We start from the raw sequence: 230686 nt of genomic DNA, 5'->3' as shown, positions 1-230686 counted from the left end.
AATTTTAGGATCATTTTGTAACCATACCCCATCATCATTGGTACAATGAATCTGAACGATGTTTTTTTTCCCCAACGTCCGCAATTCTGAATGCAGGTCACGGCCATTTTTTATCGCGTTAGAGAAGTTGAAGTAGCTTTTAACGCCCGTTGAGCCTATATCCTTTAGCAATTGCAGTTCATTTTGCGCATCTAATGCGGTTTCAATACCGATCACTACACCTGCTTTTTTAGCCATTTTCCCGATTACTTTCAGCCGTTCTACAATGGCAGGGCGCAGTTCAGGGTTTTTCACTAAATCACCCTGCACGCCCAAAGGCAGAAAAGCCACCTTTACGTTCATTGCTTTCATGGTAGTTATACAATCGCCAATCATTTGCTGATAAGTAGGTCTGGTAGCCAGCGACTGGGCATAAAAACCAGTCATCGCCAGGGAACAGATCTCCAGGTTCAGCGCTTTGGCTTTATCGATAAATTGCTGCCTGATCACTGGATCTGCCAGCTTATTGTCGAAAGTATCCCGGTTACCTAAACCTCCCATATCCAGTTCAACACCATCGGCGCCAACTTCTTTACTCAGTTCCAAAGCACCAAGTTTCTGTCTTTTCAGGAGCATTAGGTCTATCACCGCCACTTTATAGCGCTGTTCTTTAAGGGAATAAGCCCGGGTAAACTGGTTGGTTAATAGTAGTCCCCCTGTTATGAGGACAAGTTTTCCAATAAACTGTCTGCGGTTTTCTAGTTCTTTCATTTCGATATACTTGCTTTAAATACCTGTTCCAATTGTTCAAACCCTTTGATCGCATTTTCTGGCAAACGCGCTCCTTTATCCCCAAAAACATACATTGCCGGCTCTTTTTCTACGGTACATTTACTTTCATCGTAAGCTCCGGTTTTATCCTTTACTGCAGCCCCGCTGAGCTTAAAGTGTAGCAGCAAAAAGTCATATAAGGCCTTACGTTTTGAAGGGCCAAAATCATGACCTTCTTCCGGCAGATGAACATTATAAACCAGTTGCGGCTGGCCATAATAGCCATAGATGGTTTTCAGAAATGGCATATCATGTTCCGGTACGGTGACCGTCCAGTCCTTGCCATCCGAGACGATCAGCTGAGGGTTTGGAGCTGCCATTGCGGCGATCTCCACGTTATTTGTGCCGCCAGCACACAGGTGAACCGGCATTCCACTTTCACAGGGACAACCACCATAGAATGAAGATGATAAAGAAACTACCGGAGCACTCAACTTGATCCGGTCATCCATTGCAGCCATTAAAACGGTATGACTTCCACCACCTGATCCACCACTAATCCCCACCCTTGCCGGGTCGGTTTCTTTTAGGGACAATACATAATCGAGGATGCGGATACCGCCTAAAGTTTGCATCGTTTGCGCCAGACTTCTTCTATGGTCTTCTACTTTAAACTGGAGCAGAGATTCGCCCCAGGCGAAAAGATCGTAGCTAATGGCCATAGCGCCCATACGAGCAATCATGGCACAGCGAATCTGGGCATCTGCACGGTAACGCTGTTGTGGCCAATGGCCATCCGGACTCAGCACCACAGGAATCTTTCCTTTTATTTTTAAGGGCTTGTACAAAGAGCCGTTCACATACAATCCCGGTAATATTTCAATCGCGATGTTCTCTACGGAATAGCCATCCATGATCCTTTTTGGCGTCATGATTGGTTTTGACAATGGCTTTGCAGGCATTGGAGATAATAGCTGCGCTTCGTATAAAGCGGGTTTTATTAAGGCCTTCCGCTTTTCCCAACTGTCTTTACCTGGAGAAAGGGAAGCCAGATGATCCAGCGTATTTTGCCCCTCCTGCACCTGCCAGCGGTAATATTCATATTCTTTTAGCTTGTAAACCCCTGGCTTCTCCTTGTTCACCTTTAGGTCCAATGGGGTCAATACATTCCCTAGTGTTTCATCCACATCAGGTCGGAATCGCCAAAAGGCATAATTTACCCAGCGGTCGTTCACCTGGTTGTCACTGTATTTTATTTTCACCTTAAATCGGCTTTCTATGTCCGTTAAGACGGTTTTAAGCGGCTGTCGATATAGGGAGTCGGAATTTTGCGTTTGGGCAACAGCCCTGCTTAAAAACAGCGATAGCCCTATAGAAAGCAATAAAGCAGGTCCTTTCATTTGATTATTCCTCATTTTTACTGTCTGTAATCACCGGTGCGGTATATCCTTTTAATTTTGGCCAGATGCCATTTTCTATCTTCTTCAGCTTCAATTTAGCGGGATCCACTACTACGTGTTTGATCTTTTGTCTTCTCCAGGTGTAAATAAAGTGCAACATACCATCCGAGGTCTGAATCACCGCCGGATAAGAATACTGACTGATTGGGGAATCTTCCAGAATTAAAGCAGCGGACCATGTTTTACCATCTTTAGAAATGGCGACATTTAAAGGTGTTCTTGGCCCTTTAGCCAAATCTCCCGGAGGCAATACATGGTTGTAAACCAGCACCTGACGGCCGTCTTTTAAAGTCACCGCATCGGTACCGGAGTTATTATTTGGCAAAGTAGTTTTAGCGATCGGAGACCAGGTTTCGCCATTATCTACAGACCAGGATTCTACCAGCGCCCTGTTTTTGCTTCTTGCCAGAATCTGCAGTTTACCTTTCCCATGGTCCAGCAGACTTGGTTGTATGGCATCCAGTCCGCCGGTTGGGATTGGCCCGATGCTACGCCAGGTTTGGCCATTGTCTTTGGTGACCTCAAAATGTACTTTCCAGCCATCGCCTTCCCTGCTCGAAGGAGCGAACAAATTGCCATTACTCAGCAGTACCGGTTTGTTTTTAACCGGGCCAATGTAGCCATCAGGCAGCTTTGTGGCCTCAGACCAGGTGATTCCTCCGTCCTTCGAAGTACGCATCAGGCCCCACCATTCTGATGGCTTAGGTCCTATTTTATAAAAGAGTAATAAATCGCCACCTGGCACCTGATACAATACCGGATTCCAGGTAGGCAGCCTTAATTTGTCGCTCTGTATACCATTGGCCACTGAAACCGGTGCTAACCATTTTCCATTGACTTCGCGGCTGATGTAAATCTCTACATCGGGGTTACGCTCTTTAGTACCACCAAAATACGCCGCTACCAGGCCTGTAGGTGTTTCTGCAATCGTTGCGGAATGGCAAGATGGGAAAGCTGCTTTTTCATACAAAAACTCATCTTTTATGATCCCTGAGCGCCATTGCTGCGCCTGTGCGTTTAGGCCTATACCTGCCAGACAAATCAATAAACTTAGTACCCTTGCTCTTCTTTTTAACATGTTATGCTGCTTAATAATTTATGATTGGTTATTGTTCCTGTCTTAATTGTTCCATTTGATACTGACCCACCTGACTAATTTCCAGCAAATCAGACCAGCATCTGGTTATTATTCCACTACAAATGAATAATCACCTGATCCTACCTCAAATACCGCACGATCCGATTCCATTTTGATAAATTTCACTCCTTTTACTGAAGTGGCTTTCTGCTGACCTTCCTTTACCTGTGTTGCAGATTTCGCCGGAATACTAACCCTTGCGGTAGTATTAGCCGGTATACTGATCTCCCATTTAAAGGCGGTTGCAGACTTAACCCAGCTGCTTTTAATCAGCCCCTGAACCGAATTGTAGCTTGCATTTACGCTATCCAATCCTTTGATCATTTCAGGTTTCATTGTGATTATTTTAAACCCCGGTGCCCCAGCCTTAATTCCGGCAAGGTTTTCATAATACCAGATCACCAGGTCACCCAGCAACATCACATGGTTTTGCGAGTTCATCTTCGGACTGGCGGTATTGCCATTCCAAAGCTCCCAGATGGTAGTGGCTCCATTTTCAGCCATGTAACCCCAACCCGGATAAGTACGGTTAGTTGCTAACTGGTAAGCAATATCTGAACGCCCATGAGTACTCAGGCCTCTCATTAACCACTGCGTACCAATCACACCGGTACTGATATGGCCTTTATTTTCGTTCATGGTCTTATCTACGATGTTCTTAAATACCTGATCTGCCTTTTCTGCCGGCACTAAACCATAGGAAAGTGGCAAAAGATTCGCCGTTACCGTATTGTTGTCGTACACAGCCTTTTTTTGGTCTAAAAACTTGTTATTGAAGGCTGCTTTGACCTTTTCTGCTAATGCCGCATAAGCCTTTACATCCTCAGTTTTATCCAACAGGAGGGCAAAACGCTGCATAAACGACAGCATTTTATAGTAAGTGGCCGTAGCAATCAGGACCCCATCCGTATTTCTTGCAGGGTCTTTAGAATGGATCATTTCCTTTGATTCGGGTGGCACACACCAATCTCCATATTTATCTTTGGTGATCAGATAGTCCTCCATGTATTTAGCACTCATGTAATCCATCCACTTTTTCATTGATGGGTAATGTTTTGCAATGGGTTTCGCGTCAGCATACTGCTGATAGAGCATATCCGCGACAGAAAGATAGGTCCCCGGCCAGGTCACATTATCGCCGTAATAGCGCCAAAACGCAGGAGCGACATCAGGGATGCTCCCGTCCGCCTTTTGAGCCTGTTGGATATCATCCAGCCATTTCGCATACAGGCGACCATTGTCAAAAATAAAGGCTTCACCATAAGCTCCGGTAGTCCGGTCTCCCAACCAGGGCTGGCGCTCGTTACGCTGTGGACAATCCACCGGCATCCCTTTGTAATTGCTTTTTATGCCCCAATACGCGTTTTTATAAACCTGATTGATGGTCGCATTGGAAGTCTGGAATACCCCTGTGGTTTTGATGTCATCATAAACCACACGGCCATCAAAATCTGTTAAATCAGGTATACCCGGATAGCCTGTAACCTCTACATAACGGAAACCATGGTATACAAATGAAGGTTCCCAGCTTTCCGAAAGCCCACCTTTTAGGGTATAACTGTCCGTTACTTTGGCATCGCGCAGATTCTCGACATATAAACTTCCATCAGCCATTAAGCTCTCTCCAAAACGGAGTTGTACTTTATCTCCACGCTGGCCTTTAACTCTCATTCTAATCCATCCCGCCATATTTTGTCCCATATCCAGGATAAAAACACCGGATTTTAACTTAGAGATCGCAAATGGTTTTAACGTTTCCATCACTTTCATGTTGCTGCTCATCTGCGCTTCGGGCATGCCTCCTGCTTCCTGAACATATTGGGCCTTTAACCAGCTTTGGTCATTGTATCCACTAATATTCCATCCCGATAGTTCTTTTGTCGCGTCATATTCCTCGCCATCATATTCATTATTGGTACGAATGGGGCCATCCGCCGTTACTTTCCAGGTATCATCTGTACTGATCAACTCTTTAGTACCATCCATATACTCCAGCTCCATATTCATCAGCATCTTAGGGTAGCCGAAGGTTTTAATCTTATAAGGCTTATAATCCTGACGCATGGTATAATAACGGCCGTTCCCCAACACGGTTCCAATGGCATTTTTACCTTCTTTTAGTTGTTTGGTAACATCAAAGGTGTTGTATTTTACCCCTACATTATAATCTGTAGGAACCGGTGCCAATACCTGATCTCCAATCTTTTTACCGTTGATGTACAACTCATAGAGTCCAAGGCCAATCAAATAGACAGTGGCAGTTTTAACAGTTTTCTTAGCTGTAAACTCTTTACGGAAATAGCGGGCGGACAAGCGTGAAAACTGCCCTTCATTATCCCATGGGAATGATTTATCCAATCCGATCCATCTGCCTTTCCAGTCCACATAGTTCAATAATCCGATGGTCCATAAAGCCGGTTCGCTCCATTCGCTATCGCCATTATTGGTCCAGACCTTTACCTTCCAATAGCATTTGTCGCGGCTTTTCAATGGCTTCCCCGCATAAATTACATTCAGAGACTGATCAGCGCTCTTTTTTCCGGAATCCCAGAGATCTCCATTTCCGGAAGCCAGTTTCTCCGGCGTAGAAGCCACCAATACCTGATATGCCGTTTGGAACACGCCCCGCGATTTGGACACGATTTCCCAGCTTAACCGCGGCTGTAGCACATCTATCCCCAAAGGGTTTACCAATAGTTCAGTACGAGGATTCTGTAAGGCCACCTGTGCTGACAGCAAGCTGCAATACAGGGTCAGGATAGCAATAAGAACAATATATCGTTTAAGCTTCATTTGGTTCAGGTTCTTTGACAGTCAGTTTTATTGGTTAATTACCGCTCAGGAAATCAAAATACAGCGTTAGCGCCAATGCCCTGGCCGGATCTTTCTCGTAATCATAAAAGATATTCTTCATGGCCATCGGCCCGCTTCTATCTGCTCTTTGTGTTTTGGTCCCAATGCCTGGAATTCCCTGCATAAAGGAGATATCCCCGGAAGGAAAAAGCGGCTCATAATTGTGCCATTGGTCGGTTTTAAAAGCAGCACTAAAGAGTCTTAAAAAGACATCTTCATTTTCGGTAATCACCGTAAAAGGCTGATCCTTCGTTATAAATTTACACCAGTACATATTGGAATGGTAGCCTTTAAACTCCGGATACACCCAGGCTTCACCTGTTTCCGTGTCGTTATAGTCCTTTTTCCATATGCCAAACTCATTTCCTTTCAGGCGGTTCTTCCAGACCCTATGCGGTCCTCTCCCCATATATTCGACACCCTTCATCTGATCTTCAGGAAAAGAAAAATTCAGTCCGATATAGTTCGTCAGGTATTCCGCAGGAAAATATTTCACTTCCAGTTTTAACATCCCCGAAGGATAAATTGTCCATTGTAAAGTATTGTAGCTGTTCTTTCTGTCGAAAGCAGAAGCGATAATCAGGTTCTGCCCTTCCATCCTGTGACTGATGTTTTTGAAATTAGTTGCCCCTTCCTGAATCACTGGTCCGTTTGCAAAAGGAATTAACCCCTTTTCATTGCGAACCTCTCGAAGAACCCCTGTTAATTTACTGAAACTCATAGACACTCCATTTGCAGAGGCGATAAACAGGGAATCTGTTTCTTTAAGCGTTGCGGCAGTGGCGCCCTCTTTTTTAACCATTGCCAATGCGGCTGTTTTAGGAAGCGTGATTGGGAAACTCCAGGTATACAATTCTTTTCCATGAACATCAGAAGCAGTAATGTACAATACCTCATAGGAAGTCCAGTCTTTCGGCAGCGATAGGTTCAGTTTACCTTTCTCCAATGGCTTGACGTCCGGTGATTTCGCCTTTCCGCTAAGCTCCTGTTTATCTTTTAGTTTTTTTAGTTTCCAGTCGAACCTACAGGTATTCAGATTGGCAAAATGGTAACGGTTTTCTACATTAAATATGCCATCAAACCCAGCGGTCATTTCCCTTTGCTCAAAGAATACAGGGCTCCATATTTCCTTAATTGCAAAATAGCTACCTTCTTTTTCATGGTACGGGCCTACTATGCCATCTGCCCCGCTACTACCATCTGCATCAATAATATTGTTCTTATCGGTACGCAGTACCCCCTGATCGGCGAAATCCCATAGGAAACCTCCTGCCGAAAGCGGATTTTGCAGCATGTCATTCCAGTAGTCTTCCAGGCCGGCCCCATGGCCACCATCAAACATCCCGTGCAGAAATTCAGTAGGCATCACAATGCTGTGGCCATGTCTATAATTCCCTATGCCATAATTATATTCACGATAATGCTGGGTATCAAAACCGTTAAAATCTTCCCAGGGATGAATCAGAGGACGCTTTTGAATATCTCCTTCCGCGAATAAATGATCCAGTTCCAGATTGTGTCCACCCTCATTTCCGTTAGCCCAAATGACAATCGAAGGATGGTTGACATCATGCTGTAGCATTTCTTTCAGCAGTTTTGTTCCGGTTGGGGTATCATAATGTCCGTGCCATCCTGCAAGTTCATCCATCACATACAAACCCAATGAATCACAAACCTCCAGAAAGTGCCCGTCAGGAGGGTAATGCGACATACGTACCGCATTCATGTTCATTTCCTTCATCAGTTCCACATCTTCAATACTGTTCTTTTTACTCAGCGTTCTGCCGGATTCCGGGCGAAAAGAATGTCTGTTTACGCCTTTAAACTTGATTTTAACGCCATTTACATAAATCCCATCCCTTGGTTTGACCTCAACTGTTCTAAAGCCAATCTTTTTAGAGATCGTATGAACAGGTGTGTTTTTCCGGTATAGGGTAATGGTGGCGGTATAGAGGTTTGGAAACTCCGAAGACCACAATTCAGGCTTTTGAAATGTTCCGGAAAGGCTAAGTGATGTCTCGCCTTTTTTAATTTCTTTGTGGATTGGCGCTCCATATTTCTGACCGCCGGCAGTATACAACTGCAAGCTTACTTTATCGGCATTGCCAACCAGCTCCGCATTTGCTTTAAACTGCCCATCTGCTTTCGCAGCTATGGCTATATTACGGATGTGCTGTACCGGTAATGCTTCCAGATAAACAGGTCTGAATATGCCCCCGAATATCCAGAAATCGGCTTTACGCTCTGCTTCATTCACAGATTGATTAGCGGAATGTTTGGAGACTTTTACTTCGAGCAGGTTATCAGAACCATGTTTTAACAAGGGAGTAATGTCATAACGAAAGGCATAAAAAGCCCCCTGGTGAACTGGACCGGCAGATTTACCATTGATTTTTACTTCCGTATCCGTCATCGATCCTTCAAATACAATGTTGATTTTATTTCCTTTCCAGCCGGCAGGAACCTTAAAATTATACTTGTATAAACCTTGTTCTTTTCCTCTTACGCTGTCTTTGGCAAAACCATAATCATACTTCCCAAAACCTTGTAACTCCCAGTTTGAAGGCACCGCTATGCTGCTCCATTTCCCGGAATTCATACCGGCAGTACAGAAAAAATCCCATTTAACGGTATCGTCATTTCCAGTGCCGGATAAATAAAATTGTTTGGTTTGCTGGCCATGGGCAGCAGTAAATAGCATCAGAAAAATAAAAGAAAGGATCGGTGTCAGCTTCATGATCAGGGGATCTCAGTTATATCGGTTTAAATTGATTCGTAAGGGGGTTATCGGTTCTGAATGGCAATGCAGGCAGGCCATCTTTATTGTATAAGTTAGGGCGCATTGCCTCATCCCATCCAAAGCGTACTGCGGCAGGTTTCTTCAGTCCTTTTGCAGAAACGATGAGCTTGTCTCCTTTAATCACAGCCCGGGCAGGTACAAATTTGCCATCCGCAGCAGCGATAGTAAAACAGTCTAAAGTTTTCCCATCTGCAGTAAGCAGACCTTTTCCGTTATGTGTAAATTCAAGTTCTGCGTTTGCTCCTTTAAAAGTTACGGATTTATACATCGGACCGGAATAGTTGATTTTCTTATCGTAAGTATTCGCCAAAGCCCATAAAGCCAGCCTCCTACCGATTTCCCATTTATAATTTGGATGGAGATCCTCCGGATAGTCGTTCAAATCGGTGGTAATGACCATGCCGGTATTTGGCATTCTCAGCAATTGCGCCTGTGCTTCCCAAAACTCAGGTTCTGTTTGCGCATCCAGCAGGACTTTCCCTTTGCTGCCCGAGTAGTTAAAAGGCGCAATTTGCACATAGTAAAAAGGCAAATCTTCTTTCCATGCCGTTCTCCAGCTATCGATCAATGCCTTCATTTTATAGCTATAGCTGATATTTTCTTTCAAAAAGCAATTGGTTTCTCCCTGATACCACAAAAACCCGCGTATAGCGAATGGCGTTAAAGGTTCGATCATCGGGGCATAAAACTTACCGGGGTCATTGCCCGGTTTCCGGTCTTTAAAATAGCCCGTTTCCAGACTTTCTTTAGGGATCCATGGCTCGATCGCACTACCGCTAACGGCCGAAGAGATCATGCCTACCGGCACATTCAATTCCTCCTGTAATTCTTTGGCAAAGAAATAACCTGCTGCGGAGAAGTTCTTTAACGCAGAATCCTGAGCTACGCTCCAACTTTTATGGAGCGAGTCTGGTTTAATCAATTCCTTGCGGTTCACTAAAAAGATACGGATTTGCGGATTATTGGCCTTTGCGAGTTCATCTACCGGATAACCCAGCTTTTCATTTAAGGGCTTTTTCACCTTCGCAAGTTTGCGCATGGCATACTCCATGTTCGATTGCCCGGAGCAAAGCCAGACTTCCCCTACCAGAATGTTATCCAGTACAATGGTATTTGAACCTTTAATGGTCATAGCGGCCGGAACAGCTGAAGTTTTTAAAGGTGCTAAAACTACTTTCCATTTGCCCTCCGCATCGGTTATTGTTTGTTTCTGCTGACCGGCAAAGCTGACGCTTACCGCTTCACCTGAAGCTCCAAAACCCCAGATATTTAAAGGTTTATCGCGTTGCAAAACCATATTACTGGAAAGAATCTGAGGCAAAAGCACTTTCGCACCAGCCTCAATCCCCATTACGGAGCATGCGAACAACAGTATATATCTTTTTAGACCCACCATAGCTGTAGCTTAAAATGCGGTTGTTTTTAATGATTTGATAAAATAGACTGCTTGTTTAACCGGCGTTCCGGGATCTTTCAGATCGTAATCCTGATCTGTAGGCGTTTCCACATCAGGGAAACGACGCACATCACCGGTTCTGAACACCACACGCTCAAATGAAGCTACAGGTGCGAACATGAGCCTTGTGCCTTTACTTTCTCCGTTTATAAAAATATTGTACATGCGTTTGTTCATATCCAGTTCTATACGAATCTGGTATGTTTTTCCGGCTTCGTATTTCATAATCCCTGAATTGCGGTAGCCTACTTTAGCGCTCAGTTCGCCATCTGCATCAAAAATCAGTCTGGCCGCAGCGGTTCCTTTGGCATCCTGAAATTCGACTTGCAAGGAGCCTGTGTTATTTTGCGCAGGGATTACCGTAAATTCTACCTTTACTTTTCTTGCTGCCGGAATTACTCTTTCTGCTTTTGCAAAATCATAGGGATCCTGATCGCTCAGGGTAAGTGCCTTTGTCCCATCGGGGGCTTTTTCGATTTTAACGGATGCCCACAGCGGACTAAAAGTGTTCCATAGCTTAAGCTCCTGTCCATCAGGAAGGGCGTTAAAATCCTCATCAGCTGACCCGGACACTTTAGAAGTTACCGGAACAGGAACTTTTGCCACCCAGATATCTTCCTTGTTCATGCTATAGGTAAGCCACATATTTTGCTTGTCTGGCTGGCCATTGCCTTCCAGTATCCCTCTGATATACTGTGGACCATAAGATTTATAATTACCACCATACCGCATTTGCGAGATTTCGCCGTTAACCAATAAAAGATCTTTATAATCCAGACCATCATCGCTGGTAGAGACTGCCAATGGCCAGCGGAATTCTGAAGGATTATAAACGATAGCAAAACGCCCGTCTGAGGTACGTTGTCCCCAGATTTTAGCATTGCTATTGACCACACCCGGTGCTCTCAAAGGCGTATAATTCCAGGTTTTACCACCATCAGGACTCACAGAAGTCAAGGCATGTTTCCATAAGCCAACCACTTTCCCATTGGGTAAATGATAATAGCTAAATGCCTTTACAGGTCTGTTTAATGGAATTAAAGGATCGTTTCTATCGGCCTCTTCTACCATTTGCTGCATCATTAAGGGGCTGTTCAGAATTTCATTACAGGCGGCTACAAATCCTTTATCCTTACTAGTCGTATAGAATGGATAAACGGCATGTTTCATATCCCAGCTACTATTTGGTCTGAGAAAATAGATTGGCCCGTAAGACCCGTCTTTTTTAATCTCCCTGATCACTCTTCCTATTCCTTTTCCATCATTAGGATCGTCTTTTTTGTCCATTGCAATGCCGTAGTAGGCTAAGGCAAAAAAGCGATCTGCTTTAGAAACGTAGAAGCCAACACGCTGGTGCATGGTGGCATAAAGGTCTTTAGCGACCCCCGGATAGTCTTTCTTAACCCATCCGTCAGGAATTTTATAAGGAGGAAAAATGATGGCTGGTTTAGACCAGTTGTATCCATCTTTAGAGGTTTGGAGCAGGGTTCTACTTGGCGGGATGTGCTCCCCAACAGGATCACTCAGGTATTCCAGGTAAAAGGTATTGTTCCAGTAAGCCAGCATCGGGGCATGGTTATAAGTCCAGTTTAATCCTCCGGCAAGCTCAGGGTGTTCCCTGTTTGCCCTGAAAGTCTGAACATTATGCACCCCAACAGCAGGCACAAGCTGACCATTGTGATAATCGGCATTGACCAGTGAGCGACCGGTGTACCGTAAGGTATCTTGCGCTTGTGCTGCTTGCATCAGTATGAATAATGCAGGGGCTAACCAAATTGTCTTATTTATCTTCATTATTTTTCAAACTCTCAATTGTCCTTCTGTTAACTGTCACTATGGTTCCATGTTTATGGCCTTTAGGAATTACCGTTTCCGCAGAAACATCTTTAAAATTTTTAAAGTCCCGGGTTTTTAGGGCGGCGTACCTTTTCTCGCCATAGGCATCATAATAGATCAACCAGTCTTTCCCTATTTTTACCACACCTGGTCCTTCTGTAAGTGTGCCTGTAAAGGGCTTAGAGATCCCGGTATAGGGGCCTAATGCCGACTTTGCTCTCGCAATTTTCAGGTTCCGCTCTGGTCTGGTATTGTCTTTCAAAACCAATACATAATCGGCTGTTGCCTTCTTTACAATTACGACATCAATAACACTGTAACCAGGTTCAAGAAATAGCTTAGCTTCCGAAAATGTTTTGAAATCTTTGGTCGTAATGGCATACATCCTATGGTTATTGTCTTCGGCTTCCTGTCCTTTCTCAAAGCGATTTGGAATAGTGGAAGCCCAGATAATGATGTATTCCTTTTTAACCTCATCATAAAACAATTCCGGTGCCCATACATTTACGGTAGTCGGTTCATTTTGCAATACCGGAATGAATTGCTGTGGGGACCAGTTGATCAGATCTTTAGAACTGGCGTAACCAAAGCCGCTATCGCCTTTCCAACCTGATGTCCAGACCAGATGAAAAACACCATCAGGCCCTTTCAGCATAGAAGGATCACGCATAATCTTTTGCTTACCAATTTCCGGCTTCATTAAAATCTTATTCAGTGCAGTCCATTTATACCCATCATAGCTATACAACATCCTCAGGCCTTCGTTAGCAGGCTCATGAAATGAGGTGAACACATATGCTTTTTTAGAGCATGCGCTGAAGCTAAGCAGCAATGCCAGCAACAGAAAATAGTAGAAATTAGCGCTGTTCATTATATCTTATCAAGGATCAATACCCAATCATTGCCATTCTTCTCTGTGCCCGGAGGATCAAATTCATGGATACCTTTATTGTCAACATGACCGATCAGGGTAGTTTTTCCATTACGTGGATCGAACCAGGAAGCCTTCAGCTGATCTCCTGCAATCACGCCCATTTTCAAAGGGATAATGCGGCCGTTATAAGTGTATACGAAAATATAATCGTTGGTTCTGGTTGCCAGTAAGCGGTTATATTTCTCCCCGTTTTCTCCGGCAATTACGGATTGATCGGGCAGCCTGTCAAAATAACCAGCAGCTTTATCCTCCTTATTCCGCGAAAGCATCAGATTTTTCAAATGGATCATCTGTCCGGCTCCAGGATCATTCAGGGCATCCTGCCAGGGCTTGCTGGCGCCATATGCGGCATCCTTTGTTTTCGGATCATACATTTGCATCACCGAATTATCGCCATAGGTATAGCCAAAAGCACCTGCAAAAACCGACCAGTATCCATATCTTCTCACATCTGCATCATTCCATCTTATTTCTTTAACATTGTGTAGTCCTTGTGGAATCCCTTCGTAAGAAGGTTCTCCATCAATGGTTGGCATCACTCGTTTCAGCTGGTAATCCTTTTCCACATACTTCCAGTTATCCTCTCCGTAATGCCATTTTTCTTTAGCTGAAGTGTCCTGATCGTAGCGACGGTGGCCCGACTGTACCATATTAAAATCCATCCATCTGGCGTCCTGGAACCATTCTGAGGAAGCTGTTCTTCCTCTTGGGTGGAACGTGATCAGGTGATTTGGATCATTAGCCCTTAAGGTATTGCCGATAACATTCCAGACCTCCAGCTTGTCAGAGCCTTTGATGTCACCGCCATTTAACCAGATGATGTTGGTTTTATCTTTATACCTTTTAGCCAGAAACTCCGAATAAATCTTTGCCTGTTCAGTGCTTACTTTATTGTTTTTAACATTGGTTCCCCAAACCGGCACCAGGGCCATGAAGATGCCTTTTTCTTTGGCCTTGTCTACGATATAGTCGATATGGTCCCAGAAATCGTATTGCGTAGCATCGGTAAAATCACTTCCTTTGGTGAGGGCTGGTGTAGCAACATTCCCATTAATTAAAGAGGAATCACCGTAAATATTTACAGAAGGAACGGTATGCAATACCATTGCCTGCACCACGTTAAAGCCTTTTTGCTTGCGGTCTTCCAGGTATTGGTCTGCTTGTTCACGCGTCAGTTTATTAAACAAAAGCCAGGCAGTATCCCCCAGCCAGAAAAAGGGTTTTCCATCTTCCCCAATAAAATACCGGCCATTTTCTGAAACCTGTAAAGGTTTAGCTGGCACTGGCTTTTTATCTGACGTGCAGGCGAATACAGCTGCCGAAATCATGACAAATAAAACTATCCTTGTATATATTGTACTCATATTTTAAATTTTGTTGATGAAAACGATCTCGCCTGTTGCCGGAGAAAGTTTGTTTAATGAAATGGTTGTACCGCCTTTAACTTTTTCTGCTCCGAGGATAGCGCCGCTATCCGGGTTAATTCTTTTTACGCTGAAATTGCCAGCTGCCTGCGTTAAATCAAGATTTACCGGAGCAGCCGAGTTATTGTAAATCACATAGCTTTTCCCTGGGTTGGCCAATACATACTGACCATCCGTTTTTCCCTTCAGTGTTATAGGTTTCATTCCGGCAGTTGCCGAAAGCAGGGATTGATCAAAACCAGGAACATTTGAAAGGGAGCCGCCAGCCATAAAAATAGCCCAGCCATAAGCATCATAATTGTCGCCCGAGTAGATCACTGCTTTTTCCGGGTATTTTAAACGATACTCAGAAACGGCACGGTATACCTGCTCAAACGAAGTCTTTTTTGGTTTTAACAACCGGGCATGCTGACGTGGTGCCAGGTTTTGTCCACCTTCCGGGGCATAAGTGGATCCATCTGCCTGATAATGCCAGTAACGGATATCGATCAGATCTACAATGGCTGCCCTTTTCGGATCTGCAAGAATAGCATCCTGTACATCTTTAGTGGTACTCAAGGCAATTACCGGATGTTTACCGGTTTCCTTTTCCCATTCGTTAATGGTATCTATCCAGAACTGCACAAAGTGCAATGGTCCGGTAAATTCTGCACCTATAGATTGAATAACACTGGTATTGTCTTTAAAATTATCAAGGCATTTACGGATGTAAGCGCGGTGTAATTCCCTGCGTGCCGGATTGCTCACATCATAAAACTGTTCGGCCATGAATATGCGTTTATCACCCGCATAAGGAACCGGTTCAGGGAAACCTGGATTATTGATATTATTTGCGGTACGCCATGGGAAATCCGCATAATGCGCACCTGCTTCAATGATATTGTGTTGAAAATAGTGCTGATGAATCAGCACCAATCCTTTTTGATCGGCAAGGTCTGCAAACTGTTTTAGCCTGCTCCAATACCAAAGGTTATATTTGCTCAGGTCGTATTTACTCAAACCATCCCATGCTTTATCCTGTCCGGTTCTGGCAAAAGGGAGTTCATAAAAAGGCGTCCAGACTTCTCCGTCCATCCTTCTAACGCGTTGATGATCATCACGGCGACGATCGTACCATAAGCCATAATTATGGTCTAAGATCTTTAGAGAGCCTTTTTGCATGCTGTCCGTTGTCTGGTCCAGGTCATCTGTCAAACCTTTTCCTGAACGTCCGGGAACAAAACGGGTAAGGTGTGGTTTGCTGCTTTTTAAACCATAGGGTCTTGCGCTGCCGTTCCACCATTGTACATCCTGCCTGTCTCCGGTTACTACCGCATTGCCGCGTAACACCCAGCCATTGTTTACAGACATCGCTGCAAACGGCCTGGCTAAAGGAGCTTTGTCGATGCCAATTTTGTCAATGCTTTTAGCACCATTTGTAGCGGTAGAAATCTTTTGTCTGTCGGCCGCCTCATCTATATAATCTGTGAGTTGTCTGGCAGGATTAACCGCTAGTTTTGTTAATTTTTGTGCAATGGCTACCGGCGGACTGCTCGAAGCTTCTGTTTCCACCGGCATCATAAAAGCACGTGCATCTACCTGTGGTCCCAGCCTATCGCTCAATTGCGCATAATATAAACTACGTGGCTGGATCTGTTCATTAGAACTATCCCAATAGCCATCACCGGCAAACTGTGCCCAGTTCCCAAAAGCCCAGTTTTGAGCACCCGGAGGCTGATAGCAATCAATTCTTGCCGCGCTACATTGCCAAAAAATACTATTTGCCGCCGTCCAGCCAGCACCCTGGCCGTCTTGTCCGCGGTTCATAAAGCTCAGGGCTTGTCCCTCAATGTTCACCACATCAAACAATACCCCTGATGCCCAGCTGTCGATTGTTCCGCTAAAGCTATAGGGCAAATAAGCCTGGCACTGCACAAAAGCATTTGGTCCCGGCGCGCAATATCCTACCGCAAAATCGTGGTATCCATATTCCGAATATAGTCGTTGAAAAAGCGTTTGCCCACCAGCAGTTAAAAAGGTATACCTACGCTCTCCTCCTATTTCCGAAACCGGAGACAGAGATTTACAATCTTCAACAGTAATCCTGTTTGCGCTTTCCTGTACGCTTACCACAGAGCCTGCAAAATGTTCAAATACGATTTGCCGAACCCAGCCATCTTTAATATTTTCCAGAGCAATACCGGTCCAGCGGTGGTATTCATCTTTAGGGTTTTTATCATCAAAGGATGACTGTAATTTTAAGTTTTCTACACCGGAACGCTCAATTCTTCCTTTCCAGCTGTATTTTGAAACGGTAGAGACACCATATAAAGCATCTAAAGCTGTCGTTAAAGGCGCATCCAGAGTAAGCTCATTACCATTAACGGCAACAATTTTCCGATCCCATTGAATATCACGTTGTCCGGGTTTCCATCCTAAGGAAGTGATGCCTCCTCCAAAATGATCGGTCCCAATGGCAGCTATCCAGTTTTTAGGCGATGGTCTGTGAACGATAACCTGATCTCCGGGTTTAAACGCAGCCGCATTTGCCAGGGTAATTTTCATGGCATTTACGGGTACGTATTGATCCCTGATATCCACCGGTTTTTCTTCCAGGCGATCATCCAGGCCTGAAATACGTAATACACCAAGCCGGTCTAATCCTGTGGCATGTAATAAAGTACCGGAAGCTCCTGTTCCGCTGCCGCGAAGAACTACCCCTGAGGCATTGATTTTTAAGCTCCCGGCAATTTCATACTTACCTTTTTCCAATAACACCGCACCTCTTAAACCATCCTTACCCAAAGGTAATTTCGCCACATAATTCAGCGCCGACTGGATGCTCAAAGTGGCATCACCAGCTCTTATGGGAACGGTTACTTTAACCGTAGCCTCAGGAATAGTCTGCGCTCCTGCCATGAAACCGGCATAGGAGAAGTCAGGAATGCGGTTGCCTTTTTCATCAGGTGTATAATTCAATTTACCATCCTTACCTTGAAATACAGGTTTCGGTGGTTCTACAACTTTTACTTTTTGGGCAAATGCCGGACTCACATTTAAGCAAATCCATAATGCGTAAATCAAAGCAGGGATCACCTTTGGTTTATTTGTCCAAAATGTATTCATAAGATTATGGCTTAACCGTTTTTACAGATACAACACTATTTAAATAAACTTCGATATTGGAATAACCGCTTTTTGTTATTTTCGCAGCATCAGCAGCATCTTTAGGATTCAATCCCTGTTTTGTTTCATAGCTATCCGGCATACCATCGTTATCTGTGTCCTGATAGGGTGTTCCCTTGTATTCAGGATATCCACCTACCTGGCTGATATCGGTAATGATGCCCAGTTTATAAGAATCTTTTGGCAATCTACGGTGTTTAAAATCCGCAGCCTCAGACAATTTAACATTTGCAGGCGTAACAATTTTACCCGTTCTCACTTGTTCAATCACACGCGTATCAACAGGGTCACGCTTTGGCAAAGTTGCACCAGCATTGGCCAGCACATACTTATGAGCGGCCATGGTTGGTAGAATGGTCATTTGGGCCATTGGAAATGGTTTCTTAACGCGCATCGCTGCAAAATAAGGCTTAGCGTGTTCGTATGACATCAGCTCACCTTTCTTGTCCTCTACCTGCACACCACCATCCCAGTTGTTTTTAGTTACTTTTTCATTGCCTTCAATGATGTTTCCTTCCACATAGGCTCTACCAAATACCACATAAGGCAATTTACTACGACCTGATTCCGGCTTTAATATGCGGTAGCTTATAGGGTCTTTCAATGACGTTACCGGACCTGGTTTGTAATAATTGTTGATGATATTGTATAAAGCGGTGTAATCACCGCCATCAGTAGAGCGGTTGTTCCAGTTAAATACCACGTTGTTTGCAAAATTGAAGATACCGTTCCATCCTATGGAAGGATTACGGGCACCATTATCAGCCCATAAGTTACGCATAAAGCTACAATTCTCGCCACCCAGCGTGCTTCCAAAAGCATGGTTCCAGGTGTCTAAAGCTTCAGAGAAGATAGAGTTTTGAATGGTGATGTTTACCGTTGCCAGCTTCACTTCCGTTTTACCGGTGCTGTCGTTATACATGTGGCGGTACATAGACATGTTTTCATCCAGTCCCCAGCTAGCTGATACGTGGTCGATCATGATGTTCCCTACCGGATTCCCGCCAATGGCATCATCTCTGCGACCCACAAAAGTTTCTCCCCTTCTGAAACGCATAAAGCGAACCACCACATCATGCGTATTTAACCAAACTGATTCACCAGCGATACAAACCCCATCGCCAGGTGCAGTCTGACCAGCAATGGTAATGTAAGGCGCACGGATAATCAAAGGTGTTTTGATGCGGATAATTCCAGCAACATTAAATACCACAACCCTTGCTCCACCCTGTTCACAGGCATCACGCAAAGAACCCGGGCCACTATCGTTTAAATTGGTAACGACAATTACACGGCCTCCACGACCACCAAAACTGTAGGCACCTCCACCTTCAGCTCCCGGAAAAGCAGGGATTTCTGATTGCGGAAGATCAGTCGGACGGCCCGCCCATGGCACATAGGGCTTACCTTCTTTTGATTCCTTTTCAATCACAGGGAGCGCTTTTTGCCAGGCGATATCAGATTGCCTGTAGGCCTCCTTCATCATATCACCTGATTCTTTTGTTACTTCAGGAGATATTTCAGGATATTGGGCAAAGGCTGAGGGCGCCGCAGCAAGCAGTGTTGCGGATAATGCGAATTGGAAAATTCTTTTGTTCATCAGTATCATTTTAAAAATTTGGTTAGCAAGTATTTAACGAGCGTCTCTTTGGTGGTGTCGGTTATTTTAGAGGATCAAATGAACCACCCCATAAATTCGTTTGCGTCAGGTTTGGATTGTTAGCTATAGAACCCGCGGGTATTCCAAAAAAGTAATATTCCGGTTTCCAGTTGATCGCATATTTAGTATCCAGATTACTCTCTACCAATTCGAAATAAGTTGAATAAGCCACATCAATATCGGTTACATCTCTGAACTTTGGACTGGCAGGGTTGGCAAAATCTGCAGCGGTAGGAATATTTGCACCTGTTTTCAGGTTAATCTGCATTTTTGTTCTTCTCTTACCATTTAAAGTGCTCTCGATCAGCTTCCATCTTCTTAAATCCCAGAAGCGTTTTCCCTCGAAAGCAAATTCAATCTGACGCTCATAAAGTAAGGCGGTAAATAGTTGTGCTCTGGACATTCCTGCAGTTAATCCATATAGGTTATCTGCTCCAGCTTCAATCCCGGCTCTTTTTCTAACATCAATTAAGCCTTTATAAGACTCGTCTGCTGCATTCAACTTGTTTATGCCAACGGCACTTTCCGCCAGGTTTAGCAAGACTTCTGCAAAACGAATTTCCAGCCAATCTGTGCCCACATATAAATCATTCCCTGCACTAACCACCGGATCTATTGCTTTACGACAATAAAAACCTGTTCCGGAGGCCTTTTGCTCCACCGTTTTGTTCGCTGCAAAATAGGTCCATAATTTATAATTGGCATTCCCATTTATCCTCCAGGTGGCACCATTAAATGCAATCGTTGCATTAAACCTTGGATCCCTGTTTTTATAGAATTGTTGATCTGCGTAAACATATTTAGCAGATGTGCCTGGCTTTTTACCATCTTTCATCGGATAGGCCTTCACCATTTGCCATGTTGGCTGATTAGAGCCACCCCCGGTACCTAAATAAGATGGTCTGGTTGCTCTGTCATAACTGTTGTTTTTTCTGGTTTGATCTCCGGTAGAGTTATTGTAGCCGGTTACCAGTACGGCCTCCGGATTGGCAGTTTCCGAACCAGGAAACCACATATTCTCATAGGACGAATTTAACCCGAATCCACTGGCCACAAGCAACGTGTAAGCCTGTAGATTAGCATCATAAGCATCTTTCCATCTGGTTTGCAAATCACCAGGATTAAACTGTGGACTGGCATAAGTTAGCAATACCCTCCCTTTAAAAGCGGCTGCCCCACCACTGGTAATTCTACCCCAGTTTGAAGCAGGATCATTCCATCTGCCAGGTAAATATTTAATCGCAGTATCTAAATCAGCTATAATCTGCTTCATACATTCTGTGGTAGAATTCCTTGGAAGTTTTCCCTCATTCTTTGCGTCTTCACCAATTGCCGGAAGAGAGGTCAGTACCAGCGGAACTCCGCCATACAACCTAACCAGATCAAAATACCGGTATGCTCTGAAAAACAATACCTGCGCTTTGAACCTGTTTTTAGTTGCAGCAGGTATGGTTCCGGTTTCTATATCACGTAAAAAATCATTGATGCTACGTATTTTTCCATAGTTATTATTTGGATCCAGTGCGGTACCGATATCCGTTACATCATTGTTAGTTAAAGTTCCTTCAAAAAACTTCGATTCTCCGGAAACCTCATCGGATAACTGTCCTGCAGAACCCGATACGCTTCCACCTGATTCTCCTCCCCAATTGGGTAGATTCTGAGAATAAATGTAATTCACATTCAACACTGCCAGGGTGGAGTCATTGAAAATCAACTCTCCCGGAATCGTTTTGAGATCTTGTTTATCCAAAACTTTTTTGCAGCTTCCCCATATCATTATAAAGAGGCATGCTATAGATAATTTTATAAATAGTTTCATGGTTCTGTTTTTTTATAAGCCTATATTAACACCCAGAGAAAACGTTTTCAAATTAGGGTAAACATTGTATGCACTTGCATTGTCTCTATAATTATATGGATTGAAGAAATTTACCGGGTTTGTACCCACTAAAAATACTTTAGCACTGTATAAACCTATTCTTCTTGTCAGCGTTTGTGGTAAACTATAAGAAAGATTAAAGTTACTCACCCTGAAAGAATACGAACTTCTAAACCAGAATGCAGATTCTCTGTCGTAAGTTTCTGAGAATTCAGGAGCTGGATAAGCCGCATTTGGGTTTTCTGGTGTCCAGTGATCAGACCAGAATTCAGGTCTGTTGGCATAAGTTTCCGCACGTTTTCTTGCAGTACCTTCTACAGCACCCTGTCCGCCGAAACTCATTCCCATCACCACTGAAATACTGAAGTTTTTATAGGTAGTCCCAAAGTTGAAACCAAGCCCATAATGATTATCGGCTTTATCTGTTAAGAAATCCTGGTCGTCTTCCGTAATCAGTCCATCAGGTCCGCCATAACTTCCGGTCGCAGCATTATATGCGCCTCTGATGTCTTTATAATACAACATCCCCGGCTCAGGAACTTTTCCGAAAAGTTTATATCCGGGGTTTGAGGCAAGGTAACTATCTACCTCTGTCTGCGATCTGAACATACCCAGATATTCAAATCCAAATTTACCCCTATCGCTTGATAAGCCTGTTCCATCCAGATAAGTACCAATATTCCCGGATGCCTGATCAAACAAGAGTTGTTTATTGTCATTCCAGCTTAGGAAAGTATTCACGTAATAACTCCAGTTGGTGTTGATGTTATCTTTCCATCCCAATGAAATTTCGTACCCAAAGCTATTCACCTCAGCAAAATTCTCTGTCGGAACTTTGGCACCGATAGTGACAGGTACTGAAGAGGACCTCGTGCTTAACATGTTTCTTCTTTTATCTAAAAACAGATCTCCTGTAAGAGACAGTCTGTTCGATAAAAACTTTGCATCTATACCCGCATTGAGTTTAGTGTTATCATCCCAGGACAAGTCTGCATTGGCAATGGCATTATTGGTTTTGAAACTTGGACCAACATTACTATTTCCACCGAATACCGGTGATTTACTGGTTTCCTTGCTATAATTAACCAGGTACTGATATCCTTTGGTATTGTCTGTCCCTAAGAATCCAACAGAACCTCTGACTTTCAGGAAATTAAGCCATTTCACTTTATCCTTCAAGAAAGCCTCTTCAGATAATACCCATCCTGCCGATAAGGATGGAAAATATCCCCATCTTTTTCCGGGCGCAAAATTGACATTTGCATCAGCTCTGATACTTAATTCTAAGAGGTATTTATCCGCATAACTATAGTTAACTCTTCCGGCATAAGCCAAACGTCCAAATTCTGTTTGTACTTCTGTTGAGGTATTTACACCGGTACCATAGTTTTGATTGGGTAAGCCACCCACGATAATGCCTTCAATCATTCCGTCTACACTATCAAACATCGTCTCCTGTTGTTCATATAAGGCCAGGACCGACAGGGAATGTTTACCAAATGTTCTGTTATAATTTAAAGAGCCATTCATCTGATAGCTATCATTATAAGAGGGACTTATTCTTATTCTATCTCCATTTTTCAATCTGGTGGTTCCAAGTACGTCACCGCCGAAAATATGTTTATTTTCACCAAGCATGGAGAACCTGTATACATCGTAAAAGGTTCCGAACTGCTTACCAAAATTATTATCTAAATTTTTACTGAAAGTAAGTTTAGCATTTAAGCCTTTAATAAAAGGCACGGCATACGACAAATTACCCAGCACGTTTAATCCTGTACCTCTGCTGGTGGTGAAATTATCGGATTTTTGTGCTTCAAAGAAGTGAAAGCTTTCGGTGTTGTTCGTGCGGCTGTTGATCAGCACCGGTAATCCATCCACATAGTAAGGCACAAATTCCGGATTTCCCAGCAAGGTTAAGAAGTCATTTTCTGCACTTTCCGATCCCTGCTTAAAAAAGAATCTTTTATTATTTGACAAATCACCGCTTAAGGATATACCCAATTGCAGGCCTTGCGTTAATTTGATATCTGAGCTGGCTCTGAATGTCCATTTTTCGGTATTGATGCCATCAAAATTGGCATTCTGATTCACATAAGAAGCACCAGCAAAGAAAGTAGCCCTATCGGATCCGCCGCTGATATTTAAAGTATGGCGGGTAACTACAGCAGATTTCCAGGCTTCTTTCAACCAGTCTGTACTGTTGTTTTTAAAATACTCCAGTTCGTCCGGGCTATAGTAAGCGGCTATTCTGGTTGTCTTACCCGTGACTGGATCCGTAAAATCGCCATTTGGTTGTATTAAATAATCATTCTGAGATTGTGTATAATCATTTAAATAAGTGGCATGTTGAATGCCAGTCATCATATCCGGTAATTTGGTTGCATCAGCCATACCAACTGAAGCGCCGTAGCTGATTCTGGTTTCCCCTTTTTTACCTCTTTTGGTTGTCACCACAATCACACCATTGGCACCTTGAATCCCGTAAATCGCTGCTGCCGCATCTTTTAAGATGGAGATATTCTCCACTTCCGAAGCATCAAGCAAATTAAAGTCTTCCGGAGTTCTGATGACATCATCAATAACATATAGAGGATTTCCAGCACCCTGAGGACCATCTTTAGAGAAAGACTGAGGATTTCTGATGATGATGGAGGCGTTATCCCCCGGTCTGCCATATCCACCGCTAACGCTTAGTCCGGCAACCTGCCCTTTAAGTGCGGCAGATAAACTACCAACCGGCAGATCTTCAATTCTTTTCACATCTATGGTTTCTACAGCACCCGTTAAATGCGTCTTTTTCTGTGTACCATAACCTACTACAACGACTTCATCAAGATCTTTGTCGTCGGAGGTCAGTGAAACATTGACAATCGATTGTTTTCCTACAACAACGGTTTGCCTGACATAGCCGATATACGAAAATACCAGTGCATCTGCATCGCTGCTCACCTGAATGGTGTACTTTCCATCAACGTTTGTACTTACGTTGCTTGGCCTACCCTTTACGCTGACATTCGCGCCAGGAATTGGCTGTCCGTCTTTCTTGTCAACTACTGTACCTGTAACCCTTCTCTCCTGCGCATACCCTGTTATACACAGGAGTAGCATGAGCAATAGTGCCCGGGAGAATCTGCTTAGTTGTTTTAAGTTCATCGTTATGTTTGGTTAGTTTGGTCTCGATACTTTAATTAGCTGTTGCGGCTGCTTTTCTACGCTTCTCCCAGTCCCGGCCTTCTTTTTTCAGGTCATATCCGGCAGCGGAAAGGTAGTTATTGATTTTCCCTTTATACTTCCCAAACCAGGCATGCTTCTTATCTGCTGATTCAGCATCCATTGCATGTTCTCTTGCTTCGGTAAGCCAGGTTAGGATTTGTTTTTTCTGTTCCTCGTTAAGGGTCAGGATCTGTTCCTGATACGCGCGGTATGTAAGCGGCACTACCCCGTAGGTCATGCCATTTTTTACCTGGTCAACCTGATCAGGGTTCAATTGAGTAGAAAGTTTAGAAAGATAGCTTTTGTGTAGTATGGCTAATTTGGCATCTGTTTTAGCGGCTTCTGCTTTTAGTGAAGTTTCTAAAGCAATTTTATCGCTTTCCTGTTTTTGTTTGATGGCTTTTACATTGGCATCACGTGCGATGTAAATATCATTCAGGTTATTGTATTGATCTCTGATGATGTTAGAAACCTTTTCCTGCGTTTTAGCATCTTTAAGATTAAGAACGCCCGCAATCTTATCTGCCCTCAGGGTGATGACCTTTAAGTAAGCTGCTTTCTCATTTTCCGGGACAGTATTATTTTGAGCGGATACGCTCATAATAACTGATAGCACTAATGCTAAGAGTAGATAAACACGTTTCATAATTTATTAATTTGGTTAGTTGATTTATTGTTGCTCTGGTTAAGCTGTTATGCTCTTAGATCCCATGCCAAAAAGGCACTCAGGGATTAATATATTTTGTCTTTATTTTTTTAGTGCTGCTAAGGTTGTGTTTCCGTTAAGAAACAGAATTTTTAGAGCTGATGAATTCCTGCCTTTTCCGGCGAAACCTACATCAGTAGCAAGAATAATTTTCCTGGTTACCCGCTCTTTCATTATTTATTAATGAACAAAATCTTTATATAAAAAGAATTTGTTGGTTTATATTTTGGTTATCTCTGTGGAGGTGCTATACAAAACTCAACAATAGGAGATTGTATTTACCCTTACTTATTAGCAGGTTATTGTAGTATATTATCATTAAACTCCCTATTTTTAGGTACATTACATTTAATATAAGACAATACTCCGTTTACATTAATTAAATATAAATATAATATTCAAATATAAAAATATAAATGAAGCCTCATTTTCATAAAATTCCAGGTACACTGCAAAGTTCCTTCAGTATAAGGCACGATATTAAACCAGATTTCGGAACAGTCTGGCATTACCATCCAGAACTCGAACTTCATTACGTGATTAAAGGAGAAGGCCTGAGGTTTATAGGGGATAATATCAGCAACTTCAGCGCTGGTGAAATGGTCTTAGTTGGCGAAAACCTACCACATACCTGGCGCTGTAAAACGGAGTACTTTCAGCACAATCCCGACTTAAATGTGGAGGCGATGGTGATTCAGTTTTTACCGGATTGCCTGGGCAAAGACCTCTTAAGTTTACCGGAAGCCTACCTCATACCAAAACTCTTTGAAAAAGCTAAAAGTGGCATGCTGATTCAGGGGAAAACCAAAGATCACCTGGCTGAACTGATGCGCTCCTCTATTGAAGTCAGCAACCTGGACCGCATCATTATCCTGCTCAGGATCTTAAAGACATTGGCGGAAACCGATGAGTATTCAACCGTAGTGTCTGGAAAAAACGGCTTTTATCGCTCTAATGAATCGGAGACCCTACGCATTAATAAGATTTGCACCTATACCATGACCAACTACAAGAATGACATTACACTGGAAGAGATTGCTTCTCTTAGTAATCTGAGTGTAACTTCATTTTGCAGGTATTTTAAGCTGATGACCAAAAAAACCTATTATGATTTTTTAATAGAGATCCGTGTAAGCCATGCCTGCCGCTTTTTAATTGAGAATAAGCTACCTACAGAAATGATCTGCTTTGATTGCGGTTTCAACAATGTGTCTAATTTCTACAGACATTTTAAAAAGGTAACCGGCATGACTCCCCTGGATTATAAGCGAAAATATCTTAATGAATAGCTAACTGAATATTCAGGTCATTTTTTAAAGCCGTGTAATCAGCATATAAGCCTTCTACTTCTTTAACGATGGCATTACTGAAAATCCCCACCTCCCTTCTGCTGAAAGTAGAGATATTTAGTCCTCTTTTTTGCAAAAAGTATTTGGATGCAATCGGGTATACATTGTGCATCACCTCCATATTGTCGACCACAAACTGCTGTACCCGCAGCACTTCATTTTCCATTTGAGGATCCTCATAATTGTTGCATATCCATACAATTAACTCCGGGAAGTAATTGCCCTGAATACAGGAAAGACCGGCTGATCCTGCTTTTAAAGAATCTACCGCATGGACCATATAAGCGTCGTACAAACCAAATTCCGGATAGCCCTGACACAGGCTTAACTTCGCTTTAATCTGTTGTAAATTTAAACTGGTGTCTTTGTGATAGATCACTCTCCCGCTTGCTACGAACTGCTGTAACTGAACCGGATCAAGTACTCTTTTATAGGGAACAGGGCATTCATAAAAACCCAGAGGCACCCCTGCTGTCTGATCAAACAATTCAAAAACCCGCTGATCAAACACCTGATTCTCTTCCTGTTCGGCAGCCAGTAAACTGGCGATCATAATCACGGCTTCAGTTCCCAGGCCATGTACCTTTTTAACGAAATCTGCTTGTTTGCTGATTGAGCCGCCAAATGTACCTGTGGCTACAACGGGCACAGCACCATCTACCACTTTGATCACATGACTGATCACTTTTATACGTTCCTCGTCCGTTAATTCAAACATTTCGCTTGAAAGACAGTTGGCGAATAATCCCGAAGCTCCAGCCTGCAAATACATTTCCGTAAGCGCAGTAAGCGCCGTATAATCTATGGCACCATTGCCGGAAAAAGGCGTGAGCATGACCGGGATGAACCCTTTTTGTGAGTTTTCCATTTTATATATTTTAAATAAATAGCTATAAATTACTTAGTATGAAAGCAGGATAATTGATAGGTTAGTCAGCAGACTTTAGGTTTTTATTCTTCAGTTTTGTTAAAAACACCCCTATTAAAAAGATGCTCAGCGTGCCCACCACAATGATCATATTCTTATTCAGGGAATTCCTCAGAAAAGCATACTCATCGGGAAGATGGGCAGAGAAAGTCATCCAGAGAATGATCATAATACCGATTAGCGTTGCAATCAATGCTTCGTGGTTTTTGGTCTGCCGGCTGACTATTCCAAGTAAAAACAGCCCCAACATTCCCGCGGCAAATATCCCTGAAAGCTCCCACCATACATCGAGAATACTTTTTACGCCAATCATGGCAATCCCCGCTCCCATTCCTAAAAGTCCAAACACCACTGTAGAAATATGTAACAGAGACAGGTTCTGCTTTTCTGTAATATCCGGTTTAAAGTATCTTTGATAGATATCAACGGTAAAAACTGTTGCTGAGGAGTTCATACCGGAGCTAATGGTACTCATCGCCGCAGACAGGATGGCCGAGACGATTAAACCGACCAGGCCCACAGGTATTTTTGTCACCATAAAATGCGGCATAATCTTATCCCCATAGTCTGCTGGCTGCAATGATTTTGCCATGTTCCTGATCTCTGTTGCGGAGGCATGAACCGGTAAACGCTCTATGGCAACCTGATGTCTGATGTTTTCAATCAGGTCCGGATTCAGTTCATAATAGGCATACAGAGAGGATCCGATGACAAAAAACAACAGCGAAGCAGGTAAATAGAGCCAAACGCATAACCAAATAGATTTAGAGGCGGCTTTAGCCGATGTTGCCGTATGGTACCGTTGAATATAATTCTGGTCCATTCCAAAGTTATTCAGGTTGATAAAGAAGCCATATAACAAGACCACCCAAAAGGAGGAACTCACAAAATCCGGAGAGAGGCTCCCGAGAGAAAACTTATCAGCTGATTTACCAATTTCAATAATTTTAGACACCCCACCAGGCATATTGGCAATGATCAGGTAAAGGATCAGTACCGCACCAAATGTTTTTACGACCGCCTGAACCACTTCTGTCCAGATGACCGCTTCAATACCACCCAAAACGGTATAAATGATAATGCAAAGGCCCATAATCACCATGATCATTTGCATAGAATACCCGGTAAGGGCCTGTAAACTCAGCGCGATACCGAAGAAAACCGAGCCCATCCTGGCCAGCTGTGTCAGCAAAAAACAAACCACAGCATATGTTCTGGCCCATGGACCAAAGCGGTGTTCCAAATGCGTATATGCAGATATTTCACCAGTGCTACGGTAGAAAGGGACAAAATATTTTGAGGCTACCCATGCTGCCAATGGCATGGAAAGGCTAAACACAAAGGCATTCCAATTGCCACCAAAGGCTTTACCGGGAACGCCCAAAAAGGTATTGCTACTTAAAAAAGTGGCATAAATGGACATGCCAATTGCCCAGCCGGGGATCAGGCCGGAGGCTTTGGTAAATTGTTCAGAATTTTTGTTGTTACGGGAGAAATAAATCCCCACACCTATCATTCCTATCAGGTAAATGACAATGATAACAAGATCTAAAATCGGGAGACCCTTCATTTGGCAGCTGGATATTTATAAATCAAAAAATCATTTTATTGTACAGTCAAGGCATCAATACTTAATCCTTCCGCATCATCGGCAATCAGGCGTACCCTGTAGGTTCCTGCATTGATCATGGTACCGGAATTGGTATTATGGTAGTTCCATTTTCCCTTTTTCGTAGTGACAAACTCAATGGGTTCCGGCTTTTTTAATACCGTACCATCCATCGTTAACAGCGCTAACTTCCCTTTAAGAGATCGTTCAAAAGGGTTGTGGTATTTTAGCGTAAGCGAATAAGTATCTGCAACACCAACCACGATATTCCACTCCAAAACATCACCTGACGGCTTTTTAAAAACCATGCGTTCTTTTCCCATCAGCTCCTCTGTTGCCAGTCCCGGGCTTTTCAATGCCGCATCCGTAGCTTTGTAAGTAGCTACCGACTTTAAATCGTAGGCCGGCTGCATATTACCGACCGGTAAAACCGCAATGGTATAGGCTGCTTCTGACCTTAAATTTACCGTTTGATCCTTTGAAAAGCGCTTACGAAACACGTTAAAGCTCTCCCCTTTACTATTTTTAAGCAGGGTCTTGGTATCCTCATAACCAGACCGCCAGGTTAAACCATCTTTTGTATGGATCGCAGTTGCGATATACACATCCGCTTCGCTGTTCACTTTAAATTGCAGTTCCTGATTTCCCTTATTTGGCATCCTGATCCATTCAGCGCCATAAAGTCCCGAAGGTAAAGCGGTAAAATAAACGGGCTCGTCTATATATTGCTGATCTCCAAGGTCCATCCAACTGGACAGTTCCGCCGCATTTTTGTCAATTAATTCCACAATCGCCTGGCTTTCTTTAGCCGGTTTGATATTGGGATTAGCGGATGCAATGGCAATCGCTGAAATGACGGCCTGGGAAGATTTAACCTGAGGAAAGGAGATGACCAGTTTACCACCTTTCACCTGTGCTTTCAGGGTCTTTTTCAATGCCATATCATGACCTGCTTCCTTCCATAGATCCAGGTCTTTAATCACCGTTTTTCCATTTAGGGCCACATCAAATAAACGCATTCCGGAAGCATCCATTCCACCGCCGGTTCCCAACCAGGGCTCTGCAAAGTAAAGTTCCACCAGGTATTCGCCATCAGGCACAGGGAATTCAAAGCTGAGCTGGTCGCGGCCATACCTGAAAGTCTGAAACAACTTCCAGTCGGTTGTTCCTTCAATCGGATCAAATGTGCGTCGCTGACTCGCGAAAAAAGCAGGGATTCCTTGAAAAGCCTCTGTCCAGGACTGAGAGCCGAAACCGCCTTTGCTTAGCTGCCTGTCTGCCGACCAGAGTTGTCCGTTCTGATCTTTGTATTCCGGTCCGCCACAATTCAGCCTGTATAAATAATGATACCCCTTTACTGCAGCGGTGACAGGCTTTGCATCCTTATTAAAATCATTAAAATGAGGTGCTGCCGGCAGGTTATTTAACACCACATAATCTTTGGCAACCGCCTTTCCGTTCACATAACCAATCGCATACAGCACATTGTATTGAATATTTACAGCATCCCATTGGAAATGAGTGCCAATACCCCCTCTTTTTTTTCTTCCTAAGGAAGCTTTATTGACGTCATTAAAAAGTTCCACTTCATCACAATTTGAATAGATGGTGATGCTATCTTTTTTACCGGGTTTTAACCAGCGTTCCGGCCAGGTATGCGATACAATATAGACCATTGGCTCTGTCTGTTTTGGCGCATAGTTTGCCCGGAACATATAAAAAACATCCAAAGGTTCCTCCCATGGTGTAAACAGACCTTTATAATTTACGGGACCAATCCTGTCCAGCTCCCTCAAACCTTCTCCACCTTGCACCCTACCCGGATTATCATGAGAACTGAAGAGCCAGAAATAATGTCCTGCGGTTTTATCTTTTACCGATTCGGCAAGCCTGATTTTAGTTTCCATCAGCTGGGTCATGTTGTTTTCACTATAGGCACCGTTTTGTACAAAAGGCCCTTCTGTATGCAAATCAAGGGTGCGCCAGGCGCCATATTCGCCGATTAGCACTTGTTTCTGGATATCATCCGCATAAGTTAAAGGATCACCGCCATAAGTTCCGGTCCAATTTTGCGGCACATCCCAATCCGTCCCTTTGCCTCCGTTACAAGTTGTCACTTTCCTTTGCGAAGAGGCTGTAGGATCGAGTTTACGGATGAGTTCCGTGCATTCTCTGGCAAAATCTTCGGGCAAAGTGCTTTCGTTTTCTAAACCCCAAAGCACCACAGATGGGCTGTTACGCCTTTCTTTGACCCAATCGCTCAGCAATGATTTGAAATTCGCTCTAAACTCCGGGGTATCGTACCAGATATGGGCTGCCATTTGTGTCCAGGATAAGATGCCTAGTTTATCCCAATACTCCTGATAAAGCAGGTTATGGGGCTGATGGGCATCCCGAAAGGAATTAAAACCCGCAGCTTTAATCTGCATCACCCTGGTTTTGATCTGTTCCGGACTAAAGGCATGGCTCTGACCAATCAGGTGTTCATACTCTGCTACACCGTTGATGAAAACTGCTTTCCCATTCAATAAAAACCGTTTACTATCTACAGGATTTTCACCTATCGGCCAGCTGATCCAGCGAATACCGTAAGGCGTACTCAATTCGTCAATGATCTTATTCCCTTCTTTGATACTGGTTTTAAGTGTGTACAAATAAGGGTTTTCAATAGACCATAGCTTTACATCTTTAAGTTCTGCGGTTTGCTGACTAACCATAACATGCTTTGACGGCATGATCCTTTTAACAGCGCTGGATTCAGTGATCTTACGCCCATTGGCGTCAAACAGCTGATTCAGGATGGTAATGTCACGTGGAATCTGGCTGTAATTCTTTACTTCAGTCTCCATTTTCAGGATGGCTGATTTTTCAGAGACCTTATCGTCATTCCAGATATGGACACCGAAAGGCTCGATTTTGACCTCCCCGGTCACCAGCAAGTGTACCGGTCTGAAAATACCCATCGGCTGCGAACCTTCAGAGAAACCGCGTTCGGTAGAACAGCCGCCGTCTACCCAGGGCAGGTCTTGTATATTTGCCGGGTGATCGGCACGAACGGCCAATAAGTTTGGCTCATTATTTAATTTAATGACTGAGGTTACATCCAGTGTAAACGTAGTCCGTCCGCCGGCATGATAGCCGACCTTTTTACCGTTCAGCCAGATACTCGCATAAGAACCTACCCCTTCAAAATAAAGGAAAAACCGCTTGCCTGTTTTCTTCTCCGGCGTACTGAATGTTTTGCGGTACCAGGCGTAGCCATGTCTGTTGCCATGGAGCATCCGTCGAAAGCCTTCATATTGATCCCAATTGTGCGGAACATGAACTGTTTTCCAGCTTTTATCATTAAAACCCTTTTGTTCAAACCCCTCAAATGCTTTGATATTCAGCTCATCGGCAATACTCTGCCAGTTCTCATTTAAGGGGATACTTTTGCGTACCTGAGCCTGCGTAAAAGCCATGCCCGTAAAAAAAAGACCAACCAGAAAAACAAATCCTATTCCTTTCTTCATAATTTCTCTAAATCTCCATTAAACTTGTAGGTCTTTCCTTTTTGTGTGGCTATACTAATGGTTTTATCTCCATACCGTAAGCTGCATGGACCACCGTCTTTAGCCTCTACTTCTACCGAAGTCAACACGCTATTACTCCATTTAAAACTAAGTTCAAAACCACCACGGGCACAAATCCCCTTTACCTCTCCTGTTGAAAAATCAGCTGGTAATGCCGGTAAAAGCTCAATATCTTTTGTATGACTTTGCAAAAGCATTTCCGCCATTCCTGCTGCGCCACCAAAATTCCCATCAATCTGAAATGGGGGGTGTGCATCGAACAGGTTCAGGTAAGCTCCTCCCCCTTTTTCAGCGGGGCTGATCAGCATTTTTACCATTTTCATGGCATGGTCTCCGTCTTTAAACCTTGCCCAGAAATTAATCTTCCAGGCGAGACTCCAGCCGGTTCCTTCATCACCACGGTAAATTAAAGATTGCTTAGCCGCATTCATCAATTCAGGTCTGTCCCGGGTAATCTCTTCACCGGGATATACGCCCCAAAGGTGCGATACATGCCTGTGTTTATTGGTCGTATCGTCTTTATCTTCCAGCCACTCTTGTAGCTGACCGTATTTCCCAATCTGATCCGGAGCAATCAGGCCTAGCTTATTTTGCAGGGTATCTCTAAATTCAGCATCGATATTCAACAGCTTTCCGGCCTGAATACAATTTTTGAAAAGTGCCCGGATGATCTGATGATCCATAGCCGGGCCGGCAACCAATCCACCATTCTCGGGGGAGTTTGAAGGTGTACTGATTAACCAGCCGGTTTTAGGGTCTTTGACCAGGAAATCCACAAAGAAAGTTGCAGCCTCCTTCATGATCGGATAAGCTTTGTTTTTAAGGAAATCCTTGTCCTGCGTAAAGCGGTAATGCTCCCATAAATGCTGACTTAACCAGCCGGCACCTGCCACCCAGATTCCATGATTTGAAGCATTGATCGGCGCTGTTGCATTCCATAGATCCGTGTTATGATGGAGCACCCATCCCCTTGCATCGTAATGAACTTTAGCTGTTACCGCACCATTTTTTGCCAATGCTTCCGTTTTTTTAAACAAGGGCTCATTCATTGCCGGCAGGTTCAAAGGACCGGTAGGCCAGTAATTCATTTCCAGGTTAATATTGGTAGTATACTTGCTTCCCCATGGCGGAGTTAGTAAATCATTCCAGATCCCCTGAAGGTTGGCCGGCTGTGTGCCTGGCCTGGAGCTGGAAATCAACAGATACCGGGCATATTGCATATACAAAGCAGCCAAAGGCGCATCGGGAGTAAATGGAAAACGTTCAATACGTTCATCCGTTGGCAGATTTTCAGCTGCACTACTTCCAAAGCTTACCGAAAAAGTGTTATAATATTTCTGGTATTCCTTTAAATGTGCTGCTTTGACCTGGTTGTAATTTTTATGCTTAAGACTGGCGAAAGCCTTTACACAGGCATCTTCCGGGTCAGCAGTTATATTATGATCATTGATGAAATTGGTACCCGCGGTTAGGTATAGCAAAACCTCATCCGCATTGCTAATGATGAGCTTCCCCTCCTTCACTAGTAATTCCCCTTTCGTTACCACAGCCTTCAGCTGAGTTTCGCCTTTTAATTCCCCGTCTCTGACTTTTAAAGAAAGCGCAATGGTGTTTGCATCTACTTCTCTGAGGACGGTATACTTATGCGGGCTTCCCAGTATAGCGGCTAAACTAATGCTGTTTTTTTGATCAGCAGTCAGACGGATAACCAGGGCCTGGTTCGGCTGACTGGCGAAGTATTCCCTTAAATAATTTACTCCCGCTACCGAATAAGAAGTGCTGGCAATTGCCGTACTTAAATCCAGTTTGCGTTTGTAATTGCTAACCGAACCTTCCTGGTTTTTAAAATTCAAATAGAGTTCGCCAAAAGGCTGATAACTGGCCTGAAACTGAGAAACCAATGGCGGTTCGTCGTTCTGTATTTTATACTTCCATTCTTTCACTAAAGACAAACCGTTTTGGGGCCCGGTACCCACCGGATATATAGCTATTGGCCTGCTGGTATCCTTATAACCAGCGACGCCACCCTTATCAAAATAATTCAACACCTGTATGGCAATTACATTTTTACCCTTTTTAATCAGCTTAGCTGGAATGGTATATTTTCTTGGCGAAGTACCATCCGTATTTCCTGCCAGTTTTCCGTTGATGTAGGTAAAATCCTGATCGCGGATACGGTTCAGATCCAGCACCAGATTCTGACCGAGCCAGCTGGCCGGCACATCAATCGTGGTACGCAACCAAACTGCGCCATCAAAGCCCGAAAGGCCAACCGTTTCCCAGCCTTCATAGCTGGGAACTTTTATACTTTTCCATTTTGAATCGTCGTAATTAAATCCGGCAGGGTTTCCATTTATGCCTTTTAAAGCCTTCATTTCTTCAACCCATTTGTACCGGTCGCCGGCAGTACTTTGCGTACCCATAAACTTTTCGGCTGCCAGCTTTTCTGCCGCTTCCTGTTTACCTTCAAACAAAAGTTGCCTGATTTCTGAAAGGTAATTTGCAGCACCTGCATGATTGTAATCTCTGGGTGCACCAGTCCACAAAGTCTCTTCGTTAAACTGAATGCGTTCTTGCGCTACACCAGCAAATATCATTGCTCCAATACGTCCATTCCCAATGGGCAAGGCGTCTGTCCACTTTTCAGCTGGCTTAGTATACCAGAGTTGGGCAGCCGATGGTTTAGCTATCGGTAATTCCTCAGCAGATTCCGGGCGCTCCGCTTGCTGCGCAAATCCGGCAGAAAAGGCCAGAAGGTTAACAAAGACCAGGGAGATTTTAAAAATCGTAATGTTCATATTGATGCGAATTAAAATTATTTAACCGGATCCCCGGAAATCACCCTTACTGCTGCTGTCACCTCTTTTTCCGTTAACACTGCCTTTTTAGCATTGCTAAAATTATTGTTACCCAGTGTGATATGCTTCGTTTTCTCACCACTTAGCTTTAGATACAGATCTGTACCTACCGCAGGGAAGCTATTGTATATAAAAGCGTTATTTACATTTTTAAGGTCTATAACAGGTATATTTTGATGTGGCGTATAGCTTTTGAGTCCGTTTATCGTTAAATCGTTAACGTTACTCCCTTTTACCGAGGGACCGCTTTCTGTATTTACCTGAACGTTGTGAAATTCTATGCGATTGGAGTTGTTAATATTAAAGCCTGTTTTTACATCCAGATTGATGTTGTTAAAGGTGATGTTCTCTATCGGCATTTCTTCCAGACCGTTTAAAAAAGCAGCCTCATTTGCCTGGCCGGTAATGTTACTGAAATGGATATTTCTAAACCCTGGCGTACGCTCCGAAACCGGCTCGACTGTCGTTTTAGCATACTGTAAATCCAATACAATGGCCTGTTGACCAATGTTCTTCATGATGACATTGTCTACCCTGATTTCCTCCACAATACCGCCTCTTCCACGTGCTGATTTAATGCGGATACCTCGATCTGTGCCGTCGAATACACAATTAGAAATCGTAATTTTTCTGACATCGCCCGACATTTCACTGCCGATCACAATTCCTCCATGGCCAGATAGCATGGTACAATTGGTAATGGTATAATTCTCTGCCGGAACATTTTTTGCTCTTCCCGGCTTATCCTTCCCTGATTTGATGGTGATACAATCATCGCCCACGCTTATGTGGCAATTAGAAATCCGCACATTGTTACAGGATTCAGGATTGATACCATCCGTATTTGGAGAATGTGGATTAAAAATGCTGACTGCATGTATCGTTACATTCTCACAAAACTCAGGGTTGACCGTCCAGAATGGCGAGTTACGAATGGTAATCCCCTCAATCAGCACGTTTTTACAATAAATGGTCTGGATAAATGGCGGACGCAGGAAACCACGTGTCATCTGTTTCGGATCATCAGGTAATAAAATATCCTTATTTAAGTCATCGAACATGATCTGCCATTTAGAACGCGCTTGCCCTTCTTTATAGCCTTCTACAAAATCCCACCACTTTTTACCATGGCCATCAATAATACCACGGCCAATAATGGCAATATTTTCTGCTTCATAAGCATAAAACAAAGGAGAGAAACTGGTAACATCTACCCCTTCATACCTGCTTTTAACCATGGGCAGGTAATCGTCAAAATTATCACTGAAATGAAGTTCGGCACCAGCATCAATAAAAATAGTGATGTTACTTTTCAGGTGAATAGAGCCTGTAAGGTATTTCCCTGCAGGGAAATACACCGTTCCACCACCCGCTTTTGAGGCGGCATCGATCGCTTTTTTAATGGCTGAAGTAGCCAGTTTACTGCTGTCGTTGGCAGCACCGTATTTCAATACATTATAGTAAACCTGTGCATTGGTATTTAAGCTGAAAATCAGCATAAAACAGCCTAGCGTAAACGTAGTCACAAGCTGATGAATAGGATTAAAAAACTTCATTTGAACTATATTATAGAATGATTATTTAAGTTTAATTATTGCAGGTTTTAATGCGGCAGACTGATAGATTTCTTTTCCATCAGCATACACCCTAAAACCTTTGCCTTTGTTATATTTCTTACCGGTTTTATCCCATAAAAGGCTCAGGGTTTTACCATGATAACTGATATTGTCTAATTTGAACCAGTCCCATTTTCCTTCCGGAATCAGCGGATAAAATCCAAAAGCATGGTCTGCACGTGGCTTAATCCCGATCAGGTCATTGATCACTAAATCACAAAAAGTAGAATGGTTATAAAAGCTACTTCTGGAATTGTCTCCTTTTAGCCATTCTCCATTCGATTCATCCTGGTATTCACCTAAATATGGCTTACCATTTTTCTGATGAGAAGCCGCATATTTATGGAGTTCCTGATAAAAGACATTTGGGGTCATTTTACCATGATTCTTATAATTGGTCAGTAAGTTAGCAAGGCCTTTTAAAGTCTGCGAACTGGCAAATGGCCATAATGCACCATCCCATTCGCAGCCATGTCCGGAGCCACGGGTCCTGAAGGTAGGATCCCTTCTTTCCGCAGTTGTCAGGCCCCATTTTGCGTTGAAACCAGCCGTATCCAATAACTGATCCCATGCTTTGGCGTATGCAGGTTGATCGGCAGGAAGGTTAAAATTCCAGGGCACAAATCCTATGGCTTCACGAACGCCGGCCAGTTTTCCATCTACCAACCTGGTCTTAAAAAAGCTTTGCTGACTATCCCAGAGACTATCCAGCACCAGCTTTTTAAGTACTGCAGCTTTGCCCTGATATTTTTGCTGCATTTCAGCATTCCCCACAACACCAGCGATATCGGCTAAGGCTTTCGCATTTCCATACATGTAACTGTTGATGGTTGGCCTTCTGTTTTGTTCTTTTCTGGATCCACTGGCAGACTCTTCCATCCCATCCTTTACATCAAATTGCCAGAACAAACCGCTGTTTAGCTGTCGTTCTTTTTCCCATTTGGAATAATCGGCATCTAATGCCGGCAAAGTCCGCTCAAGGTGTGTTTTGTCTCCCGTTACCAAATAATTCTGGTAAACGGCATCATCCAGCCAGCTACTAAACTGGTGGAAACGTTGTTTGCTTTGCCCTACATCGGCATGGTACAACCAAAAATCTATATACTCATTCAGGTAATCCTTATTCTTAAGCCAGCGACCTTCATAAATATGGTGTCCCAGAGCGCAACTTATCGAATTGAATTTACCGGCATGTTTAACCGGCTCGATAAATTCAGTGAAGATAAAACCCTCAGGTGTTTTCTTCAGGTGCTTGCGAAAAGACCACCAGCGATAATAATAGTTCTGCTCCAACACCTCATCCGGACAATCCAGTAAAGGCACATTTTGCGCCAGCCAATCGAATGACTGTGCATTGGGCACATGATTCTTCACCGCCTCAGTATCAATTGAATTAAAGTACGTTACATACTTTTTCAGTTTCGCTGTACCGGCTCCCTGCTGTGCATAAGCGACTGTCCCCGTCAACAGGAACAAAGCCATGACTATAAAAATTTTCGTTTTCTTCATTATTCAAACAACCAATCAATATCTTTTCCATTTCCATCCAATCCTGCATTGTAAATTCTCATCTCCTGATCCTCATTAATGAATCCGAGGATCATACAGGCACCTTTACCCAGGGTTAGGGTATTCGTACCAGTACCAAAGGAATAAGCATGCACATTTACGGGAGGGTAACCATTTAATACCAGGGCATTGGCAATCTTAATTTCCGACTGCCCGTAATTATTGGCACTGGCATCAGTTTCTAATTCCGGTGCAGTCAGGTAACCAGGTGTTTTTCCCTTAAAAAAGCCAACCAAGACCTTCACTGGCTTGTCTGAACTGAACTTAAGAACAGTACCCTTACTGACTTGCTGTGCTTTATTTAATTTAAGTCCTTTGAGCCCTGTTAGCTGTGCTGTAACATCCTTAATGTTCGCCGCTGTGTCTGCAAATACCACTGCGTCTTTATTGGTGATGTAGCTTTCATAACCCGGATCCAGTTTAACCACTGCATTTTTAAATGGTTGCAGGACATTTGTTTTTCCGGAACCGGCAACCGCAGTTAAAGAATCGATGCTTCTTTTAAAATGGTTCAGTTCTTTGGTATATACCGGCAACATTTCCTTCCAGTGAATAAAGGTTTTATCCACCCCTCTCATCGGAATTTTACGCTGCTTGGTTTGCATGCTGTTGGCATACAGGTATTCATTTTCGGTGAGCTTCACCAATTTCGCATAATGGTCTAAGCTCTTTTGCAGAAAAGGCAATGCTTTTCTCAAATCATTCAGGTCATTAGAGTATTTATAACGAAGAATCCATAGGGCAGCTTTCACCTTTTCAGCATAAGAAATGGCCATTTCATTATAGCAATACATGTCATTTTTCAACCTATCGAACTCTGCTTTCTCTTTGGTTACCGCCGGCGCCGCTTTATCAATGGATTCCACTGCTTTTCTGCCATGATCGATGACTTCTTTAGCCACCTGAACCGGGGTTTCTCCGATATGTCCTTGTTTCTTCCATTCTTTTTCTGCGTATTCAATAATCATTTCTCCTTCCGGGGCTTCCGATTCATAAAGCATGGTAAATAATCCGTAGCGGAATGGGTTAATCAATTGGGTCATCAGCATACCTAAAGTCAGGGTTTGCCTGTTTCCATCGGTAATCCCATAGCGTCTTAACAATTTGGGCGAGATCTCTCCGGATTCTTCATAAGCATTCAGAATTTCTTTACCACTGTTGAGGTCTGTACCATATTTACCGGCCAGCTGATCGCCCCAATAGTTGATTTCTCCGGTTCTTTCCCGCCTGGAATCCCAGGAATAACGTGCCCATGCTTTGTACCAGATCCAGTCCCTGTCTACCTGCAACAAGCGCGTATCCGCCTTATCAGCGGTATATGGCCAATCCCAGTAAGAGGCCTGTGGGTATAAATGCAAACCATTGGCCCCATAAACTTCGTGCATGGCTTTTACCGACTTCTGAATAAAATCTGCTGATCCGTAACGGAATGGCTCCAGGTTAGCCAGAATGTGTACATTTTGAATGTGCACGGTGCCAATGCTGCTTAGTTTTCTATGCAATTCTGCCCAGCTTCCTCTGGGAGTATAAGTGGTTAAAGCTTCTCCGTTATATTTAGCCATGGTATACAGGTTTTTATATAAAGGCAAGGCGTCTTTCATCACTCTTGGTGCATCACTATCATGCGCTCTCAATACGATTGGAGGTTCATTGCTGAGCCCTGATGCTTTTAAACCATCCTGAACACCTGGTATAATTGTTTTTGTAAACCAGTCCACATCATCTTGTCCTGCTCCTTCCATCGCTTCACCGAGGGTAACCAATAAACCAACATTGGGATATTTTTCTACAAAGGCAGCAATGGATTTACGCGTATAATCGGCGATCAATGGCATGATCGGGCGGTTTCTATCCTGTGTTTTTAAGCCATGTTTTTCTGCGAAAGGCTTAGGGATAATGATATTATAGAACATCTGGATTACCCAGATTCCACGTTTATCGGCTTCCTCCGTCAGGAACTTAAACATTTCCTCATTTTTCTTAAAAGTAGCTTCATCGACCTCTAAGGCATAAGGATAATCTTTAAGCTTCACCAATGAGGAGAAAGGGTGACCATTCCAGAGGTATAGTGAATTGTAACGGTTGCCGACCATCATGTCCAGGTATTGAATCCAGAGCGCTTTATCGTAAAACCAGGGGAAGGATTCTTCCGTATAAGGATATTCGTAAACGTCTCTTCCCGGCAAATAATCCGGTTTTTGCAGACCTACACAGGTACCGCGCAATACCATTTCCGGTTGATCGGTCCTGGAAATCTGATCAGGCAGCTTGCCATTTTTCTGAAGTTCATCAACCAGTTCCATACAACCATACAAGGCTCCTGAAGGATCGGTCCCTTCAACACTTAATACTTTGTTTTTATCGAACCTGATGTTAAAGCCTTCTTTTCCTGCGGGCTTATCCTTATTCAGTACCTCAGCTAAACCTTTAAGCAAGCCATCACCTTTGGTACCAATCACAATCAGATTGCTACCAGAAGGCACCTTGTCTCGTTGTACGATATTAACCGTATGGCCAATGGACGACAATGATTTCGCTAATTGCTCCGCACCGAATCTAACCCTGGAGTTAGGTTTTGCAGGGATTACAAGAGTATACTTGTTCTTTGGAAGAACAGGGGACGCGCTGGATTCAGGTATACTAAAAAGCAGCAGTCCCAATAAAATAAAAATTGGGAAATTTCTCATTCAATACAGTTTTTCAGAAAAACCTAAGTCTAAAAAATGACTTAAGCTATATTTGGTTATTTAGGCGAATTTCAAATATAGGGACAGCCCTATGTGCTTTACTGTAGTATTTCCCCAAAAGACTATAGGATATTGTCAACCGTACTATTTTTTCCAATCCAGTTGACCAGATCCTGCGCTGCTTTAAAGTTTTCATATTCTGCAGGGAGCTTTCTTCCATCAACATATTCATTATAAAGCCATGGATCACCGATCACAAACACATTGCCTTTTCCATACTTTTTGGTAGCGATTACGTGATCGCCATCTTTATCCTTTAAAACCGAACGGACTCCCGGTTCAATGCTCAGCGAACTGTACTCCTTGATGTATAAGTCCTTCGCTGTTTTAAAGATTCCATTACCGGCAGGCACAGTTACCTTACCCATTTCAAATTGATTTTTAACCACCCTGCCCTTGCTGTTTTTGTCGAATTGAATACCGAAAACTTTTGCCAGCTGATTAAAATGATCCAGTTCTACATTTCCGGTGTCATTGGCCATTAAGATTAAAACACCACCTTTTTTCACCCAGCTGCTGAGCTCCTGAATGTCTTTCTCCCCTATAAACCCGGGATTAGGGTTTTCTTTTTTCGTATCCGGATCAACAATAATATAGACCGAAGTTCCTTGTAAATTTCCGACTGTAGGCGCATGGTTTAACCAACCTGTTTTGAAACCGGCATTCTTAAATACCTCTTCAAACATAGAGAAACCATTATTTCCTCTTTCCTCCCATTTGTAATGCCAGGATTTCAGGTTGCCTGTCTGGTCCTTTTTAGCCTCATTATTATAGTAATAATCCAGTCGTACGGTTTTACCCAATCCAGGCTTTGGCATGGCGGCTATTTCCATTTCATTTGCAGCCATTAAAAACGCGCCAACTCCCTTAGGATCGTTGGTGATAACCTTTTCCTTCATATAATAGTCGTAACTGCCATCGCGATATGGCTTACCACCTAAACCGGATACGGATACGGTACCTTTCAGATTTACTTTACCAGCTGCACGTTCTTCGATAAACTCCTTTTGCATCCCTTTATACCCTTTAGCTGCCACTGCAAAATAAGCGGGAGGAATGTAACCCATACGCACTGCCTTGGCCAGGGCATAAACGAACATCGCGGAGGCGGAAGACTCAAAATAATTGCCTTTTCTACCCGGTTGATCCAAAATATCATACCATACTCCTGATTTATTGTCCTGCACACTTTTAACCGCAGCAGCGAATCTGTTTAAAATCAGGAGCAATTCCTGACGCTGAGGGTGATCCACAGGAAAATTATCCAGCACATCAACCAGGGCCATACCATACCAACCCATCGCCCTCCCCCAAACATGAGGAGAAAGACCGGTTTTAGGATCTGCCCAGCGTTCTGTTTTTGATTCATCCCAGCCATGGTACAAAAGCCCGGTTTTAGGATCTCTCGCATGTTGCTCCATGTATTTGAATTGATTGGCGATGTCATTACAGGCTTCCTTATTCCTGATCAGTTTCGCGTATTCCGCATAAAAAGGCTGTCCCATGTATAAACCATCCAGCCACATTTGGTTGGGATAGATCTTCTTATGCCAGAAACCACCTTCTTTAGTCCTTGGTTGCTTTTGCAACTGCTCCCATAGTGTGGTTGCTGCTTTAAAATATTTCTGTTGTCCGGTTACCTCATAAAGCATCAGCAATACGGTCCCGTTTTTCACATTATCAATATTGAAATGATCCTGCTGATAAGTATCAATCAGACCATCGGCCGATATTGATTCATCCATTCGTTGCTGAATGTATTTAAAATAGTCAGCGTTACCGGTCCTCCTCCATAAAGCATCCAAACCATCCTGAACCACCCCATGATCATAAGACCATTTCCCTGGTTTTTGCTGCCAGATTTCCATTGCAGTCGCAGCCATTTTCTCTGATAACGGTTTTTCCTGTCCCATTACTGCCGCCACATTTGCCGTAAAGGCAATCACAACCGGTGCCAGTAAGGTAAAAATCAAGGGTCTTAATTGTTTCATAAGGATTATATTATAAATGGTTTTATCTGGTGTTTATTTTAATAAAATCACCACATCCTTTCTTCGGGATTCAGGTGATATTTTTAATGATGCTACCTTTCCGTTTTTTAGCACCGCCTCAATAATAGTCTGCTGAGGGGCGTGAAGCTTAAAATGCACATCCCATTCTTTTGGCCATGCCGGAAAAAGGTAAATCTTGTTTTCATGGGTTTGAAGCAGCATTTCCTGCATGCCGATCATTCCGGACCCACCATGGTTATGGTCGGGCACCCAATCAAAACCGGGTCCCCAGAATGCAGGGAAGCGCCTGCCCGAATCTTTTAATTTCAGTAAGGTCAGCTCCGCAGCTTCTTTGGTTAACCCCAGTCTGGCGGCAAAAATATTGTCTTGCTTCCAGCCTACATGGCTTCTGAATTTAAGGACATCCGGATCATACTTAAACGTGTTGATTGCGGTGTCTAATCCGGGCCTGCCAATCCCATAAATCCCCCAGGGAAATACCGGATATAACTGCGGACTTTCGGTGTTATTGATACGTTCCCAAACCTTTGCCGGAGCAATCGTCATATGCCCATCAATTTCCCTGAAAGTTATTGGCGGAATGCGGGTTAACATCAACTTCCAGGTAGCTTGCTGTTGAACAGAGATACCCGGAACCTCCAATGCACGTTTCAATACTGTTTTTAACGCAGCAATGGTAGAGGTCGCATTGTAAGTCATTTTATAGGTCTCCGCGGCTGATCCCGGAAACAAGACCAAATGACCATTTCCATCCAATGCCTTACTTCCTCTTTGCTTAGCCAGATACGTATAATGCGCATCAAAAAAGGTAAGCGAGCTTTCAATCAGCGGCAGGTATTCTTTAATATTTTTTCCGGCATAACTTTCCGTTTCCAGTATCATCATACAGAATTCCAGAACAGTATCCCATTCATATTCTAACCAGGCATTATATTCCATGCCCTTATCATAATCTCCCGGTCTTTTCCAACCATATTCAGCCGGATTTGGCAACCCAAAATTCTCTATTTGTTCCGTAAAGCTGGCCCCTTTATGCCCCCAATAAAATTCCGACCTTAATGCTGCATTTCCGACCAGGTTTTTATAAAAATCAAACTGCGGTTTCATCAAATCAGCGTCTCCGGTTTTGAGCATTGGCCAGTAAACCAATCGTTGGTTTTGTGCCGTATGTGTTCCTCCACCCCAGTTTCTAAAATCAGGGCTGAACTTTAAAGTGGTATCAACTAATATGGGATCGTAAGTAAACAATCCACCGTTGAACTTAGTAGGATAAGTACCATAGGCATTGCAACCCAGCATGTAACGAAAAAGCGTGTAATTGCGGGCGGCCTCAGTTGCAAGGGGTTCTGCCGGACTGCTGATCTTAATAAAACTTCTATCCCAATAAGCTTTCCACCAGTTTGTAGCCGCCCTAAAATCTTTAGCTGGGTTTGCGCCTGAGGCCGTCTTTTTTAAGTCAGCGTCCCATTGATTCAAGAAGGCTGTCCTCGCTGTGTGTAAAGTGATGGCGATATCAATAGATTTTAATGCCTGACTGCTTTTCAATTTCCATCCTTTATAGGCTGTTCCCTGGTAAACACCAGCGTAATTGCCGGCGTTTTTCATCCCATTCCCTTTCATGGAACCCCCAAAAACCAGGTCCTTTAGTGGATTAAATAATTGCGCAGTCAGGCTTTCCAATCCCTGTTGTTTAACCGTAACCTCAAAAACCGATTGGGCCTTATTCTGATGAAAAAACACGACTTCATTCTGCTGAAAAGCAATGCTATCTTTAAATGTTTTCAGTTCGCCCCGGGGTGCCCATTTATAGGAATTCTGATTATTTTCTTTGCCTTTGGTGATGCGATCTTCAAACCGCCAGGTTTCATAGCCCGTCTCCGCCATAGTTTTCTGATTGCTTTTAATATCCAGGTGAACAATAGGTTTAAACACATCGACCCATACTTTAACTATTGTAGTCAGGTTCCCTTTTTTACCGGTAATCCGCACATAACCTTCCTTTAAAACAAGTTCTTGTTTAAATTCAGCATCCGGATCAAAAGGATTCGGACTTAATTTAAGGCGTACTCTCCCCTGCTTTAGTAAAGTATTGTTTTCATCAAAAGCACCGGATCTGGAAATATAGAACAGCAAGTCTCCTTTTTCCACCCATACATTTAAGCCGATATCACCCCCACCGCAAGGCATAGATTCAGCACTGTTTTTACTCTGACTGCTCCAGGCGAAATTCGTATCCACTACACTAAGCTGCCTGGAATTCATTACAGTAACCTGTGCCTGAGCGCTACTCAGGCAAGCGGATAGTAAAGCGATAGCTATGACAATGATTCTTTTCACGTTTTATTTTTAATTCTCCCAATTGTCGGTTCTAAATGAAGATACCGGCAAACCGTCGTTACCAAACAACTCTCCATTTACAAAATCTTTAAAGGCGTAGCGTACTGCTAACGGTACCTTTACCTGCTCCGCAGACACCGTAATGCTGCTTCCGGAAATGCTGGCCTTTGCCTGATAAAATTTTTGATCTGCACCAGCAACCTCAAATAAAGTCAGGGCCTTCCCAAAGCTGGTTAGACCATTCGCTGCGCCTTCAAATTTTAAAATTGCTTTATTCTCTTTGATGCTGATGGATTCATAAGCCGGACTAGCATAGCCAAAGCCCTTAATGCCGTAGGTATTCCCCAAAGCAAGATAGGCTAAGCGTGTTCCTCCCGCTGTTTTATTGGCAGGATGAATGGAGTTTTCTTCCCCGATATCCAGGAGGACAGCCATTCCGGAATTGGTTATTTTATTAAGAGATTTACGCTGTGCATCCCTGATCAATGCGGAATTATATTTCGGCGCTGTGCTGTTGACTGGCAGCTGTGCATAATTATAGGGTGCAATTTGTGCATAAAAGAAAGGAAATTCTCCCATACCCCAATCGGCACGCCATGCCTTAACCATTGCAGGAAAAAGTTCTTCATAGCGATCCGGACGCTCATAATTGGATTCCCCCTGATACCATATCGCTCCGCGGATCCCGAAACCGATCACCGGATATAACATCCCGTTATACAAGGTTGTTGGGGTACGGCTAACCTCTTTAATAACTGCTCCTTTTGCCGGAATGATGACTTCAGGAAAAGCTTTCAACTGCTCCGGCGACATCCATGCTTCGATAGAGGAACCCCCATAACTATCATTGATTAAACCTACCGGCACCTGCAACATTTCGCTTAACAATTTTCCAAAGTGATAGGCCGTCGCACTAAAATTCGCGACCGTTTCAGGTTTAGCAATTTTCCATGCTGAGGTTTTACTGGTGTCCTGTCTTTCCGTTACCGAAGAACGTGGAACAGTATACAACCTGAGCTGATTGTTTGAGGATTTTAATATCGCCTCATTGGAGCCTAAAACCGGCTGACTTTTAAAACCTTTCATCGGCATTTCCATGTTGGACTGTCCTCCGCAAAACCATACTTCACCAATTAAAACATCCTTTAAAGTGATGGCCTGACCATCAGAAATCGTGATTTCATAAGGTCCACCAGCTACCGGAGTGGCTATTTTAAACTTCCACTTTCCGGCTGCATCGCTCTTCACCTGGTATTTCTTTTTATTCCATGAACTCAAAAGAGAAACGTTACTTTCCGGTTTTGCCCAACCCCAGACCGCAACTTCCGACTGCTGTTGAAGCACCATATGATCGGTAAAAAGAGCTCCGGGCTTTACCTCTGCAAAAGCTGATTCCCTGCAAAATGCAAAGCATAATGCGATCAGAATCAACCTTGAAATGATGGTTTTAAATTTCTTCATATCTTCTATATTATTTTAAGTCGTTTAGCTCAGCAGCTAAAATCCGAACCGGACCTTGTAATCCTGCCGGATTTAAAGGTTTCCCTTCCAGTCTGTAAGGCGCTGTTGTTTTTGTAATCCGCTTACTTTCCGGCAGGCGCTGATCTCCCATTAACCTATTGGCCCAGGTATTCGTAACTTCAATAATCAACTCGTTTTTACCCTGCTTCAAAGCGGCAGTAATATCTGCCTGAAAAGGGGCTGTCCACAGTACCCCACAAGAAATACCGTTTACTTTTACCTCCGCAATATTCGATACTGTACCCAGATCTAACAGGTATTGCTGACCTTCCTTTTTATCAAATTTAATACTGGTTTTATACGATGCTGTACCCGAATAATATTTGATCAGCGTATCCGGATTTTTGCTCCAATCCGTCAATTCTTTAAACACAACCGGTTCTGCCGGCCCGCCCAAAGCTGCATCAAAACTAACCTGCCAGTCATTTTTAAGCGTCTGGAGAACTTTTGTTTCCGACCAGTTATTCCCGTTTTTAAGCAGGCTACTCCTTGTGTCCGTTGAGTTATTACCGGTTTTAGGCGAATTATCGGGAGTCTTTAACGAGTTTCCCCCGATCATCGGCTGATTGTTTCCTGTCTTAGCTCCAGCAACCTGGTTCTCTTTATTGAAAATAACAAAGATGGATGCATTAGGTGCTAACTTCAAAGTCATGCTAGTCCGCCCATTCGCATTGCTCCAATTCTTAACGCTGATAGTTTGATCCCTTACCGCATCATACAATTGAGGGACACTTCCATCCAGGCGGAAAGAAAACTGTAAAACTCTTTCTTCATTAACCTGGTTGGCGATAAAATACAGTTCTTTATCTGCTGCGATGCGATGCGTGTAGGCTATTTTTTTTGCATATAAACCTTGTTCGTCTAAAACGATTAAATCTCTTTGTAAACCCAGATCATCTAAGCTTTCCGGCTGATAAGGACCTTTAATTACCCTGCCCTTACCTACAGGACCAGCTGTCCAAAGTGCCTGGATGACCTGATTATAGGCGTCATGATCAGCTTTCAAAAGTCCGGGCTGATGGGCTGGTTGTTCATTAACTATAATCGTAGCCCCGGCTTTTACCAGTTCCAGTAATTTACCGGCTACCGCTAAACTCATCCATTTATAATTGGGATTCATCGCTGTCTTGCCGGGAATCACCAATACCTTATAGCTGGCGCCACTTGTAAATTCAACATTTCCATTGTGTACCATGGCGGTCATCAATACATCCGGATTAAAAGAATCGTAGGCATAACCTCTCAGTGGATTCACCCAGTTTTCAGGATCGGCCATATTTGCAGAATGTGTTACCCCCGCAGGCATTTGCCTTAAAGGTTGTCCGGTATTCGCCAATCTGATGGCTTCTGATGTTACTACAGCCGCACCGAAAAGCCCTGGTAAAAACGGAACCAGACGATCTGGTAAAACAGACCTGCGCGGGATTTCTTCCCCGATAAAAACAGCGATATCAGCAACAGGTTTCCCTTGCTGTAAAAGCTGCTGACTACGTGCTGCGTAATCCACCCAGGCCTTACCTTGTTTCCACCAGGTTTGATCCCGCTGAAAGTATAACCCAACTCCGTCCAGGGTCATCCCCGGCTTTCTATCTACCCATGGATTGTGCGTAAACACATGATAAACCAGCTTATTTATACCCAAAGCATAATTTCTGTCCTGCAATGTTTTCATATGACCAGGATGCTCATTCCAGTCCATACGAACTGTTGTAAAAGCTTCTGCCTGGATGATGTTTTTACCATAGATATGTGCGCCGGAAATGGCATCCATCATATCATTTGGTTTATCATGTGTTGGACTGTTGAGCCAAAACTCACCCATCGGCACATCAACCATTTTATAATGCATTAAACCATCACTCACCATAGTTGGGGCCACACTTTCTGCGGTAAATATTTTACCTTTTTCTTTTGCCAGGCCTGCCAGCGTACCATAAAACTGATCCACAACCAGCTCGGCAATCGTAAGACGCAGATCGTATAAAAAGCTTTCAGAAACATCGGCACTTTGTACAGGAATCCCAACCATTACAGGTAGGTATGGCATTAAATCATAGCCCCTGCGTTTTTGAAATTCGGCTGCAAATAATGGCGACCAGTTCTGGCTGCCACATTCCCAGCTGTCTACATGAAAAGCGGTCAATACTTCAGCCGAAAGTTCGGGTCCTGCCTTACGAATCGCTTCCCCATACCAGCTGTCAAACTGCAGCTTTATTGCTGCCGGATTAAACTTATCACTTTCCAAACCTATGCCACCGCCACCTGTCGCATTTTTATGACCGGTAGAAGTATGGCCTATTCTGATGATGGTCCAGTTTCCTTTCGGAGCTGTCCAGGCTAAGCTGCCATCCGCTTTGAGCAGTTTTGTGATGTTGAGTATCTTGTTTAAAGGCACACATAACTGATCCGCGATCTGCGCTTCCTCACTGCGCTTGCTTACCCGCCATACTGCCCCTGATTTTCCTTCATATTGATTGATTGCCGGTTCTGAGGAAAGCTCCAGATGGAGCAATTTTAAAGATGGTTTCCATTTCGCGGCATCCAGATCTTCCGCACCTGCTTCCGAGCCTTTTTTGTCATACACAAAACGGTAATACTTTGCGGTTACAGGAACAATCGAATGGGTCAAATCCGCATCAGTATCCTGCCAGCCATGACGTGGTGGTTCCAGTCTGCCGATAGCACGAAATACTTTTCCATCCTCACTCACCCGGATCTCCAGGCGCTCTGCCTGATAATTATTTCCACTAGTCCTGACCGTCACTGTCCTTGCAGTAAAAGGCTGCTCAAATTCATATTGAATCCAGCAAGGTTCAGCAGAACCAAAGCTTTTTTTATTGTCTGATTTCAGTAATCCACTTGCATCTACACCAGTACTTGTGCTGACTTTAGGGACAACCGTTTGCGTTGATATACCCGCTCCTGCTACAGAAGGATAAGCATATACGGCAATATCTTTATAATAATTCTCCACCATTTCCGGTTGCGGGAGTTTTAATTTTAATGCGGTTCCTCCTTTAATATTTACCCGGGCTGACACGATTTTTTGCATAGAAAGTTCAGGTGTAATCCATGGACCACCGGCAAGGGCAAAACCGTCACTCACATGCATCCCGATTTTCAAATTCAACCGTTTAGCTTCTTCCATAGCAAAGGTCACCATCCCCCACCATTCCGGACTCAGCTGTACTGCCGGCGGATTAAATAGCGGTGGATTTGTGGCCCCTTTGATCGACATCAGGTAAGCGCCACCTATTCCGGCTGTTTTCATCGCTTCAAGATCGGCGGTTATGCCTGCTTTGGAAACCCCGGCCTGCATCCAATACCAAAACACCCAGGGCTTAGCGCTGTTATTACCCTGTGCCTTAGCCATAGATAAATGCAGGGCACAGCTCAATAAAATAAGGTAGAAACTTCTTTTTAATAAAAAACCCATAGCATACTTATTGTTAAGCGTATTTATTTAGCGGCAATCTTATACCCTTTAAGCCCAAAAAATAAGATGATGAGAAAACACACCAATGGGATACTGTAACCAATCTGAATATTATCTCCGTTTAAATCAATCATAGTACCCATGCCATAAGGCAGGATTGCACCACCAACAATGGACATAATTAACCAGGAAGATCCCGGTTTGGTATCATCGCCAATGCCATCAATTCCAAGCGCAAAAATGGTAGGGAACATGATCGACATAAAAAACCCGATGGCTCCCAACGCATACACCACATAGGTTCCCTGACCAAGAATAGCGATCAGGCATAGGAAAACGGCTATCCCTGCATAAAGCGCTAATAATTTATGAGAAGCAATCACCTGTAGAATTGCGGTTCCCGCAAAACGGCCTGCCATGAATAACAAACCATAAATGGCCAGATAATAGGCGGCAGTTTTCTCATCAAATCCGGCACCTTGCTGCGCCATTCTGATAAAAAAACTAGTGACACAAACTTGCGCACCAACATAGAAAAACTGCGCAACTACCGCCCACCTCAGGTGCTTATGACGTAATGCACCAAAAAAACTGCCTTTAGCAACACCATCTTTACTTTTGGTTTTTATCTCCGGAAGGTTCACAAAATAAATGATGATGGCCATAATCACCAATACTGTACCCAGAACGATGTAAGGCATCTTTACCGAAGCCGCTTCTTCCAGAAAATAGCTGGAACGCGCTACATCTGTCATCGCACTTAGTTCTTCCGGGGTATGAGATTTACCGGAAAGGATAAACATCGAGCCGATAAATGGCGCAACCATAGCAGCCAGACCATTGAAAGAGGCCGCAAGATTTAACCTGCTGGTCGCTTTTTCCGGATCTCCTAAAACTGCGGCGTATGGATTTGCTGAAGTTTCTAATATGGTTAATCCACAACCAATAATGAACAAGGCAATCAGAAAAGTAACATACGACAATTGATTGGCTGCCGGCACAAATAAGAATGCGCCAATAGCAAACACCAGTAATCCAATAATCATACTTGCTTTATATCCCCATTTTTTAAGGATCATCCCTGCTGGAATGGCCATTAAAAAATAAGCCAGAAAGACTGAAGTATCTATTAGCGTAGACTGGCGGTTATTCAAATCGCAGGCTTTCTTCAAATGAGGGATCAGGATAGAATCCAGGTTGTGTGCCATTCCCCATAAAAAGAACAAGCTCACGACCAAAATAAATGGCACTAAATATTCCTTGCTGGTTGTTTGCGCTGCTTCACTACGAATAGCTGCAGCTGCCGGGATGGTTAATTCCTCTGTTGTGCTGTGGTTCATATATTTGGTTGATATCAGGTTTGGTCTTTTTCGGTTGAATAATAAGGGAATGTACTACTTCTTTTTTACCAGGAGCAGATGGTCACAGACCAGCACCACTTCTCCATGTTGGTTTTTTATTTCTACATGTTCGGTTACTGTTCCGTATTCTGGTTTTTTAGCTGCTCCTTTTTCGGAAATGGTAACTTCTGAATGAATGGTATCTCCGATATAAACTGGTTTTACAAAGCGCAGACGATCATAACCTTTAGAAAAAGCTTCAGGGTTGATCTCAGAAGCTGTTAGTCCGACTCCTATGCTGAATATCATGGTTCCATGCGCGATTCTATGTTTAAAAGGCTGGGTTTTACACCATTCTTCGTCCATATGATGTGGAAAGAAATCTCCGGTATGTCCGGCATGAACCACAAAATCGGTTTCCGTAATCGTTCGTCCAAGTGTAATCCGTTGATCTTGCAACAGGTAATCTTCAAAAAATATTGATTTAAAATACATCGTTTTTCTTCTTTAGAGGGGTTTTGATTTTTTTATGCTGACCGCTTACTTTTACCCCGCCATGATCGCTGGCCTGGTAAGCACTTTCTACTACGGCCATGGTTTTGATCACATCTTCTACACTGGTATACAGGACCTCAGATGAACCTTCTTTATAGCGCATTAAATTCGCCATCGTGCCCACAAATGCATCTGGAAACCAGGAGCCTTCCAGTTTCAGCTCTTTCCATTCCGGAGCTTTTCCTGCTTCCGGCAGGCAATATTCAAATACATCAGGAAGGCCATGAGGATAATCCATCAGTAAACCCATTTTTGCCTTTATAGCGCCTTTAGTACCTTCCCATTTGATGAAACTCTCCTGATGAGTAGCACCAAAATCATGGTCGTGATTGGTATTGATCACGGCATGCATCGTATCTCCATAATCCAGTAAAATAGTGGATCGGGAAGAAGATAAATTCTTAGCAGGATGTTTCAACGTTTTGGCCATCACCGTTTCCGGCTCTCCTAAAAAGGAACGCAGCAGGTCGATATAATGAATGCTATGGTATTGAATTTCCAGGCGTGGATGAACCATGACCAGCGGAAAAAGTTCCCATGGTGTTTTTAGCGTCACCCTAACCTCCATATCGTAAAGCTCACCGATTAATCCCTTTTGGATCATATCCCTTGCCGCAGTCACAAAAGGTGCAAAACGCAGCTGGAAATTAATGGCGGCTACCAGTTTTTTTGTCCTGCACAGTTCCAGTATTTCCATGGCCTGATCAAAATCATCACCCATAGGTTTCTGGATCAATACCGCAGCACCATTAGGTAGTTGCTTTAGCACTTCCAGATATTGACCGGGCATAATGGTCAGGTCGTATACCGCATGCAAGGGCGCTTTTGCAACTGCCTCTGCTACGGAATCATAGACATTAGGAATCCCAAAATCCTGCGCCAGCTGCTCTGCCTTTGCTCTGGTCCGGTTCACAATTCCATGAACGGTAAAGTTTGCCTTTTTATAGGCCGGTAGATGTGCATCAGCTACAATACCACCTGCACCAATGATGATGATAGGTTGTACTGTAACCGGAAGCTGAGGTTTATATATAATGTCCATTTGCTTATTTGTCTGTTAAATTAATTTTATCCTGAGCAGCTTTTAAAATAGCTGCCGTAGACGCTTCGGTGTTTAAGGCGCTCAGCACCATTTCATCAATTACCGTTGCTATTGCTGCCCAATTGCTCTTCTGAGGCAAGGTTTGCGCACACTCGTGAAGCTGTTCTAATTTATGGTAATAAGGAATGAGTTCATTTACGGCTGCATCTTTCCAGGTAGAAATCCGGCAACCAATGCCCCCTTCCAGCGTCAGGAGTTTATCGTTTTCTTCGTTTACTGCAAAGCGGATAAAATCGTAGGCCAGCTGTTTATGTTTACTGCCGGAACCAATCGTATACAACCAGTACACGTTTAAGGAGGCCGATTGGCTACCCTCAGTAACCGGCAACACCGCCACTTCTACCTTACCTTTAACATTTGAGCTGGCATCGACTTCACAAACGGAAGCAAAACCAAACCAATTGATCATCATCGCCACCTCTCCTCTTGCAAATGCTGCACCCGCCTGCACAGAGTCGAAATTTGCCGAGTCCGGATGAACAGCCGTTTTATCCTTTACTATTTTCCGGTAATATTCCAATCCTGCTATAGCTTCCGGGCTATCTACTTGTATGCTTTCATCTGCCGCCAGCAAGGTTCCACCTCTGCTCCATAATTGCAGACAAAAATCAAACACCGTATTGTGTCCGTCAGGGAAACAAGCAAATGCTGTCCCATATAAATGTTGTTCCGGACGGTTAAAGAATTGAGCGACCTCCAGAAAGTCCGCCCAGGTCTGAGGGGCCCGCAATGCTTTCCCGTATTCCGAGAAGTATTTTTGTTGCTCAGCAAGGTCATCAAATAAATCTTTTCTATAAATCAGACATTCCGGACCATCATGAAAAGGTAGTCCGACGATTTGCTCCTCAAATTGCTGGGAGGCCAATAACGAATTGCTCCAACCTTCCGGAAATGCAGCAGGCGGATTCTCCTGAATATATGGCTTCAAATCTTCAAAAGCAGCAGCGGTATAGCCTTCCAATAACCAATCGGTATTGATATGGGCAATATCCCAGCTTCCATTTTTCAAGCCATTCTTGCTCAGGGTGCTTTCATGAAGCTCATGCAAATCCATAGGAATCAGGTCTGCCTTTAACCGGCAACCGGAATGGAGACAATACTTATCCCATAACTTATGCATCGTGCTTTCAAAAGGACCGAACTTACGAACCGCTATGCGGAACACTTCATTGTGACTCATGGATGCCTGTTTTTAGGTTTACAAACTGGTTAATGATCTCTTCATTGTCCTGCCCTAATTTAGGAGAACCTTTGGCTGAAGTTAACAGTTCTCCATCAATTCTTATCGGACATCTGGTCGTCTGGTATTGATAACCATCCTTCATTTCTACCTCCTGAATCATAGCTAAAGCTTTAAACCCATCATGCTCCATCAATTGCTGCCAGTTTAATACATCCGCACACCAAATGTCAGCAGGTTCTAAAACACCCAGCCAACAAGCCGTATCTCTACTGAGCAGGTGCTCCGCTAAAATCGTTTTTATTTCATCACGTTTGGTAAATGCTTCCGCCGGATCTGTAAAAGCTTGCAGTGCTTCACATTCCAGCAAAACGGCGAGGACAGGAACAGAGCCCATCGCCAGGCTCACAAAACCATTTGCAGTTTTATAAATGCCATAAGGAGCGCCTAAATACGCGTTTGCATTGTTCTTTGCCGTACGTTCCGGAAGTGCTCCGCCATCATTCATAAAGGTTGTAATCGTTTCAAACTGGAAATCGTAGGCAGATTCTATCATACTCACCTCTACCCTGCCTCCTTCACCACTTATTGCCTTACGGAATAAACAGGCTAAAATACCCTGAGCCAGGTGAGAACCGGCAAGCATATCCACAATCGATAAGCCCATTGCTACGGGGCCGCTATCGGCATTTCCGCTTAACCAGGTTAATCCGGTAACCGATTGCAGCAATAAATCCTGACCAGGCTTACCCTTTCCCTTTCCTTCAACGCCGTAACCAGAGAGCGAGGCATAGATGATATCCTTATTGAGCTCTTGCACAGATGCATAATCGAAGCCCAGTCTTTCCATCACTCCCGGACGAAAATTGTGCATCATCACATCGGCCTTCGCCAATAGCTCCCGCACCATTTTACAATCTTCCGGATTCTTTAAGTCTACCTCAAAGCTTTCCTTATTCCGGTTTATCGCATGGAAAACTGAAGATTCCCCGTTCATGATCACATTAGAAGTGTACAAACTGCGACAAATATCGCCAACTCCTGAACGTTCAATTTTAATCACCCTTGCGCCCATATCAGCCAGCCTCAAACTCGCTGAAGGGCCAGACAAAAACTGACTAAAATCTACCACTAAATAATCTTCCAGAGGTTTCATATCTTATTTTAATTCAAATTCTAAATTAATCCTATCGTTATCGGCACCAATTTTTGGCGCAGCCTTTCTGGCAAACAGCTTCTGTCCGTCAATCTGCATCGGGATTCTGGTGGTGTATAAGCTGCTGCCATTTCCCAGATCAAGTTGCTGGCGTATTTCCATATTTTTAAATACGTCCAAATCTGTTGCTGCTTTATAATCCAGTACCGGGGCACACCAGATATCCTTTGATTCCAGTAAGCCCAACCAATGCTGACTGGTGTTTTCCCTGAACTTTTGTCCAAGCAACAGCAAGAGTTCATCCCTGTTTTCGAATGAATCAGCAGGATTGGTATAGGCCGGTGAAATGTCACAACCGATCAGCTCAGCTATCGTTTTCAAATCACCCATGGCCAGGGCAATATAGCCCTCGCTGGTTTCATAGGTACTGTATGGAGCACTCAGGTAAGCATGTGCACTACCTTTTACCGCACTTCTTTCCGGCAATTGTCCGCCATCATTTAAGTAGGTAGTCAGCACCTCAAACTGCACATCCAATGCGGACTCCAGCAAGCTGACTTCTACCAGCACACTTTTATTTGTTTTCGCACGCTTAATCAATGCCGCGATAATTCCTTGTGTCAGGTGGTTCCCGCACATAATATCGGTAACGGATAATCCAAAAGGAACTGGTCCGTCTTCCTTGCTGCCTGTTAAATAACTCATGCCAGAAACAGACTGGATCAGCAGATCCTGTCCGGGTTTATTAACCCAGGGGCCTTCATTGCCGTAACCGGTTACTGTGGCATATATAATTTTAGGGTTTAAGGTTTGAACAGCCGGATAGTCCAGCCCTATTTTTTCCATGACTCCCGGTCTGAAATTATGCGTCATGATATCCGCTTTGGCAATCAACTGCTGTATCAGTTTCAAGTCTTCCGGGTTCTTCAAATCCGCCGCATAAGATTCTTTATTGCGGTTGATGGTATGGAAAAGCAAGCTATCTTCTTCAATAAACAGGTTTTTTATGGCCAATTGCCTGCAGGCATCTCCTTTACCGGGGCGTTCAATTTTAATCACACGGGCACCAAGATCGGCTAGTTTTAAGCCTGCGGATGGGCCGGCAAGAAACTGGCAAAATTCTAAAACTACGATTCCTTCCAGCGGTTTTCTCATGATAACTGCAAGCTTCTTGATTCAACATATAATTTATTCATTTCTTCCAGCACTGCGGATTCCTCTCCTCCATTCATCAGGTAATCCCTTACAATATCTCCGGCATGGTCCTGAAAGAACATATGTCCATGGTAACGCGGACGAAGGAAAGCACGTTGTAAAGCAGGTAAAGTATTGCTAAAGAAATTGCTGGATTTACGATTTACGGCTACATCTTTCCAGGCATCCAAATGACCGGGCTGCCCTCCGTTTTCGAAGAAAACAGTTTGCTGACAAGAACCTGAGGCTACATACTCCGCATATTTCAGGGCGATGTTCAGGTGTTCTGAACTTGAAGATACCGCCAATCCTGTACCTCCTAGTGTGCTGCGCAAATTATTACGGCCATCCAGGGTGATCATATCATGAAAATGCAACAGTTTACGGGCATATCCATTTCTCGAATAATTGGAGTAACCATAAGCAAAAGGACAATAAGCGATATCATCGCTCAGCGTCATCGCTTCATACACCTGAATCGGGTTTCTGTTAAAGTTCTCAGCGTCAATTTTCGAGGCCAGTTCGCGGTACATTTTTAACGCTTTAATACCTGTTTCGGGAGATACAATCTGCTCTTCCTGCTGACAGGGATCTTCTCCCAAAGAGCAGCAAAAAGTATAAAAATTCATCAGCACATCAATTGGAATCCCTGCAAAAGCAACCAGCCCTTTATCTGCCAGATTTAATAAATCAGCAAATGTTTTGGGCAAGGAATAACCATGCTTTTCCAATAGATCCGGCCTGCTGGAGGCTACTGGTGTAGCCGCATCAATCGGTAATGCCCATTGATGGCCCTGGTACCCATAACTTTCATAGGAATGGCCTACGCTGTTTTCTCTTTGATCGGCTAAATACGCTTTGGAAAGATACTTATCCAAAGGCAAAATAGACTGTGTTTTAGCTGCAAAACCTGCCCATGGGTGATCTATCACTAATAAATCAAAGCGTTGTGCAAGCTCCTGTATCGAGAAATCAGCGAACTGCTGTAAGCTTCTTTTTTCCCAGGTAATTTCTACTGATGGATTTAATTCCGAAAACCGCTGTGCGGTAGCGACCATTGGGACAAATCCCCGGCTATGATTCCATGTTATTCCTTTTAAACTAATTTTATCGATCATAACCTTTTATTTTATTGCTTTTACACTGATGGAAATTGCTGATGATTGCAGTCCGGCAGCTGTTGCGGTTAATTTTAATGTCCCGGCTTTATTCTTTGCCTGGATAATTGCCAGACAAAGTCCGCGGTAAGCTTTTCTGTAATCGGCTTTAAAAGGTTCCAGGCTGGCCTGAAATCCATTATCGACCCCTGCAATTGTGCCCTCACCTTCCAGTTTAAACTGAACCAGGTGATCTGCATCCGGCAGTACATTTCCCTGCGCATCTAAAATCCTTACGGTGACAAAAGAAAGGTCCTTACCATCGGCAGCAATTTCATTCCGATCTGCTAACAGTTCTATTTTTGCAGCCTTCCCTGCGGTGCTGATTTCTTTTTCCAATACGGTTTTACCATCTTTTCTGGAAATGGCTTTTATCGTACCGGGTTCATATTTCACTTTCCATACCACATGAAGGTCTTCTCCCTGTTTTGATCTTTTGCCTAATGATTTCCCATTAAGGAATAGTTCTACCTCATCGGCATTGTTGTAATAGGCCCATACATCAACCGTTTTTCCTGGTGTCCAGTTCCAATGTGGGAACACATGTAATACCGGCTTATTGGTCCACTCGCTTTGGTACATATAATAGGCATCCTTAGGGAAACCTGCTAAATCCACAATCCCGAAATAAGAACTCCTTGCCGGCCATGGATAAGGCAATGGCTCACCTAAATAATCAAATCCTGTCCATACGAACAATCCAGAAACGTGGTCATATTTTTTTGCTTCCTTCCAGGTTTCCTCATGTGTAGAGCCCCAGTAAGCAGAAACGTTATCGTAGGAAGAAGCTGCAAATTCGGCATTGCCTTCAGTAAATTTGGTTTTACCATCTTTTGGCCAGCGGCGAATACTGTCTGATGGCATTTCATAAAAACCGCGGGTGTCTAAAGAAGAAGTGGTTTCTGTGGCCAGAAACTTCTGCCCCGGATAGTTTTTCGGAAAATCTTTATACTGCTTATGGTTGTAATTAAGCCCGTACATATCCAGTACACCAGCCTGATAAATGAAATTCTTTTTAGGGTCTGTTTCTGTCAATGCCGAAAGCACCAAACGAGTCGTATCCAGATCTTTTACCAGTTTCACCAGTTCTTTCGTCATCGCGACTCCTGAACTGTCGAACTGCTCCCGAATTTCGTTTCCGATGCTCCATAGTATGATAGAAGGGTGATTTCTGTCTCGTTTCACCATATCCTGCAAATCGGCAACATGCCATTCTTCCCAGTTTAAGTGGTAATCTTTAGCATTTTTCTTCTTCTTCCACATGTCAAAGGCCTCATCCATCACCAAAAAGCCCATTTTATCGCAAAGGTCAAGGAACTCTGCGGCAGGTGGATTGTGCGCGGTGCGGATTGCATTACAGCCCATTTCTTTTAATATTTCCAACTGGCGTTCCATTGCCCTCAGATTGGTTGCCGCGCCTAAAGCTCCCAGATCATGGTGCATACACACCCCTAAGATCTTTAGGTATTCGCCGTTTAGCGAAAAGCCTTTTTGGGCATCAAAATTAAAATAGCGAATCCCAAATGTGGTTTCATAATCATCAGACAATCGTTTATTCGCAAACACCTGTGTTACGACTTTATAAAGGTCAGGCTGTTTTACCGACCATAATTGCGGGTTTTTCACCGTTACCAGCTGCGCGATTTCCGTCAGGGTATCTTTCAATAAAACATCGTTTGTCCTGACTTCAGCCACCAGATTCCCTTTTCCATCATATACTTTCGACAGTAAATCAACCTGCTCTTTTCCATTTTTCGGGCTGCGGATTCTGGTTTTAAAGCTAAGCTCTGCCGCAGTTTTACTAACCTTTGGCGTGCTTACCGTTGTACCCCAATGGTCTATCGCAATATTTTGGGTAGCGGTTAACCACACATTTCTATAGATGCCAGACCCGGAATACCAGCGCGAATCAGGTTGTGCAGAATTATCTACGCGTACGGCAATTACATTCTTACCCGGTTTTAAATATTTTGTCAGTTCATATCGGAAAGCGATATAGCCATAAGGGCGTTTACCCAGCCAATGGCCATTAATCCAAACTTCACTGTTCTTATACACCCCATCAAATTCTATATGTACTTTCTTCTTTTGAAAAGTCTTAGGCAGCACAAAAGATTTCCTGTACCAGGCAATGCCTGTAGGCAAACCTCCACCTTCCGGTTTTGCAGGATTCTTGATATCAAACTTCCCCTCAATGCTCCAGTCATGCGGCAAATTCAACTTTCGCCAGCTGGAATCGTTAAAGTCCGGCGATTTAGCCGCGGCATCATCTCCCGGAAAAAAGCGCCATCCCGGATTAAAACTTTCATGAATACGAGATTGACTGCTGGCATTAAAACCAACAATCATCATCAATAAAAGCAATACCAGGTTCTTTTTTAACATCATATCTTTACAATTGACTTAATTAACCGTTGTGGGTACAAACTCAACGGCACTCTTTCCTAAATCTTTAGAGGTTGCTACAGCGATACCGCGCTGATCTTTCTGATTTACCGCACAATAAAAATGGTAGACTATACCTTTATGCTTTAGCACAAAGGATTTGTGTGCATACAATTCATCATAGGGTGTAGAGGATTCTATCAGGTTATCCCCGGTCCAGTCGGTCCAGTTTACCAGATCTTTTGAAGCTGCAAAGCGATTGAATCCACCTTTTCTGTCTGACCAGAAAGCACCGAAATAAAACATTACCCAGGTGTCTCCGATTTTCTGAACCACACCATCTCCCGTAATCCCTACCGGATGATGAACCACAGGCCCTTTGCCAAACCTTTTCCAGTTTTTCATATCGTCTGAAACGGCCATTCCGATACGTTCATACCACCTTGTTTTTTTATGATTAGTCAGGGAATCTCCTACTGCATTATAATACATCACAAACCGGTGTCCCGTAAGTCTTTCCTGATCTTCGATCACACTACTTTTAAATAGCTTATTGCGGTTTTCCCACCAGCTCACATCTGCATCCGAGGAACTTAATACCGGTTTTTCCAGTCGTGTCCATTCCTGCACAATAGAAGGATGCTTATCGGTATAAGCCATACCAATCGACAATGGTTCTACCTCATAACCACGTTCCTTACCTCCGAAATAAGACATCCAGTATTTGCCATTAAACTTCCCTAAGGCATAATCACCTCCCCATTTGGTACTCGTTAAAGCGTTATACCCTGCCTTCTGGTTGTCATCCCAATTTCCTGCATCAGAGAAGGACATTAAACGACCCATATTTTCCCAGTTCAAAAGATCATTGCTTTTCGACAACCAGGTTTCATAACCACGACCGCCATAAATTAAGTAAGTCATGTACCAGGTATTTCCTTCCCGAAATATCGTCGGGCAATCCATTTTATGTTGTTCATCTTCCGGCACCATGACCAACCCATATTTATAAGGCGTTTTCACTTCTTCATAAATCTCCTGCATTTTGACAGGAGAAACTTTGTTCTTGTCCGACTGTGCCATTACTGTAAAAGAACAGCAAAGCAAAAGCGTTAAAAAGCAGCTAAAATTCTTCATAAACACTATTGTACTTTAAATTTATAACTGCCGGAACCCACCTTTAAAACAGCTCTGCCCTTTTCAAAACCAGCCAGGGTAATCCCTTTTATTTCCTTAATATTCAACCCGTTTTCCGTAATTTCCTGTTGAGCAGTAGCCGGGATATAAACCTTTGCTATCGCATTTGGCGGCACCATTAATTCGAGTTCAAAAGCGTGAGCAGACTTTATCCATGCTGTGGAAATTTCCCCATAAGGAGAAGCATAAACGCCCTTTGCATGGCTTAGGTCTCCAACTATTTCAGGGTAAATTTTAATACGGTTAAAGGCAACACCGCCTTCTTCCTGTCTGATTCCTGCGATGCCACTATAAAACCATTCCATGAGATGGCCCAACATAAAATGGTTGTTAGAAACGGTTGGTAATGCAGCCCATGACTCAGTTAAGGCGGTTGCGCCCTGAGCCAGCTGATAACCATAGCCTGGAATATCCGTTCTGCTGTTCATGTCGAAAATCACATCTGAGCGGCCTTCCTCTTCTAAAACCCTTAACAAATAACGGTAGCCGATATCTCCGGCACTGAGTCCGTTCTTCCGGCTTCTGATGTCTTTCACAATATTCGCTACTACGGCATCCTTATATTTTGGTTCTACTAATTTCATGTAAACGGCCATTGCATTAGCTGCCTGACTTCCCGTTGCATATTGCTTTTTTTCCTGATTAAAGAAGGTCTTATTAAAAGATGTCCGCACTTCGGCAGCCAGTTTTTTATACTGATCTGCATCCGCTATTTTACCCAGTAAGCGGGCAATCTTTTCCATGATATTCAGGTCGTAATAATAAATTGCCGTCCCGGTTACCCCCATTGGGGTCAACTGTGATACGCCAGGACGTTCCGGACCAAGGTCATACCAATCGCCAAGACCTTGATAAAGGATATGGTCTTTAGCCTTTGTACCCAGATAGCTCAGGTATTTTTGCATCATCGGGTAGTTTTCTGTCAGCGCATGCTCCTCCCCATACCATTCATATAGATACCAGGGCATCAGGATACTGCTACTGCCCCATTCCGGAGAATCGCGGAACATCCCATCACCATATTCAAATTTTACATATTCCGGTGAGATTCCAGGAACTAGCCCTTCCGGAGTCTGCGAAGCGCTCATGTCCTGCAATGCTTTTTTAAACAGTGGTGCGGCCTGATAATTATAACGTACGGAGCTGCCCATTAAATGCAGTTCTTCCAGCCAGCCCAACTTTTCACGGTGTGGACAATCGGTAAAAACGCTCATCATATTGCTTTTTATCGCCCAGTTGATCAAGGTATCCGTACGGTTAAACAGGTTATTTGAGTTGACAAATGAACCAGCTATAGCTGCCCCATTCCGCACATGAAGCGCATTTAATTGTAGGACAAGGGCTTTATTTGAGGTGTTCTTTTTATCAACCGGTACTCCCCCTTTTACCTGTAGGTATCTGAAACCAGTATACATAAATCTGGGTCTCCAGGTTTCTATATCCCCACCTTTTAAGATGTACTGAAAATAGGTAGGCGTTCCCGTTGCTTTCTGATTTACGGAGCCATCTGGCTTAATCAATTCTGCCGGACTAATCCGAATCGTATCTCCTTTTTTGCCTTTTACTTTTAATTCGACAATAGCAGATGCATTCTGACCAAGATCATAAACCCAATCTCCTGAAAGTGCTTGTTTGATGGATATTGGTTTAAATTCATCAAAGACCCTAACCGGCTCTGCTTTTTGGGAAACCAATGCCGGCCCGGTAACGACAACTGCTTTTTTCCAATGCTGATCCCGATAACCGGGTTTATCCCAGCCTGTTTGTTCCAGGTTGGCATCATAATCTTCGCCTCCATAAATACTGGAAAAAGTGATTGGAGAAGCTGCTGTTTTCCAGCTTTCATCGCTAATTATATTGGCTGAGGTCCCATCTTTATATTCAATGGCCAGTCGACAAATCATCTTAGGGTATCCAAAGGAGGCCCTCAATTTTTTATACCTTGATTTAATTGGCGGAATATAGTAAAATCCATTTCCCAACATTACACCAAGGGTGTGCTTTCCGTATTTTAACTGATCGGTCAGGTCGAAAACCACATACAATGCTTCCTTATCGTATTTCGCCCAGCCGGGATCAAGAAAATGATTGCCTACCTTAGCCCCATTCAAATACAATTCGAAATGACCAAGACCAGAAATATACATCGTCGCTTTTTTGACTTCTTTCTGAATATTAAAATCTTTCCTTAAAAGTGGTTGTATATTATTGCCGGTTGGCTTGTCTTTTTTAGTATCCAGCGGGAGTATGGTCACGGAAGAATCTGCCATCTTTTCCCAGGCAATCCATTGGGCATTTTTCCAGTCGGAAGGCAGCAAAAGTCCCATTTGCCAGCTGTTGGCTTCGGACCAGGCAGAAACGTTATTTAGGTTATCCCATATTTTCACTTTCCAGAAATAGGTTTTACCGGAGGCCAGGGCCTTACCATCATAACCAATCTGTAAGGATTTACCAGATTTTATTTTCATAGAATCCCAGACATTGCCTATATTTTTAGCTAATGAGGCAGGATTGTCAGCTACAATAATATGGTAGGCAGACTGTAATACGTTTCGTTGGCTGGATTTAATTTTCCAGCTCAATGCCGGATGAAGTGTTTCAACACCCAAAGGATTATCCTTATATTCACATTGCAAGTCCTCAATACTCAGGTTTTGCGCATAGCCGGGTAGCGAAAAGAGTAATACACTCAGAAAGTACATGAGTTTGCTCATTTTGGTTACTTGATTAATACCTGTTCAGATTAATTGCTTAAATTAATCCTCAAGATTTACAGGCTGTTGGTTTATAAATGGTTGTTAATTCAAATATAAATATTTATTTCAAATATGAAAACATATATTTAGGTAACATTTACACTCCATTTCGAAGAATGGGGTATTGAAACCATTTAGTATGTTTGTTTATAAAAAAACCAGATTTAGTTTGCATGAAGGATAAAGAAATTAAATATCAGGCTCCGGCACTGGACAAAGGCCTTGATATTCTAGAACACCTCTCCGCTCAATCCATCCCCCTTTCTCAGACTGAGATTGCTACGGGTCTTGATAAAAGCCCGAATGAAATTTACCGGATGTTGATGAGTTTAGAAAGTCGCGGGTATATTCTAAGAGATGAGGTTTCGGGCAAATACAGGCTTTCCTTAAAACTCTTTTACCTTTCACACAGACACTCTCCTGTTGATGAATTGCGTAAAGCGGCACAGTATCCATTGGAAGAGCTAGCGAATAAGATAAGACAATCCTGCCACCTTAGTATCTTATATATGAACCAGATCATGGTGATTATTCATGCCAAGAGTCCGGGACCAATTGCCTTGTCTATTGAGGAGGGTAATTTATTCCCACTCCCATTAACAGCTTCCGGAAGGGTCTTCCTGAGTTATATGCAAAATTCTGAACGCGAAATTGCACTGAGCGGCTATCCAATCTATATGGCCTATCCGGATCAGGAAAAGAAAAACTTTCTAAACTCCTTGTTGGAAATACAATCCAAAGGCGCTGACCTAAGAAACAGTGATCTTGCGAATGGCGTAATTGATGTATCTGTCCCGATTGGGATCAGTAATACCGGAATTATTGCCTGCCTGACTGTTTCCAGTCTGACGGCCTTAAATGTAAATCAGGAAATGAACAATGATGAAATCCTGCTGGAAGTTAAAAAATGTGCCAAAAAGATCGAAGAAAGAATTGGTGTAGCCACACTTTAAGCAATTCTGGAAAATCAACTCTATATTTGACAAAATATACTCAGTAGCTTAATTACAAATGATCAAATATTCAGCGCAAGCGCGCTCCCTTGTTGCAGTTGATTGCATTATTTTCGGTTTTGACGGAGAAAACCTAAAGATTCAACTTATCAAAAGAGGCTTTGAACCTGAAAAAGATCAATGGAGTCTGATGGGCGGTTTTGTTGGTCAGGAAGAATCTGCCGACGGTGCTGCCCAACGGATTTTAAGCGAATTGACCGGACTGAAAGACATTTATCTGGAGCAGTTTAAAACTTATTCTGACCCCGGCAGAGATCCCATTGAGCGCACTATTTCTATCGCCTACTTTGCATTAATTGATATCAATAAATACGAAAAACAGATCTCCGAGCGCTATCATGCGGAGTGGTTTTTACTTAAAGACGCTCCGAAGTTGATTTTCGACCATGATCTGATGGTAGCTGATGCGAAGAAAAAACTGAGGTACAATGCAGCCCTGCATCCGGTGCTTTTTGAACTTTTACCGGAAAAATTTACCGTCCCGCAATTACAAAATCTCTACGAACAGGTTTACGATACGGTAATTGACAACAGAAATTTCATCAGGAAATTAAATTCTACAGGGCTGTTAATCAAACTTGAAGAAAAGGATAAATCCGTTTCAAAACGCGGCGCATTCTATTTTAAGCTGGATTTAGTGAAGTACAAAGCCAAATTTCAGTCCTTCCTGAACTTCATGCCCCACCCCGAAGCTTAGTTAAAAAACGGAAAAAAATCCCTGGAAATTCTTGTTTCAAAAATATTAAACGTTAATTAGACGTTTAATATTCGCTATGACAACAACCAAATATGTTATCGGTATTGATTACGGTTCTGACTCCGTCAGATCAGTAATCGTTGACGCCAGGACGGGATCTGAGGTCTCCTCCTCTGTCCATTACTACAGAAGGTGGCAGCAGGGCCTTTTCTGCGACCCTTCAAACAATCAGTTCAGACAGCATCCGCTGGATTACCTGGAAGGGCTGGAAATCACCATTAAAGATTGTATTGAAAAAGCAGGCGGAAAGCACATTGCTGAGGCCATTAAAGGGATTTCTGTCGATACCACTGGTTCTAGTCCTGTCGCCGTAGATCAGCATGGAACTCCGCTGGCGCTCATCCCTGGTTTTGAAGAAAACCCGAACGCCATGTTTGTCCTCTGGAAAGACCATACCGCAGTTAAAGAGGCTGCGCAGATCAATGCGCACGCTACAAAATTTGATACGAATTACCTGAAATATGTAGGCAGTATCTATTCTTCGGAATGGTTCTGGGCCAAGCTACTCCATGTGTTAAGGGCAGATGAGCAGGTCAATGCTGCCTGCCACTCCTGGGTGGAGCATTGCGATTGGATTCCATTTGTACTGACCGGTGGCAGTAACATCCGCGAGATGAAAAGGAGCCGCTGTGCAGCCGGTCATAAAGCTTTATGGGCGGAAGAATTTGACGGCCTGCCCCCAAATGAATTTTTCGCTACCCTGGATCCTTTGTTAGATGGATTTACATCCCGTTTATTCACAGAAACTTATACTTCAGACCAATCCGCAGGAACTTTAAGTCCGGAATGGGCGAAGCGCTTAGGACTGAATACATCCGTGGTGATTGGCGTTGGTGCATTTGATGCACATATGGGTGCTGTTGGCGGACAAATTGAACCTTACCACCTCAGTAAAATAATGGGTACTTCTACTTGTGACATTCTCATTGCCCCTACTGCAGATATTGAAGGTAAACTGATCAAGGGTATCTGCGGACAAGTCAACGGCTCGGTGATCCCCGGCATGGTTGGTCTGGAAGCCGGTCAATCTGCTTTTGGTGATACTTATGCCTGGTTTAAAAGCATACTGGCCTGGCCGGTAAAACGGCTCCTGGCTGATTCCGCTATTATCGATGCCAGCACAGCAAAAGCACTCGAAGAAGAAATGCTGGATAAAATCATCCCTGAACTTAGCAAACAGGCAGCTTTACTACCAAATCATCTGGATGATGAACTGGGTATCGACTGGTTAAACGGCAGAAGAACACCTGATGCCAATCAGGAATTAAAAGGCGCTTTATTCCAGCTGGATCTGGGTACCGATGCCCCGGCGATCTTTAAGGCTCTGGCAGAATCCACCTGCTTTGGTGCTAAAAACATTGTTGACCGCTTTATTTCAGAAGGTATCCCGGTTAAAGGAATTATTGGAATCGGCGGCGTCGCCAAAAAATCTCCTTTTGTGATGCAAATGATGGCCGATGTGTTAAACATGCCAATCCGTATTCACCAGTTCAGTCATACTTGTGCTTTGGGTGCAGCGATGTTCGCTGCTGTTGCAGCCGGCATCTATCCGACCATCGAAGACGCTATGGAAGCAATGGGCAGCGGCTTTGACGCGGAATACCATCCAAATCCCGCAAATCTGGACTATTACGCCACACGTTTTCTTCGCTATAAATCATTGGGTGATTACCTGGAGCAAAACACCATCAGTACTCCTGAAAAAGTGCAATCCCAGCCTCAATTAACCTAAAAACAATAAGAGCTCATGAATCCATATCAAGAAATAAAGGAAGAAGCTTATGCTGCAAATATGCAGCTACCGAAGCTGGGACTGGTACTTTTCACCTTTGGAAATGTAAGTGCTGCCGACCGCAACCTTGGTGTTTTTGCGATCAAACCAAGTGGAGTGCCTTATGACCAACTCTCCCCTTCCAACATGGTCATCGTTGATTTTGATGGAAATACGGTAGAAGGGGATTTAAGGCCATCATCAGACACGCGGACACATGCTGTACTTTACAAGAACTGGGATGACATATCCGGCATTGTCCACACCCATTCTACCTATGCCACAGCGTGGGCACAGGCACAAATGGACATTCCGATTTTCGGTACCACCCATGCGGATCACCTGACCTGTGATATCCCTTGTGCTCCGGCCATGAGCGATGAAATGATTGCCGGAAATTATGAATATGAAACCGGTTTCCAGATTATCAACCACTTTAAAAGTCTCGGCTTAAGTTATAAAGAAGCAGAGATGATTTTAGTGGGCAACCACGCTCCTTTTACCTGGGCTAAAACCGCAGAGAAAGCCGTTTACAACAGCGCTGTACTGGAAACGGTAGCACAAATGGCACTATTAACAAGACAAATTAACCCTGCTGCTCCAAATTTAAAAGATGCGCTGATCAAGAAGCATTTCGAACGCAAACACGGAGTAAACAGCTATTACGGACAATAATTTAGCACACAAAATCATATGATAAATTTAAAAGAACTAGAAGTTTGGTTTATTACCGGCAGTCAGCATTTATACGGGGAAGAAACCTTAAATAAAGTTGCAGAACATGCTAAACAGGTGGCAGATTCGCTAAGCCAGTCATCGCAAATCCCTGTAAAAGTCGTTTACAAACCTGTAGTAAAAACTCCTGACGAGATATTTGAAACACTTCAGGCCTCCAATGCCGCGGCTAATTGTATCGGTGTCATCACCTGGATGCATACTTTTTCCCCTGCAAAGATGTGGATCAGAGGACTGAATATCCTGCAAAAACCACTGTTACACCTGCATACTCAATTTAACCGAGATATTCCATGGAATACCATCGATATGGATTTCATGAACCTGAATCAAAGTGCCCACGGCGACCGTGAATTTGGGTTTATCGTTTCGAGAATGCGTAAAGACCGCAAAGTTGTTGTAGGTCACTGGCAAGATAAAGAAGTATTGGAACAGATCAATACCTGGACCAGAGCAGCTGCCGGCTGGCACGATTGGCAGGGTGCTAAATTTGCCCGTTTTGGAGACAACATGCGCTATGTAGCAGTAACTGACGGGGATAAAGTGGAGGCCGAAATGAAATTTGGTTTTTCGGTAAACACTTATGGTATCGGCGATCTTGTGGCCCTGATCGATAGCATTGAGGAAGAAGCTATTCAGGAATTGCTGGAAGTCTATGAACAGAACTATACGCTGGATACGGAGTTACTGCATGGCGGCGCGAAACGTGCTTCCGTTTATGAAGCGGCAAAGATTGAATTGGGCTTACGAAAGTTCCTTACGGAAGGAGATTTCAAAGGTTTTACCGACACTTTTGAAGATTTACATGGTATGATCCAGTTGCCGGGTATTGCTGCGCAACGTCTGATGGCAGATGGTTACGGTTTTGCTGGTGAGGGCGACTGGAAAACAGCGGCACTGGTGAGAGCCTGCAAGGTAATGGGTGCTGGTTTGGCCGGTGGCAATGCTTTTATGGAAGATTACACTTACCATTTTGATCCGGAAAACTCCATGGTACTGGGCTCTCATATGCTGGAAGTTGATGCTTCTTTAGCCAAAGGAAAAGCCAGCCTTGAGGTACATCCACTTGGAATTGGTGGCAAATCGGATCCCGCCCGTCTGGTGTTTAATGTTGCCGGAGGTCCGGCTCTAAATGCTTCATTAATCGATATGGGCAACCGTTTCCGCCTGTTGGTAAATGAGGTTGAAGCTGTGGAAGCCAGTCAGGATTTACCGAATTTACCGGTGGCCAGGGTGTTATGGAAACCGCTTCCTGATATGAAAACAGGTTGTGCAGCATGGATTTATGCCGGTGGTGCCCATCATACCGCTTACAGTCAGAATCTGAGCAGTGCACATTTACTGGATTTTGCAAACATTGCCGGTCTTGAATACCTGAATATCGGTGCTGAGACCAATCTGAATCACTTCAGAAATGAACTGCACTGGAATGAAGTTTACTACAAATAAACGACCAACCTAACCAAATATATTTTATGAATAACAGTTTAGTAACTACAGATTATGTAGTTTTCATCATCTACTTCCTCTTGGTATCCAGTTATGGATATTACATCTACCGCAAGCGTAGAAAGGGAGAACATGATGCAAAAGCTTTCTTTCTGGCCGAGGGGACGCTTACCTGGTGGGCTATCGGCGCTTCATTAATTGCCTCTAACATCTCCGCGGAGCAGTTTATCGGCATGAGCGGGGAAGGTTTCTTTCTGGGAATAGCTGTCGCTGCCTATGAATGGATCGCCGCCATTGCCCTAATCATTGTGGCCGTTTGGTTTATCCCGGTATACCTTAAAAACAAAATCTATACCATGCCGCAATTCTTAAAGACGCGGTATAATGAGCCTGTGGCCTTGATTATGGCCGTTTTCTGGTTGTTTTTATATGTTTTTGTCAACCTGACCTCTATTCTTTATCTGGGCGCTGTAGCCATTAACGGCCTCACCGGAGGCGATTACCTGCATGTCATTATGATCGGCCTTGCCGTATTTGCATTGATGATTTCGCTCGGCGGGATGAAAGTTGTGGCCTATACTGATGTGATTCAGGTAGCGGTCTTGATTTTTGGTGGTCTGGTGACCACTTATATCGCACTTACCGTGGTTGGGGAGAAATTTGGCGCTGGTAGTAATGCCATTGCCGGATTCAATATCCTCATGGAACAGGCTCCTGAGCATTTTAAAATGATCATACCTAAACCTACTGCCAGCTCTACCCAGAATGAGATCAGCAAATACCTGACTTTCCCCGGAATGGCGTCTTATGTTGCCGGTATCTGGATCATCAACCTGAATTACTGGGGTTGCAATCAATACATTACACAAAGAGCATTAGGTGCAGACCTGCAAACAGCCAGAACAGGTATTCTTTTTGCCGGTTTCTTAAAGTTGCTGATGCCACTAATCGTGATGTTACCAGGTATTGCCGCTTACGTTTTGTACAAAGGCGGTCATTTACCTCAACTTATCGGTGGAAAAGACGGCGCGTATTCCGCAGTATTAACCTTCCTCCCTGTCGGTTTAAAAGGCTTATCTGTGGCGGCATTAACCGCAGCAATTGTAGCTTCACTGGCTGGTAAAGTGAATAGTATTTCTACCATTTTTACGCTTGATATTTATGCGAAATATTTCCACAGGGAGACCAGCGAAAGGAAGCTTGTCTTTGTTGGAAGAGCGACGGTATTTGTGGCCATGATCCTGGCCGTACTCTTTACCTGGAATGATTTGCTGGGTATCGGTGGTGCGGGTGGATTTACTTTTATTCAGAAGTACACCGGCTTTATTAGTCCGGGGGTTTTCGCCATGTTTATTCTGGGTATGTTCTGGAAGAGAACCACAGGAAGCGCCGCAATTGCAGGTGTGTTGTCCGGATTTCTATTTTCCGTGTTTTTCAACGAGCTCGCCCCGAAGCTATTAGGCAATGATACTTTTCTATATACTGCCTATCCAAATGGCGCTGGTGCTTATGAGATCCCTTTCCATATCTGTATGGGTCTTTCCTTCGGATTTACAATGCTCATCATGATACTGATGAGTTTAGCAGGACCGAAAGTCAATCCAAAAGCATTTGAACTGGACAAGGGGATGTTTAAAGTAAGCAACTCTACCATGGTGCTGATTATGCTTACCCTGCTAATCATAATGGCGCTTTATGTGAAGTTCTGGTAAATAGAATTATTCCACTAACAATTTTAAAATATGGCCCAAATTGAATTTCATTTCCAATTCAATTTGGGCCTTTCAAATATTTCGGCAAATCCCGGCCATTAAACCACTGTAATGCTAGCTTTTTAAGATTTTAAACTAAAAATATTCTTCTAATTTCAGGAAGGTTTCCCTGGCAGGTGTTCCAGTTTCTCTTTTAAAACACGGTATTCTTTTTCCCGGTGCCGGAAAGCTTTGGTTTCGATAACTCCCTCCGCAAAGTCCATCCTTTTCTGCTCATAATCCGCAGCAACCTGATCAAAGCGAGCTTTAATAACATTGTATTTTGCTGTATCTGCTGTTTCTGATTCGCTTTCCGGAGCACCGTTGAGATTGCCCGCATGGGCACTATCAGAGATTAATTTTTCATTTGAAGATTTAAAGCATACATAAACTTCCATTTGCGCGGTCATCTTCCATCCTTCGTAAAGCGGGATAAAACAGCTACCATCTGCTCTTTTAGCAGCGTTTAGGAAGGTACTTGCCTGTTTTTTTGTAGGGTGACTGATCACCACCATCAGGATATCATCTTCGCCTGCATTATTCAAAATACCGGAATCCCAGCTTAGATTCAGGCCATCTGTCCCTTTACTAATTTGCAGATCCACTGGCTTTTCCAATGTTCCGCGACTGAGGATTACTTTGTTATAATCGACTTTAATATTAGGGTATTCGCCGGTTAAAGCTTGTTTTTTATTATAAGAGGTGGCAAGATTGTGTGGATTTTTAAGGGTCCCTTCCGCTTCCAGCTTAAAACTGACATTGATAAAATCCTTCATCGGTTTCAGCACTTCCATGGTCACCGACATCGCCTGTCGGTTTCCGAGTTGTTTGGTGCTCGGTTTTCCAGGTTTACCAATGAGGCGACATATCAGTTGCCCATTTAACATATAGAAAACCGTGTTTCCTATTTTTCCCGAAGGGGCCCCAAAAGGACCTACAGTACATTTAGCCATGATTAAGAGGTTAATTTGCCAGAGTTGACAGCAACTAAAATACTGATAAACAAGTGGATAATTTAAGATTATTCTATAATGACGTTATATTTTTCAGTAACATTTCAATAGCTTGATTCAAGCCATAGACATCCTTCGCAGGCAATTTAACCAGTCAGGGCCCTGGCAACCTACTTGGAAAATCCTTATAAAAATTACAATAATATAACGTCATCTTAGCGTATCTACTTCCGTTCTTCGATTTAGATTAGTATTTAAGTCGCGCCTGTTCAGTAGTTAAATAGTAGCTATGCCCCAATTTCCATTTTTAAAATCGCTCAACTCAAAATCATCAAGCAGACAGTTCTCCAAAAGATGCTGAAGTGTTTCCTTATTGAGCTGCTGACCGATGAATACCATTTCATTTAAACGGTCTCCATAGTTTTTATCCCATTTTTCTTCAATGATCATTCTATTTTCTACGAAATCCGCATAAGTAATACGTTCCTGAAATGACATACTGCACCACCATACTCCCGCATCTTCCAATCTGGAAGAACCACCAGCCTGAGAAAAATTTTGCGCATCATTAGGCCGGTCGGCTGTCCAGAACAAGCCTTTAGACCTGATGATATTGGGAGGAAATTCGTTTTGCAGAAAATGCATCAACTTTTTGGGATGAAATGGCCGCTGATCTCTGAATACCATGGAGCTGATGCCATAGGCCTCCGTTTCAGGTTGATGAATACTATTTAACTCTTTGATCCAGCCTGCTGATTCAGAAGCTGAATTAAAATCAAACAGACCTGTATTCAACAGCTCTTTGGGATCCACTCTGGAAAACAAGCTTTCAATGATTTTGGCTTCTGGATTTAATTTATGGAGGACAGCCTTTAACAGGTTTAGTTCATCCGTTGTCACCAGGTCCTTTTTGTTCAATACAATTACATTGGCAAACTCGATTTGATCAGTCAGCAGGTTTACAATCGTCCGCTCATCCCCTTCCATATCGGTAAGGGCTCTGTCTTTCAATAATTCCAAAGAACCGAAATCTTTGTAAAAGTTAAAGCAATCGACTACGGTCACCATCGTATCTACATAACTGAATCGGGAAAGGTCTATTCCGTTTTCCTCATCAATAAAGGAAAAGGTTTGCGCGACCGGGATCGGCTCAGAAATTCCGGTACTTTCAATTAACAGATAATCGAAGCGATTTTCTCTGGCGAGTTTTTCAACTTCTATCATTAAATCTTCACGGAGCGTACAACAGATGCAGCCGTTGCTCATTTCAACTAGTTTTTCTTCCGTTCTGGAGAGCGCTCCCTCATTCTTCACAGCCTGAGCATCGATATTCACTTCGCTCATATCATTCACAATAACGGCCACCCTCAGGTTTTCCTTGTTGTGGAGGATATAATTTAACAGGGTGGTTTTGCCGCTTCCCAGGAAGCCGCTAAGTACAGTAACGGGTAGTTTCTTTAAATTCATTCAAATGCAATTAAGTTGCAAGTATAAGTTTTTAGATTTACTAAAGCAACTTAATTGCATTTGAATGAATTTCCATGAATCTTTACCGGATCAACAATTTAGCGCTTTGCCACCAGATAGCTGCCAACTTCCTTACCGGAATCATCAACCATACTAACTTGAATTTGCTTATTAGTTGCTTTAATCTTTGTCAAGGTCCTAAATCCATCCTTAGGTCCACCCCCAATAATAATGGGATAGTTGTTCAATTTTTTATCAGGTTGGTGAACTATATATTTATGGGTATGCCCGCTTAATACCAGGTCTACTTTTCCGCGGTTCATGATCGGTTCAAATAGTTTTGTACAATGAACAGCCCCATGAGCATCCCCTGAATAACGGGGAGGAATGTGCATCATCACCACACGAAATGGCGCATTTTTAAACTCCTTGCGGTTAATTTCATTTTCCAGCCATACCGCTTGTGCCTCCCTGTATTGATCAAAATCTACAATGCCCGCATATACAGGATGTGAATCTTCCTTGTCTTCTCCTGTGTCCAGAATCACAAAACGAACAGGCCCTAGTGTGAATGCTGTATTCCCGACCTGATCAAAATATTCAGGAAAATCACGTGCAAATTTACCTCTGGTTTCATGATTTCCACGGACATATACAAAAGGGATACTTCTGGCAAAGTAATCTACACAGGGTTGCAGCATATTATTTATGATCTGTTGTTCATCAGCCTGGTAGTCGAAGATATCTCCGTTAAAGAAAATAAAATCACGTTTATTTCCCTTATCCAGATCCAAAAGTCGGGGGATAGATTTTGGCCGGTCATGAAGATCATTTAACATCAGGAAGGAAACTTCCTCTTTTGAAGGGTCTGTATTTAAGAAACTTTCGGTATTGCCGGAAATGGTATCACCGTAAGTCATTTTGTAAGGCTGAAAATCTTTAATTTCCTTAGAGACAATTTTATAATGATAGGTCATGCCTGGCTTCAGATGTTCCAGTTTAACGCAGTTTAACCGGCCTGCAGGTTTAAAACCCATCTCGCTTTTACCGTATGCTTTTTTATCCAGCTGATCGGGAGAAAGACCATATTCCACCCAGCTGGAACTGTCTTTACTGGTAATCCATAAAATGGAAATGCTATTGCCAAAATTAGTCTGTAAATAAGGGCCGGTGATAATTTTAAATTCCTCAGATTGATCAGGGACGGGACTGGAAATCACCCTTTCCGGGTTTAATAACGTTAGTCCACCAAGGACAAGTCCACCCTTCAGAAAGCTTCTTCTGTTTTCTTTCAATAAATTCTCTTTCATGCGGTTTGGTTGGTTAAAGGTTGTTATGGTACTGTTATAATTTAGGATTTACCCTGTTTGTCCGTAACAATGCTAATTATAAATAACTATGATTACAAATCATCTTGAAATGCAACCGTTTGCGTATTAAAAATAATATTTAATTCCATTATAGCTTTGTGAACAAGGTTAGGAATCCGGCAATACTGGTGATGAAAAACAATTAAGTTCTATATATTAGATTATTAATTCTCCCATAAATCAACAGGTATGAACTCCATTAAAATTACATCATTGGCCTTATTAATAATGCTGCAATTCGTGGCTTGTAAACAGTCCGGCAGAATTCAGGTGATCGACCTTGATGAAAACGTTAAAACTGCTGGCATCGCTAAAAATTTAACGAAGGGCACCAACAACATTGATTTTTGTAAGCTTATAAATGTTGACTGGGATTTGATCTGGATCATCACACCATATGCAGCTCCGGCTCAGATAGATAAAATCAAAGCAGAAAATTTTTCAGCTATAAAAAGCTGGGTTTTGACCGTTTCCGCTGGAGATCAATACGTTCAGTTAATTGTATTGAAACAAAATAAAGTTGTTGCTTATGGTAAGTTAAGCAGACTCCCTTTGGACTTAGGAAATCTGCGTAGACCTGATGGTTCATTGGCTTCTATATCAAAAGAAAATTGCGGTCATTTTATGAGCTCTGATAAGATTGGGCGTCCTGGTTATTCTTTAGAAATTGACAGCGCAAAACTTTGAGGTCCGGTAACACGCCGGACTGCAGCCACACTTAGCGCCGATAACAAACACAGGACAGCAATTACTATAAAAATGCTGTTTGTATCACCTGTAACATCAATTGCATAACCGAGCAGGGGTTCGCCAAAAGCAGCAAAAAGATAGCCTATCATGTTCATAAAACCTATTCCGGTACCGGTAAGACTGCTTCCAAGTAAGTCCGGACTTAAAGGCCAGAAACAGGCCTGTGGTCCATAGACAAAGAAACCTGCCAGCAACATCAATCCACCGCCCAACCACAGGTTATCACTGGGAGATATGTAGACCAATACTGCTATTACTGCACTGACCAGCATCCCAAAAGAAATCGCCTTTATTCTGTCCTTTCTGAACAGGCTGTCGGAAAGCATGCCGAATGTAAGGGCACCCGCAGCCATTCCCACAGGTAATAAAAAGGTAACCCATAAGTTTCCCGGATTGTCCTTCCAGTTGTTACCAAGGTAATGAACAGGAACCCAGAAAATAAGCCCATAACGTGCCATACTCTCAAATCCAAATCCCAGACAGGCGATCATGAATTTTTTATTTCGCAATACCATGCGGTACTGATCTTTCCAGTTCATTACCGGTGCTACCGGAGCATCAGGGTCTGCTTTAACAATTGGTTTATCTCTTGCGAGGATCAAGAATACGGTGGCAGATATCAGCAATAAGAGTACAGGTAATCTAAAGAGCATACGCCATTCATAGCCTTGTTGTAATAAAACAATGGAGATCAGGTAGGTTAACATGGAGGACATTCCAGCTGCCATGGTATAGAATCCAAAGGCTTTCCCACGTTCTCTTTCATTCCACCAGTTGTTGATCAACTTTGCACCCGGTGCCCAGGCCATCGACTGAAAATAACCATTGCATGCCCAAAGAATCATGATCATTGTAGTGCTACTGGAGAAGCTGATGGCAATATTTGTCATAATAGACAAGTATGCGCCCAGGGTAACCATCAACCTTGCGCTAAATCTATCGGCCAGATTTCCGTTGATCAATTGCCCTAAGGAATAGCCGATCAGCATGGAGAAACTAATCCAGCCTATAGTGGTATATGGGATATTTAAATCAGCTGCCATTCCCATTGCAGCCCAGCCGAAATTATGTCTTCCGGTATAGAAAAACAGGTAACAGAACATGGTAACCAGCAGCATTTTCCATTGCTGTGCCCTATATTTTCTATCCATTGGTATGGTCTGTTTGTTGGTTTAGATGAATGCCCACCCGCAGTGGTTTATGCGCTACGGCATATTGAAATGCTTCATTTGTCTCTAAAAGGCTAAACTCTTTTGATACTACTTTTTCAAAAGGAAAGACCTGATGGTTTCTATTGATAAAGTCTACCGCATAGACAAAGTCTTCAAAATTATAATTGTGCAGGCCTTTGATGGTAATCAATCTGCGAACAACAGATTCCGCGTCAATCTGTACTTTTCGGGTATTAAATACAGCCCCTATCCATACTGCTATTCCTCCTGTTGCAAGTGTATCCAGACTATTTTCCATCGCATCAGCGGAGCCACTCATGTCGAATGCAATGTCAATTCCTCCGGGTAGTTTAACCGCGGAATCTGCCAGCAAATGGGTTTCATTTGCACCAAAACCGGTTGCTTGTTCCAGACGCTGCGCATTGATATCGGCCACATGGATAAATTTAGCGCCGGCATCTTTGCACATTGCTGCGCACACCATCCCTAGTAATCCGGTACCTGTAATGAGTATTGTTTTCTCTTTTAGGGTACCTGCAAGTCTTAAAGCCCCTGCAACTGTAGCAACAGCACAGTTTATAATGGCTGCAACAGGCAAAGGAACTTCTTTTGAAATTCCAAGGACAGCAGTACCAGGTTTAAGGATACAATGGGTTGATAATCCGCCGTGAAGTGCATCTTCAGCAGTAACCTGTGCATGGCCATATTTAAAAAGCCGTTCTCCTTTTTGAGGCATTCCTGCCTTGGACATCAGAGAATCCGGATCAGAAGAAAAGATGCTCCAGGTTACTCTATCGCCAGGATTCAGTTTATTTCCCAGGTGATCTGTTTGCGGGTGATCCTCAGAAAATGAGATGATTTCCCCAACAATTTCATGTCCCAAAACGGTAGGCACCTTTTCCTGACGCAATCCACAGTACGTATGCAGATCGCTACCGCAGATAGAAGTGTATAGGTTTTTAACGAGTACCTCCCCTGATTTTAAATCAGGGATGGTCTGTTCCTGTAAAGACATCGGTTCCCCTTGTCCAATAAATACCATTAGCTTCGCTTTCATTAATTTTCTTTTAAAATGTAATTGATCAGCAGGAAATGCCGAAGATCGCTATATCTTCTATTAATCGATTAGTGGTAAGAGTTCAATTAGGTTATTGATGATTTTATCGGGATTAGCTGTCTGAAGTTGGGTAGCTGTATGTGCGCCTGTGGTGATCCCGATACTGAGTCCGCAACCTGCATTCTGCCCCTCTTCGATATCAATTGTTGAATCTCCGACTTTAACGACACTGCTGCTATCTGTAATATTGAATCGTTTCATTGCAAACTCAATCATATCCGGATCAGGCCTGTTGCCAGCAACATCAGAAGCGGTAACCAGTGCATCGAAGTCTACTCCTTCTTTCCATCCAAGTTTTTCAATAATTGAACTTGCCGTAGCACGGTCATAACCTGTGTTGAGCACAGCTAGTATTTTCCTTTCTTTAAGCGCTGAAAAGATTGCAGTGGCATTTGGTTGAGGCAAGATCTCTTCCCTGGCATAGGCATCGGTAAGGGTAATGATAAATTCATCATAAATCTTTGAGATCAGTTCTTCATCATTGATTCCTGCGTAAGTGGAAAGTACAGAACGGATGGCCTGCCTTTTTTCTTTACCAGCAGCCATGGCAAGTACTTCATCAAGACTGAAGTCAAAGCCAGCATCATTGATTGCATTTCTGAGTGTTTTGTAAACCAGATTGTCTTCATTCACTGTGGTTCCAGCCATATCAAAAACCACCATTGCTATTTTATTTTCTTTCATATTCGAAATTTAGATTAGTATATAATTGTTCCATGTAAAGCGCTATTATTTGTAAACAATGTTTAGCAAAACTAAACTTTATTTAAGTAACCACCGCTAGAATTGTGTTAAATTTGTGTTAAATCATCTATATATCAGGAGCCATAAAAGAACTAAATGACGGATAATAGTGGGGCGGATCGTTATACAGATTACGGCATTGCTTACCAATATTACTGATTTGGGTTTGGTGATGATTGCATCTGTACCGGAATCTGTAAACTTGTATCAAAAGCAATCTTGCTATGAAAAATTGGAGAAAGCACTATTCATCATGACCTTAATTCCTCTAAACCAATTAGCGGCACAATCAAAGGCTGAGCGTGAAATCCTCAGTTTATCACAGGAAATATTCCCCCGGGAGACAGCAGAAAAAGTAGAGCCGGCAGAAGATTTTTTTGAGGCTGAATTGATGTTCATCCAGCTCAATACAAAATCGGAATGGATTAAAAAAATGAGGGCCAAAAACTTTGTGTATCATAAAATCGAGCAAAAAGAGCGGTCGCTGAAAGTCTACGGAGACACGGCTGTACTGATAGGGAAAATCCGTTTTACCCTTAACAATGGCAGTAATTACAATTTAATTTACACCGAGGTTTATATTAAAAGCAACAACCACTGGAAATTGGTTAATCTACATACCGTTTCCAATTAAATACAACTACTATGAAAAATAGAATATTAGGAACTAACGGTCTTCAGGTATCTGCAATGGGCCTGGGCTGTATGGGTATGAGCTTTGGCTATGGCCATGCACAGGACAAAAAAGAAATGATTGCGCTGTTACATGCCGCTGTTGAAAAGGGCATTACCTTTTTTGATACTGCTGAATGTTATGGCCCCTTTACGAACGAAGAACTTCTTGGCGAAGCACTGGCACCATTTCGCAATAAAGTAGTCATTGCTACAAAGTTTGGCTTTCAAAATGGTGATTCAACCAAGGGATTGGATAGTAGTCCGGCGAGCATAAGGGCCGTAGCTGAAGCCTCCTTAAAAAGGTTAAATGTGGAATCAATTGATCTGTTTTATCAACACCGTGTTGACCCGAATGTGCCCATGGAGGAGGTCGCGGGCACAGTAAAAGAGCTGATTCAGGAAGGAAAAGTGAAACATTTCGGGCTGTCTGAAGCTGGTGTAAAAAGTATCCGCAGTGCTCACGCGGTACAACCGGTTACTGCAGTACAAAGTGAATATTCCCTCTGGTGGAGAGAACCGGAATTGGAACTACTTCCGGCATTGGAAGAACTGGGTATTGGCTTTGTACCGTTCAGCCCTTTGGGTAAAGGTTTCCTGACCGGAAAGATTGATGAAAACACGAAATTTGAGAAAAGTGACTTCCGTAATATTGTTCCTAGATTTTCAGCTGAGGCTCGTAAAGCCAATCAGGCAATGGTAGAATTACTGAACACCATTGCCACCGGGAAAAATGCTACACCTGCACAAATTGCCTTAGCCTGGCTTTGGGCACAAAAATCATGGATCGTTCCGATCCCAGGGACCACGAAACTACATCGCCTGGAAGAAAACATTGCCGCGACAGAAGTAATTCTGAGTACTGATGATTTACAACAAATAGAAAAAGCCGCTCAACAAATACAAATTATAGGTGCGCGTTACCCTGAGCACCTACAAAAAAGAGTAGGAAAATAACCAAAATGAACTAATCGCATTGAAAATACAGGAACCTCCTTTTAACATGTTTAAGAGGGGGCTTTATTTGTATGTGCTCATATTTCAGATTGCAATACAAATCGTATGATAATCCATCAAAAACAAAGAATAATTCATTGTTCGATAGGCATAAAGACAATAATTTAGTCTTTCTTAAACCAAATATAAACCGAAACACCATGAAGTATCTTTTTAACCTGTTGGTATTACTTTCCTTGTTTTATCGAAGCCATGCACAGACCGCAACGGTTAGTCCAGCTGTAAAAACATCAGAAGCCGTTTTAAACGACTTTATGGATCAGCGATTCGGCATGTTTATCCACTGGGGACCGGTGGCTTTACGTGGAACAGAGATTGGCTGGAGCAGAGGCACCAATGTACCAATGCAAGAATATGACAATTTATATAAAGAGTTTAATCCAGTTTTATTTGATGCAGAAACCTGGGTAAAAACAGCTAAAGATGCCGGGATGAAATACCTAACCATTACTGCTAAACACCACGATGGGTTTTGTCTTTGGCCGACAAAATTCTCGGATTATAACATCATGAATTCTCCTTACAAAAAAGATATTGTGGGTGAGTTGGCTAAGGCCTGTAAAAAGTATGATATCAAATTTTGCGTTTACTTTACCGTACTAGATTGGCATGACCCCAATTATCCGATCCATCTCCCTGATGGAAAAAACCCGGATCCAAAAGCCGATATGACCAAATTTGTGACTACCATGAAAAACCAGTTACAGGAAATTGTCACCCAATATCAACCTTATATGCTTTGGTTTGACGGCAATTGGGAAAGTCCATGGAAAAACGAGTATGGGGCAGATATTTATACTTTTCTTAAAAAATTAGATCCTGATGTGATCATTAACAATAGAATTGGCGGAGGCCAGCCTGGTAGCCACCCAAAATTGGGTCCTGAAATTCTCGGAGACTATGCTACTCCGGAACAAAAAATCGGGGAGCTGAACATGAATAATCCATGGGAAACTTGCATGACCATTTGTCAACAATGGGCATGGAAACCGAATGACAAGCTAAAAACATTAAAAGAGTGTATCCAGACTTTGGCTAAAACGTCTGGAGGAAATGGAAACCTATTGTTTAACGTTGGTCCGATGGCTGATGGTAGAATCGAGCAGCGCCAGATCAACAGACTAAAAGAGATGGGCGACTGGTTAAACAACTATGGTGAAAGTGTTTATGGCACTAAAGGAGGTCCTTTTAAACCGACTGAGGTTTTTGCAACCACACGTAAAGGCAATAAGCTTTATGTCCATGTTTTTGAAAGAAAATCTGCTGATTTAACCTTACCTGCATTAAAAGGAGTTAAAATTAACAAGGCTTATTTGTTAAAAGGTGGTAAAATCAACCATCGTCAGGATGCTGCCGGAAGCATTACGCTTCAATTACCTGAACAACTCCCGAATACAGATGATTCAGTGATTGTATTGGAGCTCAATACAAACGCAGAAAAACTTCCTGTAATCTCTTAAACCACAGCCTGAACCATGATTACGAAGATACAAATTAACGACGCGCGATTCCCTCTGGGCAAAGGTGCTGGTAGTGATGCCATTCACCGTGACCCGATTTATTCTTATGCCGTAACCAATCTAATAGATGACAGTGGCCATATTGGTACAGGTTTCGCTTTTACACTGGGCGAAGGCAATGACCTGGTTTGTAAAGCCGCGGCATTTTATGCGGAACAACTTAAAGGAAAAGATATTGAAGCGCTAATGGCTGATTTTGGTACAGTTTTCCATCAGTTTTCTAATGAGCAACAATTCCGCTGGCTGGGTCCTCATAAAGGAGTAGTACATCTCGCGCTAGCCTCAGTAACGAATGCCTGTTATGATTTATGGGCAAAAAAGAGAGGAGTCCCTTTATGGAAACTCCTGACTGACTTAAGCGCTCAGGAGATCCTGAATACTTTGGACCTCTCCTATCTGGAAGATGAACTGACACGGGAACAGGCCCTGGTTTTATTGCAAAGCAACATCAACAGCAAATCTGAGCGTCTTGGTATTATTGAGGCGGGATATCCCGGGTATGACACTTCTATTGGCTGGTTTAATTACCCCGATGAAAAAGTCCGTGAAAACTGCAAGAAAGCGGTAGCGGAAGGTTTTACTGCCATGAAGTTAAAAGTAGGCAGTACTGATCCGGAGCGCGACATTCGCAGGGCGCATATTGTTCGCGAAGTAGCCGGAGCAGACATCAAAGTGATGTTGGATGCCAACCAGCAATGGACCTTACCACAAGCAATTAAGATCTGTAAAGAATTACAAAGTATGAACCCTTACTGGATTGAGGAACCTACCCATCCTGATGATGTCCTTGCTCATGCAACTTTGGCAAAAGCCATTGCACCTACTAAGCTTGCTTTAGGAGAGCATGTGCCTAACCGCATTATTTTTAAGAATTATCTGCAAACCGGATCTGCTGGCTTCATGCAGGTTGATGCCGTTCGCGTGGGTGGTGTCAGTGAGTTTATTACGGTCAGCTTGCTCTGTCGTAAATTCAATATCCCTGTGGTTCCGCATGTGGGTGATATGGGGCAGTTGCACCAACACCTGGTTTTGTTTAACCACATTTCTATGGGCCATGAAGCCTTGTTCCTGGAGCATATTCCGCATTTACAGCAACATTTCGTTCATCCTGTCAAAATTGAAGGTGGCGTATATCAGACTCCCATGGAACCTGGAAGCAGCTGCGATTTAAAATCATTGAATTAATCCGGAAAACGACATGTTAAATTCACTCGACTTAGGCATCAGCATTATATACATTCTCGGCATTCTGGCTGTGGGTCTCTGGGCTGGAATCAGTCATCGCCGCAAGAGCAAAGCAAATGCTGCCGGTGAATATTTTCTGGCTGGTAAAACCTTAAAATGGCCTGCAATCGGACTCGCACTATTTGCCACCAACATCTCTACCGTGCATTTGGTTAGTCTGGCGCAAAGCGGTTTTGACAGCGGTTTACTCAATGGAAATTTTGAATGGATGGCTGCATTCACCTTGATTCTGCTTTCTTTATTCTTTGTCCCCTTTTATATCAAATCCGGAGTCGCAACACTGCCAGATTTCCTCGAAAAACGGTACGATAGATCCAGTCGGGATTGGCTTGCGATCATTTCTGTCGTTTCTGCGATCATTATCCATATTGCCTTTTCTATGCTGGCCGGAGGCATCGTATTGAAAACACTTTTTGGACTGAATATGTACGTCAGCATCATTGTCATTTGCGTCATTACCGCGATATACACTATTATTGGTGGATTAAAAGCGGTGGTGGTTACGGAGTCTATTCAAACGGTGGTACTGCTTGCCGGTGCTTTCATCATCAGCTATGCCGCTTTTCAAAAGATGGGTGGCTGGGAACCAATGACCGACGTCCTTAAAGCAAATGACCAGATGGATAAACTTTCCATGTTGCGTCCTCATGGCGATAGCAGTGGAATGCCCTGGTATACCATATTTTTAGGTTACCCGATTTTGGGCATTTGGTATTGGTGTGCAGATCAAACAATTGTGCAGCGGGTACTGGGCGCTAAAGATGAGAATCATGCCCGCATCGGGCCGCTGTTTTGTGGTTTCATTAAATTATTACCGGTCTTCATCTTTGTCTTGCCCGGACTATTTGCCTATACCCTTTCCAAAACAGGACATCTGGATATCAGCAGTCTGGGTTTAGATGACAAAGGAAATGTGAATTCAAAGGGGATTTATACCTTGATGATTACCCAGTTATTACCTTCCGGATTGGTGGGCGTGCTCGTTGCCGCTTTATTGTCCGGATTGATGAGTCAGGTTTCGGGAGCGCTGAACTCCATATCTACCATGGTCAGTTACGATATGTATCAGCGTTACCGCCCTGCTGCGACAGATAAACAGCTGATCCGCATAGGGAAAATTGCCGCCGGAATTGCCCTGGTGTTTTCTCTTGGCTTATTGCCTTTGCTCAATAGATATGAAAGTATTTTCAGCGGAATCAATGACATCATCGCCCACATTGCACCCCCTATTACCTGTGTGTTTTTATTAGGTGTTTTTTGGAAAGGCGCTTCCGCTGCATCGGCAAAATTGACCCTTTGGATTGGCTCCGCATTGGGAGTAATTGTATTTATCATTAACAAAGTTTTCCCTGAATCACTGATTGGGCATATCCCTTTCATGATGATGGCTTTTTACCTGTTCATTACCTGCGTGGTCATTCAGGTTGTTTTTTCTTATGTATATCCAGTTCAACATACTTCAGAAAGTTCCAAACTATATTGGAAAACGCCATGGGAGCCGCTACAAGGTCCGGCATGGAAAGGACTTGGAAATTACAAAGTACTCTCTGCCCTCCTGCTAACTGTTACGGGTGTCTTATATTATATATTCAGATAGAAAATGAAATTAAGTATGATCATGGTATTGTTGTCAGGATTTCTCCTGTGCGGCTGCCAAAAAGAAAACAAAACCCACGATGTAAAACGCTTTGCTTCGGTAACCGGATTAAAAGCTGATCAACTGAAGGCCTATAAAGCATTGCATGCAAATGCCTGGCCGGAGGTTTTGAAAAAAATAAAAGACTGTCATATCGAGAACTACTCCATTTACCTCCAGAAAATAAACAACGAATATTACCTGTTCAGCTATTTTGAACATACAGGAGCAGATTTTGATGGAGACATGAAAAAGATGGCGGCTGACCCCAACACACAACGTTGGTGGAAAGAAACTGACCCTTGTCAGCAACCATTGCCGGAAGCTGCAGCAAAGCACGAAATATGGACCCCAATGGAGGAAGTCTTCCACACAAATTAAGTATACAAAAACACATGCAATTATTATCTGATAAAGTTATTTTCCTCACTGGTGGATCCATGGGTATTGGTTTGGAATGCGCAAAAAGCTATGCAAAAGAAGGGGCTATTGTAGTCATCGCAGCCTATCCATCAGGGCCTGTCGCAGCAGCCATAGCCATGTTAGGCTCAAAACATATGGGCATCACCTGCAATGTATCCAGTGCTTCACAAGTAGAAAATGCCATACAGAAAACCCTGGATAAATATGGCAGAATAGACGCCATCCACAACAATGCAGGCATTGCCTCTCCTTCTAAACCTTTGCACGAAACCAGTGACGAAGAATGGGAGAACCTAATGAATGTAAATTTAAAAAGCGTTTTACTGACTACCAGGTTCGGTTATGAAGCGCTCAAAAAAAGCAAGGGTTGCATCCTCAATACCAGTAGCTTAGTAGGCGACATTGGCCAGGAGAACCATGCCGCTTATACGGCCACAAAAGGAGGCATGAATGCTTTAACCAAATCCATGGCATTGGATTATGCAAAAGACAAAATCCGTGTCAATGCAGTGATGCCTGCCGGAGTATGGACCCCAATGTTACGTAAATGGAGTCAGGAACAACCCAACTCTGGTTCTATTGAAAAATACCTGGACGACATCCATCCGTTGGGCTATTGCCCGGAGGGAGATGCCATTGCGGATGCCTGTGTATTTCTTCTTTCGGATAAGGCGAGGTTCATCACGGGGACTACATTAGCAGTAAGCGGTGGCGCAGAATTGGGGTATAGAAGAAATTACTAACCTATTGCGCTTCTAATTCACAGAGATTCAAAAACTATTTTGCTATTTTCAGCAAAAAAAGGAATCATAACGAGATATGAAAGTAGCTAAAAAAAAGAAAGATGGCTTTAATGGTGAAAAGCTAATTAGCTTACCCAAATTCATACATGAACGTAATAGTGAAAGCAGAAATTTCTTAAATTCATTATACATTACTCATATAGGCTACTTCCCAAAAGCCGAAGGACATTATCGGAACAGGCCTAAAGGTTGTTCCGATAATATCCTTATTTATTGTGTAGACGGCAAAGGTTCATTTAGTATTGGAACAGCGCAACATCAGGTCGGGCCGAATGAATTTTTTATCATACCGGCAACCGATCAGCATGTACAATATTCATCATCCCCTGCTGATCCCTGGACAATTTACTGGGTTCATTTTACGGGGAGCAAATTACCAGACCTAAATGATTCCCTCTCCATCTGCAGCTTCCTAGCTCCCAAAACAATCCCTTTTGATGAGCACAAAATAAAGCTCTGGAACATTATGTACAATAGCTTAGAAAATGGGTATAGTGCTGAAAATCTAATTTATGCTAATTTAACCTTATATTATTTTATCGCTAATTTTCTATTTCCAAAGAAAAACACCGAATTGGTCTCTGTTTCTAATCCGGAATTAACAGATAAAATTATTGATTATATGAAAGCCAATTTGGCTAAAAAGCTGACTGTTGAAGATTTAGCTGTTGAATTCTCTTATTCTGTTTCCCATTTCCAGAATTTATTCAGAAAGAAAACAGGGATATCGGCAATCGACTATTTTATACAATTGAAACTACAGAAAGCTTGTCAGCTTTTAGCCTTATCAGATCTTCGGATAAAAGTAATAGCTTCCGGTATCGGGTATTCAGACCCTTATTATTTCTCAAGGATTTTTAATAAAGTGATGGGGATGTCGCCGGTCGCTTACCGAAAAATAAATAAAATCGGGAATTAAAACCCAAAATATACATTATTAAAAAACCCGTACTTTAAGCAAAGTACTTAAAGTACGGGTGAGATTAACAATTTTACCAATTTGGGCTTTGCAGCAAAAATCCATTCTTACTGATTTCGCTTTGTTGTATCGGCATAAAATACATTTTATCCAGGAAAACCAGAGGACCGGTTGTTGGCGTAAAAACGATCGTCGCGGTAAGAACCCATCATAACGAATATAGTTTGGTTAGTAAACCAAATCTATCTGAAAGGCCTATTTGAAGAAATAGATTAAGAAACGTTTATGATGGACAATGCGATTACATACTCAGGAAGAGATTCTGTTTTCAAACTCTGTAAATTGCGCAAGATTCTCCAGTGAAGATTGCATACCTTCATCATGGTCTTCTTTTTTGATGGCTTCCGGCACATCTTCAGCGATAATGGTAACTTCGGTTCCTTCGCTAACCGGCGTCAACCTGGTGGTAATCGTCATTTCTTTGTCGTAGACCGGATCATCAGACTTAAATTTAATCCGCTCAACTATTTTTCGATCCGGGACAAGTTCAACAAACGTCCCCTGAAAAACATCCGAACCAACAGTTGTTTTCCCCTCAACTCCCTGTTCAGCATTTATATATTTGAAGGCCATCCGGTATTTACCCCCTACATGTGGTTCAAACTCATAAATCTCGCATTCCATCCCGGAAGGTGGCCGCCATTTGACAATAGCCATGGGGTCTAAAAATGCAAGATAGATGCGATGTACCGGTGCCTTGATAATTCTCGAAGCAGAATCTATTCGTTCGTTTTTTTGTTCCATAACTTACCCGTATTATTTGATTTTCCAGGATTAGTAATTAAAAACAAGCTTAACCTCAAATTGATTTTAATTATTGATAAAATGACATACCCTACTGCTGAAAAACTGAACCATTTGAGGTTTTAATTGTTTTTATCAAAAGGAACGAATAGCATGCTGGATAGGAACAAGCGAAAAATGGGTATATCACTCCTGCTTTTAGCAGCTTCAGCCATGCTGTTTAGATTAGCTTATGCGACTGCTGCCAGCTCAGTAAGCATTTGGATAATGGTCGCTGCAGTCCTGTTGGTATTACTTGCCATGGCTGTATTTGCATTATATTTTAAAGAATGAGACAAAAAGCACCTGCAGTTCATCCTTAAAAAATCTTCATTATGAAAGCTGTTTTCTATTCCCTTATGGTCATCTTGCTACTCAGTTCTGCAACTTGCAGAAAACCCCCTCGGGGCCCTCAGCTGGAGGACAGGCTCCTCGGCGAATGGAAATATATTGGTAAAAGTGGTGGATACGCGGGCAAACACGAAAAAGCCGATCCGAAACTGAATCATATCCTTCAATTTAAAAATGGGTTTCGTTACCAGCAAAAGATAAATGATCAGGTTTCCGAACAAGGATCTTATGAACTTTATAAGGCTAAGAGCATCTACTCAGGGAAAGAAGATCTTGCGATTCGTTTCAACCCGACATCAAGTCAACCTGATAAAAACAGTGTCATTTCGTTGCGAAATGACACCTTAATCATTGCTGATAACGTTTATGACGGCTTTAAGATGGAATATATTAGCCTCAAACAGCATCTGTAGCGTAAACAGGTTTATCCTGGATTTATGCTGTTGCTTAGCCAGGGATGTTAAAACAACCAATATAGCTCATGTCGTTGTAATTGTCTAGTGGCTTGTCTATCTTAAGGTCATTATCGGCATAACAAAGTATCACATTTACGGCTGAAATTCCTTTGTTAACACAGGCCTGGTAGATTTCAACTTCTGTTTTATCGTTCCATATTGGTAATTCTTCGATAGCAGCCTGAATGCTGATTCTTTTACGGCTGAAAAAGATGGTAATCCAGTTGGCATCGTAATCGTACTGCTGCTCTATTGCCTTGCTGAACTGGGAGCGCATGTTAAAGTCCGGACTATTCCTCGAATAGTTTTCATCCGTTTTGAACAGGTGGTTATCTTTTAGGAACTTGCTTTGGTCAAAATATTTGTAAAATTGTTCTTCTGTTTTATTGGTTGTTCCTGCCCAGATGTGGACGCGTTGCTCTGCCATTTTATTTTTTATCACGATTAGAAAGGATAAAGATAGCAACTTATTAAGTTAGCGGCTGAACAACCTGGAAAGTTGACATAAAAACAGGTAAGGGCTCCATTTTTGTAGAAATGTAAAACTGCAGGCCTAAAGCGAAATTAATGCTTATTTTTGAGGGCTTCAAAAGCAAATCCCTGCTTTTCGGATACCTGTTCCATACTTCTTATAGATCAAATGATAATAAAAAATCCCTTTTCAATATCAATTCTGAATACGATAGCCCTGTTAATGGCTTTGTGCTTTTCCATTCCTACGCTTGCACAGAAAAATAAGTCAATGGATAAAGGTCAGGACATTTCTATCCTTTCCGATTCTGCAACCTTGACAAAAGGCGACTACCTGGTTCATCTTGAAAAAGTATTCGAGACGATAAACAAAGTTCCCGTAACCGTAGGCTCTTTTAAGAAACTAACCCCGATAGCTGCACATTTAACACAGGATGAAGCTGCTCTGGCCTTACTTAAAAGCAGGCTTACCCAAAGTGACAGAACGCCGAACCTGCAAAATCTGCAAATGGATCAAACCTTACTGGAAGAGCTTCATACCAATAACACAGATTGCCTGACGGATCTCGATGAGTATGAAAAAGAATTAAGAGCGCTAAAAACGGAAATCCTTAACCTAAGGAAGGATACGGTGCTGATTAAAGTTTTCACCCTGCCGGCTATGCGTATTATGTTTAAAGACCAATTTGCAGAGTTGAAGAAAAAACACATGGTCATGGATAGTCTGTTAAAGACGACCACCTTATCAATTAACAACCTGCAGGCGCGAACATCAGCTAACCTGATCAACATTAAAGAGTTGATGTACCTTACAGACCGAAATCTTGATGCGGTAAGCATAAAAGCTTTCGGGAAAGAGCGACGTTATCTTTGGGAGTCAGGAAAGAATAAGACCAGAGGTGTTGGCTTCCGGAAGTTTATCAATGGCGAACAGGAAATATCAGGTTATTACTTTGTGTACACGCGAAGTAGCCGTATGTTACTACTCTTTACCTGCGCTACGTTCTTCTTTTGGGTATTTTTCAATTTCAGGAGTATGAAACAGCGCGACCGGTTAGAGGCGCTTGACGATTTCTCTTTACTGAGTCCGCAGCCCTATCTGATTACTTTTATGATGCTGTTTACCCTGGCGCCGATCTTCGACCTCAAGGCTCCGGCACTGTATATCGAATCAGTACAGATCTTACTTGCCATTTTACTCACTGTATTCTTCCGTAAAAGACTTTCTTCAAAGCTATTCTACTATTGGTGCATCTTTGCCCTACTCCTGCTTGCCCCGGTTTTTCTGCGTCTTTTGGGAATGCCCCCAAGATTTCAGCGCTGGCTTTTACTTTTCCTAAGTCTCAGCTCTACCATCTTTGGTAGCATGATCCTGAGAAAGCTGGATGAGCAGGCAAAAAGGTATAAAATGATATTGGTAACTGGATTCATCTATACCATCTTCGCATTCATTGCAATCTTATGTAATCTCTTTGGTCGCTTCACACTGACCCAGATTTTTTACTCGACAGGCGTAAACTCTTTGTTAAATGCGATATCCTTAACGATTCTGGCGAAAGTACTGGTAGAAGCCTTCTTACTTCAAATGAAAAGTAGCAGAATCCGTAAAGGCTATCCTGAATATTTTGAATGGCGTCCGGTAATCTCGGGTCTGAAAAGGCTCACCGGAGTTGGCGCTACCATCATCTGGTTTGTGATATTTACAACGAACCTTAATATTTTTAATGGTCTGTATGAGTCTTTAATGGAGATCCTTATTGAAAAAAGAACTATAGGAAACTTCTCCTTTGACTTTGGCGGGATCGTCCTCTTTTTAGGGATCATCTGGACAGCCAACTTTTTACAGAAATACATCGCCTATTTCTTTGGTGATACCGGAGACGATGACATCGAAGACAACAAAGGACAACGCTCAAAACTACTAATTACACGATTGGTACTGCTGATTGGAGGATTCATGATCGCTGTTGCAGCATCCGGACTACCAATTGACAAAATCACCGTGATCCTTGGTGCCCTTGGTGTAGGTATCGGACTGGGTTTACAGAATATCGTGAGTAATTTCGTCTCAGGGATCATTCTTATTTTTGATAAGACGATCCGTATCGGAGATGTTGTTGAGCTGAGCAATAAAAAAGGAAGAGTTAAAGAAATCGGTGTCCGCGCCAGTACATTGCTTAGTGAGGAAGGTGCAGAGATTATTATCCCTAACGGATCCATTTTATCAAACAACATTATCAACTGGACCCTTAGCAATAACCAAATGCGCGTAGATATTTCTTTAAATATCGCTAAACCTTTCAATTCTACTGAAGTAGTGAATCAGATCAGGGATATTATCATCCAGAACAACAACGTCTTTGTCAATAAAGAACCCGTGATCATGATCATCCCTGTGAGTAAGTTAAAGAGTAATATAAAGATATACTTCTGGTGCAAGGATATTTCCAATGCAGACCTAACCAGAAATATAATTATTGCACAAATATTTGAGACTTTTGAAGAAAAAGAAATAGAAATGTTATAATTAAAAAGGGTTCTATGGTTCGAGGGATGTAACTCTTCGAACCATAGAACCCTTTGTCTCCTTCCTTATTATCTACCTGGAGATAACTTCCGGATTACTGATGGTTTTAACAATAAACCTGTTTGTAAGTTCTGTTTCCTCAGGAAATCCACAATCAAATTTAATGGTATGTTTTCCTGGCTTCAAGCTAGGAATGGCTTGTTTCAATGCTACTTCCTGCTTAAAACCACCTTTGCTATTGTAAATTTTAATCGTTGTTCCGTTGCAAACAATGGAATTTCCTGCCTCATATTCTCCCGGCAATTCCAGCTTAAAATACCCATCCAATTCAATCCATGGATTACTAATGACCCCTTCTTTCCCCATAAAAGTCAGGCTAAAATTTAAAGGTTGTTCCGCATTATTATTTACAAAAGACCATTCCGAAAAGGTTGGTTGTCCGGGTTGAAGCACTTGTTTAGCGTGCTCAAATTTGAATTTCTTAAAGGGATAAAGGTTCCAGCCCTTATTGTTCTGCTCCAGGTGAAAATCGTTTTCAGGATTCTTCAATCTTGCCAATTGATCCGGAGAGAAAATTTTCGTTCTGTAAGCATCCTGCCAAAGCTTGATCAGGGCCAGTAATTCTTTAGTATCCGGATTTTTCTGCAGGTTTTTGTAGCGGGCCACCAATGCAAATCCGGCATTGTAACCCGCAGCTCTTGCCATCATCCATTCAATATCTTCTGCTGTTGTTGTAGAAGATAGTAAAAACCATCCCAGCATATTAGGCATATAATTCCTTTCTAAAAAAGGCTGATTTTCTAAACGATAGTCCCCCTGAGACTCCCTAAATCCGCCATACCATGGCTCTCCCCAGTTCCAGTAGGAACAGTTATGCCAATAATAATGGCTTGATCTACTTGTTCCGTTAACCATCGTATGCCTGGTACCCTTTAATACCTTGTCGGCAAAAGTCTGCATCCCATAATCACCTTCTCCTGACGAAAAACACCCTTCATGACCATCAAAATCCATTTGTGAAACACCGGTTTCATTAAAAAACCTACTTAAATTTCCGGCGATTTCCTGTTGAAGATTGAAATCAGGGAAAAGTGTATTGTAAGGATAATCCATCATCATCCCCGCGCCTGTTCCTTTAGCATGTGCTGAAGCTTTTGTTCCATAAGCGCCACGCTGACAATCCAGCAACTTAAAAGGAGCTGTTGTGGACACTGCACGGAAACGGATAATTTCCTCACCGATCTGTACCGCATGTAAGGTGCTTGGCTTTAGATTCTTAAAATACTGGTCAGATTCTACTGCAATTTCCGTAGCAGCCGGGGTGATACTTTCTGTTAATATCGACGAACCGGTTAGCGCAAGACGTTTGTCGGGTACAGGCGTAACATAAGGATCATTCGTATTGATAAAGGTACTCAGCGTGTGTACACCGATACGGATACCCATTTTTGAGGCTTTCTCCACACAGGTTTTCATACCCGCATTACCGTTAGGAAAGCTGACCGGATTCAGCGCAAAATGCCCCCAGGATTGAAATGGACTTTCATGGTAAACAGACATTAATCCTGCCTGTTTTGTATAATCCAGCATGGCATCGATGTTGGTTTCATCAAAATCAGCAATCAGATAAGCTCTTCCGGTTTCAGGTGATTGTTTATGCCAAATCCCATTAATTAAAGGATGAGGAAGGCCTTCGGCAAGTTCAATTACCCCTATACGGGAGAGCACTTGATTTTCAGCACAACCAAAAACTGCAATCTTTGAACCAATGGTTGTTTCCCCGGGAATAGCACTAACGGGCATTTCCGGATACTGTGTCCAGACAGTGGTTTTCCTTGCTTTTGAGCGATCAAGACTGAATGCCTGCAAACTACTGCCGTAAGGCTGAGTTAGTGCCACAGAACCTCTGGAATCATCTGCCCCTCCTTCATTTAATAAAAGACCTCCAATAGTTTTTACATTTAAGGATTGAAGTCCGATTGCATATTGGCCATCACGAACTACGCCAATCACTTCTCCAATCGTTTGTCCGATAATGGTGGGATATGAGCCCCAGGATACGGCTTTCACTTTATCTTTTGCGCTTAAGCCAATGAGTTCAAAAACCAAATGGCTTTTTTTCTGCGTCACTTTGATATCGGCCGAGATTTTGGATTGTGCAAAATCCAGTGTCATCATCCCCGATTTAGGATTGAAAACGGCTTTAGCCGGTTCTTCCCAGTCGTTAGTGACACGAATCTTCAATAAAGGAGCTTTTTCTCCCGGAGCCAGGTAATTTTTACTGGTTTTTGGGTTCAACATTGCAGTGATTTGCCCGGTTGGGGAAACTGCAAGGTTTAGATCTTGTGACTGTAAGTTGATTTGTTGTGCTCTCGCATGAGCAAAGAGCAGTAAAAATAAGATTACAGTAGAAATCTGTTTAACGTACATGTTTTCGTTGGTTATATTTGGTTTATTGTGTTTGTATCTTGCTGATTCCTGCAATCAGGCCATTACTTTCTGCCTTAACGGTAATCATCCCTTTAGCTCCTTTTTTTGCTTTTACGATGACCAATGCCATTCCGTTGAAAGCTGGTCGGTCATGACTTTGAAAAGAAACAAAACTGGTGGCATCCCCATTATCTGTTGCCACGATTTCACCGGGGCCTTCAATGGTAAAATGGATGGTTGGATTGGACCGCGGCACCATCAACCCTGCTTTATCCGTTACTTTTACCGTAATAAAACAGAGCTCCTCTTTATCCGGTTTAATTGCCGGCCGATCCGCGGAAAGCGCAAGCTTAGTCATCTCCCCTGTAGTTTTCACCACATCGCTTGCCCAGAGCTTACCGTTCTTATAACTCAATACTTTAAGCTCACCCGGCTCATAGGTTACTTTATCCCAAACCAGTCGGAAATCTTTTCCAGGTTCTTTCACTTTACGTCCTAAGCTCTTACCGTTTAAAAACAGCTCGGCTTCATCACCAGAGGTGTACACATGTACCGGTGTAATCGAGTCTATCCGCTCCGGCCAGTTCCAGTGAGGCAGAATATGTGCCATTGGGAAATCGGGGCGCCAATGTGCCTGATAACTATAAAAGCGGTCTTTAGGGAAACCTGCTAAATCAATAATCCCAAAATAGCTACTTCTTGATGGTGGGTTATTTTTACGGATGACCTCCAGCTGTTTCTCCAGTTCTTCTTTTTTACTGGCATCAGCGCGGAAATTAAGCAGGTTGGTTTCATCTGAATTGTAAGGTGTAGGTTCTCCTAAATAGTCAAAACCTGTCCAGACATATTCGCCTAATAAATTAGGGTATTTAGCATTGGTTCTGAACTGCTCATCCGGAGAACAGCCCCAACCCGGACTGGCTACATCGTAGGAAGTAATCTGCCAGTTTTTGTATTGAGTACCCGCAAAATAATATTCCCCACGGGAACTGACGCAGGAAGAAGTTTCACTACCTAAGGTCGGTTTATTGGCATATCTCGGATCTGCATCCCATTTCGCTTGCTGACCAAAAAAGTAATTTACACCCATTAAATCCAGGGCTGTTACCGCACCAGAATTACGCCCGCCATCGGGATCGTTATAACCATTAGAAACCGGACGCGTAGGATCTTCCCGACGCATGATATCAGCCAGATGTTTAGTGAGTTTAACATCCTGTTGTTCCATCACTTCATTACCTATTGACCAGATAAAAACGGAAGGATGATTGCGATCTCTATGTACTAATGCCGTGATATCTTTGTCGTGCCATTCGTCAAATATTTTATTGTAATCATTTTTACGTTTTCCTTTTTTCCAGGCATCAAAAGTTTCATCCCAAACCAGGAAGCCCATTTTATCTGCCATTTCCAGTAATTCAGGAGCCGGCGGATTATGTGAAGTACGCAAAGAATTACAGCCCATTTCTTTTAGCAGTTTCAGCTGGCGTGTTAAAGCGCTCAGGTTAAAGGCAGCCCCCAGTGCTCCTAAATCATGGTGATTACAGGTTCCCTGAATCTGAACACGTTTCCCGTTCAGTAAAAATCCTTTGTTAGCGGTAAACTCGATCGTTCTCACACCAAATGGTGTAAAATAGGTATCCACTACTTTTCCATTGATATGGATGGTGGTTTGCGCTACATAACGGTTAGGCCTTTCGATACTCCAGCGTTTAGGGTTAGGAATGATTGCTTTTGAAGCGCTTACTTTATTTTCTCCGGCATTTATTTCTATGTTGACATCCTGAGCTGTGGCTACTTTACGGGAGGGCTTATCCGAAGCATCAAGCTCAAATAAGGTGGTACTCAGGATTGCTTTTACGCTTTTTTTGGATTGATTGTTTACCGTTGTTGCCATGTTGATTACGGCTTTCTGATCAGACACTTCAGGGGTAGTGATGTATGTGCCCCAATGGCCTACATGGACCGGATCTGTCTTGACCAGCCATACATGACGGTAAATTCCTGCGCCGGGATACCAGCGGGAATCCCAGTCCTCGGTGTCTAAACGAACGGCCAGTATATTTTCTTTTCCGAACTCCAGAAAAGGGGTTAAATCCATGCGGAATGAGGTATATCCATAAGGCCAGGTGCCCACATATTTCCCGTTTAACCAGATTTTCGCATTGGCCATGGCGCCGTCAAAATCTACGAACACCTGTTTACCGGCATCAGCTTTACTTACCGTAAAATGCTTTCTATACCAACCAATTCCTTTCCATGGCAATTTTCCGGTGGAGCCATCCAGCTCAATCCTAAAAGGGCCGGTAATGGCCCAGTCGTGCGGCAAGTTCAATTTCTGCCAGCCATTCTCCTGGAATGAAGCGGCTTCCAGTCCTGATGGTTCGGTTTTCCTTGTCCCATCCGGCTGTAAACCATATCGGGCAAAGGACCAGCCCTGGTCAAATGAAACGGTATTCGAAGCACCCATTCTTTCAATAGATTTACTTTGGGCGAATGCTGGGTTGAAACTTATGGCACTGAGCATCAGCAGCAGGAATATGATTCTTATAAAAGATGATTTACAATTCATTTATCTTAGTGTATGTCTGGTTATTTTCCATTGATAAGTTGAACATTTAGCAGAATGATTCATTGGAAAAAGATAAACCTAGGTTCTTTCGCTTCTAATTAAAATAGAATATCCGCTGATTAAGATGGATTATCCAATGGTTGGATAATAAGATTAAGATTCGTAGTTTTATAATCTTCAAACTTTATTTAGTGACTTTTACAATTCCTCCTACGTCCTTTCCTCCAATAAAAACATGGATTTTGTTCAACAAACATTTTATCACCCTTGCATTTAGTTTCTGCATTTGTTTAACTACGAATGCGCAAGTCACTCAGCAAGACAGCCTAAAGCGATTGTTAAAACAGACTGTTAGCAGCGGGGAACAATATAGAATCACTATAGAACTGACCAGGTTAATTAACAAAACCAGGCCTGCTTTGGCATTAAGCTATGCAGAGGAAGCGATAAAACTTGCCCATAAGATCAATGCGGATTCCTTGATCAACAAAGCAAACTTAAACCTGGCAACGGTCTATTTCCGCCTGGAAAACTATCCGAAATCATTACAGCTTTACTTTAAAGTTATTAATGAGCTGCAAAAAAATCCAGATCCTGATTTGCTTTTTACAGCTTACATCAATTCGGGTAATATCAATATTCTGCAGAGCGATTATAAAAACGGCATTGCAAAATATACTAAGGCACTGGAGTATTTATCAGCAAATACAAAAAAGAATCTGGAGAGAAAAGCGGGCTTACTCAACAACATCGGAGGCACCTATAAAGAAATAAAGGAATATGATAAGGCCATGGTTTATTTAGACGAGGCTTTAAAGTTGAGCAGACAGCTCAACAATCAGGGGATTATTGCCAATGTATTAAATAACAAGGGTCTGGTTTATGAAAAAACCGGTAAACATGAGTTGGCGCTTCAGCATTTTCTGGAAGGCATGAAAATCAGGGAGAAAAGCAATGATACCATAGGCCTGATTGGTTCTAATTTCAGACTTGGACAGTATTATTATAACCTGAAAAACTATAGTGCATCGGAGAACTATCTCAAAAAAATCACCAGCTTAAATCAGAATTTAGGCTCCTTGAATATGGTCAATCAATCTTCCCTGTACTTATATAGGATTTATAAGCTGCAAGGTAGATATAAAGAGGCATTAGCTGCCCTTGAGCTCAATAAAGAGACCAACGACAGTCTGTATAATGAGGCCAGAACACGCAAAATTGCGCAGTTGGAAATGCAGTTTGACTATGACCGCAGGCAAAATGAGCAGGAGACCAAACAAAGGGAAAAGGACCTGTACAGCTGGCTAACAGGGATCAGCCTTGCATTATCCCTGGTCATTATCACGCTCCTTTACTTTTTACAAAAGAACAAAGCCCGGAAATCACAACTTAAACAGGCAAATTTACAGTTAGAAAAACAAAGCCTCGAAAAAGATATTGAATTAAAGGACAAAGAGCTCACCACACAAGTTCTGCATTTGGTTCAAAAAAATGAGCTCATCAATGTAATTTCAGAAAAGCTGCTGGACATCAAAGAGAGTCTGGGGAAGGAATCTCATGCTGCGGTTCAAAAAGTAATTATGGACCTTCAGTCTAATTTACAACCTGAACTTCTCAATGAGTTTAAGTTGAGGTTCCAGCACATACATAATGATTTCTTCAGCGCTTTGAATGAAAAATTCCCTAATCTTAGTCCATCTGAACTCAGGTTATGTGCTTTCTTAAAATTGAACCTGACCACTAAAGAGATTTCAGCCATTACCAACATCAGTGCGAAGTCGATAGAAATTGCCCGTACCCGTTTGCGTAAAAAGTTAAATCTAACCGGAACAGACACCAACCTGGTTATCTTCTTAGCCCGGCTCGATCAGGTATAAACCTGATTCTGAAAATCCGCTAGCCAGGCGCGCTTTATTACCCCATTCTCGTCCAAAATCTATTAGTAGTGCTAAAACCGTGGCAAAACACCCATTAAAAGCGGTTTTGTAGTGGTTTTGTAATGGTCGTTTTTTGCTAATTACAGGATTAAAGCCCTTATTTAGCAGCTACCAATTTCGACCAAACCACAACAAACTATAACAAGAACCATGGAGAATATTAATCACGAAAATAACTTCTTTGAGAAAAAACATATTACCGTTCCCACCGCAGTTATCAACGAATATGTTAAAAACAAGTTTTTCAGAAATGCGCTCTATATAACTGAAATAGGTTCCCTTACGCCCAACTGTGCTCATCAGGAATTAACCGAAAGGCAATGTCCGGATTACGTCCTGGTCTATTGCCTCGCCGGGAAAGGGCATTGTGAAACACGAAATGAGCTCTTTAGTCTTCAAGCCAATCAATTCATGCTCATATCTCCTGAGCAAGCCTATCGGCTCCAGGCTGACCCGGAAAGCCCATGGCATATCCACTGGCTGCATTTTAATGGCCATATGGTCCATGAATTAAAAACGAACTTCGATTTCCAGCAGTTTAAAAAACCTGTCGCACTCCCTTTCAGGGATCAGGTGACGGATAGCTGGCAAAAGATTCACAGCAGCTTATCAGATGGTTTTGCCTTAGAAAACTTAGGCTATGCCAACCTCAATTTATATCATTTACTCTCTTTGCTCCTCTTTATTAATAACGGGAATAATGCCCGCCGCAAAGATGAAGACCAACTGGAGCAATCCATTGCATTTATGAAGGATAATTTACACAAGCCCCTTACTGTAGAAAGTATCGCGAAGGAGTTTAATTATTCTTCCTCGCATTACTCAACGCTTTTTAAACAGAAAACAGGTTTGTCCCCTATAGATTATTTTATCAGGCTAAAAATTCAATACGCTTGTCAATTGTTAACGAAGAACACCTTAATCATTAAAGAAATCGCACAAAAAGTGGGTTATGATGATCCATTCTACTTTTCCAGAATATTTAAGAAGATTACCGGCAAATCGCCTGTAGAATATAAAGGCGGATTAAAGCTTAAAAAAGCAAAACCAGCTGTTGTATTTAGCACTTCCAACTGGTCTGTTAACGACTTCCTCTCCACATTTAAAACCGAACAGAACTACCAGATCTACTAAATATTTCTCTCCGGGGATTACCATAAAAACAAGAAGGCCTGTATCGGAAATCGATACAGGCCTTCTTGTTACGCGCCTTTATTCAGCTCGCGATCAATGTAGGATTTCAGTTTCAGTTGATCTTCTGGTAAAGGGCAACGGACTTCCACCCAATTTCCTTTCTTATCGATCAGTAAAAACCGGGGAATCGCAGCAATCCTGTACTTTTTAGCAAAGGACTTTCCGGAGTTGTCCAGCAGCTGAATCCCATCCAGGCCTTTCTCTTTGATCATGTCCAGCCATTTCTGTTTTACAGATTCACTGTCTACAGAAATGCCTACAAAAACGATGTTATCATTTCCTTTATAAGCTTCTTCTACTTCTTTCAGGAAGGGCATTTGAGCTTTACAGGGACCACACCAGGTGGCCCAAACATCAATTAGTACCACTTTACCTTTAAAGTCTTTCATCGATACCGCTTTCCCATTTACGTCCGGTAGGATAAAGTCGTAAGCAGATTTGCCAATAAAAGCGGTATCAGGGGCAAACTGCTCCAATACATGGTTGTATTTCCATTTTACAGACTCTGGCTTTGCATATTTTGCATAAGGTTCAAAAACACGTTTAAACTCACTGTAATTTGCAACGTTCAGTTCTTCCAGCTGCGATTTCAGTAAAAACGACTTTAAAGTTTCGTTTGGAACCGCAGCCATCATGGTTTCTAATTTCCCATCATCACCCAATTGTTGCCTCTTAGCTTCATCCAGGCCATTCAGACTAAATTTAGCAGAGAGATTGAGGTACTCATTCCCTTCGCCCAAGGCTAATAAATCAGTTGAATTCACTTTGTTTTGATTCAGGATCTGAATGTACTGCGCTGGTACGTTTGAAAATTCTTTAGCTGGCAACCAGAATAAATGCTTCTTTCCAGACAGATTGAGGATGGAACGCAAGGCAAGTAAACTATTGTCCATTTGAGCCGCTGTTTTGAACAGCTTATTGAACTGCGCATTATTGGTATTCAGCCCTTGTACAAACTGTTGTACTTTTGGCTGTAAGGCTTGATACGCTGCGCTGAAACCCGCAGGGTCAATTACAGCTTTGTGTCGTTGCTCTAAATTATAACCATAACCGGTCGCAGGAAGCATCAGTTGTGCCCAATCAGAAAGTAGCGTATTTTCTGCTGTAGTTTTCGTCCAGACTGTCTGGAGGCCTAAAGCGCCATCTATATTAAAAGCAATCTGATCATTCGGTTTCAGGTACAATCGTTTATTCCATCTTGGTGTCGAAAGATAATAGAAGCCTTCGGTTTCCACCGGAATCAAAAAGCTAAAAGATGGGTCCGATTTTTCTACATTATAGCCCGCTACTTTTTTAAACGCTCCCTCTTCTACTTTTGCAATTGACAATTCTCCACCAAGCATCCAGTTGCTCAAAGCACCGCTAACAGTTGCCGTTGAAAACTTTGGTGCTTGTTTTTCAATCAGCAGACCTTTTGCTGTTTTCTCCATAAATTGTGCCGGATCCAATCTTAACTGAAGGTTTTGCTTTGGACTCAATTGGATTGGAAAACTGGCAACAGCCTCTTTTTCCAACCTCAGGTGTCCCATTTTCAAAATGGTAACGATCAATTGATAACCGAGCTCCGCACGATAAGGAATTGCAAATGAAAAGCGGTTATTTTCCGGCGTTAACACGTAAGTGGCGATCATACGTTTTGATCCCGCGGCATTGCTCCAAACGGCAATTTCCGCGTTCTTTTTCTGAGTAAGTACCCCTGTAATGTTTACCATCTCTGATTGTGCGGAGGCCTTCTGAGCAAACATCAGGCAACAGAAAACCAGGAGAAAAGCCCTTATATATTGTTTCATACTTGTATTTTTTATTTTGTTCATGAGGATCAGATTAGTTTGCCGCAGCGAGGGTTTGGTCTATTAATTTTTTGAAGCCTGGATTTGAAGGCATTGGGGCATCTACAGTGACAATTTTTCCTTCCCTGTCAAAAATCAGGAATCGTGGAATCCCTGCAACTTTATAATACTGATGGATAGAACCTGCGGCATCAGACAAGAGTTCTAAATTGGTCCAGCCTTGTTTCCTGACAAAACCTTTCCAGATGTCCTTACGGTTTAAGCCATCCACAGAAATACCAATAAATACAATATCCTTTCGGTCATGGTAGCCTTGTTCGATTTTGCCCATGATTGGTTTCTCTTTCAAACAAGGTGCACACCACATGGCCCAGAGGTCAATAATCACCACTTTTCCTTTGAAATCAGATAATCTATGGACTTGATCATTTACATCTTTCAGCTCGAAATTATAAGCCGGAGTTCCCGCTGCAAAGAGATAAAGATCTTCATAACGCTTCTGGTAAGCAGCTTTCTTATCTGGTGACACAAACAAAGCTTTATAGGGTTGTACATTATTGACAAAATCCTCGTATTTACTGAGGTTTTTCATCATGTATACCAAATAAGCCACTTTAACCACATCATTCCCTATCAATTTCGTGTTTTCGGCAAAATAGAAAGGGTTTAAATCTTTGCCGCTTTTTACCTGATTAAATTTCCAGTAAGCAAATACATAGCTGAGCATTTGCATTCCGTTTTCAGACCGCAATAAAGCGGGATTATTGATGATCTTTTTATCCTGTAATGGCTGATAAAATGCCTGAACTGCTGCCGTACTGTCGTAGCCTGCATTTAACCTTTTTCCAAAATTGAAGAAATTTCCTGCCCTCAGGAATTGAAGATCTGTTGCGATTTTATCCGACAGCCAGGTATTAAAATAGCCGTTTGAAGTTTTGTTTTTCTGTAAAAACAAAGCTGCGAATTGCTCAAAGCGCTGGTATTTTGGATAGGCTGTGCTGGCATTATTCAGTACAGAATGTTCATAATCATTGAATGCTTTCATCCAAAGGCCGAGGGCTTGCGTTTCTGCATTTGGCTGCGCAATGATACAGCTGTCGTAGTCTAAAGAAAGTGGGCCCGCATATAAGTCTACTTTTTTTTGATCTCCACCTTTCAGGTAAATGCTATGGTTGAAGGTCGAGCCTTTCCCTCCTGCTTTTCTGAAAAAATAAATGCCTTCTTTTACCTCCACTGTGAATTTACATGCTCCTTTTTCATCCGGACGTATAAAGCCCAGGCTCTGTGCCTCCCCATCTTTCAGCTGGTACAGGAACAGGCCACTTTGTTTATTCCCATAAACTGTACAATTTATTATTGCCTTTCCGGGAGCTGCATTAACTTCAAGAAAACAACTGCTGCACAACAATAAAAACACAAGTAATTTTTTCATGATATTTTTTCTTTTAACCAATTCATGCCCTGCCGAATGGCGGGGCATGAATTGAGTTGTTACCGATTAAAACTATTTCCCATCAAAACGGCTTTTCAAACCTTTATTAATTTGATTGGCCACATACAACAAATGTGCTTTGGAATCCTGATCTGTAGTCTTTTCAGCCGCAGCCAGCACTTCGATACGTAAAGTTTCCAAATGAAAGCCTAAAACAGAACCGATATCTGAACTGATCGTTACCGGTGCCTGCTCTTCGGCAGCAGGGCCACCAAATAACAGTCCCAGAAGATTATTGCCCAATTCGGCTTCTTTAATTGACCTTAAAAGACCATTAACATATCCTTTCTGTACATCTCTACGGTAGGCATCAATTGCTTTATTTGTTTTTAATTCAGACCAGACTCCTGCTTTCAAATCAGACAAATACTCCGTTACTGAATAGCTTTTTCCTTGTCCAAAACGCTGCTCCATCATGTTCAGGGTATTGAATACGCGATCAGTTAACAACTGCGCCATTACCCGATCCTGAACAGTTTGTACGCCACCAGAACGAATAGGACTGCCGATCTTATTTAGCATATTCTGATCGAGTAACCAGTATGGGGTTTCGAAAACCTGCTGATTTAAGAATGCTACCGCTTCCTTTTGTTTCTCCACAGGCGCTGATGCATAGATATCTCCAGGTTCTTCCGGATTTTTGAAGGTTTCCTCCACACTGGCAACATTTTTCACCACATGGTTGGCATAACGACCAAATTGACTGGCCACCTGCAGGTACATCTTCGTTTGATTGTTGTATAAATCATTGTCTTCTTTTGTCCATTCCGGAAGATGCGCCAATACATATTTCAGGTTTTTAATCCCGTATTCACTGGCTTTCATGGCATTATCGCCCAAATCTTCTGACTGACATCGGCCGTCATTGTTCATTCCTTCGCCACCAAACCATAATCTCGGATTTGCTTTTAAGCTGTCTGTAGCCCATTTGGAAACAATTTTCTTATCCTCCAGGTCATTTTTAGCACCGATATAGGTATATCCCCATTTAATGGCCCATTTGTCATAATCGTTGATACGAGGCATGATCCCCGCCGTACCCACACTATCTTCTGGTTGCGCCACATAATTAAAACGGGCATAATCCATAATAGAATTGGTATGTCCATGGGCTTCTACCCATTTCTTATCCCTTAAGTTTTCAACCGGAGTAAGGCTGCTGCTGCCCATATTGTGTCTTAAACCCAGGGTATGGCCTACTTCGTGTGAAGAGACAAAGCGGATCAGCTCTCCCATCAGTTCATCGCTGAACTTCATTTTACGGGCTCTCGGGTCATTTGGACTGGCCTGAACCATATACCAGTCATGTACTAAGCTCATCACATTGTGATACCATCCTACATAACTTTGTAAGATCTCCCCGCTTCTTGGATCATGGATATTTGGTCCATAAGCATTAGGAACATCTGAAGGCAGATAGCGCAGAATTTTATAACGGGCATCTTCCAGACTCATTGTCGGATCATTTTCAGGCCATTCTTTACCAATAATGGCATTTTTAAAACCTGCAGCCTTAAAGGCTTCATTCCAGTCGTTAATACCGGCAATTAAGTACGGACGCCATTGTTTAGGAGTGGCCGGATCAAGGTAATATACAATCGGTTCTTTCGGTTCTACCAATTCCCCTCTTTTGTATTTTGCCATATCTTCGGCCTTTGGCTCCAATCGATAGCGCACAATAAAAGTTGTTGCACCAAAATCCTGTTGCTGATCAGAAATTGGCTGATATACGTTTGCAAAATAACCTACGCGCAGGTCGAACTGGCGGGGCATCATCGGTTTTTCGGGCATCAGGAAAATAGAAGTGGAAACTTCCATGGTGATGGCCCCTCCAATTTTTGCTGCTTCTACAGATGCTGCAGGTAATCCTGGTCTGGCTGGCGCTGCTGCCGCAGTAGCAGAATAGGTACGTAGCATTTTCAATTCTACATTGGTAGGATACGAGGACACACTTTTCAGGTAACTTCTATCCGCTGCCATACCTCCGATGGACATTTTGGATTTCACCTCATTGCTCAGCATGGTAAAGGAGTTTTCTTTTTGCAGAAAATCGGTAGCATCAATTACGGAGCTTTTCCCCTTTTCACCTTGTGCTTTGATGTCAAACACCATAGCAATAGGGTTGACATTGGAATTAAGCACTGCTGTTGAGATGGCATTGGTTGAATCAACCGGGGTCACATTACTGATCACCCGTAGTAATAGTTTCCCATTAAATCCTTTTTCAAAACTAATGGTCTTTGTGTTCATCAGTTCCCCCCCAAACTTCGGGCTACCACCAGGTACGGTTACTAACCAGTTGGTAACCAAAAGCTGTCTTTTTAAAAGCGCATCAGGAATTTCAAAGTAATACTTATCACCATTTTTGTGAATGTTGATCATTCCATTTTTACTCTCGGTATCTTTTGTTACAATCGAGCTGATTGGCTTAGGGCCGGTTTTCAGGGTATCAGCCCTGGTCTCTTTGGGTTTCCCCACTTGTGCCATTAAGGTATTACCCCACAATGCCAACAAGCCAACATATATTATTTTCGTTCTCATTACCAGTATATTATCGTTCTAATCGCTATTTAATTACTTCTTATCCAGATCTAAAAACTTATCAATTTTTGCGGATATGTATTTTAAGTGTCCAACCATTACCGGGTCTGTGTAATTAGGTAGAGCCGCATTACATTGATCCATCATAGTTTTCAAATGAGCACGCAATATTACCGGTACATCTGTACCTGCTAATTCTTCCAGGCCTGGTTTAGTTAAATCCGGAAGTTTATCGCCATCCTGAGCCGATTTAATCATATAGGCTACCTGGCTTTTCTGTAAAATACGCTTATAGCTATCTACAGGCTGACGGGTTTTCAACTCCGCCCACATTCCTTTGTTTAAATCAGTGAATAATTCATCAATGCTGTAGACCTGTGCTTTGCCGTAACGCATCGCAGCGTTATTCATTCTGAAAAGACGGGCAGGGCTGATTAAATAGCTCAAAGCATTGTCCTGCATTTTTTGATATTGCTCCTTTTTCGCAGGCTTTCTAAACTTATTTAATACTTGCTGATCAAAAATCCATAACGGCGTATTAAACAACTCTTTATTTAAAAATTCTACTGCTGCTTTTTGTGTGGCTCTTGGTACAGGTGCATATACATCACCCTCCTGCTCTATACTTTTAATAGTGGTATAAACGCCACCAACATTTGAATACACCCGACGCGTAATGAAAGAGAACTGATCACATAAAGTATAATACAAATCTGAGGTATTGTAATAAGTACCATCATTTGTAGTGGTCCATTTTAGCAGGTTGGCCATGACTACTTTTAAGTTTTTAAGGCCGTATTCACTGGCTTTAACCGGATCGTTTCCTAAATCTTCCCATTGTACATTAGGATCTACAGGATCACTTGGATTGGTATTCTGATCTGGTCCAAACCATAATTTACTTCCTGGTTTTACGTTATCGAGAATCCATTTCAGGCGGATTTTCCTGTCGCTTTCAAAATCTTTGGCACCGGTATACGTATAACCCCATTTGATGGCCCATTTATCATAGTCGCCAATTCCGGGGATCAATCCTTTTCTTGAAATCTGATCTTCCGGCTGGGCCACATAATTGTAATAGTTGACATCCATAATGGAATGGTTAAAAGGATGGCTTTCTAACCATTTTTTATCTCTTAGCTGTGCAAGAGGAATGGTAGAACTACTTCCCAGATTTTCGCGCAGGCCAAGGGTAAAACCTACATTACGGGAAATTTGCGCACGGATTAAAGCACCCATCAATTCATTACTGAACTTCATTGACCTTCCATTAGGGTCGGCTGCTCCAGCCTGTACCATATACCAGTCGTGCAGGGTTTTAATCTGACTATGAGACCAGCCGATATAAGATTGCAGAATTTCTCCGGTACGTGGATCGTTCAATCTAGGGTTTACCGTAAAAGGACTTGCTGAAGGAAAATAACGAACTACGCGGTAACGCGCATCTTCTAAACTCATCGCCGGATCATTTTCAGGCCATTCTTTACCAACAATTGCATTTTTAAAACCAGCTGATTTAAAGGCCTCATTCCAGTCGTTAATACCGGCAATGATGTACTTGCGCCATTGTTTAGGCGTAGCAGGGTCAATATAATAGACTAGTGGTTCTTTTGGCTCCACAAGCGTTCCTGCTTTATAGCGGGCCATATCCTGAGGCTTAACTTCCAATCGGTTACGAACAATGAAACGCTTCAGATCTACTTCTTGCTGCTCATCAGAAAAGACCTGATAGCTACCTGAATAGTAACCTACCCTTGGATCAAAAACCTGCACTGCCATTGGTTTTTCAGGCATGACCATTACCGAGTTGCTGATTTCAAAAGTAACCCCAACACTTGCCGATGGCGCTGCTGCATCTTCACCAGGTTTTGGTGCTGCCGCGCCCATGCTATAGGTTTTCAAAGATTTAACTTCAATATTACCAGGGAAAGCATTCATAGACAGGATCATTGACCTGTCAGCAGCAGCTGCACCTGTTCCCATTTGTTTTTTTGCCTCTGCATTAAAACCAGAGATCAGGTTATCTTTCAGGAAAAAGTCTGTAAATTCTACAACAGATGATTTGTTGTCTACACCACGTGCTTTTAAGTCAAGCACCATAATAATCGGATCAACTGTTGCATTTCTTAAAGCACGGGAGATCATATCCGTTCCATTACTTTGAGCAACGTTGGTAATGGCACGTACAAATAGCTTATCATTTGGTGCTTTCTCGAAAGAAACAATCATGGCGTTCATCATTTCCCCGCCAAACCTTGGACTACCCGTTGCCACTTTCGATAAACGGGTAGTAAATAAAAACTCCGCCTTTAATACCGAATCAGGAATTTCAAAGTAGTACCGGTCGTCGACCTTATGAACTTTAAACAGACCGGATTTGGAAATGGCTTTAGCTGAAATGATATCTTTATATGCTTTCAATTTAGCTATTGCCGGTTTCTTCACTGCGGCAGAGTCCTGCGCAAAGCCTGTCTCAAATGCAAATAGTGCAAAAAGGAAAGGAACAAATTTTAACTTCATAAGTTTTAACGTTATTGATGGTGATAATTCTAATTATTATGGTTTTATTGCTGTGTTTATTGTTTAGCGGCCCAGTCCTTTTTTAAAGACGACATCTGTGATTTTTTCAAAACCGGTATATTGGTCTGCGGGGTTTGAAGGGGATCCCATGATATCTCCTGTTGAGTTTAGCTTAAAGAAATAGACCGTGTTTCCTCCCCCGCTGGCGGTTTCGTCGGTAGCTACCATGAGCACTCTGCCCTCAGTTGACGGGATATTTACGGCAGCATATCCGGAGTTGAATGTTTTCATCACCTTGATCACCGTTCCCACAGGAAAGGTTAGTCCGGCCTTTGCAGTGGAAGTTGCCAGATTTTTCACATTACAGGTGTAGATGGTGTTTTTATTCACATAGTAAAATGCGCCTCCCGGTAAAGGCAAAAAGGTTGGAACGGCAAATAAAGTAGCGGAATTAATACCCGGACAATTTGCTTCCTTCAGGAAGTACCGACCTGTTTTAAAATTATTAGTATACGCTGTGGAGCGTTGAAACTGAACCAGGAAAGTACTATCTCTATTGTCATTTTTGAAGAAACAATTCCAATAGCCATTTGAACTTGTCATTGGCTGTGCATTTTCAGCATAAATTAAATCATGCTTCATATTGTTTAAATCAAAGCCCGATCCGGTTGTAGGGTGTAAATCGGCAGGACTGCCTGTATATTTCAGGAAATGCTGATTAGGCACATCAGGGAGTATCGGTACAAATGCACTGGTTTCGATACGATACAGAAAAAAGCAACGGCTGTTCTTATCGTACAGTGTAAAATACGAATCACTGTTGGCGGAATTGATTACAAAAGGACTTAAAGTAAAGCTGCCCAGGAAAGGTGGATTGAAGTAAATCGGCGGGATTTTAAGAGAGGTCGCCGATACCTGACGGTAAGAAATCTGGTTGTTATTGATCAGATATTCCCATCCTGAAGAACTTCCTCCGGCAGAACCATTCAATTGAAAGTTCATCGCATTTGGTGCTACAAAAAACCAGCTTTCAGCTTTGGCAGAATCAGCAAAATCAGTGTTTCTCACTTCCAGACCACCGTTTGGGTAGAAAAACGACACCTTTTGAGCACGAGTTGCCGTGGCATGATTTATTATATTTACTTTATAAGTTCCTTTTGGGAGTTTATGGTGATTAAACAAAGAATAAACATTGTCGTATACCTTACCTTTCAGCGAGCCATCTCTTGTCGTAATTACCGAAATATCCGCAGTACCATCAATCGCCTGATCCTGTAATACTACCCAACCCTCATTACCCCATGGCGCTGCCGAAACATTCAGGGCAAAATGTTTAAAATGAGCAACGCCGGTTATTTTGTCAGTGAGTTTCACCACCAGGCGGTATAAATTAGGAGGTATAATCACTTTTGTGATTAGTTCCGGAGCATTCCCGATAATGTACGAAGAAGGATTAGGGTTTGAGGCCACATATTGTATCACCAACCATTGGTAATCGAAATCGCTGGCTGTACCCATTGCCTGACTAACCTTAAGTTTCACTTTCAGGCTGTCATTTTGATTCAGGTCTATAGAATCAGCCGTGATAAACACATTCCGGTCTACCTTTTCCAGGTCGGCGGTAATCGTCGGTATATTAAGCTCCTTATAGTTATAGTTCCCTTTATCTTTCGTGCAGCCGAAGAGGAATACAGCCGCCAGCATGGCATTCAAAAGCGTGATTGTTGTCTTTTTCATGTGTTTCATATTTTCACTAGTAATTTGCAGGACCAACTTGTACCGGTTGATTACCGGCATCCGGATCTTTAAGAACGGCACCCGTTCCGCCATAATTACCAGGGTAGTTGAGGCGGATATAATTTCTTACCAGCGCTACATATTGATCATAAATTGGTGGGTGCTGACCTACAAAGCGACTTCCTTCCGGAAATTCCGTGATGGTCTCACCTTTCTCTTCATCATATAATGCATCGAGAATCAATTTGTATTTCGTTTTGGTCCAGGTTCCGAAATTGAGAGTATACCCCGCAAAAGGTGATCCTGCCAGGGTTCCCCAGGTTTCTGGTTGCTGGAGATAGCCCAGTTTAACCGTTACACTTTGTTGACTGGTAATTCCGGAACCCGGAAAAGCAGTATTCTTATTGATGGACAGTTTAAACTTTACGCTGTTCGCTTCTAAATCCGGCGTACGGTAAAGTACTACCGGAATTGTGCCTTTAAAAGCATTTGCGGGGATGATTATTTTAGCAGCTAATTTGAAGTGTTTGCCTTCTACCGCATTGAATTCGTCTGAGGATATCTTTTCCAGGGAAACCTCGCGATCTACAGCAGCGGCATTTCCAAAAACATTCAGGGGAATCTGAATGGTATCTAACAGCTTGCGTGGATATTTGGCAAAAGTATAATAGAAACTGCCATTAGTTGCAGCGAAATAAAGGCCATCTTCTTCTACAAAAACAGCAGGATCTTTCTCACAACCGGAAAGAAAGAGTAGTGCAAAAGATAATAATAAATAAGATTTTAAGGATTGCATATCTTGTTTGATTTAAAGGTCAGCGATTAATGATTGTACTCCTGTTCTTTGTCCGGAATTGGAAATACATAAGCTCCTTGCGGCACAATAGCGATACCCGTTACTGCAGACAGGTTTTTATTCAATCGTTTATAATAGAAGAAAGTCTGTCCCTCCTGGATAAATTCCTTTTGATATTCCTTCATGATTTCATTGGAAAGCGTTTCTGCATCGGTAATACTGGCTGTCGTCAGAGCCTTTAGGCCCCTGCTATTTCTCACCTGATTTAGATAAGCTAAACCTGAGGGTACGTCTGCAGCAGATTCTGCCGCGATATAGTACAATTCAGAAACCCTGATCAAGGGCATGATATTTTGCATGATATAGGGTAAATTCACATCCTGAAAGATTTTAGAAGGGACATTCAAGCCGGCAGCATTGGCATCAAACCAGGATTTATACCTATAATCTTCGATGCTTCCAGTGGTTCCCAGGTAGAGTGATGTTTTACCTGCTGCAGACAGCTGCAAGGAACCGCTCTGTAAATCGAACGTACTGACATTTATCTTGGCCAGGCTGGTACTGTATAGGGAAAACACCAGTTCCTGAGAAAACATGCGGTCTCTGGTTCCATTTCCCACACTCGCTACATCACTTGTGATTAAAGGAAATTTGCCACTTCCGATAACTGCCATGGCATTTGCTCTGGCATTCGGGATATCCCCTTTATACTGATACACCCGCGCCAGTAAGGCCTGCGTTGCCCAAAAGTTCATGTGATTCTGTGTATAGGAAGAGAACAAATCATAGGAACCTTTTTTTAAGGCCGTAGTATCTGTTTGGGCCAGCAGAGATTTTGCACGTTGAAGATCTGAGATACAAGAATCCAGCGCCGTATTTAAGGTCACAAAGGGTTTGGATTGAATATTAAACGTTGTCACATAAGGGATTGCTTTCTCTGTAGCACCTGTAAGCGGTGGCTGACCATACAAACGTGCCAGATCAAAATGAAACAAGGCCCGCAGCGCTAATGCTTCGCCCTTCACTCTGAAAAAATTATCCCTGGTAAACAAGGCTTTTTTTGCTTCGATGTGTAGCAACAAATTATTGAGATTGGCGATGTTATTATACATCCCTCCCCAGATTCCCGCGATTTCGGCTTTTACCCCGGCATCCGTATAACTGTAGCGGGAAGTATTCGCATAAAGACTACTGGCTAAAGTCGAATTTTGGGCATTGGTGTAGTTATTTGCCATGACAGACAGCATTCCTACGGTCAGGTCATTGGTATATAAACCTTGTGTCCCCCCATTATTAGGTTTATCCATACCCAGATATACTCCGGTAAGGGCATCAATAAATCCCTGTTCATCATTAAACAACACGTCTTGTGGAAATTTATCCCTTGGGGGCAAATCCAGAAATTTCGCACATCCGCTCATGCCGGATAAGCTGAGTAAAAACAAAGCCACATGGCTGTAATTCAGCAAGGCATTCCGACGTTTTTTTTGTGGAGTAATCATATGGTTAGGCATAATATTTAGAAATTAGTAGATAGGCCAAAACTGAAACTTCTGGAGAAAGGATAGCCTGTCCCCCGCTCTGTTTTGATGGTGGCAAAGCGGGCTAAATTGTTTTGGGTGATCATGAATCGTGGAGCAGAAAGGTGTGATGCTTTTACCCACCTTAAAGTTGCCGGGAAATTATATCCTACGGTGATACTAGAGATCTCCAGGTAGTTGTTTTTCTGCACAAATCTGGAAGTCGCATTGGTGATCTGGAGTCCTGCATTTGGACCAGAAATCAGCGATTTAAAGGAAGCATGATCACCAGGTTTTTTCCAGCGATCTGTCAATACCCTTTCATCGGCATTACCGAATAAAAGATCAACGTTTTCGACCTTGTCAATCAAAGTCTGATTGTACATATATCCTCCGGTTTGGAAGAGCAGGTTGAAATTCAGGATAAAATTTTTATAGGTAAAGTTCGAAGCCATCCCCCCTTTGAATTTGCTGGTGGCATCTCCGACAGGTCGTTTATCTGAGGCATCCCAGACAAAAGTTCTGCTGCCATCTAATTTCTCGAATACCTCTTTACCAGTTGCAGGATCAATACCTAAAGAAGGAACAGCCCAGATTCTGGTCATCGATTCTCCAACCACAAAGCGCGGCAATGGTGACTTCTGAGAAACCTTTGGATCATTTGACACGTTATTGGCTTTATTGATGGACTCAATAGCCGGTGATAACCGGGTAATGACATTGGTATAATGGCCGGTGTTGAAACTTACCGTCCAGAATATATTTCTTTTGGCATTTTTGATCAGCGGCGCGGAAACCGACACCTCATAACCTTGGTTTTTTGTTCCCCCCAGGTTGTCCTGATAGTTTACAAATCCGGTGGAAGGCGCCACATCTAAAGGCAAAATCAGATTGTCTGTTGTTTCCTGGTAAAACTCTACGGAAGCATTTAATTTACCATTCAACAGGCCTAATGATAAACCCAGATTTTTCTTCAGTGTTTGCTGCCATTTCAAATCAGGATTGGCATAATTGTTCAATAAACCACCTAATTGCAAGCGGTAATTGTTGCTGAAGCTATATTGATATACCTGCTGAGACATGTAAGGGGAAAAGTTTTGGTTACCAGTGATCCCGATACTTGCTCTTAATTTTGCAGACTGGATGATGTCATTCTGTTTAAAGAATGATTCTTTACCAATGTTCCAGGCCAGACCACCGCCATAAAACGGTGCCAGTTTATTATTGGTACCAAACTGAGAAGAACCACTTTGATTGATGGTAAATTCTGCCGTATACCGATCTGCGTAGTTATAACTTAAACTCAGGTAATTGGAAAGACTTTTGGTGATATTTTTAATGGAAGCTGGCTTCAGGTTGGATAAACCAAAGCCATTGGCCATTCCCAATTCGTCCAGATAATCATTAGGAATACCGGCAACGGCGACCTGTGTACTTACACTTGTTGTTTTCTGCAATGCAGCCCCTAAGGACGCAAATAGGGTATGCTGACCTAATCTCTTATGATAATTTGCATTGACCTTACCATCAATCGCATCATTTGTTCCCCTCGTTTGAGAATAAGTGCCCAGCTCCGGAAAGGTAGCAAGGCTACCCGCAAAGGTGGTATGGTCTGCAGGATAAAAGGTTTCTGCCTCCGGAAGGTTCCTGGTCCAACCCAAACTACCTCTGATCTGAAAATCATCGGTCACTGTCCACTCCACATTGGTATTATTGGTGATGTTCAAATTAGCGGTATAGCTTCTTGAATTCAGGGTAGAATTATAGGTAGGATTCGTCATTATTCCACCAGGTGCCGAACCTTCGAAACCTAAGTCTATCGAGTTTGGTTCCAGAATCTTGATCACATTTCCTGCCTCATCCCGATTTCTGAAATAAGGAAATTGCATGGTATAGTCTCTAAAACTCCCCCATGGCGTATTGACTCCTTTGGCGTAGCCTAATGAAATCCGGTTATCAAATTTGATTTTCTTAACTGAATAAGAAAGGTTATAATTTAAGGAATAGCGCTTACGGTCTGATTCTTTCATCACCCCTTCAGATTTATTGTAATTCAGGTTAAGGCCGTAGCGCAGGGCACCTGCCCCTCCGGATAAAGACAAACTATGATTTGTCCCGAATCCTATTTGTATAGGTTGGGAAAGCCAGTCGGTATTGACCCCTCTTTTTACGTTATTCAGTCGGTAGTTATACCATTGTTTCTTAGCGAGATCAACAAAATGATTCTCATCGGAATAGATCCCTGCCAGACGTTGCGCTTCCAGCAGACCAGCTCCATCCAATAAGTTATAGGAGGAAAAATCTGGTAATTCAATGTTAAAATTCACAGCATAAGTTGCCCTGATTTTACCAGAAACCGGTTGTTTGGTTTCTACGACAATCACGCCATTGGCGGCTTTTGAGCCATAAACTACGGTTGCAGCAGCATCTTTTAACACGGTAATGCTGGCAATTAAATTGATATCCATATCGTAAATGGTCTGCATGGTGGTTTGAAAACCGTCCAGAATAATCAGGGGTTCATTTGGATTGGACAAATAGCTGGACATCATATCTCCGTTAGAAACCGGTGTTGAACCAGCTGCACCGCTGAGCGGTAAATTATTTTGTCCACGAATCTGGATGATGGGCAATTGATTAGGATCACTTCCAAGGATATTGTTTTCCGTAAGCCTTACCGATGGATCTATCACCGCCAGCGCCTGTATTACATTGCGGGGATTCACCATTTTCAATTCTTCCCCGGTATAGGCTTTGGCCGATCCGGTAAAATTTCCGGTTGGTCTTTTATACAAGCCATTATTTATCGTGACCTCAGCCAGATTGGTGGAAACAGGTTTCAGGTTTAGGCTTACTGTTTTTTGTCCGGGCTTTAAAGCCACATATTCTGCCTTAAAACCAACATAGGATATCCTCAGTGTAGATTTTGGCGGAACATTTTTCAGTTCGAAGGCCCCTTCCTTTGTCGTTTGTGTGGTATTATTTGTTCCTGTAACCTGAACGATTGCTCCGGGAACCGGCTTTCCGTTTTCGTCATTTACTGTACCTCGTACCGCCACATTTTGTGCAAGAAGGACTGTTGAAAACAGGTTCAGCAACAGCAGTAATAACAGACTTTTAGCACTATTTAATATTTTAGAATTGGGAATCATATTAATCGTTTACAAATTATTTTTGAAATCTTAGGCTTAGAAAAATTACTCAGGCTTCACAAAAACATAGGTGGCATTTGCATCTACCGGAATGCTGGTAAATGGCAGGGAACTGAATGGTATATTTTTCCTTTTGAAGTAGAAGAACAGCTGTCCTTCAGCGATAAACTCTTTTTGGTATTCTCTCCTGATTTCCACATTTAAACTGTCGGTGCTCAATGCTGTCAGCGTGTATTTTGGTAAATTCCGATGTATTCTCACCGTATCCAGCAAAGCGGTAGCGGTTACTGCATCCCTGGCATTTACGGCACATTCGGCAGCGATATAATACATTTCTGTTAAACGGATCATGGGGAAAGAGGTTTTCGAGCCCAAAACCGCAAACTTCCTGGGCATGAATGGGGAGCCTGTTCCCAATCCGGTTAAAGGATCAACGAATGACTTTCTCCAGTCTGCAATTACGCCACTCCCGGTTGCATATAGAGCCGTTTGATTTGCCGCAGAAAAGCCCAGTTTTGCCTGTCCGCCCAATACTGCTTTATGAAATACCGGAGCCTGAGAAATGTAGAGGCTGAACATGTTTTCAGCAGGAAAAAACACATCAGTACTATTTTTAGCTAATGCGAGCTTATTGCTGTTGATAATGGCATTGGAATAATCCGATGCCTTTTTATAATCACCCTTATACAGGTACAATCGGGCTAGCACTCCTTTTACAATTAAATTATTGATTCGATAATTCGTGATATCCTTCGTATCCAGTAAACTTTCGGCATTTGTTAGGTCTTCCTCACATTGATCCAATCCTGCTCCTACTGTTCCCGCTATTGTATTTGTAGCGTTGATGGTGGTGACATAAGGAATTCCTGGTGCTGAAAGCGTTCCGGCAGCCGGTGCGGCTGCAAATAAGCGCAGTAAATCAAAATGCAAATACGCCCTTAAAGCCAAAGCTTCCCCTTTAATTCTCTGGTAATTATTCCCGGTAAAAAGGTTTTTCTTACGTTCTAAATTGATCAGCAGGTTATTCAGGTTGGCAATCGACTGGTACATATTTGACCAAACCTTAGTAGAATAAACCCTTAAAGATGGATCCTGAAGGTTATATCGGGCACTTTGATAAAACAAACCACCGATACTTTCATTGAGGTTCAGGTCGTAACTTCTACCCAATAAAGACAATACGCCTACGGTCAGGTCCCGTCCATAAAGAGATTCTGCTCCCATTTGCAGGTACACACCTGTTAAGGCTTCCTGAAATCCTTTTTCGGTAGAAAAGATAATGGATTCATCCACCTGCAAAGGTTCAGGTGTGTTGTTTATCCATTTTTTACAGGATGCAGTGCTGAGTAGGATACCTAACCCTGCAACAGCAATTATTTTGATTCTTAAATTTTGCATGAAACTGATTTTGAACATTTAAAAATTTGCATTTAAAGAGAAGGTATAGTTGCGTTGGAAGGGATAATAGATTCCGCGTTCCATTTCTGCACCGCCCAATTCAAATGCATTGTTCAGGATACATCTAATGCCTATGTTTTTAGCGTTAATTTTATTCGCCAGCATTTTTGGCAAGGTGTAGCCTAACATGATGGAAGCACATTGAAGGCGATCGTCCTTTTGTACCATTCTGGTGGTTGCATAGGTTGGCGCGTTCAGCAATCCATTTATAGCTAGCGGTTTATAGATAAATGGAGCACCTGACTGGGACCAGCGATCTGAATTTGCCCTGCGGTCCACATTATAATTGAGGTCGGCATTCTCCAACCTATCTGTTAAAGTTTGGTTGTATACTTTTGCCCCCAGTTGATAACTAAAATAGATGCCGGCAGAAAACTGTCTGAAAGTAGCGTCTGTACCAAATGAGCCGGTCAGTGCTGGCAATAGATCCCCTGCCATAATTTTATCATTTGCATCCCATACCGTTGTGCCCGATCCATCCTTTTTCTGGAAAAGCTCCTTCCCGGTTTGCGGGTCGATTCCTAATGATCTTACGGCCCAGATGGCGGTAGGTGAATAACCGATCAGGTATTGGTGCTGAAGTCTGGTTTGATCAGCAGTAATATTGTTATCCTTATTCAAGGCCAGTAAATGCGGGGCAACTTCAGTCACCTTATCCTTGTTCCACATCCCGTTTAGCCGCAGGCTCCAGTTCAGGTTATTTTTGGTTGATTTATAAATCGCAGCAACCGCATTAAACTCCAGTCCTTTGTTGGAGATGCTACCGTAATTCTGATAGTAAGCATATTTAACAAAACCGGTAGAAAGTGCGGAAACATCAGGGAGAATCAGTTTGCTGGTTTTTTGCTTGTAAAAATCTAAACTCAGCGCAAACCTGTTGTCAAATACAGCGAGGTCTAAGCCAATGTTTTGTTTAAAGGTTTGTGGCGACTGTAGATTATCATTCGCATAACCTGTTAAATAATTGCCCAGACCACGACCGATGATTCCTGTGCCATTGCCAGCAGGTATGTATTGTTGATTGGTAAAGTAATTATAAGTGGTTCTGTTCAGGTACGACAAGAAATACTGATTCCCTGTTAAGCCAACACTCCCTCTGATTTTCAGCTTATTGATCCAGCTCAGCTGTTCCATAAAGCTTTCGCGCTGCGCATTCCAGGAAAGTCCGGCAGCCCAGAAACGGGCATTGCTGTTTTCCCCGATTGCCGAATGCAGGTCGTTAGCTCCGGATAAATCCAGCTGATATCGCTCCGCATAGCTATATACAAAATTGGCAAAGGTAGAGGCGTAACGCGTTACAATTTTCCCTACCTCAGGTTTCTTGTTCAGATAACCAACTCCAAAAGCAATATCTGCTAAGCGGTCAACATTAAAACCCTGTACAATTAAACCTGTAGATTCGCTGGAGGTTTGAATTAGATTCTGACCTGCGGTAGCATATACTTCATGCTGTCCAAACTTGTTATGGTATTGTAAGCGCAATCCCCCTTCTACATTTAAAAATGCATTTGAGGTATAATCATAGGAGCCCCGGGTAAACAGATTGTCGACCGATACTTCCGCAAAAGCAGTATGATTCGGAGGTAAAAAGTAATTCAGTTCATCAATCTGTTTATTAATACCTATAATTCCATTCAGCTGTAGTTTTTCATTGAACACCAAATTCATATTGGTCACATTACTGATCCTGGAATAATCTGCCGCATCAGTGGTGGCCAGTGTCGTATTGTAAGCAGGATTCAAATAATTAGTGACCTTTCCAGCCAGTGTTACCTGTTCTAAAACCTTTTGCATTTTTCCGGTTACCGGATCATAGGGACTCCAGTAAGGATTCAGCTTTACATAGTTATCAAATGATCCATAAGCTGAATTTGCAGCCGAAGCAGAGAGATAAGAAAATTGGTTACTAAAAGAGAATGATTTGAAACGGCCTCCAAAGTAAGCGCCCAATTCAGTGGTCTTTCTATAAGAACCTTTCATGCTGCCCTGTTTATCGTTGTAAGCAGCGCTGATACTATATACCATATCATCATTTCCCCCACTCAGGTTCAGGGAATGCTTCATTCCAATACCCTGACGCAGGGGTATTTCGAGCCAATTGGTATTTACACCTTTATGATAGGCCTGATCGTAGCGTTGCTCATAAAAAGGTTTTAAGTCGCCGGCATACAGGCCTGCTTTATTTTCCAGGTCAAGTTTCTCTTTAGCGTTTAAGACCTGGTAAGAAGAAATATCCGCCGAAGCAATTTGCAACTCCGATACCAGCCCTACATTTAGCAATCCCCGTTGTGGCTTTAAGGTTTTAATCACAATCACACCGTTTCCTCCCCGCATGCCATAACTTGCGGTGGCCACCGCATCTTTTAATACGGTTACACTGTGGATTCTGTTGATATCATAATCCATGGCGGTTTGCAGACTCACCTGGTTGCCATCCATGATCACCACAGGGCTACCCGATGAAAGGATATTTGCTGCAATATAATCTCCTGAAGAAGGAGCTAACTGAACACCAAACTTAGCTGTTTCATTATTTGCAATCGTAGCAGAATAAGGAAAGGTATTTGTCCCTCTTAATCTAACTTCCGGAATTGCATTTGGATTTCCACCAACATTATTATTTCTGAATACCACCAGGGAAGGCACATAATACTTTAAGGCATCGAATAAGTTGAGGACATTAATGCTGCGCAACTCCTCTCCACTAACGGTTTCTGCTGCTCCGGAAAACAGGGCATCTGGTCTACTGTAAAAACCAGTGTTTACGATTGAGCCATCGGCTGCTTCGGTACTCTTCTGCAGGAAGACAGACATTGTGCCCCTGCGCAGCTTTTTCACTAAGCCATAATATCCCGGTTTCCTGAAAACAACGACAGAATCTTTATCGATATTTTCAAAAACGGCAATACCACCATAGGTATATTTTGATTGAATTCCGATTACTATTCTAACACTGTCTAATAAAGCCAGGTTGTCCATATCCTTAACAGTAAGAATTACCTCTGGGTTTTGCCGGCTGGTGTCAACAACCTTTTTCGGAATTTTTAGATTTTGCTTTTGCGCAAAACCTGTTTGAGGACTCAGGTAAATACTTACCAAAGTGAACAAGCCAAACACTTTTAGTTTCATTGAATAGTTAGGTTGGTATAGGTTAGTTTGAATAGTTTTAAAAAACTATTGAACTACCAAAAATATACTACCAGAAACTGAAATGAAATGGAGAATCTCGGGAAATAACTGGATTATGCTTTGAAAAAGCTGGATGAAAATGAGAGAACCGACCGCAACTCCATATGCTTAAAAGTAATATCATGCAGCGTTGAAGTTAACGATGCATGATATTTAGCTGAATTATCAGTACAATAAATTCGTTCCACTTTGGGGTAAGGGATTACATCATACCGTACTATCTCTAACCTGATTACAACAGGGTTACCCGGAGATCGGGATGGACTAATACTTTAACTGACGTACCTGCTTTAACCTCCACCTTAGGCCAGTTTAAAAATGCAGTATAGCTCAATGGTTTTAAAGCCTGCCTGTCATTTTCAGCCATGAGCGAGACCTTTGCATCATAACCTGTTGGATTGCTCAGCTGAAGGATTATTCCGGTTGAACTACCCGGCTGAATCTCTGCTTTAACATGATCAAAAACATAAACCTTTTGCTGATCCATATTCAGGTAAATGCCCGGTAATTCCAGCGCCATCAACATGCCGTTGGTTTCTGTCCAGGAGTTTCTCGTATTGATGAAATTACCGATACTGCTTTTTCCTTCCGCATCACTGAGCTGAATCCTTTCCATGGAAGAACCTACCTGACCATTGGTAGTCAGGTGTTCCGGCATATTTACGGCTTCCGCATGCGCATGTTGGATATCTCTGATTAAATCAGCATACCTGATATTACCCGTTGCGCGAAACAACTTAAAGATATAATCACCCGAAGCGGTACAAATACCAGGAGCCGCATGTTTGTTTTGGATACTTGCCCAGATCGCACCGGCCATATTGCTTTTGAGCTTTCCGATCGCACTGTTTTCAGGAAAAACAGGATCGTAAGAGAAGGTCCAGGTAGCGCCTAATGCAGCCTGAACTTCGGCTTTATCTAACCATTCCTTTTGACCAGTATAATAGTACAAAGCCATCAACGATTCTAAAAACCCAAATGCAGATTCTGAATCCGCGTCTTGAGAGATATCCCCGCAATGACCGCCTGTTAATCCCTGCTTTTCTACATCACGTTTATAATAGAATCTGGCTGCATCCTGTGCCACTTTCATCCATTCTTTATTTTTGAAATAATCGGATGCCATAGCTAATCCAGCAGGCACAATAGCTCCTGCCGTAGAATTAAACACGGCAATTTCACCGGTTTCCGGAGCAATGTACTGACCGAACTCTCCGTCTTTTTTCCAGGTCCGGACAAAGGCAGTGGCCAGTTTTTTGGCTGCATCTTCCCATTCCGGTTTAACGCTTGTTGAATAGCCCTGCGCTTTTAACAATTCCATATGTTTGATCAGCCATAATAAGACGTCGGCATTTTTCCTGACCATGGCCTGAAGCGGCTTAAATTCCGCGTTCATTTTTTCTGGTCTCAGGTCGCCATTGGCTGTAATTCCACCATAGAAATACCCGCTTTTTCCCTGCAGTTTTTTTACCACGAAATCCAGTTCAGCAATGACCCGATCGCGTTCCTTTTTATCATTAAGGGCTAACATTGGGTAAGTATTCATCATTCCGCTCACCCAGCCCAGCTGAAAATCCATATTGTTTTCCGGCTTGTAATAAGCACCGGCGGGAACCTCCACAAAATTCCCTTTACAGATATCGGTAGCAGCCTCGAATAACTTACTCATCGGCAATATATTCCTGGGATGATTTGCTCCGGAAAACTCCTTACGGACTTCCATGAATTTCTTTAACAAGTCAGGAATATTAGCGGCCTTGAAAACATAAACCATGAAAGCGAGGTTTACTTCATCACCGGCCTTCCAGTCCGGCGCCAGATCATTACTCAAATGAAAATCACCAAAACCCGGAGCCATTTTACGTACTGCTGGTGCAGAGACACTAAAAGCACAACTGTCTTTTCTTTTGTTCTCCGCAATGGTCAATCCATTCCCGCCTAATCTGGTTTGCTGGGTAGTCAAAACGATAAAACCTTTCTTTTCCTTTTCAGAAAAGAAACACATCGCCGGTGTTGCTGTATTTCCGGTTTCCAGTTCAATCAAAGAAGCTACTCCTGCCTGATTAGAAAGTCTGGGGTTGTTAGAAATAGTCAATGCTACCGCAGGATTGTAATACATATCCTTTGGATAAGGAGGCTCATAGCCATTTCCAATGGAGCGGTAACGATTGCCATTATAAACCGATGCAGGAACCAGCACATAGTTTTCCTGATTCCAGTTACTAAAATCAAAAGAAACGGAAACTGCCGAAGCTTTAGCGACACCCGTATTCAGCTGAAAGGAAGCCGAAAGCTCCATCACTTCGGGACGCCCGGAAACCGGGGCTGCATTAAGCTGCAAGCGCCAGTCGCCGGTTTTTGTTTTCAGGGAGTTCCCCTGAAACACTTGTTCACTAAGCAATTCTGTTCCATTGAATTCTTTTACCGCGCAAGTTAATGACCCGTTTAATTGCTTTAAAAATTGATTAAACGAGGGTTGGCTTTCCTGTGCCAATGCCTGTATTCCATTGGCAAAGCATAGAAAACCTATACAAATTAAATTTATCTTGTTCATTTTTGTGTTTTTAGGATCACAGAAAACTGTTAATTTTTCTGTTTGATGGTAAACCAGCTAAATCCTCCGGCAGGAATACTCAAATTAATCACAGTCTCTTGTTTTTCATTAAGTGCTAAATTACTGACCATACCATTTTGATCTGTTAAGCCAGCTTCGCCCTTAATTCCGGTATAATATAAAGGCAGCTTCATCTGTTTTGAAATGGCTTTATCGGTTGGATTAAACACCACCAACATTCCCTTTTCCTCCAGATCTGCATTGACATGAAGCATGGCATCCAAATCTCTTCCCGTTGGCCGGGAAACATGAATGATATCAGAAATCAGGATTGAACGGTGTTTTTTAAACCAGTTGACCCATTTAGCAACCATAGCCTTGGTTTCAGGGGTATCGTAAAGGCGGTTTCCCCTAACTGTGAACTGGCAGCCACTAGCCAGGTGCTGGAACAAAGCAAGTTCATAACGGTCTAAATTTTCGGCAAGTGGTTCTAAACCTACCCTCGAATCATTGGTGTAAAAACCGACCAATTGTAAGGACATCCAGCCCATGGTAGGTGCTTTATGCCAGGTGCCATCATAAATATATTGGCGTCCTAACAGCAATTGCTGTTGTGGTGTTAAATTGGCACTGGCTTCTCGATAGCCCATTCCTGTTGCCGATTGTCCATTCAGAAAATACCAGTCCGGAATTGGCGCATACATATTTCTACGTTGCAGTTCATGAAGTACACGCACCTGTTGTTTCCACTGTTGCCATTGAGAATCGTAAAGGTTATGGTGATATTTATGGTCGGTAGCGGCACATACATCGCCATGATAAGGCCCATCCATATTGTAAGTCATCAGGCCGGTATTATCGAAAAACTCCCACATTTTGGTATAGTATACATCTTGCCAATCACTGGCAATGCACACACTTTGTCCGAATAAACTGCCTGGTTTCCGGGTTACCGGATCGATGCAATCGTATTGTGCGCCTCTGCCTCTGGAGGCTACCTGCAATTCATATCCACCCATCACCACACCTTTAGCAGCAGCATAAGCGGCAATATCCTTCCATAAAGCTACATAAGCAGTATCCAGGTTATCATGCGCAATACCGGGCCAGGCCATAATATCCAGTCTTTCAAATCCCAGTTCTCCCATTTGGTTGATGAAATTTTTAAGCGTTGGCTTATCATGGGAGGTGATCCCTCCGGTGATTAAAGATTCTGTAACCTGTGGTGCTAATTTCCTGTAGAATCTACGGTGTGCCAGACTCTGCCGCTCGCGATCGTCATTGTCTTGCAACAACTCAAAAGTGGTAAAAGAAGTAAATTGTGCGTTGCTATTCAGGGTTTCCGATGGTCCCATTGGCACCCGGCTAACCAGTAGATTATGGTGTGGAAAGCCCAGAAACTTATCTTCTGCCTGATTGTGGGATGCCCAGGTATGATACTCTCCATCTATCCTCCAGGAAGTGGTACTCTCACCAGTCTGATAAGCTGGTGGCGCTTCCTTATAATGCATCAGCGCTCCTCCCTCCCTATCCGCATTGGCCAATGCAAAGGAATAATCACTCTCCACATGAATGCGTTTTACCTGATCCTGATTGATGGCTAAGACCTCACACTCTGTTTCCCGTATTACAAATGAGGAATCGGTATTATTCCTGATCGTAAGCCATTTGGCGATGACTGGCATCCCTTCATACAATTCGTAATGAACTGTAATCTCCACTTTATCTTTCCAGTTATTTTTATTACGGGGCGCCTGATAGTGCATGAGCACATGAAGACCTTTTGGTGGCCAGTCCGTGTGAACAGCATTATATTTTTGCTGCCATGGGTACCGGGCAACCGGCTTGATCACCTCAATACCTGTAAAACGAAAAGCGGAGGGTTCAGCAATTAACTCCGGATACCAGCTCTCCATGAGATAGGATTTTTCCGGTTGCCCGCTCAATCCGCCGATATCATACCAGGTACTGTCGATCATCACCCTTGCTTCAGGCTTAATTGCTCTTAAATATTGGGCATCATTATATTCGTTTTTAAAGCCTACACAGGCAAGATTTTCTGCAATATAGAATTCCCTGCTCAGTAAGCCATTGGTCAACAATAGCTTTGCAGATAACTGATCTGATCCTTTTTTCATTAACAATTGCACCGGAGTATTTACCGGATGAACCAACCAGTCTGTTGGATTTGGGTTGGCCAGCGGAAAATCCTTCACCTTCACAATGGCTGGATTTTTTGCCAGTGTTTCCATTAATGCGGTTTGCTCCCCCGTTGCTTCTCTTTGCTTTTTTGCAAGCTGTTTGCCGTTAAATAACAAATGTTTAGCCGCGTCAAATTTCAGTTTATTCAAGTTGCTTAACCTGATTTCATAGATTAATCCATCAAAATAATACTGTTTAGCCAAGGCTCCGATGGAGAAATTGGGTGCTATCGATTTAGCCTGAGGTAATTTATCCAGCACTTTTAAGCCATTGGCCAATACAGAAACGGTTTTACCATCATTAACCAGAGCCAGGTGAATCCAGGTGCCTGGATTTACTGTTGCAATGGCACCAGGGGCTTCTTTTCCATCGATTATCAGGACCCATTGCGCTCCCTTTTGCATCAGGATATAACCTGCTTTATCATCACCATAAGCCATAGCGGCACCTTTATTTCCGGCCTCTTGCTGCCCGCGTTGCCGGTTATTGGCTTGAAACCAACCTTCTAATACAAATGGGCTGGCCGACTGATCAGGCAGTGCAGCCGTACTATAGCTACCCTGGTCTTTAAAAGAGATTGCCCCTTCCCCATTTAATTTTTTATCAGCAGGTGCATCAGCGAAGAAAACCGGCTGTCCATTTTTTTTTAAATCTTGTCCTTTACCGCTCAAATCCTTTAATAAATCAGGAGAGCTGACATAAGATATTGCACCTGAACGTCCCATATTGTAATGGGCGCTGATCAGTTGCTGTGCATTTGCAGTTATGGCCTGTGTAAAAAGTAAAACAACAGGCAACACCATACATCTGCTTATTTTTTTTAAACAAGGCATCAATAAGGATATATTAAGAGTAGTTAAAAATATTATTTGTGACCAATAGCATACTGAATACCACCTAATAAGTGTTTCAGGTAATTCGGGTCAGTATAAGATTCTTCGGTATGTCCGAGTTCGGTATACCAGGAACGGCCTCCATCATAAGTATGGTACCATGCCATAGGATGCAGGTCTCCATTTATACCACCTGTATAAGATTTCTCATCAATAGTGATCAATACTTTCAGGTCTTTATGAATATCTTTGAAATTGTACCATTCATCTTTACGCGTCCAAACCGCCGGAAGGTGTTTAGTGGAAATGTGTGTGCGATCTATCACGTTTAAGGTAGCCATCTGTTGTTGAGGATGACTTACAAAATAAGCCCCTACCAGTTTTCCATACCAGGGCCAGTTGTACTCTGTATCTGTAGCCGCGTGGACACCAACAAATCCTCTACCACTATGTATATATTTTTCGAAGCTGGCTTTTTGAGCAGGATTAAATACGTCACCTGTAGTCGATAAAAATACTACCGCAGCATATTTTTTCAATACCTCATTGCTAAAGTAAGCCGAATTTTCAGTGGTATCCACCAAAAAGCCATTTTCCTTTCCTAATTTCATGATCGCAGCCTTTCCGGCTGCTATTGCACTATGCCTGAATCCTTGCGTTTTGGAAAACACCAGAATACGTGGTTTTACAGGACTAATATTGGCGGCTCGCAATACCAGCGATACCGAAAAAAAACATATGAATAAAATTAGCTTTCTCATTGGAGCATATTTTGTTAATGGTCATGTACCTATCCTCAGCATACCTCCTGAAATTTACAGGGAATGCTGAGGATAGGCACTTTAGGTTGAATTTGAAAAGATCTATTAATTCCAGGCCCAGGATTTATCCCCCTTTTTATAAGGAACACTGCCTTCAAACCGGCCAGGTGCAGCCACATAGCGCATGGCCTGTGTAGCGCCTACTTCAGAAGTAAAATATCCGAAGAAAGCCAGTTGCTTCATCATGGTAAAGTAGTGCGAAGGTAAACTGGTGAAATTTTTGTCTTTTTTTCGTTCTATCTCTTCTAAACTACCCTTGCTGGCCTGGTAGTCTTTTGCCTCTTTATCCATGGCGAGTATCAGCGCTAATCTTTGCGCAGCAGTCGCTTTTATAAACGCCATACCATGCATTTTTTCGCTGGCAGCATTCAGTTTCGCAATCCCCTCCACAAAAACTTTCTGATCTTTTTCCTGATAACAATCATCTACGATAACGGTCATAAATGAGCCCACCTTTGCCGCTTTAGCCCCCGGACTTTTGGCGGTATCAGGTAACATCGTATCTGCAACCAGGTCTAAAAATTCCTCATCCTGCTGACTGAACAATGTATTAATTTTTCTTTTTTCAGGACTGCAGCCAGTAAGTAAGCTATTACCGCCAATCATAGCACCGCCAGTTAGCAATGCGATCATTTTTAAAAGTTCTCTTCTATCCATAAGATCAGCTGTTATTTTTCTTCAATTCAGTGACGGCATAATCTACTGCTCTGGCGGTTAAAGCCATGTAAGTAAGTGATGGATTCTGACAGGCGGATGAAGTCATGCAGGCACCGTCGGTCACATATACATTCGTACAGTCCCATACCTGGTTCCATTTATTCAAAACAGAGGTTTTGGGATCTCTGCCCATCCTTGCGGTTCCCATTTCATGGATTCCATGTCCTAAAGCATGACCACCATCGTAGGTGCTGACATTTTTCACACCTGAAGCTTCCAACATGGCGCGCATCTCTTCCAGCATATCTTTACGCATTTTCAGTTCATTCTCCTTCAGTTCCGCATCCATATTCAAAACAGGTAATCCCCATTTGTCTTTCACATTTTTATCTAATGAAACTTTATTTTCATGATAGGGAAGGATTTCACCGAAGCCGGTTGCGCCAATTGTCCATTGACCTGGCTCGGTCAAGGCATCTTTCAATTCGCCACCAAGATTTAATTCGGCAATCTCTCTGCCCCAGCCTTGTCGGCCAGCGCCTCCCTGATACCCAAAACCACGCAGATAATCTCTCTTATCTCCGCCTAAATTCACAAACCTTGGAATGTAGAATCCATTGGCTCTTCTACCATATACATATTGGTCTTCGTATCCATCCACTGTTCCGGAAGCACCTATATTGTAGTGGTGATCCATCACATTATGTCCCAGTTCACCACTGCTGCTCCCCATTCCACCTGGCCAGACCTCAGTAGCGGAGTTCATCAATATCCAGGCTGTATTCAAGGTAGATGCGCAAAGGAAAACGATCTTACTTTTAAACTCGTAGGTTTGGTTTGTTTCGGTATCCAATACCTCCACTCCTGTTGCTTTTTTTGTATTTTGATCATACAAAACCTCCTTTACTAAGGAATAAGGACGTACAGTCAGGTTTCCGGTTTTCATTGCCGCGGGTAAAGTAGAAGATTGCGTACTAAAATATCCGCCAAAAGGGCATCCTTCCCAGCATCTGTTTCTAAACTGGCATTTTGTTCTGCCGGGAATTGCAGCCGTAAGATTGGCCACCCTCCCGATAATTAAATGCCGTTTTTCATGGTATTCTTTTTTTATTCTTTCTGCGATGTCTTTTTCCACGCAGTTTAACTCCATCGGTGGCAAAAACTGACCATCAGGCAATTGTGGAAGATGCTCAATAGAGCCGCTGATTCCTGCAAATTTCTCTACATGGTCATACCATGGGGCAAGATCATCATAACCAATTGGCCAGGGAACCCCAACATTATCTTTCTCATTGGCTTCGAAATCCATCGGACTCCAACGGTAAGATTGCCTTCCCCATAAGATAGAACGGCCCCCCATGCGGTAACTACGCCACCAGGTAAAAGGCTTCGTTTCAGTATAAGGACAATCCTTTTCATTTGCCCAGCCATCCATTACTTCTTCGGCAGCTGCCCAGCCCCTATGTATCACCGGATAGTTCTTTTTCTGTTCCTGTGTCGTACGACCACGATGTTCCAGTTCCCATGGGTTTTTCTGCGCGGTCTTATAATCTTTAACATGATCATAAGGTCCTCCGCGTTCCAACATGAGCACTTTTAGTCCTTTTTCACAGAGTTCTTTTGCGGCCCAACCTCCGCTTATGCCAGAACCAACAACAATTGCATCATAGGTATTATCTTCCATAATCAGCGCTTATTAAAACTTCATTCATATAAATAAATTTGTGTGTTATTTAATTAAAATCTTGTCCGCCCTTATCCTTAACTCTAATTTTAAATCTACATGATTACATAGCGCCTATTCAACTGTTATTTATTTAAAAAAATATGCTATCCGATCAAGCTTTACATTAAATAACTCTATTTTAGGTCAAAATAGCAGACAACCACCACACAAATCGCTTAAATGAAAACACTAATACAAAAGATTTATGTTGAAGAACATCATTCCTTTGCTTGCCGGACCTACAGAACGCCTCATTTTGAAACAGCATGGCACAAACATCTGGAATGTGAATTGATCCTGATCACGGAAGGGAATGGCACTGCACTGATTGGTGATTATATCGGAGAATATAAGCAAGGGGATATATTTTTCCTCCACACCAATGTACCTCATTGGTTCAGGAAACTGCACAAAAACACAATTGGCAGTGCCATAGTCATTCATTTCTTAAATGACTTCTGGGGTATGGGATTTCTGTCCTTACCGGAGATGCAACCTATAGCGAAGTTGTTAGCAGACAAAAACACAGGCATTCAGTTGCAGGGTGGTTTATCAAATGATATAGCTGCACTAATCAGACAACTCGAACATGCCGAAGGCATGGATCGTATACAACTATTACTAAGTTCCCTGCTAAAAATCAGCAATTCAGTGGAACAAAAAGTCATTACTATGGCCAGCAGTACATTGGGCAACCCGGAAGAAAACTCAGTGATTGAGACCGTCATAGATTACTCCTTTAAACATTTTCTGAGTCCAATTTCCCTGAATGAAATTGCCGCGATTACCAATATGTCTGTTCCTGCATTTTGCCGTTTCTTTAAACGGAACATCAAAAAAAGCTATATTGATTTTATTAAAGAGATCAGAATTGGTCATGCCTGTAAACTGTTAAGAGAAACCGACCGGTCAATTTTAGACATCTGTTACAATAGTGGCTATAATAGCTGGGCGAACTTTAGTAAACAATTTAAAGTGGTGTCAAAGATTACACCTTCCCAATATAGGAAACAGCATAAAAAATAAGAGCTTTTCGAATGGAAAAGCTCTTATTTTACGTTTTTAGTTCCCTATAGGAACTTCTTTATCATCAAAACGAAACCAATTGAAATCTGCGTAGCCGGAAATACCAGCATCCTCCGTACTGTAGTTAAACAGGGCAAAGCGATTGGCAGTCCAGTCTAAGCCCAGCCCCATATTTAAGATATTGCCAATAGTCTGATATTTTTTCCCATCGGTACTATAGGCAAAAACAGCCTTGTATCCAATGTGTGTTGTACTCGCCTTAACCCAGATTTTATTCCCTTTAAAAGGAATGGTAGTCACTATGCTGTCGGCATTGATCATCACAATAGATTTCTTACCTGCTTTTTGCTGAACAGCCACAAAAGCATAAGGAAACTGAAAAATACCAAAACCGGCAACATTTCCATCCTTCAGTGCAGTAACATCCATTTCGACGGTGCCAGTTGAGTTTGGCCCCTGCACTCTTTGCGTAAGCGTATTTCTGGCTTCCGATAGTTTTGTCGCTTTTCCTGCTTTTAAACGTAAATAACCTTTGCGCTCGCTAAGAGACCATTTTTGATCATCCGGATTATGGTTCCATTGCCATTGTAAGCCAAGCCTGATTGTGTTAAATTCGTCGGATGTTGCCGGAACTACAATTGGGTAAGTTTTGCCAACATCAGGTTTTTTATAAGTTTCCACTCCTTTTCCTTTAACGCCCAACATTGGCCAGCCATCTACCCAGGTAACCGGCTCCAGGTTAGGTACACGACCTATCGGACCACGATCCTGCATGATGATGAACCACCAGCTGCCATCTTTCAATTGTACCATCCCACCCTGATGTAAACCATTACCAGGATACGTATGGTCGTCGTTGATGACTTCCTTTGCCTCATAAGGACCATAAATATTATCCGCTCTCAAACAAATCTGTCTGCCTGTGGTACCTCCGGTAGAGCCCAGCAGATAATAACGGCCATTTACTTTATACAAATGGGCTCCTTCCAGATAAGGGAATTTGCGGTTATTATAGATTTCCTTTTGAGGAGTTTTTACGGATAAAGCATCTTCATTTAATTCGGTGATGAACAGCTTCTCTTGTCCATGTGCTACATATACCTTACCATCATCGTCAAAAAACAATCCCGGATCATACATGTATTCTTTAAAAATGGTTCTTGTCCATGGCCCCGCCGCATCTTTAGCCGTACATATGGAGAAATGGCCTGGTTCCGTGCGGGAGATATTTGGGGTACAAAAACCAACATAAAATGTACCCTTGTTGTGGCGAATGGTATTTGCCCAGGAACCTTTCAGGTAGGCATTGCCACCTTTCATATCATAACGTGGATCTCCCTCATATTTTGGCACCGCATAACTGATCATTTCCCAGTTTACCAAATCCTTAGATCTGGCCACCGGACTACCAGGAACATAATGCATACTGGTAGAGATAAAATAAAAATCGTCTTCTACCCGAATGATATCGGGATCCGGCCAATCTCCCCACATCAATGGGTTAGTAAAGGTTCCATTGCCATTATCAGGAGTATAAACTGTTGTTTTTTTTGTCTGGGCAACCAATGTATGTGCCCCTATCAGGAATAAAAAAAGTAATAAGTGTTTCTTCATTAAAATTTAATTTCGGTATAATGGTTTAGTTTGATCAGGTTAAAATTGCCCCGATGAACTAAGGACAAAGTAAAGGGCCTCAGGGGTATTGAATATTAAAAAAAATGATCCGGAGATTTAATTATTTAGTGGTCTGATGATTATGGCTTGTCCATTCTTTTCCAACAACTGTATATTTAAAACGGTCGAAGAATCAACCTTCATCTGTCTGATGGCCAGCTTTGTAGTGGTAGACAGCGAAGCGTTATCAGCATAGACTGTGGCTTCGTATTGCTTATTCTTGTCTAAGAAATTAAGTGGCAGGTTAAAACTGATTGGTTTATCTGTCAAAGTTCCCACAAACCAGTTATTTCCGGTTCTACGGGCGATGGTTCCATACGCTCCAATTTCCCCGTTAATCACTTTGGTATCATTCCAAACCGTGGGTAATGCATCATAAAAACCAAGGTCCGGGATTTCGTCAATGACCGAAGCGGTTGATCCTGCGCCCCCCTTTTTTATAGGAGAAGCCGATGGCCGATCATACCAGTACACAAACTGCCATGGACTATAAATACAGATCGCTTTTGCCATTTGAGAAGCATGAGATCCCATTTCGTTCACCCGGGGCACAAAATAACAATTGGTAAAATCGCCGGCTCCGGCAATCATTCTGGTAAACATGGTAATTAATACCTGATGGTTATCCGGGCTTTCTTCTTCACCACGAATCCCTTCCTGAGTCAATAAATTCGGATAAGTTCTGGAGTATCCTGTTGGCCGGTATTCATCATGAATATCAATCATCATTTTATGATCAGCAGCTTTTCTAACGGCTTCATGCAACCAGGAAGTACTTCTTTGAGAACCCACATTTACAAAACCATATTTCAGACCTTTTACGCCCCAGGATTGAAACAATGGAAGTATGGTATCTAACTCTTTCGACAGAGCCCGCTGATTCACATAAAGCAGCACACCAACTCCTTTGCTTTTCCCGTAATCTATGACTTCCTGTAGTGCCAATGGCCCTGGAGATCTTGAAGGATCCACATTTACAGCTAACGCACTGGAGGCATCATCATATTCATGACCATACCAACCTGCATCAAATTCTACATACTGCAAATGATGTCTGGCAGCAAAATCTATACAGGCTTTACCACCAGTTGTTGTCAATGTTACCTCACGAATCACCTTACCAGGCTTTATCCAGGATGCATCCTTTATAGCATTAGCCTGGTTTAAATTCAAAATAAAATGGTTGTTTTCTAATAATTTCCCTGCGGATTCCGCGATCATGACATAGCGCCATGGAGTAGAAAAATTTGCCTGATAAATTGCTTTCCCATCCATCGCTGTAACCAGTAATAAACTGTCTTTTGGAGCTCGGCTGAATTTCATTCTGGCATGATCTACTAAAGCGGCTTCACCCAATGCAATAAAACGATCAGAATCCATTTCAATCACATAAGGACGCTCAGTTCCATTTCCTGTTTTACTGATACGTGCTTTTCTGTATTTCGACTGTGCGCTGCCTGCAACCCAGGATGGATAATCTTTAGTGAATTTAAAACCGGTAAGTTCGCGGGAAATAGTAAGCTGTTTATCTGTCAGGACATTATACTTAAAGGCCACACCTTCATTGTATACCCTGGAAGTCATAGAGAACAATCGAAAAGGCATTTTACGCTCTTTAAATTGAATGGTTACTTCATTGTAATGATCCAGATAATTATCTTTTTCGCCATATACAGGTTTCCATTTTTCTTTGACAGTTTTTTCTTTCAGGGACAGCACATCCAGGTCTTCCGATAAGGTCTTTTCATTTTCAAATTCAAGTCCTAATGGCGAATTCGCAATAATAGGGCTCCCCTGCCAGGAGATGGAATAACTCAACCTATTTTCATTGTTTAAGCTGGTTGAAAAGGTTAATTCCGTCTTTTTATCAGGGCTCAGAATTTTAATTTCTTTTGCCTGAAGAATTAGCGTGCTGCTTATTAAACACAGCACTAAAAGCATCTTATTCATATTTTAAAATCGGTTTACTACGGCTGATTTAAAACTATACAAAGTTGAGGTATCTATAAGTAACCTGCGCTTATGGAACCGAAGGATAATTTTAAGCTGCCCCAAATCCCACCTGATTCAGGAGGAAAAACTAAAATGGAATTAGCCTCATGACATTTTACCATCTGGTTGCAGAAGAAATATCCATCAGTGGTATTTGGTTTTCAATTGCTGTGGCTGAAGTTATTCAATCAGCTACTGTAATATTATATTAAATCCTCAAGCTAAACAATGGATTATTCTACATATTTAATGGACTATTCAATTAAAACACTGTCTATTTACTACGCAATACCTTCTCCATCTTCCGTCCCTTTGCCAGTTCATCCACCAACTTGTCCAGGTATCGGGCCTGCTTCGTCAAAGGATTCTCAATTTCCTCGATACGATATCCGCAAATTACTCCGGTTATCAGATGGGCATTGGCATTTAGGGTTGCCATTTGAAAGAATGCTTCAAAGGTGACCTTTTTCTCCATCAGCTCTTTTAGTTTCTGGCTATTGAAACCAGTCAGCCATGTTATTACCTGATCCAACTCTTCTTTTGTTCTTCCTTTTTTCTCCACTTTTGCGAGATACATCGGATAGACCGAGGCAAAGGTCATTTTTGCAATACGCTCATTGTGCGTGCTGGTAGTGTTCATACTAATTAAATGAATTGATCTTCGTTATAAACATACCAAAAAAACACTGGTCACCAAAAACACAATAATTTCTGAACACAACACGCTTTCGTCTTGAACCCTGTGTTTTTCGCTTTGATCCTTTTTAAAGAAAGCATAAACTAATTTCTTCATCTTTGTCCGGGATCGTTTTATTTTACTAATAAATAAGGAACAAATTGCTTAAAAAATATAATTCTTACCAGTTACTTTTAATCAGCCTGATCGCTGCAATGTTTGTGATCTATCCGGATATCACCTGGTTACCTTATGATTTAGAAAAGCTCGGCGGATCAGGGAAAGCAAACTATATTTCTTTTTTTTTATTACGATACACATTCCTTGCAGGTCTGATTTTTTTATTAATAAAAATCAATTTAGAGCAAATAAAAACCGCTGACTTCAAAAAGCGTTTCGCTTATAATACCATTATTTCCGGTGTAGCTTTTGCCATCTATGGAGGAATCTCTTTTTTGATGTATACAAGGTTAAAACACTATGGGAGTCTGGTCCTGTTTCAATTCTTTATTGTTTCTATTTTAAGTACGCTGATGGGACATATCGTCACCTTGTATAATGAACAGCGAAAAAAAGAACAGGAAATAGAGGAATTAAAAGTAAAAAACCTGCAAAGCCGTTATGATGCTCTGACAAACCAGATTAACCCGCATTTCTTTTTTAATTCCCTTAATGGTTTGACCTCCTTAATCCGGAAAAAGAACAATGAAGAAACGCTGACTTACGTTAATAAGCTCTCTGATGTGTTTCGCTATATTCTTCAAAGCGACAAAAAAGGACTGGTAACTTTAGGAGAAGAGCTGACTTTTGTTGATGCCTTTCGCTATATGATGGAAATCCGTTTCGCCAACAAGCTGGAATATCACATGAATATTGATGAAAATGCATTATCACAAAAGGTACCTGTGCTTTCCATTCTTCCCCTCCTTGACAATGTAGTTGTCCATAATAGGATTGACAGTGATCATAAAATGGTCATTGATATATTTATTAATGAAAATAATGAACTTGTCGTTTCTAATCCTGTTTATCCAAAACTAGGTCTATCAGAAACCAATGGAACCGGGCTTAAAAACCTGGAAAGTCGTTATTTATTATTGATGGACAGACAAATTAAGGTTGAAAATAAAGGGAAAGTATTTAATGTCTATTTACCACTAGGATAATCAATATGAAGATACTGATCGTTGAAGATGAAACCGCTGCTTTTGAAAGTTTAGTAGAGATTTTGAAGGAAATTGATCCTGGTATAGAAGTGACAGGAAATACAGAAAGTGTTAGCCAGACCATTAACCGGCTAAATGAACGTCCCCTGCCCGATCTTATATTAATGGATATCCATTTGTCTGACGGTTCAGCATTTTTGATTTTTGAGCATATTGAAATTGAAGTCCCGATTATTTTTACAACGGCTTATGACGAATATGCGATTGAAGCATTTAAAGTAAATAGTATTGATTATTTACTCAAGCCAATAAAGACCACTGAATTAGAACGTGCCCTTCACAAATTTAAAAAATTGTCCCCTGCCAATATTGCAGAGTATGTATCGAAGGTAAACCAGTTAACACCAACACCCCGTTATCAAAACAAGCTTTTAATTCCGCATAAGGATAAACTACTGCCGGTTGATCTTCAGGAGGTTTCCTATTTCTATACCACGGATAAAAACACGACTATTGGACTGATGGACGGGAACACCTACCCTTATCCCAAAACATTAGATCATATTTTTTCCACGTTGAATCCGGCTAATTTCTATCGGGCCAATAAGCAATTCATCATTGCCCGTAATGCCGTCAAAAATATAACGGTATGGTTCGACAGCCGGTTACTCCTAACGCTTGACAGAGACGTCCCTGAACGAATTTACATCAGTAAAAATAAAGCCGCAGAGTTTAAAGAATGGCTGGTAAACGAATAATAAAATGATTTTTGAGCACGTCCTTTCGTCTTAAAGCGCTTGATTTTCGTGTTGGTCCCTCTATTCAAAATAGCATGAAATAATTTCTTGATGTTTACATTAGAATATTACAATTTTATGCAGGCGATAAGTAAGCAAGAAACCACAAATAACAGAATTACCGTAATTGATGCCATGCGTGGCATCACCTTAATAGGTATTTGCGCGACTCATGCTTTCCAACATTTTGGCGCATTCACCAGCAATGCGGCGCCCCCATTCCCCTGGATAGGCACGATGGATGAGATTACCAGCTGGATCCTGCAATATTTGATCACGGGCAAATTCTTCATCATATTTTCTTTTCTATTTGGGTTGAGTTTCTTCATCCAAATGGATAGCGCAGCTAAAAAAGGAATTGATTTTCGCGGGCGTTTCCTATGGCGTTTAACCCTGCTGTTTATTATTGGATTAGTGCATAGCGCTATCTTCCGCAATGACATTTTAATCATCTATGCCGTATTAGGGCTGCCTTTAGTGATGATGTATCGGTGGTCAAATAAATGGTTGATTTCCATTGCGCTATTTTTTGTACTGGGCGGCGCTCAATTAACCTATATCGGATATAAGGCATTTGTTCCAGACACGAGCCAGCAGCAAGTAGAAAAACCTGCAGAACGAAGAGCGCGCTGGCAGGAGATTTTTCTCCAAAAATCCTTTTCAACCAATCTTCAACACAATACTACAGAACAATTGAGTTTTAAATTCAATTTCCAATTTGGAGAATATGGCCGCGGATATATGACAATGGGCTTTTTTATCCTGGGCTTATTGACCGGCCGTATGCGACTGTTTCAAAACATAGGTAAGTACCGACATTCTCTGCTTAGCGCCGTCTGGATTGCTTTAGTCGCAGTGCTCTTACTGTATGCGGTTAAGCCTTATTTACCACAAGGTGAAAGACTGAGCTTAGCTGCCTGGTTGGCCATTCCGGTGGACAGCCTGATCAACTTACTTTCCGCTTATTTGTGGGTTATCCTGATCATTGAGTTATACAACAGAAAGCCGGTACAACAAAACCTGAAAAAACTAGTGAGTTATGGACGGATGGGACTCACAAACTATATGTTACAATCTGTTTTAGGCGTATTTATATTCTATGGCTATGGCCTTGCACTGCATCATGATTTAGGCGTATTCTTAAGTGTAGTCGTCTGTTTATGTTACACTGTTTTACAAATACAGCTTAGCCATTACTGGCTACAGCAGTTCCGTTACGGACCCGTGGAATGGCTATGGAGATCAGGCACTTATCTGAAATGGCAACCACTGAAACGATAGTAATCTAACAGCTATTATCCTAATTAATACAAATAGCTATTTAACAATTTAAAAAAATGAGCTTTATGAAACAGGTACTTTATTTTTCGATATTATTCTTTGCTGTGCTCTCTAATCCAGCGGCAGCACAGGAAGGTCCGATCTTTCCAAAAGGAAAAAAATCCCCAAATGTTCATCATGTCGGAAATGTTTGGCTCACAGAGTTGAATTCGCCTGATCGTGTTTTCGCTTATGGCACTTCAGTAGCCATATTTGATCTAGGAGCAAGATTAGATTGGCATACCCATCCCGGAGGACAAATTTTAATCATTACTGAAGGTATTGGTTACTATCAGGAAAAAGGAAAACCAAAACAGATCGTACGTAGAGGCGAAGTTGTCAAATGTTTACCTGGCGTTGAGCACTGGCATGGAGCAACACCTGAAAGTGGTGTCACTTACATTGCCACCTCTCCTTCACAAAAAGGAAAAACGATCTGGTTACACAAAGTTACAGATGCAGAATATAACGGCAACAAATAGTTTTACAGATTTTGTTACTTATTAAGCAAAGGAACTCATGAGGCGCAGGGGATTCACAATAAGAGCTATTTAATATGAAAAAGGAATTAGTTATGTACCCGGGAGTATTAATATTATTGTTGGCTGCGACAATTTCGCTCAATGCCCGGCAAAAACAGAAACCGTTAACCATTGCTCAGCAAGGCAGCTTTGCTGTTGGAGGAACTAAGCTTACCGAAGCTGGAAACTTCGATTTGGATAATGCATTGAAACCTAATGGACAAACCTTTCATGGTGACCATGCTTATGCCTTTTACCAAATTCCGGTAAAGGCCCGTAAATATCCATTGGTTTTTCTCCATGGAGCAGGACAGTCCAAAAAGACATGGGAAAGCACTCCTGACGGAAGAGAAGGATTCCAGAATATTTTCCTAAGACGTGGTTTTGGAGTTTATCTACTCGACCAGCCCAGACGAGGCGATGCTGGAAGAAGTATTGTTGCGGCAACCACAACCCCCACTCCCGATGAACAGTTCTGGTTCAGTCAATTCAGGATCGGCAATTATCCTGATTATTTTCCAAATGTTCAGTTTCCAGGGGATCCTGCTTCACTTGAACAGTTTTATAGACAGATGACTCCAAACACAGGTCCTTTTGATGCCATGGTGGTCACAGATGCAGTGTCACAATTATTTGATAAAATTGGAGAAGGCATACTGGTAACACATTCGCAGGGAGGTGGTCCTGGCTGGTTGACAACCATTAAAAATGAAAAGGTCAAAGCTGTTGTTGCCTACGAACCCTACAGCGGTTTCGTCTTCCCCATAGGAGAACTCCCACAGCCAATAAAATCAACAGGGCTTTTTGGCGAGCTGAGTGGAACGGAAATACCCTTGTCGGATTTCATTAAACTGACCAGGATACCGATCGTGATCTACTATGGAGATAATATCGCCAAAGAGCCGACCGATGTGTGGAATAAGGACCATTGGCGTTCAGGGCTCGAAATGGCTAGAGCATGGGCAACCACCATCAATAAACATGGAGGCGATGCCAGGGTGGTACATCTCCCGGAGATTGGAATAAATGGAAATACCCACTTCCCCTTTGCTGATCTGAATAATATCGAAGTAGCTGATGTACTGTCCGGGTGGCTAGGAAAGAAGAGCCTGGATTTGAAATAATTACCAAAAAGGAAATAGATACAGGTATTAAAACTTTAACAACAAAGTGATATAAAATGAAAAAGATAACATTAATTCTAATCGCAATGTTTATGACAGCAAGTATTATTTCTTCAGCTCAAACCAAATCAAAAAATCCTTTTGACTTAGTTTATGGGAAAGCCATTACAGAAAATGTATCTGGAAAAGTGAATATTCATCCGGTGGCTTATAAAGTGAATGGGATTGATATCGCGGCCAATGTTTATACACCTGCGGATTATGATCCGGCAAAGAAATATCCGACAGTAGTGCTGGCCCACCCCAATGGTGGAGTAAAAGAGCAGACAACCGGTTTATATGCCCAACGTTTGGCAGAGTCGGGTTATATCACTATTACTGCCGATGCTGCTTATCAAGGCGCTAGTGGTGGACAGCCACGTCACATCGATAAGCCTGCAAATCGTATCGAAGATATTCATGGTATGGCCGACTTTATTACCCGGTACCCGGGGGTTGACGCGAATCATCTGGGTGTTTTAGGAATCTGTGGTGGTGGCGGTTATACTTTAAAGGCAGCTCAGGGAGATAAACGTTTTAAAGCCGTGGCGACCTTAAGTATGTTTAATTCAGGTGAGGTAAGACGTAATGGTTTTCAGAATTCTCAATTAACTACGATCCAGGAGCGTTTAAAGCAAGCTACAGATGCCCGTGCACAAGAAGCCTCAGGTGCTGAAGTGATTTATGCAGGTATAGCCAATCCAACAGATGAAGAAATTGCCAGCATTCCAACCGATCTATATCGTGAAGGGTACTTGTACTTTTGTCAACATACCTCTTGGCGGGGCTATTCATTGTTTTAAGAACACTTCTGAAAACTATGCACGCTTGCTTTGTACGGTTGTCCCTGCAGGACTAGAAAATCTATTCAGGGAAATAGGCGAACCTGTGCTACCTGGCCAGATTCTACCTCTTCCTGAATTAACCGACAAGCGAAAAGAATTTTTAAAAGAAATAGACCTGAAATACAATCAAAAAACCTATCCACCAGACTTTCTGGGCTAATGGCCAGGCATAGCAAACCTATCAGGGCTCCGGCAGGTCGGTAAGTGTTGAGGAGGACGCCTTTTGAGGTACTCCGCGTTGAAACCAGCGAGAGTGCATGTGGCGGAACACCGCTTTCGAACAAGCGCTTACCTGTTCCGAGCACCAATGGAAAGACCCAGAGCCGATGTTCATCGACGAGTTAATGATCCTTTCATAGTTTTCACTTGCGGTCTGACCGGATCATATTCAGGAATGGTATTTAACAAATCCAGGCCAAAGGGGAATAATAGTTCGTTTTCTTTATCATTGCAGGAACCCCGGCAGTCAGGACATGATGTGGCGTATTATGGGTTACAACCGCTCCCGCAGCAATTTTCACATAATTCCCGATAACTACCCCTGGTAATATAACTGCCCCTGATCCGATATGGGTAAAATTGCCTATTCTACAATTCCCCAGAACAATAGCGCCGGGAGATATTTCAACAAATTTCCCAATCACTACATCATGATTGATAATGGCATTATAATAAATCATGGTTCCCATCCCTATTTCAACACTATTGGAGATTTTTACACCTGACAAAATATTGCATCCTTCGGCTATATTTACATCATAGTTTCCCACATCTATTTTTGGACTGATTGTAGCATGCAACACCCCGCCTAAGGCTGTAAATTTATGGTACATTTTACATCTTAAACCGGGATTTCCAATCCCAATTGAAAACCGGTCATCAATGTTTGAAAAGTATTGCTCAGCATCGCTGATGGAATTTATTATTGGGAACTCACCAAATAATTCATCTTCAATATCTAAATTTATATCATCATAAAAAACTAACTGATCCAGTTCATTATTCTGTCGAAGAATTTCCAAAATATCTTTTGCAAACCCTTTAGCTCCTATTATTAACATAATTGATCTTTTTAAAAAACAATGTTTAAAAATAGAGCGCCTATTATTTCATCTTTTATTTAATGTGCAACTAAGACCGTATCCTTTCCAACCGTATCCATTCTCATGACAGTTGTATCAGAAGGAGCAGCCTTCATATTCGTGGTATCAATAATGGCAGTATCCGTCATTAATGAATCCAATACTTTTTTCTTATTCCGATCGGAACCACACCCTGTAAATGCCAGCGCTGTCAATGCAATAAATATTTGAATTTTCAGTTTCATAAATTCAGGACTAAAATTCTTATCCATGTTTTAGGGACAGCGCATTTAATGAAATACCGCTGTCGGAATTAAAAAATGTATACGGGTAATAATCGCAGATGCACTGATACCAGCATCATCCAACAGCTCATCCATTTTCCCCGACCGGGAAACATGGTTTACGGCCATCTTTTCGACATGTACTGGCTGATCTGTTCCAGCTAGTGAAGCCATTACAAAATCACCCATCCCACCGTGGGTAAAATGATCTTCAACTGTTACCAATATGGCATGCTTTGTTTCCAATATACAATTTATCAAAGTATCCTTGTCGATGGGATTGATGCAATAACAATCCATTACACGTACACTTATCCCTTCTTCATTTAATTTATCTGCTGCTTTGAGTGCCTCAAAAACAGTAATACCACTGGCAACAATCGTAAGTTGGTCGTTTGCAGATTGCCGCAGTATTTTTGATCCGCCAACCATAAACACTTCAGTATTCTCATATAAGACAGGCGTTTTAGCGCGCAATGTCCGCATATAAACGAAGCCGCAATGCGCCATCATCAGGTTCGTCAATTTTGCTGTTGACACCGCATCAGCTGGTTGAAAAATAACGGTACCCGGAATAGCCCCGAACAAAGCAATATCCTCCAGGGCCATTTGTGAAGGGCCATCCGCTCCGATGGAGACGCCCACATGAGATCCTACAAATTTAATATTGGCCTCAGAAACCCTGGCCATCCGGATCTGATCGGCTGCCCTGTTCAAAAATGCACCGAAAGTAGCTACTACTGGTATTTTCCCTAGTCTGGATAAACCTACCGCAACTGAAACCATATTTTGCTCAGCTATGAAACATTCTACAAATCGCTCAGGTAAAACATATAAAAATGATTCGGTAAAAGTTGAATTTTTCACATCTGCATCCAGCACATAGATCCCGGTATTATCTTTTCCCAATTCAGTGATTGCCTGTCCGAAAACTTCCCTTGTAGCATATTCCTTGTCCTTTTTAAAGGAAAGATCTATAAAGGATTCTATAACTGTCGGCTCCCCAACCCTGGTGATATCGGGTTGTTTTAAATTTAGCCGTAGATTATTGTTAGGTTCTCCAAGCTCTCTCAATGCTTTTAGCAGTTCTTCTCCGGTCAGTGCTTTTCCATGCCAGCCATCCTTGTCTTCCAGGAAAGAAACCCCTTTACCCTTAATCGTTTGTGCAATAATCGCTAATGGTTGATCCCCCTGATGATAAAATGCCTGCTTAAATGCCTGGTCCAATTCTTTAAAGTCATGACCATTGACCACAATCGTCTCAAATCCAAATGCCCGGAAGCGCTGCTCATATTTTTCGACATCCCATCCAAACATCGTCTCTCCGCTCTGTGCCAAACGGTTGACATCAACGATAGCCACAAGATTACCCAACTGATGACAAGTTGCAAAGTTCGCGGCCTCCCATACTTGCCCTTCTGCCAGTTCCCCGTCGCCTAAAAGCACATAAGTTTTGCAATCTAAAGACTCTCTTTTGGCTAACAAAGCAAAGCCAGCTCCAACCGAAAGCCCCTGCCCCAGCGAGCCTGTGGCTGCCTCAGCGTAGCTGAACTTCGGTGTAGGATGACCTTCAAAACGGCTGTCAAATTCCCTCAGCGACAGTAATTCATCCAGGGGATAAGCACCAGTCATCCCAAATAATGTATATAGCAAGGGTGCAGCGTGCCCTTTAGATAGCACAAAACGATCATTGTATAAATTAAGTGGATTCTTAATATCGTACCTGAAATAGCAGTCGAAAAGTACAGTCATCATATCGGCAGCTGACAAACAAGAAGTAGGATGTCCGGATCCCGCTGCTGTAGTGGATTTTAAGCACCACTTCCGAACCAAATTGGCCTTCTTCTGCAAACTTTCATAATTCTCCATAATTTTTATTTTATGTATGAGTAGTATAAAGCATAACCAGTCACTTTAAAAACAATCCAGATTTGGAATAGTTCAAAAAACAGATAAATTACCAGATTTGGGTGGGGCCGTTAATTCAATAGTATTTCATCGATAAACACCCATGCCGGCTGCCCTTTACCCGGATGCCATTCCGGAAGTTTCTTTAGGTTTTTGACCACAATTTTCAGGTAAGTAATATTTTGAGGTTTAAAGTTGCTTTCCACTTTTATCAATGCCCGTTCCGCGCCTTTGATGGTTGCTGCTGGTTTTACGGTACTCAGCAAATGAAGTTTATTTTTTGCTGAGCCGGCCCAGATCTCTACTGCTACGGGAGGCAAAATATAAGTTGGAACCAGCCTCATCACATTTAAAACAACAGATTGCATCATCACAGGACGCTTAAAGAACAACAAAGCTTCTAAATTATTTTGCCTCACCCCAATCCATTTACCTGAATTGGCCTCATAATCTCCAAGCTGATGGTCGGTAAGAATTTTTGCGCCCCCCGCCTTATATTTATCGTCAGGTGGAAGGAGAAAAAGTATGGTATCCGGCTGATAACCGCTCTTGTAAAAATTAGCCGTAATAGTCTCGCTTCCAAACCATCCATCTTTATACGCTTTCGCCTTTAAAGTGGTACTTTCTCTCAGCAAAAGTTCCTTACCAAACAAGCTGGAACTCAAACTATCGGGTTCCGAACCATCTGTGGTATAGCGGATTTGAACGCCATTAACCGGGTGTTTCATTTGCAAGGCCAATGAGGTTTTGAAAACGGCGACCTCATTACTTAACCGGGGTTGATTTAACCGGATCGGATGTTTACCATCATCTTTAAAACCAACAATGACCTTGACATTCTTATTCGATTTCTGCAGTTGCTGTAGTTCTGAATCCGTAATTCCGGTATTCCATAACATCAGCTTTTTAAGACGCTTTAACTCCATAACCGGCTTTATGGTACTAAAAGTTACTTTAGTGCCTGATAAAGATAGTGTGTTTAAATTTTTCAACGCCTGAAGTTCTTTCAACCCTGTTCCGGTAATACTGGTGAAATTAAGGTTCAGCGTATTCAGATTTTCAAAACGCGCTATTGTTTTCAATTCCGAATCGCGAACCGGCATCCCTTTAAGGTCCAGGGAAACCACTTGCTTTTTAATGTCTTCCAGTTCCTTTAATGCCTCCGGTTTATAGACACTTTTATTGTAAATATTGACTGCTAAAGCCGGTGATTCCTTCGCCAGTGTATAAACAATCCGGTAATTGTTATTCAATTTTTTAATCGTCTTTTCGTCCGCAGCCGCAAAGTCATATTTTGATACTCTGGCTTCCGAAGGTGCCAGAAAAGTAGCCGCCAAAATCCTTAAAGAATCCTGTACCGGTAAATCAACGACTTTCTTCTTAAGCTCCGCATTCCCTTTAATCCAAAACTTTAAAACCGCAATTTCCTCATTAGTCAATTGATTTTTTCCCTTTGGTGGCATGTGTTTTTTATCGTCCAAAGGCAGATGAATCCGTTCCAGCAGCAAACTGATTTCCGGTTTACCGGGCACAAATAGCTTTCCACTCTTCCCTCCTTTAAGCAAATCTGCTGCATGTTCCATCATCAGACTACCTTTTGCCTTTTCCAGATTATGGCAGCTCAGGCATTTCTGAGAAAAAATGGGTAGGATCACATCTTCAAACACTTTTGCCTGGGCCAAAGGCACCTTAGACACCTCTTTCTCAGCAGTTACCGGCTCCATCACGAAGTTATCCCCATGGGTTAATGAGGCACCATAGTGACCGGCAAGAATTAAGCAGATGATGGTTATGATTGCGCCAGTTCTGGCCAGTGTAATTTTATACCAGGAAGCATTCCTGGACCAATAAATAATGGAAGCAAAAAAAACGAGGCCCACTCCGGTCCATTTATGCCATTGCAATAGTGTTCCCGTATAGCCCTCCTCTTTGGAGAGCAACAGCCCCATAATGACAGTCACTGCCGAAAGCAGCGTACCGGAAAGTAAGAGTCCCGTAGTAAAACTCTGGTATAACGGCTCTTTCAGGTAAGTTTCTTTAAATCGGAAAAACTCCATTAACATCGCCAGCATCAGCAGGACAATAGGAAAATGCAGGATCATCGGGTGCATTCTTCCTAAAGGTTGTAACCAATATGGAATAGCCAGCTGATCGCTAAAAACGAGTAAAAAAAGGATAAAAACATTAGCTGCAAACAGCGCATTCGCAGCCAGACCTTTAAAAGTTATGCTCATAAATAATAACTATACCCTGGTAAATTTATAAGGATAAACTTTTCCTGAAGCCCATTGGGCTACATACAAATTCTCATCATCATCAACACATACATCATGTGGATTTAGTAAGATTTTTTCCCCTTGCCTCATGGGCTGCAATACGCCATCTTTATACACAGGTGCCTGACCGCCAATATTGGAAACCACCTGATTGTCTTTATTCAGGATTGTAGTAAAACCACTTCCTTCATGATTCAGATCCGGTGAGCGCAGCACCGCAGCATAGAGGTAATCATTTTTGATGACGGGTCTGCATACACAGGCTCCTGGTAGCTGAATGATTTCTTTTAAATTGCCCTGCATATCGAAACGTTTGAAGCAATTGCGGGTACGATCGGTTACCAGCAAAGAAGCGGTACCGTAGCGATGGTCAATACATACCCCATGCGCATTGTCCAGATGTTTGGTTTCTGGCCCTCTGCCGCCAAAATAACTTAGCAGTTTACCCGCTGCACTATAATGAAACACATATTGTAAACCATAACCATCCGCAATAAAGAAATCTCCGTTATCGGCAACGGCCGTTTCGGTAGGTACAAACTCCTCCTTCTTTTTATACAAACCGGTCTCCATTGGACAGTCAATGGTCATCAGGATTTTTCCATCCATCGTTGTTTTATAAACCTGATGCCTGTCCGTATCCGTTATAAAAAGATACTCTTTTCCGTTTTCTTTTGCGAGGGTAAGCCCGTGGGCACCTGGAAATTCATGCCCCCAGGAATCCAGCAGTTTCCCGGATTTATTATAAATAAGAATGTTATTTTTAGTCTCATTGGTCAGCAAAATAATCCTTCCTTTAGCATCCTGAACCATTTCATGGCAATCATTTACCGGATGTTGTGAAGGATTCAATTGCCCCCATTTGGTATCCAACCTATAACGCATCTCGTTATGCCCGTAGAGCGGTCCTGTTGGTTTTGCATACAAGTCTTTTGTAATGAAGAAGCTCGCTGAAATAATCGTAGTCTGTTTTAAAAATGTTCTTCTTTCCATCAATGTTTTAGATTAAGATGTCATTTACAACCTTCCCTGCAACATCCGTCAGTCTGTAACGGCGACCGAGGTGTTTAAAAGTTAATTTCTCATGGTTTAAGCCGAGCTGATGCAGGACTGTTGCCTGAAAATCATGCACGTGTACCGGATTTGAAATGACATTATAGCCAAACTCGTCTGATTCACCATATACAATTCCGGGCTTTACACCTCCTCCGGCCATCCAGATGCTAAAGCAACGTGGATGATGGTCACGGCCATAATTATCTTTCGTCATAGCCCCCTGACTGTAATTGGTACGTCCAAATTCCCCACCCCAAATGACCAGTGTTTCATCCAGTAAGCCCCTTTGTTTCAAGTCGGTGATCAATGCCGCAGAAGCCTGGTCCACATCCTTCGCTTGTCCGGCCATTTCCGAAGGTAAGTTACCATGTTGGTCCCAGCCCTGATGGTACAGCTGAACGAAGCGAACCCCATCCTCACTTAATTTCCTTGCCAGCAAACAATTGGCAGCGAAAGTTCCGGGTACCAGACAATCCGGTCCGTAAAGCTTTATAATATCGTCTGGTTCCTTACTAAGGTCTGTCGTTTCCGGAACTGCAGTTTGCATTCTATAGGCCATCTCATACTGCTGCACTTTTGCACTAATCTCGGGATCACCAAATTCCTGATAAGAAATATTGTTGAGTTCAGCCAGCTGATCGAGCATCTTTCTTCTTTCAAACCTGTTCAGCCCTGCCGGATCTTTCAGGTACAATACCGGATCTTCCCCACTGCTAAATTGCACGCCCTGATGCGTAGAATCCAGAAACCCATTGGTCCATAGTTTAGAATACACCCCCTGGCCATTTCCTTTCCCTCTTGAAAGCAGTACGGTAAAAGCAGGAAGATTTTTATTTTCGCTGCCCAGGCCATAACTCAGCCATGCCCCCATACTTGGCCTGTTACCTTGTTGAGCGCCCGTTTGAAAAAAGGTCAAAGCCGGATCATGATTGATTGCTTCTGTATGCATGGATTTGATGATGCAAATATCATCGACCACTTTTGCCGTATATGGGAACAGGTCACTGATCCATGCTCTGGAATCACCATATTGTTTAAAATCAAAATAAGAACCTACCAGCGGAAAGGAGGCCTGATTGGCGGTCATACCAGTAAGCCGTTGTCCGGAACGGATAGAAGCTGGTAGCTCCTGTCCCATCATTTCCCTTAGCTTTGGCTTGTAATCAAAAGACTCCAGTTGTGAAGGTGCCCCGTTCTGGAACAGATAAATCACTCTTTTGGCCTTTGGCGCAAAATCAGGAATTCCCGGAGGAAGGCTGCTTTCGTCCATTCCGCCTGTAAATAAATCCGGGATCAGTAAGGAACCCAAAGCTACACTACCAAGACCTAAACTTAGCCTGGATAAAAAACGACGCCTGTTGGAATTAAGCCCATGTTCTAAAAAATCCTTTTCCATATCTCTAAGTTTTTGTAATGGTTTCTTCTAAATTATAAATGGTGGTCATCACCTGCATCATTGCCGCCAGATTGCGTTTATTGATTTCCCCTGGAATGGGATACTCGCCAACGGCCAGCACTTTTTCTGCCTGTGTTTTTTTCTCAAAAACCTTAAGCTGATCAGCATAATAAGCACTCAGTAATTTAATCTCTTTTTCGTTCGGATTCCTGCATACGATCATGCGGAATGCCTTAATCAATTTAGCGGGAACGGCTGTTTTTTCCTGTAATAACCTGGCGGCTAATACCCTGGAAGCTTCCAATACAGTAGGATCGTTCATCATTACCAAAGCTTGTAATGGCGTATTCGTATTTAAACGCTGTACTTCACACTGATCTCTGTTACTCGCATCAAAAATGCTCATTGAAGGAGGTGGTACGGTGCGTTTGATGAAGGTATACATCCCTCTTCTGTATAGACTACCGCCATGGTCCTGTGTGTATTTAGCCAGAATTCCGCGACCAGAGGTGGCTGCTTCCCAAAGACCTTCAGGTTGATAAGGTTTTACACTTGGTCCGCCAATGGTTTTCACCAGCAGTCCGCTGCTGGCTAATACGACATCTCTAACCGATTCTGCCGGAATCCGGTGTCGGGAACTTCTGGACAGCAAAATATTTTCCGGATCTGTCTTTAATTTTTCTGCCGACAGGACTGCCGACTGCCGGTAAGTTGCAGAGCTGACGATCTGTTTGACCAGGCGTTTGATATTCCAGCCATGGTTCATGAAATCTACCGCCAGCCAGTCCAACAATTCAGGATGAGAAGGCAGTTCGCCCTGCATCCCGAAATCCCCCGATGTTTTGACCAGACCGCGACCAAAAACCTGCTGCCATACCTGGTTCACAAATACCCTGGAGGTCAATGGATTCTGTTTATCAAACAACCACTTAGAGAGCCCAAGTCGGTTTTTAGCATACTGCTTCCCAAAAGGCAATATAGATTCCGGCGTTCCTGCTGCCACTTCTGTGCCATGGTTATCATACACACCCCTGTTCAGGATGTATGTTTTCCGCAGCGTATCTCTTTCACCCATTACCGATACAATGAGCTTATTAGTATCTTGCTTATTTACAAAAGAAAGCACCTTTTTAAGGTCCTCATTGCTGATTTCCATCAATGGCTTTTTCGCATAAGTTTCCGGTCCGCCAACACTGGATTCCAACCCAACTTCCTTAACATTATTAAAGAAAGCGAATACCTCATAATACTCCTTCTGAGAGAATGGATCATATTTATGATCATGACAATGAGCACATTCTAATGTGACCCCTAGTAATGCTTTCCCAAAGGCATTAGTACGATCGGTCACATATTCTACCCGATATTCTTCATCAATGACCCCACCCTCTTCGGTGATTTTATGGTTACGGTTAAAGCCGGTAGCCAGCAACTGTTCTTTAGTTCCATTGGGCATGAGGTCTCCTGCCAGCTGCCAGGTAATAAACTGGTCATAAGACATATTCTGATTAAAAGCATGAATTACCCAGTCGCGCCATGGCCATTGAGAACGGTAATTATCGTCCTGATAACCATGGGAATCCGCATAACGGGAAACATCCATCCAATGGAGGGCCATTTTCTCGCCATAAGCAGGGCTTTTCAACAAGGATTCAACTACTTTTTCATAGGCATTACTGCTACCATCTGCCAGGTATTTATCCATCAGTTCTATACCCGGAGGCAATCCGGTCAGGTCCAGGCTCAGCCTTTTCAAAATTCTTTCTTTATCTGCTTCCGGATTAGGCTTTACTCCTTGCTGTTCCAACTTTTGCAGGACAAAATAATCCAGTTCATTCTTTGCCCAGTCTTCGGTCTTCACTGTTGGGATTTTCGGCATTTTCGGGGGCGTGAATGCCCAGTGTCGCTCATATTTAGCCCCTTGTTTAATCCATTTTTCAATCACTGCAATTTCATGTGTGGTCAGTTTTAGATGGGAGGATTTCGGGGGCATGATCAATGCGGAATCGGTTGAGGAGATCCGAAGAAAAACCTCAGATGCTCCGGGTTTAAAAGGGACAAGAGCGTGTGCAGAAGGGTTCTCCTTTAAGGCCTTGTAAGCTGCTTCCGCGATATCGAGTCTTAAGCCTGCTTCCCGTTTATTTGCGTCAGGGCCATGACAGGCAAAACACTTATCAGACAAGATGGGGCGCACATGAAAGTTATAGCTAACGGTATCCGGCATCTGATCTTCGACACTTTCATTACCCGACGAATTACAGGCTTGTATAGCATACACAATACCCACAAACGCGAGCATTAAATAAAATAGCCTGCGGTACATACAAAATATATTTGGTTTCTGGTGTTGATGAAGTTACGCGCCTCATCCTAAGTAATATTAAAAGATATATTCAACTTACACAATGGATTATTCTATTAGAAAGATGGACTATTCAACAGTAATCATCAGTACTTTTAGTATAAAATCATCAATTAATTTCTCACTTATTGCACACCTGTTATACGATTTTCAAAATCGCAGTCCTTAATATCAAATACGGAGAATATTATACCTAGATTCACTAACAAAAACCAGGAATACTTTTCAATACAAGTAAAAAATCAATAAAGAAGAAAAGAACTAATTGATCACTTATTACTAATCAAAATGAAAAAGTATAAAATTCTCATCATAGCAGGAGAAAGTGACTCAAGGGCCAGCACTGTTTTATTGTTAAAAATGGCTAATTATGAGGTAATAAAAGCTTCGAATGGAAAGCAGGGTGTTAATCAGACACTTGCAGTCCTGCCTGACCTAATTTTATGTAGTGCTATCTTACCGGATATTGATGGATGTATGACGCTATCATTAATAAGAAAATTCCCACAAGCCCGGTCTATCCCATTTATCTTTGTAGCCTCTAAAAATGACGAAAATGAAGTCAGAAAAGGCATGATCATGGGGGCTGATGATTACCTGATTAAGCCCTTTGAGAATATCGAATTATTGGAAACCATTGAAATGAGGCTAAAAAAAAGATCGGAACAAAAAAAAAGCCTGGATCCAATAATCAATGAGGAAAATATCAAAAATGGAATTGAATATTTTGAAAAAATAATCTGTGAATCCAGACTTCGACATTTTAAGAGAAAACAGGTCATATATTATCAGGAAGATGCCGCAGACTCCATATATCTTATCGCCAGCGGATCTGTAAAAACCCTGAAGACGACTACAGATGGACGTGATTTGGTAACCGGCATTTACAGGGAAAATGAATACTTTGGCATCAATGCCTACTTTTCGGCAGAGGTACATCATGAAACCGCTGAAACCATAGAGGAGACCTTATTATATACTTTCCCCCGGGCGGTTCTTGACCCCTTAATTGATAAATTTTCCGATTTATCCAAAAAATTCATAGAGATCATTGCGGCAAACAACCTGAGAAAAGAGCACCAGTTATTGGAATTTGCCTATTTTTCAGTTAGAAAACGTATGTCTCAATTGTTGCTTCGATTATATCCTAAAAATAATTCGGGGGTTGTCCAATGGATAGATATCTCCAGGGAAAACCTCGCTGCAATGTCCGGAATGGCTTCAGAAACGGTTAGCCGTGTTTTGAGTGATTTCAAAAAAGACGGTTTAATCATGCGGGATTCCAATAAAATTATGATCATTGATCCACTCCGGCTGGCACATTTAAAGAATTAGTTACTGTATTATTTTGGAAATGCCAGCGTTGATTTCGCTTTGGAATTGATTTCATACTTTGCCAGTTGAGACAAGCGATCATCAATGTGCTTTTCATTAATTTCGGCTTCATGAAATATGGTTGCATCCATTTCTAATTCCAGTAAACCTGCAAATGCGGCAGCTGTACCATAGGTGGATATTTTATAATGATTAATTCCCTGAATGCATGCCAGCAAACATGCATCTTTTATGTCTGCATTGGTGCAGTAAGAAAGACATTCATCCGTATCCTTGATAAAGGCCAGCATAATTGGATTATTTACAGCCATTGTTCCGATTTGCTCTTTATCTATAAACGCTTCAATCCCTCTAATGTGCTGATTAACGAAATCAAGATATTTTTGCAATACTGCCTTTAGTTGTAACGAACCAGCCTGATTCAGCCATTTTTCCAGACTACTTTTTAATTCAACCTCGGCACTTATAAATTTGCTGATGTCATAATCTATTAAATTATGAAGTGTATTAATGGTATTTGTTTCCATGATCTTTCAGTTTATGCGAATAGAATTTCAACCCTCTTTCAGCATAAAGATAATGGTTACCTGGTATCAGACCCTTGACAGCTATCAAATTAACGAATGATGTTCATCACTAACATAAATAGAACTACCCGGATCTTTTTCTATAGTTCAGAATTGCCCATCCATTAAAAAATAATGCGAAGCCAATCATCGCAAAAATATGATATCTGATATCAGCAAGCCCGCTACCTTTTAGCATGACCATACGCATCACTTCAATAAAGTAGGATACCGGATTAAACCATGTAATCATTTGGGCCCATGCCGGCATACTTTCTATTGGGGTATACAAGCCACTGAGCAGGTTAAAAATCATAGTGATGAAAAAAGAAACCAACATGGATTGTTGCTGGGTTTGAGCATAAGTAGACAGCAACAGCCCTAAACCCAATATGGCAACCAGATAAACTGTAGCAAAAATATAGATGGTCACATAATGTCCAAGGGGTATAATTCCATACACCAGCCGGGCCAGTATTAAGCCCATTGTTAAAACAGTTATTGCCAGTATCCAGAAAGGAACAAGCTTTCCAACGATGAACTGAGCTTTCTTTATCGGACTTACATTGATCTGCTCAATAGTGCCCATTTCCTTTTCCCGCACAATATTATTTGAAGCAAATGAAGACCCTATCATGGTCACCAGCATCACCAATATGCCAGGCACCATAAACATCCGGTAATTCATATTAGGGTTGTACCAGTTGGCAGGGACTACCTGTATAACAGGTATTCTGTTGAATCTTAAGTCCTGTATCCATTGCATCCGAATTTCCATATTGTAATCCTGCAATATCCCCTGAATATAGGCAGCGCCTAAACCTGCTTTAACACCATTTATTGCATTTACCGAAATCAATATTTCAGATTCATTTTCTTTGATAAGCCTACGTTCAAACTGTGTCGGGATTTCAAGCAGCAAATCCGTTTTATCCTGCTCAATGGCCTTGAGCCCTTGTGCATAAGTTGAACTGTAATCCCTTAGCCTGAAATAACCTGAAGATATGATCTTATCTACCATCTTCCGGGAATAAGCGGAACGGTCATGATCCACCACGCCAAGGTTAATATTTTTAACCTCATAATCTGCTGCAAGCGGAAGAATCAACAACTGAACCATAGGCATTATGAACAAAATTTTAAAGATTGCGGGATCGCGGAATATTTGCAACAATTCCTTTCTTAGCAGAAATTTTAAGGTTCTCATAACCTGATTTTAAATTTATAAATACTAATCCCCAATAAAGTGGTAGTCATCCCGATAAGGATGAGGGTTTCTTTCCAGACGGCGGCAAAACCGAGCCCTTTTATCATCACATCCTTTACAATAATAAAATACCATCTGGAGGGCACAACGTTCGCAATCAGCTGTAAAGGAAGGGGCATATTTTCGACAGGAAACAGAAAACCACTAAACAATAATGTTGGGAGAAACAAACTCATCATTGCCGTAAACATCGCTGTTTGCTGTGTTTTTGCTGTATTTGAGATCAGGATCCCTACTGATAAAGAAGTGATGGTAAATAAAATACTTTCAGCCATCAATAACCATAAACTACCGGCAATAGGTACATCCAGTGCATAAACACTAATTAACAAAATACTGATGATATTCAGCATGGAAACCACCAGGTAAGGAATGGTCTTGGCGATGATTATCCTGAAAGGTTTTAAAGGAGATACCAAAATCACCTCCATCGTTCCAATCTCCTTTTCTTTTACAATAGCGATGGCCGTCATCATGGTACAGACTAACATCAGCACCAATGCCATCACTCCCGGTACAAAATTGTAAGCGCCTTTTAACTCCGGATTATAGCGCATACGAACCTGAACTTTTATAGTATATGGCAGTTTTTGATTTTCATTGATGGCCTCCTGGTAATCATTGATGATAACCGCCGCATAATTGCTGAGCATATTGGCGGTATTAGGATCGGAAGAATCAGCAATCAACTGTATCTGAGCATGATTGCCATGTAAAAGATCGTATCTGAAATTCCGGGGAAAGACTACCGCCAGCCTGATCTTGCCCTGGCGAAAAGTTGCTTCAATCTCTTTCCAGGAGTTTATATTTTTATAAAGGCTAAAATAACGGCTTGATGAAATTTTCTCCGCAATACTTCTTGAAGCCTCATCTTTAGCCTGGTCAAAAACAACCATATTTGAGTTTTTAACTTCATTGGTCAATGCAAATCCGTACAAGAGAATTTGTATGACAGGCATCCAGATCAGGATGAACAGTGTTCTTTTGTCCCGCCAGATATGCAGCCACTCCTTCTTTACAAAAATCCTGAATTGTTTCATGATGTCCTTTGTGCCTTTCTTGCCAACCGCAGAAATACATCGTCCATTGAACGACCTTCAAAATTGCTCATCAGGTTCTGTGGAGAATCGAGCGCTTCTATCCTCCCATCCACCATAATGGAAACGCGATTGCAATACTCCGCCTCATCCATGTAATGGGTGGTCACAAAAACTGTAATTCCTCTGGCAGAAGCCGCATAAATCATACTCCAGAATTCCCGTCTGGTGATCGGATCAACACCCCCGGTTGGCTCATCCAGAAAAACAATTGCCGGGTCATGTACAATAGCAATTGAAAAGGCCAGTTTCTGCTTCCAGCCCAATGGCAATGAACGAACCAGGCTTTTCCTTTCTCCTTCAAGCTGCAATTGAGCCAGCAACAAACCCGTTTTCTCCCTGATCTGATTATCATTGAGACCATAAATACCGGCATAAAAGCTGATATTTTCAACTACGGTAAGGTCTTCATACAGGGAGAATTTCTGGCTCATATAACCGATGTTCTTTTTGATAGACTCATTCTGTTTGTACACATCAAAACCAGCAACGGAAGCTATCCCGGATGTTGGGAGCGACAAGCCGCATAGCATTCGTATCGCCGTTGTTTTACCGGCACCATTTGCCCCGAGAAAACCAAAGATTTCTCCCTTTGTTACCTCAAAACTAATGCTATCCACAGCTGTAAAATCACCAAATTTCTTAGTCAGCTCTTGTACACGAATCACTTTTTCTGTTTCCATTTCAATTGCTCATAAGCGCCATAAAACAGTCCTCAATATTGGCCTGGATCGGAAACATTTCCACACCGGTAAAACTTCCATTTTTAACTATCCTGTTCAAATGCTCCTCAATCTGTTCTTTTTTATTAAAGGTTACATGGTGGTACTGTCCAAAAGGGTAACAGCTCTTCACAGCCGGATCTGCCTTGATTGTTTCCATTAAAGCATACATTTCATTTGCCCGGATTGCCCATAAAGAACTTCTAAACGCTGAAATAACTCCCTTAGGCGTATTCACGGACAGTAAAATACCTTTCTGTATCAAGCCAACCCGATCACAAAGCGTAGCCTCATCCATATACGCTGTAGACACAAGTATGGTTATCCCCTGAACTTTTAACCGGTGTAGCATTTCCCAAAACTCTTTACGCGACACGGCATCCACTCCTGTAGTTGGCTCATCTAAAAATAAGACTGATGGTTTATGGATGAGCGCACAGCTCAGCGCTAGTTTCTGCTTCATCCCACCAGACAACTGACCTGCCCTGCGGTCCTTAAAAGGCTCAATCTGACTGTAAATCTCTTTAATCAGCTCATAATTTTCTTTAATCGTGGTATTGAAAATGGCGGCAAAAAATTCGAGGTTTTCCTGAACAGTTAAATCCGGATAAAGTGAAAATCTTCCGGGCATGTAACCAACCTTCCTGCGGATTTTTTTATAGTCTTTAACAACATCAAAACCATCTACTGTTGCGTATCCACTGTCTGCAAGGAGTAACGTCGTCAAAATTCGAAACAAAGAAGTTTTCCCGGCACCATCGGGTCCGATGATCCCAAAAATCTCCCCCTGATCTACGGATAACGAAATGCCATCCAAAGCTGTTACTTCCACCTTTTGTGCTTTATACCGCTTAATGATATTTTCGACTACAATTGCCTTCATGAGCCTTTATTAAATTTCAGTTCCCCATACATACCAATTTTCAGAAACCCATCATTTTTAACCCTGACCTTAATGGCATAAACCAAATTCGCCCGTTCCTCTTTTGTCTGAATAGTTTTTGGTGTAAATTCCGCTTTATCTGAAATCATACTGATCACACCGTTATATTTCCTGTAGCTATCCGCGGTACTGTCGACTAAAACCGTTACCTGCTGATTAATTTTAACCTGTGCCAGCTGCGTTCCGGTAATATAGGCCCGTAAAGTAATCACAGAAAGATCTGCTATTCTATACAATGCCTTACCTGTTGAGGTGACCTCCCCGGCCATTGCATATTTAGTCAATACGGTGCCTTGAACGGGATTCACAATAATGCTCCTTTTCAGCTGATTGTTTATCCGGGCTACAGATTGAGATAAGGGTTTATATTCACTGAGGATAGTCCTGTTTTGTGTTCCTGTTACTGTTTTCTGGACTTTGATCTGCTGGTCATTAACAGCAATTTGCTGTTTTAAAATATAGATCTGCATATTGATATCATCCAGTTGCTTTGTAGTTGCCGCATCCGCCTTTACAAGGTTCTCCGTCCGGCGAAGCTCATAGTAAGCATTTGCAAGCTGAATTTTAAGCACATCTGCCTGGTCCTTTAACAGTTGAACCTGGGGTTCAACATTCATCGTCTTTTTCTGCAATGCGCCAATAGATGCTTCAACCTGAGCCTTTTCCAATTGTAAAGGAACAGGATCAATCCGACCAACAACACTGTCTTTTTTGAGAATGTCCCCTTCCTGAATAGGCAAGTCAATAATTTTTCCGGGAATCTCTGCAGCTACAATAACTTCATCAGCTTCAAATGTTCCGGATGCATCGGATAATTTCTCCTGAAAATTACAGCAGGCAAATAGCGCCAGGAAAGTAAGAGATAGATACATTATATTTTTCATGGTGAGTACCTGGATTTAATCATTACTTTTTTGCATTACCAGTGATATTCTTATAATTAAACAAGGCCTGTAACAATAGGGTTTCATGTAAAACCCTGTTCTGACGTGCTTCATTTTCAGCATTTATTAAGGTAATATAGTCGTGTGTACTAAGCACTCCATTCTGTAATTTGGCATTGGCCGAATTTTTCACCGATAACCTCAAAGCAACAATCTGGTCATCAGTTTCCAGTAACTCCCGATATCTGGCAATTACTGTCTTTTGTTGCGCTTGTGCTATACCATTATTGAACAAAAAGGTCTCAGCCCTGGAATCAATCATCTCATTCCCGACCTGTAGTAAATCCAACTGATTCTTATGGGTATACAGGCTACCAAAATTCCAGGTAAGTTTTAAACCTCCTGAATAATACCAGGAAAACCCATTACTCAGCATATTTAATCCGGGACGCCCATAACCTCCCTGTGCAAAAAGGCCTAGCTTTGGCAACAATTGCAGGTTTAACAGTCTATGTTGATCCTCATACACCTTCTTCTGATAGTCGTATAACAATAGTTCAGGGCGACTGACCCCATTTTCCAAAACCGGCGGTATTGGTCTTTCAAAAATTGTTTGCTCATCCAGCGAACGGTTAATAAACAGGGAAAGCATTGCAACATAAGCCTTTCTGTTAGCCATCAGCGATATACTATCTTGCCCAGTCTGAAGAAATTGGGCCTCAAGTTCATCTATACTGCTTCTATAAGCGACTCCATTAGCTATAAGTGCCTTTGTCTTATCTATTGCATGATGAACATCACTTAGTAAAAGACCATTTTGTTTCAATTGTTCATCAATCAGTAGCACACCGAAAAACAAATCGTTCACCTTGCTATACAATTGGTACAGTTCAACCTCCAGGCTCTGCTCCTGAACAGCTGCTGTGGTTTTAGCTACCTGTTGCTGATTTTTGATCATCCCCCTATCGTAAATCACCTGATCTACTTCAAAATACAGCTTGTATTGGTCTTTGCTATACTTCGGCAGGCTAAAGCCGGGTATAGGAATTATAAAAGGAAAATTAGTTACCGTAGACTGATAAGTTGCCTGTCCGTTCATAACCAGGACTGGCAAATAACCTTTAGCTGCATTTGCAATGGTCAGCTGAGCCGTTTTTGTAATCAGATCCCGTTGTTTCGTTAGCGGGTAGTTGCTTCGGGCGAGTTTATATGCTTCCTCAATAGTTAAAACTGGCAGCTGTTGGCCATGAGACGAGGATCCCGATATCAACAGCATCAGGATCATAATGACAACGAATTTTATAAATTCCCAAATTATCCTTATTGATATTTCCATGCTATTCACAATAGAGCTGTTATTTTCAATTTCTTCAGGGATATCACTGTAATTATTTCATCTAAAATTCGGATAAACTTTTTTTATTAAACGTGACATCCGACACGGTAATTGATGACCTTCATCAAGCAACAGCAAAAGCACAGCTACAATCTTCATGCTCGCTAAGCATGACCGTCATCACGACCTTTAATGACCATAATCACCTCAAATTCTTGAATTTAGTAAGAACTTTACCAGGTAATCTTCTTATGGAATTTGCTTCAGAAACATGGAGAATAGAAAAAAAGTTGCAGTCATTGTTGCGCATCCTGATGATGAAACCCTTTGGGTCGGAGGAACTTTATTAGCTCACCCGGACTGGGAATCATTTATCTTATGTTTATGTCGGAAAAATGATCCTGACAGGGCTGCAAAATTTAAAAAGGCACTTGCCATTTTCAATGCTGAAGGTATCATGGAAGATCTCGATGATGAACCCATGCAGAGTCCTCAGCCTATAAAGCACATATCCGATCTGGTATTTAAGCTGCTCCCCGCCAGCACTTACGATCTGATTATAACGCATAATCCATTAGGGGAATACACCCGGCATCTGCGACATGAAGAAGTGGGGAAAGCAGTGATGAACTTGTGGCTGGAAGATAAACTAAGGTGTAAAGAACTCTTAATTTTTGCTTATGAGGATGGAAACAGAATGTATTTCCCCAGAGCACTAAGCCAGGCAAACCGCTATTATGTGCTGCCTGCTAATCTCTGGCAACAAAAATATAACATCATGACAGAGATTTACGGTTTTAATCAGAACAGCTGGGAGGCAAAAACAGTTCCGACTTCAGAAGCATTCTGGAGATTTACCAAAAAAGAGGCAGCCATTAACTGGCTTAAAAACAATTCCATATTATGAAAGTACTGGTATTATATGATTATCCACCATCACCTGGAGGATTGGCTACGCAAGGAGATTTACTTTATAAAGGTCTACTTGCCAATGGCATTGATGCCCATGCGGTACATCTGGAGTCAACTTTGGAAAAAGAATGGTATTACAAGTGGTTCAAACCAGATATAGTTGTCGGAACAGGTTATTGGGGACATACCCCCCAGTTGGTATTGCATCCCCAAAAATCCGGTATAAAAGCGATACCCTGGCTGGTGGCTGATGGTTACATCGGCAACTATCAAGCTGTGCTAAACAAGCTCCCCCTTATCCTCGTTACCTCAAACTGGGTAAAAGAAATGTATGTCCGCGATGGTATTAAAGGAGATAACATCGAAGTTCTTCCGGTGGGTTGTGATACCGATACTTTTAAACCATACCCAAAAAACGACCCAAAAATACTTGCCGTCAGGGCTGCTTTAAACGTGAGTCCGGAACAACTCATGATTCTAACCATAGGTGGAGATGCAGCGTCTAAAGGTGGCCGGGAAGTGATGCATGCCCTGGCTGCTGCCGGGCAGGAATTACCCCCATGGAAATACGTTTGCAAGGTATGGCCACAACCCCGAACGGCTATTCAAAACAATGCTGACAAAAAATTATCCGAACAATTGGGTATCAGCCAAAATGTATCTTTTCACACCTGTATAATTTCCAGACAATTCATCCCCTATCTTATTGGCGCCTGTGATATTTATGCCGCACCATCACGTCTGGAGGGATTTGGCATGCCTCAGGTGGAAGCAGGGGCATGTGGCAAACCTGTAATTGGCATCAATGCGATGGGTATGCTTGATACTTTAATACATGAACAAACCGCATTTCTGGCCAATGTAGCGCAAAGGATTGTTCTTAATGAAGTTAATCTGGGACAGGAGTCCGGATATGAGGATAATCACCGGATAATTTTTGATGAACCCAGAACTGTTGACTACAGGGCTAATATTAACGACATTCAATACAGTCTGACTCGCTTGATGACTTCCCCGGAACTGCGGAAGCAGATGGGAGATGCAGGACGCAAAAGAGTCATCGCACATTTTGACTATCGGGCGGTTGCAGCAAAGTTTATACAAATTGTAGGTGAAAGACTAGATATATCTTAACAGAGATCTCATGAAAACCAAAAACTGGCAAGCTATAGAAAATGCAAGACAGGGAGCACTAGAAGTACTCCTTCATAATGTACACGGACCGTTCCAGGGGCTTCCGCGTACCGCAGCCTGGGGATATCCGGAGCCTTATACCAGAGACTTAATGTTATCAGTACCCGGCCTGCTGGTTTCCGGCAATAATCAATTGATTGCTTCGGTTAAAAGAACACTTGAAGTACTGTCCCTTAACCAATCAAAAAAAGGGCACATTCCCTCTATGGTACACGATCCGGAGAATCTTGGTGCAAGTGACACCACGCCGTTATTTTTGTTAGCTGCAGGGATGTTCAGGAAATTTACCGGAGACGATACCTTTCTGGAGGTAGCCGTTCAAAAAGCACTGACCTGGATGGAATACCAAAGTCCTTCAGATGAATACCTCGTCGCGCAGCAACCTACCAGTGATTGGCGGGATGAACAATGGGTACTGGGTTTTGGGCTATACGTTAATACAATCGTATACAGTTACCTGCGGATTTTAAATGATCATAAACGGGCAGAACTCCTGAAGAAAGCTATGCAACATTTTACAATTACTGCCAGTGCTAACCCCCATCATCTTCATGAGGGAATGGTGGTAAAAACGCAACCTTACTACGCACTTTGGTCCTACAAAATTTATAGCAGCGAAAGATTTGATCTCCTGGGAAATAGTCTTGCCATCGTATCAGGACTAGCTTCCGCGACCAGGGCTAAGCATATGGTAGACTGGATCGAAACAACATGCGAACAAATGAAAATAAAAGGGGAATTAGCTATTGATCTGGCCCCGAACTTCTTTCCTTTTATATTGCCTGGTGATGTAGATTGGAAAACACGATATGCTATGTTTAACATGCCCGGAGATTACCACAATGGCGGAATCTGGCCTTTTATTTCAGCCCTTCATATCGCAGCCCTCGTGACAGCCGGGAAATATAAGCTGGCAAAAGAGAAACTTTACACACTCACAGATCTGATCACCATCTCAAGAAATAAAGAATTAAAATATGGCTTCAACGAATGGTATAAAGCTCAGAATGGACAGCCAATGGGCCAGGATTGGCAAACATGGTCAGCAGCGCTTTACCTGTATGCTGTTGATTGTGTAGAAAAGAACACGAGCCCATTTTTTTCCGAATGACCAAAGTCATCGGATGCTTAGTTTTCTTATCTAAATAATGATTCATAAATTCTAATATTAAAACACAATGAAGAAAGATGCAAAAATTCAAAAAGATGTTATGGACGAACTGAAATGGGAACCTTTATTGGATGCGTCTGAAATCGGTGTTGCTATGAAAAACGGTATCGTAACACTTTCCGGCGAGGTAGATTCCTATGTTAAGAAAATGGCTGCAGAAAGAGCAACTAAGCGGGTTTCAGGTGTCAAAGCTGTTGCAGAAGAGATTCAGGTGATCCTATCTACCTCCCTGCAGAAAACAGATGCAGATATTGCTGCTGCTATTCTGAATGTGCTAAAGTGGAACAGTTTGATACAGGAAGATAAAATTAAAATCAATGTAGAAGGTGGGATTGTAAGGCTTGAGGGGGAAGTAGAGTGGGATTTTCAGCGCAAGAACATTAAGAAGTCAATAGAATACCTATCCGGGGTACGTATGGTGGTGAATTTAATCCAGGTAAAACCCCTCATAAATTCTTCAGAAATAAAGCAGAAGATTACTTCAGCCTTTCGGCGTAGTGCAAATTTAGACTCAAAAGCGATCGAGGTAACTATCGCGGATAATAAGGTGATTTTACAGGGCAAAGTTCGTTCCTTTTCAGAAAAAGAAGATGCGGAAGATGCTGCCTGGTCGGCTCCTGGTGTATTGAAGGTTGAGAACAGGATTGAGGTTGAAGAGCCAGTGCATAAAGGCGCATCAAACCAATAACTTCCGCTCATTTAATACGACTTCCACAATAGTATACAATTCCCGCTTTACTTCCCGGTATTCATGAATCAGGTCTATGATATGGTATTCTAAATGAGCCTGCTTTCCTGCCAGCTCTTCCGGACTTTCCCTCAGTAAACCTTCTGCAAGCAGTTCCAGTTTTTTTAGCTGTTGATCCAATAATCCATCTACATGGTATTTTTCATTCATTAGTACGGACAATTTACTACCCAGTGGGGTTATTTTTTTTTTATGGTTATCACCTGCCAGCTGTAAAAAGTGCTCTTCCATAATGCGGTTCAGAAAAACGACTTCCATATTAAAAAAATCCAGGTGAGTTTTCCATCGCCTTGCATTTATATAATACTCTAAAGCCTTTGCCGGTAGTCTAGTCAGTGATTTCATCAGTTTAGGTTTTACCAGAGTTGTCATAGCACTTCAGGTTGAAATGATATTGTGAGGCTAAAAATCAGGATGTAAATTTTCAGGGATTACCAGTAGTGGAATTTTAATGTGTTTTGCCAAAGCCCGGGTATGACTGCCAACCAATAAACGGTCAAGCATAGCCATTTTTTTATGGACCATCACCACCAGATCAATCTTATACTCAGAGCTCAAAAGCTGAAGTCCTTCGTCAATATCTATTTCCGTGATATGCCTCATATAGAATTTTGGATAATTAATTTCAACGATCAATTTATCCAGAAACAAATGCTCTTTTTGACGGTGTTCCTCCTCATTTACCCATTCATCTTTGACGTTAGTAATCACTAAGTCTGCATCGTACCTTGCTGCGAAGCTAGTAAGCGCCCGGATTACCGCTATATCTTTATTATTAAAATCCGTCGCAAATGCAATCCTTTTTATAGAACCGAATTTTGTTTCAGCAGGAATAAGCAGAATTGGTACTTGAACATGATTGATTAAATGGTTACTTACAATCATGTTTTCCGCGGGATCCCGGACTAATTTATGTATCATATCTGAAACCGTACCCACCTCACTTTCACAAGATATAACGGGTAGCGGAGCGGACTTTGTATCAGGGTCGTTTCGAAACCGTGTTTTAAGCTTATCTGCAAATAAAGCTAATTGCTTTATAGTCGACTCTTTCATCGTAGCATACTCATATAAAGGCCAGCCCAATTGTGGAACAGTAACTTCTGAAGGAACAGTGAATGCATGACATAGCGTTAAATTGGCTTCTAAAACCTTAGCAAGGTGCAAAGCATAGTAAGCTGCATTTTGTTCGGGTACCGAGAAATCTGTAGGAATCAGAATAGTTTTCATTTTTCTTTAATTGATTTACACCTTAAAATTACTGATACCAATACCTTAATCATAGATACAAATCAATTTTGAGGAAGCTTAAAAGGCATTGTAGATAGGCGTGTCGGAAGTTTTTTTAAATGAAAATGCAGGCAGGTTATTCCGGCATTTTCATTTACCCGCTACTCAATACTAATCTCCTTTTTATTGTGCAGGGCTTTAAACGTTTTTTTAAGGCTAAGTTTCAACAATCCATCTTTATAAATTGCCTTCACATCATCTTCTTCAACATTATCCGGAAGACTAAAACTACGGGAAAAAGAAGAACTGGAAAACTCTTTTCTGGTGTAATTCTTTTTTTCCTCCTTATGTTCAGAGCTGGTTTCGGCACTAATAGTCAGCAAGCCATCTTCTGAAGTAATTTTAAAGTCTTCCTTTTTAAAGCCGGGAGCAGACATTTCGAGTTCATAACTATCCGCTTCATCGCGGATATTAACCGCTGGAAGAAATTCAGTAGACATAAACGGTTTGTTAAAAAAATCGGTATTGAAAAAATCTTCCATTGCTGAACGCAATGATGGAAAATTACTTGATTTCGCTAGATTTGCCATAATTATTAGAGTTTAAGTTAAACGTTGAAATTATAAACCAGGTGATAGATAAACATCATTTTCAGATGGTATCAATTGGTTTTATTAAGTACTAATTTAGGTAGCTCAAGGGAGTTTTGACATGACAATGATCAAACTAGTGCATGATACTCATCACTGCTATGATTTACAGCTTATCCCGGAGCTTCTACAGTTTAAATCAGGGTGCATTACAGCATCCAGACTGTATTCAATATCACTCAAAAAAATGACAATCAACACCCTAAAATCTATCCACAATTATTAGTTTTAAGTTCCTGAACTACCAATTATGAAAGTCCTGAATAACAGCGCTGAAGGTTTAAAATCACATGCATGATGTTTCAAGATAGAACAGAGGCCGGCAAACTACTGGCCACCAAACTCAAAAAATACCGGAGCGATCGCGGTGTTGTCCTGGCTGTCCCAAGGGGCGGTATTCCCTTAGCCTATTTCGTTGCCATAGAACTTGGTTTTCCCATAGAGGTGATCTTAACCAAGAAGATTGGACATCCCATGTACAAAGAATATGCGATTGGTGCTGCAAACCTTTCGGATTATTTTGTTGTACCTCATAAGGATGTTTCAGAAAAGTATATTGAAGGAGAACTGCTTGTTATCCGTACGCGGCTTAAAGAAATGTATAAAAAATTCATGGGAGACAAGACTCCTGAAAATATAGCAGGCAAAACAGTTATTATCATTGATGACGGAATGGCAACCGGCAATACCATATTGGGAACGTTAAAACTGTTACGTAATGGACGGCCCGATAAAATTATTATTGGTGTTCCGGTATCGTCTAAAGAGGCTGTCGAAAAATTAGCCAAAGAGGTAGATGAAGTTGTAACGATATTAATCCCGGAAGCATTTTCCAGTGTAGGCGCTTTTTACGAAAATTTCAATGAGGTCAGTGATAAAGAAGTGATATGTTACCTGGACAAATTACGAAAAGCGCTGCATAATAAACAGTTGGGTTGTTGATTATTTGTGGCTGTAACAGACTTTCACCTATTACAGCCACAGGGTCTCCTGCGCTTTTAAATAACCAGTTTTTGTTAAGATATTGGATCTGACCATTTGTCCAATCCCAGCAATTTTTTTCCCAAAGCTGAAAGTTTTGCAATGGGCTGCTGTTGTTCTCTCTTCAACGGGTCACCAGGGAAAGCATAACCTTCCGGAGCTTTTCTTTCTTGCCATGATGAGATTCTCCATTGGCGGATATCCTCGTTTTCTTCATCCGCTGGCATCATTGATATATACTGGGCTATGCGAACTTTGTCAGTACTGTTATTAACCCGGATTCCATGTGGCTGCGTACTATTAAAGATCAGAAGGTCGCCTGCTTCCAGCTTTACTTTAGTCGGAGTAAAACCGGCTGTATCGGGTTTAAAGCGATCTCTATCATCCGGTTGCGTCAACTTCCAGTTATCATAAGTACGGAACAGTTCTGGAATACACTGGAAACCTCCCATATTTTCGTCAGTCTGATCAGCTAAAGCCAAAACCCCCTGAACATTCTGTGGTTTGGTTTCAGGGTCATAGTCCCAGTGAATAAAACCTTTATAATCATGACCGGGACGGATTGGAAAATTCAGATTAGCACGGTCAATAGTTACCCAAAGTTTATCCGTTCCCCATATATCACTAAATGCATCATGAACTCTGGTGTATTGACGGTTCTCCCATAACAACTGATGATTGTAAACTTCTACCATCCCCGTATTGTTCAATTCTTTCATTTTCATTTCTAATGCTGCTGTGTACCAGCTTTCCTTGTCATTGGGATCTTTGCCTTCATAATCCCAAAGGAATGCAGCCGTTTTGGCTGCCTGATCACGTGGAATAGCCCCTTTGATGATAACATATCCGTTTTCAATCCAAAATCTCCAGTCATCTTCTGAAAGGACCTTTAATGGCTTACCATTACTGCGGTCACTTAATTTAATCTTGCTGCTGGTCGCTGTTGAGGGGTTCCCCGGGATTTCTTTATGCGCTTTATTTTCTCCGGTGGCTGGTGCCATAGTTGCTCTTTCCATATGTTTATTATTTTATTAGCTTGATCTAACAAAGGTGCAGGCTAATCTTATGGCAACTATTCTCTTAATTGATGAGTTTTTGCTCTATATTGACAATTACACACAGATTCATTCCGTTATACTTGTTTATAGAGATGAAATGAAGATTCAGAAAGAGGAAATAACAATTGAACCAGGGAGCTCATTCCGGGTGTTTAATCCCAGCTTAAGAAACTATTTTTACTGGCATTACCACCCTGAATTAGAATTGATCTATATCGAAGGATTGACCGGTATCCGGCATGTAGGTCAGCATGTATCCAGTTTTATGGAGAGCGACCTGGTGATGATCGGATCAAACATTCCCCACCTTAATTTTGATTACGGGTTGATGACCGATTACCAGCAAATTGTAATCCAGCTGAGAGATAATTTTGAAAAAGAAACGCTGCTAAATACTCCGGAGTTTACACCAATACAACAACTGTTCAAAAGAGCCGCTTTTGGTATCGCATTTAAAGGCGAAACAAAAAAGCAGGCCGCAATCTTGCTAAAGGACTTACAGGGGCTGAATAATTATGACCGGTTGATTAAATTGTTTGAAATCTTTAACCTACTTGCATTAAGTGAAGAGTATATTCAATTAAATGAAATCGACACTAGTGTGAAACTGTTCTTAAATGATAAGCTCCGCATGGGTAACATTTATGATCATATTCACAAGCATTACCATGAGCCTACCAATGTGAATATAGTGGCTGATAAAATTGGATTAAGTACTGCTGCCTTTTGCCGCTATTTCAAAAAGCAAACCAATATGACTTTTACTGATTTTGTCAATCAATATCGGATCAACCAGGCAAAGACCATGCTTCTTCAGGATATAAATGTATCGGAGACTTGCTACAATGTAGGATTTCAGAGTTTATCATATTTTAATAAGCTTTTTAAAAAAATGACTGGTTATGGACCACTTCAATTTAAAAAGCAGTTTTTAGGGGTAAATTAATTTTTCATTGGAAGATTTTAAACAGACATAAACTTCCATTTGCCCGCTCATCATCCATTTCAGGGTTTTCAGCCAATTTCCAGGTAAGATTCCCATAAGGATTACAATTTTACAGTGTCATAACAACCTCTCCCCCTTTCTCTGTCAACCATAGCTCAGTAGTTCTGCCAATTACTTGCTTTTTTTAATCCTGCTACTCTGGCCAATAGTTAAAGCAGAGAAGCCCCTCTCATATTTTAAAATCCCGGTCGTTTTGACGACCGGGATTTTTGTTAATACTTTAATTTATGCTAATAAAACCTAATGTTTAGATTTCGGTTTCTTTTCTAACTTTTGGAAACTACTCTTATCCAGTACTGTGGCCGGGTTAAAATTATGCCCCTGCATGTATTGCAACAAGCTATATTTTAACTGCTTCGCCACTGGCCTATTGGCAATATCTGTATGAATATCCATTGTACACAGCAACAATTTACCTCCGGCTACCTTTGCCTCGACAATGCTGGCCATATTTCTATTTTTAAAAAAATTATCTATATTTCTTAGTACAATAGCCGATGGTAGCAAGCCAATACTATCCAGCTCCAACGTAGTTGATTTTTTACAAAGATCCCACCACTGCCAATCCGTATGGTTATCGGTAGGGAAATTTTCAAAAGCAGGATGTTTTGGATCTACCAATAACCCCATGGTGCCCGGTTGATTTGGAAAATGAACAGGACTCCAAAAAACCTGTACAAATTTCCCCTCCACGCCATTAATCTTTTCTTTAGCAGGATTTAACAGGACCTTTTTCCCTTGGTTCAATGCCATAAGTGCTTCACTGTAACTTGTTGTAAAAACTACATTTTCAACTACTTGCTCTGGTTTATCAGGATAAACCCAAATATTCCAACTGTTTTTGTAGGCTGTATTTTCAATACTTACACTTACCGTTAACTTCTGTGCCCTATTTACATTGGTTAAAGCGGCGTTAATGTTACCTGCAGCAATACCATTACCTAAATTGATGTTTATAACACTCGCTTTGCCCGATACAATTACAGCCTTATCATCCCCTGTAATTTGCCAGATTACATTGGCATTTGTTAAGGGGACAGCACCAAAGTTGGCTACTTCAATTTCAGCTTTAAATGTTTCACTATTGGTATAGCTTGCTTTTTCAAATCTAATCAGGGGTACTACCGGAGCGCAGAATTCCCTGAAATTTTCTGGTTTTATTAAACCTTTACTATCCCAAAATGCATCCAGTATTCCAACTAATGCAGTTCCCTGTCCCGGAAAATCATGTAAATCCAATAATTGAAATCCACTAATACCCTTGGTTTTCAAAGCTCTTTCAATCTCTTCTTTGTAAAGTAATACCGCTAGTTTTCCACTGGCATTTGTAAAATCATCAGCAAGAGAAATCATATTTTTCTTAACCAGATTATCTTTTACAGCGATAAAGTTTGTGGGACTGAGTACCCCGGTATATTTGGAAATTTCATTGATGTTCGGATATACAGCATATTGCCCTATCTCATGAGTGATTAGTGGAACAGGCAAACCAACAACTGATTTTGCGTAATCTTTGTTAAAAGAGGGAGTTTCAACATCGAAAACGCCTTGTCCCCTAACCCATCCTTTTTTAGATCGCTGTGTAATAAAAAAATCATCAGCCGGAACTGGCCAATCGCCAAATCCCTGCTCAAAAGTATAGGAGGTTGTGGTATACATCCTTCTCTTATCCAGAGATTTTAGTTTAATGACTTCATCACTCAGCCAGTTCATATCTCCCTGCATCTCATTACCCATACTCATAAAGCAAAAAGACGGATGGTTACCATAATCCTCGATTATCCGATAGGCTTCTCTGTCAAAAAAGTCATCAGCCAGTTTATCTTTTCCTATTTTAAGGGACCAGGCCGGTAGTTCTACCTGCAGGTATAAACCCATTTCATCAGCTGCATCAAAAGCAGCCTCCGGTGGGCACCAGCTATGAAAACGAAGATGGTTTAAGCCATATGCTTTTACCTTCCCAAAGACCTTTTTCCATTCACTTTTCTCCATCGGCGGATATCCCGTTAATGGAAAGATATTGCACTCTAAGGTTCCTCTTAAAAATAAAGGCTTATTATTTATAAGCAATCTTGCGCCATCGCTACTCAAAGTCCGGAAAGCAAAGGAGGCCGTTGTCGTATGTATCAGGTTGGTCGATTTTACCGAAGCATCCAGGCTATATAGCGAAGGATTAAATTCATCCCACTCTTTGATTGGACCATCATAAGCTATATAACTTACCATCGTGTTTTCTCCAGGTTTCAGCAATAATGAAACATTCGTTTTTGCTAAGGTTACCTTTCCATTTTTAGCTACTAAACTAAGGGTAGATTTAAAGTTTTTGCCAGATTTATTCTCAATGCTGCTAACAACTTTAATTCGCTTCAAATTTTCCTCCGGAAAAACCTTTATATTTTTAAGATAAACATCCGGTCTGGCAATAAGCTGCACTTTACCAATGATCCCGTTCCAAATAATCTGTGTTTCTGCTGAGTAGGCATGACCATCGCCAATATCTAGTTTTTTACTGTTATCGATCTTTATAGTCAGAATATGCCTCCCTGGTTTTAAAAATGGTGACAAATCAAAGTGATGTGCTGCACTCAGGCTTTCACCCTGAGCATTCACTTTCTTTCCGTCAACCCATACATCGGTTTGCCAGATAACCCTTTCTAACAAAAGCGAGATCTGTTTACTACTCCAGGTAGCCGGGATAACTACCTCCTTTTGATACCAGGCTATGCCTATGTAAGAAAATTTACGCGACAAATGGAGCATCACATTCCGTTTAAGCTCAGGCTTCAACTGTAAGGGATTACCCAAACCTGCATCGTCAGTAGTTCCAGGCAATTTAATTTTCTGATTAAAAAACTGAGCAGATTTATTATACCATTTCTCTTGCTCCCCGATGTTCAAAGAATCCATGCGAAATGACCATACTCCAGCCAGATTTATTCTGTCTTCGCCAATTATAGTTTTATTTTTTTCCTGCCCTGATACACCTAAGATTAGGGTAAGTTGAAAAAGGCATGTAAACAACCATTTACTCATTTTATAATAATTTTTAATAATCAGTTTATAGACTTATAATTTCATGTTTTAGCTAGCCTCATCATCAACCATACCGAACGGGATTAAGAGTGGAAACAGACCAAGGTGAGTGGTTGCTCCCTGGTGGTTAACATCCATATCGAGTACCTCTATAAACATTTCTCTGGCTGCTTCAGCACGACCAAGGCCCAGATAACCAAGACCAATCAAATAACAACAATGAATGTGATTTTTTAAATTAAGGTCCTGATCAAAAACAAGTAAATCAGGAAGGGAAACCGCAAAGTAATCGATCTCGATCTCATCATTCAGGTGAAGTTTACCAAACTGGATAAATCGTTCAAAAATCTCCTTTGCCTTATCCTGCTCCTCCAGCTTTAACCAGGCCAAACCCTGGTAGAAAATTTTATCAGGCTGAGGATCATTGTAAAATATCGCTTGTACCGGTTCTGTGTTTCCGGATGTGGCCTGCAAAAACTTTTGATCTGCCTGGTCCTTCAATCCCATTTTCTCGTACACACAACCTTCCAGATAATAAATATCATTTTCCTGTGCGCCGTATAACTTCCCTTCCCCAAGATTGTGGGGATAATGCGTTGCCACTGAAAGTAGCTCAATCGCAGTGTGATACTCTCCTTCCATGAGCGCGGTTTTGGCGAGCTGGGTATGGCAAAGGAGGTGCTGTCCAACTACCTTTCCTTCTCCTCCTTCCCAGGGATGGAACTGTCGGCCGGCAAGCAGCGCTTTAGCTTCCCGGTATCGGCTCAGCTGATTACATAGCGTGATCTGTTCCAGGTATAAATCATCACGATAGTTAACCAGTTCAGTATACTTTTCCAACATAGCCAGGCGTGGCTCCGGAGCATATCCCATTTTCTTATATAACTGATCCAGCTCCATGAATACCCGCGCATCAGCTATGTCCAGGCTAAACGCTTTTTCGAGCGACTTAAGCGCAAGATCTGAGTCATTCAAATGATTGTGATAAGCCAGTGAGAGATTCCTATGCGCTGTAGGGAAAGCAGGATCTTCCTTCACCGAATTCTCCCAACAGGCTACTGCTTCATTAAACTGCTGTTTTCCATACCAGAAATTACCCAGATAGTAATATGCCTTAGCATCTTTAGGATTGTATGCGATAGCAGCTAACAAGACATTCACATCTTCTATCCGGTGAGGAAAACAGAAATCTGGTGCTGCATACTGCCCTTTAAGAAAGTATGCTTGTGAAGACTCCTGATCTCCACTCCTCAGCGCAAACCAGCCCATGTAGTAGTAAACCATCGGATACACCTCTCCTTGCTCCTCCCGGATATAGATAGACAAAATTCCGGTCGCCTCTTTATACAATCCCGCCTGTGCATATTCCAGCGCACATTCTATATAATTATGAACATCTTGTCGCATCAACTGTACAAGATGGCTTAACGACGCTTCTGATGCGCTTAAATCAGCCCTTTCCAATTGCAAGGTATACCTTTCATACAAACACCCAAAATTGAAAGGATCAATCAACAGAGACTCTTCAAGAAAAGTCATCGCCTCTTTAAGTCTGCCCATTTTATGTAGGATAGCCGTTTTAAGGTGACGTGCAGCATGCGAATGGTAATTACGCAATAAGGATTTATTGATCAGGTATAATGCATCCTCATAATCCCCCTTTTCTGTGGCAATCCTCGACAGCGCAAGGAAACCCGCATCCTGCCAGGCAGCATTCCAGGTTGATTTATAAACCGCTTCATAAGCTTCCTTTGCTTTTCCCTGCATTTTTAATGACAAACCCAGGTTATAATAAGGTTCACCATCGTATGGATTAGGATTCCGTAATGTTAACGTTTTTATGGCCGTACGAAAGAACTGTTCAGCAGCTCCAAACTGTCCGCGTCTCATATTCCATAGTCCCATCGCATTGTTGGAACGGACATCTCCAGGCTCCCTTTTCAGGGCTTCAGTATAATAATCTGTTGCCTGATAAGTGGCATGACGGTATTGTTCGATGTGCAGGCCGTTAAGGAATAACTCTTCTACAGAATCCATGTTTTCAGGGGCTTTTGCTGCTGTTGCAGCTGCTGGAATTTCCCCGGGATTCACCTTTTCCTGTTCGTAGCTCACCAACAGCTTATGGTCGCAGGTTTCTACAAGAACACGAACACTTTCCATAGAAACTCCGGTCTTCAGCGGTATGATTTTCTCAAAAACCAAAGACGGAGAAAGGTCAAAGTAAGTGGCATCTTCCAACACTTCATTTATAAATAAGCTAATCACTGCCGAAGGAAAGAAAGCGGTAGCATAAACTTTTATGTCCAGTGCACTCCCGTTCTGTTCTACATTTAACATGGCTTCTTTAGTGGCATTCTTAACTGCACCAATTTTAGCATAAGGCATAAAATACTGCTCAAATGTTTTTTCCTCATTAGGCTGTAGCCAGGAAAAATCAGGCTGATTGTCTGTATAGACTCCCGTCATCAGTTCGATATAGGGTCCATCTTCATCGGTCAGATTTCTATCCCAGGATAGTCCAAAGTCACCATTCCCCCAGGTCCATTGCTTTTTGCCTGGTGCAATATGATGATTCGCCACGTGTAGCATTCCAGCTTGTGTATCATGCTCATACCCTCCTATAAAATTATAGCTGGAGCGGATAGCCATATAAGAAGTGGGTACAGGAATATTTTTATAGCAGGAAATATCTGTTCCTGGTGAATAATCCTTTTTATAATAAGTACCGGTAGCGATTGGAAAATCAGAAACATCGCGCTTACCATGATCAAAAACCGCATACACATCAGGTGGAAAAATAGACTGATAGTGATCGTTGACCTTTACTGCAGGGTTTGCCCACCACAAAAAGGTTTGTGGAAATGGTGTGGGGTTGAACACCTTTCCTTTAACTTCCAGATAAGCTTTATCGGGATATAGGGTAAAACCTGCCATTCCTTTGGTACGGAACATCAATTCCAGCTCATTTACCCAAATAGTTTTACTACCGTCATCATGTGATTCTATGGTAAAATCTATAGGGTCAAATGTACTTGGACGATGGTGTTGGGGCCAGTTAAACTCTATTCCTCCTGAAATCCATGGGCCTGTTAAACCTACCAATGCGGGTTTAATCACCTGGTTGTAATAGATAAAATCACGGTTACGCACTTTATCATAAGCCCTTTGGATTCTTCCCCCAAGTTCGGGAAGCACCATTATTTTCAAATATTCATTTTCTATAAATACTGCTGTATACGCTTTATTAATCTTTTCATCGGATATTTTTTCGATAACAGGGTTTGGGTATACCGCTCCTGTACTTCCCTGATATACTCGTTTTTCTAAAAAAATAGGGTTCTTCTCTGGCTTACCTGTTTCGTAAGTAGGAATGATGACTTTCTCCACCCATGCGGTTACTTCCATAATATAATTCGTGCTTCTTTATTAAATAATAATGTTGATTAATGAGGGCTAAAAACAGATTCCAGTTCTTCCAGTGTTTTCCCTTTGGTTTCTTTAACTCTTGCCCTGACAAAAAGGAAGCCCATAACACAGATCCCCGAATAGAGGTAAAAGGTATTGTGCATTCCGATCCATTTGGCAAGTACAGGAAAAGTAAAAGTGAGTATGAAGTAAGCTGCCCATAAGCAGAGTATAGCAATAGATGATGCTGCCCCTCTCACATGATTCGGGAAAATTTCTGAAATCAGCACCCAGGTTACTGGTCCGAGGGAAATGGCGTATGTTCCTATCGCAGCCAGCAAAAACACCCCTACCAAAGCAGAATGTACTGCTAGTAATTGTGCAATCACCACATATAATATGGCCAGTGCTGCTGCACCGAACAACATGAGTGGCCTGCGACCAATTTTATCCACAAGAAACATGGCCAGGATAGTAAAAAACAGGTTTACTCCTCCTATAAATACCGTTTGTAGCAACTGGTCATCTTTCGATGCGCCGATACTGGCAAAAATATTCGAAGGATAGTTAAAGACCACATTGATTCCGCAAAGCTGCTGAAATACGGCAAGTACAATCCCTATCGTTACCGCCGGCAAAACGGCTTTCCCAAAAACGGCAGTGTAGCTGACTTTTTGATTTCCTTTTGCAGCAGATTTCATCATGTCCATAGCACTGATGGAAAAATCAACACCGCCAATTTTCTCCAGGACTTTAAGTCCTTTGCTTTCTTTTCCGGTCTGGAGTAACCACCTTGGACTTTCCGGTAGCCAGATTACCCCGATGATGAACAGTGCAGAAGGTACAGCGCCAAGACCAAACATCCACCTCCAGGCATCCGGCCCACTATTACGGAGTGAATAATTGATCAGGTTGGTGATCAGGATTCCAAGTACAATGGTTAGTTGATTGATGCTCACCATTCTTCCACGATATTTTGCCGGAGAAACCTCGGCAATATACAAAGGTGACAATAGGGAGGCCATACCTACACCTATTCCCGCTACAAACCTTGAGAAAACAAAAACCCCCAGGTCTGAAGCAAATGCCATTGCAAGAGAAGAAAGGCCAAAAATGAGGGCCGCTAAAAACAGTCCTGGTCTGCGACCGTATTTATCGGCCACGCGGCCGGCTGTTAGGCAGCCAATAATAGCGCCAAGGGCCAATGACCCGGTTGCAAAGCCTTCCCAATATTCATTTAGTCCAAACTGATCCCGTAAAAAAGGTAATGCACCTGAAATTACGGCAAAGTCAAAACCAAACAGATATCCCCCTAATGCGGAGATAAAGGAGATAGACAAAAGGTACGAAGTTTTAAATTGTTGCATTTTAGGTTTAGGTTAACAAAACCAAATTTGAACTAATAATAACAACCATACAATAGAAATAATTACGGAAGGAATGGACAATATTACGGAATTATCTATAAATTCAGCCCCGACTAAAGACAGATGGAAAACCAAACAACTGAAATTAAAAAGAAAGAAGGTTTTAATGGCCAAAAGGCAATTGTACTGCCCAGGTCTATCCTTGTAAAAACCTGTATTCCCAATCCACTATTGGCTGGCATCTACATTACGGATATCGGATTTTACCCGAAAGCAAAATTTCATTACAGGGAACGTAGCCATGGGATAGATCAGTACATCCTTCTTTACTGCACAGATGGGAAGGGTGAAGTGACAATTGAAGACACTTCCTATACCATTAAATCGGGAAATTTCATTGTCATACCTGCAGACAAGTCACATGCTTACACTTCCGATCAGAACATGCCATGGACCATTTACTGGGCACATTTCAAAGGCCACCTTGTTAAGTCGCTGATCAGATTGTTGCTTAAAAGACAAAAAAGTTATAAAGGCCTTGTACAGTTCAATGAATCAAGAATAAAACTCTTTGACGAAATCTATTTAAATCTGGAAAGAGGTTACAGTACCGATAACCTGTGCTATGTCAATATTAGTTTCTGTCATTTCCTTTCTTCCTTTATTTTTGATGAAAAATTTAATTATTCGGCTAAACAAAGCATAGTGAATCCCATCGATGTTTCCATTGAGTTCATGCAAAAAAACCTGCATACCACCTTTACCCTGGAAGATATCGCTAAATCAGTTAACTTGTCGTCCTCCCATTTCTCAGCACTTTTCAAAGATCAAACCGGTTTTGCCCCGATTAAATACTTCAATCACATTAAAATACAGAAAGCCTGCCAATACCTTCAGTTCACAGATCTCCGTATCAAAGAGATTGCCTCAACACTTGGTATAGATGACCAATACTACTTTTCAAGAATGTTTTCTAAAATAATGGGTGTCTCTCCACAAGACTATAAAGTAAAAAGAGAAACGCTCCGGGAAACCAAGTTTTTATAAACACAGCTTATTTTTTTCCAAAAACACCATCTCATTGACTTTCTACCATAGACGATATGGATGGAACATTTTTTTTCGCAGAAATAAAAGTGCTTTTATCAATCATAAAAAAAAGCCGCTGTAATTATTGATTTACAGCGGCTTAATATGTAGGTTAACTTTTTACCAGGTGATATTTTGATGTATTTACTTTCTCCCGGGTCTTCCTGGTTATTTTGTTGCCCAGGTCACCCCATTTTGATTATCCGCTCCGGCAAACTGACGTTGAAGTGCTGCTTTTAAATTGGCGGCATTCACGGTGTATTCACTTGTTGGATAAGCCCAGCGTGTTGGAATCAGATTATTATTACCATTGGCCGGCCCGATATCAAATTTAGGAACACCTGTTCTTCTGTAGTTATAATATGCCTGGCGACCGGAATTCTGAAAGAAGGCCACATATTTCTGCTCCAGAATCTGATCTAGTCCTGTTCTGGTATTTCCTGCATACCTATTCTTTGTCAGGAAAGCTGAAATCGTGGAAGTATTCGTTACGCCATAGAACTTTACCGACTCCGTAATGCCCTGCTCGTAATAGCTTGCTGCATCTCCGTTTGCCCAGCCCAGGTTTATTCCTTCTGCGATATTAAAGTTAGTTTCAGAGGCACCAAGCTGAACCGCAGGAATACCGGAAGGGGAAGAAAGCCAGTAATCAAAATTGATCATACTTAGTTTTCCGGCAATGGCCTGATCCTTTAAGGTCGTCTGTAACTCACCTGTACGCCCTCCTTTAAAAGAAGTGAATTTCGTCGCATAAGCGGCATCACCACTTAATTTAGCCGAATCGGTTGGCAGTGCCACAACAAATACCCTTGGGTCACTGGTTTTGGTCAGAATATCAATATAGGTGGCACCCAGATTGTTTCGGAGATCGTTTTTCAGTACTACTCCATTGGAAGGCCATAAAGGATAGTTGTTCGATACATTAGAAGTATTATAAACCAGCTGAAAATTATCCGAATTACTGAGTATTAGCGGGTATTTAGCGGGATTACTAACGATAGCGGAGAATTGCTCTTTTATGTTGAGGTCAGGTGTATCATCAGCTCGTTTGCTTAAAGCGTTCAATACCCTCAAACGAAATGAGTTAACTAATTTTTGCCATTTGGCAAGATCACCATTATAAAAGAAATCACCATCAACCTTGGTTTTAGCAGCCACAAATGGCGTTAAATCAGTATTTGCTTCTTCCAGCAACTGAAGACACTGTTTGTAAACCTCTTTCTGCGTATCGTATTTAGGCAAAAAATTACCTTCCGATGCTCCTCTTAAAGCTTCGCTCATTGGAATATCGCCAAACATTTCGGTAGCGGAGACGAAGAAATAAGCCCTGAAAAACTTAGCAAGGGCCAGATATGCTGATGCCGGAGCCCCTACCTTCATTGCTTCTATTTCCATGCGCTGAACATTTCTCAATTGGGTATAGGCAGCATAATCTGAAGTCGTCCAGTTGTAAGACTGGTTTCCATAATACGCTTCGTTCATCACCATAAACTGGTTATGTCGCTGATCTGTTGTCCATGGTGCCTGCGAGCTGTTTAGTAATAAACCGGTAAAAATCAACTTCGGCGAGACGTTTAATATTGCTGCAGGATCTTTTTGCAACTCTGCTGTTTTCTTGCAGGAAGAAAATAGAATGATCAACATGCAGGTTAGTATGGAATATATTTTAGTTTTCATAACCTTTATTTTAAAAAGTAATATTTAAGTTGACACCAAAGCTCTTTACCGATGGGGTTTGAAGTCCGGCACCAGCGATGAACTGATCGAGGTCCATATTTCTGGTTCCTTTACCTGTGAAATAAAGAAGGTTTCTACCTACCAGTGATACGCTTGCTGCACTGATGATCTTTGATTTTTGAAGCACAGCAGTTGGAACGGTATAGGTCAGCACGACTTCTCTTAACTTGACAAAGGTTCTGCTACGCATCAATTCGTAGTTAGAGCGGTTAAAGTTCCTTGCCCAGGTCTGGTACAATACCTTCACATCATTGTCTGCAAAAACCCTGTTGTCCGAAATCAGATTACCATCCTGATCAGTATTTAAAGCACCACTAACGATCTTTAACCCGTCGGTCATCACGCTTCCCTTCCAGCTGGAATTTGATCTGTTCTCCCAGTCAAGCAACCGGTAAGGACTGTCAGATGCTGGTGCAGTTCCCGAATTCCACTGTGAATCATCCACAGCGTTGGCAATTTTTCCTCCAAATCGACCGTCAATCTGAAAACTAAGGCCGATATTCTTATACTTGAAAGAGTTGTTAATACCCGCAACAAAATCATTGTCGCTATAACCTACAAGACTTCTATAAGGATTTAAAGCTGGTAATCCATTCGTTCCAACAATCATTTTCCCATTTGGATCACGTTGAAAATCGGTAATAAAGTATCCATCTGCCCTATCTCCTACCTTAATCAATCCATCCCTTTCCAGAATACCATCAATTTTATTTAACCAACGGTGATTTGTTGACCAGTTCAGCACGACATTCCATAAAAAGTTGGTCGTCTTTACCGGACTTCCGTCTACCGTCAGCTCTAATCCTTTTCTCACATAAGTGAAGGCATTCTTTTGCGTAGAAGTTACACCAGATGTCGGGCTAACCACCAGGTTTACAATCTGCGGGCCTTCTATATTATAAAATGCGGCTGCATCAAATCCGATCCTGTTGTTCAAAAATCTGGCTTCGAGCCCCAACTCCGTTGTTTTCACCCTTGCCGCCAAAATATCAGGATTCGTCAGGACCCCACTATAGCCAACTCCGGTATTGTTGTTCCAACGGGTAGCATAAGGCGAATAAGTTGAATTAAGTTTATAGATGTCGTACTGCGCATCTTCATTTACCAGATCAGAAGCTACATTGGCATAAGAACCTCTCATTTTTAGGAAAGAGATCTCTTTAGGCAGATTAACCATTTGAGAAATTACGGCACTTAAAGAGGCCGATGGATAGAAATAGGCATTGTGTTTTACAGGTAAGGTTGTTGATTTATCATATCTTCCGGTAATGTTCAGGAATAAATAGTTCTTATAGTCCAGATCGATCAGACCGTATGCACTGGCAACTTGTCTTTGTCCATAATCATTTGACGGAACCGAAGGTAAAACCGTGTTGGATAAGTCATACACACCCGGAACAATCAGTCCACCATTGGTACTTGCACTTAAAGAGCTCACCTTTACTGATCTTAAATTTGCAAAAACTGAAGACTTGAATCCGAAATCCTTAAACTGATCTGCATAACTCAATGATCCTTCCGTATTGTTTTCCCAAAACTTATCATACACTTCCTGGTAGCCTCCAACCTGGTTTACCCCATCATTATAAAAATTACCTGATACCGGAATCCGCTTCGTACGGCTTCTATTCCAGGTACTCACATTACTTCTAAGGTTAAAATTGAGCTTATCGGTTATGCTATATTTCATGGAAATATGACCATAAATGTCATCTTTAGCATAACTATGCAAATTTTCATAGGCTGTAAAATACGGGTTATTATAGATCGTATACTCTCTGTTATACTGCTGAATATTCTCCTGACCGGGCTTCCAGTAATTCTGAAGATCTCTTACATCAAAATCTGCACCACCCCAGATATTCATCAGGTACACATAGCTGTTAGGCCCATAACCTGCATCCGGATAATTTGGAGTAATCTGTTTGTTATAATTAATATTAGCTTCAAATCTTACTTTCTTACCTGCATTCAGCCCCCCTGAAAAATTAAAGTTCGTGCTGCTCAGTTTGGTATTCGGAACTGTACCACGCTGCAGCATTTGCGAAATAGACATACGCATTTCACCGACTTCGCTTTTGGTTGAAATGGCAATATTGTTTGTACTCAATACTCCATTGCGCAGGAAATTTTTAAGGTTATCGGTTCCTCTGGCCAACCATGGGATAGGTACCAGTGCTTTGGTAACCGGATCAATAGGGCTATTGTATTGATTAATGAGCTGACCTTCAAATCGCGGGCCCCAAATAAAATAATCACTATCATTGATCCCACCACCTTTTCCATCTTTAAATTCGTACTTAAAATTATCACCAGCGCCATAAGAATTCTGGTAATCAGGGATTGCATTATAGCCGGTTTGTAATTGCGTACTGGAGTTGAAGTCGACGGTAAACCCTTTGTTTATGGAGCCCCCCTTTTTTGTCGTAATCAAAATAGCCCCTTTTTGTCCCCTGCTACCGTATAACGCGGCTGCATTTGCGCCTTTTAATACCGAATAGCTCTCAATATCATCAGGGCTTAAATTCCAGGAATCTGAGCTTATCGGAACTCCATCCACTACGATGAGTACTCCAGACTGGCCCCTCAGGTAAATCCCGGGATCTCCAAACAGGTTTGCACTTGGTGTAATGGTCAGACCTGCAACTTTTCCAGTCAGCGAGCTGATTCCATTTGGTTCCCTTGCCTTTACGAGGTCACTTCCTTTTACTTCCTGAACCGAATAGCCTACTGCTTTCTTCTCCTTTTTAATTCCGAGTGCAGTCACCACCACGTCGTCCAGAGATTTACTGTCGGTCTGTAAGATGATGGAATTTGCAGCTGCACTTCCAACTTTCACCTGTTTAGTCTTGTAGCCCATCGATCTGACTTCAAGGAGATCTTCGGGTGCTCCAACAATGCTAAAGCCCCCTTTGAGATCAGTTGAAGTACTTTTCCCATTATTTTTATTGGTAACAGTCGCGCCGGGAATAGGCCCGGATTCATCTACGACGGTCCCGGTTACTTTGGACTGCCCATACATGTTAATGCTGCAGAACAAGAGAAATACCGTTAATAGTAATTTTCCTTTTGTGTAGAATTGATTCATAGTTTTAGCTAATGATTTGTTTAGCAAAACTAAACTTAGTTTATAAAGACAACACTAAACATCTGTTAAGTATTTGTAAACTAAGAGCCTGAATAATTGTTAATCTTCCATAAAAAAGCCCGGTTCTTTAATTCAGAACCGGGCTGCTTATGATCAGGCTTAACAATTACTTATTCCTTACAGGTTTTATAGCCTTCGCTTCATGGTGATCGGCCTTAAAATCAAATCCCGGAGTACGAATACTGACAAGTATCTGGTTTGTTATTTATTGATATTATTTGTGTTTAAGTACTTTTGCTTCAAGATAGAAAATGATCTCTTCCGCTATGTTCTTACCCTGATCACCCACTCTCTCGAGTCTACGTAAAATGGAGAGCACATTTAATGCCTGTTCAGTCTTATCCAAATGGTCTTTAATGTACCTGGTAATGAACTGATGTGCTTCCGCATTGATTTCATCAAGCAATTCATCTTTCTTAAAAACACTCCTCGCCAGCTTTGCATCTTCTTTATCAAAGGCATCAAGTACCTCTTTTACGATACAGATCGCTGCTTCAAACATCACATGAAACCTTGTACATTCCAATAAAGACTTATCAAAATGTTCCTTTTCACTGGCAACTAATTTGCAGATGCCTTCAGCTATATCACCAATACGTTCCAGGTTTCTGTTAATCTTTAGCGTAGCCAGCACAAAACGAAGATCTACAGCTACAGGATTAAAAAGTGCAAATATGTTCTCACAATCCCGGTCAATTTTCAGCTCATAAGCATTCACCCGTTTTTCATTTGCAACTACCGATCTGGAGAGCTCCTTATCAGATTTTTCAATAGCAATGAGTGACTTGTCCAGCTGTGAAATGACCAACTCCCACATTTCTATGATATCTGATTTCAATAATTTCAATTCTGACTGTAAGTGTGTCATATCATTTTTGATTTTTGTGTTTACCCGAATCTGCCCGTAATGTAATTTTGAGTAGCTACTAATGATGGATTGGTGAAAATTTTGTCAGTTTTATCGAACTCTATCAGTTCTCCCAGATAAAAGAAGGCCGTTTTATCGCTAACCCGGGCAGCCTGTTGCATATTGTGCGTTACAATTACTATGGTAAACTGATCTTTTAGCTGATAGATCAATTCTTCTATTTTTGCGGTTGAAATGGGATCTAGTGAAGATGCAGGTTCATCCATCAGTAATACTGATGGTTGAACAGCGATGGCACGTGCGATGCAAAGCCTTTGCTGCTGTCCGCCGGATAAGGTCAACGCAGACTTGTTGAGGTTATCTTTTACCTCTTCCCATAGCGCAGCCTGCCTGAGCGCGCTTTCAACAATCTCCTGCAAGACTAACTTTGAACTTTCCCCGTTAATACGCAGGCCAAAAGCGACATTTTCAAAAATGGATTTGGGAAAGGGATTTGGCTTTTGAAATACCATTCCGATTTTTTTCCGGTGCTGAAATACATCAACCATGTTTTTGTAGATATCTACATCATCAACCAAAACACGACCTGTTATGGTCACATTTTCAATCAGATCGTTCATCCGGTTAAAACATCGTAAAAATGTAGATTTGCCACATCCGGAAGGGCCTATAAAAGCAGTAACGGTATTTGGTGCTATTTTAATAGAAATATCTTTCAGCGCCTGCTTACTACCATAGTATAGGTTAAGTTCCTCGACCCTTAACTTAAAAACGCCATAAGGACTACCTTGTGTTATATAGCTGTCTTTTTGTACCATCTGTTTCTTAAATAAATAGCCGTACCGTTAAGTAAAAATGTAAATAATAACAAGACAATGATACCAGCGGCTGCATTGACGACAAAACCTTGTTGCGGACGTGATGTCCAGTTAAATATCTGGATGGGCAGGGAGGTATACTGATCCATTGGACCTTCTGGTATAAAAGGGACATAAGCTAAAGCACCTACCACAATCAGGGGTGCTGTTTCTCCTATTGCCCTGGACGTAGAGAGAATAATTCCGGTAAGTATACCTCCAAAGGCAACAGGTAAAACTACACTGCGTATGGTTTGCCATTTGGTGGCACCAAGCCCGAATGAGGCTTCGCGTAATGAATCCGGAACAGCTTTTATCGCTTCTCTTGTAGATACGATGATTACTGGCATAATTAAAAGTGCAAGTGTAAGTGCCCCTGCAATAATGCTGTTCCCGAGGCCTGCTGATCTTACAAACAATTCTAATCCAAGAATCCCATAAATTACTGATGGAACCCCGGCGAGGTTAGAAATGTTAATTTCTACAAACTTTGCCAGTCTGTTTCGTTTACCATATTCCTGCAGATAAATACCCGACAATATGCCTATAGGTAAAGCAATAATCAGGGTGAAAAACAAAAGACCGACCATCCCTGCAAGGGCCGTATAAATTCCCGATTCCTCAGGATGCCTGGAGGGAAGTTGGGTAAAAAAAGACCAGTTGATCCGGTGTATCCCCTTGATGACTATATCAATCAATAACACCAATAAGGTAAGTAAGACAAGGATGGTGCATAGGGCGGCAAACACTTTGAAAAGTGTATCCTGGAGCCCGGGGTTAATTAAATGTTTTCTATTCATAACGCTGATGATATTTTTTCCTCATCCAGAAACTGATATTGTTGAGCAGGAAAGTAAATGCAAAAAGCGTAATACCTGCTGCAAATATAGTGCGGTATTCCAGCGAATCCTGAGGTACATCACCCATGCTCACCTGTACAATATAGGTGGTAATGGTCTCCACGGATTCCAGTGGATTAAATGTGAGCCTGGGTTGTTGCCCGGCTGCTATGGCTACAATCATGGTTTCCCCAAGTGCCCTGGAAACGGCCAGAATTACTGAAACTACAATCCCTGAACTGGCGGCTGGCACAATTACCTTGAACGCAGTTTGAAACCTATTGGCCCCAAGCCCGTAGGAAGCTTCACGTAAGGCTCCTGGTACTGCACGTAATGCGTCCTCACTCAAAGAAGTGATGTAAGGAATGATCATAATTCCCATAACGATTCCCGGAGACAGCGCATTAAAACCAGCCAGACCCGGAATGATTTGCTGCAACAAGGGTGTAACAAACTGCAATGCGAAAAAGCCATACACAACTGTAGGAACAGCGGCCAGAACTTCAAGCATTGGTTTAACCCATGCTGTAAATTTTTTAGAAGCATATTCATTTAAAAACACAGCAATGGTGATGCCTACCGGCACTGCCACTAAAATGGCTATTGTGGTCGTGAGCAAGGTTCCGGAAAGCAGGGGCATAATGCCAAAATGCTTATCTTGAAATAAGGGTGTCCATTGTGTGTCGGTTAAAAAATCGATAAAGGACACCTCTTTAAAGAATTCGAAAGTATCCAGGGAGAGTACCAAAATAATACCTATCGTCGTCAGTACAGAAACCAGGCTGCATAGGATCATAATCCATTCTATAACTTTTTCAGATTTGATCCTTATGCTGGCCATCGTTACTCTTGCGTGGATAAAAGTTGCAGCAGATTTGCACCTACTGTTGATTTGTTTTCAAAAACAGAACCGGTACTTCCTTTCTTAAAGCGCAGGTAAGATAAACGGTATACCGCTTTTGGTAAGGGCACATACCCAACCTCTTGTGCCAATGAAGCTGCGTGCTCCAAATAAAACTTCACAAATTCCTGTACATATGTTTTTTTTGCTGAATTTATGTTTACATAAATGAATTCAGGTCTGGAGAGTGGCTGGTATTTTCCATGTTGAACGGTTGAATCATTAGGGAACACCGCTTCACTTTCTTTACTGTACTTAACCGGAACAAGTTTAAGTTTTGATTTGTTTTCTATATAGTAGGCTAAACCGAAATACGCCAGTCCGCCAATATCTGAGGATACCCCCTGAACTAAAACATTATCGTCCTCACTTGCGGTATAATCTCCTCTGGAAGCTTTTGGTTTTCCATTAATAGCCTCATTAAAATAATCATAGGTTCCGGATGAGGTGCCGGCGCCATATAAATTTAAAGGCATATCCGGCCATGAATCCCGGACTTGTTTCCAGGAGATGATCTTCCCCTGGCTTTGAGGTGACCACATTTTTTTTAGCTCGGCAACAGTTAGGTAATGCACGAAAGTATTTTTGGGGTTAACAACAATGGCCAATCCATCATAACAAACCGGTATTTCAATAAATTCAATCCCATTTATTCTGCTTACTTTCAGTTCCTCAGGACTGATCGGTCGTGAAGCATTGGTAATATCAGTTTCGCCCCTCAGGAATTTTTTGAATCCTCCACCCGTACCTGATATGCCTACGGTAATCCGGATCTCCCCATTTTGCTTTCTGAATTCCTCAGCTACTGCTTCCGTTAATGGGTATACACTACTTGAGCCATCAATATTTATTTTCCCTTTATATTCTTTAAAACAAGAACATAACATCAATGGGTACAGGAGGTATCGTAAAAAATAATATCTGGACATATCCTACCGTTTGACAATACCTCTTCAGGTCATTTTTGTTTTTCTTCTTTGAAGAGCAATAAAGGTACATGTATATGATAGGCTAGCTTTTTGGTCAGGCTGGTGTGAAACAGGCCCTCAAAGAATCCATATTTTTTTGGCACTGCAATTACCATTTGCATTTGATGTTCATCTGCGAAATCCATTACTCCTTTGGCAATATCCTTGTTATCTGTATAATGATACTCAGGCTGCTCATTTTCCCATAACTGGTACAAACTGTTCATTTCAGTCAGGGTATCAGGATTAAAATGTTCCTCATGATGATCTACATTTAAGATTGATAATTTTGCGCCCAGTATATTTACCATACGCTTTATTGCAACTGCGGGTGTAGTCTTTGAAACCTTTTTCAAATCGCAGGCAAATACAACGTTTTCTATGGTTTTGAATTTGGAATGTTCCGGCACAATCAATAACGGAATGGGAGTAATCCGGGCAACACGAATTGTATTGCTACCAATGAAAGTTCGTTCCAGCAGGTCTTTACCTGCTATCCCCATCACCACAAGCTCCGGAGACTGGCCCTCAGGATAACTATTGACAATCTCATCCAGGGGGCGTTGGTCTATATAGCTTTCAATGACTATTCCTTTATTTAACCTGGGTTGTAACTTATCCTTTAAGGTCCGGAGCTGTTCTATATGTCTTTGATGTTCCTGTTCTGTAAGTATGATGATCTGGGATTGCATTTCCATTGTGGTTGGAGTATGCTCTGAGTAACAGATCTGCAGACGTGACACATTCAACTGCCTGGCTAAAGCAGCAGCATAGTTTGTTGCATTCAGAGCTGCATTAGAAAAGTCAGTAAAAATGACTATTGTTCCTGCATTCTTTCCAGGTTCTGCTGAAGTTGCCATAATACAATTTTTATTTTATATACGGTTTGTATTTTAAACAAGCAGGGAACAGAATGGTTTAAAATTGCCTTAAATAACCTCAGATTTAGTCATTAAAACCTGATCTATACGTACGCCATCCATATCAACAATTTCGAATTTAAAATTCTCATATTCAACAACATTACCTTCATGAGGCATTGCTTTTAAATGATCCATCATAAATCCGGAGACTGTTGAATAATGCGCTAAATTGATTTCAATAATTTCCCGTTCAAAAAACTGGTTCAGTTCAAATATTGTAGTCCTTCCGTTCAGCAGATAACTGTTGTCTTCCCTGCGGATGATGTGATTTTTATCCGTTTCATCTTCATCCGGCAGATCGCCAACAATGGCTTCAATTAAATCATGAAGCGTAATCACACCGCGAACGCTTCCAAATTCATCCACCACCACTCCCATGTATTGCTTTTTATCCTTAAACAAATTCAGGATCTTAAAAGCCGGAGCGTTCATCACTACGTAAATCGGCTTGGTTAAAATCCGGTCAAGGCTAAAATCTTCATGGTTGTAATTCTCCAGCAGATCTTTAATATTAATGACACCTAGAGGTTTATCCAGTACACCATCGGCAACTATAAACCTGGAATGGACACTTTCTTTCACCTTATCGAAAATATCTTCTTTACTCCAGTTATAGTTGATCCATTCAACTTCTGAGCTATGGGTCATCAATGATTTTGCAGTCTGATCGGTAAAGGAAAAAAGATTCTGGAAAGTCTCGCTTTCTTCGCTTTCCAAAACCCCTTGTTTACCGGCCGTTTTCAGCATAAACCGGAGTTCCTCCTCAGAAACTTTTTCAGTTTCATTTTCTTTAACCCCCATTAGCTTGAGAATTAAAGAAGTGGAGATAGAAAGCAATTTGACAAAAGGATAGGTAATTAAGGTAAAGACCCGGATCACCGGAACACAAAACAAAGAAATCCGCTCTGAATTATTCATGGCGATAGTCTTCGGCACAAGCTCCCCAACCACAATTGTAAAATAGGTGATGCCTCCAATCACTATAATCAAGGAAACCGTATGCAGCGAATCGCCCAGAAAAGTTAGTCCGGAGAGCAAAACGACCATATCATCTGTAAGCGCCGCGCCACCATAGGCACCTGAAATGACACCAATAAGCGTAATTCCAACCTGAACCGAGGAAAGAAAGTTTTCCGGGTTATCCAACAGTTTAAGCACTGTTTTTGCATTGGCACTACCCTGAGCAGCAAGATGTTCAATCCTGCTTTTTTTTACCGAGACCAATGCAATTTCAGATAAGGCAAAGAAGCCGTTCAATAAAGTTAGAATAAAGATGATCAGTACTTCCAAAGTATAGATATTTAGTGTTACCCAAATATAATTAAAATAAGATCATGCTTTTTGTTGCCCGGGGCTTAAGTTTTAAAACAGTGTACTCCCCTGTTTTTTTTACAACCGATACCGGAGTTTGATGTTTCTTCCTATAGCTTTAAGTAGTCCGGGATGATCGTTTGTAGTCGCATCAGCAGCATCCCAATCCCCCTTTAAATTACAAACAAGCTGATACTCCATATCATTGAGGTTAATCTGGATTGCACTGGTTTCTTTTGTTATTCCCTTAGTTAAAACAACGTAGGTATAGTCTTTTTCATCAAAAGTGATGCGCATTGGTAAATTCATAATGTAAATATAGCGTCAGAAATGCGCTTTTATTGTGTTCGCTGTTATATACCTATAAAATTCATGAGATTAGTGCACATCATTGCCCCCCATACCTCAGAATTTGCATTAATGATAAACCCGGCATAAGGATCAAAAAATAATCTTAAGTTTGATAAGTAGCTATAAATAACAATGAACTGGATCACCCGTGAAAGACCAAAAATAGACCGCATCGCCTGCCCCTGGCTGATCAGGAATTTTATTGACAGGAACGCAGTATTCTTTTACGTACCATTCGATCAGGTGATTGAAATAGCGACAAAATCAGCTGCAATTCCATTCGATGTTCCAGGTGTTGAACTCAGCCATCAAAAGGATCAATGCACTTTTGATGCACTGATTAAAAAATATAAATTAAATGACCCCGCACTGGATATCATGGCACCCATCATCAGAGGCGCGGATACTGATCAACACCACCTATCAAGTCAGTGCGCTGGTTTATGGGCAATTGCTGCAGGCATGGCTTATAATATCAAGGATGATTTAGAGTTACTTAAAGCGGGGACAGTCATTTATGATGCTTTATATACATGGGTCAAACATCTTCAAAATGTAAAACATACCGAAAGCCCCGTCGAGCAACTGTTAGTCGATGTTTATCATCAATTTCTTAAAAAGGGAAACTCTGGTAAGGTACCAGTCTGGGCAACAGCGTTAAAAACGATCATACAGGACCAGATCGACACCAACCTTACCTTGAGCTTAACGGGGATCTCTCAGGAATTAAATGTAAATCCAGCCTATGTATCCAGGGAGTTTTCAAAGTATTTTGATAACCTTTCATTTGGGGAGTATATCCGAAAACTCAGGATAGATAAGGCTATGGTGTTCATTGAAACTTCTGATTATTCCCTTTCCGAAATTGCCTATTTGACAGGTTTTTCTGATCAAAGCCATTTTGCCCGTATTTTTAAGCTGGAAACCGGTTTAACACCTTCAGCCTACAAAAAGAATAATCAAAAAGGTAAAATACATCCTAATAGTTAAAACCATTCTATTTTATCTTCCATAACAGCAGTAGTCTTGTACTATGCAAACTACGATATATAAAACCCGATTCACTATTCTGGTGGTAAGTAGCCTCTTGATTTCCCTGACTGGGTATTCCCAGCAAACACCGGTGCAAACTTATCCCAAAATCGCCGGATATGTTGGAATTGTTCACCCCATTGTTACTTTTAGCAAGGATGGAACCCATACCAACTTTAAAGACAGCTATACTGTTGGAATGCCTATAGGCATCAACATCTGGAAAAATGCCAAAATCGGCTTTAGCAGTGAAATTGTACCCTTTGTAAAAGCGACATCCGCAGGAAGTAAAGTTAACCATGTATTGTTCCATCCGGGAGTCCTTATTGCATTGGGAAATGGTTTTACTTTTGCAGGCCGGGCGGCTTTTGAAACCTCCGGACGTTACGGTCTTACTCCTGTTTTAAATAAAGTAGTAAAGAAAAATAAAGGCAGTAACTATTTTATTGCTCTCCCTTTGCCTGTCCGCTTTGGAAATGACCTCCCATCTTCTTTTGGTATTGGCTTCCAGTTCGGTATTGCATTCTAAAAAATGACTGCTCCCCTGAATTATGAACTATGAACTATGAACTATGAAAGAAAACCCAATTTATAAATTAAGTGACATGACCCTTTATTTTTTAAAACTGGGTACTCTGGGCTTTGGTGGCCCTGTTGCTTTAGTTGGTTATATGTATACCGACCTTGTTGAAAAAAAGGCCTGGGTTACGGAAGAAGAATACAAAGAAGGGCTTGCCCTTGCTCAGCTGGCACCAGGACCTTTAGCAGCTCAGTTAGGTATCTACATGGGATTTGTCCATTATGGACTGATTGGTGCGACATTGGTAGGATTGGCATTTGTTTTACCGTCCTTTATGATGGTAGTTTTACTGGGAATGGCTTATAAACTGTATAGTGGTCTTCCGGGAATACAGGCCGTATTTTATGGAGTGAGCGCTGCTGTGATTGGCATTATTGCCATTAGTGCTTACAAACTCACCATTAAATCTGTCAGCAATCTTGATCTTAGCGCAATCAGATCAAAATGGTTGTTGTGGGTATTCTACCTTTTGGGTGTGGTAGCCACTGTGATTACAAAAAGAGAAGACATTTTACTTTTTGTAGGTTGTGGCATCGTCTATATGCTGGTAAAAGCACCGTCAAAATGGATCAAAAGACCAACTACGGCCCCATCCGTACTGTTACTTGGTGTTGGATTCTGGCATTACGATGGGAAGGTCCTCCGGGACATCGGATGGTTTTTCCTGAAAGCCGGAGCATTTGTTTTTGGGAGTGGATTGGCTATTGTACCGTTTTTACATGGCGGTGTAGTTCAGGAATTTGGCTGGCTGACAGAAAATGAATTCTTAGATGCTGTAGCTGTAGCAATGGTTACACCCGGGCCGGTAGTCATTACGGTTGGATTTATCGGGTACCTCGTCGCTGGTTTTCCAGGCGCTTGCGTCGCCGCTTTAGCTACTTTCTTACCCTGCTATCTGTTTACCGTGGCATTAGCTCCCTCATTTAAAAAGATAGCGAAAAATACAAGTATGAAAGCTTTTGTCGATGGGATTACTGCAGTAGTTATAGGATCATTGGTTGGTGCAGTGATCATTATTGCAGAACGGCCAATTGTTGATCTTGCAACTGCTTTAATTGCTTTACTTAGTGCATTAGCCTTAATATATATCAGGACAATAAAAGAACCGCAGCTCATACTGGCATCGGCAATAATTGGAATACTTATTAAAACACTTTTATAAGGAAAAGAAATGAGGGTCAAACCTGATGATCATCACGCTAATTCGTGATTAAAAACACGAATTGACATGTGTAACCTCATCGCTATTGTAACAATTAAAGAAGACATTTACTTAAAAAAACAATCCTTACTGAGCTACAGAAATCAAAAAAAGACATAAAACAATAACAAATGGCAGCTATCGTCACCATAACATTTAATCCGGCTATTGATAAAAGTACGACAGTACCCCTATTAATTCCTGAAAAAAAACTACACTGCAGTATTCCCATCTATGAACCTGGTGGTGGCGGCATTAATGTAGCGAGAGCAATCAAAAGGCTTGGAGGGCATGCTACAGCTATTTATCTGGCAGGTGGCTATAGTGGAAAGATATTTACCGAACTGCTTAATCAGGAAAAAATAGATGGAATTCCAATAAAAACCTCTGGCCTGACCAGAGAGAATCTTATCGTAAAAGAGGATTTTTCAAACAGGCAGTTTCGCTTTGGAATGCCCGGAGATCCGGTTAGCGACAAAGAATGGAAAAGTTGTATAATGTCTTTAGAGAAAATCCCTGATGTAAAATATATTGTGGTCAGTGGCAGCTTACCTACAGGAATACCTTCAGATATTTTTGTCAGCATGTCCCGCATCGCCCATTCCAAAGGTGCAAGGCTCATCGTAGATACTTCAGAAGCAGCTTTAAATCATGCAATTGAAGCTGGTGTTTACCTGATTAAACCAAACCTGAAAGAGTTAGCGATGTTGGTTGGGGAAGAAAACCTCAGCATTGATCAGATTGAACAAGCCTCAAAAGAAATCATAGACAGCTACCATTGCAAAGTTGTGATCACTTCCCTGGGAGCTGAGGGAGCTGTGCTTACTACTAAGGGAATTTCCATCAGGATTATTGCCCCAAAAGTAACCATCCAAAGTACTGTTGGTGCCGGAGATAGTATGCTGGCAGGTATTATCCTTAGTCTCTCTAACAACCGAAGCCTCATTGAATCAGCACAATATGGCGTAGCCTGTGGAACAGCGGCAACGATGAATCAGGGAACCGAACTTTGCCATTTAAATGACGTGACGAATTTATATCAGATTATTTCAAAACTATGATCAGCATCATAGATAGTGCTCAACCCATTGCTTACTTTTAGATTAACTCATAACCAAATGTCAAAAACAAGCCATTCAAAATCATAAAGAAATGAAAGCAATTTTTTACAGCACGAAATCAGTGGAAAAAGACTTGCTGATAAAGGCAAATCATAACAAACATGAAATTACCTTAATCTCCAATGCACTAAATACGGAAACCTCCTGTCATTCGAAGGAAAAAGATGCGGTTATTGTTTTCACGAGTGATGATGTCACCGCTCCTGTTATCCACAAACTATCAGCTCTCGGAGTTAAATACATTCTTACCCGATCAGTTGGTACAGATCATATCGACCTGGAAGCAGCAAAGAAGCTTGGAATTAAAGTTGCGAATATTCCTGTCTATTCTCCCCAGGCCATTGCCGAACACACATTAGCATTGGCTCTTGCGCTAAGTCGCCATTTAATTCAGGCAGATCAACAATGCCGTCAGTTTAACTTTTGCCTTGATCACTTAACAGGTTTTAATTTCTACAAAAAAACAGTTGGGTTAGTCGGCCTTGGGCATGTTGGTACTGCTACCGCTTCTATTTTCAACGGATTAGGCTGTAAAGTATTGGGATACGATATCCAGTCACCAGATATAAAGAATGTTGAAATGGTTGATCTCGATACCTTATTCAGAACGTCAGATGTCATCTCACTCCATATCCCGCTTAATCCTGATACAAGACACCTGATTAATGAGGCAACATTGCTCAAAATGAAAAACGGGGTGATGATTATCAATACGGCTCGTGGAGACCTTATCAAAACTTCAGCAGTATTAGATGCTTTAAAAAGCGGAAAAATAGGTTATTTAGGTCTGGATGTTTACGAGTATGAAAAAGGGTTATTTTTCGAAGATCATGAAGCCGATGAGGTCAGAGATGCTTTATTTTCAGAATTAATGAACTATCCAAATGTACTTATTAGTCCACATCAGGCATTTTTAACTAAAGAATCCCTGGAAGAAATAGCAACCCATACGATAAATATCCTGGATAGCTGGGATATCATGGATGAGAACTAGCCTCCTGTTCCAGAACTTTATTAATGGTAGCTATCCCTTTGATCAGGGCATCAGCGTTAAATGCGATACTATTAATCCCATGCTCTACCAGCAAACGGGTAAAGGATTCAGAATCACTGGGAGCTTGTCCGCAAAGGCCAACTTTTTTATTCAATAATTTAGCCTTCCGGATCATTTGAACAATCAGGAGTTTACTGGCAGCATTTTCTTCATCAAATAAATCAGCCACAAGCGCCGAATCACGGTCAATGCCCAACGTTAACTGTGTCAGGTCATTTGAGCCAATAGAAAAACCATCAAACACCCCCGCGAAATCCTCTGCTAACAAAATATTAGCCGGTATTTCTGCCATTACAAAAATTTCCAGTCCGTTTTCTCCTTGTTTAAGCCCGGATTCATTCATGATTTCAATCACTTTTTTGCCTTCCTGGATGGTACGGCAAAAAGGTATCATTAATTTCACATTTGTAAGTCCCATTTCATTTCTCACCAGTTTCATGGCCTCACATTCTAATTGGAAGCCTTCTCTGTAACGCTCATGATAATACCTTGATGCTCCTCTAAAACCTAACATCGGGTTTTCTTCCCCGGGTTCAAAAAAACTACCACCAATCAATCCTGCGTACTCATTAGATTTAAAATCACTCATCCGTACGATCACTTCCTTAGGATAAAATGCTGCTGCTATTGTTGCTACTCCTTTAGACAGTTTATCTACAAAATACTCTTTTTTATCCCTGTAAAATCGTGTGAGCTGTTCAATCTCTGATCTTTCTTTTTCGTCGCTGACCATATCCGGTCTGATCAGGGCCATAGGATGTATCTTTACGGTATTGCTGATCATAAATTCAAGCCTCAATAACCCGATTCCATGATTGGGATAAAACGACAACTCAAAAGCTTTTTCAGGATCAGCAACAATGAGTTGGGCCATAGGAGTTGCAGGAAGTTCAACATCTTCAATATTTACAACTGTTTCTTTCCAACTTAGTTTACCCTGATAAGCGAAACCCGTTTTACCTGCAGCGCAATCTAATGTAATTAAATCCCCATCGATTATGGTATCTGTTGCATTTGTAGTTCCTACAATCGCTGCAGCCCCCAGCTCTCTTGCAATAATTGCTGCGTGGCTCGTTCTTCCTCCCCGGTTTGTGACTATTCCTGCCACTTTCTTCAAGATCGGGTCCCAATCAGGACTTGTGGTATCAGTGACTAAAATATCACCCTGATTAAGCTTGTAAGCTTCTTTTGGGGAAGTTAAAATCCTTGCCGGTCCACTAACAATGCTTCTGCCAATTGCTTCGCCACGGGCCAATTCTATCCCCTTTTGATTCAGGTGATATGACTTTAATTGTAAGATTTTCTGCTGTGAATGGACTGTTTCAGGGCGTGCCTGAATAATGTATAGCTGATGACTGATCCCATCCTTTGCCCACTCAAAATCCATTGGCATCTGATAATGTCTTTCAATAATCAGGGCCCATTTTGCCAGTTTTTCTATTTCCTCGTCTTCCAATACAAACCTATTTTGTAAATCTGGCGGCGTATCCCTGTTCACTGTTGAATTGAGATCGTCAGTCAGCTCTGCGTACGACATCATTTTATTCTTACTACCCAGGTTCTTTTGTATCACAGCATGGAAACCTTTCTCCAGCGTAGGCTTAAAAACCAAAAACTCATCCGGGGTAACGGTACCCTGAACAATGTTTTCTCCCAATCCCCATATCCCGGCAATATGTACAACATCCCTGAATCCGGATTCTGGCTCCAGGGTAAATCCTACACCTGAACAGCTAATGTCCGCACGAATCATTTCCTGTATCCCGACAGAAAGAAAAACTTTACCGTGTTCAAAGCCCTTATCCTCGCGATATTTAATTGCCCTATCTGTATATAAAGAGGCAAAGCATTGTTTAACCGCATAAAGAAGGGCATAATTACCCCTAATGTTTAAATATGATTCATGGAGGCCGGCAAAACTCGACTCAGGAAGGTCTTCAGCCGTAGCACTGCTCCGGACTGCAACTTCTTGCTCGCCATCGTCGAACATCACTTCATAAGCAGCAATAATAGCCATGCTTAGTTCCTTGGTTATACGACCAGACATCACCAGCTCTCTGGCTTTTGTCCCTATTTCTGAAAGGTTATTGTAATTATCTTTATCAAGTGTTTTCAGTAACTGAGCAAGAGGTTCTTCAAGATGATTACAACTGATGAAGTACTTATAGGCTGCCACGGTAATCGCAAAACCTTTTGGTATCAATATCCCTTTTGGCGTTAAATGAATAAACATTTCACCTAAAGAAGCATTTTTCCCACCAACCTCAGCAATGTCCTGGATGCCTATTTCACTAAATTTTCTAATATATTCCATTTTGCCTGCATGATTAGGTTAATGAGGTTTTAACACTTATATAAAAAAATCATTCTTACATTTTACTCACCACACCGGCTAGAGCAATCAATGCCAGTACAACAATCAAAATCCAGAAAAAAATACCAAGTACAGTTGCAGCCACAGATACTTCGGCCTCCCTTGCTCCTTCTGGCCTATTCCTTAGCTCCTTTGCCCTTTTTCTTGCCCTTTCGGCAGCTGAGTCGGGGGAAGTCGCAGCGAGTAGCAGCGCAACCACGATAGCAGCAATGAATCCGGGGGCCCAGTAATATCCCCAGGCAGAAGGTCCACGCTGAGCGGCCCATTCCCCGGCAGCAAGTGAAATAAAGAACAACAAGATAAAGAAAGTCCAAAATCCACCCCAGGGACCGGTATTTCTAAAAGCCAGGCTGAACACAGCAGTTAACATAATGGCAAAAAACAAGGCAAACAATATTCCGATGAATTCCATGATCGTAGTTTTAAGGAAATTCTTTCTGATCTTTCCTGTTCCTTCGGTTCAGAAAAACTACTAACCACATAGCAACGCCCGGGGATATCGTTAGTTTCGATGTGATGGCGCCTTAATATTGAATCCGTTTTCCTGAAAACGTTATTTAAAAAACAATCCGGAGTTGGATTGGTTCAAAATTAAACAGATTATTTAATGCCTGGCTTCAATAGGATTAGGCATGATCATTGAAAATAAACAAAAAAGAAAAACCGATTGTTTTTATCCATTCTGTACAACTACAAAACACCTCATACCATATTTAAATGAGACGCTTATTTGCATCGATTAATGCTCCTCTTTTAATCTAAATGTTATGGAAAAGTTTAAATATTATGCTATTGCGACAATAGCAGCCTGCAGCATCAGATGACAGCCCCACAGCCCTCCAAGTATTGATGACAATCAGTAGCTGAAACAGGAACCAGAACTTTCCCGGTTCTGGTTTGCTTTTTTGAGATTAGTAAAACTTTTCCGGGCCTACATGACCATCAAAACAGCTACGTAATGACAGATTGCAGCTGAAAGCACAAGGGCATGCCAGAGCGCATGAGTATAAGTACGCCCTCCCCAAACATAAACAACGACTCCAACTAAGTAGATACCAGCGCCAATTAATATCATTACAACAACAGCAAAGGGCAAATCTGCAAAGAAACGATTGCCTCCTGCTGCGAGTGCACAGCCCATGATGATGTAAATCAGTGTCGACAGGCCATTAAACCGACCTGTAAACCTAATTTTGAAAAATATTCCAAAAAGGGTCAGTCCCCACAAGCTGACCAACAAACTAATCCCAAAACTGTTGTTTACATAGACCAGCACAAAAGGTGTATAAGTTCCGGAGATGAGAAAGTAGATACTGATGTGGTCAAATATCTCAAATAATTTTTTTACAGGCTCGTTTTCTAAAAGATGATAAACCATCGATGACGTAAATAGCAACAGGAAGCAAAACCCATAAATTCCCGCACCAATGATACCTGGCATATTTTGATGCGAAGTGGCGAGGCCTGTCAACACTGGCAATCCAATGACACCAAACAGCACACCTATCCCATGAATGAGTCCATGAATGAGTTCCTGCTTTCTGGTGTATGGCGTTTTCATAGTATTAAAACAATCTTAATGTTGAAATGTTGGAGTAATTTTATTTAGATTAATTACAATTAACATGCTTTTGATTACTTTCGGCAAAAAAAACAATATGATTAAAAACTTACTTTTTCTACTCTCCTTTCTCCTGCTTTCCTTTTCTCAGACGTATGGGCAAAACATTAAAATTCATGGAGTCGTTAAGGATAAAAATTCCGGGGTTCCATTTGTAACCATCGAAGCAAATAAATCGATAAAATCACAAACGGATACGAAAGGATATTTTACATTTTTTGTAGAAGCCGGGAAACCTGTAGTCCTAAAAACAAAAGCTGTAGGCTATAAAAGCCTGAACATAGTACTAGGATCTTTACAACGCGACACCACTTTAAACCTGGTACTGGAACAAGAAAACAACACATTGGAAAATGTGATAGTCTCTGCAACACGCAAACCCGAAAATATACGTAACATAGCTGCATCAGTAAGTGTTGTTTCCAAAAAGACGCTCGAAACAGAAATGGCCATTAACCCTGATTTAAGTACAATTTTAGCCAATCAGGTTCCGGGATTTGCCCCAACCGCACAAACAGGAAATAACGTGGGACAAAATCTTCGCGGACGACCAATGCTGGTTATGATTGATGGGGTAAGCCAATCTTCACCATTAAGAAATGCAGAAGTAGATCTACGTTCTATCGATCCGGCAGTTTTACAACGGATAGAAGTTGTAAAAGGTGCAACTGCAATTTACGGAAATGGTGCAGCGGGCGGATTGGTCAACTACATTACCCTTGTTCCTGATACGGCCGCAAAATTTGCAGGAAAAACATCGGTAAACTTAAACGGATCGATGATCAACCCAAAAAACTCCGCAGGTGGACGCGTCAATCAAATGTTTTACGGCAAGGTTGGAAAGATTGATTACGTAGCTAGTGGAACTTATGAACAAACCGGTGAATATAAAGATGCTAAAGGTGATGTAGTTGGTCCAAACTATAGTTTAGGCGAAACTGACAGTTACAACACGTTCTTAAAAGTTGGCTATCAGCCTGCTAAAAACCAACGTTTGCAACTCATGTACAATATGTACAGCAGTTTACAGAACAGTAATTTCACCTTAGTGAATGGTAATCTTGCCACGGGTCAAAAGGCTACAGGAGTTTTAGGTAAGCCTCTTGGTATACCAACCGGAGTTGATTACAACCACAATATCCACCTGTCATATAAAATAGACAGCATATTATTGAATACTAGTCTGACTTTTGATACTTACTTTGAAAAACGCAAAGATGTATTTTACGTCTCTGTAGGTCGTTTTGATGGCGGTGATGGACAATCGTTAGCTACAAATAATAAAAAAGGCGCTCGTTTATTTTTGGAAACACCTGTTCTGCAAACTTCAGATTTACAGGCAACATTAGCTTATGGTGCAGATTTTCTAAAGGATAAAACGGCACAACCTTTAGTTGATGGCAGAACCTGGGTACCCGAAATGGATATGGCTAACCTGGCCCCATTTGCACAAGCAAATATAACGGCATTAAAAGACCTGATATTTACCACCGGAATACGCCTGGAACATGTAAATATTAATGTTGCCGACTACAAAACATTGCGCACTACAAATGCAACAGGAGGCACATTAACACCTTCTTTTGATGTGACCGGTGGCAAATTAAAGTACAATACTTATCTGTATAACGCAGCATTAAAGTATAACCGTTTTGCATTGTTCAGTCCTTTCATCAGTTTCTCTCAGGGTTTTTCGGTGATGGATATTGGTCTTGCATTACGTGAAGCTAAAGTGAACAGCATTGATAAAATCAATACTGATGCGGTAAAAGTGAATAATTATGAGGCTGGTTTTCAAAGTACCTATCAGAACCTGACTTTTCTTGCCTCTGTCTACAAAAGTACATCGAAACTTGGTATTGAAGTTGTATATGATGCGGCGACAGGATTGTTTAATACCGCAAGGAGTCCGGAAAAAATATACGGATTTGAGCTTGCTGCCAGTTATAAATTGATGCCTTCATTGGAATTTGGTGCAAGTTATAGTTTCACTGAAGGTAAACGTGACCTGGATAACAATGGCAAATTTGATGACGATGTGGACAAGTATATGAATGGCCGCCGGATTTCAGCACCTAAAATTACCGGAACTGTTACTTATAGCCCCCTGACCGTATTAGATCTAACCCTGAACTATACCGGAATAGCGTCACGTAATCGCTTCGAGAAAAACACAACAGGCGTTTACAATGGTAATGAAGGAGCAGTTAAGGCTTATAACCTGTTCAGTTTTGCCGGTAGCTACAGGGCTAATAAAAACACCAGGATTACTTTAGGAGTGGAAAACCTGTTTAATGAGGACTATTTTCCAGCCAGGGCACAATGGTTTATGCAACCTGGTTTTTACTCTAAAGGCAGGGGAACATCAGTTAACCTGGGCTTATCTGTAAGTTACTAGTCCTGGTATACTGTATTTAAATACAGTACCTGTAAACCACAAATCCCAACAAAAATGTTGGGATTTGTGGTTTAATTACCCAAACGTAATAAAACGCCTTTTCTTTTGATGATGTTTTTATAGTCCCACTGTATTTTCTTCGACTTTTCAATCCAGCGTGCCAGATCATCTATGTTAATCTGTTCAACAGAAGTATAGGTAACAGATGCATCCTTAAATTTCCCGGTGTTTATCTTCAACTCTGTTTCATCAAAATCAGCGCCACTCCAGAACATCAGACGGATACCAGCTTTAAGTTTACTATAGCCAACAATTGGGTTTCCATCTATAAACCAAACGGGATGCGCATGCCAGATTTTACTTTCGGCTTCAGTTAGGTTGCGATTGATTTCGGCGGATAATACATTACAAATTTCGTTATCTGTAGCTGATTGCGAATCATTATAAGCCTGTATGTCTTTATTCATTCCGGTTTAGTCTTTGATCATTACCCTATTCACCGGGAATATTCCTTTACCAGCATTTCCCATTCTTCGTCCAGCGAAACCTGAGGTCTGGTCTTCCCTGCCATTTTATACCAATAGTCAGCGTTCCAAATATCGCCTTCCTTGCGATGCAGGTAGGCATGAATATGGGCCGATCGCTGATCTGTTAGCTCATCAATCAAATCATGCGCAGTTTTCCAATCACCTGTTCCATCGTGCCATAGTGCCTGCAAATACAAAGGCAACCCAGCGGGCAACCGGACATCAATTACTGACTGTTTGAAATCAATTACATCAATCATAGTTCAAATATAATGACAAAGAATTAAACCTTATACCTCACAAGGATTACGATAACCAAAAAGATGGCTCGAGGTTACTAAATCCCGACTATAGACTTTTAATCAATATATAGCAATCGGCAGTGTATCCTTGTTTTTATCTATTGTATCAGGATGGATAAAAACAAGAATATTTAAAAAATGATTCCAACTTATCAAAAGGAATCAGATAGCTGCTCCATGCACATGGAGAAATGGACTCTTTTATCTTTATCTTTATCTTAGAAATCAATTAGTAAAATCATTACTAAAACTAATCCATGAGAAATGTAATCTATGGCATCAATCTGACTACAGATGGTTGCTGTGACCACACCAAAATTAGTGGCAGCGAAGAGATTCACGAGTATTTTACGGACCTTATGAGGGACGTTGATTTGATCATCTACGGACGTAAGACTTATCAGTTGATGGTTCCTTATTGGCCTGAGTTCGCAAAAAACCAGTCCGGGACTAAAGCAGAGAATGAATTTGCGCAAACATTTAATGCCATTGACAAAATTGTTTTTTCCAAATCACTAGACAAGGCTGAAGGAAACACGAGGGTTATTCGTGCTAACCTCGCGGAGGAAATCCTAAAACTGAAACAAGCACCAGGCAAAAACATTTCAATTGGTGGTGTAAGCCTACCTTCTGAATTGATAGCGCTTGGTCTGGTTGATGAATTTTATTTTGTCGTTCATCCGATCATTGCCGGTCAAGGAAGACGGTTATTTGATGATAAAGGCCTTTATGAGCCGCTAAACTTAAAACTAGCGGACACGAAGATACTTCAATCAGGATGTGTAGCCCTTCATTACCTGAAACAGCAATAAAAAAAACCGGCGGTAACCTAAAAAAAAATCCGGCCAGGACCGGATTTCAAAATCAAAAAGCACTGTTTCTTCAGATTACTTTGAACAGTATTAAACCCTAAAACCCATCTGAATTATTGATTAAGAAGTGGTTTTACTCTTCTTAGCATTTCATCGGCTGTGGTATTCGCCAGAGATTTTATGTCGAAAGTCTCCAAAGCCTTATTTAGTTCGTTTAGCTGATTAGTCTGCTTATTTTTAGTATAAAATGATTTTAAATATCTGATTTTCTCAAAATCCTGCGCTCCTTCAATTAGCTTTTCAAACCTCATAGAACTCAGCGGCCCCGGGTAAACCAGATATGTGTCGCCAGCTGGCCATGTCTTAAAACGGCTATCTTCAATTGGATTTTTTGTCCAGCTATTATAAGCCCATCGTAAATAACCGTCCAGGTTTTTATTTGCCGTATACCAGCCCATCCAAACCCCCTCTGCCGGGGACGAGAAAGTAAACCCATTTGGATAAGGCTCAGTGCAGCAGGTGTACCAGGTACTGGTTTGTCCTTTTATCTTACGCTTTTCCAAAATAGCTGCTGGAAAATCCAATCTTGAAGCGATGCTATAGACATCAATATCCTGCTCTATTTCAGGATGATAATCTCCGGCTAGCGCAATTTTCCAGTTTTTATCGGTCTCTTTCAATAATTTTATAACCGATTTCATTGCCTCCATTGGCCTTTCGTCCATTGCAATATAAGTTTTGCTAAACCATCCTTTTTGTTTTAGATGCTGTGCAAAGTCGACAAGCATGGTTTTCCAGAAAACATTATAAGACGGTGTTCCAATAGCCTCTTTAAAAACCGCTTCTTTTTTTGAAGCTTCGTCATAATAGGTAAAAGCGATCTTCCAGGGCACCATACTGTAGCAGTTGATCCGCTCAGTAATGCCGCAATCCATCACAAAGGCTATATATTTATCAAATAGACTGTAATCGTATTTCCAACTTCCATCCTTCTTTTTAGTCCATTTAATCAAACTCGGATAATCATCATAAGTCTGATGCCCCCATGGCTCGTCTACGATACCTGCAGTTATTGTTTTTTGACCTGCATTGGCTAGCATTTCGTAGTACTCCTTCATCTTTGAATAATGCTCAGCACTCCAAAGCGGTACATTGTGTACGCGGGCGATGGCTGCCGGATGTTGCCATAAATCTAAATCATAGTGCCATTTCTCAGGACCAGGCAGTGTTTTGTTCAATACCTGAACGGTTATAGGTAAAGTATAATCCTTATCCCCTTTTATCTTCACTGTGCCTTTATAATTTCCAGGGATGGTGTTAGCTGGCACCTTGATACCCAGCCAAACAGGTTTTGTACTATTTTTTTCTAATAAGACAGATTTAGTTTTTGTATCAATCATGTCGGCTACATACGAGGAATCAAAATCTTCTGCTTTTCGATGACCACAGCCATCTTTAAATTCATCGGTAATGACATATGCTACAAAACCAGCCGTAATATTTTCCTTTTTAATGAAGTTACCCCGGTTGTCTTTCAGATCATAAACCTCTAAACGTATATCTTTCAAATTCTTATTTGCCCATATCAGCAGCTGTGTATGGATTTTCTCGCCTTTCCAGGCTTTTGCTTCCCAGGTCTTTTCTAAATTCACTTTTGGTGGTAATTCTCTTGCAAAACGTGTGTTGGAGGAAGCAAAACTTATATTTAATCCATTGGGCACCTTACTCCATTCCTCATCGATAATTTGCTTATTTAATAAGGGCTTTTTTTGCAGTGCTAAACTTGCGTCCTGTGCCTTAACATTTAAATATAAAAGGGATAGACAAATAAAAAAGAGATGTTTCATAACTCTAAGTTAGCCATTTAGGGAACAAGGCAAAACGGCTACCGTATCAGGCTTGTTACGCAAGCGTTTGTTTTTATGTAACAATATGAATAGATTTTATTTTGAGATATTAATGGCTGTCTCTGAATACCTTGAAGTCTTCCAATAAATACCCGGGACAGGCGCCTTCACGTGCCATAATAAAAGCATCTAATGAAACTGCCTGATGCATAATTTGATGTGCAGTAATATCCTTTTCTAATCTTTTAGATAAAAATTCAGCTAAAAAGGAATCGCCACTACCAACGGTATATTTGACCTCAAGGATACTGAGGGGCATAAATAGAAGTCATCATCATGGGCATAAAGTGCGCCTTTACTCCCTTTAGAGATGATGATTCCGTGCAAGTCAAAAAAGATGGTTCAACCAGGAAAATCAATGATCCATTGCAATAGGCAATGAATCATTGATTCCGGCAAAAACCGTTATTGATTAATTTTAAAACAAAACAGTCGGAAGATTTACCTTCCGACTATAATTGGCTTAAAAGCTTTATTTTACGATAATTATGGTAGATCAGTAATACTATTGAACCACTTTACCATCTTCACCGATTTTGATAGAAGCAGTTTCTGCGTCTTTTTTCACATCGATCTGGTAGTATTTAGTTTTGTCTGCATTGGTTACCAGGAAAGCGGCTACCGGAGTCCATGCTTTAACTGGTTCACTTTGCAATGTTGTTTGTACTGCTTCCGGAAGATCCTTCAATTCAACCGGAGTTTTTGTAGTACTATCTTGTTTTACTGTAATAGCTACTGGACTTTTTACTTCTGATGCGTTTACTGCAGTGATTGATGCGAAAGCTAAAAATGCTGCTGATAAAATGATCTTTTTCATATGTTATGTTTTTCAGTTATTATTCTTGTTAATTACGTTTAGGGTATGTTTAATAATGATACCAAAGCAATAAACTATTCTCAATAACCTAACAAACAGAAACTTACACAATTAAAGGTTCTTTTGATCTGTAGAGAAGTTCCACAGTTTGCTGCTTAAGGAAGCAGGTAATTTCAAAAACAAACACCTTTCACAAACAATCCATCGGAATCTTAGCCTTATTTTCCCAAAAGCAATCTTGCCTGTGTTCCCCATTGGCCAATAAAAAGATCTGGTTTACCATCTCCGTTTACATCACCAACGGCAATTCCCCAACTCCTGCCTACCGTAGATTCCGGAATCACATCGCTGGTCACCAAACTAAAGTTCCCTTTACCATCGTTCTGTAATGCCTGAACTTGCATCGCCTGGAAAGGAGGAATTTTGAGCGCACTTAAGATCATGTCTGGATGTCCGTCATAGTTGAAGTCTATAACTGCTCCTGCATAGCTGGAATAATCCTGCTTAGGAATTCTTTTCGACGTTTCATCTTTAAAATTTCCTTTACCATCATTAATCAGTAAACGTGCGGTAGGATCTTTCTCAAATGCACCACCATTGCTTGTTAAGTTAAGAAACAGGATATCCAGGTGTTTGTCACCATTTGCATCGAAGGTTAAAACTTCCCTGGTATGTAAAGGAACAATCAGTTCCAGCTTTTCCGGGTGTTCGGTAAAATGTCCTTTTCCATCATTAAAGAATAAACGATTGGGAGGAACTTCATTTCCTGCAATTAAATCCAGAATTCCATCATTATTTAAATCAGCCAACTTAACTGATTGTGTTTCCCAGCGGAGTGCGGGCAACCCTTCCTTCGTATAATCAATAAAGTGTCCGGGCTTTTCCGGGTTATTGAGCCATAAAAAACTCTGTGGTGTGGGTCCGGTATTTCCAACAATAACATCCAGCAAACCATCTCCGTTTACATCTCCAATATCAAGGCCATTCGCTTCACTTTTTGCCGGCAATCGCCCGCTTACATTTCTAAAAGTTCCGTTTCCATTTCCTAAATAGAACTCATGATTCCGGTCGTCTTCTGCAACGAAAATGACATCTAGGTTTCCATCTTTATCAAAATCTCCTATACGAACATGTTCCGTATCGTGTGATTCTTCTGAAAAGACACCTTTCTTCCAGGAGAATTTGCCTGTTCCATCGTTGAGGTATAACCGGTTGGGTAAATTTTCTAAAGCCAGTATAGCATCTAAATGCCCATCGCCGTTCACATCAGCCAATACCACATCCAATGTATGTCCTTCCGCATCTATGGGTAAATGGGTTGTCGTCACGTCTTTGAAATATTTAGTCTCAATACTTTGTGAAAAGGCATTATAAATAACAGCGAAACTTAATATAGCGGTAATCATATAAGATTTTTCAGATGGAGAAAACTGCATAATTATAAGGTTTTATGGATTTAAAACACTAATCACCTACAATATAAGATGTTCCGCTGTAAACCTCATGAATGATGCCCCGATTTTTTTGACAGGCATTTAACAAGGTAGATAATTACAGAATTACCTTTCAGTTACATGATGAAAATGTTCTCAGCTTATTTTATGTCTCAGTATTTAACTAAGTGGTTTGCGTTTTGTGTAAAACCAGACTTTATTTCAGGTGTCCTGAAAGATTAAACCTTCATTTTAAAAACCTATTAAATTTCTGTAAACTTGCAGCTTTAGGGATAAAAAATGGCAAGCTATGCTACACTTTCTGATCAGGAACTGGCAGACCTTTTAAGGCATGGCAATGAAACCGTTTTTAAAATTATCTATGACCGTTTTTGGAGTAAACTTTACTTCGTTGCCTCGAAACGATTAAATGATCCCGCTGAAGCCGAAGAAGCCGTTCAAGATATCTTTTTGAACCTATGGAAAAACAGAGAAACCTTTCAGCTTAAAGTTAATTTTGAAAATTATCTGGCCGTAGCTATAAAATTTCAGGTGATTAAAAGGAGATCTAAACGTTTTAAAAGATCTATTATTGAGCAACAACTTGGAACTGAAGCTGAATTGGAGAATTTTCAAAACCAAAATTACGATTGGAACCAATATGATTTAGAAGAGCTTCAAAACCGTTTAAGTAAAATCATAGACACTTTACCACCAAAATGTAAATTGGTTTTTAACATGAGTAGAGATGAGCATTACACCAATAAAAAGATTGCTGCTGAATTGGGTATCTCTGAAAAAGCGGTAGAAAAGCATGTGACACAAGCCTTAAAAGTTTTAAGATCCAAACTGGGTCTATCCCTGATATTTATCCTGTTCCTCCAGTGAAAGCTGTCTTGTCCGGAGCATGAATTCAAAAAAATCAAAAAAAAATAAAATAAAAGGTAGGGTATAGTACTACTCATGGGACTATGTTCCAAACTGCCCTAAAAATGGACGAACATAAAATAAATATGCTTTCCGATAAAATCGTTAAAGGAACCATCTCCGAACAGGAAATGGAAGAATTTAATGAATGGTATGCTACTTACGAAAATTTATCGCAGAACGTAGCTACTGATAAAAGCCAGGAAGCCTTAGCTGAACGCCTGTTTAAAAATATAACAACTGAAGCGAACCTACATATTTCAAAACCGCGCACAATTAAAATTTGGCCTCGTATTGCCGTTGCCGCTTCATTTGCCATGGTTGTTGGGATGAGTTTATTTTATTACTCAGCCAAACAAGCAGACAAAATGAGACAAACTGCCTATCTGAATAAAATAAAACCAGGCGGAAATGGCGCATTATTAACATTAGCGAATGGTCGTACAATCAGACTAGATGACGCTACCAAAGGAGAATTGGCCAATGAAGCAGGCGTTCGAATCACCAAAACTAAAGATGGTCAGATCCTATATGAAGTTAAGGAAATCACTTCAGCAAAAGATAAAATAAACACGCTCTCCACTGCTAAAGGCGAAACCTATACCATTACCCTACCCGATCATACCAAAGTATACCTCAACGCAGCTTCCTCCCTTAGCTATCCGGCTTCATTTGCCACACTTAAGGAACGAAAAGTTGAACTTAATGGAGAAGCCTACTTTGAGGTATTCAAAGACGCGGCACATCCTTTTATAGTGCGTACAGCTGATCAGGAAGTCAAAGTACTGGGTACCCATTTTAATATCAATTCTTATAAAGAAGATGGAAATACCAAAACAACTTTGATTGAAGGATCCGTTAAGATTGGTTTTTCATCAGGTAAAAATGAAACAGAGGTCATCATCAAACCCAGCGAACAGGCCTACATAAAAGCAAATAAAATCTATGTCGACCAGGTCAATGCGGAAGATGCTATAGCCTGGAAAAATGGCTATTTCAGATTCAACAATGAGACACTGGAACAGGCCATGAATAAAATTGCCCGCTGGTATAATGTAACCATCGAGTATAAAGACCCAAACCTTAAAAACAGGAATGTTTATGGTTCATTGAGCAGATTTAGCAACATAGCCGTTGTATTAAACCTGCTGGAACTTACAGAAGCCCTAAAGTTTGAAATAGAAGGAAATAAAATCATCGTATTGCAAAAATAAAACAAATAATACCCCTGATAGAAACCAAATAACCAACCCAACCACCCACAAAAATTATTACGAATTAACAGATTAGAGATGTATAAAATTTATACCAAAATTTTGTGCAGGCAATTGCGCTGCATACACAAATCATTATTAATAACGAGGCTAACAGCCTTTCTATTAATCACCACACTACTCCAGGTTAGCGCGGCCTCCTTCGCCCAAAAGCTAACCATGAACCAAAACAAAGCCTCTTTTGATGAGGTATTTAGAGAAATCCGAAAACAAACCGGCTATGATGTGCTACTGATTTCAAAAAAGATTAAAAGTACAGAACGTATAGACGTAAAATTCAACAACACCCCATTGGAGCTAGTCATGAATGAATTGCTGAAAGGAAAAAACCTAAACTATACGATAGAGAAAAAAACGGTGGTCATCAAAGAGAAAGAAAGCTCTTTTATGGATCGTGTAATTGATCGCTTCGCTACAATTGATGTAAAAGGAAAAGTAGTAAATGAGAACAATGAAGGTTTAGCCGGTGCTACAATTGCCGTAAAAGGTTCATCACAGCTCACAAAAACGAATGCCAATGGTGATTTCCTGCTAACTGGTGTAGATGAGCATGCGACTTTACTGGTCTCTTATATCGGTTTTGAAAACAAAGAAATCAAAGCAACCAGGGATTTGAAAATCATTCATATGATTTTGCAGACCAGCAGTCTGAACGAGGTAAGCATTGTAACAACCGGATACCAGGACCTGAACAAAAGACTTTTTACAGGAGCATCTACAAAACTTAAAGCATCAGATGCTGAACGTGCAGGTGTTCCCGACGTAAGCAGAATGCTGGAAGGTCGTGTGGCTGGTGTTTCTGTACAAAATGTTTCCGGCACTTTCGGAGCTGCTCCTAAAATCAGGGTAAGAGGTGCGACGTCCATCAATGGAGAAAATAAACCATTATGGGTAGTAGATGGTATCATATTAGAAGATGTGGTGAACATTTCCAATGAACAGCTCTCTACTGGTGATCCAAGTACATTAATCGGATCTTCTGTGGCCGGACTAAATCCTGATGATATCGAAAGCTTCGAAATATTAAAGGATGCCTCAGCAACAGCAATGTACGGTGCCCGTGCAATGAATGGGGTAATTGTGGTGACCACTAAAAAAGGTAAGAAAACTGATGGTAAGCCTGTACTTTCCTATACAGGAAATTTCAGTACTTACTTAAAACCTTCTTATAGTGAGTATGATATCATGAACTCAGCTGATCAGATGTCGGTATTTGCAGAAATGATGAACAAAGGCTGGTTAAACCACTCTGAGGTTTCGAGAGGTGCAAGTGGTGGTGTATTTTACAAGATGTACAATGAAATGTACCAGTACGATGGCGCAACTGACCAGTTCAATTTAAGAAATGATGCCCCAAACAGAAAGGAATTTTTAACACGATATGCCAACGGCAATACCGACTGGTTTGACCTCTTGTTTAAAAATTCATTTATGCAGGAACATGCCCTGAGTGTAACCAGTGGAACAGACAAATCTAAATACTACATATCTACCAGTTACTTAGGCGATAATGGCTGGACCGTTGGAAACAGCGTAAAAAGATTTACAGGAAATGTGAGGGGGAACTTTGACTTATCTGATAAACTCAGCATTGAGCTCATTACCCAGGGATCGATCCGTAATCAATTTACACCAGGTTCTCTTGGAAGAAGAAGCAGTGCCGTTAGCGGTCAGTTTACCAGAGAATTTGACATTAACCCATTTACTTATGCCCTAAACACGAGTCGTACGCTTGCTGCTTTCGACGAACAGGGAAATAAAGAATTCTTTGTACAAAACTTTGCCCCTTTCAACATTCTCCACGAACTTGAAAACAACACCATGCAGCTTAAAATGATAGATTTTAAACTTCAGGGTGGTTTAAAGTACAAAATTGTCAATGGCTTAAAGTATTCCTTTGATATTGCTTACCGTTATGTGAAAAGCGATAATGAGCACCGGATTAATGACAATTCGAATATGCCGATGGCTTATAGATCGGCTGGTGACTCTTACGTGATCAATAACAATAAATTCCTGTATAAGGATCCGGATAACCCAAATGCTTTACCCAGAGTAATATTACCTGCAGGTGGCTTTTACAATGTAAACAGCGACAATATGGAAAACTATTACATGAGAAACTCTTTGGAATGGAACAAAGAATACCATGGTGATCATTTGCTAAATGCATTCTTATCTACAGAAATGCGCTTCATTGACAGACAACGTCGCGCTTTTGACGGAGTAGGTTATCAATATGATCGTGGTGGTGTACCTTTTATCGACCCGGACTATTTTAAGAAAAGTGTAGAAAGTAACTTCTTCTATTACAACATGAATACCCAGAAAGAAAGATACCTTTCTTATCTGGGAAGAGTAGCCTACTCTTATAAAGGTAAGTACAATATCAATGGTACCATGAGGTACGACGGATCCAACTTGCTTGGGGGTACCAGTACTGCCAGATGGTTACCTACCTGGAACATCAGTGGTGCATGGAATATGGATAGGGAAGATTTCTTTGAAAACCAAAAGGTATTAAGTAGAGCTACCATTAGGGGTACTTACGGATTAACCGCCAGTATGGGCCCTGCAACCAATGCAAGTTTGATCCTAAACAACCAAAGTACAAAAAGACCCTTTTTAAGTGATATTGAAACTGCATTGGTCATTGGCGGACTTAAAAATTCGGAACTGACCTGGGAAAAACAATTAGAAATCAATATCGGATTCGATCTGGGCTTTTTAAATGATCGTTTAAGCCTTACGGTAGATTTATATAAAAGAAATGGTTACGATCTGATTGGCGCAGTAAGAACATCCGGCATCGGTGGTCAGTTTATAAAATACGCCAATTATGCCGATATGAAATCTAAGGGTATTGAGGTCACAACCGCAGCGCAGATATTGGCTGGAAGCGGTCTAAAATGGCGTTCTCAGCTGAACTTCGGTTATCATAAAGGTGAAATTACTAAACTCGAAAGTGTTCCCTTGATCTGGAACCTGATCGCTGCAGGTGGTGATGCACTGGAAGGCTATCCGCAAAGAGGATTGTTCTCTGTTCAATTTGATGGCTTAAATCCAAATACAGGCACCCCTACATTTGTGGGTGTAAATGGCGAGCGTCATGTTAACAATGTTTATTTACAGGATGATAACATCTCTCACCTGAAATATGAAGGTCCTACAGATCCCCTGATGAATGGTGGTTTTTTCAACAGTTTTTCTTACCAGAACTTCTCTTTAAGCACCTTGCTGACTTTTAGTGCAGGAAATAAAATCAGGTTAAACCCTGCCTTCTCTGCAAGCTACAGCGACCTTTCTTCTATGTCTAACGATTTTGTTGGCCGATGGATGCAAACAGGCGATGAGCTTAAAACCAATATTCCAGGCATTGCGGATAAATTTGTAAGCAGTAACCTGGGCTCCAATTATCCATATAATGTTTACAATTATACAGATGTAAGAGTCGCCGACGGAGGTTTTATCCGCCTGAAGCAAATCATGATCAGCTATAATCTGCCAAAACTTGTTGCTGGTAAAATTGGCGCAAACAACGCTACAGTTAGTATTGTAGGAAACAACATCGCCTTATTATATGCTGATAAACGCTTAAATGGACAAGATCCTGAATTCTATACTTCGGGTGGAGTATCGCTTCCGGTTCCACGTCAATTTACGCTATCCTTAAAACTAGGTTTCTAAACACAGATCATCATGAATTTAAATAAAAACTTAAAATATATACTGCTTATCACACTTGCGCTTTCTACAACAAGTTGCGAGAAATACCTGGACACGGTTCCCGACATGCGTTCGGAATTGAACTCTGTAGAAAAAGTAGCAGAACTCTTAACTTCTGCCTACCCTAAAGCAGAATACATCAGCTTTACCGAACCGGCTTCCGACAGTGCGGAAGATAAAGGTCCGAATGAAGGTACGGAAGATCCTACCAATACAGATCCGTATATGTGGCAGGAAGTAAGAGACCGGGCGCAAGGTTCTACAGATTTTTACTGGAATGCCTGCTATACCGCAATTGCAGCGGCAAACCAGGCACTTAGTTATGTAGACAAAAACAGCAATGATCCTAAAACCCGTCCTTATAGAGGCGAAGCTTTAGTTGCCCGTGCTTATGCCCATTTTATGTTGGTCACCCTATATGCGACAGCCTATGACATCAATGGCGCAAATAATGCTCCGGGTATTCCCTATGTTACCAGTCCGGAAACTGTTGTTTTCCAGAAATACGACAGAGGAACTGTAAAATCTGTTTATGAACAAATAGAACGTGATCTGGAAGAAGGTTTACCATTGATCAAAAACACGGCTTACAAAGTACAGAAATACCATTTTAACATCGCCGCAGCAAATGCTTTTGCTACCCGCTTCTATCTTTTCAAAGGCGATTATAATAAAGTGGTAGACCATGTGGATAATGTCTTTACCGGAGAGGTTGTAGAAACAAGCTTACGTCCATGGAGTACTGACTATTTCGCGTTGACCCCACAGGATTTACGCGCCAGGTTTTCACAAACCACCGAAAAATCTAACCTGCTGTTAATAGAAACAGTTTCATGGTGGGCTAGAAGAGGCTCGCAAAGATTTGGTTTCGGTCAGAAACTAGCTGATGAAATGTTTAACCGCAGTAACGCTACCGGCAGAACCTGGGCGCATAAACTATACACCTTTGGTGGTGCCCCACAATATACCATGGCCAAATGGAAAGAACATTTCTCCCTGACCAGTGTAAATTCAAGCTCAGGTATTGGTTATACCATTTTACCTGCCTTTACTACAGATGAGGCCCTGTTAAACAGAGCAGAAGCTTATGTGAATCTGGGAAGTACAGACCTGGCCTTAAAAGACCTGAACAGCTTTATCAGTACCAGGATTCTGAACTTTAATCCGGCAACGGATGCCTTAACCTTAGATAAACTAAAAGGCTTTTACAGGACTACCAATGAAAAAGAAGTATTGATTAAAGGGATTCTTGATTTTAAGAAGATGGAATTTATTACCGAGGGTATGCGTTGGTTTGATATTTTAAGACATAAACTGACGGTAAAACACAACTTACTGGATATTAACGGGAAAGAAAAAACGGTAGAACTGACTCCAACCGATCCACGCAGGTTGTTTCAGTTGCCAAAAGAAGTTGTCCTTTCGGGAGTAACCCAAAATCCACGTTAAACCAGACAGACCTAAAATAAACATTACTAAAAAATATATTTTCTAATGAAAACATTGATAAACTATATAGCTATTCTGTGTCTGGCAATGGCCTCTTGTAAAAAAGAGGGTCCGCTTAACGCCAACATGGACAACTTTAACATAGATTCCTTTAAACCCGGACCAACTGATGAATGGTTGACAAAGGAATACCTGGATCCATTCAACATTGAGGTGTTATACCGTTGGGACCGCTACCAGCTGTCTCTGGCTAAGGACTTAGTGCCACCACTGGAGAGTAAGGTTATCCCTGCTATGGAAACCGTAAAATCCATCTGGCTTAGCCCCTATTTAACCGTTGCCGGCAAAGAATTTATTAAACCTTATGCCCCTAAACAAATTGTTCTAATCGGCAGTGCCGAATACAATAATGATGGTACTATTACCCTTGGAACTGCTGATGCGGGTAGAAGAATTAACCTGTTTATCATTAATAGCTTTCAGAAATCAAACACGGCCAATGTAGAACAAATGATGCATACCATACATCATGAGTTTGGCCATATCCTTCACCAGAATTCGCCAATCCCTCCGGATTTCCCAAGAATATCTCCGGAATATGCAGCAAACTGGACCGCTAGCGTAAATACTGCTAATGAAGCAAAAAGGCTCGGTTTTGTTTCCAGATATTCAAGAAGCAACGACAATGAGGATTTTGTGGAAATGATCGCATTTCTACTGGTAGAAGGTCAGGATTGGTTTGATGCTTATGTAAATACTACCGCTGACCCCGGAAAGTCGAGATTAAGACAAAAGGAGCAAATGATTGTAAACTATTTTAAAATGGCCTACAACATCAATTTCAGAAAGCTACAGGCCGAGGTTAAAGCTTCTTTTGATAGAGAAACCGGTCGTATCACTACCTTTGCCGCCAACCTGGCCAGAAATACCTATAGTAAGATGACTGTAGCAAAAAGTGCCGAAAATCAATCTGCTGCATTTACTACGGCCTATACTTCTGCAGCGGCAGCTGTAAAAACAGCAAGTGCTTCGCTTACTTTAGCAGATCAGTTTGAGCTGAGGTTTGGTACAGTGGTTGGAAAACCAATTGCAACCCTGGTGATGCCTGTTAAAAATGGCAGCACAAATGAAGAGTGGTTCTACAATTACAAAGTAACCGTTGTTGGTGATAAGGTGACTTTCGTACCGGACAATACAATTACCGGTGTAGAAACAGACAAAGGGACAAAATACAGACCTCAATTGAAACCACTTCTGGATATCATTGAGCAAGCTTCAACAGCGGCATTCTTATCTCCTGAGAATTTAACAAAGGGGAGCTTTAAAGGCTCGGTTAATACTTCAAGCTATTTTAACGGAACACTTATCAGATAATTATCATGAAAATCAAAATATTAAGCATACTCTGTTTAGCACTGGCATTAAGCAGTTGTAAGAAAGGATCCGAAGATTTAATGATCGACGGAAAAATGCCGGAATTAAGATCACAGGAAAGTTTAAAAACCTACAGCGAGGCACTTACATCTGCTAAAAATGGCTGGGCAGCTTACCTATTTACGGAAGGTGGTGGTGGCTACGGTTTTTATATGGATTTTAATGACCAGGATCGCGTTAAAATGCTTGCTGAAATTGATGCTGGCACAGCCACGAATTTAATGGAAAGCACTTATAGACTGAAAGCTGTGATGGGACCATCCCTATTATTCGACACCTATAACTACCTGCACCTGCTTGCGGACCCGAATGAGGACGTTATCGGCGGAACTTCTGGCGTAGGTTTCAAATCTGATTTTGAATTCGAGTTTTCTGCGATTAAGGGAGATACCATTAAGCTTGTCGGAAAAAAGAGAAGAAGTGATTTATTTCTGCTGAAACTAAATGCAGAACAGCAGGATTTTTACTTAAAAGGAGGACTTAAACCTTTAACAGCAGGGCTGACAAACTATTTCAATGTCAATAAAAACCTTTACATAACAGGCAACAACGAGATCAGCAAAATTCAGTTCTCCGTAAATATGGCCCTAAATGTGAAGAAAGCGTTTTTTACCTGGGTAGAAAATGGCCTGGTAAAAACAGCAGAAGCCCCTTTTGCCTATACCACAAATGGCATGTTCTTTAATAAACCACTTGTTTTTAATGACATTGCATTTAAAACAATAACATGGGATAAAACAAAGAACCAGCTTATCGCAACAACAACCACTGGTAAGCAAATTGAGATCTTAAGAGGTGATCTTCCAATCATTCCATTGCATATTTTAATGGGAACGGATCGCTTTAAGTCCATTACAGTATTCTCTACACCTTATCAGACCTGGTCGCCAGGCTTTGTAGATATGCGTGCTACTATGGTTAAAACATTAGCGCTTAACACGAGAAAACTGGGAAATATTAATTTCGTTTTCAATGCTGAAACAAAAGAGATGAAGATTTTGGTTACAACTATCAGAAGTATTCTTCCAACAGTTTCGGAATTTGTTTACAGCTATACTAAAACCATAGATGGAACTTATGATTTTGAATTTGTGAATACCGAAGAAAGAACAGCAGTAATATTGAATACAGTTTTGCCTTTAACAAAGATTTTTGCAGATCATAAATTTAGATTGGATTATAAATTGGATCCGGTTCAAGGTCAGGTAGGTAGTATTGCCAGTCTGGACGATCCAAATTTTTATACAACAGGAGAATTGAAATAATTTCGCAACTGTATGTTAATTTCTTAAAAAAGGTGACCAATAATTCGGAGGCCGCTGAAAAATCCCTTTAGAATCAGAGGGTAAAAAGGGGTAGAAAAATATATATTTTTCTACCCCTTTTTACGTCACATTGTTCCTCCAACTGTAATTTAACTAATATCCATAGGTTGAAACTATATACACCCGCCGTTGTTATTATGATTTAGCAAATCGAATTCTTTTAAGCCTGATTTAACAAGTCGCATTTCCCCCCTTAACTTGTCATTTTTGCACACCTACATCTATTTCTCATTACTGTACATTTGAATAGACTAATCAGATAAAAACCTATGGCAACTCAAATTTTTGTAAACCTATCCGTTAAAGATCTCAACAGATCTGTAGCATTTTTCACAAAACTTGGTTATACTTTTAATCCGAAATTTACCGACGAGAAAGCAACCTGCATGATCATCAGCGACACCATTTACATTATGCTGCTGACAAAACCTTTCTTTCAGACTTTTACTAAAAAAGAAATCGTAGATGCCCACAAAGCAGTAGAGTGTTCTATTTGCTTATCTGCTGATACTAAAGATGCCGTTAACGAAATGGTAAACAAAGCAGCAGCAGCAGGCGCCACCATACCTAATCCAGCTAGCGACTACGGTTTTATGTACCAACACAGCTTTGAAGACCTCGATGGCCATCATTGGGAATTTGTATGGATGGATCCTAACGGCGCGCCTGAGCAACAAGGATAAATTCTTCCAGGAATTCCCGGGCTTCGTCTGTTAAAACACAACAGATCTTAAATTTAAGGAGAAAAAACTATGGCGGAAAACAAATTAATAAGGATGGATAATGTCGGCATCGTTGTGGAATCGCTCGATAATGTCATCCCTTTTTTTATGGAGCTAGGCCTAAAGCTTGAAGGACGGGCCACCATTGAGGGTGAATGGGCCGGTCGCGTTACCGGACTGGGTAATCAGTGTGTAGAAATTGCGATGATGGTTACCCCTGATGGTCACAGCCGTCTGGAACTTTCGCAATTTCTCAGCCCAACTACTGTTTCAGACCACCGTACAGCCCCTGTGAACACGCTCGGTTATTTACGTGTCATGTTCACGGTTGAAGACATTGACGAGATGGTATCCAGGCTCAGCAAGCATGGCGCTCAACTCGTCGGCGAAATAGTTCAGTATCAGGACTCGTACCGGCTGTGCTACATTCGCGGGGCAGAAGGGATTCTGATTGGTCTGGCAGAACAAACCCGGTCATAAATAATATGAGAAAAAAGACATTGGTACCTCATCTAAACCGTTATCTTTTTTAATAAAAAAAACCAAATGCCCCCCTTCCCGATCTTGTAAACTCTTAACCCCATTTACCTATTGTGGCAAATGGGGTTTAAATTATGATCGAACAACCAGGTTATTTCGTAGACATGGCTTGTGCTGCTTCAGCAATAACTGCGGCTACTTTCTGCGGCTGTGAGATATAAACGGCATTACTACCTTTAACTTCAGTAACTGTGGTATTAGAACGTTTGTACATAGCATGCTGGATTTCCGGATTGATGGCGGCAATATATACTAAGCCTGCAACTTTCGGATTTGAAAAATGTCCATCTTAGATAACACCCCCTTTTACGCTAACAGATGATAAATAATTAACCTGGATTTAATAATAAGCCTTTAGCTTTGCTGCATAAATATTTGGTTAGTATTTATAAAGTTTAGGTTAGTTGATAAAAAAGCCGTGATGGATGTCAGGGCTTTTTTTGTTTTAAACTCAGCAAAGATTTTCAGCTTTATCCCGGTACTACACCAAAAAAGTTCCATGAAAAACTAAAGGAAGAACTTTTTTGTGTGAGCAAGCCCGTTAAGCATTATTAAGTTAAACTTAGATCAGACTAAGACCGTAAATATCATTTAGGAAGCAAGGCCAAAAGTGCTTGTCCAACAGCACGGGCCGACTGCGGATTTTGTCCGGTAATCAGTCTTTGATCAGTTATCACATGTTCTTTCCATGGCTCCGATTTTTCGTAAATACCACCACGTTCAATCAGTTTATCTTCTAATAAAAACGGAACCACTTTATCCAGCTTAACCGCAACTTCTTCCTCATTGGTAAAACCGTTCACTTTCTTTCCCTCAATAAGATATTTACCATTATCTAATTTGATGTTGACAATACCGGCCGGGCCATGGCAAACAGCCGCAACAACCCCCTTATTTTCATATATTTTAGTCGCAATAGCTGAGATTTCCGCATTATCAGGGAGATCCCATACCGCACCATGTCCACCGGCATAATAAATCGCCAGATAGTCTTCAGGTTTTACATCAGCAGGTTTCTGACTGTTGTTGATTTTATCCTGATAATATTTATCTTCCCAAAACTCCTTGTTTTCTGCATCACTAAGGTCGAAACCATCTACCGGAGGCTTGCCTCCCTTTGGACTCACAAAATCAATTTCATAGCCTGCTTCTTTCAATACTTTCCAGGCATGGCTTACTTCTGCCAGGTAATAACCGGTAGGCTCACCTGTACTTCCTTTTTTATCGTGGCTCGTCACCACAAACAAGATCTTCTTTTTCATTGTATTTGATTTTTTTGATTGTGCCATTGCGACCGTTGATAAAAAGATACCCAAACCGGCCAGGATCATCATTAGTGATTTGTTTACATTCATTAACATAACAGTTCTGTATTTTATTTGTTGAAATCTAACTAAACAAAATTGAGATAAATGATCCCTCGGGCTGTGCTGTAATACAGATGCACTACGAGACCTATCCATAAGAAATGTAATCAGATAGTGTTTTTTTATCCACCGTCTTTTTTCCACCAGCTCCGCTTTATAGGTTAGATGTTGTCGGTCATGAATAATGTCCGTTGATAGAAGTTATTAATTAATCTGGTGATATCGGATCTTAAATTTGCCAGGCAATCTTCTTCACTTCGCCTAATCATATTTTGATACTTACCAGAAAGCTGTCTGATCATCAACTGGTCATGCCATTTACCTATAGCTTCCTCCACCTGTTCCAAATAACCAGTATTCAAATGCATATTGAGTATATCGCAAAACGGCTTATAATTATACAAGAGGCCCTTAATCTGCTTACGGATTACATGTAGCCGTCCATCTGAAATTACTCCGTTTAAGGACCTGGATATCCGTTGGAGTTGATCCTGGTAGAAGCGCTGGATTGGACCTCGTTTGACAGGCTTTATTTTTCTAATGATTTCAAGGCGTGCTTTTTTAATTGTTTTCCAACGCCCATCTACTAAAGATCGGAACTTTTTAAGCGATTTATACGACGACAATTGTCCCTGGATTAACTCACGCATGATATACCGATACGCAACTGTCCTGCCTTTTTAAATACTTTGTTGACGGGCCTGAAGAGTTTGGCCAATTTTGAATGATGATTCACCTGATCCAACAGCAGCAAAAAAGCTATTATTCTTTTAACATGTATCCGAAACTGGTGCAAGTCGTCCTGTTCTTCTTTTTTTAAGAAAGATTGAAGATGCGATTCCATCACCTTCCATTCCCTTTTAAGATACTTCAATCCCGACTTCTTTTTCATACTTCTAATGAAATTAATTCATCTGGTACGATTAAGCAATATATGTTTGCTTTCTATATGTCACTCAGCACCATCAAGTAACAAATTTAATCATTTTACTTCCCTTTACTTTTGGAAAAATCAGGATTTTCAGACATCCAAAAATCATATTCCAATTGAGGTAAGTAATATTCCACATTCCCCCCCCTTCTATGATTAGTAACCCACCGGTACTAACATAAAACCACAAAGCAACAATACTTAACGCTTTAAGTTACTCATTAAAATACTTAACAAAGAAGATCACAATTGGATGATAAGAATAGAAATCCACAAACGATTTTTCACCTAAGAATCGAAACTGTAATGGGGGTAATTATTTGTAGTTGGAGCGGGCAATGAGCTTTTCAATATCTTTGACCCGAATCTTCCTACCTTCGGTTTCAATGATTTCTTCTGTTTTAAACTCCTTTAACAACCTAATTACATTTTCCTTTGCGATACCGGCAATATTAGCCAGATCAGTCCTGGAAATATCAATGATTATTTCTTTGCCTTCTTCAGTCTCAATTTTAAACTTTTCACGCATTACGATCAGCGCAATTGCCAGTCTTTCGACTGCACTACGCTGCGCGAAGACAGAAATATTATTAGCAAGAACTGAGTATTCATGACTCAAAGCTTTCAATAAGCGATTTGCAAATATCGGAGAGGTATTTAAAACCGTTAAAAAGTCATCCTTAGGGATAAAACTGATCATACTATCTTCCATTGCAGCAGCAAAGTCAGGATACCGTTCTTCAGATAAAACAGCATGATAACCAATCAGCTCCCCTTTATTGGCAACATAAATAATCTGCTCTTTTCCGCCAGGATCAACCTTATATTTTTTAACCTTCCCCTGATGAATAAAAAATATTCCATAGGGTACTACACCCTCTCTAAAAATAATTTCTCCTTTTTGATATCTCTGCTCTCCCTGACGACCAATCAAAAAGCTATACTCTTCGGCTGAAAGGATAGACACAATAGATTGAGTCGTAAAACTCCATTTATCAATCGGAAAAATTCCTGATAAGCTCATACGACAAAGATACAACATAATAAACCTGATACATACATATCATTTGTACCAGTGATTTCCAATCAGCCTGTCACATGCAGTTAATAGATCCATTCATTCCGGTAGTCAACCAATAGAGTAGAAAACTTATTTCTAAGATTTCCATCTAATACGGATAAAAACTCCACCGTGTGTAGGTAATCTTTTCCGTGTTCTACTTTTGCCCCATGAATACAGACTGCCAGATCCCTGGTCATCTTACCCGACTTAACTGTCTCTACACAAACCTCTTCCAACATAGCACAAAACTGTATCAGTTCCTGATTGTCGTCCAACTTGCCCCGAAACGCTAATCCCCTGGTCCAGGCAAAAATAGAGGCAATAGGATTTGTTGATGTGGGTTTCCCTAGCTGATGTTCACGGTAATGCCGGGTAACGGTACCATGGGCCGCTTCAGCCTCCATCGTTTTTCCATCTGGAGTAATCAGCACGGAGGTCATCAGGCCTAATGAACCAAACCCCTGAGCTACAGTATCAGACTGTACATCACCATCATAATTTTTACAAGCCCAAACAAAATTACCATTCCACTTTAAAGCAGAGGCAACCATATCATCAATCAGACGATGTTCATAGGTAATACCCGCCGCAGAAAACATATCCTGAAATTCATTTTCATAAATTTCCTGAAAAATATCCTTAAACCTGCCGTCGTATTTTTTCAATATAGTATTCTTTGTAGAAAGGTAAAGGGGCCATTTTTTTGTCAGGGACTGATTAAAACAAGCCCTTGCAAAGCCATATATACTTTCATCGGTATTGTACATGGCCATTGCAATTCCATCTCCCTGATAATTGAATACCTCATGGGACTCTTCCGCACTTCCATCATCCGGTTTAAATGTAATTGTCAATTTTCCGCTGCCCCTGGTTAAAAAATCAGTAGCACGGTACTGGTCTCCAAATGCATGGCGTCCAATACAAATCGGGTTGGTCCAGTTTGAAACTAGTCTGGGGATATTTTCGATAACAATAGGTTCGCGGAATACCGTTCCATCAAGTATGTTCCTAATCGTTCCATTAGGTGATTTCCACATCTGTTTAAGCTTAAACTCTTTCACACGATCCTCATCCGGCGTTATTGTGGCGCACTTGATCCCTACCCCATAGCTCTTAATTGCTTCAGCCGCATCAATGGTTACCTGGTCTGATGTTACATTACGGTGTTCAATACTAAGATCAAAATACCTGATGTCCAATTCCAGATAAGGCAGAATCAGTTTTTCCTTAATAAATTTCCAGATTACACGTGTCATTTCATCTCCATCAAGCTCAACGATGGGGTTTACAACTTTTATTTTTTTAATTTCCATATCATTTATCATTTACAACTCGTGAAGACCCTATTCCGGAAACACAACATAATTATGCAGATACACAAGCGCGTATCTATAGCAACTAAACTGGGTGCTGCTTAAAACTAATGGAGATAAATCCTCTATTTTCCTTTCCAGTACATTCACGTATTCAACAACAGGATGACTTTTATTTGCAAGCTGGCCTACAGCATCAGTAATAATCGTCTCCACTTGTGGGTAATTTTGCGCTTCAGCAAGTTGTTTTAAAACTGAGGAGGCATAATTTTCTAAAGTCATTTTGATATTGTTTTATTAAACAGTTCTATTTTTTAATCCACATTCTCAAAGGTTTATTGAGATCTTGTTTCACCAGTTCATATCCTAAAGGAATATGATGTACATATCCATGGTAAGTAACCAGCCTTGTTCCGCTGGCCTTATTTTCCAGGGCTTTGCATAAATAATTGGAATAATAGGCATACAAGCCCGGCGAGTAGTCAATAGACTCATCTATACGTGCAACGTCGATTAAATTTTCAGCAAATGCATTGTAAAAGTAAATGCTATCATAGTATTCGAGATTCCATTCTGTAAAATTACCATGTAGAAATCGAACATTACGGAGCTCACTTCTTCGTTGCGCTTCAACAGCCATATCAAACAGATCTTTTCTCTGTTCCACACCATGAAACTCTGAATCAGGGAAAGCATGTGCGGCGGCAATACAAAACTTACCGATGCCACTCCCAATATCCAGGATTTTAGATCCGGGAACCGGAGCTAAAAATGAAGCCGCTTTTTTGGCTATAGCCAGTGGGGTCCAATGGACTTTTGATATTTTCCTTATCCGTTCTGGAAAAAAGTTATCGAATATTGAATCATCAACGTAATAGTTCAAAGGCAACAAGCTGTAATCCATAAGATTGTACTGATCAGTATCCATTATGATTAGGACAGAATAGGGTGAAAAATGAATGATTTTTTAAAAACAGGGGGGGGTTACAGGAGGATTATCAATCCAAGAAAAATTCCAATTATCATGACCAGGTACATTAAAAGCTCTGTACTTGCGAAACTTTTATACTTCGCCCAAAATGAATCTTCATTTGAAGGTATTTCCTTTTCACTCATAATCCTGTAATTAAACATGGAGTCTAATTATTTCCATGATGTAAAATTAGCCTTATAAAGTGCTTATTTTACAGAAAGATATCAGTGGCTACACTGATAAAAATCATCTTTTATGATATATTAAACGAGGACGTTTGGGAAATACTCAGGCGCTCAGTGGCCCTTCATCGCATTTGCCGTTTTTTGGTAGTATCGTTTTGCCTTAATTCTAAAAATATCGTAGAATAATGCATAAATCAAAATGCTTATAGGTGCAAAAAAAGACTTAAATCCGAAGTGATGAAAAAGATATGCACCAACAACTGCACCCGTCATAAAAAAGAATATAATGACCAATCGAAGCTTTATTTTAACGATTAGAGCAGGATGGTCATGTTTACTTTTATTAAACAACTGTGCTAACTCTATACCAAGATCAGTAAACGTACCGGTCAGGTGCGTAGTTCTTACCACTGAGCCAGAAATCATAGATACCAAAGAATTCTGTAAGCCCATTGCAAAAAGCAGACTGCCAGCAAAGATCTCTTTAGCAACTAAAGTTCCATCATATCGATGACCATATACCGCAGAAAAAAGAAGGATAATAATTTCAATAAAAATAGCAATGAAGTAAGAAAAACGTTGGTTATGCCCGGTCAATGAGAGAATTAAGCTTGAAATGAAAGCACCAGCTAAAAAAAGGAACATCCACAAGGCAACAACCTGAGCAGTATGCCAATCTGCAAGGGCAATTTTTTCAGCCAATAAAGCGGCATGTCCGGTAACATTCGTCGTCAATACTGCAAAGCCCAGAAATCCCTCTGCGTTAACGAATCCTGCGGTTAGTCCCAGTAAAGTTGCTAATTTAAGGTTATGTTGAGGCGTACGTTTTGCCCCCAGGTGTCTTAACATGGCTGTTATTTATTGCATTTTCTATGACAGCTTTGCTCAAATTACACAAACTGAAAATAATCTTATTAGCTTGCTATGTAAAGAATGGCAACTGTCTAGAGTGAGCCAATGTAGGGATAATCAAGTTATTTCATGCACCTATCAGAAAGAAGGCCATCAAAAAAGATCAGGAGACCTTCCGTCTTCGTCAAGGGAAACCGAAAAAGAGTCCGGTTATAGTATAAACTGATAAATATCACCTGCATCCATGATTTCTTACTGTAAAACACTTTGATCTAACCAATAGATTTGCATGTGATTAAATTCTATTCCTTTATTGACCTATTTCAGGACAATCATCCTTAAAAAGTCAACACCTATTATCCAGGACATAAACAACAGGCTTTTGTGTTATAGACAAGGATCTATACCTACTGGTTTAAGCTTTAATAGCCCTAACCATCATCACAAAATCCAGAGACCGCGAAATGAGCATAATTAAAAATAGCTATCAACATCAAAGAATCAAACCGGTCTTCAAAAGAAGACCTATTCGATTCACAAAAATACTTCTATAAATCCGGGAACACCCGGACAAGTATCAGTCAAACAACTGATGAATAGCAATCCATACAAAATTGAAATAATGAATTTATTAGAAAAGAACTTATTAAAACCCGGCCCTTTAGGAGAACACGCACATTACGCACATGGATATTTCGCCTACCCAAAACTGGAAGGTGAGCTAGGGAACCAAATGTTTTTTAACGGCAAACAGAAACTCGTATGGAGTCTGAATAATTACCTTGGTTTGGCAAATTGTACTGAAGTAAGGAAAGCGGATGAAGAAGGTGCAAAACAATACGGACTTGCCTATCCAATGGGTGCAAGAATGATGACTGGTAATACCATACTCCATGAAATGTTGGAAGAAAAACTTTCCTCTTTTGTGAAAAAGGAGGATACATTTTTACTTAACTATGGTTATCAGGGTATGCTATCCATAATTGATAGTCTACTTGACCGTCATGATGTCGTTGTTTATGATTCTGAATCACATGCTTGCATCATAGATGGTTTAAGGTTGCATATTGGTAAACGTTTTGTTTACAAACACAATGACATTCAAGATTTTGAAAAACAACTCATCCGGGCTAAAAAACTAACTGATCAAAACAATGGTGGAATACTTGTCATCACCGAAGGTGTCTTTGGTATGCGTGGAGATACCGGGAAATTAAAAGAAATCAGCGCCTTTAAAAAACAGTATGATTTTACTTTCCTTGTTGATGATGCTCATGGTATTGGTGTAATGGGTGCAACTGGAGCCGGAACCGGTGAAGCTCAGGGTGTTCAGAATGAGATTGATCTTTATTTTGCCACTTTTGCGAAATCATTCGCTGCCATTGGCGCCTTTGTTTCTGGAAAAAAGGAAATTATACAGTATTTAAAATACAATATGCGCTCTCAAATTTATGCCAAAGCGCTACCGATGCCATTAGTATACGGCCTACATCAACGGCTTAGTTTGATTAAAGAAAAACCAGAACTCAGAACTCAATTGTGGGAGATCACTCAACAACTACAAAATGGACTTAAACAAGCAGGACTGGAAATTGGCAATACACAATCTCCTGTAACACCAGTTTACTTAGCTGGTTCTATTGACCAGGCAACAGCTTTGGTGAGAGACCTTAGGGAAACCCATGATATATTTTGTTCGTTAGTGGTCTACCCGGTAGTTCCAAAAGGAATGATCATTCTAAGATTAATTCCAACAGCCAATCATACCAAAGAAGAAGTTGGACGGACTGTGGAAGTATTTAGGCAAATTAAACTTAATCTAGCTGCTGGAAAATACGATAATCAACTTCAACTCTCTTAATCAGGCACTCATTTAAAAAAATCAATCATTTTATGATGACCAGGGAAAAACGTTCATTAACGTATTTAGGCATTCATGGGGATAGCGCTATTCATTGGAATACTTCTACATTTGACTTAATTATCAACTCGATTCGTGATCATCAATGTGAACTCACATCTACAGGTGCCTTAGCCTGCAATACAGGTAAGTTTACCGGACGTTCACCAAAGGACAAGTATATCGTAGCAGATGGCCTGACTGAAAACAACATCTGGTGGGGAGAAGTTAACCATAAGCTTTCTGAGCAATCCTTTGAACGTCTTTATAAGAAAGTGACGCTTTATTTATCAAACCGTGATATTTATGTTAAGGATGTATTTGCATGTGCAGCTAAAGACTACAGACTTAAAATAAGGGTGGTAACAGAACATGCCTGGCAAAGCCTTTTTGCTTACAATCTTTTCTTAAGACCGAATACTTATGAACTATCAGAATTCAGCGAGGATTGGGTAATATTATCTGCCCCTGGTTTTATGGCTTCCCCAAAAGAGGACGACATCCGGTCTGAAAATTTCACGGTGATCAATTTCAAGAAAAAAATCATTCTCATTGGTGGAACTGCCTATACTGGTGAGATCAAAAAAGCGGTATTTACAGTGTTAAACTACATTTTACCACAGGAAAGAAATGTACTACCCATGCATTGTAGTGCAAACATTGGTAAACGGGGGGATACCGCTATTTTCTTTGGACTATCCGGTACAGGAAAAACAACACTTTCGGCAGACCCGGACAGGAAGTTAATTGGCGATGATGAGCATGGATGGGATGCCAATTCTGTTTTTAATTTAGAAGGAGGATGTTATGCAAAGTGTGTCGATTTAAGTCATGAAAAAGAACCACAGATCTTTAATGCCATTAAGTTTGGTACTTTATTAGAGAACGTTTGCTTTTATCCAAACCATCAGGTCGTAAACTATACGGACACCTCTATTACCGAAAATACAAGAGGAGCCTACCCTATTGATTCCATAGAGAATATAGTTGAGCCCTCTGTCGGAAAACCACCTGAAAACATATTTCTTCTGACCGCAGATGCTTTTGGTGTGCTACCCCCGATTTCAAAGTTAAATGTGCGACAGGCCATGTACCATTTCATTTCTGGATATACTTCAAAAGTTGCGGTAACTGAAGTTGGAATTAAGGAACCTCAGATTACTTTTTCCGCTTGTTTTGGAAAACCATTTTTACCACTACACCCGGTCAGATACGCTTCAATGTTGGGTGAAAAGCTTAAAAGTACAGCCATCAAAGTATGGTTGATTAATACAGGCTGGACTGGTGGCAGTTATGGAACTGGTGAACGCATTAAACTGGAATATACCAGAGCCATGGTTACTGCTGTCTTAAATGGTCAGTTAGACCATGTCGATTTTCAAAAACACAAGCTATTTGAGGTAGAAATCCCTGTAAGCTGTCCTGGAGTTCCTACAGAACTATTAAACCCGGTAAATACCTGGGCTGATAAAAACGAATATGAAATAACAGCTAAAAATTTAGCTGGGGAATTCGCCAAAAACTTTAAAAAGTACAAAGAACAATAAGCATAACTAATTAACAACAAATACACTATGGAATACCCAGGCAACTTGTTTTACACTAAAGACCACGAATGGATTAGTTTCGATGACCAATATGCCTTAATTGGCATTACAGATTTTGCTCAAAATGAACTTGGTGACATTGTTTATGTAGAAATATCCACTTTAAATTCGACCATTCTCAAAGAGGGTATTTTTGGCACAGTTGAAGCCGTTAAAACGGTTTCGGATTTATTTATGCCTGTTACCGGTAAAATTGTTGCTGTGAATCAGGATATTGAAAATAAACCTGAGTTAGTAAATTTAGACCCGTATAGTACCTGGCTGATTAAGGTTTTCGTAAGCACAGCCATTGAAAAGGAATCCTTGTTAACAGCTGAAGCATATAAAAGTCTAATTGGAGCCAACACAGCATTAAATGCACACTGAGTCTCTTAATGTAGTGTATTTTGATAAAGACACCAGCTTCGATTATTTATATCCCAGGCGCATTCAAAACCTGTCAGAAATGCATTGGACTCCGCTGGAAATAGCTAAAAAATCAAGTGAGTATCTATCCGGACCAAACTCGAAAGTACTGGATATTGGAAGTGGAGTAGGTAAATTTTGTATTGTGGCAGGTTTCTTTGAACCGGAAACTTTGTTTTATGGAGTTGAGCAACGTAATGATTTATTTAATTTAGCCGAATCGGTAAAAAACACTCTGGTCCTACCGAATGTAAAATTCATCCACAATAATATTACAGCGCTGGATTTTGACTTATTTGATTCCTTTTATTTTTTCAATTCCTTTTATGAAAACATAAAGCCAGATCTGGGCATTGACACAAAAATTGAAGCAAATGCCGAATTATATAGCTACTATACAAACTATGTCTATCAGCAGTTAGATCAAAGGCCATCCGGCACCCGCTTAGTTACCTACCATGGCTCAATAAAACAAATACCCTCCAGTTATAAGCTTATTGACAATACCCACCACTATGCACTAAAGATGTGGATGAGAGAATAGGATTGATCAATTGTAAATACTAAAACACAAAACTGACACCTATCATCTAAAACACTGATAGCCATCAAGCTTTTACCAACTTATTAGCAGAACCTTTGTGTATACACAACCTAAAATTATGACTACGACAATAGAAGAGAATGCGTTGAGCGCAAAATTACAGGAACTATACCTGATCACAAAACAATAGTCTTCCGCACAAATAAATCCTATGAAAACCAATGACTCTTTACCAATCACAGGTTGTTGCGGTTAACAATGGGATTGTGACTCTAATGGCAGATCATTGTCTCTGCCGGCAATGAACTCCGACAGAGACAATGAAATAAAAAGATTTTTCTAACTGAATTAAGGACTATGATTGATTACCATCAGGTAGAACAAGTAGCGGAACGGTGATTTTTGTTGCCATATTTTGCGTTCGACTACCTCTTAAAATAACATCCATAAGATCGTGCGGGCGATGTACCATAACCAATAAACCAATATTTTCTTCTTCACAAAACAAATTCAGGCCGGTTTGGATATCTTCATTTTCCACAGATTTATAAAAAATATTTGGATAATTCGCTTTATGGATTATGCCCATAAGCAGTTCGTCTGCTATAAGTTGTTGATCTGCACTTTGAGAAAGTGCAACATGTACATGGGTTACAAAAATATCCGAACCAAACACAAGTGCCAGCGATATTAGATTATAAAGGTCCTCAACATCTTGCTCTGGATATTCAAAATTTGTAGCGAAAGCGATTCTCCCGAAATCAAGGAGAGGTGTATGAGGAGGAATCAGAAGCAATGGACAGGTTGTTGCATTAACCATATTTCTACAATTATTGTCCAGCAAAGAATGAGCAATTCCTTTTCGGTGGATACCCATTACCACCATGTCCACGTGGCAACTATTCATTACATTCTCCACCACATCAGCAAGTCTTCCTGTTTGATTCATGGTGCTAATCTGTGGGTGAAAACCTGGCGAGTGATCAGTATGTTCAAAATGTTTCTTTAATTTTTTGAGCTCCTCATCACTATCATCAATAACGCCATCATATCCACTTAGTGGCCAGTCTATATCGCCAACTTCAGAAAGCTGGGCAGGAATGGTAACGGCATTGCATAGAATGACATTGGCATTCAATGCTTTTGCAAGGTTATAGCCGTATTCAGCCGCATGGTTTCCATCGGTTGAAAAATCGGTTAATAAAAGTACTGTCTTCATAATTCCTGGAATATGGATTGTGGATTTGTTATTAGCAAATCTGCTTAATAATGTGTCTGAAAGAGATGATATATATCATCAATGGAACTGACACTCATCACTTAGTAATTTCTTTGTGGCCATCCCTCATCCTGCGCAGTTCTGTTTCGCACATAAAGCAAAGACCCTTCTGAACACATTTCAGAAGGGTCTTCTATATTTTTATTTTGTGATATTTTGTACTCTTACTTTCCGAAATAACCAAGGTTTATGGAAAATATACATGCGGAATTGAATATGGTTTTCTCAGGTACCATTCATCGAATCAGACTGACCTCCTCCTGCTACCTGTGGCATGCTGGCCCAATTCTCCGGGCAGCTTTTGGCTATACTGATTTCTAAGCGCTTATTCATTAACATGAA

Annotated in this window: 167 protein-coding genes (1 of these 167 only partly in view); 54 read left to right on the top strand and 113 right to left on the bottom strand. The window is 41.6% G+C overall.

Annotated features, from left to right (window positions below; translation table 11 throughout):
* From OQX61_RS14710 to OQX61_RS14645, 14 genes are all read right to left on the bottom strand, one after another.
* Positions 1–750: the 5' portion of a sugar phosphate isomerase/epimerase family protein gene (locus OQX61_RS14710; protein WP_265842517.1), read on the bottom strand. It extends 156 nt beyond the left edge of the window; the window shows 750 of its 906 coding nt (coding positions 1–750); its start codon is at positions 748–750; its stop codon lies off the left edge, out of view.
* Positions 747–2165 (bottom strand): acetylxylan esterase, encoded by a 1419-nt coding sequence (locus OQX61_RS14705; RefSeq protein ID WP_265842516.1) that lies wholly within the window; start codon positions 2163–2165, stop codon positions 747–749. Before OQX61_RS14705 ends, OQX61_RS14710 begins: the two co-directional genes overlap by 4 nt.
* Complete coding sequence (locus tag OQX61_RS14700) at positions 2155–3288, bottom strand: sialidase family protein (RefSeq protein WP_265842515.1); 1134 nt, start codon at positions 3286–3288, stop codon at positions 2155–2157. The genes OQX61_RS14705 and OQX61_RS14700 overlap by 11 nt, the downstream gene beginning before the upstream one ends.
* Before the next feature lie 108 nt (positions 3289–3396).
* Positions 3397–6141, bottom strand: a complete 2745-nt coding sequence (locus OQX61_RS14695; protein ID WP_265842514.1) for an alpha-L-rhamnosidase — start codon at positions 6139–6141, stop codon at positions 3397–3399.
* A 34-nt stretch (positions 6142–6175) separates the two neighbouring features.
* Entirely contained in the window at positions 6176–8938 is a 2763-nt protein-coding gene (locus OQX61_RS14690; RefSeq protein WP_265842513.1) for a glycoside hydrolase family 2 TIM barrel-domain containing protein, read from the bottom strand.
* A 16-nt stretch (positions 8939–8954) separates the two neighbouring features.
* Positions 8955–10397: a sialate O-acetylesterase gene (locus OQX61_RS14685; protein ID WP_265842512.1), complete on the bottom strand. Its 1443-nt coding sequence runs from the start codon at positions 10395–10397 to the stop codon at positions 8955–8957.
* Between the two features lie 9 nt (positions 10398–10406).
* Entirely contained in the window at positions 10407–12203 is a 1797-nt protein-coding gene (locus tag OQX61_RS14680; RefSeq protein WP_265842511.1) for an exo-alpha-sialidase, read from the bottom strand.
* Between the two features lie 34 nt (positions 12204–12237).
* Entirely contained in the window at positions 12238–13086 is an 849-nt protein-coding gene (locus tag OQX61_RS14675; protein ID WP_265842510.1) for a glycoside hydrolase family 43 protein, read from the bottom strand.
* Between the two features lie 77 nt (positions 13087–13163).
* Positions 13164–14591, bottom strand: a complete 1428-nt coding sequence (locus OQX61_RS14670; protein WP_265842509.1) for a glycoside hydrolase family 140 protein — start codon at positions 14589–14591, stop codon at positions 13164–13166.
* A gap of 3 nt (positions 14592–14594) precedes the next feature.
* Positions 14595–17756 carry a DUF6298 domain-containing protein gene (locus OQX61_RS14665; protein WP_265842508.1) on the bottom strand — a complete coding sequence of 1054 codons (3162 nt, stop codon included), beginning with the start codon at positions 17754–17756 and terminating at the stop codon, positions 14595–14597.
* A gap of 4 nt (positions 17757–17760) precedes the next feature.
* Positions 17761–19416 carry a polysaccharide lyase gene (locus OQX61_RS14660; RefSeq protein WP_265842507.1) on the bottom strand — a complete coding sequence of 552 codons (1656 nt, stop codon included), beginning with the start codon at positions 19414–19416 and terminating at the stop codon, positions 17761–17763.
* Positions 19417–19477: 61 nt separating this feature from the next.
* The gene (locus OQX61_RS14655; protein ID WP_265842506.1) at positions 19478–21229 is read right to left on the bottom strand and encodes a RagB/SusD family nutrient uptake outer membrane protein; all 1752 of its coding nucleotides are present in this window, start codon (positions 21227–21229) and stop codon (positions 19478–19480) included.
* 81 nt (positions 21230–21310) lie between these two features.
* The gene (locus tag OQX61_RS14650; protein WP_265842505.1) at positions 21311–24514 is read right to left on the bottom strand and encodes a TonB-dependent receptor; all 3204 of its coding nucleotides are present in this window, start codon (positions 24512–24514) and stop codon (positions 21311–21313) included.
* Between the two features lie 31 nt (positions 24515–24545).
* Positions 24546–25220, bottom strand: coding sequence for a DUF3826 domain-containing protein (locus tag OQX61_RS14645; protein WP_265842503.1), 675 nt, complete (start codon positions 25218–25220; stop codon positions 24546–24548).
* Between the two features lie 476 nt (positions 25221–25696).
* Between OQX61_RS14645 and OQX61_RS14640 the strand changes: the two genes are divergently transcribed.
* A complete protein-coding gene (locus tag OQX61_RS14640) occupies positions 25697–26569 on the top strand; it encodes an AraC family transcriptional regulator (RefSeq protein ID WP_265842502.1) in 873 nt (290 codons plus the stop codon).
* Here OQX61_RS14640 and OQX61_RS14635 read toward each other — a convergent pair.
* The 21 genes from OQX61_RS14635 to OQX61_RS14535 all read right to left on the bottom strand — a co-directional run bounded on the left by OQX61_RS14635 (position 26559) and on the right by OQX61_RS14535 (position 64814).
* The gene (locus OQX61_RS14635; RefSeq protein WP_265842501.1) at positions 26559–27497 is read right to left on the bottom strand and encodes a dihydrodipicolinate synthase family protein; all 939 of its coding nucleotides are present in this window, start codon (positions 27495–27497) and stop codon (positions 26559–26561) included. The two genes, OQX61_RS14640 and OQX61_RS14635, sit on opposite strands and share 11 nt — an antisense overlap.
* A 61-nt stretch (positions 27498–27558) precedes the next feature.
* Positions 27559–29127, bottom strand: a complete 1569-nt coding sequence (locus OQX61_RS14630; RefSeq protein WP_265842499.1) for a sodium:solute symporter — start codon at positions 29125–29127, stop codon at positions 27559–27561.
* A gap of 35 nt (positions 29128–29162) precedes the next feature.
* Entirely contained in the window at positions 29163–32678 is a 3516-nt protein-coding gene (locus OQX61_RS14625) for a malectin domain-containing carbohydrate-binding protein (protein ID WP_265842498.1), read from the bottom strand.
* The gene (locus OQX61_RS14620) at positions 32675–35536 is read right to left on the bottom strand and encodes a glycoside hydrolase N-terminal domain-containing protein (RefSeq protein ID WP_265842497.1); all 2862 of its coding nucleotides are present in this window, start codon (positions 35534–35536) and stop codon (positions 32675–32677) included. The genes OQX61_RS14625 and OQX61_RS14620 overlap by 4 nt, the downstream gene beginning before the upstream one ends.
* Positions 35537–35553: 17 nt before the next feature.
* On the bottom strand, positions 35554–37152 hold the full coding sequence (locus OQX61_RS14615) for a glycoside hydrolase family 28 protein (protein ID WP_265842496.1): 1599 nt from the start codon (positions 37150–37152) through the stop codon (positions 35554–35556).
* A gap of 21 nt (positions 37153–37173) precedes the next feature.
* Positions 37174–38721 carry a glycosyl hydrolase family 65 protein gene (locus OQX61_RS14610; protein ID WP_265842495.1) on the bottom strand — a complete coding sequence of 516 codons (1548 nt, stop codon included), beginning with the start codon at positions 38719–38721 and terminating at the stop codon, positions 37174–37176.
* Positions 38721–41468, bottom strand: a complete 2748-nt coding sequence (locus OQX61_RS14605) for a hypothetical protein (RefSeq protein WP_265842494.1) — start codon at positions 41466–41468, stop codon at positions 38721–38723. The genes OQX61_RS14610 and OQX61_RS14605 overlap by 1 nt, the downstream gene beginning before the upstream one ends.
* Before the next feature lie 122 nt (positions 41469–41590).
* Positions 41591–43519, bottom strand: a complete 1929-nt coding sequence (locus OQX61_RS14600; protein ID WP_265842492.1) for a DUF4350 domain-containing protein — start codon at positions 43517–43519, stop codon at positions 41591–41593.
* 33 nt (positions 43520–43552) lie between these two features.
* Complete coding sequence (locus tag OQX61_RS14595) at positions 43553–45877, bottom strand: DUF5703 domain-containing protein (protein WP_265842491.1); 2325 nt, start codon at positions 45875–45877, stop codon at positions 43553–43555.
* A 9-nt stretch (positions 45878–45886) separates the two neighbouring features.
* Positions 45887–47338, bottom strand: coding sequence for a sialate O-acetylesterase (locus tag OQX61_RS14590; protein WP_265842490.1), 1452 nt, complete (start codon positions 47336–47338; stop codon positions 45887–45889).
* Positions 47339–47348: 10 nt separating this feature from the next.
* The gene (locus tag OQX61_RS14585) at positions 47349–50834 is read right to left on the bottom strand and encodes a glycosyl hydrolase (protein ID WP_265842489.1); all 3486 of its coding nucleotides are present in this window, start codon (positions 50832–50834) and stop codon (positions 47349–47351) included.
* Positions 50835–50857: 23 nt separating this feature from the next.
* Complete coding sequence (fucP, locus tag OQX61_RS14580; RefSeq protein WP_265842488.1) at positions 50858–52174, bottom strand: L-fucose:H+ symporter permease; 1317 nt, start codon at positions 52172–52174, stop codon at positions 50858–50860.
* Between the two features lie 54 nt (positions 52175–52228).
* Complete coding sequence (locus OQX61_RS14575; RefSeq protein WP_265842487.1) at positions 52229–52669, bottom strand: MaoC/PaaZ C-terminal domain-containing protein; 441 nt, start codon at positions 52667–52669, stop codon at positions 52229–52231.
* Positions 52659–53771, bottom strand: a complete 1113-nt coding sequence (locus tag OQX61_RS14570) for a Gfo/Idh/MocA family oxidoreductase (protein ID WP_265842486.1) — start codon at positions 53769–53771, stop codon at positions 52659–52661. The genes OQX61_RS14575 and OQX61_RS14570 overlap by 11 nt, the downstream gene beginning before the upstream one ends.
* 4 nt (positions 53772–53775) lie before the next feature.
* Positions 53776–55011, bottom strand: a complete 1236-nt coding sequence (locus OQX61_RS14565; protein ID WP_265842485.1) for an extracellular solute-binding protein — start codon at positions 55009–55011, stop codon at positions 53776–53778.
* A complete protein-coding gene (locus OQX61_RS14560; RefSeq protein ID WP_265842484.1) occupies positions 54998–56167 on the bottom strand; it encodes a CaiB/BaiF CoA-transferase family protein in 1170 nt (389 codons plus the stop codon). The genes OQX61_RS14565 and OQX61_RS14560 overlap by 14 nt, the downstream gene beginning before the upstream one ends.
* Before the next feature lie 3 nt (positions 56168–56170).
* Positions 56171–57322: a CaiB/BaiF CoA-transferase family protein gene (locus OQX61_RS14555; RefSeq protein WP_265842483.1), complete on the bottom strand. Its 1152-nt coding sequence runs from the start codon at positions 57320–57322 to the stop codon at positions 56171–56173.
* Positions 57319–58479 carry an extracellular solute-binding protein gene (locus tag OQX61_RS14550; protein WP_265842482.1) on the bottom strand — a complete coding sequence of 387 codons (1161 nt, stop codon included), beginning with the start codon at positions 58477–58479 and terminating at the stop codon, positions 57319–57321. The genes OQX61_RS14555 and OQX61_RS14550 overlap by 4 nt, the downstream gene beginning before the upstream one ends.
* Positions 58480–58485: 6 nt before the next feature.
* The gene (gene galB / locus OQX61_RS14545) at positions 58486–60906 is read right to left on the bottom strand and encodes a beta-galactosidase GalB (protein ID WP_265842481.1); all 2421 of its coding nucleotides are present in this window, start codon (positions 60904–60906) and stop codon (positions 58486–58488) included.
* A 15-nt stretch (positions 60907–60921) separates the two neighbouring features.
* Positions 60922–62040 carry a glycosylase gene (locus OQX61_RS14540; RefSeq protein ID WP_265842480.1) on the bottom strand — a complete coding sequence of 373 codons (1119 nt, stop codon included), beginning with the start codon at positions 62038–62040 and terminating at the stop codon, positions 60922–60924.
* A 5-nt stretch (positions 62041–62045) separates the two neighbouring features.
* On the bottom strand, positions 62046–64814 hold the full coding sequence (locus OQX61_RS14535) for a family 78 glycoside hydrolase catalytic domain (protein WP_265842479.1): 2769 nt from the start codon (positions 64812–64814) through the stop codon (positions 62046–62048).
* A 215-nt stretch (positions 64815–65029) separates the two neighbouring features.
* Here OQX61_RS14535 and OQX61_RS14530 point away from each other — a divergent pair, with 215 nt between their 5' ends.
* From OQX61_RS14530 to OQX61_RS14505, 6 genes are all read left to right on the top strand, one after another.
* On the top strand, positions 65030–65809 hold the full coding sequence (locus OQX61_RS14530) for an IclR family transcriptional regulator (RefSeq protein WP_265842478.1): 780 nt from the start codon (positions 65030–65032) through the stop codon (positions 65807–65809).
* Positions 65810–65867: 58 nt separating this feature from the next.
* Positions 65868–66566: an NUDIX domain-containing protein gene (locus OQX61_RS14525; protein ID WP_265842477.1), complete on the top strand. Its 699-nt coding sequence runs from the start codon at positions 65868–65870 to the stop codon at positions 66564–66566.
* Between the two features lie 76 nt (positions 66567–66642).
* On the top strand, positions 66643–68358 hold the full coding sequence (locus OQX61_RS14520; protein WP_265842476.1) for a ribulokinase: 1716 nt from the start codon (positions 66643–66645) through the stop codon (positions 68356–68358).
* Positions 68359–68373: 15 nt separating this feature from the next.
* Complete coding sequence (locus OQX61_RS14515) at positions 68374–69072, top strand: L-ribulose-5-phosphate 4-epimerase (RefSeq protein WP_265842475.1); 699 nt, start codon at positions 68374–68376, stop codon at positions 69070–69072.
* Between the two features lie 18 nt (positions 69073–69090).
* Positions 69091–70581 (top strand): L-arabinose isomerase, encoded by a 1491-nt coding sequence (araA, locus tag OQX61_RS14510; protein ID WP_265842474.1) that lies wholly within the window; start codon positions 69091–69093, stop codon positions 70579–70581.
* 26 nt (positions 70582–70607) lie between these two features.
* Positions 70608–72293 (top strand): sodium/sugar symporter, encoded by a 1686-nt coding sequence (locus OQX61_RS14505; RefSeq protein WP_265842473.1) that lies wholly within the window; start codon positions 70608–70610, stop codon positions 72291–72293.
* A gap of 155 nt (positions 72294–72448) precedes the next feature.
* Here OQX61_RS14505 and OQX61_RS14500 read toward each other — a convergent pair whose 3' ends face one another.
* The 3 genes from OQX61_RS14500 to OQX61_RS14490 form a co-directional block, all read right to left on the bottom strand.
* Positions 72449–73285 carry a DUF6266 family protein gene (locus tag OQX61_RS14500; RefSeq protein WP_265842472.1) on the bottom strand — a complete coding sequence of 279 codons (837 nt, stop codon included), beginning with the start codon at positions 73283–73285 and terminating at the stop codon, positions 72449–72451.
* A gap of 276 nt (positions 73286–73561) precedes the next feature.
* Positions 73562–74752 (bottom strand): GTP-binding protein, encoded by a 1191-nt coding sequence (locus OQX61_RS14495; protein WP_265842471.1) that lies wholly within the window; start codon positions 74750–74752, stop codon positions 73562–73564.
* A 98-nt stretch (positions 74753–74850) separates the two neighbouring features.
* Positions 74851–76062: a metallophosphoesterase gene (locus OQX61_RS14490; RefSeq protein ID WP_265842470.1), complete on the bottom strand. Its 1212-nt coding sequence runs from the start codon at positions 76060–76062 to the stop codon at positions 74851–74853.
* Positions 76063–76311: 249 nt separating this feature from the next.
* Here OQX61_RS14490 and OQX61_RS14485 point away from each other — a divergent pair, with 249 nt between their 5' ends.
* Entirely contained in the window at positions 76312–76809 is a 498-nt protein-coding gene (locus tag OQX61_RS14485) for a hypothetical protein (protein WP_265842469.1), read from the top strand.
* Here the strand turns inward: OQX61_RS14485 and OQX61_RS14480 are convergent.
* From OQX61_RS14480 to OQX61_RS14470, 3 genes are read right to left on the bottom strand one after another with little or no spacing between them, the layout of a single operon-like run.
* Positions 76776–78023 carry an MFS transporter gene (locus OQX61_RS14480; protein WP_265842468.1) on the bottom strand — a complete coding sequence of 416 codons (1248 nt, stop codon included), beginning with the start codon at positions 78021–78023 and terminating at the stop codon, positions 76776–76778. The genes OQX61_RS14485 and OQX61_RS14480 overlap by 34 nt on opposite strands.
* Positions 78016–79101 (bottom strand): zinc-binding dehydrogenase, encoded by a 1086-nt coding sequence (locus OQX61_RS14475; protein ID WP_265842467.1) that lies wholly within the window; start codon positions 79099–79101, stop codon positions 78016–78018. The genes OQX61_RS14480 and OQX61_RS14475 overlap by 8 nt, the downstream gene beginning before the upstream one ends.
* A 60-nt stretch (positions 79102–79161) precedes the next feature.
* Positions 79162–79845, bottom strand: a complete 684-nt coding sequence (locus tag OQX61_RS14470) for a phosphonatase-like hydrolase (RefSeq protein WP_265842465.1) — start codon at positions 79843–79845, stop codon at positions 79162–79164.
* 199 nt (positions 79846–80044) lie between these two features.
* On the opposite strand from OQX61_RS14470, the gene OQX61_RS14465 reads away from it, so the two are divergent.
* From OQX61_RS14465 to OQX61_RS14430, 8 genes are all read left to right on the top strand, one after another.
* Positions 80045–80539 (top strand): nuclear transport factor 2 family protein, encoded by a 495-nt coding sequence (locus OQX61_RS14465; protein WP_265842464.1) that lies wholly within the window; start codon positions 80045–80047, stop codon positions 80537–80539.
* Positions 80540–80550: 11 nt separating this feature from the next.
* The gene (locus tag OQX61_RS14460) at positions 80551–81534 is read left to right on the top strand and encodes an aldo/keto reductase (protein ID WP_265842463.1); all 984 of its coding nucleotides are present in this window, start codon (positions 80551–80553) and stop codon (positions 81532–81534) included.
* Between the two features lie 200 nt (positions 81535–81734).
* Positions 81735–83054: an alpha-L-fucosidase gene (locus OQX61_RS14455; RefSeq protein WP_265842462.1), complete on the top strand. Its 1320-nt coding sequence runs from the start codon at positions 81735–81737 to the stop codon at positions 83052–83054.
* A gap of 15 nt (positions 83055–83069) precedes the next feature.
* Positions 83070–84299, top strand: a complete 1230-nt coding sequence (locus OQX61_RS14450; protein ID WP_265842461.1) for an enolase C-terminal domain-like protein — start codon at positions 83070–83072, stop codon at positions 84297–84299.
* A gap of 13 nt (positions 84300–84312) precedes the next feature.
* On the top strand, positions 84313–85956 hold the full coding sequence (locus OQX61_RS14445) for a sodium:solute symporter (RefSeq protein WP_265842460.1): 1644 nt from the start codon (positions 84313–84315) through the stop codon (positions 85954–85956).
* A 3-nt stretch (positions 85957–85959) separates the two neighbouring features.
* The gene (locus OQX61_RS14440) at positions 85960–86376 is read left to right on the top strand and encodes an L-rhamnose mutarotase (protein ID WP_265842459.1); all 417 of its coding nucleotides are present in this window, start codon (positions 85960–85962) and stop codon (positions 86374–86376) included.
* A gap of 14 nt (positions 86377–86390) precedes the next feature.
* Positions 86391–87161, top strand: a complete 771-nt coding sequence (locus OQX61_RS14435) for an SDR family oxidoreductase (protein WP_265842458.1) — start codon at positions 86391–86393, stop codon at positions 87159–87161.
* A 526-nt stretch (positions 87162–87687) separates the two neighbouring features.
* Positions 87688–88140 (top strand): AraC family transcriptional regulator, encoded by a 453-nt coding sequence (locus OQX61_RS14430; RefSeq protein ID WP_265842457.1) that lies wholly within the window; start codon positions 87688–87690, stop codon positions 88138–88140.
* Positions 88141–88449: 309 nt separating this feature from the next.
* Here OQX61_RS14430 and OQX61_RS14425 read toward each other — a convergent pair whose 3' ends face one another.
* The gene (locus OQX61_RS14425) at positions 88450–88944 is read right to left on the bottom strand and encodes an SRPBCC family protein (RefSeq protein ID WP_265842456.1); all 495 of its coding nucleotides are present in this window, start codon (positions 88942–88944) and stop codon (positions 88450–88452) included.
* A gap of 374 nt (positions 88945–89318) precedes the next feature.
* Here OQX61_RS14425 and OQX61_RS14420 point away from each other — a divergent pair, with 374 nt between their 5' ends.
* Positions 89319–89747, top strand: coding sequence for a hypothetical protein (locus OQX61_RS14420; protein WP_265842455.1), 429 nt, complete (start codon positions 89319–89321; stop codon positions 89745–89747).
* Positions 89748–89781: 34 nt separating this feature from the next.
* On the opposite strand, the gene OQX61_RS14415 is transcribed toward OQX61_RS14420, so the two are convergent.
* Entirely contained in the window at positions 89782–90216 is a 435-nt protein-coding gene (locus tag OQX61_RS14415) for an immunity 22 family protein (protein ID WP_265842454.1), read from the bottom strand.
* Between the two features lie 315 nt (positions 90217–90531).
* On the opposite strand from OQX61_RS14415, the gene OQX61_RS14410 reads away from it, so the two are divergent.
* Positions 90532–92787, top strand: coding sequence for a mechanosensitive ion channel domain-containing protein (locus OQX61_RS14410; RefSeq protein WP_265842453.1), 2256 nt, complete (start codon positions 90532–90534; stop codon positions 92785–92787).
* 72 nt (positions 92788–92859) lie between these two features.
* Here the strand turns inward: OQX61_RS14410 and OQX61_RS14405 are convergent, their stop codons facing one another.
* A complete protein-coding gene (locus tag OQX61_RS14405; protein WP_265842451.1) occupies positions 92860–95217 on the bottom strand; it encodes a hypothetical protein in 2358 nt (785 codons plus the stop codon).
* A 22-nt stretch (positions 95218–95239) separates the two neighbouring features.
* Positions 95240–97789, bottom strand: a complete 2550-nt coding sequence (gene galB / locus OQX61_RS14400) for a beta-galactosidase GalB (protein ID WP_265842450.1) — start codon at positions 97787–97789, stop codon at positions 95240–95242.
* Between the two features lie 242 nt (positions 97790–98031).
* On the opposite strand from galB (OQX61_RS14400), the gene OQX61_RS14395 reads away from it, so the two are divergent.
* Both OQX61_RS14395 and OQX61_RS14390 read left to right on the top strand, forming a co-directional pair.
* Positions 98032–99666, top strand: a complete 1635-nt coding sequence (locus tag OQX61_RS14395) for a tetratricopeptide repeat protein (protein WP_265842449.1) — start codon at positions 98032–98034, stop codon at positions 99664–99666.
* 210 nt (positions 99667–99876) lie between these two features.
* The gene (locus OQX61_RS14390; RefSeq protein ID WP_265842448.1) at positions 99877–100860 is read left to right on the top strand and encodes an AraC family transcriptional regulator; all 984 of its coding nucleotides are present in this window, start codon (positions 99877–99879) and stop codon (positions 100858–100860) included.
* A 68-nt stretch (positions 100861–100928) separates the two neighbouring features.
* Here the strand turns inward: OQX61_RS14390 and OQX61_RS14385 are convergent, their stop codons facing one another.
* The 15 genes from OQX61_RS14385 to OQX61_RS14315 form a co-directional block, all read right to left on the bottom strand.
* Positions 100929–102710, bottom strand: coding sequence for a TlpA disulfide reductase family protein (locus OQX61_RS14385; RefSeq protein ID WP_265842447.1), 1782 nt, complete (start codon positions 102708–102710; stop codon positions 100929–100931).
* 34 nt (positions 102711–102744) lie between these two features.
* A complete protein-coding gene (locus OQX61_RS14380) occupies positions 102745–104142 on the bottom strand; it encodes a TlpA disulfide reductase family protein (protein WP_265842446.1) in 1398 nt (465 codons plus the stop codon).
* A gap of 72 nt (positions 104143–104214) precedes the next feature.
* The gene (locus OQX61_RS14375) at positions 104215–106743 is read right to left on the bottom strand and encodes a zinc-dependent metalloprotease (protein ID WP_265842445.1); all 2529 of its coding nucleotides are present in this window, start codon (positions 106741–106743) and stop codon (positions 104215–104217) included.
* Positions 106744–106776: 33 nt separating this feature from the next.
* On the bottom strand, positions 106777–109263 hold the full coding sequence (locus OQX61_RS14370; protein WP_265842444.1) for a zinc-dependent metalloprotease: 2487 nt from the start codon (positions 109261–109263) through the stop codon (positions 106777–106779).
* Between the two features lie 63 nt (positions 109264–109326).
* A complete protein-coding gene (locus tag OQX61_RS14365) occupies positions 109327–111000 on the bottom strand; it encodes a PKD-like family lipoprotein (protein WP_265842443.1) in 1674 nt (557 codons plus the stop codon).
* Between the two features lie 16 nt (positions 111001–111016).
* Positions 111017–111796 (bottom strand): DUF4843 domain-containing protein, encoded by a 780-nt coding sequence (locus tag OQX61_RS14360; RefSeq protein ID WP_265842442.1) that lies wholly within the window; start codon positions 111794–111796, stop codon positions 111017–111019.
* Between the two features lie 26 nt (positions 111797–111822).
* Positions 111823–113298, bottom strand: coding sequence for a RagB/SusD family nutrient uptake outer membrane protein (locus OQX61_RS14355; RefSeq protein WP_265842441.1), 1476 nt, complete (start codon positions 113296–113298; stop codon positions 111823–111825).
* A gap of 17 nt (positions 113299–113315) precedes the next feature.
* A complete protein-coding gene (locus OQX61_RS14350; protein WP_265842440.1) occupies positions 113316–116468 on the bottom strand; it encodes a SusC/RagA family TonB-linked outer membrane protein in 3153 nt (1050 codons plus the stop codon).
* A 45-nt stretch (positions 116469–116513) separates the two neighbouring features.
* Positions 116514–117866: a RagB/SusD family nutrient uptake outer membrane protein gene (locus OQX61_RS14345; protein ID WP_265842439.1), complete on the bottom strand. Its 1353-nt coding sequence runs from the start codon at positions 117864–117866 to the stop codon at positions 116514–116516.
* A gap of 18 nt (positions 117867–117884) precedes the next feature.
* Positions 117885–121055, bottom strand: coding sequence for a SusC/RagA family TonB-linked outer membrane protein (locus tag OQX61_RS14340; RefSeq protein WP_265842438.1), 3171 nt, complete (start codon positions 121053–121055; stop codon positions 117885–117887).
* Between the two features lie 292 nt (positions 121056–121347).
* Positions 121348–123669 (bottom strand): hypothetical protein, encoded by a 2322-nt coding sequence (locus tag OQX61_RS14335; RefSeq protein ID WP_265842437.1) that lies wholly within the window; start codon positions 123667–123669, stop codon positions 121348–121350.
* A gap of 29 nt (positions 123670–123698) precedes the next feature.
* A complete protein-coding gene (locus tag OQX61_RS14330) occupies positions 123699–126704 on the bottom strand; it encodes a LamG-like jellyroll fold domain-containing protein (protein WP_265842436.1) in 3006 nt (1001 codons plus the stop codon).
* A 32-nt stretch (positions 126705–126736) separates the two neighbouring features.
* Entirely contained in the window at positions 126737–127465 is a 729-nt protein-coding gene (locus OQX61_RS14325; protein WP_265842435.1) for a ThuA domain-containing protein, read from the bottom strand.
* Between the two features lie 105 nt (positions 127466–127570).
* Positions 127571–128182 (bottom strand): gluconate 2-dehydrogenase subunit 3 family protein, encoded by a 612-nt coding sequence (locus OQX61_RS14320; protein WP_265842434.1) that lies wholly within the window; start codon positions 128180–128182, stop codon positions 127571–127573.
* A 4-nt stretch (positions 128183–128186) separates the two neighbouring features.
* The gene (locus OQX61_RS14315) at positions 128187–129866 is read right to left on the bottom strand and encodes a GMC family oxidoreductase (protein WP_265842433.1); all 1680 of its coding nucleotides are present in this window, start codon (positions 129864–129866) and stop codon (positions 128187–128189) included.
* A 222-nt stretch (positions 129867–130088) separates the two neighbouring features.
* Here OQX61_RS14315 and OQX61_RS14310 point away from each other — a divergent pair, with 222 nt between their 5' ends.
* On the top strand, positions 130089–130934 hold the full coding sequence (locus OQX61_RS14310) for an AraC family transcriptional regulator (protein WP_265842432.1): 846 nt from the start codon (positions 130089–130091) through the stop codon (positions 130932–130934).
* A 36-nt stretch (positions 130935–130970) separates the two neighbouring features.
* Here the strand turns inward: OQX61_RS14310 and OQX61_RS14305 are convergent, their stop codons facing one another.
* From OQX61_RS14305 to OQX61_RS14295, 3 genes are all read right to left on the bottom strand, one after another.
* Positions 130971–132548, bottom strand: a complete 1578-nt coding sequence (locus tag OQX61_RS14305) for a glycoside hydrolase 43 family protein (protein WP_265842431.1) — start codon at positions 132546–132548, stop codon at positions 130971–130973.
* A gap of 117 nt (positions 132549–132665) precedes the next feature.
* Entirely contained in the window at positions 132666–134558 is a 1893-nt protein-coding gene (locus OQX61_RS14300; RefSeq protein ID WP_265842430.1) for a glycoside hydrolase family 97 protein, read from the bottom strand.
* A gap of 316 nt (positions 134559–134874) precedes the next feature.
* A complete protein-coding gene (locus OQX61_RS14295) occupies positions 134875–135240 on the bottom strand; it encodes a DUF2200 domain-containing protein (RefSeq protein WP_265842429.1) in 366 nt (121 codons plus the stop codon).
* A 197-nt stretch (positions 135241–135437) separates the two neighbouring features.
* Between OQX61_RS14295 and OQX61_RS14290 the strand changes: the two genes are divergently transcribed.
* The 6 genes from OQX61_RS14290 (at position 135438) to OQX61_RS14265 (ending at position 141046) form a co-directional block, all read left to right on the top strand.
* Positions 135438–136442: a histidine kinase gene (locus tag OQX61_RS14290; protein WP_265842428.1), complete on the top strand. Its 1005-nt coding sequence runs from the start codon at positions 135438–135440 to the stop codon at positions 136440–136442.
* A 5-nt stretch (positions 136443–136447) separates the two neighbouring features.
* Positions 136448–137200, top strand: a complete 753-nt coding sequence (locus OQX61_RS14285; protein WP_265842427.1) for a LytTR family DNA-binding domain-containing protein — start codon at positions 136448–136450, stop codon at positions 137198–137200.
* Between the two features lie 90 nt (positions 137201–137290).
* Complete coding sequence (locus OQX61_RS14280) at positions 137291–138520, top strand: DUF418 domain-containing protein (protein WP_265842426.1); 1230 nt, start codon at positions 137291–137293, stop codon at positions 138518–138520.
* Between the two features lie 65 nt (positions 138521–138585).
* Positions 138586–139041 (top strand): cupin domain-containing protein, encoded by a 456-nt coding sequence (locus tag OQX61_RS14275; RefSeq protein ID WP_265842425.1) that lies wholly within the window; start codon positions 138586–138588, stop codon positions 139039–139041.
* A gap of 74 nt (positions 139042–139115) precedes the next feature.
* Positions 139116–140204, top strand: coding sequence for an alpha/beta fold hydrolase (locus OQX61_RS14270; RefSeq protein WP_265842424.1), 1089 nt, complete (start codon positions 139116–139118; stop codon positions 140202–140204).
* A gap of 92 nt (positions 140205–140296) precedes the next feature.
* Positions 140297–141046, top strand: coding sequence for an alpha/beta hydrolase (locus OQX61_RS14265; protein WP_265842423.1), 750 nt, complete (start codon positions 140297–140299; stop codon positions 141044–141046).
* A 443-nt stretch (positions 141047–141489) separates the two neighbouring features.
* On the opposite strand, the gene OQX61_RS14260 is transcribed toward OQX61_RS14265, so the two are convergent.
* The 7 genes from OQX61_RS14260 to OQX61_RS14230 form a co-directional block, all read right to left on the bottom strand.
* On the bottom strand, positions 141490–142149 hold the full coding sequence (locus tag OQX61_RS14260) for an acetyltransferase (RefSeq protein ID WP_265842422.1): 660 nt from the start codon (positions 142147–142149) through the stop codon (positions 141490–141492).
* Between the two features lie 59 nt (positions 142150–142208).
* Positions 142209–142442 (bottom strand): hypothetical protein, encoded by a 234-nt coding sequence (locus OQX61_RS14255; RefSeq protein WP_265842421.1) that lies wholly within the window; start codon positions 142440–142442, stop codon positions 142209–142211.
* An 18-nt stretch (positions 142443–142460) separates the two neighbouring features.
* Positions 142461–144323, bottom strand: coding sequence for a transketolase (locus tag OQX61_RS14250; protein WP_265842420.1), 1863 nt, complete (start codon positions 144321–144323; stop codon positions 142461–142463).
* A 110-nt stretch (positions 144324–144433) separates the two neighbouring features.
* A complete protein-coding gene (locus tag OQX61_RS14245; protein ID WP_265842419.1) occupies positions 144434–146596 on the bottom strand; it encodes a c-type cytochrome domain-containing protein in 2163 nt (720 codons plus the stop codon).
* Positions 146597–146605: 9 nt separating this feature from the next.
* Positions 146606–147631 carry a hypothetical protein gene (locus OQX61_RS14240; protein ID WP_265842418.1) on the bottom strand — a complete coding sequence of 342 codons (1026 nt, stop codon included), beginning with the start codon at positions 147629–147631 and terminating at the stop codon, positions 146606–146608.
* A gap of 7 nt (positions 147632–147638) precedes the next feature.
* Entirely contained in the window at positions 147639–149090 is a 1452-nt protein-coding gene (locus tag OQX61_RS14235; protein ID WP_265842417.1) for a DUF1501 domain-containing protein, read from the bottom strand.
* Positions 149091–149094: 4 nt separating this feature from the next.
* Positions 149095–151413: a PSD1 and planctomycete cytochrome C domain-containing protein gene (locus OQX61_RS14230; RefSeq protein ID WP_265842416.1), complete on the bottom strand. Its 2319-nt coding sequence runs from the start codon at positions 151411–151413 to the stop codon at positions 149095–149097.
* 327 nt (positions 151414–151740) lie between these two features.
* Between OQX61_RS14230 and OQX61_RS14225 the strand changes: the two genes are divergently transcribed.
* Positions 151741–152787: a cyclic nucleotide-binding domain-containing protein gene (locus tag OQX61_RS14225; RefSeq protein WP_265842415.1), complete on the top strand. Its 1047-nt coding sequence runs from the start codon at positions 151741–151743 to the stop codon at positions 152785–152787.
* 8 nt (positions 152788–152795) lie between these two features.
* Here OQX61_RS14225 and OQX61_RS14220 read toward each other — a convergent pair whose 3' ends face one another.
* The 7 genes from OQX61_RS14220 to OQX61_RS14190 all read right to left on the bottom strand — a co-directional run bounded on the left by OQX61_RS14220 (position 152796) and on the right by OQX61_RS14190 (position 159551).
* The gene (locus OQX61_RS14220; protein WP_265842414.1) at positions 152796–153314 is read right to left on the bottom strand and encodes a DUF892 family protein; all 519 of its coding nucleotides are present in this window, start codon (positions 153312–153314) and stop codon (positions 152796–152798) included.
* 124 nt (positions 153315–153438) lie between these two features.
* Positions 153439–154560 carry an ABC transporter permease gene (locus OQX61_RS14215; RefSeq protein ID WP_265842413.1) on the bottom strand — a complete coding sequence of 374 codons (1122 nt, stop codon included), beginning with the start codon at positions 154558–154560 and terminating at the stop codon, positions 153439–153441.
* Complete coding sequence (locus OQX61_RS14210; RefSeq protein ID WP_265842412.1) at positions 154557–155660, bottom strand: ABC transporter permease; 1104 nt, start codon at positions 155658–155660, stop codon at positions 154557–154559. The genes OQX61_RS14215 and OQX61_RS14210 overlap by 4 nt, the downstream gene beginning before the upstream one ends.
* Entirely contained in the window at positions 155657–156400 is a 744-nt protein-coding gene (locus OQX61_RS14205; RefSeq protein ID WP_265842411.1) for an ABC transporter ATP-binding protein, read from the bottom strand. Before OQX61_RS14205 ends, OQX61_RS14210 begins: the two co-directional genes overlap by 4 nt.
* Before the next feature lies 1 nt (position 156401).
* Positions 156402–157322: an ABC transporter ATP-binding protein gene (locus OQX61_RS14200; RefSeq protein WP_265842410.1), complete on the bottom strand. Its 921-nt coding sequence runs from the start codon at positions 157320–157322 to the stop codon at positions 156402–156404.
* Complete coding sequence (locus tag OQX61_RS14195) at positions 157319–158266, bottom strand: HlyD family efflux transporter periplasmic adaptor subunit (protein WP_265842409.1); 948 nt, start codon at positions 158264–158266, stop codon at positions 157319–157321. Before OQX61_RS14195 ends, OQX61_RS14200 begins: the two co-directional genes overlap by 4 nt.
* A 22-nt stretch (positions 158267–158288) precedes the next feature.
* Entirely contained in the window at positions 158289–159551 is a 1263-nt protein-coding gene (locus OQX61_RS14190) for a TolC family protein (RefSeq protein WP_265842408.1), read from the bottom strand.
* A 322-nt stretch (positions 159552–159873) separates the two neighbouring features.
* On the opposite strand from OQX61_RS14190, the gene OQX61_RS14185 reads away from it, so the two are divergent.
* The 4 genes from OQX61_RS14185 (at position 159874) to OQX61_RS14170 (ending at position 163567) form a co-directional block, all read left to right on the top strand.
* Positions 159874–160509, top strand: a complete 636-nt coding sequence (locus OQX61_RS14185; protein ID WP_265842407.1) for a PIG-L family deacetylase — start codon at positions 159874–159876, stop codon at positions 160507–160509.
* Positions 160506–161648, top strand: a complete 1143-nt coding sequence (locus OQX61_RS14180) for a glycosyltransferase family 4 protein (protein WP_265842406.1) — start codon at positions 160506–160508, stop codon at positions 161646–161648. The genes OQX61_RS14185 and OQX61_RS14180 overlap by 4 nt, the downstream gene beginning before the upstream one ends.
* A gap of 10 nt (positions 161649–161658) precedes the next feature.
* Positions 161659–162819, top strand: a complete 1161-nt coding sequence (locus OQX61_RS14175) for a glycoside hydrolase 100 family protein (protein WP_265842405.1) — start codon at positions 161659–161661, stop codon at positions 162817–162819.
* A gap of 67 nt (positions 162820–162886) precedes the next feature.
* The gene (locus tag OQX61_RS14170) at positions 162887–163567 is read left to right on the top strand and encodes a BON domain-containing protein (RefSeq protein ID WP_265842404.1); all 681 of its coding nucleotides are present in this window, start codon (positions 162887–162889) and stop codon (positions 163565–163567) included.
* Here OQX61_RS14170 and OQX61_RS14165 read toward each other — a convergent pair.
* The 3 genes from OQX61_RS14165 to OQX61_RS14155 form a co-directional block, all read right to left on the bottom strand.
* Positions 163556–163972, bottom strand: coding sequence for a hypothetical protein (locus OQX61_RS14165; protein WP_265842403.1), 417 nt, complete (start codon positions 163970–163972; stop codon positions 163556–163558). The genes OQX61_RS14170 and OQX61_RS14165 overlap by 12 nt on opposite strands.
* Before the next feature lie 57 nt (positions 163973–164029).
* Complete coding sequence (locus OQX61_RS14160) at positions 164030–164857, bottom strand: universal stress protein (protein WP_265842402.1); 828 nt, start codon at positions 164855–164857, stop codon at positions 164030–164032.
* A gap of 161 nt (positions 164858–165018) precedes the next feature.
* Positions 165019–165447 (bottom strand): Hsp20/alpha crystallin family protein, encoded by a 429-nt coding sequence (locus OQX61_RS14155; RefSeq protein ID WP_265842401.1) that lies wholly within the window; start codon positions 165445–165447, stop codon positions 165019–165021.
* A 354-nt stretch (positions 165448–165801) separates the two neighbouring features.
* On the opposite strand from OQX61_RS14155, the gene OQX61_RS14150 reads away from it, so the two are divergent.
* Complete coding sequence (locus OQX61_RS14150; protein WP_265842400.1) at positions 165802–166449, top strand: phosphoribosyltransferase family protein; 648 nt, start codon at positions 165802–165804, stop codon at positions 166447–166449.
* Positions 166450–166523: 74 nt separating this feature from the next.
* On the opposite strand, the gene OQX61_RS14145 is transcribed toward OQX61_RS14150, so the two are convergent.
* Positions 166524–167504, bottom strand: coding sequence for a phytanoyl-CoA dioxygenase family protein (locus OQX61_RS14145; protein ID WP_265842399.1), 981 nt, complete (start codon positions 167502–167504; stop codon positions 166524–166526).
* Between the two features lie 49 nt (positions 167505–167553).
* On the opposite strand from OQX61_RS14145, the gene OQX61_RS14140 reads away from it, so the two are divergent.
* Positions 167554–168492, top strand: a complete 939-nt coding sequence (locus OQX61_RS14140; protein WP_265842398.1) for an AraC family transcriptional regulator — start codon at positions 167554–167556, stop codon at positions 168490–168492.
* A gap of 300 nt (positions 168493–168792) precedes the next feature.
* Here the strand turns inward: OQX61_RS14140 and OQX61_RS14135 are convergent, their stop codons facing one another.
* From OQX61_RS14135 to OQX61_RS14125, 3 genes are read right to left on the bottom strand one after another with little or no spacing between them, the layout of a single operon-like run.
* Complete coding sequence (locus OQX61_RS14135) at positions 168793–171585, bottom strand: sugar-binding domain-containing protein (protein ID WP_265842397.1); 2793 nt, start codon at positions 171583–171585, stop codon at positions 168793–168795.
* A gap of 48 nt (positions 171586–171633) precedes the next feature.
* Positions 171634–174990, bottom strand: coding sequence for a DUF5107 domain-containing protein (locus tag OQX61_RS14130; protein ID WP_265842396.1), 3357 nt, complete (start codon positions 174988–174990; stop codon positions 171634–171636).
* Positions 174991–175028: 38 nt separating this feature from the next.
* Entirely contained in the window at positions 175029–176357 is a 1329-nt protein-coding gene (locus OQX61_RS14125; RefSeq protein WP_265842395.1) for a sugar porter family MFS transporter, read from the bottom strand.
* 123 nt (positions 176358–176480) lie between these two features.
* Between OQX61_RS14125 and OQX61_RS14120 the strand changes: the two genes are divergently transcribed.
* Positions 176481–177404, top strand: coding sequence for an AraC family transcriptional regulator (locus OQX61_RS14120; RefSeq protein ID WP_265842394.1), 924 nt, complete (start codon positions 176481–176483; stop codon positions 177402–177404).
* Positions 177405–177614: 210 nt separating this feature from the next.
* Here OQX61_RS14120 and OQX61_RS14115 read toward each other — a convergent pair whose 3' ends face one another.
* The 10 genes from OQX61_RS14115 to OQX61_RS14070 all read right to left on the bottom strand — a co-directional run bounded on the left by OQX61_RS14115 (position 177615) and on the right by OQX61_RS14070 (position 189307).
* Positions 177615–179123, bottom strand: coding sequence for a SusD/RagB family nutrient-binding outer membrane lipoprotein (locus OQX61_RS14115; RefSeq protein ID WP_265842393.1), 1509 nt, complete (start codon positions 179121–179123; stop codon positions 177615–177617).
* 10 nt (positions 179124–179133) lie between these two features.
* On the bottom strand, positions 179134–182271 hold the full coding sequence (locus OQX61_RS14110; protein ID WP_265842392.1) for a SusC/RagA family TonB-linked outer membrane protein: 3138 nt from the start codon (positions 182269–182271) through the stop codon (positions 179134–179136).
* A gap of 274 nt (positions 182272–182545) precedes the next feature.
* Positions 182546–183199, bottom strand: coding sequence for a phosphate signaling complex protein PhoU (gene phoU, locus OQX61_RS14105; protein WP_265842391.1), 654 nt, complete (start codon positions 183197–183199; stop codon positions 182546–182548).
* Between the two features lie 20 nt (positions 183200–183219).
* The gene (pstB, locus tag OQX61_RS14100) at positions 183220–184017 is read right to left on the bottom strand and encodes a phosphate ABC transporter ATP-binding protein PstB (protein WP_265842390.1); all 798 of its coding nucleotides are present in this window, start codon (positions 184015–184017) and stop codon (positions 183220–183222) included.
* Positions 183993–184856: a phosphate ABC transporter permease PstA gene (gene pstA / locus OQX61_RS14095; RefSeq protein WP_265842389.1), complete on the bottom strand. Its 864-nt coding sequence runs from the start codon at positions 184854–184856 to the stop codon at positions 183993–183995. The genes pstB and pstA overlap by 25 nt, the downstream gene beginning before the upstream one ends.
* Complete coding sequence (gene pstC, locus OQX61_RS14090) at positions 184849–185736, bottom strand: phosphate ABC transporter permease subunit PstC (protein WP_265842388.1); 888 nt, start codon at positions 185734–185736, stop codon at positions 184849–184851. The genes pstA and pstC overlap by 8 nt, the downstream gene beginning before the upstream one ends.
* 2 nt (positions 185737–185738) lie before the next feature.
* Entirely contained in the window at positions 185739–186725 is a 987-nt protein-coding gene (locus tag OQX61_RS14085) for a PstS family phosphate ABC transporter substrate-binding protein (protein WP_265842387.1), read from the bottom strand.
* 29 nt (positions 186726–186754) lie between these two features.
* Positions 186755–187624 carry a universal stress protein gene (locus tag OQX61_RS14080; protein WP_265842386.1) on the bottom strand — a complete coding sequence of 290 codons (870 nt, stop codon included), beginning with the start codon at positions 187622–187624 and terminating at the stop codon, positions 186755–186757.
* 69 nt (positions 187625–187693) lie between these two features.
* The gene (locus tag OQX61_RS14075) at positions 187694–188977 is read right to left on the bottom strand and encodes a hemolysin family protein (protein ID WP_265842385.1); all 1284 of its coding nucleotides are present in this window, start codon (positions 188975–188977) and stop codon (positions 187694–187696) included.
* Positions 188978–189076: 99 nt separating this feature from the next.
* Positions 189077–189307 (bottom strand): hypothetical protein, encoded by a 231-nt coding sequence (locus tag OQX61_RS14070; RefSeq protein WP_265842384.1) that lies wholly within the window; start codon positions 189305–189307, stop codon positions 189077–189079.
* Positions 189308–189481: 174 nt separating this feature from the next.
* Here OQX61_RS14070 and OQX61_RS14065 point away from each other — a divergent pair, with 174 nt between their 5' ends.
* From OQX61_RS14065 to OQX61_RS14045, 5 genes are all read left to right on the top strand, one after another.
* On the top strand, positions 189482–190339 hold the full coding sequence (locus OQX61_RS14065; protein ID WP_265842383.1) for a chromate resistance protein ChrB domain-containing protein: 858 nt from the start codon (positions 189482–189484) through the stop codon (positions 190337–190339).
* A gap of 43 nt (positions 190340–190382) precedes the next feature.
* Complete coding sequence (locus OQX61_RS14060) at positions 190383–190910, top strand: hypothetical protein (protein ID WP_265842382.1); 528 nt, start codon at positions 190383–190385, stop codon at positions 190908–190910.
* A gap of 43 nt (positions 190911–190953) precedes the next feature.
* Positions 190954–192123, top strand: coding sequence for a chromate transporter (locus OQX61_RS14055; protein ID WP_265842381.1), 1170 nt, complete (start codon positions 190954–190956; stop codon positions 192121–192123).
* A 170-nt stretch (positions 192124–192293) separates the two neighbouring features.
* Positions 192294–193223, top strand: coding sequence for a 1-phosphofructokinase family hexose kinase (locus tag OQX61_RS14050; protein ID WP_265842380.1), 930 nt, complete (start codon positions 192294–192296; stop codon positions 193221–193223).
* A 91-nt stretch (positions 193224–193314) separates the two neighbouring features.
* Complete coding sequence (locus OQX61_RS14045; RefSeq protein WP_265842379.1) at positions 193315–194277, top strand: 2-hydroxyacid dehydrogenase; 963 nt, start codon at positions 193315–193317, stop codon at positions 194275–194277.
* On the opposite strand, the gene ppsA is transcribed toward OQX61_RS14045, so the two are convergent.
* The 3 genes from ppsA to OQX61_RS14030 form a co-directional block, all read right to left on the bottom strand.
* Positions 194261–196651 (bottom strand): phosphoenolpyruvate synthase, encoded by a 2391-nt coding sequence (gene ppsA / locus OQX61_RS14040; RefSeq protein ID WP_265842378.1) that lies wholly within the window; start codon positions 196649–196651, stop codon positions 194261–194263. The two genes, OQX61_RS14045 and ppsA, sit on opposite strands and share 17 nt — an antisense overlap.
* 55 nt (positions 196652–196706) lie before the next feature.
* Positions 196707–197123: a hypothetical protein gene (locus tag OQX61_RS14035; RefSeq protein WP_265842377.1), complete on the bottom strand. Its 417-nt coding sequence runs from the start codon at positions 197121–197123 to the stop codon at positions 196707–196709.
* A 519-nt stretch (positions 197124–197642) separates the two neighbouring features.
* On the bottom strand, positions 197643–198272 hold the full coding sequence (locus OQX61_RS14030; protein ID WP_265842376.1) for a hemolysin III family protein: 630 nt from the start codon (positions 198270–198272) through the stop codon (positions 197643–197645).
* A gap of 97 nt (positions 198273–198369) precedes the next feature.
* Here OQX61_RS14030 and OQX61_RS14025 point away from each other — a divergent pair, with 97 nt between their 5' ends.
* A complete protein-coding gene (locus OQX61_RS14025) occupies positions 198370–200730 on the top strand; it encodes a TonB-dependent receptor (protein ID WP_265842375.1) in 2361 nt (786 codons plus the stop codon).
* 71 nt (positions 200731–200801) lie between these two features.
* Here OQX61_RS14025 and OQX61_RS14020 read toward each other — a convergent pair whose 3' ends face one another.
* Both OQX61_RS14020 and OQX61_RS14015 read right to left on the bottom strand, forming a co-directional pair.
* A complete protein-coding gene (locus OQX61_RS14020; protein WP_265842374.1) occupies positions 200802–201197 on the bottom strand; it encodes a DUF1801 domain-containing protein in 396 nt (131 codons plus the stop codon).
* Positions 201198–201226: 29 nt separating this feature from the next.
* Positions 201227–201517: a hypothetical protein gene (locus OQX61_RS14015; RefSeq protein ID WP_265842373.1), complete on the bottom strand. Its 291-nt coding sequence runs from the start codon at positions 201515–201517 to the stop codon at positions 201227–201229.
* 299 nt (positions 201518–201816) lie between these two features.
* On the opposite strand from OQX61_RS14015, the gene OQX61_RS14010 reads away from it, so the two are divergent.
* Positions 201817–202371 (top strand): dihydrofolate reductase family protein, encoded by a 555-nt coding sequence (locus OQX61_RS14010; protein WP_265842372.1) that lies wholly within the window; start codon positions 201817–201819, stop codon positions 202369–202371.
* A gap of 113 nt (positions 202372–202484) precedes the next feature.
* On the opposite strand, the gene OQX61_RS14005 is transcribed toward OQX61_RS14010, so the two are convergent.
* The 4 genes from OQX61_RS14005 to OQX61_RS13990 form a co-directional block, all read right to left on the bottom strand.
* Positions 202485–204218 carry a glycoside hydrolase domain-containing protein gene (locus OQX61_RS14005; protein WP_265842371.1) on the bottom strand — a complete coding sequence of 578 codons (1734 nt, stop codon included), beginning with the start codon at positions 204216–204218 and terminating at the stop codon, positions 202485–202487.
* Positions 204219–204327: 109 nt separating this feature from the next.
* Positions 204328–204537, bottom strand: coding sequence for a hypothetical protein (locus OQX61_RS14000; RefSeq protein WP_265842370.1), 210 nt, complete (start codon positions 204535–204537; stop codon positions 204328–204330).
* Between the two features lie 246 nt (positions 204538–204783).
* Positions 204784–205095: a hypothetical protein gene (locus OQX61_RS13995; RefSeq protein WP_265842369.1), complete on the bottom strand. Its 312-nt coding sequence runs from the start codon at positions 205093–205095 to the stop codon at positions 204784–204786.
* 218 nt (positions 205096–205313) lie between these two features.
* Positions 205314–206531 carry a VCBS repeat-containing protein gene (locus tag OQX61_RS13990; RefSeq protein WP_265842368.1) on the bottom strand — a complete coding sequence of 406 codons (1218 nt, stop codon included), beginning with the start codon at positions 206529–206531 and terminating at the stop codon, positions 205314–205316.
* 297 nt (positions 206532–206828) lie between these two features.
* On the opposite strand from OQX61_RS13990, the gene OQX61_RS13985 reads away from it, so the two are divergent.
* The 8 genes from OQX61_RS13985 (at position 206829) to OQX61_RS13950 (ending at position 217865) form a co-directional block, all read left to right on the top strand.
* Positions 206829–207416, top strand: coding sequence for an RNA polymerase sigma-70 factor (locus tag OQX61_RS13985; RefSeq protein WP_265842367.1), 588 nt, complete (start codon positions 206829–206831; stop codon positions 207414–207416).
* Between the two features lie 104 nt (positions 207417–207520).
* Positions 207521–208669, top strand: coding sequence for a FecR domain-containing protein (locus tag OQX61_RS13980; protein ID WP_265842366.1), 1149 nt, complete (start codon positions 207521–207523; stop codon positions 208667–208669).
* A gap of 219 nt (positions 208670–208888) precedes the next feature.
* A complete protein-coding gene (locus OQX61_RS13975; protein WP_265842365.1) occupies positions 208889–212416 on the top strand; it encodes a SusC/RagA family TonB-linked outer membrane protein in 3528 nt (1175 codons plus the stop codon).
* Positions 212417–212428: 12 nt separating this feature from the next.
* Entirely contained in the window at positions 212429–213904 is a 1476-nt protein-coding gene (locus tag OQX61_RS13970) for a RagB/SusD family nutrient uptake outer membrane protein (protein WP_265842364.1), read from the top strand.
* 45 nt (positions 213905–213949) lie between these two features.
* On the top strand, positions 213950–215278 hold the full coding sequence (locus tag OQX61_RS13965; RefSeq protein WP_265842363.1) for a putative zinc-binding metallopeptidase: 1329 nt from the start codon (positions 213950–213952) through the stop codon (positions 215276–215278).
* A gap of 5 nt (positions 215279–215283) precedes the next feature.
* Positions 215284–216603, top strand: a complete 1320-nt coding sequence (locus OQX61_RS13960) for a DUF4302 domain-containing protein (protein WP_265842362.1) — start codon at positions 215284–215286, stop codon at positions 216601–216603.
* Between the two features lie 329 nt (positions 216604–216932).
* The gene (locus tag OQX61_RS13955) at positions 216933–217346 is read left to right on the top strand and encodes a VOC family protein (protein ID WP_265842361.1); all 414 of its coding nucleotides are present in this window, start codon (positions 216933–216935) and stop codon (positions 217344–217346) included.
* Positions 217347–217415: 69 nt separating this feature from the next.
* Positions 217416–217865 carry a VOC family protein gene (locus tag OQX61_RS13950; RefSeq protein ID WP_265842360.1) on the top strand — a complete coding sequence of 150 codons (450 nt, stop codon included), beginning with the start codon at positions 217416–217418 and terminating at the stop codon, positions 217863–217865.
* 151 nt (positions 217866–218016) lie between these two features.
* On the opposite strand, the gene OQX61_RS13945 is transcribed toward OQX61_RS13950, so the two are convergent.
* The 9 genes from OQX61_RS13945 to OQX61_RS13905 form a co-directional block, all read right to left on the bottom strand.
* Positions 218017–218139 carry a hypothetical protein gene (locus OQX61_RS13945; RefSeq protein WP_265842359.1) on the bottom strand — a complete coding sequence of 41 codons (123 nt, stop codon included), beginning with the start codon at positions 218137–218139 and terminating at the stop codon, positions 218017–218019.
* A gap of 373 nt (positions 218140–218512) precedes the next feature.
* The gene (locus tag OQX61_RS13940) at positions 218513–219187 is read right to left on the bottom strand and encodes a type 1 glutamine amidotransferase domain-containing protein (RefSeq protein ID WP_265842358.1); all 675 of its coding nucleotides are present in this window, start codon (positions 219185–219187) and stop codon (positions 218513–218515) included.
* 266 nt (positions 219188–219453) lie between these two features.
* Entirely contained in the window at positions 219454–219942 is a 489-nt protein-coding gene (locus OQX61_RS13935; protein ID WP_265842356.1) for a hypothetical protein, read from the bottom strand.
* Positions 219930–220184: a hypothetical protein gene (locus OQX61_RS13930; RefSeq protein WP_265842355.1), complete on the bottom strand. Its 255-nt coding sequence runs from the start codon at positions 220182–220184 to the stop codon at positions 219930–219932. Before OQX61_RS13930 ends, OQX61_RS13935 begins: the two co-directional genes overlap by 13 nt.
* A 355-nt stretch (positions 220185–220539) precedes the next feature.
* Positions 220540–221247: a Crp/Fnr family transcriptional regulator gene (locus tag OQX61_RS13925; RefSeq protein WP_265842354.1), complete on the bottom strand. Its 708-nt coding sequence runs from the start codon at positions 221245–221247 to the stop codon at positions 220540–220542.
* Between the two features lie 80 nt (positions 221248–221327).
* Entirely contained in the window at positions 221328–222593 is a 1266-nt protein-coding gene (locus OQX61_RS13920; RefSeq protein ID WP_347343839.1) for an NADP-dependent isocitrate dehydrogenase, read from the bottom strand.
* Between the two features lie 36 nt (positions 222594–222629).
* Entirely contained in the window at positions 222630–222881 is a 252-nt protein-coding gene (locus OQX61_RS13915; RefSeq protein WP_265842352.1) for a hypothetical protein, read from the bottom strand.
* Positions 222882–222906: 25 nt separating this feature from the next.
* On the bottom strand, positions 222907–223527 hold the full coding sequence (locus OQX61_RS13910) for a class I SAM-dependent methyltransferase (protein ID WP_265842351.1): 621 nt from the start codon (positions 223525–223527) through the stop codon (positions 222907–222909).
* Between the two features lie 341 nt (positions 223528–223868).
* A complete protein-coding gene (locus OQX61_RS13905) occupies positions 223869–224606 on the bottom strand; it encodes a YoaK family protein (RefSeq protein WP_265842350.1) in 738 nt (245 codons plus the stop codon).
* Between the two features lie 625 nt (positions 224607–225231).
* Here OQX61_RS13905 and OQX61_RS13900 point away from each other — a divergent pair.
* Genes OQX61_RS13900 through OQX61_RS13885 form a run of 4 tightly spaced genes read left to right on the top strand, consistent with a single transcriptional unit; the run spans position 225232 to position 229065 of the window.
* Entirely contained in the window at positions 225232–226470 is a 1239-nt protein-coding gene (locus OQX61_RS13900) for an aminotransferase class I/II-fold pyridoxal phosphate-dependent enzyme (RefSeq protein ID WP_265842349.1), read from the top strand.
* Between the two features lie 32 nt (positions 226471–226502).
* A complete protein-coding gene (gene pckA, locus OQX61_RS13895) occupies positions 226503–228056 on the top strand; it encodes a phosphoenolpyruvate carboxykinase (ATP) (protein ID WP_265842348.1) in 1554 nt (517 codons plus the stop codon).
* Positions 228057–228083: 27 nt separating this feature from the next.
* Complete coding sequence (gcvH, locus tag OQX61_RS13890) at positions 228084–228482, top strand: glycine cleavage system protein GcvH (protein WP_265842347.1); 399 nt, start codon at positions 228084–228086, stop codon at positions 228480–228482.
* Complete coding sequence (locus OQX61_RS13885) at positions 228472–229065, top strand: class I SAM-dependent methyltransferase (RefSeq protein ID WP_265842346.1); 594 nt, start codon at positions 228472–228474, stop codon at positions 229063–229065. The genes gcvH and OQX61_RS13885 overlap by 11 nt, the downstream gene beginning before the upstream one ends.
* Before the next feature lie 355 nt (positions 229066–229420).
* Here OQX61_RS13885 and OQX61_RS13880 read toward each other — a convergent pair whose 3' ends face one another.
* Positions 229421–230284: a universal stress protein gene (locus OQX61_RS13880; RefSeq protein ID WP_265842345.1), complete on the bottom strand. Its 864-nt coding sequence runs from the start codon at positions 230282–230284 to the stop codon at positions 229421–229423.
* Positions 230285–230686: the final 402 nt, after the last annotated feature.

The sequence above is a fragment of the Pedobacter sp. PLR genome (assembly GCF_026239675.1).
Taxonomy (GTDB): domain Bacteria; phylum Bacteroidota; class Bacteroidia; order Sphingobacteriales; family Sphingobacteriaceae; genus Pedobacter.
The sequence above is the reverse complement of the archived record's forward strand: the minus strand, read 5'-3'. Positions and strand labels throughout refer to the sequence as shown.

Bases quoted from the DNA above. Each gene is read 5' to 3' on its own strand.
- OQX61_RS14705 (WP_265842516.1), bottom strand. From the start codon at position 2,165: ATGAGGAATAATCAAATGAAAGGACCTGCTTTATTGCTTTCTATAGGG.
- OQX61_RS14700 (WP_265842515.1), bottom strand. From the start codon at position 3,288: ATGTTAAAAAGAAGAGCAAGGGTACTAAGTTTATTGATTTGTCTGGCA.
- OQX61_RS14695 (WP_265842514.1), bottom strand. From the start codon at position 6,141: ATGAAGCTTAAACGATATATTGTTCTTATTGCTATCCTGACCCTGTAT.
- OQX61_RS14690 (WP_265842513.1), bottom strand. From the start codon at position 8,938: ATGAAGCTGACACCGATCCTTTCTTTTATTTTTCTGATGCTATTTACT.
- OQX61_RS14685 (WP_265842512.1), bottom strand. From the start codon at position 10,397: ATGGTGGGTCTAAAAAGATATATACTGTTGTTCGCATGCTCCGTAATG.
- OQX61_RS14680 (WP_265842511.1), bottom strand. From the start codon at position 12,203: ATGCAAGCAGCACAAGCGCAAGATACCTTACGGTACACCGGTCGCTCA.
- OQX61_RS14670 (WP_265842509.1), bottom strand. From the start codon at position 14,591: ATGAGTACAATATATACAAGGATAGTTTTATTTGTCATGATTTCGGCA.
- OQX61_RS14665 (WP_265842508.1), bottom strand. From the start codon at position 17,756: ATGAATACATTTTGGACAAATAAACCAAAGGTGATCCCTGCTTTGATT.
- OQX61_RS14660 (WP_265842507.1), bottom strand. From the start codon at position 19,416: ATGAACAAAAGAATTTTCCAATTCGCATTATCCGCAACACTGCTTGCT.
- OQX61_RS14650 (WP_265842505.1), bottom strand. From the start codon at position 24,514: ATGAACTTAAAACAACTAAGCAGATTCTCCCGGGCACTATTGCTCATG.
- OQX61_RS14645 (WP_265842503.1), bottom strand. From the start codon at position 25,220: ATGAAACGTGTTTATCTACTCTTAGCATTAGTGCTATCAGTTATTATG.
- OQX61_RS14640 (WP_265842502.1), top strand. From the start codon at position 25,697: ATGAAGCCTCATTTTCATAAAATTCCAGGTACACTGCAAAGTTCCTTC.
- OQX61_RS14635 (WP_265842501.1), bottom strand. From the start codon at position 27,497: ATGGAAAACTCACAAAAAGGGTTCATCCCGGTCATGCTCACGCCTTTT.
- OQX61_RS14630 (WP_265842499.1), bottom strand. From the start codon at position 29,127: ATGAAGGGTCTCCCGATTTTAGATCTTGTTATCATTGTCATTTACCTG.
- OQX61_RS14625 (WP_265842498.1), bottom strand. From the start codon at position 32,678: ATGAAGAAAGGAATAGGATTTGTTTTTCTGGTTGGTCTTTTTTTTACG.
- OQX61_RS14620 (WP_265842497.1), bottom strand. From the start codon at position 35,536: ATGAACATTACGATTTTTAAAATCTCCCTGGTCTTTGTTAACCTTCTG.
- OQX61_RS14615 (WP_265842496.1), bottom strand. From the start codon at position 37,152: ATGAAGTTTTTTAATCCTATTCATCAGCTTGTGACTACGTTTACGCTA.
- OQX61_RS14610 (WP_265842495.1), bottom strand. From the start codon at position 38,721: ATGAAGAAAACGAAAATTTTTATAGTCATGGCTTTGTTCCTGTTGACG.
- OQX61_RS14605 (WP_265842494.1), bottom strand. From the start codon at position 41,468: ATGAGAAATTTCCCAATTTTTATTTTATTGGGACTGCTGCTTTTTAGT.
- OQX61_RS14600 (WP_265842492.1), bottom strand. From the start codon at position 43,519: ATGAAACAATTAAGACCCTTGATTTTTACCTTACTGGCACCGGTTGTG.
- OQX61_RS14590 (WP_265842490.1), bottom strand. From the start codon at position 47,338: ATGAAGAAATTTAAAACCATCATTTCAAGGTTGATTCTGATCGCATTA.
- OQX61_RS14585 (WP_265842489.1), bottom strand. From the start codon at position 50,834: ATGGGTTTTTTATTAAAAAGAAGTTTCTACCTTATTTTATTGAGCTGT.
- fucP (WP_265842488.1), bottom strand. From the start codon at position 52,174: ATGAACCACAGCACAACAGAGGAATTAACCATCCCGGCAGCTGCAGCT.
- OQX61_RS14575 (WP_265842487.1), bottom strand. From the start codon at position 52,669: ATGTATTTTAAATCAATATTTTTTGAAGATTACCTGTTGCAAGATCAA.
- OQX61_RS14570 (WP_265842486.1), bottom strand. From the start codon at position 53,771: ATGGACATTATATATAAACCTCAGCTTCCGGTTACAGTACAACCTATC.
- OQX61_RS14565 (WP_265842485.1), bottom strand. From the start codon at position 55,011: ATGAGTCACAATGAAGTGTTCCGCATAGCGGTTCGTAAGTTCGGTCCT.
- OQX61_RS14560 (WP_265842484.1), bottom strand. From the start codon at position 56,167: ATGAAACCTCTGGAAGATTATTTAGTGGTAGATTTTAGTCAGTTTTTG.
- OQX61_RS14555 (WP_265842483.1), bottom strand. From the start codon at position 57,322: ATGAGAAAACCGCTGGAAGGAATCGTAGTTTTAGAATTTTGCCAGTTT.
- OQX61_RS14550 (WP_265842482.1), bottom strand. From the start codon at position 58,479: ATGATCGATAAAATTAGTTTAAAAGGAATAACATGGAATCATAGCCGG.
- galB (WP_265842481.1), bottom strand. From the start codon at position 60,906: ATGATGTTAAAAAAGAACCTGGTATTGCTTTTATTGATGATGATTGTT.
- OQX61_RS14540 (WP_265842480.1), bottom strand. From the start codon at position 62,040: ATGAAGAATTTTAGCTGCTTTTTAACGCTTTTGCTTTGCTGTTCTTTT.
- OQX61_RS14535 (WP_265842479.1), bottom strand. From the start codon at position 64,814: ATGAGCAAACTCATGTACTTTCTGAGTGTATTACTCTTTTCGCTACCC.
- OQX61_RS14530 (WP_265842478.1), top strand. From the start codon at position 65,030: ATGAAGGATAAAGAAATTAAATATCAGGCTCCGGCACTGGACAAAGGC.
- OQX61_RS14525 (WP_265842477.1), top strand. From the start codon at position 65,868: ATGATCAAATATTCAGCGCAAGCGCGCTCCCTTGTTGCAGTTGATTGC.
- OQX61_RS14520 (WP_265842476.1), top strand. From the start codon at position 66,643: ATGACAACAACCAAATATGTTATCGGTATTGATTACGGTTCTGACTCC.
- OQX61_RS14515 (WP_265842475.1), top strand. From the start codon at position 68,374: ATGAATCCATATCAAGAAATAAAGGAAGAAGCTTATGCTGCAAATATG.
- araA (WP_265842474.1), top strand. From the start codon at position 69,091: ATGATAAATTTAAAAGAACTAGAAGTTTGGTTTATTACCGGCAGTCAG.
- OQX61_RS14505 (WP_265842473.1), top strand. From the start codon at position 70,608: ATGAATAACAGTTTAGTAACTACAGATTATGTAGTTTTCATCATCTAC.
- OQX61_RS14500 (WP_265842472.1), bottom strand. From the start codon at position 73,285: ATGGCTAAATGTACTGTAGGTCCTTTTGGGGCCCCTTCGGGAAAAATA.
- OQX61_RS14495 (WP_265842471.1), bottom strand. From the start codon at position 74,752: ATGAATTTAAAGAAACTACCCGTTACTGTACTTAGCGGCTTCCTGGGA.
- OQX61_RS14490 (WP_265842470.1), bottom strand. From the start codon at position 76,062: ATGAAAGAGAATTTATTGAAAGAAAACAGAAGAAGCTTTCTGAAGGGT.
- OQX61_RS14485 (WP_265842469.1), top strand. From the start codon at position 76,312: ATGAACTCCATTAAAATTACATCATTGGCCTTATTAATAATGCTGCAA.
- OQX61_RS14480 (WP_265842468.1), bottom strand. From the start codon at position 78,023: ATGGATAGAAAATATAGGGCACAGCAATGGAAAATGCTGCTGGTTACC.
- OQX61_RS14475 (WP_265842467.1), bottom strand. From the start codon at position 79,101: ATGAAAGCGAAGCTAATGGTATTTATTGGACAAGGGGAACCGATGTCT.
- OQX61_RS14470 (WP_265842465.1), bottom strand. From the start codon at position 79,845: ATGAAAGAAAATAAAATAGCAATGGTGGTTTTTGATATGGCTGGAACC.
- OQX61_RS14460 (WP_265842463.1), top strand. From the start codon at position 80,551: ATGAAAAATAGAATATTAGGAACTAACGGTCTTCAGGTATCTGCAATG.
- OQX61_RS14455 (WP_265842462.1), top strand. From the start codon at position 81,735: ATGAAGTATCTTTTTAACCTGTTGGTATTACTTTCCTTGTTTTATCGA.
- OQX61_RS14450 (WP_265842461.1), top strand. From the start codon at position 83,070: ATGATTACGAAGATACAAATTAACGACGCGCGATTCCCTCTGGGCAAA.
- OQX61_RS14445 (WP_265842460.1), top strand. From the start codon at position 84,313: ATGTTAAATTCACTCGACTTAGGCATCAGCATTATATACATTCTCGGC.
- OQX61_RS14440 (WP_265842459.1), top strand. From the start codon at position 85,960: ATGAAATTAAGTATGATCATGGTATTGTTGTCAGGATTTCTCCTGTGC.
- OQX61_RS14435 (WP_265842458.1), top strand. From the start codon at position 86,391: ATGCAATTATTATCTGATAAAGTTATTTTCCTCACTGGTGGATCCATG.
- OQX61_RS14430 (WP_265842457.1), top strand. From the start codon at position 87,688: ATGTACAATAGCTTAGAAAATGGGTATAGTGCTGAAAATCTAATTTAT.
- OQX61_RS14425 (WP_265842456.1), bottom strand. From the start codon at position 88,944: ATGGAACAAAAAAACGAACGAATAGATTCTGCTTCGAGAATTATCAAG.
- OQX61_RS14420 (WP_265842455.1), top strand. From the start codon at position 89,319: ATGAAAGCTGTTTTCTATTCCCTTATGGTCATCTTGCTACTCAGTTCT.
- OQX61_RS14415 (WP_265842454.1), bottom strand. From the start codon at position 90,216: ATGGCAGAGCAACGCGTCCACATCTGGGCAGGAACAACCAATAAAACA.
- OQX61_RS14410 (WP_265842453.1), top strand. From the start codon at position 90,532: ATGGATAAAGGTCAGGACATTTCTATCCTTTCCGATTCTGCAACCTTG.
- OQX61_RS14405 (WP_265842451.1), bottom strand. From the start codon at position 95,217: ATGTACGTTAAACAGATTTCTACTGTAATCTTATTTTTACTGCTCTTT.
- galB (WP_265842450.1), bottom strand. From the start codon at position 97,789: ATGAATTGTAAATCATCTTTTATAAGAATCATATTCCTGCTGCTGATG.
- OQX61_RS14390 (WP_265842448.1), top strand. From the start codon at position 99,877: ATGGAGAATATTAATCACGAAAATAACTTCTTTGAGAAAAAACATATT.
- OQX61_RS14385 (WP_265842447.1), bottom strand. From the start codon at position 102,710: ATGAAACAATATATAAGGGCTTTTCTCCTGGTTTTCTGTTGCCTGATG.
- OQX61_RS14380 (WP_265842446.1), bottom strand. From the start codon at position 104,142: ATGAAAAAATTACTTGTGTTTTTATTGTTGTGCAGCAGTTGTTTTCTT.
- OQX61_RS14375 (WP_265842445.1), bottom strand. From the start codon at position 106,743: ATGAGAACGAAAATAATATATGTTGGCTTGTTGGCATTGTGGGGTAAT.
- OQX61_RS14370 (WP_265842444.1), bottom strand. From the start codon at position 109,263: ATGAAGTTAAAATTTGTTCCTTTCCTTTTTGCACTATTTGCATTTGAG.
- OQX61_RS14365 (WP_265842443.1), bottom strand. From the start codon at position 111,000: ATGAAAAAGACAACAATCACGCTTTTGAATGCCATGCTGGCGGCTGTA.
- OQX61_RS14360 (WP_265842442.1), bottom strand. From the start codon at position 111,796: ATGCAATCCTTAAAATCTTATTTATTATTATCTTTTGCACTACTCTTT.
- OQX61_RS14355 (WP_265842441.1), bottom strand. From the start codon at position 113,298: ATGATTACTCCACAAAAAAAACGTCGGAATGCCTTGCTGAATTACAGC.
- OQX61_RS14350 (WP_265842440.1), bottom strand. From the start codon at position 116,468: ATGATTCCCAATTCTAAAATATTAAATAGTGCTAAAAGTCTGTTATTA.
- OQX61_RS14345 (WP_265842439.1), bottom strand. From the start codon at position 117,866: ATGCAAAATTTAAGAATCAAAATAATTGCTGTTGCAGGGTTAGGTATC.
- OQX61_RS14340 (WP_265842438.1), bottom strand. From the start codon at position 121,055: ATGAAACTAAAAGTGTTTGGCTTGTTCACTTTGGTAAGTATTTACCTG.
- OQX61_RS14335 (WP_265842437.1), bottom strand. From the start codon at position 123,669: ATGAACAAGATAAATTTAATTTGTATAGGTTTTCTATGCTTTGCCAAT.
- OQX61_RS14330 (WP_265842436.1), bottom strand. From the start codon at position 126,704: ATGCCTTGTTTAAAAAAAATAAGCAGATGTATGGTGTTGCCTGTTGTT.
- OQX61_RS14325 (WP_265842435.1), bottom strand. From the start codon at position 127,465: ATGAGAAAGCTAATTTTATTCATATGTTTTTTTTCGGTATCGCTGGTA.
- OQX61_RS14320 (WP_265842434.1), bottom strand. From the start codon at position 128,182: ATGGATAGAAGAGAACTTTTAAAAATGATCGCATTGCTAACTGGCGGT.
- OQX61_RS14315 (WP_265842433.1), bottom strand. From the start codon at position 129,866: ATGGAAGATAATACCTATGATGCAATTGTTGTTGGTTCTGGCATAAGC.
- OQX61_RS14310 (WP_265842432.1), top strand. From the start codon at position 130,089: ATGAAAACACTAATACAAAAGATTTATGTTGAAGAACATCATTCCTTT.
- OQX61_RS14305 (WP_265842431.1), bottom strand. From the start codon at position 132,548: ATGAAGAAACACTTATTACTTTTTTTATTCCTGATAGGGGCACATACA.
- OQX61_RS14300 (WP_265842430.1), bottom strand. From the start codon at position 134,558: ATGAATAAGATGCTTTTAGTGCTGTGTTTAATAAGCAGCACGCTAATT.
- OQX61_RS14295 (WP_265842429.1), bottom strand. From the start codon at position 135,240: ATGAACACTACCAGCACGCACAATGAGCGTATTGCAAAAATGACCTTT.
- OQX61_RS14285 (WP_265842427.1), top strand. From the start codon at position 136,448: ATGAAGATACTGATCGTTGAAGATGAAACCGCTGCTTTTGAAAGTTTA.
- OQX61_RS14280 (WP_265842426.1), top strand. From the start codon at position 137,291: ATGTTTACATTAGAATATTACAATTTTATGCAGGCGATAAGTAAGCAA.
- OQX61_RS14275 (WP_265842425.1), top strand. From the start codon at position 138,586: ATGAAACAGGTACTTTATTTTTCGATATTATTCTTTGCTGTGCTCTCT.
- OQX61_RS14270 (WP_265842424.1), top strand. From the start codon at position 139,116: ATGAAAAAGGAATTAGTTATGTACCCGGGAGTATTAATATTATTGTTG.
- OQX61_RS14265 (WP_265842423.1), top strand. From the start codon at position 140,297: ATGACAGCAAGTATTATTTCTTCAGCTCAAACCAAATCAAAAAATCCT.
- OQX61_RS14260 (WP_265842422.1), bottom strand. From the start codon at position 142,149: ATGTTAATAATAGGAGCTAAAGGGTTTGCAAAAGATATTTTGGAAATT.
- OQX61_RS14255 (WP_265842421.1), bottom strand. From the start codon at position 142,442: ATGGATAAGAATTTTAGTCCTGAATTTATGAAACTGAAAATTCAAATA.
- OQX61_RS14250 (WP_265842420.1), bottom strand. From the start codon at position 144,323: ATGGAGAATTATGAAAGTTTGCAGAAGAAGGCCAATTTGGTTCGGAAG.
- OQX61_RS14245 (WP_265842419.1), bottom strand. From the start codon at position 146,596: ATGAGCATAACTTTTAAAGGTCTGGCTGCGAATGCGCTGTTTGCAGCT.
- OQX61_RS14240 (WP_265842418.1), bottom strand. From the start codon at position 147,631: ATGGAAAGAAGAACATTTTTAAAACAGACTACGATTATTTCAGCGAGC.
- OQX61_RS14235 (WP_265842417.1), bottom strand. From the start codon at position 149,090: ATGGAAAAGGATTTTTTAGAACATGGGCTTAATTCCAACAGGCGTCGT.
- OQX61_RS14230 (WP_265842416.1), bottom strand. From the start codon at position 151,413: ATGTACCGCAGGCTATTTTATTTAATGCTCGCGTTTGTGGGTATTGTG.
- OQX61_RS14225 (WP_265842415.1), top strand. From the start codon at position 151,741: ATGAAAAAGTATAAAATTCTCATCATAGCAGGAGAAAGTGACTCAAGG.
- OQX61_RS14220 (WP_265842414.1), bottom strand. From the start codon at position 153,314: ATGGAAACAAATACCATTAATACACTTCATAATTTAATAGATTATGAC.
- OQX61_RS14215 (WP_265842413.1), bottom strand. From the start codon at position 154,560: ATGAGAACCTTAAAATTTCTGCTAAGAAAGGAATTGTTGCAAATATTC.
- OQX61_RS14210 (WP_265842412.1), bottom strand. From the start codon at position 155,660: ATGAAACAATTCAGGATTTTTGTAAAGAAGGAGTGGCTGCATATCTGG.
- OQX61_RS14205 (WP_265842411.1), bottom strand. From the start codon at position 156,400: ATGGAAACAGAAAAAGTGATTCGTGTACAAGAGCTGACTAAGAAATTT.
- OQX61_RS14200 (WP_265842410.1), bottom strand. From the start codon at position 157,322: ATGAAGGCAATTGTAGTCGAAAATATCATTAAGCGGTATAAAGCACAA.
- OQX61_RS14195 (WP_265842409.1), bottom strand. From the start codon at position 158,266: ATGAAAAATATAATGTATCTATCTCTTACTTTCCTGGCGCTATTTGCC.
- OQX61_RS14190 (WP_265842408.1), bottom strand. From the start codon at position 159,551: ATGATCCTGATGCTGTTGATATCGGGATCCTCGTCTCATGGCCAACAG.
- OQX61_RS14185 (WP_265842407.1), top strand. From the start codon at position 159,874: ATGGAGAATAGAAAAAAAGTTGCAGTCATTGTTGCGCATCCTGATGAT.
- OQX61_RS14180 (WP_265842406.1), top strand. From the start codon at position 160,506: ATGAAAGTACTGGTATTATATGATTATCCACCATCACCTGGAGGATTG.
- OQX61_RS14175 (WP_265842405.1), top strand. From the start codon at position 161,659: ATGAAAACCAAAAACTGGCAAGCTATAGAAAATGCAAGACAGGGAGCA.
- OQX61_RS14170 (WP_265842404.1), top strand. From the start codon at position 162,887: ATGAAGAAAGATGCAAAAATTCAAAAAGATGTTATGGACGAACTGAAA.
- OQX61_RS14165 (WP_265842403.1), bottom strand. From the start codon at position 163,972: ATGAAATCACTGACTAGACTACCGGCAAAGGCTTTAGAGTATTATATA.
- OQX61_RS14160 (WP_265842402.1), bottom strand. From the start codon at position 164,857: ATGAAAACTATTCTGATTCCTACAGATTTCTCGGTACCCGAACAAAAT.
- OQX61_RS14155 (WP_265842401.1), bottom strand. From the start codon at position 165,447: ATGGCAAATCTAGCGAAATCAAGTAATTTTCCATCATTGCGTTCAGCA.
- OQX61_RS14150 (WP_265842400.1), top strand. From the start codon at position 165,802: ATGATGTTTCAAGATAGAACAGAGGCCGGCAAACTACTGGCCACCAAA.
- OQX61_RS14145 (WP_265842399.1), bottom strand. From the start codon at position 167,504: ATGGAAAGAGCAACTATGGCACCAGCCACCGGAGAAAATAAAGCGCAT.
- OQX61_RS14140 (WP_265842398.1), top strand. From the start codon at position 167,554: ATGGCAACTATTCTCTTAATTGATGAGTTTTTGCTCTATATTGACAAT.
- OQX61_RS14135 (WP_265842397.1), bottom strand. From the start codon at position 171,585: ATGAGTAAATGGTTGTTTACATGCCTTTTTCAACTTACCCTAATCTTA.
- OQX61_RS14130 (WP_265842396.1), bottom strand. From the start codon at position 174,990: ATGGAAGTAACCGCATGGGTGGAGAAAGTCATCATTCCTACTTACGAA.
- OQX61_RS14125 (WP_265842395.1), bottom strand. From the start codon at position 176,357: ATGCAACAATTTAAAACTTCGTACCTTTTGTCTATCTCCTTTATCTCC.
- OQX61_RS14120 (WP_265842394.1), top strand. From the start codon at position 176,481: ATGGAAAACCAAACAACTGAAATTAAAAAGAAAGAAGGTTTTAATGGC.
- OQX61_RS14115 (WP_265842393.1), bottom strand. From the start codon at position 179,123: ATGAAAACTAAAATATATTCCATACTAACCTGCATGTTGATCATTCTA.
- OQX61_RS14110 (WP_265842392.1), bottom strand. From the start codon at position 182,271: ATGAATCAATTCTACACAAAAGGAAAATTACTATTAACGGTATTTCTC.
- phoU (WP_265842391.1), bottom strand. From the start codon at position 183,199: ATGACACACTTACAGTCAGAATTGAAATTATTGAAATCAGATATCATA.
- pstB (WP_265842390.1), bottom strand. From the start codon at position 184,017: ATGGTACAAAAAGACAGCTATATAACACAAGGTAGTCCTTATGGCGTT.
- pstA (WP_265842389.1), bottom strand. From the start codon at position 184,856: ATGAATAGAAAACATTTAATTAACCCCGGGCTCCAGGATACACTTTTC.
- pstC (WP_265842388.1), bottom strand. From the start codon at position 185,736: ATGGCCAGCATAAGGATCAAATCTGAAAAAGTTATAGAATGGATTATG.
- OQX61_RS14085 (WP_265842387.1), bottom strand. From the start codon at position 186,725: ATGTCCAGATATTATTTTTTACGATACCTCCTGTACCCATTGATGTTA.
- OQX61_RS14080 (WP_265842386.1), bottom strand. From the start codon at position 187,624: ATGGCAACTTCAGCAGAACCTGGAAAGAATGCAGGAACAATAGTCATT.
- OQX61_RS14070 (WP_265842384.1), bottom strand. From the start codon at position 189,307: ATGAATTTACCAATGCGCATCACTTTTGATGAAAAAGACTATACCTAC.
- OQX61_RS14065 (WP_265842383.1), top strand. From the start codon at position 189,482: ATGAACTGGATCACCCGTGAAAGACCAAAAATAGACCGCATCGCCTGC.
- OQX61_RS14060 (WP_265842382.1), top strand. From the start codon at position 190,383: ATGCAAACTACGATATATAAAACCCGATTCACTATTCTGGTGGTAAGT.
- OQX61_RS14055 (WP_265842381.1), top strand. From the start codon at position 190,954: ATGAAAGAAAACCCAATTTATAAATTAAGTGACATGACCCTTTATTTT.
- OQX61_RS14050 (WP_265842380.1), top strand. From the start codon at position 192,294: ATGGCAGCTATCGTCACCATAACATTTAATCCGGCTATTGATAAAAGT.
- OQX61_RS14045 (WP_265842379.1), top strand. From the start codon at position 193,315: ATGAAAGCAATTTTTTACAGCACGAAATCAGTGGAAAAAGACTTGCTG.
- ppsA (WP_265842378.1), bottom strand. From the start codon at position 196,651: ATGGAATATATTAGAAAATTTAGTGAAATAGGCATCCAGGACATTGCT.
- OQX61_RS14035 (WP_265842377.1), bottom strand. From the start codon at position 197,123: ATGGAATTCATCGGAATATTGTTTGCCTTGTTTTTTGCCATTATGTTA.
- OQX61_RS14030 (WP_265842376.1), bottom strand. From the start codon at position 198,272: ATGAAAACGCCATACACCAGAAAGCAGGAACTCATTCATGGACTCATT.
- OQX61_RS14025 (WP_265842375.1), top strand. From the start codon at position 198,370: ATGATTAAAAACTTACTTTTTCTACTCTCCTTTCTCCTGCTTTCCTTT.
- OQX61_RS14020 (WP_265842374.1), bottom strand. From the start codon at position 201,197: ATGAATAAAGACATACAGGCTTATAATGATTCGCAATCAGCTACAGAT.
- OQX61_RS14015 (WP_265842373.1), bottom strand. From the start codon at position 201,517: ATGATTGATGTAATTGATTTCAAACAGTCAGTAATTGATGTCCGGTTG.
- OQX61_RS14010 (WP_265842372.1), top strand. From the start codon at position 201,817: ATGAGAAATGTAATCTATGGCATCAATCTGACTACAGATGGTTGCTGT.
- OQX61_RS14005 (WP_265842371.1), bottom strand. From the start codon at position 204,218: ATGAAACATCTCTTTTTTATTTGTCTATCCCTTTTATATTTAAATGTT.
- OQX61_RS14000 (WP_265842370.1), bottom strand. From the start codon at position 204,537: ATGCCCCTCAGTATCCTTGAGGTCAAATATACCGTTGGTAGTGGCGAT.
- OQX61_RS13995 (WP_265842369.1), bottom strand. From the start codon at position 205,095: ATGAAAAAGATCATTTTATCAGCAGCATTTTTAGCTTTCGCATCAATC.
- OQX61_RS13990 (WP_265842368.1), bottom strand. From the start codon at position 206,531: ATGCAGTTTTCTCCATCTGAAAAATCTTATATGATTACCGCTATATTA.
- OQX61_RS13985 (WP_265842367.1), top strand. From the start codon at position 206,829: ATGGCAAGCTATGCTACACTTTCTGATCAGGAACTGGCAGACCTTTTA.
- OQX61_RS13980 (WP_265842366.1), top strand. From the start codon at position 207,521: ATGGACGAACATAAAATAAATATGCTTTCCGATAAAATCGTTAAAGGA.
- OQX61_RS13975 (WP_265842365.1), top strand. From the start codon at position 208,889: ATGAACCAAAACAAAGCCTCTTTTGATGAGGTATTTAGAGAAATCCGA.
- OQX61_RS13970 (WP_265842364.1), top strand. From the start codon at position 212,429: ATGAATTTAAATAAAAACTTAAAATATATACTGCTTATCACACTTGCG.
- OQX61_RS13965 (WP_265842363.1), top strand. From the start codon at position 213,950: ATGAAAACATTGATAAACTATATAGCTATTCTGTGTCTGGCAATGGCC.
- OQX61_RS13960 (WP_265842362.1), top strand. From the start codon at position 215,284: ATGAAAATCAAAATATTAAGCATACTCTGTTTAGCACTGGCATTAAGC.
- OQX61_RS13955 (WP_265842361.1), top strand. From the start codon at position 216,933: ATGGCAACTCAAATTTTTGTAAACCTATCCGTTAAAGATCTCAACAGA.
- OQX61_RS13950 (WP_265842360.1), top strand. From the start codon at position 217,416: ATGGCGGAAAACAAATTAATAAGGATGGATAATGTCGGCATCGTTGTG.
- OQX61_RS13945 (WP_265842359.1), bottom strand. From the start codon at position 218,139: ATGTACAAACGTTCTAATACCACAGTTACTGAAGTTAAAGGTAGTAAT.
- OQX61_RS13940 (WP_265842358.1), bottom strand. From the start codon at position 219,187: ATGAAAAAGAAGATCTTGTTTGTGGTGACGAGCCACGATAAAAAAGGA.
- OQX61_RS13935 (WP_265842356.1), bottom strand. From the start codon at position 219,942: ATGCGTGAGTTAATCCAGGGACAATTGTCGTCGTATAAATCGCTTAAA.
- OQX61_RS13930 (WP_265842355.1), bottom strand. From the start codon at position 220,184: ATGAAAAAGAAGTCGGGATTGAAGTATCTTAAAAGGGAATGGAAGGTG.
- OQX61_RS13925 (WP_265842354.1), bottom strand. From the start codon at position 221,247: ATGAGCTTATCAGGAATTTTTCCGATTGATAAATGGAGTTTTACGACT.
- OQX61_RS13915 (WP_265842352.1), bottom strand. From the start codon at position 222,881: ATGACTTTAGAAAATTATGCCTCCTCAGTTTTAAAACAACTTGCTGAA.
- OQX61_RS13910 (WP_265842351.1), bottom strand. From the start codon at position 223,527: ATGGATACTGATCAGTACAATCTTATGGATTACAGCTTGTTGCCTTTG.
- OQX61_RS13905 (WP_265842350.1), bottom strand. From the start codon at position 224,606: ATGTTAAGACACCTGGGGGCAAAACGTACGCCTCAACATAACCTTAAA.
- OQX61_RS13900 (WP_265842349.1), top strand. From the start codon at position 225,232: ATGAATTTATTAGAAAAGAACTTATTAAAACCCGGCCCTTTAGGAGAA.
- pckA (WP_265842348.1), top strand. From the start codon at position 226,503: ATGATGACCAGGGAAAAACGTTCATTAACGTATTTAGGCATTCATGGG.
- gcvH (WP_265842347.1), top strand. From the start codon at position 228,084: ATGGAATACCCAGGCAACTTGTTTTACACTAAAGACCACGAATGGATT.
- OQX61_RS13885 (WP_265842346.1), top strand. From the start codon at position 228,472: ATGCACACTGAGTCTCTTAATGTAGTGTATTTTGATAAAGACACCAGC.
- OQX61_RS13880 (WP_265842345.1), bottom strand. From the start codon at position 230,284: ATGAAGACAGTACTTTTATTAACCGATTTTTCAACCGATGGAAACCAT.